We start from the raw sequence: 182,780 nt of genomic DNA, 5'->3' as shown, positions 1-182,780 counted from the left end.
AATTTCTAAAGGTTGACATGATCGTCCTGAAGGCAACACAAGACAAGGTTCTCGCAGTCCTGCAGTCGGTGTCCGGCATCGTCGAACGCCGCCACACGCTGCCCATCCTGGCCAATGTGCTGATCCGCAAGACAGGCAACGCCCTGCAACTCACCACCAGCGATCTCGAGATCCAGATCCGCACCACCGCCGAGCTCGGCGGCGACACCGGCGACTTCACCACCACGGTGGGCGCGCGCAAGCTGATCGACATTCTCAAGACCATGCCCGGCGACCAGACCGTGGCGCTGGAAACCAGCCAGAACAAGATCGTGCTCAAGGGCGGCAAGAGCCGCTTCACGCTGCAGACCCTGCCCGCCGAGGACTTCCCGCTGGTGCAGGAAGCCGCGGCGTTCGGCCCCTCGTTCAGCGTGCCGCAGAAGGTGCTCAAGGACCTGCTGGGCCAGGTGTCGTTCGCGATGGCCGTGCAGGACATCCGCTACTACCTCAACGGTATCCTGTTCGTCGCCGAAGGCAACACGCTGAGCCTGGTGGCCACCGACGGCCACCGCCTGGCGTTCTCCAGCGCTACGCTTGACGTCGAAGTGCCCAAGCAGGAAGTGATCCTGCCGCGCAAGACCGTGCTCGAGCTGCAGCGCCTGCTGTCCGACGTGGGTGGCGACAACCAGCCGCACATCGAGATGCAGTTCGCCAACAACCAGGCCAAGTTCACGTTTGGCGGCATGGAGTTCGTGACCAAGCTGGTCGAGGGCAAGTTCCCCGACTACAACCGCGTCATCCCGAAGAACCACAGCAACAGCGTGACCCTGGGCCGCGCCCCGCTGCTGGCCAGCCTGCAGCGCACGGCCATCATGACCAGCGACAAGTTCAAGGGCGTGCGCCTCACGCTCGAGCCCGGCACGCTGCGCGTGGCGTCGAACAACGCCGAGCAGGAAGAAGCCGTGGATGAACTCGACATCGACTACGGCGGCGACACGATTGAAATCGGCTTCAACGTGACCTATCTGATCGACGCGCTGACCAACATGGGCCAGGACATGGTGAAGATCGATCTCGCCGACGGCAACAGCTCCGCGCTGCTGACCATCCCCGAGAACGAGCAGTTCAAGTATGTCGTGATGCCGATGCGCATTTGAGGCCTCGGCCCAGCGCATCGTGAGCTACCAGCGGCAAATGCATGTTATCCACAGCATTTGCCGCCTTTACTACCCCATCTGAATATTTTGGAAACTTCGTTTCCTCCGGATCGCAAGGCTTCTCCCAATGACCGCTGACACAACGCTGCCCGAACCCCAAGGCGACTCGATCGAGCCGGCCCACAAGATCGACGCCCAGCAGGCCGGCGCCAGCGAAGGCTACGGCGAAGGCGCGATCCAGATCCTCGAAGGCCTGGAAGCCGTGCGCAAGCGCCCCGGCATGTACATCGGCGACACCTCCGATGGCACGGGCCTGCATCACCTGGTCTTCGAAGTGGTGGACAACTCCATCGACGAAGCGCTGGCCGGCCACTGCGACGACATCCTGGTCACCATCCACGCCGACAACTCGCTGTCCGTCATCGACAACGGCCGCGGCATCCCGACGCGCGTGAAGATGGACGACAAGCACGAGCCCAAGCGCTCGGCCGCCGAGATCGCGCTGACCGAGCTGCATGCCGGCGGCAAGTTCAACCAGAACAGCTACAAGGTGTCGGGCGGCCTGCACGGCGTGGGCGTGTCCTGCGTCAACGCCTTGTCGTCGTGGCTCAAGCTCACGGTGCGCCGCGAAGGCCAGGCCTTCGAGATCGACTTCGCGCGCGGCTTCGTGCAGAACCGGCTGATCGAAGAGGTCAACGGCGTCGAGATCTCGCCGATGCGCGTCATCGGTCCGAGCGACAAGCGCGGCACCAAGGTCCACTTCCTGCCCGACACCGAGATCTTCACGCAGAACAACGAGTTCCACTACGAGATCCTGGCCAAGCGCCTGCGCGAGCTGTCCTTCCTGAACCACGGCGTGCGCATCCGCCTCAAGGACGAGCGCTCGGGCAAGGAGGACGACTTCTCCGGCGCCGGCGGCGTGCAGGGCTTCGTGAACTTCATCAACGCCAACAAGAAGGTGCTGCACCCCACGCCCTTCTACGCCACGGGCACGCGCCCGGCCGAGTCCTATGGCGGCATTCCCGGCACCGAGATTGGTGTCGAGGTCGCGATGCAGTGGAACGACGGCTACAGCGAGCAGGTACTGTGCTTCACCAACAACATCCCGCAACGTGACGGCGGCACCCACCTCACGGGCCTGCGCGCCGCGATGACGCGCGTCATCGGCAAGTACATCGAGCAGAACGAACTGGCCAAGAAAGCCAAGGTCGAGGTCACGGGCGACGACATGCGCGAAGGCCTGTGCTGCGTGCTCAGCGTCAAGGTGCCCGAGCCCAAGTTCTCGAGCCAGACCAAGGACAAGCTGGTGTCGAGCGAAGTGCGCGCGCCGGTCGAGGACATCGTCGCCAAGACCCTGGCCGAATTCCTCGAGGAGCGCCCCACCGACGCCAAGCTGCTGTGCGGCAAGATCATCGAAGCCGCGCGCGCGCGTGAAGCCGCGCGCAAGGCGCGTGAAATGACGCGCCGCAAGGGCGTGCTCGACGGCATGGGCCTGCCCGGCAAGCTCGCCGACTGCCAGGAAAAAGACCCGGCGCTCAGCGAAATCTACATCGTCGAGGGCGACTCCGCCGGCGGCTCCGCCAAGCAGGGCCGCGACCGCAAGTTCCAGGCCATCCTGCCGCTGCGCGGCAAGATCCTGAACGTCGAGAAGGCGCGCTACGAGAAGCTGCTCGCCAGCCAGGAAATCATCACGCTGATCACGGCGCTGGGCACCGGCATCGGCAAGGCCAGCGTCGAATCGGGCAAGAGCAGCAGCGACGATTTCGACCCGGGCAAGCTGCGCTACCACCGCATCATCATCATGACCGATGCGGACGTCGACGGCGCCCACATCCGCACCCTGCTGCTGACCTTCTTCTACCGCCAGATGCCCGAACTCGTCGAGCGCGGCCACATCTACATCGCGCAGCCACCGCTGTACAAGGTCAAGAGCGGCAAGGAAGAGCTCTACCTCAAGGACGGCCCGGCGCTCAACAGCTACCTGCTGCGCATCGCGCTGAACCACGCCAGCGTCACCACCGGCGGCGCCCAGCCGCGCACGCTCGAAGGCGAAGAGCTGGCCAAGCTGGCCTACATGCACCTGGCCGCCGAAGCCGTCATCGAACGCCTCTCGGCCTTCATGGACGCCGAAGCCCTGCGCGCGATTGCCGACGGCGTGCAGATCAAGCTCGACACGCTGGAAGAAGCCCAGGCCTGCGCTCCGATCCTCGAAGCCAAGCTGCGCGAACTCACCACGACCGGCGTCCCCGCCGAGGTCGCGGGCGAGATCGACCCGCAGTCCGACAACCCGGTGCTGCGCATCAGCCGCCACCACCACGGCAACATCAAGAGCTCGATCCTGACCCAGGACTTCGTGCGCAGCAACGACTACGCCGCCCTCTCCGCCGAAGCCCAGCACTTCAACGGCCTGCTCGCCGAAGGCGCCAAGGCCATCCGCGGCGAAGGCGACAAGGCTCGCTCCGAACGCGTCACCGACTTCCGCCAGGCCATGCAATGGCTGATCTCCGAAGCCGAACGCACCACCAGCCGCCAGCGCTACAAGGGTCTGGGTGAAATGAACCCGGCGCAGCTGTGGGAGACGACGATGGATCCCAATGTGCGTAGCCTGCTGCAGGTGGGCATCAGCGATGCGATCGAGGCGGATCGCGTGTTCACGATGCTGATGGGGGATGATGTGGAGCCGCGGAGGAATTTTATTGAGGCCAATGCGCTGAGGGCGGGGAATATTGACGTTTGATGTTTTTCGAATGTCACCCGTATTGGCTCCCGTGCCAATCGACGGAAAGCCCGGATCAATTCCGGGCTTTTTTTGTTGGGACGCCACGAATTGATGGCCGCCAGTCCGCGATTGCCACGCTGAACCCCTACCGCCTTTCTGCGGTTCTGCTAGTGCGACGCTGCAAGTAGCGAATTCGCAAAGGCGCCCGTCCCGGCGATGGTCAGCACCAGCTTTTGTGTTGCCCGGGTGGCGGCCACATAAAACAATTTGGCCTCGTCCGCCGGCTCTTCGCCATCGCGGGGCATTTGCCCAACGCCCGCAACTGCGACCACGGGAAACTCCAGTCCTTTGCTGGCGTGCATGGTCATGATTTTGATGGTGTCGGCCAATGGATCGAAGTCGCCGGATTTGTGTCGCACCCGGTGAGGCAGCCTGCGGTGCGCAAGCGCCGCGGCGCACTGGTTCATCGACTCGTGGTTTCGGCAGAGAATGGCCATATCGCCCCAGGCGTGGCCTTCCTGGTGCGCGCTGGCCAGAAGCTCTGCAATCTTGGCGGGCTCGTGGCTGTGCGTTGGCAAGCGCACGATCAATGGCTCTTGTCCTTCGCGGCCACAGCTGACGGGCTGTACCAGTGGTACGCCATCATCGTCCTGCGCGTCGGGTTGCAAGAACTCGGCAGCGACACGATTGGCGACCTGCAGGATTTGCTTGGTATTTCGGTAATTTATCTTGAGGATGGTGGTGCGGCCTGATGCCTGGATTCCCACGCTTTTGAAGCTGAAACCACGGGCCTTGCTTTTGCCGTAGATATTCTGGGCGCTGTCGTACAACACCAGCAAGCTGTTGGTCTCAGGGTCAACCATCTGGGTCACGAGCTTGAGCCATTCCGGTTGAAAGTCATGTCCTTCATCAACCATTACCGCTTGGTATTGTCCGGACGGAATTTGTTGCCGGTCCACACCGCGGATCACAAACTCCACCATTTGATCAAACATACCAGCGCCCTGGGCTGGCAAGGTTTGACCGTAAGCCACCAATTGCTGACGACACCACTTGTGGAAATTCCGAGCGTGGACGCGGTCAGATATCCCCTTGGCCGTGAGCCAAGCATTCAACTTCACAGCCAGAGGCTCGTTGTAGCAAAGTACGAGGATGGGCTTGGCTGAAGGAATTTTGGCCAGATGCTCAGCACGATAGCCAAGGATCATGGTTTTGCCGGAACCCGCAACCCCATGGATGACACGATGCCCATCGCCCAAGCTGCGTGCCAGTTGCTCCTGTTGCAGATCCATGACTCGCATGATGTCCGGGAGATCATCTGTGTCATCTGACAGCAGACTACCTTGTACTGGAACACGCACCTGAGGAAACATGATCCAGCGCACACGCTCCAATTGCGGCACGGAAATAGCTTGGCCGAATGCGTGAGGGAACATGTTCCACAACCGCTGTTGAAAAGCCTCCGCATCCGCAGACTCCAGCATCTCGTCCTTGCAGATGACGAGACGGCCATCAATCGCCTGGTCCAGTGCAGAATCCTCGAACTGCTTGCGTGTGATGTTCGTAAAAACGACGCCGCTGCCCCAGGGAAATGACAGCTTTCCTTGATGCCGCCCCTCTCCCTGTATTAATTGCGGATCGCATTCCAGCGCGTTGACGACCTGGATGGCGCAGTGCCGTGCCTGGGCCGCCGGATTGATGACGACTTTAGGCCTGTCGTCAACGTTCAGTGTCCATGCCTGTTTGGTGGCCTGCTGAATCGTATCGAGCCGCCAATCTTTGGTTTCCAGAATCAGAATACCTCGGCGCGGGTGGATCACCACAAAATCCGGATGTGTCTGTTTTGGACCGATGGGAACGTCATACCAGAGCATGTAGTCGTCATCGAGTTTTTGCTCCAGCCGCTCTGCCAGACGGCGCTCGCCTGAGGTCATCCGACCAACACAGGCTCCCATTGCAGGAATCAATACCGCCACTTTTTATCTCCTTGGAGTAGATGAGAATACTCCAAGCAACAACTGCTCAAAATTATCATCTTTACACGTTCCGCTGATAGTCGTTCAACTCAAACCGAACTCAATGTGTCAGCATCATTGACTATCGATTGCTGCAGCCGCGACTGGTCGAATAACTAGCGCCTTCAGCATCCACCGCCGCAGCAGAAATCCGCCCCCATCCGCCACCATAGCCATCAGCGTCACGCTGGCCGAGCGAATCCCGGAAATTGCCTCTTCAAAGTGCTTCTGCCGACTTGGCGAAGCGCACGTAACGCGTCTTGGCCTCAACGTTGAAGCAAGCGGCCCGCCCTGTCTCCGCAGCAGCGCGTACCAGCCGATGGTCTACATAAGGTCCGATAGCCTCGGGGCGCTGCGCCAAGCCAGCAAGGTGGAAAACCAAAGATGGATGCGCGCAAACAGGTCTTCGCGGGAGTCGCTTAACTCCTTCAGTTCGTACATGCGCCGGGCCAGGTGGGACTTACCGGCGCCGCTGGGCCGGTCGACTCCCTATTCCGCATCCAGCTGACTGCCCATGATGACCTAGTTTTTGCCTACATCTTTTCAGCGAATACTGGCTACAACTCTGTTGATAACAGGAAATACACAATAGACAAGAAAGTTATCCACAGCACAAATCCAGTGAAACCCTCTTTCAATTCAATGAGTTGAAAAGCACACCAGCAGCAACCCATGCAATGGGCATACCCTTTGCACTAGACAACGCACAAGGTCAAACGCAACGGGCAGTTCCCGCCAGCGCCGCCCTGCATGGAGAACAAGATGAAAGAACTGAACTACAAGATTGAAAAAGTCGCCGGCGGCGTGCCGGTGAAAATGTGGACCAAGGGCGTGCCCGTCGAACCCGAGGCCATGGCGCAGTTGGCCAATGCGGCGCGGCTGCCCATCGTGTTCAAGCACATCGCGGCGATGCCGGATGTGCATCTGGGCATTGGCGCCACCGTGGGCTCGGTGATTCCGACGATCAAGGCCATCATTCCGGCGGCGGTGGGCGTGGATATCGGCTGCGGCATGATGGCGGCGAAGACCACGCTGCGCGCCGAGGACCTGCCTGACAACCTGGGGCCGCTGCGTTCGGCCATCGAGGCGGCCGTGCCGCATGGCTTCACGCCGCGCCGCGGCGGGCGCGACCCGGGCAGTTGGGCGAATACGCCGCAGGCCGTGGACCAGGCCTGGGCCACGCTGGCCGATGATTTTGATGCGCTGTGCCGGCTGCATCCGCGCCTGGAGAAGACAAACAACCGCAAGCACCTGGGAACGCTGGGCACGGGCAACCATTTCATCGAGGTCTGCCTCGATGAGGTGGGCTTCGTGTGGTTCATGCTGCACTCGGGCTCGCGCGGCGTGGGCAATGCCATTGGCACGCATTTCATCGAGCTGGCCAAGAAGGATGCCGAGCGCCACCAGCGCAATCTGCCTGACAAGGACCTGGCCTATTTCGAGGAAGGCGCCGAGCATTTCGACGACTATGTGCGCGGCATCGGCTGGGCGCAGCGCTTTGCGATGAAGAACCGCGAGGTGATGATGGCCAACCTGATCGCCACCGTGCGCAAGGTCATCACGAAGCCGTTCGAGTCGCATGTCGAGGCGGTGAACTGCCACCACAACTATGTGCAGCAGGAGCGCCACTTCGGCCAGGACGTGTTCGTGACGCGCAAGGGCGCGGTCAGCGCGAAACGCGGCGAGCTGGGCATCATTCCGGGCAGCATGGGCGCGCGCAGCTATATCGTGCGCGGCCTGGGCAACCCGGAGAGTTTCGAGAGCTGCAGCCATGGCGCGGGCCGCGTGATGAGCCGTACCAAGGCCAAGCAGATGTTCACGGTGCAGGACCAGGTCAAGGCCACCGCGGGTGTCGAGTGCCGCAAGGATGCGAATGTCATCGACGAGATTCCCATGGCCTACAAGGACATCGACGCCGTCATGGCGGCGCAGCAGGATCTGGTCGAGGTGGTGCACACCCTGAAGCAGGTGGTGTGCGTGAAGGGGTGAGAAGAACATTGAAGCAGATGGTGCCGCCGATCGACAGGCTGCTATCGTCGCGGGCTCCCACGAAAGAACCGGTCACCATGCCCCACCCTTTGATGCTCCGGCTGCTAGCGATTGCCGTGCTTCTTCCCAGCACCTTGTGCGCTGCGTTCGGCACCCTGCTCGGCGTGGCGTGGGCAGCGGATGCGCTGCAGCGCGGCCAGCACCTGGGCGCCGCAATGGCGCTGATCGCGGCCATCGCGGCGGGATGGTTCGGGCTGGTCACGGCGTGGCGCCTCTACTACCAGATGCTGCGCCGGAATGTCACGCTGGACAGGCGCATTGCGTGGTGCGGATTGGCAAGTGCCGCTCTGGTCTGCATCGGCCTGATGGCGACGACCGGTGGCTCGCTGATGGTGCGCATCGCCTTCTTTGGCTGGCCGCTGCTTGCAGCCGCGTTTTTCGGCGCGTGCCTGCGCATCGCGGATCAAACCGAGCGGCTATGATTCCCTGACATCACGCCACCCCTGGTGGCCCATGATCGGCAGAGCAGCCCGGAATTTCAACGACATGTTCATGAAATGCAAAACCTGATCTGCCCTGCGCTCGATGACGATGGTTTGGCTGCGCGCGCAAGGCCAGCCGATCGCCCATCCGGCGCGCACCGCGAGCGCAGCCGAAGGCCGTCCGGCGCGCTTGCGCGTGCGGGCGCGTGGGTACCGCGGGCTTCGGTTCTTGGCTTGCTGCCGCTGGCCGGCTGCGCTTCGGCCAGTGCGCCCAGCCATGTCTTCTTTGGCGCCTACTTTCCCTCCTGGCTGCTGTTTTCCCTGCTGTGGGGCGCGTTGGCGGTGGCCGTGCGGCTGGTGATGGTGCTGACGCATTCCGGCGCATCGTGGCCGTGGCCGCTGGCGCTGTGCCTGGCCGCGGGCTTCCTGCTGGCGCTGGGTGGCTGGCGCCTCGCCATGGGAGCACTGCCCTGAAGGCCGCCGGGCGCAGCCGGCCAGCGGCCTGGCGCTATGCGGTGGTGATCGCCGTGGTGCTGCTGGCCGTGGCGGCGGGGGCGTGGCTGCTGCAGCGGCAGGCGGTGGCTTCCGACGATGCGACGCTCGATGCCGAGGTGGTTCACATTGCCTCCACCGTGGGCGGGCGCGTCGTGCGTATCGCGGTGAAGGAAAACAGCGCGGTGCGCGCCGGCGACGAACTGTTCCAGATCGATCCCGAGCCCCTGCAACTGGCTGTCGAACAGACCGAGGCCGATCTGGCGCTGGCGCGCGCCATGCTGGCCACGCAGCGGCGCGGGGTGGGCACCGAGCAGTCGGCCGCCGCGCAGGCTTCGGAGCAGACGCGGCGCGCGCAGACCAACCTGGCCCTGGCGCAGCGCACCGTGGCGCGGCTGCGGCCGCTGGCCGCCAAGGGCTATGTGCCGCAGCAGCAGCTGGACCAGGCCGAGACCGCGGAGCGCGACGCGCAGATCACGCTGCGCCAGGCGCGCGAGCAGGAGCGTGCGGCCGGCCGCGCGGTCGGCACCGACGATGGCAGCCAGGCCACGGTGCGGGCCCGCGAGGCCGCGGTGGCCCTGGCCCGGCATGCGCTGGCCGGCGCCACGGTGCGCGCGCCGCATGACGGACGGGTGACGGGGTTGTCCATCACCACGGGCGAGATCGTCGTGCCTTCGCAGTCGCTGTTCACGCTGGTGGTGTCGGGCGAATGGTCTGCGGTGGCCAATCTGCGCGAGTCGGATCTGTCCCGCATCGCGGTGGGCGACTGCGCCACGGTGTATTCGATGATCGACCGCCGGCAGGCGCTGCGCGGCACGGTCACGGGCATAGGCGCGGGGGTGCTCGATGCGGACCGCATCACGCTGCCGCGCAACCTGCCCTATGTGCAGAAGTCCATGAACTGGGTGCGCGTCGCCCAGCGTTTTCCGGTGCGCGTCGCGCTGCAGGAGCCGCCGCAATCGCTGATGCGGCTGGGCGCAAGCGCGGTGGTGCAGATCCGCCATGGCGATGCCTGCCGCTGAATCTCTGACAGCGCCGCCCGCGCCGCTTGCGGACGCCCGCGGCCTGCTGCAATTGCTGCGCCCGGCGCCGGGGCGGCTGGAGTTCGCGTTGCGCCTGGCGCTGGTCTGCACGCTCAGTGTCGGCGTGGCCGAATGGTTCCAGACGCCGGAGGTGGCTCTGACGGCCTACGTGGGCTTCTTCCTGCTGCGCGCCGACCGCACCACCAGCATCGTGCTGAGCGCAGGCATGCTGGTGCTGGCCTCGGCGCTGATCGGCCTGGTGGCACTGATGGCTAATTTCCTGATCGGCCGCCCGGCCGCGCTGCTGGCCAGCATGACGCTGATTGCCGCCGCGTTGTTCTTTCTGGCGTCGGCCAGCAAGCTGGCCCCCGTGGGCGGCATCGTGGCGTTGATCGTGACGTTTGCGCTCTCGCTGATCGCGCTGGTGCCGGTGGGCGAACTCGCGACGCGCGCCCTGCTCTATGCCTGGCTGATGGTGGCCATTCCGGCGGGCGTCTGCGTGGCCGTCAACCTGCTGGCCGCGCCGGCGCCGCGGCGCCTGGCCGAGCGTGCGCTGGCGTTGCGGCTCGAGGCCGCGGGGGCGGTGCTGCGCAGCGGCAAGGCCGCCGAACGCGCCGAGATGCAGCGCCTGCGCGCGCAGGGGCCGCAGGAAATACTGGGCTGGCTGCGGCTGGCGGCGCTGGAAAAGCGGTACCCGGCCACCGACATCGCAGCGCTCGAACATGCCTGCCACGCCACCTCGCGCGTGCTGGTGCTGGCCGAGGTGCTGGATGCGGCCCTTACCGACCCGGCGGCACGCAGCGCCATTGCCGGGACGCTGGACGATATGGCGCGGATTCTCGCGCGCGGCGGCTACCCGGTGGAGATATCCTTGCCGGACATCCCGCAGGCCGCACTGGCGCCGTCTGCCACGCAAGCCCTGGCCCGCCTGCGCCGCACGCTGGCGCATTTCGCCGATGAAGCCGAACCCGCACCGCCCGACCCCGATCCCGCGCCGGGATTTTTCGCGCACGATGCGTTCAGCAATCCGCTGCATGTGCGCTTCGCGCTCAAGGCCACGGGCGCGGCGATGTTCTGCTATCTGTTCTACAACGCGCTGGGCTGGCAGGGCATCCACACGGCCTTCATCACCTGCTTTGTCGTCGCGCTGGGCACCACGGCGGAGACCGTGCAGAAGCTCAGCCTGCGCATTGCGGGCTGCCTGGTGGGCGCCGCCTTGGGCGTGGCGGCGCTGCTGTGGGTGCTGCCGGCACTGGACGGACTCGCGGGGCTGCTGGCGCTGTGCTTCATCGTGACCCTGGGCGCCACCTGGATTGCCGTGGGCAGTTCGCGCATTGCCTATGCCGGCTTCCAGATCGCGTTTGCGTTCTATCTGTGCGTGCTGCAGGGCAACGGGCCTACCTATGACCTGGGCGTTGCCAGCGACCGCGTGATCGGCATCCTGCTGGGCAATCTGGTGGTCTACCTGGTGTTCACGCGCGTGTGGCCGGTGAGCGTGGCGCAGCGCATCGACACGGCGCTGGCGGCGCTGCTGCGGCATCTGGCGCGCGTTGCCAAGGCGCCGGAGACGGCGCTGGCCGCCGCGCAGCTGGGCAAAGCGCAGGCGGCGCAGGGCGCGATTGCCGACGACCTCGCCTTGCTGGCCTACGAGCCGCCGCAGGTGCGGCCCGGCGCGGACTGGATCGCGCAGCGCCAGCGCACGCTGCAATGCGCCAATGCACTGGTGGCGCCCTTGATGCTGCAGCCGGGCGATGCGGCGCTGGCGGCCACGCTGGACGGCTTGTCACGGCAGATCGACGCGGCCTCGCCGCCGGCGCCCACCGCCGCCACCGCCCTGCCGCCCGCGCTGGCGCGGCCCGTGTCGGCATTGGCCGAGGCCGTGCAGGAGCAAACGCATGCAGCGCGCTGAATTTCTTGCCGTCGCGGCAGTGCTGGCCATGCTTGCCGGCGGTGCCAGCGCGGCGCCCGAACTGGCGCCGCCGCGCCACGACAAGCCCTGGTACCCCGGCGCCTCCGTGCAGGATTTCACGCTGCCGCCACGGCCTGCGCTGGCCGAGTTGCCCACCACGCCCGCTATCGATCTCGCCCACCGCCATACGCTGCCGGAGTTGATCGACATCGCCCAGCGCAGCCACCCCGCCACGCGCATTGCGTGGATCGATGCGCGCAATGCCTCGACGGCGGCCGGCATTGCGCACAACAGCTGGTTGCCGCGCCTGTCGGCCACGGTGCTGGCCGGTGCGCAACATCGGCGCGGCGACATCGGCGGCCGGTTCCTGTCCGTCGAGACCGAGCGCAGCGGCCACGCTTCCATCGGCGTGCTGTCGCTGCAGTGGCTGCTGTTTGATTTCGGCGAACGCGCCGCGCTGGGCGAGGCCGCCGAGCAGGCGGCAATGGTGAGCAATATCGGCTTCACCGCCGCGCACCAGCAGATCATCGAAGCGGTGTCCCTCGCCTATTACGCCCATGGCGCGGCCCGGGCGCGCGTCGAGGTGGCGCAGCGCGCGCTGGCCAACAGCGGCCAGGTGCTTGACGCGGCGCAGGCGCGCCACGCGCAGGGCATAGGCACGGTGCTCGAAGTCGCGCAGGCACGCCAGGGCCAGGCGCAGGCCAGGCTGGCCAGCGTGCAGGCCCAGGGGCGCGAACGCGACAGCTACCACGCGCTCATTGCCGCGATGGGCATTTCTCCGCTCACGCCGCTGCAACTGGCCGAGGCGCCCGCGCCCCGGCTGAGCCTTGCCGACGAAGCACCGGTGGAGCGCATCGTGGCCGAGGCGCTGGCGCGCCGGCCCGACGTGCAGGCCGCGCATGCGGCGCTGCAGGCCAGCCACGCGGGCGCCAGGGCCGCCGAGGCGGCGCGCATGCCCAAGGTGTTTCTCGCGGCATCGGCGTCGCGCAGCGGCGGCGCCAGCGTGGCGGCGCTGCCCGGCCTGAGCCAGGACGGGCCCACGCTGAACCTTGCGGGCAGCGGTTCGGGCGCGGGGGTGTTCGTCGGCGTCACCGTGCCGTTGTTCGACGGTGACACGCGGGCCTCGGCGCAGAGGCAGGCGCAACTGCGCATCGAGGCCGCCGAGGCGCGGCTGGACCGCGTGCGACAGCAGGCCGTGCTGCAGGTGGTGGTCGCCCAAGACGCGCTGCGCAGTGCCCTGGCTGCCTATGAAGCCGCCGAAGCCTTGCGCAGCACCGCCGCGACGACCCACGACGCCACCGCTGAGGCCTACCGCCAGGGCGTCGGCACCGTGACCGCCGTGACGCTGGCGCAAACGCAGCTGCTGGAGGCGCGTCAGGTGCTGGTCGATGCCCGCGCGGCGGCACAATCGGCCGCGGTTTCGCTGGCACTTGCCACCGGGGGCCTGGGCGCCGCGCCGCCGTGAAGGGCGGCGCGCAGGCCGCGGCTACTTCCTGGGCGCGCGCCTGGCCACAGCCGCTTTCTTCACGGCGCCGCCCGCAACCTCCTTCTCGAACAGCTCGAAGAATTCCTGCGCCATGCGCCGCAGCGCGCGGCCGATGTTGGCGTAGTCGTATTCGTTGAGATTGGCCAGCGACACGCGCCCCGACGCATGCGTGCCGCCAAAGCCGCGGCCGGGCAGCAGCACGATGCTGGTTTCCTGCGCGATGCGAAACAGCGCCTCGTTGGGCTGCAGGCGCGTGAGTATCCATTCGCCGAACTGCGCGCCATACAGCTGCGTGGCGATGTCCTGCATGTCGAGCAGGTGGTAGTAGCTCACCGAGTTCGGGTCCACCGGCAGGGGCAGGCCCAGCTCGCGGTACAGCGCCTCCTTGCGGCGCAGCACGATGCGCTTCATGGCCTTCTTGTACGACTGCGGTTCGTCCATGAGGCAGAACAGCGAGAACATCACCATCTGCGCCTGCACCGGCGTCGACAGGCCGGCCGTGTGGTTCAGCGCCACGGTGCGGCTGTCGGCCACGAGGCGGTCGATGAATTTCAGCTGGCGCGGCGCGGTGGTGATGGAGCAGTAGCGCTTGTCGAGTTCCTGGCGCCTCGCCTCCGGCAGCGCGGCGATCTGGCGGTCGAGGATGTTGTCTTCGTGCGTGGCGACGACGCCCATGCGCCAGCCGGTGGCGCCGAAGTATTTCGAGAACGAGTAGACCAGGATGGTGTTGTGCGGGCAGATCGCGAACAGGCTCTTGAAGTCATCGGCAAAGGTGCCGTAGACATCGTCGGTCAGGATGATGAGATCTGGCCGCTGCCGCACGATGTCGGCAATGATCTCCAGCACCTCGTCGCTGAGCTTCACCGAGGGCGGGTTGCTCGGGTTGCACAGGAAGAAGGCCTTGACCTTGGGATCGAGCAGCTTCTGCAGCTCCTGCCGCGTGAACTGCCAGTTGTTCTCCGGCGGCGCATCGATCGGCGTTTCAATCAGCTGGTAGTCGTTGAGCTGCGGAATCTCGATGTAGGGCGTGAAGATCGGCATGCCCAGCGCGATGGTGTCGCCGGGCTCGAGCAGGCCGTTCTCGCGCAGGCTGTTGAACAGGTAGGTCATGGCGGCCGTGCCGCCCTCCACCGCATACATGTCGAAGCGGCCTACAAACGGGTGCAGGCCGATCATCTCCTGGTGGATGTACTGGCCGACGATGATCTCGCTCATGCGCAGCATGCGGTCGGGCACGGGGTAGTTGCAGCCGAGAATGGCCTCGCACATCTCGTAGATGAAGTCGCCCGCCGACAGGCCCAGCTGGTCGCGCACATAGGACACGGCGGCGGCAATGAAGCGCGTGCCGGGCTGGCCCGCGTTGGCCGTGGTGAAGATCTCGAAGCGCGCCTCTATGCCTGCGCGCTGCGGAAATCCGCCGACACCGTCCATGTAGACGAACGAACGCTCGCTCTCGGCCATCGCGAACCGGCCGAACTGGAAGAAGCCGTGGCGCGGCGTGGTGGCCAGGAAGTTGGGGTTGCCGCGCCCGGCGTTGAGCATCATCCGGTCGCTTTCGCTCGCGACCTGGATCAGCGCGTCCTTGAGTTCGAAAGGGCTCAGCACGGCCAGTTTTTGCAAGTCGCCAAAATCCATGGGAACGCTCCTGGGTGAACAGTCGAAGAAACAAAACCGCGGTCAGACCAGCGCCACGATCAGCGGGCCGAGCAGCGTGAGAAACACATTGGCGAGCGCATAGGTGACGGCAAAGGAAACCGTGGGCACGGTGTTCTCGGCCTTGTCCAGCACCTCGCCGAAGGCCGGGTTGGCGCTGCGCGAGCCGCTCAGCGCGCCGGCGAAAACGGCGGTGTTCTGGTAGTTCAGCACATAGCGGCCGAACAGCATGGTCAGCAGCATCGGCACGATGGTGACGACCACGCCCACGCCGAAGATCGTGAGGCCGAGCTGCCGCACCGTCTCGACGGCCTGCAGGCCCGACTGCAGGCCGACCACAACGACGAAGCCGGCCAGCCCCAGGTCCTTGAGCAGTTGCACCGCGCCGGCCGGCAGCGCGCCGAAGGTGTGCTTGCGCGCCCGGAACCAGCCGAACAGCAGGCCGGCCAGCAGCGCGCCGCCGCCCGCGCCCAGCGTCAGCGGAATGTCGCCCAGCCGCACGCTCAGCATGCCGATCAGCAGGCCCGCGACCAGGCCCGCGCCCAGGTAGACATAGTCTGTCTTGGCGCTGGGCACGATGGCATCGCCGATGACCGCCGCGACGCGCTTGACGTCCTGCTCGGCGCCGTAGATCGACACCACGTCGCCCACATGCACGACGGTATCGGGCGCCATTGGCAGCACCTTGTCCATGCGGCTGATCTGCACCACGAAGATGCCGTGGCGCACGCCGCCGGCGGTAGCTTCGCGGATCTGCGCGACGGTGTGCTTGTCGAATTCCTTGTTGGTGAGCACGACGTCGCGCTTGAGCATCGTCAGCTCCATGCCCTCGACGGCATACACCTCGCGCCCCAGCAGCGGCGCGCTCGCCACCACCGCGTCGCGCCGGCCCACGACCAGCACCGTGTCGCCGCCTTGCAGCACCAGCTCGGGGCTGGGCTCGATGATGCGGCCCGCGCGCTTCACGCGCTCGATGGTGATGGTGGTCGCGGGGTTGGCGTTCTCGATCTCGGCAATGCTGCGCTTGGCGTCGCCGGTCAGCTCGTAGATGCGGCCCACCAGCGCGGGCGCAGCGTCTTGCTGGTCAGGGCCCAGCACCTTGACGCCGGCCTGCATCGAGGTCTCGGCGGCAATGGCGTCGTCGCGGATGCTGCGGCCCATGAAGCGCGGCAGGATGTTCACGCACACCAGGATCGCGCCAAACGAGCCGAACACGTAGGTCACGGCATAGCCCACGGCGACGTTGCCTTGCAGCCGCGCCGTCTCCTCGGCCGCCAGGCCCAGCTTGGCGATGGCATCGCCCGCGGTGCCGATGATCGCCGATTGCGTGAGCCCGCCCGCGGCCACGCCCGCGGCCAGGCCCTTGTCCAGGCCGAAGATCCGCGCCATCACCACCACGGTGATCAGGCTGGTGACGGCCATGACCGCGGCCAGCACGATTTCCTTGATGGTGCGCCGCCCCAGCGCACCGAAGAACTGCGGCCCGCTCTCGAAACCCACGGCATAGATGAACAGTGCGAACAGCACCGCCTTCACGCCGTTGTCGACCTGCACGCCGACCTGGCTCACGACCACCGCCGCGAGCAGCGAGCCGGCCACGCCCCCGAGCTGGAACTTGCCGAACCGGATCTTGCCGATGGCGTAGCCCACCGCCAGCGACAGGAACAGCGCCATCTCGGGCGACTTCTTGAAGAGTTCGTGCAGCCATTCCATGGATCGGTTCCTTGCGTCGAAAGCAGTCGGGTCAACGGGGTGGCAGCATGCCGGCGAGCGCCACGATCAGCGGGCCCATCAGCGGCAACACCACGTTCGAGATGGCGTAGGTGATGGTGTAGCCCAGCAGCGGGGTGGTGTTGCCGGCGGCGTTCTGCACCGCGCTGAGCGCCGGCGTGCTGCATTGCTGGCCCGCGATCGCACCCAGCAGCACCGGGGCATCGAGCTTGAGCAGCCGGTGGCCGATGAACAGCGACATGCAGGCCGGCACCAGCGCCACGGCCACGCCCACCAGCGGCAGCGCCACGCCGAACTCGCGTATCAGCGACAGCGCCTGCGGCCCCGAGGCCAGCCCGACGCAGGCAATGAAGGTCGCCAGGCCCAGGTCCTTCATCAGCGCCAGCGCATCGGGCGGAATGCCCAGTCGCTGCGGATGCTTGGCCTGGTACCAGCCAAAGGCCAGGCCCGTGAGCAGCGCGCCGCCGCCCGTGCCCAGCGAGAAGGGAATGCCGCCCAGCGACACGCTGAAGCCGCCGATGAACACGCCCAGCAGGATGCCGGCCGAGGCATAGCTGAGGTTGGTGCGCGACGAGATGCGCACGCGCTGGCCGGCGAGGGCAGTTGCCTGCTGCATGTCGGCAACGGGGCCGTACAGCTTGAGCACATCGCCCTGGCGCAGCGCCATGTCGGGCAGCAGCGGCATGGCGTGGCCGTGGCGCAGCAGCCCCAGCAGCTGCACCTTGGGCGGCAGGGCCGCGCGCAGCGCCTGCAGCGTGGCGCCGAAGTAGGCGCGCCGCGTGAGCACCACCTCGGTGGTCTCGACCACGGCATCGAAAGCCGCGGTGTCGGCGAACTCGCGGCCCAGCAGCTCCGCCACGCCCACCAGCACCTCGCGCCGGCCGATGGCCAGCACCTGGTCGCCGGCCTGCAGGCGCAGCCCGGGCACCACGTCCAGCGCCCGGCCCTGGCGCAGCACGCGTTCGATCGCCACCTGGCCCCGCAGCAGTTCCGCCAAGGTCTGCAGCGTGCGGCCATGGCCATGCACCACTTCGTAGACCCGCCCGACCATTTCAGGCGTGGCGCTGGCCGCGCCCGCATCCTCGGCGCCGCCGCCCATGTTCTGCCACAGGCGATCGGCCTCGGCGCGCAGGTCCACGCGCAGCAGCAGCGGAAACACCTGGCTGGTGGCAACGACGATGGCAATCAGGCCGAACACATAGGTGATCGAATAAGCCGTGACCACATTGGCCTGCAGTTGGCGTATCGCATCGCCGGGCAGCGGCAGCTTGGAGAGCGCATCGGTGGCCGTGCCCACCACGGCCGACTCGGTGGCCGCGCCGGCCATCAGCCCGGCGGCCGTGCCCTGGTCCAGCGCCAGCCACCAGGCCGCGGCCAATACCAGCGCCAGCACCACCACCACCTCGACCACGCACAGCAGGCCCATCCTGAGCCCCTTGGCGTCGAGATTGGCAAAGAACTGCGGGCCGCCGGCATAGCCCAGCGCAAAGATGAACAGCATGAAGAAGGTGTTCTTCACGCCGTCCGAAAGATGGATGTCGAGCTGGCCCACGACCAGCGCCACGATCAGGGTGCCGCAGATGCCGCCCAGCTGGATCGGGCCAAAGCGGATCTGCCCGAGCGCATAGCCCAGCGCCAGCACCAGAAAAAGCGCGATCTCGGGATGCTGTTGCAGCAGTGAAACGGCAGCGGCAAGCATGGCCGGAAGCGCTCGAGACGCAGGAATCTACCCTGCGCGCAAGCCGCGGCAGGAGGGGAAGAACCGGAACCCAGGACATGCATGCATGGTCGGCCTATACGTTGCGGGATAGGTCGAATGCTAGCGATCGCGTCCCCAGCGGCGCATGGGACCTTGGTGCCACTTGACGCGACACATGGCGCAAACCAAGCGTCAGCGGTTCGTCAATCCGGCGCCTGCAGCCGTCCCGTGAATGGCCGCGCATCGCCCGCGGCCAACTGCTGCGGCAGCTGCCACTGCGGCCAGCGCGGGCGCTCGGCGCCGATGCGGCCCTCGCGCAAGGCGTCATTGGCCGCGCGTTTCGCGTCGGCCGAATAGGTCTTGCCCCATGCCACCTCGCCCTGGTCCTCCCATTGCCCATCGGCCGCGCGCGCGCTGAGGCGACAACTGCGGTTGCCGTTGTCCTTCAGATTGCACAGCAGGTGATCGAGCTGCTGGTCCTGGTCCCAGTCGCCCGACAGCACGACACAGTCGGCACCCGCGAACCGGCATTGTTCCGCCCAATACTGATCGAGTGTCTGCTGGCTCCACCACTGCCACCAGTCGGGCTGCGGGCGCTGCATGCCGGCAGGGGTCTTGATGCGCGCCTGCGCCGCGGCCAGGTCGACGGTTTCAGGCTGGCGCGGCGCCGCGGGCAGATCGAGGCGCGTGGCGGAGCTGCGCACTTTTTCCAGCTGCTGGCGCAGTTCGGGATCCTGGAAACCAGGGTCCTGGGCCAGGGCCTCGATGGCGGCGGCGCCATGGCGGCCATAGCCCCATTTGAGATCGGCCAGACGGTCCAGGCTGGCCTGCGCTGGATCGGCGCGCAGGCGCTCGCGCTGGCTCGCGGCGCCAATGCGCTGGCCGTCAAGCACGGGGGTCTGCAGCGCCAGCAGCACGGCCAGCACCAACAGCGACATCGCCTGGTTGACGGGCGCAAGCCAGGGCAGCCAGGGGCGTGCCGCGCCCTGGCGCAGGCTGTGGGCCGCGGCGCAGGCATAACCCACGGCGTAAAGCCACAGCACGCCCGCGGCCGCGGCCGCCCAGACGCGTTCCAACGTCCAGCCGTACTGCCGCACGCGCAGGCCGATGGCCACGCAGGCCAGCGTGGCCAGCACCGGCATGACGATCAGGCTGGCGTTGACCAGCCACTGCAGGAGGCGCGCATACGGCGCGTGCGGCGCCGCTCCGTCCTGGTAGACCGCATTCACCAGCCAGGTGTGCAGGATCAGCACGCCCATCAGCAGCGCGGCCGCAAACCGCGTCGCCCACAGGCCCTCGACGCCCGTGAACAGCAGCGCCAGCACGAAGAACACCAGCACCCAGGCCAGCAGCGGCAGCAGCAGGCGCCCGAGCACCAGCAGGGTCTGCAGCATCATCTGGATGGGCCGCTGCTGCGTGCGCGCCAGCCACAGCCCCAGGCCCGCGAGCAGGCCCGTGAGCGTGTAGACAAACCACTCTGCGGAAAACAGCTCGACGAACAGCCGCACCTTGACCAGTGCGAACAGCCCGGCCCAGAGCCACAGCACGCCCCAGACCAGGTGCACGCACAGCGCCGCCAGCGCCAGCATCAGCGCGTTGTTCCAGGCCAGCGCAAAGTGCGCGGCATAAGCCACGCGCCAGCGGCCCTGGCCCAGAAAGCCCTGGAACCAGGGCAAGGCGACAAACCACCACAGCGACGCGGCAACGCCCAGGCCGACGAACACGCCCCCGTCGTGCTGCGGCGACTGGCGCAGTCCCCAGACCACCCAGCCCGCCATCACGCCCGCCACGCCGGCCATCGCCGCGCCGCCGGCCCAGAGCCGCGCATCGCGCCAGCGCGTGACGGCCATGGCCATGAACAGCGGCGGCAGCAGGATCAGCAGCAGCGCCAGCGCCTTCCAGCCGGGCGTCCACTGCGCATGCACCAGCGCCAGCGTCAGCAGGCCTTGCAGCAGGCCCATGGCCAGCAGGCCGTTGCGCACGGCCGTTGAAGGTCGATCAAGAGAATCAGGCGCGGAAATCAGGGTGCTGGGCAATGGCATGCGGCCCAGTGTAGCGGCGCGCATCAGGGCCGCTGCAGTTCGCGGCACGCGCTGCGCAGGCAGGCGATGAAGTCCTTCAACGTGGAGTTCACATGGTCCGAATTCCACATCACGGTGATCGGGCCGAAGCGGATGGCGGAGCCCATGGGCAGCTTGCGGAACAGGCCTGCGCCCACCATCTCATCGGCCATGGACTCGGAGCACACGCCCACGTAATCGCCCTTGCTCAACAGCGCCTGCATCATGGCCAGCGAAGCGGTTTCGGCCCGCGGCGCCAGCCAGGAGGCGCCTTGCTCGAGGAGAAACGCATCGAACTGGGTGCGCGTCAGCGTGCCGCCGGGCGGCATGACCCAGCGCGCGCGCAGCAGTTGCGCGAAAGTCGGCGCCGCGGGTTGCGGCCAGAACTTGCTGCCGCGCCCGATCACCACCGCCACGCGGTCTTCGAACAGCACCTTATGCTCCAGGCCGTCGCGGTGCGCGCGCGCATCGAGCACGCCGATCACCGCGTCCATGGCGCGCGACTCCAGCCCTTCGAGCAGGCTGGCAAACGGGCCGTCATGGATGGATATGGCGACATCCTGATGCAGCTCCTGGAACGCGGAAATGGCCTGTGGCAAGCCGCCGGCAATACCCGCCCAGACACTGCCGATGTTCAGCCGCGGCACGCGCCCGGCAGCCACCGCGCTCAGCGCCTTGCCGGTGTGCTGGATGTCGCCCAGCACATTGATGGCCAGCTGCTTGAGCAACTGGCCCGAGGGCGTCAGCTGCAGCTTGCGGCCGCGCACCACCAGCGGCGTGCCGACCACGCCCTCCATTTCGGCCAGCCAGTGCGACATGGCCGATTGCGTCATGTGCAGGCGCTCGGCGGCCTGCGTCAGCGTGCCGGCCTCGTCGAGCGCGAGGAACAGTTCGAGGTGCTTGATCTTCAGGCGGCGTGCCCAGTTGCTGCTGTCCATTTTTTCAATCATGAGAAAACCTTCATGAATGCAGTTCGCATTTTCATTAGGTGTTAGCCAATACACAGCATGAAAATACCTTCATGTTTTGTGTCTTCTAAGTCCAAGGATCGCCCGTGTCAAATGCTTTTCCCCGTGCTTCCCGGCTGCTGGCCTGCGCCGCACTGTGCGCCATCGGCAGCTCTGCCGCCTACGCGCAGCATGCCTATCCCGAGCGCCCCGTGCGCCTGATCGTTTCCCAGGCACCGGGTGGCAGCTCGGACACGATTGCCCGGCTTTGGGCGGAGCATGCGGGCAAGGCCATCGGTGCCACCATCGTGGTGGAGAACAAGCCCGGCGCGGGCGGCATCATCGCCGCGCAGAGCCTGCTGAGCCAGCCGGCCGACGGCTACTCGCTGCTGTACGGCAGCGTGTCGCTGATGGTGCTGAACCAGTTCACCTACAAGCCGCTGCCCTACACCCCGGAGAAGGATTTCACCGGCGTCGCGATGCTGACCACCGTGCCCTTCGTGCTCAGCGCCAACCCCAAGACCGGCATCACCTCGCTCAAGGAACTCACGGAAAAAGCCAAGGCGGCCCCGGGCAAGCTCAATTACTCGTCCGCGGGTCTGGGCAACTCGACCCACCTGGCGGTGGAACTGCTGTCGAAGAAGCTGGGCATCTCCATGACCCACATTCCCTACAAGGGCGAGTCCGACGGGATCATGGCGGCGATTGGCGGGCAGACCGAAATCATGGCGCCGGTCTACGGCACGGCGCTGCCGCACATCCTGAACAAGAAGCTCAACCCGCTGGCCGTGCTGTCGCCGCAGCGCCTGCCCGAACTGCCCGATGTGCCGACGGCCAGCGAACTGGGCGTGAAGGGCTTCGACAACATGGGCTGGAGCGCCGTGGTGGCGCGTGCCGGCACGCCGCCGGCCATCATCGAGAAGCTGAACAAGGCTACGGAGTCCTTCCACCAGAACCCCAGCGTGCAGGCGCGCCTGAAGACGCTGGGCGTGATCCCGGTTTCGGGTCCGGCGTCGCTGGTGATGGAGACGACTGCGCGCGACGTGGCCGCCTGGGGGCCGACCCTGCAATCGCTGGATTTGAACAGCAAGTAAACCCCGGCCTGCCTTTCAACATTGCCCCATGCGGCCGTGCACCGGCGCTCATGGGGCTTTTTTCCCCCTGCCATGAAAAAAGAAGCAATGGTCGTCTGCCCTCAGCCCGAGGCAGCCGAATCCGGAATCGAGATCCTGCGCGCCGGCGGCAACGCGGTGGACGCCGCCGTGGCCACGGCGCTGGCGCAGACCGTGGTCGATCCGCTGATGTGCGGTATCGCGGGCTTTGGCACCGCCGCCGTGTACCTGCCCGGCGCCGGCGTGCACGAGTATTTCGACTTCCATTCGCCCGCGCCGCTGGCCGCGCGCGAGGACATGTGGGAGCACCTGCTCGAAGGCGAGACCAAGGACGGCTTCGGCTTCATCCTGACCGGGCGCGTGAACGACATCGGCCCGCAGTCCATTGGCGTGCCGGCAACGCTCAAGGGCCTGGCGGAAATGCACCGCGCGCATGGGCGCCTGCCCTGGAAGCAGGTCGTGGAGCCCGCGATTGCCTGGGCCAGCGACGGATATTTCGTGCGCCCGGGCATGCATGCCTTCTGGATCGACGAACCCTCGATGGGCCGCGTCGGCAATCTCGAGCGGCTGCAATACAGCGACGAAGGCCGCGCCCTGTACTGCCGGCCCGATGGCCGCCCCAAGCCGATCGGCAGCCCGCTGCGCAATGCCGGCATGGCCCAGGTGCTGCGCCAGATTGCCGACGAAGGCGCAGCGCCGTTCTACGCGGGCGAACTGGCGCAGAAGATGGTGGCGCACCTGCAATCGCTGGGGGCGTTGATCACCCTCGAGGACCTGGCGCAATACCGCGTGCAGCGCAATGCGCCGCTGGTGGGCAGCTACCGCGACCGGCGCATCACCACCAACCAGCCCCCGGGGGGCGGCGCCATGCTGCTGGAGATGCTCAACATCCTGGAGAACTTCGACCTGGGCGCGATGGAGCACAACAGCCCCGCGTACATCCGCCTGGTGTGCGAAGCCATGAAGAAGGCCACGACGGACAAGGACCTGCATATCGGCGACCCGCGTTTCTTCGAGGTGCCGCTGGAGCAGCTGCTGTCCAAGGACCTGGCGCGCGCCGCGGCGCAGCAGATCCGCGAAGGCCGGCGCTTCGACGTGCAACGCTTCAATCCGGGCGCGCCCGTGCCCCGGGACACCACCCATCTGAGCATCGTCGATGCCGAGGGCAACGCCGTCTCCATGACGCACTCGCTGGCCATGCCGTCGGGCGTGATCACGCCGGGCATGGGCTTTCTGTACAACGGCTGCATGGGCGTGTTCGATCCGCGCCCGGGTCGCGCCGGCAGCATCCAGCCCGGCAAGAGCCGCTTCACCTCGTCCTGCCCGACCATGACCTTCAAGGACGGCCAGCTCGACATGGTGCTGGGCGCGCCCGGCGGCACGCAGATCGCGATGGGCGTGCTGCATGTGCTGCTCAACGTCATCGACCACCGCATGGAAATGCAGGCAGCGGTCTCCGCCCCGCGCTTTTCCTCCACCAGCAATTCGATCGACGTCTGCAATCGCATCCCGCGCTATACGACGCGCGCGCTCGAAGCCGACGGCTACAGCGTGGGCCGCAACCCGTACAACTACACCATCGGCTGGGTGCATGGCATGCAGGTGCAGCCCGACGGACTGCATGGCGGCGCCGATCCCGGCCGCGATGGCGTGGCCTTGCGCACCACGATCGGCAGCTGACCCCTGGCCGCCTCTGCCCGGGCACGGCGGAGGCTGATTCGACGGTCGGGCGCAGCTTGCGCTCATGTCTTACGACGCAACTGTTACAGCGCAGCAACAATGACTGCATGAACAACCGCCTTGCCCTCCATGCCGCCGCTGCCCTGTCGCTGGCTTTGCCAGCCACTGCTGCGTTGGCCGAACCCCATCCGCTGGAGGGCGAGCGCTGGAAAACGCGGCCGGTGGTGGTCGTCGTGCCCCGGGACAGCGATCCCCTGCTGGTCAAGCTGCGCGCAGCGCTGGGGGCGACGTCGGGGCGCGAGGCCTTCCGCGAGCGCGACATGGTGCTCTACACCGTGGTGGCCGGCAAAGGAAGCCGCAACGATCAGCCGCTCGCACCCGCGCATACGGCGGCGCTGTTGCAGGCGCTCGAGCTCGATGCGCAAGGGCCGGCAGCTTTCGTACTGGTGGGCAAGGATGGCGGCGTGAAGCTGCGCGAGGGCGCTGGCGTCGACCTCAACGAGGTATTTGCCGAAGTCGATCGCATGCCCATGCGCCAGCCGCGCTGAGGCTTGCCGCTGCCCGGCGCAGGCGCGGCCTAACCCATCCGCACTGCTTCCGTCGAGCGCAAAGCCGCTATACGCACGATTTAGAAAATTGATTTAGATCATAAAACCCATAGGGATTAGTGCATCTTTTTGCTTATGCAACACCTCGTTACATGCCACGCGCCACAATCCGCGGGCCGCTTCAGGAGGGTTCCAAAGACGGTGCAGGGATCAGTGCTTCTCATCCGTTTCCGACGGCGCGCACCATGCGGAGCGCCGCATATCGCCATGACCGAGTCCGAATGCAAGCTGCCCTGGGGTGGGCTGTCCGTTGATGCCGAGGGCAACGTGTACCTGCACGCCGCCAGGATCGATCTCGCGCCCAAGGAACTGGCGGTGCTGCACCGTCTGCTGGTGCGTTGGCCGCATGTGGTGCGCAAGGACGAGTTCTCGCAGCAGGTCTGGGCCGGCCGCGCGATGTCGGATGAGAGCCTGGCGCGCTGCGTCGCGCAGGCACGCAAGGCGCTGGCGGCGGTACCTGGGATCAGCATCAAGGCGCTGTATGGACAGGGCTACTGCATCGAGCGCGCGGGCGGCATGAATGTGCCCGTGCCGCTGCACCAGGCCGCGTACCACCGCCGCTTGTTGGAAATTGCGCAGGCCCCGGCGCTGCATGCCGAGACCGTGGCGCATTGCGAGAACCTGATCCACCTGCGCACGCGTTTCTCGCTGCAGCAGTCCGAACAGCTGCTGCGCGCCGTGCTGCAGCAAAACGGCGATTACCTGGCCGCGCGCGTGCATCTGGCGATCTGCCTGGCCGCGCAGGTGACCTCGGGCATGGCCGACGGCCGCGCGCACCTCGACGAGGGCCTGGCGCTGCTGGCGCCGGCCCTCGAACGCGGCTGCCCGGGCAGCGGGCCGGTCACGGCCTATGCCCATCTGCTCGATTGCCACTGGCGCTTTGCCGAGGCCGAGCCGCTGCACCAGCGCGCCCTGCAATATGCCGGCGACGATGCTGCGACGCACTACAACCATGGCTGGCATCTGCTGGCACAGGGCCGGCAGGAGCCGGCCCTGGCGGCGCTGGCGACGGCGCACGCGCTGCGGCCGTTTTCGGTGGCGATCTCGATCATGTACGCGCGCGCGCTGCTGGCGCTGGGACAGCAGGCGCAAGCCGTGGACGTGGTGACGGGCATGTGCGCGCGCTTTCCCGACAGCGCCGCAGCCAGCCTCTACGCGATCTCCCTGCAGGCCGCGCACACGCCGGGCGCCGAGGTGGCCGAGCGCGCGCGCCAGGCGCGCGCCGACAGCCTGGCGTGGCCGCTGTGCCACTCCAATCTCGCGTTCATCCACGCGCGCTGCGGCGACCATGCCAGCGCCTGGAGCGCGATCCGCGCCCAGGACGACGAGGGCCCGACGCTGCGCGTGTCGCATGCCGCGGCACTGTTCCTGATGGGCGAGATGGACGAAGCCTTCGAGCGTATCGAGCAGGCGTTTGCGGCCCGCGTGGGCCTGCTGCCCGTGCTGCTGCAGCTGCCCGAGGTCCGTGGCTTCGTGCAGGGCGATGCGCGCGGGCGCGCCGTGCTGGGCCAGCTCGAGCACCTGCGGGCGCGCGCATAAATCATCTTTCCATCAGGATTGCATGCGAGCCCGTCCCTACACTGCCCTTCAGTCTTTTCCATGCCGCAGCCCCGGCCGGCCAGGCATCGGCGGAGATGTTCCTGCGTTTGGCGCCCGGGCCCGCGCGCCCTTGCCGGACCGCCGGCGCAGCGTCTGGGCCAGGACTGCGCGTGCGCGCGTGCTGGCCGTTGGATTGCCCGGCGCTGCCTGTGCTCCGGCCGGTCTCAACCCGAATCTCTCCAACGTGAACAGCTTCATGCACGCCAGCCACGATCCCTACGTGGTGGCGGCTTCCTTTGCGATCGCCCTGCTCGCCTCCTACGTCACCCTCGACCTGGCACGCCAGGTGAGCAACTCGTCGCATCAGGTGCGGCTGGCGTGGTGGGCGGCAGGCTCGATCGTCCTGGGCACCGGCATCTGGTCGATGCATTTCCTGGCCATGCAGGCCTTCGATCTGGCGATTGCGGTGGGTTTCGACGGCCAGCTCACGCTGCTGTCGTGGCTGGTGGCCGTGGCGGCTGCGGGCCTGGCCTTGCGCCTGGCCAGCCGGCCCGATGCCGGCCTCGGGTCGCTGGCGCTGGGCGCGGTGGTGATGGGGCTGGGCATCAGCGCCATGCACTACCTCGGCATGGAGGCCATGAAAATGCTGCCCGCCATCGTCTGGAACCACTCTCTGGTGGCGCTGTCGGTGCTGATTGCGGTGCTGGCCTCGGCCACGGCACTGCACCTGTTCACGGCCTTTCGCAGCGCGCAGCACGCACGCAGGCATTGGCTGCAGTGGGGCGCGGCGCTGGTGATGGCCCTGGCGATCGGCGGCATGCATTACACCGGCATGGCCGCGGCCCGGTTTGCCGTCGATTCGATCTCGCTGAGCGCGGGCGAACTCAGCGGCCCGGGCATGACCGCGCTGGTGCTGATGGCCACCTTGCTGCTGCTGATCAGCACGCTGTTCACCTCATTGCTCGATGCGCGCCTGCAAAGCACCGCGCGGCGCCTGGCGCAATCGCTGCAGGAAAGCAATGCGCGCCTGCAGGCCGCCAACGATGAACTGCAAAAACGCGCGTTCTCCGACGCGCTGACCGGCTTGCCCAACCGCCTGCATTTCGAAGACCGGCTGCGCGAGGCGCGCCAGCGGCTGGACGCCACGCCGCACCGGGAGACGCAGCTCGCGGTGCTGTTTGTCGATCTGGACGGCTTCAAGCCCATCAACGATTCGTTTGGCCATGCGGCCGGCGACCTGATCCTGCGCAGCGCCGCCGAGCGGCTGGTGCAGGTGGCGCACCCGCCAGCCACCGTGGCGCGCGTCGGTGGCGACGAGTTCCTGATCCTGCTCGAAGGCCTCGCCAGCCGGGCCGAAGCCATGGACATCGCCCAGCAGATGCTGGCCGCGCTGACGCGCCCGTTTCCGGTGTCGGGCAAATCGCTGCAGATCTCCGGCTCGATCGGCATTGCGATCCATCCGGGCCAGGGCGACGGCAGCAAGCTGGTGGCCCATGCCGACGCCGCGATGTATGCCGCCAAGCGCGCCGGCGGCGCGCGCTGTGTGGGGTTCGAGCCGCACATGGAGTCCGATGCCGCCTGGCAGCTTGAATTGCAGAACGACCTGCGCGGCGCCATAGAACGCGGCGAACTCGCGCTGCATTACCAGCCCAAGATCGACGTCAAGCTGGGCCGCAGCAGCGGCGTGGAGGCGCTGCTGCGCTGGAACCACCCGGTGCACGGCGCCATCGGCCCGACGGTGTTCATTGCACTGGCCGAGCGCTTCGGCCTGATCGGACACATCGGCAACTGGGTCATCAACGAAGCCTGCCGGCAGATGGCCGACTGGGCCGTGCAAGGCCTGCGGATGCGCGTGGCGGTGAACCTGTCAGTGCACCAGCTGCGCGAAAGCGACCTGGCAGAGCGCATCGGCAGCGCGCTGCAAGCCCATGGCGTCGAGGCCGCGCAGCTGCTCTGCGAGATCACCGAATCGGTGGCCATGGAGGACATCCGCGCCACGCAGCACACGCTCGACGGCCTGGCGCGCATCGGCGTGTTCCTGTCGATCGACGATTTCGGCACGGGCCACTCCACGCTCAACTACCTGCGCCAGCTGCCCGCCAAGCAGCTGAAGATCGACCGCAGCTTCGTCAGCGATCTCGAACACAGCGCGGAGACGCGCGCCGTGGTCGGCGCCGTGGTCAACCTGGCGCATGCGCTGGGCCTGTGCGTGGTGGCCGAAGGCGTGGAAACGCAAGGCCAGCGCGACATCCTGCAGGCGGCGGGCTGCGACGAGTTCCAGGGCTTCTTCTTTGCCCGCCCGATGCCGGCCGAACGGCTGCTGGCCTGGCTGCAGGCGGGCCAGCCGCCGGAGCCACGAGGAAACCCATGAAGCGCACCCCCTGGCCGAAAAAGGCCATGCCCGCCCAGGAGCGGCTGCCCGCGCTGGGTGTCTATGCCTGGCTCGCGCGGTTCAGGCACCTGAACTACCAGGCGAAGATCATGCTGCTGGCGTTCATCGGCTCGCATGTGCCGCTGCTGGCGCTGGCCCTCTGGTTCGCGCTGGAAAACACGCATGACTGGAAGATGCTGCTGCAGGTGCTGGCCGTGGCCCTGGGCGCCACGGTGGTCGGCACGGCGGCCACGCTGCTGGCGCTGCACCACCTGCTGCGGCCGGTGACGGCCACCGCGCGCGCGCTGCGCCTCTACCGCGAGCAGCGCCTGCGGCTGCGGCTGCCGACCCACTTCACCGACGAGGCCGGCATGCTGATGGCCGACGCGCAGCAGGCGCTGCAGCACCTGGAGAAGACCCTGGAAGTGCTGGAGTTCGTCGACGAAGTCACGGGCCTGCCGAACCGCAAGCGATTCCAGGCCCATGTGCAGGACCGGATCGCGCACGGCCAGCCGTTTGCCGTGGCCATCGTGCGCGTGACCAACCTGGCGCGCATCGAGGAAACCATCGACGGCGAGCGCGCCGAACTCGCCGCGCGCAAGCTGGCACAGCGGCTCGACATGACCGGGCATTTCTCCGAGCAGCTGTCGCGCGTCGGCCCCTCCAAGTTCGGCTGCATCGTGCATCTCAACGGCGAGCCCGATACCTGGGCCGCCACGGCAGCGCGCCTGCGCGTGCACCTGAAGCTATGCACCAGCGAGCTGCCGCTGGGCGCGCTGCTTTTTCAGCCCCAGCTGCAAGGCGGGCTCGCCGTGTTCCCCGATGACGGCATGCAGGCCGAGGCGCTGATCGACGCCGGCATTGCCGCGGCCTCGCAGGCCCAGCCCACGCAGGTGATGCTGCACTCGGTCAATGCGCGGCGCCAGGCCATCGAGCAGCTGCAGCTGGAGCAGGACCTGCGCCGCGCGCTCAAGCGCGGCGAATTCATGCTGCATTACCAGCCGGTGTTCGACCTGCAGGCCGGCCGTGTCACGGGCGCCGAGGCGCTGCTGCGCTGGAACCATCCCGAGCGCGGCCTGGTGCCGCCCGGCGCTTTCATCGATGCCGCGGAAAGCTCGGGCCTGATCGAGCCGCTGGGCCTGTGGGTGATCCGCGAAGCCTGCCGCCAACTGGGCGTCTGGAGCCGCGCCGGCCTGCCGCGCATGCGCATGGCGATCAATGTGTCGGCACGCCAGTTCCTCGATCCACAGCTGGGCCAGCACCTGCGCGAGGCCATTGCCGCATCGAGCATCTCGGCGGACCAGCTGGAGATCGAGCTGACCGAAACCGTGGCCATGGTCGACCACGAACATACCTACCGCGTGTTCTCGGCGCTGCGCAGCGCAGGCGTAGGCATTGCCATCGACGATTTCGGCACCGGCTACGCCAGCATGAGCTACCTGCGCAAGCTGCCGTTCGACAAGCTCAAGATCGACCGCGAATTCGTCACCGACGTGCACCGCTCGCGCGAAGGCCAGGCGATCTGCGGCGCGCTGATCGAGCTGGCCCACGGGCTGGGCCTGCGCGTGCTGGCCGAAGGCGTCGAGCAGGAGCAGGAGGTGCGCTATCTCGCGGAGCATGGCTGCGACCTGTTCCAGGGCTACTACTTCGCGCGCCCGGTCCCGGCCGCGCAATTCGAACATTCACTGGCAATTCCCCAGGGCCTGCTGAACCGGCCCGCTCCCCCCCTACCCGCCCGGGCCTGCTGAGCCGGCACTGAAACATCGAGGTCAACTTATGCGAGCTATCCGTTCCGTCATGGCCAAGCTGGGCCTGGGCTCCCGCCGCGGCAATGCCCAGATGCAGGCGCTGTACCGCAATCAGGCGGTGATCGAGTTCGATGCACAGGGCCGCATCCTCTATGCCAATCCGCAGTTCCTCGCGCTCATGGGCTACCGCATCGAGGATCTGCAAGGCCAGCACCACCGCATCTTCGTGGACCCGGCAGACCATGACGAGCTGGCCTACGGCCGGTTCTGGGCGCGTCTGAACGCGGGCGAGGCGTTTGTCGGCCGCTGCAAGCGCATGGCCCGCGACGGCCGCGAGGTCTGGCTGCAGGCCAACTACTGCCCGGTGCTCGACCGCAAGGGCCGCGTGCTGCGCGTGGTGAAGTACGCGATGGACATCTCCGCCGAAGTGCGGCGCGACGCCGAAGCCAGCAGCCAGCTGGCCGCCGTGGGCCGCGCCCAGGCGGTGATCGAGTTCACGCTGGACGGGCATATCCTGCGCTGCAACCGCAACTTCCTCGAGGCCATGGGTTATGCCTCCGAAGCCGAACTGGTCGGCCAGCACCACCGCATGTTTGTCGATCCCCGGGAACGGCACACCGCGGAATACGCGGCGTTCTGGCCGCAACTGGCCAGGGGCCAGCACTACCGCGGGCAGTTCCGGCGCATCGGCCGGGGCGGCAACGATGTCTGGATCGAAGCCAACTACAGCCCGGTGCTGGACCAGGCCGGGCAGCCGTTCAAGATCGTCAAATACGCCACCGACATCACCGCGCGTTTCGAGGCCACGCAGCTGGTGCAGGACGCGTTCGAGCAACTGCAGCAACTGGTGCGCGACAGCGCGGGTCAGGCGCGCGATGCGCATGCCCAGACCAAGGAGGTCGCGAGCATTGCCCAGCGCGGCGACGCGGCGCTGGACAACGCCGTCGACGCGATGTCGCGCATCATGGCCGACTCCCGGCGCATCGGCGAAATGGTCGGCCTGATCGACGGCATTGCCTTCCAGACCAATCTGCTGGCCCTCAACGCCGCCGTCGAGGCCGCCCGCGCCGGCGAACACGGCCGCGGCTTTGCCGTGGTCGCCAGCGAAGTGCGCAGCCTGGCGCAGCGCAGCGCCGTGGCGGCCAAGGAGGTCAAGGCGGTGATCGGCAGCTCCACCCAGTCGGTGCAGCAGGGCGTGGCGCGCGTCAACGAATCGGGCGACATGATGCGCCAGATGCGCACCGCCGCGGCCAACGCCAGCGGCATCATGGACCACATCATCCAGGCCTCGCGCGCGCAGGACGAACGGCTGGTGGATACGCGCGAAGCGATGCGGCAATTGGAGAATGCGGTGATACAGCGGTGAGAGGCGACGCTGGTCCAATGGATCAGCGCGCGCCCGGGGACCGAATCGGACTTTCTGACGAAGCCGGCTGCGGCCCGGGATTTTCTACGTGATCCGCCAACGTTGGAGGCGGGCCCCTGCGGCTGATCCAGCCCTCGGTGCCCCGGGAGAAATCCAGGTTTGGCGTCGCCACCGGAATGCCAAAGCTCCAGAACACGATATCGCCGAAATCCTCTCCTGCCTGGCCTATCGTCGAGCCGGACAGGGTGCCTGTACCCGTGGCCGTCACTGCGACCGTCTGTCTTGGAAAATTGTTCAGAACGTACCGCCCGGCACTGTCGGTCGTGGTGGTGGCTGTGACCGTTGGGTCCTCGGTGAGTGCGGCAACGACCGTTGCGCGCGCCACAGGATTGCCGGGTTCATCCACAACTTTTCCTTGTACGGATGCAGTGCCGGCCCAGATGGCAGTCCTGAACACCACCAACGCGCCCTCGGCATCTGACCCATAGACCGAGACCGGGTTTATGCCATCTTTCAGCGCAGAAGCTACTGTCAACATATCGCCATCAACGCGCAGAGTTGCTACGTCTACGATGGACCTATTCACGTAGACGGTATACATCGACATGTCAGTGGATAGAACCGCTCCACTGGCCTTGAATTGCACTGGACCACCCTGATGCTGAAGCGAATTGCTGCTGCGCACATGCTCCAGATTCATCTCAGACCACGGCGCTTCCCGTTCATTGGGATCAGGTCCATCGAAGACGCTGGCTGCTGGCGGTGTTTCCACGGTTTGCTCTCGTCCATAGCAGCCCGCCATGCCAGCCACTACGACCAGTGCCATGCCCGGCAATAGCACCTTCTGCAAATTGGCCCTCATCGAAGCCTCCCGGCATCCGCGCATTTGGTGTCCATGATGGGTTTGGCCGCAGTCTGGGACTTAAAGCTGACCCAGCAGCCTTACCCCTCCAGTCCAGGCATGCTCCAATGAAAATGCGTGTCATGACCAGCGTAGTTTCGGATGACATGATCGGCCCTTCGTCCATCAGCGAGCGTTACATCCTTGTACGCGTCATAGAACGCGTTTCGGGGGCGCGGCGTATGCGAGACATAGACCAACTTCACCTTTTTCCCAACGCCCGGCGTGTTCAACATTGCAATCATTTTGGCCGCAGCCGCCGCATCTCTGGCGCTGTACCCGGAATACCATCCATCGGCATCCCCTCCGGAGGTATGCGAACGATGGTCGGGCGCAAACGAACCGGCATTCATATTGCTGAAGTCCCCCCAACTCGCGTTCACGGAACTGCATATGTCGCGCGTTGCAGCTGTCAGCCAATCATCCCCTCCTCTATGCGCATCCCGGCCGCCGTAGCGCTCGCCGCCTGTCCAACGTACCAGCAATGGAACCTGGCCCATTTCTTTCTCGGCGGTGCTGCCATCGTCGGCTTTTGCCACCAGCTTCAGCTTCAACGGACCGTCATGTGTAGAGTTCACTGCGGCAAGCTCCTTGGCAGGAATTTCAAATGCCAGTTGAGCGGCCGAGAGTTCAATGCCGGATGCTCCAAAAGGTTTGTAGAGCTTCGAGTTCAACGAAGTGGCAAGCTGGCCCCTGGCTTTGACGACACCGTCTTGCTGTACATGAAGCTCCAATGAAGAAAGCTTTGCAGCGGCAGGCCCCATGAGCTTGAGCGTTGCATGGACACGAGTGGTGGCACCGAAATATGGATGATCGGTGGCACTCAAATATTGAAGTGTGGAATTGTCGATATCAAAAAGACGGGCCTGTGTAATCGACAGCGAGCTGGGCTGCATGTGATCGATAATTACGACCGAATCCATGGCGCCATCTTTGACATTGGCCAAGGTCACTTCGACCCGAACAGGCGAGCCTGCAGCGGCTAGTTCCAGCGTCAAATCCTTCCATGCTGTTGATCCGCTGGAGTCGAAGGCGGCTGCTCCGAGCTCGTTCATCGAACCGCGTTCAACCGCTTTTTGCCCACCTTTGCTGTTCAACGTGATTTGGAATGCGTCGTTGTACGCTGAACCAAAGTAGGTTGGAAATTCAGTAGTCTGGAAGCGATAGCGCATGCGAAACGTCTTGGCATCTGCGGGCGGTATGAACGTATGAGAAGTGGTAATGGGTCCCATGCCGCTCGTGCTCAGTCGCAGGCTTTTTCTTGTGACGGCTTGCGCATGCGCTGTCGAGAAAGGGCTCCAGCGCATGAACTGGGAATAACTCGCTGGTGAAGGCAAGGCCGACTTGGGGCCTGGATTCTCGACGTAATCCTCCAGTGTCGGAGGCACGCCATTGTGATTGATCCAACCTTCCGTGCCCCGGGAAAAATCCAGATTCGGAGTCACCGGAATGCCAAAGTTCCAGAACACAAGATTCGGAAACTCCGTCCCAGCCACACCCGCTGTCGAGCCAGACAGGTCCCCTGACCCGGTAGCTGTCACGATGACAGTCCGGCTCGGGAAATTACGCAATACATACCGGCCAGCGCTGTCTGTTGTCGTGGTGGCAGTGACCTTTGAATCATCCGCAAGTGATCCCACCACCGTCGCGCCAACCACTGGGTTGCCTGCTTCATCGACCACCCTTCCTTGTACGGGTGCAGTTCCTGCCCAGATGCTGGCCCTGGCTTCGATTGGAGCGCCTTGCGCATCGGGTGCATAGACCAAAACCTGATTCCTGCCGTTCTTCAACGCAGAAGTCATGGTCAGCTGATCGCCCTGGACCAGGAGATTCGCGCCATCCACTATCGAATCGTTCAAATAGACCGTGTAGCTCGACATCTCAGTGGATAGCGCCGCACCACTGGCCTTGAATTGCACCGGTGAGCCTTGCCCCTGCAGCGCATCGCTGCTGCGCACATGGGTCAACTCCATATCCGACAGCGGCGCTTCCTGCTCATTGGGATCGGGAGCATCGACCACAGCTGCCGGGGGGGAGTGGGTGCGATCTTCACGTCCATCGCAGCCCACCATGCCAGCCACCACGACCAGTGCCGCGCCCAGCGACAGTGCTCTGTACCACCTGGTTTTCATCGCAGTCTCCCGGCACCAACGTCTGCGGCGTCGATGCATTGCTTGCCCAGAGTCCTGAACAAAAATCTAGTCGCAATCGTCGGGAATACAAGCTTGAAAGAACGAAGGTTTCAAGGTGACCGGGAGTCAACGCCCGAGGCTACTGCTGCGCCTGCTGCACGAAGTTTGCAATCAGCGGCGATGCGTCCGCGCTGCGGTGCGCCACCGCCAGGCTGACCGTGGCGGGGTGGTTGCGCAGCGCGCGGTAGACCACGCCCTTGAAGCGCAACTGGCGCATCGATGCCGGCACCAGCGTGACACCCAGCTCGGCGGCCACGGCGGCCAGGATGGAGACGATCTGCGTGGCCGACGGCCCGAGCATCGGTTCGAAGCCCGAGCTGCGGCAGGCGGCCACTGCGGCATCGAACAGGCTGGGGCCCAGCGGGCGCGGCGTGAGGATGAAAGGCTCGGCGCGCAGCGATTGCAGATCGATGCGCGCGCCCGCGCTGGCGGCGGGATGGGCCGCGGGCAGCGCGGCAATCAGCGCTTCGTCGGGATAGCGGTGGAAGCGCAGATCCTCGGCATCGAGGCCGTCGGGGCGCACGAAGGCAATGTCCAACCGGCCGCTGCGCAAACGCTCGACCAGGGTCTGCGAGTTGCCCTCGTCCACCGTCAGTTCCACCTGTGGATAAGTACGGCGGTAGGCGCGGATGGCATCGAGCACCACCGGATTGAGCGCCGACGAGCCGGTGAAGCCCACCTGCAGCAGGCCGATCTCGCCGCGCGCCGCACGCTGCGCCGCGCGCACCGCATCGGCGGCGCGGGCGGGCAAGGGCTGCACGCGCTCCAGAAATGCGCGGCCCGCATCGGTCAGCACCGCGCCGTGCGGCACACGCTGGAACAGCGGCGTGCCGACCTCGGCTTCGAGGTCCTTGATCTGCAGGCTCAGCGGCGGCTGGCCGATGCCCAACTGCGCCGCGGCGCGCGTGAAATTGCCTTCCTGTGCCACGGCGAGGAAGTAGCGAATGTGGCGTAGCTCCATCTGGTATTTGTAATGGATATTGAGATCCATGCAAGCATATATTGGACAAATATCAGGACAAACCCTAGATTCGGTATTCCATTTCTACGCGGCTTGTCCGCATCGCCGGTATGTCTTGCGCCATCGCTCGCCCCTCGCTGGAGGCGAGCCCATCGTCCCCTGTTTCCGCTGCGCCGCACCAGGGCATTGCCCGCCATACGCCCGAATATCTGCGGGCCCAATGGGCACTGTTTCTCGCCGGCTTTGCAAGCTTTTCGCTGATCTACTGCGTGCAGCCGCTGCTGCCGGCATTTGCGCAGACCTTTGGCATCACGGCGGCGCAAAGTTCGCTGGCGTTGTCATTGACCACGGGGCTGCTGGCCGTTGCCATCGTGCTGGCGGGCGCGTTTTCGCAGGCACTGGGCCGGCGCGGGCTGATGTTCACGTCGATGGCATTGGCCTCTTTGCTCAACATTGCTGCCGCGGTGGTGCCGAGCTGGAATGCGCTGCTGGCGGCCCGTGCGCTCGAGGGCTTGGTGCTGGGCGGCGTGCCTGCCGTGGCCATGGCCTATCTGGCCGAGGAGATCGACCCGCGCCACCTGGCCCGGGCCATGGGCCTGTACCTGGCCGGCACCGCCTTTGGCGGCATGACGGGCCGCGTCGGCATGGGGCTGCTGACCGAGTGGGTGTCGTGGCAGTTTGCGCTCGGACTGCTGGGCGGGCTGTGCCTTCTGTCCGCCATCGGCTTCCTGGCGCTGTTGCCGCCTTCGCGCAATTTCACGCCACGCCCTGGGCTGCAACTGCACTTCCATCTGCAGGCCTGGGGCGGACACCTGCGCAACCCCCAGCTGTGGTCGATCTATGCCGTGGGCTTCACCCTCACGAGCATCTTCGTCTCGATGTTCAACTACGCCACCTTCCGGCTTGCAGGCGCGCCTTATGGCCTGAGCCAGACGCAGATCAGCCTGCTGTTCCTGGCGTTCGGCTTCGGCATGGTGGCATCGTCGACGGCCGGCCGGCTCGCGGAACGCATGGGCCGGCGGCCGCTGCTGCTGGCCGGCTTCGCGCTGATGCTGGCGGGCATGCTGCTGACGCTGTCGTCTGCGCTGCCCGTCGTGTTCACCGGCATTGCGCTGGTGACCACGGGGTTCTTCGTCGGGCATGCGGTGGCCAGTTCCTCGGTGGGTCCGCTGGCGGGAGCCACCAAAGGCCACGCGGCTTCGCTGTACCTGCTGTTTTACTACCTGGGCTCCAGCGTCGTCGGCTCGATCGCGGGCTGGTTCTGGCAGCACGGCGGCTGGAGCGCGGTGGTGGCGCTCACGGCCGCGCTGGCGCTGCTGGGCTTGGGCCTGGCGTGGAGGGGGCGCGGGTTTGCGGCCGCAGGCTGAAACCTGAGACCGCGCGCGGCTCAGACGGTGCTTGCGGAGTGCTGCAGCGACGGATGCGCCGCGAAGTACGCGGACATGGTTCGAAGCAGCCCCGCGATGTCCTTGCGCACCACCTCGAAGTCGGCATTGCGCTCGCGCGATTCCTCGTCCATGTAGATCGGGCGGCGGATCTCGATCTGCATGCTGTGGCGCTGCAGCGCGGGCTGGCCGATCCTGGCGATCAGCTGCACGCCCTTGTAGGGATCGTTGCGCGCCACGGTGTAGCCGCAGCCGCGCAGGTACTCCTCGACCAGCGCGACGAATGCCGGCTCGCAGGTCGTGCCGTCGCGGTCGCCAAGAACGAAGTCGGCCAGGGGCTTGTCGCTCTTGATCTGCAGGCGCTCATAGGCGTTGTTGGGCATCGAGTGCAGGTTCAGATGCCACACCGCGCCAAAGCGCTGGTGCGTGCTCTCCACCACCGCGGCCAGCGCCTGGTGGTAGGGCTGGTAACAGCGCGCGATGCGCTGCTGTACCTCGGCCACCGACAGCAGGCGGTCGTAGATCGGCGTGTTCTTGACGGTACGCCACATCAGGCCCGAGCCCAGGCGCGTTTTCTCGCTGGGGTTCAGGGGCGTGGGCCAGGGGCTGGCCAGCAGGTTCGGGTCGATATCGTCGAGCGTGCGGTTCAGGTCGAGATAGCTGCGCGGAAACAGCGCCTCGACCAGCGTTGCGCCCAGCTTCGGCGCATCGCCCCACAGCGCCTCGACATGGGTGTCCTCGGCGGCGCGCAGCAGCGCGCGCGGCACGGCATGGCCGAAGTCGTCGGGGTACTGCACGCCGCTGTGCGGCGAATCGCAGACCAGTGGAATGGCCACGCCTTCGGGCGCGTGCAGCCGGAACATGGCAGAGGTGTGCTGCATGCTCATTCCACCGAAATCTTCGCCACCTTGGCGACGTTCTTGTAGCGCTGCACGGCCTGCTCGATCTGCGCCTGGAACTGCGCCGAGGTGCCGGGAATGAGCGTGGCGCCGGCCTCTTCCATCTTGCTGATGAAGTCGGGCTCCTTCATGGCCGTGTGGATCGCCTGGTTGAGTTTCTTGACGATGGCCGGCGGCGTGCCCGCGGGCGCCACCACGCCGAACCAGCCGCCGTTGCCCATCTGCGGGAAACCGAGTTCGCCGTAGGTGGGCACATCGGGCAGCGCGGGCGAGCGCTTGTCCGAGAGCACGGCCAGCGCATGCAGGCGGCCGGCCTTGATGTGCGGCAGCGCCGAAGGCAGGTTGTCGGTGATCGCATCGACCTGGCCCGCCACCGCATCGTTGAGCGCCATGCCCGAGCCCTTGTAGGGCACGTGCAGCAGCTTGATCTTCGCCAGGCTCGAGAAGTACTCGACGTTGGAGTGGCCCAGCGAGCCCGTGCCCGGCGAGGCAAACGTGATCTTGCCGGGCTCGCTCCTGGCCAGCGCGAGGAAGTCCGCCATGTTCTTCGCCGGGAACTTGCCGGTGACGGCCAGCACGCTGGGCACCGTGGCCACGTTGCTCACCGGCACGAAGTCCTTGACCGGGTCGTACTTGAGACGGCTGCCATAGGCCGCGACGTTCGAGCCATGCGTGCTCATCGTCGCCATGCCCAGCGTGTAGCCGTCGGGCTTGGATTTGGCGACCATGTCCATGCCCAGCGAGCCGCCCGCGCCAGCGCGGTTTTCGATGACGATGGCCTGGCCCAGCACGCGGGCCGCGTATTCGCCGATCAGGCGCGCCGCGAGGTCGGTCGAGCCGCTGGCGGCAAACGGCACGATCAGCTTGATCGGGCGGTCGGGGTATTCGGCCTGCGCGGCGCTGGCGCCCAGGGCGGCAAAGACGGCCAGCGCGAGCGCGGCCGAGCGGCGGGAAAGAGGGAAGATGGGCGTGGTCATGGAGGCCAAGTGTCGGGCGCGGCGCCGAGGGCGCAAAACGACAAATCGGCACTGAGCATGACGGTTGTGCATACTCGCACTGCCGCGGGGCAATCACGCCCTGGCCCAGAGACCCCTGCCCCATGCGAATGCACTCGCCCTCGATGTCCGAACTCCATGCCTTTGCCACGGCGGTGCGCCTGGGCAGCTTTTCCCGCGCGGCGGCCGAACTCTGCGTCACGCAGAGCGCGATCAGCCGGGCCGTGGCGCGGCTGGAGCAGCATTACGGCGTGCCGCTGATCAAGCGCAACGCGCATGCGCTGTCGCTGACCAGCGTGGGGCGCGAGTTGCTCGACGCGGTGCGCGCGCCGCTGGGCGCGATCGAGGAAGTCAGCGCGCGGCTGCGCGTCATGCCCGCCGACCGGCCGCTGCATCTGGCCGTCGTGCCGACCTTTGCCAGCGTCTGGCTGATCCCGCGGCTGCGCAGCTTCCAGGCGCTGCACCCGGGCATCAAGCTGAACTTCGTGCCCTATAGCAAGGGCGAGGATTTTTCCGGCAGCACGCCCGATGCCGCCGTGCTCACCGGCCTGGGGCCAGAGGAGTGGCCGCATTGCAGCTGCGACTATGTGATCGGCCGCGAAATGGTGCCGATCTGCCACCCCGCGCGCCTGCAGCAGCGATTGGCGCAAGGCGCCTGGCGCGCGCCCGGCGATCTCGCGCAGGAGCCGCTGCTGTACCACACCACCGCGCCCGGCAACTGGACGCAATGGCTGCGCGCCGCGCAGGCCGGGCGCCAGGCGCCCAATCTGACCACCGCATTCGACCAGGTCTCGATGCTGATCCAGGCGGTGATTGCCGACATGGGCGTGGCGCTGGTGCAGCGCTGCCTGGTGAAGGAGGCGCTGCAATCGGGCGCGGTGGTGGTGCCCTTCGATCTGCCGATCTCGCTGCAGCGCGGCTACTACCTGTGCGCGCCGCACGACCGCCGGCCGCGGCCCGGGTTTGCGCAGTTCCGGCGCTGGCTGCTGGAGGCGGCTGGGGAGGACATTCGGGGAATGGGGATGGGGGAGCGGCGGGACTAGAGGACAGGACGTTCATGGTTCGACCGTCTCGCCGGCCCACGCACCCCGCACAAAAACCGCATATCCATCCAATAAAAACCAATCACTTGCCTTCACCAGCGACACACGACAAAACCAAGAACCAGATATCCAATTCCTCTTTCCTTCGTTCCTGGCCGGCCCATGTTTTCTTAATCTTCATCGACCACTGCATGAAGGACCGAAGCCATGACCAGAAGACTCGCCAGCAAGGAATCATCGCGCTCTGCCGCCGTCAAATCGCGGCTGGATTTTCCGGTCATCGACACCGACGTGCATGTCAACGACTACACACCAGCGCTCGAGGATTACGTCCAGCACTACGGCGGCAGCGCGCTGGTCGACGCACTGCGCAAGGCGCTGGGCGGGCGCTTTGCCACGCGCTCGGCGGCGGGCAAGGACTGGTACCAGCAGACGGCCGAGGAGCGCCAGCAGCACCGCACGCTGCGCGCGCCCTGGTGGGCACGCGTCACGCGCAATACGCTCGATCTGGCGACCTATACGCTGCCTGATCTGCTGGCCGAGCGCCTGCAAGAGCAAGGCGCCGACTACTCGGTGCTGTTTCCCAACGATGTGCTCGCGCCGGCGGCTGCCAGCGATGAATTCCGCCAGCCGCTGCACCGCGCCATCAACCATTTCCATGCCGACCAGTACCGCAATATGCGCACCGGCTCACGCCCGTGGCCGGCATTCCGCTGAACACGCCGCAGGAGGGCATAGAGGAGCTGGAATTCGCGGTGAAGACGCTGGGGCTGAAGGTCATCAACATTGCGGGCGGCGTGCGCCGGCCGATTCCGGCGATTGCCGCCAAGTACCCCAAGGCCGAGCACCCCGACGTGGCGCGGCATGCCAGCTATACCGACTTCTACGGCATCGACAGCCCGCATGACTACGACCCGTTCTGGGCCAAGGTGGTGGAGCTGGGCGTGCCGGTCACCACGCACTACGGCAGCCAGGGCTGGACCGGGCGCCAGTCGATCAGCAACTACATGTTCAACCACATCGGCCACTTTGCCGACGGCTCGCAGGCGTTCGCCAAGGCGCTGTTCTTCGGCGGCGTGACGCGGCGCTTTCCCGGGTTGCGCGTGGCGCTGCTCGAAGGCGGTGCGGACTGGGGCGCGCATGTCTACACCCACCTCGTCGACCGCTTCGAGAAGCGCAACCGCCAGGCGGTGCAGAACTACAACCCCGCGCATGCCGACATCGAGCTGCTGGCCGCCTGTTCGAGCAATACGGCGCCGAGTTGACCAAGGGCCGGCCGGTGAACAAGGAGACGCTGCTGCGCGACAGCCTGGGCGTGTCGGCGCTGCCGCACAGCCGCGAGCCCGAGGGCGACGAACTCGATGACTTCCTGGCGGCAGGCATCGAGAGCGCCGATGACATCCGCGAGCGCTGGGTCAAGCCCTTCTACTTCGGCGCCGAAGCCGACGACCGCACTGTGGCCGCGGCGTTCAACACCAGGGTCAATCCGCTGGGCACCAAGATCAACGCCATCTGGTCTTCGGACATCGGCCACTGGGACGTGCCCGACCTGACCGAGCCGCTGGCCGAGAGCTGGGACCTGGTCGAGCAGGGCGTGATCAGCGCCGACGACTTCCGCGCGCTGGTGTTCGAGAACCCGTACCGCTTCTACACCGAGGCCAATCCCGATTTCTTCGTGGGCACGGATATCGCCGACAAGCTGGCCAGGCGCTGACGGCACCGGCCCATCCATGGATGGCTTGGCGGGCTGGAAAGTGCGCCATTCATCCTTCGATCCTTCGACAAGCTCAGGACAGGATCAGGCTCAGGACGAACGGATTCTTCCTGAGATTTCGCCCATTTTCAAACCCCTGGCACCCGCATATGCGCGGCGCCCGGCTCCTCTTTCGCCCAAAGGAATTGCCATGACCGTCTCCTTCACTCCCGGCCGACGCGCCACCTTGCTGGCCTTCGGGCTGCTTCTCGGCACGCTCGCGCATGCCGCGCCGCCCGAAGTCATACGCATCGGCGTGGCCACCGCGGGCGGCGGCGAGCCCGTGACCTGGGGCGGCTCGTGCTGCGCGCCAACCAGGCGCTCGAAGAGGCCTTCAAGGCCGACGGCATCCGCGTCGAATGGCTGTTCTTCAAGGGCGCGGGACCGGCGGTGAACGAGGCGCTGTCGAACAAGCAGATCGACTTTGCCTACCAGGGCGATCTGCCCTCGATCGTCGGCCGCTCCAACGGCCTCAAGACCAAACTGCTGCTGGCCAGCGGCGCGCGCAACAACCTCTATGTGGTGACGCCGCCGCAGTCCGACATCAAGGACCTGAAGGATCTCAAGGGCCGCAAGGTCTCGCTGTTTCGCGGCACCAACGGGCACCTGGTGGCGATCAACGCGCTCGAGGGCGTGGGCCTGGCCGAGCGCGACCTGAAGGCCGTCAATCTCGACACCGGCAGCGCGCAGGCGGCGCTGGTGTCCAACGGCGTCGACGCGGCGTTTGGCGGCTATGAATGGTTCAAGGTGCGCGACAACGGCCTGGCCAAGGTGATCTATTCCGCGCAGGGCAAGGACCCTTCGCTGACGCGCCAGGCCTCGCTGCTGGTGCGCGAGGATTTCGAGAAGGAACATCCGGCGCAGGTGCAGAAGGTGGTGGACCAGTTCGTGCGCGCGGCCGATTGGGCGTCGGATGAGAAGAACCGCACCGCGCTGTTCCAGATCTGGGCGCGCAGCGGCACGCCGCAGGCCTCGTGGGAAGCCGAATTCGACAAGCAGGACCTGGCGCTGCGCAACTCGCCGCTGCTCGACGAATTCATCGTCGGACGCTACAAGGCCGTGGCCAGCGATGCGCTCAAGCTCAAGCTGATCCGCCGCCCGATCAGCGTCGACGGCTGGTTCGAGCCGCGTTACCTGCAGACGGCACTCAAGCAGCAGGGCCTGGAAAAGCGCTGGCAGGCGTTCGATGCCAAGGGCGTGGCCAAGTCGGCGGGCGGCACGCCCGTGGCGCAGCGCTGATCCGCCATGGCCAATACCCTCTCCTACCCCGCGGCCACACCGGCCGCACGCGGGCGCCAGCGCCTGGGCGGCGTGGTGCGCACTGCCGAACCCTTTGTGCTGCCGATCGCGCTGTTCGCGCTCTGGGCCGTGGGCGCGGCCCAGGGCTGGATCCCGGCGCAGGTGCTGCCCTCGCCGCAATTCGTCTGGGAAACGCTGAGCGAGCTGGCCACCAGCGGCGAGCTGTGGCTGCATGCCCAGGCCAGCCTGCAGCGCGTGCTGGTGGGCTTTGTCGCGGGCAGCGCGCTGGGCCTGCTGCTGGGCGCGTTCATGGGCCTGTCGAAGACCGTCGAGGCCTATCTGCTGCCCGCGTTCAACGCGCTGGTGCAGATTCCCGTGCTGGGCTGGCTGCCCTTCGTGCTGCTGCTGGTGGGCATCGGCGAGCCGCTCAAATACATCCTGATCGCCAAGGCCGCGCTGGTGCCGGTGACGCTGGCAACGCTGCAGGGCTTTCGCCAGACGCCGGCCGCGCTGCTCGAGGTCGGCGATGTCTACGGCTACACGCGGCGCCAGCAGGTGCTGGAGATCGTCGTGCCCACCGCCGTGCCCACGCTGTTCACCGGGCTGCGCCTGGGCTTCACCAAGGCCTGGCTGTCGCTGGTGGTGGTGGAGCCGGTGGCGTCGAGCGAAGGCCTGGGCTACCTGATCGTCTACGGGCGCCAGCTGTTCCAGCTCGATCTGGTGATGGCCGCGGTGATCATCGTCGGCGCGCTGGGCTATGCCATCGACCGGCTGCTGGACCTTGCCGAAGCCCGCGTCGCGGCGCGCCATGGCGCGCGCACCACTGCGAAAGGACTGCTGTGAGCACCTCGCCTTCTTCCCTGTGCGCGCGCTGGCGCGGCCTGGTCGTGCCCGTCGTGGCCATCGCGCTGTGGGCGCTGGTCTCGAAGCTCGACCTGGTCAACTCGGCGCTGCTGGTGTCGCCCGCCAAGGTGCTTGACACCGGCTGGGAGCTGGTCCGCAGCGGCCTGCTCTGGCTCAACCTGCGCGCCAGCCTGGCGCGCGAGCTGACCGGCTTCGTGATCGGCACCAGCGGCGGCCTGGTGCTGGGCGCGCTGCTGGGCCTGTGGCCGCGCTTCAACCGCATCGTCGGCCCGAGCTTCAACACCTTCAAGCAGATCTCGCTGTTCGCGTGGATTCCGCTGATCTCGGTGTGGTTCGACCTGGGCGATATCGCCAAGGTGGTGTTCCTGTCGCTGGCGGCGCTGGTCCCGGTCGTGGTCAACACCGCCGACGGCATCCGCAACACGCCGGCCGCGCTGCTGGAAGTCGCGCGCGTCTACGGCTACACGCGCGCCCAGACCGTCTGGCATGTGGTGCTGCCCTCGGCCGCGCCGTCGATCTTCACCGGCATCTACCTGGCGCTGGTGTATTCGTGGCTGGCGACGATAGGCGCCGAATACCTGCTGGTGTCGGGACGCGGCGTGGGCAATCTGCTGATCGAAGGCAGCGAGCATTTCCGCATGGACCTGGTGCTGTTCGGCATGGTCACCATCGGCTTCGTCGGCTGGCTCATGAACGCCAGCGCGCGCATGCTGGAGCGCGCGCTCGCCCGGCGGCTCGGCCGCTGAAACCTCTCACGTTCCCGAAGGCATATCCCATGACCACCACCCTTCTTGCAGATGATCTGCACATCCACGTGGCCTCCAAGCGCTTCGACAGCACGCAGTCCAGCGACGGCAGCCTGCAGGTGCTGCAGGACATCGACCTGGAACTGCCCGCGGGCGAATTCGTCAGCATCGTCGGCGCCAGCGGCTGCGGCAAGTCCACGCTGCTGCGCCTGGTGCTCGGACTCGACACCGCCTACGACGGCCGCATCGCCATCGGCGACGAAAGCATCACCGGCCCGGGCCTGGACCGCGGCATCGTGTTCCAGGACCACCGGCTGTTTCCCTGGCTCACGGTGGAGCAGAACATCGGCGTCGGCCTGCGCAACTCCACCTTCAACGCACAGCAAAAGCGCAAGCTGATTGCCGAGCATGTGGCGCTGGTCGGCCTCGAAGGCTTCGAGAAATCCTTTCCGCACCAGATCTCGGGCGGCATGGCGCAGCGCGTGGCGATAGCGCGCGGGCTGGTCAACCGCCCGCGCGTGCTGCTGCTCGACGAGCCGTTTGGCGCGCTCGATGCGCTGACGCGCGCGCGCCTGCAGGGCGAGCTGCAGCGCATCTGGCAGAAGGAGCGCATCACCATGCTGCTGGTCACGCACGATGTCGAAGAGGCGGTGTTCCTGGGCGACCGCGTGGTGGTGATGCAGCCGCACCCGGGCCGCATCCGCCGCATCGTGCCCGTGAACCTGCCGCACCCGCGCAACCGCAGCGACCCGGAATTCATCCGCATCCGCGACGACGTGCTGGCCGACTTCCTGGGGCGCGGCGCGGACGGCGTTGGCCCCAGCGATGTGCCGCCGCCCGCGCAGCCCGTGGCGGCTGCCGACCTGTCCAGCGGGCGCATCCGCTTTGCCTGGTGATTTCCACTTCCACCGAAAGCCTTCCATGACCACCAAGAAGCAGATCAAGCTGGGTGCCTTCCTGATGCAGACCGGCCACCACATCGCCGGCTGGCGCCACCCCGGGGCCCAGGCCGATGCCGGCGTCAATTTCCGCCATTACGTGCAACTGGCGCAGAAGGCCGAGGCCGCGAAGTTCGACGCGGTGTTCCTGGCCGACGGCGTGGCGGTGCGCTCGGAAAATCTCGAGGCGCTGGCGCGCACCGCGCGCAGCGACCAGTTCGAGCCGCTGACGCTGCTGTCGGCCCTGGCCGCCGTGACCGAGCGCATCGGCCTGATCGCCACCGCCTCCACCAGCTACCACGAGCCCCACAACCTGGCGCGCAAGTTCGCCTCGCTCGACCAGATCTCGGGCGGGCGCGCGGGCTGGAACCTGGTGACGTCGGCGACCAAGGCCGAGGCGCTGAATTTCAACCGCAGCGACCAGTTCGCGCATGCCGACCGCTACCGCCGCGCCGCCGAATTCCACGACGTGGTGACCGGCCTGTGGGACAGCTGGGAAGACGACTCCTTCGTGCGCGACCAGCAAAGCGGCAGCTACTTCGATGCCAGCAAGTTGCACCCGCTGAACCACAAGGGCCCGCATTTCCAGGTGCGCGGCCCGCTCAACGTCGCGCGTTCGCCGCAGGGCCGCCCGGTGGTGGTGCAGGCCGGCGCCTCCGAAGACGGGCGCGAGCTGGCGGCGCGCACCGCCGAGGTGATCTTTGTCGCGCATCAGACCTTTGCCGAGGCGCAGAGCTTCTATGCCGCCATCAAGGCCCGCGTGCAGCACTACGGCCGCCATCCCGACGACGTGAAGATCATGCCCGGCATCTTTCCCGTGGTCGGCCGCACGCAGGAGGAAGCCGAGGCGAAGTTCGAACAGTTGCAGTCGCTGATCGATCCGGTGGTCGGGCTCTCGCTGCTAGCGGGCATCTCGGGCGGCGTGGACTTGTCGGGCTATCCCGTCGACGGCCCGCTGCCCGAGCTGCCGCCCACCGAGGGCCCGCAAAGCCGCCAGCGCCTGCTCATCGATCTCGCGCGCCGCGACGGCCTGTCGATCCGCCAGCTGTACCTGAAGATCGCGGGCGCGCGCGGCCACCAGCAGGTGGTGGGCACGCCCAAGACCATTGCCGACCAATTGCAGCAATGGTTCGAGGAAGGCGGCGCCGACGGCTTCAACATCATGGGCCCGTGGTTTCCCGGCGGCCTCGACGACTTCATCGAACTGGTGCTGCCCGAGCTGCGCCGCCGCGGCCTGTTCCGCACCGAATACGCGGGCCGCACGCTGCGCGAGCACCTGGGCCTGGCGCGGCCGCAGCACCCGGCGGCGCTGGCGCGCGCGGCGCGCGCCGAACAGGCTCTTGCGGCCTGAAATGAAGACCGCCCGCCCGCGCCGCTAAGCGGGCTTGCGGTAGCGCAGTGCCTCGACCACCAGCGCCAGCGCGGGCGCCAGCTGCCGGCGGTTGGCGTAGTAGAGGTGGTAGCCGGGAAAGGTCGGCCACCAGTCCTCGAGCACCGGCACCAGCCGGCCCGCGGCAATGTGCGGCGCCATGATGTCCCAGGGCACATACGCGAAGCCCATGCCGTCCAGCGCCGCCTGCAGCATCAGATAGGTGTTGTTGAAGGTCGCCTGGCCCGGCACACGCACATTCAGGGCCTGTCCCTTCTTCTCGAAATCCCAGGCGTAGAGGCCGCCATGCGTGGGCAGCCGCAGGTTGATGCAGCGGTGCTGCACCAGATCCTGCGGCTGCTTGGGCAGGCGCCTGCCCTCGAGGTATTGCGGCGACGCCGCCACCGCCATGCGCAGCTCGGGCGCGATGGGCACGGCAATCATGTCCTTGTCGACGCGGTTGCCGGTGCGCACGCCCGCATCGAAGCGCTGCGCCGCGATGTCGGTCATTGCATAGTCGACGCTGAGCTCGATCTGCACATCGGGGTACTGCTGCATCAGCGGCATGAGCCGCGGCCACAGCGCGGTGGTGATGGCATGGTCATGCGCGGTGATGCGCACCGTGCCCGCGGGCTGGTCGCGCAGCGCGGCCAGCGAGCCGATTTCGAGATCGATTTCCTGCAACCGCGGCGCCACCGTCGCCAGCAGGCGCGCGCCGGCTTCGGTGGTGGAGACGCTGCGCGTGGTGCGCGTCAGCAGCCGCAGGCCCAGCCGCTCCTCGAGCGTGCGCATGCAGTGGCTCAGCGCCGAGCGCGACATGCCCAGCTGCGCCGCGGCGCGCGTGAAGCTGCGTTCGCGCGCCACGGTCACAAAGGCCTGCAGATCATTCAGATTGGGTTTTTGCATTGGTGAATTCGATGCACGGGTGCATGCGGATTTTTCCATCTTATCAACCAATGCCGCAGGTTCTAAAGTGGCCCGGGTCATCAATACCGGAATGCAAGACCATGAAGAAACCCCTTCTGAAAAGTGCGTTGTGCGCGGCGACGGCCACGGCACTGCATGCGGCTGCCGCGGGCGCGGCGCCGCAGGAGATCACGCGTGCCGGCACGCAGCAGGCCAGCATGGGCTCGGCCGAATACTTCACCGGCCAGGTGCAGGTGGAGCCAGTCTGGCCCGCCAACGGCGAGATCAATGCCTCGGGCGGCCGCGTGACGTTTGCGCCCGGCGCGCGCTCGGCCTGGCATACCCATCCGCGCGGCCAGCGGCTGCTGGTGACGGCAGGCACGGGCCTGACGCAGGAATGGGGCAAGCCGGTGCAGCAGATCCACGCCGGCGATGTCGTCTGGTGCCCGCCCGGCGTCAAGCACTGGCATGGCGCTGCGCCGCATGCCGCAATGACCCACCTGGCCGTGACCGGTACCACCGAGCAGGGCCAGAACGTCCAATGGCTGGAGAAAGTCACCGATGCACAATACGAAGGCAAATAAGGCACTGGGCCAGGCCCTTCTCGTGGCGGCCCTTGCCGGCATCGCAGTCACCGGACATGCAGCGCAGGAGACCCGCACCATGCAGCACCCAAGCATCCCGCAGACCCAGTCCAGCACGCTCACGGCGCGCCAGCAGGCCATCGTGCCGATCTCGGCGTTTGCCGCGGCCGGCGCTATCGACCAGCTCAAGACGGCGCTGGAGCAAGGCCTGTCGGCAGGGCTCAGCGTGAACGAGATCAAGGAAGTGCTGGTCCAGCTCTATGCCTATGCCGGTTTCCCGCGCAGCCTCAATGCGCTGGGCGCGCTGATGCAGGTGCTGCAATCGCGCCAGCAGCGCGGCATCGCCGACGCCCCTGGCAATCTGCCCAGCCGCGCCGCGCCCCAGGGCGACGCCCTGCTGGCCGCGGGCACCGCGAACCAGACGCGGCTGTCGGGCGGCCCTGTCAAGGGCGCGCTGTTCGACTTCGCGCCCGCGGTGGACGAGTACCTGAAAACACATTTGTTCGGCGATATCTTCGAGCGCGACAACCTCGATTGGCACAGCCGCGAACTGGCCACGCTGGGCATGCTTGCGGCGCTCGAAGGCGCCGACTCGCAGTTGCAGTCGCATATGCGCATCAGCCTGAATGTCGGGCTCACCAGCGCGCAGTTGCAGCAGGTGGCGGCGGTGCTGCAGGAGCGTGTCGGCGCCGGTGAGGCCCAGCGTGCACGCCAGGCACTGGAGCGCCATCTGGCGACGCAGCAAAAGCACTGACGCCGATGCAGCGCGCGCCGGCGCCCGCGCTGCCTCCGATCTCCATGTCCTTGAACACTTCCTCCGCCAAGCGGAAGGCGTCGATGGCCGTGGGCTGGCCGCCATTGTTCAGCGCCACGGGCCGCGTGGCAGCATCTGGCACACAACCTGCTTTGTCACAGCATCTTGTATACATGAAGGTATTCATCATGCTGATCGGCACCCTCGAAGACTGGAAGAACGCATATGCTCAGGGAGCAACGCCTGCCGAACTGCTGGAGCAGCAGCGGCTGGCCTGCGATGCAGCGGATACCGCCTGGATCAGCATTGCCAGCGCCGAACAGCTGCAGGACCAGATCGACGAACTGCTGGCGCTGGAGCAGGCGCTGGGACGCGAACAGATGCCGCTGTATGGCGTGCCGTTCGCGGTCAAGGACAACATCGATGTGGAGGGTTTCCGCACCACTGCCGCCTGCGAGGAGTTCGCCTACGTCGCGCAAAACGATGCGTTTGCGATCCAACGTCTCAGAAATGCCGGTGCCATCGTGCTGGGCAAAACCAATCTCGACCAGTTTGCCACCGGCCTGGTCGGCACGCGCTCGCCCTATGGCGTGGTGCCGAATACCTTTGACGCGCGCCTGATCAGCGGCGGTTCGAGCTCGGGTTCGGCATCGGTCGTGGCGCGCGGCCTGGTGCCGTTCGCACTGTCGACCGATACCGCGGGCTCGGGCCGCGTGCCTGCGGGCTTCAACCAGATCGTCGGCCTCAAACCCACGCCTGGTGCAGTCAGTGGCACCGGTTTGGTGCCTGCCTGCCGCACGCTGGACTGCATTGGCGTGCTGGCCTGCACCGTCGCGGACAGCGCCAGCGTCATGTCGGTGATGGAGGGCCACGACCCGGCCGACGGCTACTCGCGCGCGCGCCCCATGGCGCCCGCGCACAAGCCGCTGGCGCAGCTGCGCGTGGCAACACCGGCAGCGCGCCCGCTGTCGCCTGCCTATGAAGCCGCATTTGCGGATTTCTGCGCGCAACTGCAGGCGCAGACCGCGCAGCTCGAAGAAATCCCGTTCGACACGCTGTTCGAGGTGGCGCAGCTGCTGTACCACGGCCCCTGGGTGGCCGAGCGCGTCGTCGGTGCGCGCAGCATCTACGAACAGCAGCCCGAGAAAATGGTGCCGGTGGTGCGCAGCGTGCTCGATGTGGCGAAGCGGTTTTCCGCGGCCGACACCTTTGCCGCGCAATACCGGCTGCAGCAACTCAAGCAGCAAGCCGACCGGCTCTGGCAGGACTGGGACGTGCTGTGCGTGCCCACCGCACCGCGCCACCCGCGCATCGATGAAGTCATGGCCGACCCGATGGCCGTCAACTCGGAGATGGGCATCTACACCAACTTCGTGAACCTGCTGGGCTGGTCGGCGATCGCGATTCCCGCGCGCCGCCTACCCGACGGCCTGCCGTTCGGCATCACGCTGATCGCCCCAGGCTGGCGCGAGCCCGATCTGGTGCGCTGGGCAGCGCAGCTCGAGCAGCAGGCCGGCCTGCCCGCGGGCGTGACCGGGCTCAAGGCCGGTGCCACCGCCGCACCCGGCACCTGGAGCGTGGCGGCGCAGGGCGACATGGTGGCGGTGGCCGTGGTCGGCGCGCACCTGCACGGCATGCCGCTGAACCATGAACTGCTGGCCTGTGGCGCGCGCCTGCGCGAAGCCACCCATACCAGCGCCGACTACCGCCTCTACGCCTTGCAGGGCACGGTGCCGCCCAAGCCCGGACTTTCGCGCAGCGAAGGCGGCGCGGTGCAGAACGGCGCCGCGATTGCCGTCGAGGTCTGGGACATGCCGCTGGCCCACTTCGGCCGCTTTGTCGCGGGCGTGCCCGCACCGCTGGGCATAGGCACGGTCACGCTGGCCAACGGCACGACCTGCAAGGGCTTCATCTGCGAAGGCCATGCGCTGGCGCAAGCCACCGACATCACGGCGTTTGGCGGCTGGCGCGCCTATTGCCAGAGCCTGCGCTAGACCGCCCCACTACAAGAAATCAGGAGACTTGCGTGACCCAGATCAGCCTTGCCGCCTCGGCATATGCGCAGCTAAAGCAGGCGCTAGACAACTTCCATTTCGTGCCGGGCGACCGCTTCAGCGAAAACGAGGTCAGCGCCCTGCTGGGCATGAGCCGCACGCCGATCCGCGAGGCCCTGGTGCGGCTGCAGCGCGAAGGTTATATCTCGGTCATGCCCAAGCTCGGCTGGCTGGTGAACAGCATCGACTTCCATGTGTTCGAGCAGCTCTACGACGTGCGCTCGGTGCTCGAATGCGCGGCCATCGACCTGCTTGGCGCGGCGCCCGATCTCGCGCAACGGCTGGCGCCGCTGTGCGCGCTATGGTGCGTCGACCGGGGCGAGCGTCTCGCCGCCTGCGCCGAAGTCTCGCAGATGGATGAGGCCTTCCACATGGCGCTGGTGCATGCCAGCGGCAACCTGGAGATGGCACGCATCCACTGCGACCTCACGGAACGCATCCGCGTCGTGCGGCGCCTCGAATTCACGCGCAACTACCGCATCGATGCGGCCTACGACGAGCATGCGCAGATCCTGCGCACGCTGCTGGCCCGCGACACCTTGCAGACCAAGGCGCTGCTGCAAAAGCATATTGCGGTGAGCCGCGACGAGGTGAAGAAGATCACCTTGCATACCTTGCAGGCGGCGCGGCAGGGACGGGTGGCGGCTTGAGTCGCCATTTGCTCCATAGCGGTCCGGTCGAAGGACGAGCAAGCGCATTGCCCTGGACGGCCCTTCGACAGGCTCAGGGCGAACGGCTCTATCGTTTGAAGAACGATTTTTACCGATAGTCCATCAACTCGTTCAGCAGCCCCCCCCGCGGATCCGCCAGCGCATTCAGGATGCTGAAATGGTCCGCGCCCTCGACGGGCAGCAAGCCGCCGGCATGGCCGTGGCGGTGCAGTGCAAACACCTGGCTCTGCACCTGCAGCTGCGGCAACTCCGCCGTGCCGAAAGCCGTCACGAACGGCTTGCCCACAGGTGGCAGCCGCAACGGGCTCAGCGTCTGCACTTCGGAAGGCGTCAGCTGCAACGCGGCGTTCAGATAGGTCTGCTGCAGCGGCGCCAGATCGTAGATCCCGCTGATGCCCAGACCCGCACGCACGCCTTCGCACTGCAGGCCCAGGGCCGTCAGATGCCCGCCCGCGGACCAGCCGCACAGCAGGATCTCGCCGCTGCCGCCCTGTGCCAGCGCCTGCGCGCGCACGGCGGCAATGCCTTGCCGCACCTCCAGCACGATCTGCATGAGACTGGCCTGCGGCGCCAGCGTGTAGCCCACCAGCGCCGCATGCAGGCCGCGCGCGAGCGCACCTTCGGCGACAAAGCGGAAGCTGTTCTTGTGGCGCATCTGCCAGTAGCCGCCGTGGATGAACAGCAGCGTGGGCGCGCCCGCCGAGCCTGGAAAGTAGTCGTAGAGCTGGCGCTCGGCGGGCCCGTAGCGTTGGTCAAGCAGGCCCTCGGCGCGCGCCGCCAGCGCCGCGCTGCGCGCCTCGAAATCCGCGAGCTGCGCCGCGCTGCCCGGCACCGCAGCAGTGTTGTCGTAGGCCGCGTCGCGCAGCGCCTGGGGCAGCGCCTGCAGGCTGTCGAGCATCACGCGGCCTTGGGCAGCGAGACGTGGCTGCTGAGCATCTCGGTCAGCTCGCGGCGCACCAGGTTGAACTCGGGGTCGGTGATGCAGCGCGGGCGGTCCAGCGGAATGCGGTAGTCGCGCTCCACGCGGCCCGGGCCGGCGGTCATCACCACCACGCGGTCGGCCAGCAGCACGGCTTCCTCCACCGCATGCGTGACGAAGATCACCGTCAGCTTGGTCTTCTCCCAGATATCCAGCAGCTCCTGCTGCAGCACCTCGCGCGTCAGCGCGTCGAGCGCGCCAAACGGCTCGTCCATGAGCAGCACCTCGCAGTCATTGGCCAGCGCGCGCGCAATCGACACGCGCTGCTTCATGCCGCCCGACAGCTGGTTCGGGAAATGCTCGGCGAACTTGCCCAGACCGACCATGTTCACGAAGCGGTCCGAGATCTCCTTGAGCCGCGCCGCGGGTAGGCCGCGCTGCTTGGGCCCGAAAGCGATGTTCTCGCGCACCGTGAGCCAGGGAAACAGCCCGTAGTCCTGGAACACCATGCCGCGCTCCGGCCCGGGCGCCTGGATGGGCGCGTGGTACATGCGCGCCGAGCCGGTGGAGACGGGCTCGAAGCCGCCCATGATGCGCAGCAGCGTCGACTTGCCGCAGCCCGAGGCGCCGATCAGGCAGATGAACTCGCCCTTGTGGATCTGCAGGTTGACGTCCTTGAGCGCATGGATCGGTCGGCCGTTGAGGGGGAACACCTTGCTGACATCGGCAATGTCGAGGATCGGCGTCGGCTTGCGGGTGGCGATGGAATCAGACATTGTGTTGCGGGCTCCACTTGAGCAGGCGGTTGTTGAGGGCGATTAGCAGGCGGTCGGTGACGAAGCCGGTGAAGCCGATCACGACCATGCCCGAGATCACGATATCGGTGCGCGACAGCATGCGGCCATCCATGATGGCCGCGCCCAGGCCTTCGGGCACGCCGGTCATCTCGCCGACGACGATTAGGAACCAGGCAATGCCGTGGCCCAGGCGCAGGCCGTTGAAGATCGACGGCAGCGCCGCGGGCAGCACCACCTGGCGGAACATCGAGGTGCCCGAGCAGCCCAGCATGGCCGCGGCTTCGAACAGCCGCACTTCCACCGACTTCACGCCAAACGCGGTGTTGATGACGATGGGAAAGAACGCGCCCAGGAACACCAGGAAGATCGCGGCATTCGGGCCGACGCCGAAGAAGATCATCGACAGCGGCAGCCAGGCGGTGACGGGCACTGGGCGCAGCATCTGCAGCGTCGGGTCCACCACGCGGCGGATGGCCGCGTTCTTGCCGATCACCATCCCCAGCGGAATGCCCGCCGCCGCGGCCAGCGCAAACGCGCCGTAGACACGCGCCATCGACTGCAGCCAGTGCGTGGCCAGGGTCTCGCTGAAAGCATCGTCGTAGATGCCGCCAAACGCGAAGTCCCAGAGCGTGATCGCGACTTCCTTGGGCGACGGCACGAGCATGGTCCCCGACCAGCGCACCGCCAGGTCCCAGGCCACCAGCAGCGCCAGCGGCAGCAGCGCCGGCACCACCCAGCGGGACAGCCAGCGCTGCAAAGCGCCGGGCTGTGCGGGCATCGCGAACTCCGCGGCCGGCAGTTTGGGCGCCGGCGCCGCGGGCCTTGCGGGCGCGGCCACCGCGCGCGCGCTGGTATCTAAGGTGGATGTGGACATGGCGGATCTTTCCAGGACAGGCGGCAGGGCGGGACAGCGGCAATCAGGACTGGGGGTTGAGGCCCGTCACGATGAAGCGGCTGTAGTCGGGCAGCTTGCGGATCTGCTTGCGCTCGAGCATCAGCGAGCCGTAGTACTTGCTGCGCTGGATCCAGTCGTCATCGATCTTCCAGGTCAGCTTGACGTTGTCCGCGGCCAGGTTGGCAACGTCGGCCGGCAGGCCCAGCTTGGCGCCCGCCATCTCGATCAGCGCCGGACGGTTGGCCATCGCGTATTCGGAGGCCTTGCGGTGGATTTCCAGGAAGACCTTGGCCAGTTCGGCCTGGTCCTTGACGGTATCGGCATGCGTGGTCATGACCATGTTCACCGCGCCCGTGGGCGTGCTGTACGGGTACTCGAGCACCTTGCCCACGCCCTTCACGACGCTGATCGACGGGCCGGGCTCGGCGCCCACGTACGCGTCGATATCGCCGCGCTCGAGCGCGCCGGCCATCTCGCTGAACGACACGCGCACCGACTTCACGTCCTTGATGGTCATGCCTTCGGCCTTGAGGCGGTCGAGGAACACGGCCTCCTGCGTCGAGCCCGGCAGGATGCCCACGCGCTTGTCCTTCAGGCCCTTGAAATTGGCGATGCCGGCGCTCTTGTTGACGACGATGGCGATGCCGCCATTGCACTGCGGCGCAATGATCACCACCGGCTCGCCCGCGGCCGCGCCCAGCGTCGCTGCCGCCAGGCCATAGGTGCCGAAGTCCACCGACTTGGTGACCACCGCGTTCTTGCCGTCGGTCGGGGTCTCGAAGGTCACCACTTCGATCTTGTAGCCCGCGGGCGTGAACTTGTCATAGAAGTACGGCGTGATGCCATGGATCAGCTTCAGCGTGCCGACCTTGATGACCTTGTCGGCGGCCTGCACCGGCGCCACCAGGGTTGCCGCCAGCGCGGAAGAAGTCAGAGAAGCAAGCAAGAGACGACGCGAAAACATGGCAGTTCCTTCCTGGGTTGGGCCTTGGCGAAAATCGCGCTGCGCTTGAATACTCGCTTGTACACAAGGCAGTCGAAGCTTCTCAAGCAAGCTGCGTGCCAGCATTTCCAGCGGCTTTTTTCCACACCTTTGCCTCTGGCGAACACAGCGCAGGAGGAGCGCGCACCATTTGCGATCAGCCTGCACGCAGATGAGGCAAACACCGGCCAGGCATTGCGTGCGGTGGGGCACAAAGGCAAAACGCCGGCATGCGAGCCGGCGTTTTGCGGTGGCGCTTCAGGACGCGCCTGGACCCGGGCTAGTGCTTCAGGTCGAGCGAAGCCAGCAGGCTTTCGAGTTGCCCCACATCCAGGGGCTTGACCACATGCAGATCGAACCCCGCTTCCTTGGCGGCGCTCACATCGCGGGGCTGGCCATAGCCCGTGACGGCAATCAGGAACAGGCCCCCGGCGCTGGCTTTGCGCAGTTTTCTGGCCAGCTCGTATCCAGTCATCGTCGGCAGTCCGATATCCAGCAGTGCGACGTCAGGATGGAAGGTGCGCGCCATCTCCAGCCCCGCGTAGCCTTCATAGGCCAGCGCCACTTCATGGCCCCACATGCGCAGCAATTCGGCAATGCCATTGGCGGCATCGACGTTGTCGTCCACCACCAGCACCCGGTGCGCCTTGACCGCCGCGTTGGCCACAGGGCCTGCCTCCACCATTTCCGCCAGCGGCACGCGTTGCATCAGCGGCAGGCGCACGGTGAATTTGCTGCCGCGCTGGGGGCCCGCGCTGGCAGCGGTCACGCTGCCCCCGTGGCCCTCGACGATCTGCTTGACCAGCGTCAGCCCTATGCCCAGGCCGCCTTCGGCGCGCGAACGCGTGCTCTCCGATTGCAGGAACAGGTCGAAGATGTGCGGCAGGATGTCCGGCGCGATGCCGGAGCCGTCATCGACCACCGTCACCACCGCTTCGCCTGCCTCCACTGCCAGCCGCAGCTCCACGTGGCCACCCCGGTCGGTGTATTTGCCGGCGTTGTTCAGCAGGTTGCCAAACACCTGCTCCATGCGGGTCGCGTCACCCTCGATGATGACCTCGCCTTCGGGCAGGACCGTCACCAGCTGGTGGCCGCGCTGCTCCATGAAGGGCGTGACGGCCACTGCCACATTCCTCAGCAGCTCGACCAGGGACAGGGGCTTGCGGCTCAGCGACAGCTGCCCGCGCGTGATGCGCGAGATGTCCATCAGGTCGTCGATCAGCCGCGTCATGGTGGTGACCTGGCGATCGATCATCTCCAGCGGGGCTCGCATGCCTTCGTCCTTGAGCTTCAGCGTCATCACCTCGACCGAAGTGCGGATCGGCGCCAGCGGATTGCGCAGCTCGTGTGCCAGCACCGCGATGAACTCGTCCTTGCGATGGTCGTCCACGCGCGCCGCCACCAGCCGGTCCTCGGCCATGGTCGCATCCTCGAACGCCAGCAGCAGCCGCGCCGAGCGGTTGTCCATCGCGGGCACCTTGCGCGCATGCACCAGCATCGAACGCATCCCTATGTCCGGGAAATCGTGGTGGACGCGGAAGTTGTTGACCGGGTTGCTGGCCGTGAGTACCCGGTCCAGCAGCAGCCGCAGTTCGGGGATGTTCCACTGCCCGTCGCCCAGATCGAACAACCGCCGGTTCAGCGTCATTCCCGGGTTGGTGAGAAAGGTGTCGTAGAACGCATGGTTGGCGCGGTGGATGCACAGCGCCTGGTCCAGCACGAGCAGCGGATGGGCCACCGTATCGATCAGCGATTCGGCGTAGCTGGCGTGGAATTCGGCTTCCTTGCGCGCACGCAGCAGCTCGGTGTTGATCACCTGCAGTTCGCGGCTGCGGCTCAGCATCTCCTCGTTGGCGGTCTTCAGTTCCTCATTGCTGGCCTGAAGCTCCTCGCGCGCCGTGACCAGTTCCTCGTTGCCGCTCAGGAATTCCTCGTTGGCCGACTGCAGTTCCTCCTGCGCGGAACGCGACTCTTCCAGCGCGGCCTCATAGGCCTCGTTGGTGGCATGCAGGTAATCGCGCATGCTCTCCAGCTCCTCTTCGAGCTGGCGAATGCGCGCATCCTTCTCGGAGACCGGAATCTCGGGCCGCGTTTCGGGCTTGGGCACCCGGCTGTTGGCGTCGAACAGGATCAGGCAGAAGCTGGTCTTGGTGGCCGGCTCGCGCAGCGGTATGACCTCGAGCGTGCCTTCGCGCTGCCCGGTCAGCGTATCGATGCGCAGATCGTTTTTGAAGACGGTCGCGCCCGATTGCTGCGCCTCCTTGATGGCGGGTACCAGCTGCAGCAGGATGCCCGGATGCGCGACGCGATGCAGGTTTAGGCTGGCGGTGCCGCTCGCGTGCTCCAGATAGGGGCTGGTCTGGCCGCGGAACTGCACGATATTGAGCCGGTCGTCGACCAGGATGCTGGCCGGCGCAAAGCGTGACAGCAGGATGCCGTCGGCCTTGCGCTGGACCTGGCTGTTGTCGACAAAGCTCGGCTGAGCGATCTCGCTGGCCGTCACCGACTTGCGGGCCGGATCCGCCAACAGCACCGCATCCAGCGAGCCGCGCGCCGGCAGCGCCCGGCGATAGACCATGCGCTGGTTATTGTCGGAGCGCTTGAAATACTGGCTTTCCTCGTCAGCGTTCTCGGCCGGCCCGAGGATCAGGAAACCGTCGGGCTTGAGCGCATAGTGGAAATGGCGCAGCACCCGGCGCTGCAGTCCGGGGTCGAGATAGATCAGCAGGTTGCAGCAGCTGATCAGGTCCATGCGCGAGAACGGTGGATCGCGCGCGACGTTCTGGCGCGCGAACACGCACAGCTCGCGCACATGCTTGGCCACGCGGTAGCGGCGGTTCTCGTGCACGAAAAAGCGCTGCAGCCGCGCCGTGGAGACCCGGTCGGCAATGCTTTCCGGGAAGGACCCCTGACGCGCCTGCTCGATGGCGCCCTCGTTGAGGTCGGTGCCGAAGATCTGGATGGTGAGGTCCTGCGCGCGTTCGCCGAGAAATTCCAGCAGGCAGATCGCCAGCGAATAGACCTCTTCACCGGTGGCGCAGGCCGGCACCCAGATGCGCAACGGGTTGGCATGGCTGCGGTCGCGCACCAGCACCGGCAGGATGTTCTGCTTCAACGCGGTGTAGATCGCCTCCTCGCGGAAAAACGAAGTGACGCGGATCAGGAAATCGTCATACAGCGCGGCCAGTTCCACCGGGTTGTCCTGCAGCAGTTCGAGATAGGAGGACACCTTCGTCTCGCCCACCAAAGCCATGCGGCGGCGCAGCCGGCGTTGCAGGGTATTGGGCTTGTACTGGGTGAAATCCGCCTGATAGACGTTGTTGAGCAGCTCGAAGATCTTTTCCAGCGCCGTCTCCGGCGCCGCGCTGGCCAGTGCCTGGTCATCGTGGTCGTCGACGAAGTACGGGTGGCGCGCAATCCGGGCCAGTTCCGCCGCCATGTCACGCGGATTCAGCACGCGGTCGACGCACCCGGTCTGGATCGCGGACTGCGGCATGCCGTCAAAAGCCGCGCTGGCAGGATTCTGGGCCAGAGTGACCCCCGCCGCTTCCTTGATCTCCTTGACCCCTTCGGCGCCGTCGCTGCCGGTGCCCGACAGCACGATGCCGACGGCCTTGCCCGGGCGCTGCTGTGCGAGGGACTCGAACAAGGCATCGACGGGCAGATGGCGGCTGCCGGAATGCGAGCGCGCCGACAGCTTGATGCGGTTGCCCACCACCGTCATTACGGTATCCGGGGGAATCACATACGCATGGTCGGATTCAATGAGCTGCTCATGGCCGGTGCACATGGGCACGGTGGTGCGCTTGGCCAGGACCTCGGCAAGATGGCTCTCATGCCGCGGGTCCATGTGCGAGACGATCAGGTAGGCAAAACCCAGATCGGGCGTCAGCGCTTCGAACAGCTGGCTGATGGCTTCGAGGCCGCCCGCGGACGCGCCGATGCCGACCAGCGGCACCAGGCCCTGGCTGGCGCCGCCGCTTTCCTCCTGGTCAGCTGGCGCCATGGCGTGCCCTTCTGGACCCCATGCACGTCAGTGCCCTTTCAATGCATTTTCTCAGTGCCATTGAGTTCTTCATGAAGCCACCACGCTGCGGGTGACTTGGTGGATAGGCCACCCGTCGGTGGTTGGCAAAGGATATTAACGCAGGTCCAATCGCCCCTGTCTGCAGACAGGCTGCCCGCCTCAACCACCCGTTCCACCGTCCCGCGGCACAGCGTGCGTGCTTCAGGCCCTGGCCAGCGCGTCGCGCGCATCGATCCACACCACGCTCTTGCCCACCTGCGCGCGCGCCTCGATCCGGGCGTGCACGCGTTGCACGTCATCGAGCGTGCAGGGCTCGGCCAGGTCGACCGACAGATGGCCGGCGGCAATGGCCCAGAACACCGCATCGGCGCGGCGCTGGATGGTGGCGGCATCGGTCATGTGGTCGGCCAGGCGCGGTCGGGTCAGCAGCAGCGAGCCGGCCTCGCCCAGTTCGATGGGATCGAGATCGGACACCGAGCCGGAGACATTGCCGTAGTTGACGATCAGCCCGCGCGTGCGCGCCGCGCGCAGGCTTTCGCGCAGCGTGGCCTTGCCCAGCGAATCGAACACCACGTCGACGCCGCGTCCGCCCGTGGCCGCGCGCACCGCGTCGGCAAAGCCCTCATAGGCCAGCGTCCGATCGGCACCGCGCTGCGCAGCCACTGCGCGTTTGTGCGGCGTGCTGGCGGTGGCAAACACCGTGGCGCCGAGCCGCTTGGCCGTCTGGATCAGCAACTGGCCGATGCTGCCCGAGCCCGCATGCACCAGGCAGCTGTGGCCCGGCGCCAGCCGTGCGACGTCGTGCACCAGGTAATGCGCGGTGCAGCCCTGGAACATCGCCGCGGCCGCCAGGTCGAAGCCGATGGCTTCGGGGATGCGCGCCGCCTGCCAGGCCGGCACGCAGGCGTACTGCGCATAGCTGCCCCACGCAATGCACCAGGCCACGCGGTCGCCCACGGCCAGATGCGTCACGCCTTCGCCCAGCGCCAGCACCACGCCCGCGCCCTCCATGCCCAGCGTGCAGGGCGCGCGCGGCGGATAGGTGCGCGAGTCGCGGTACTTGCCCTGGCGCGTGTGGACATCCATGAAGTTCACGCCCGCGCAGACGACCTGCACCAGCACCTCGCCCGGCGCAGGCGCGGGCACGGGCACATCGCTGCGCAGTTGCGCCACCTCGGGACCGCCGTAGCGGTCGATGGTGATGGCGCGCATGGTGCGGGGCATGGGGGTGGCGGTCATTGCACGGCGATCTTGTTGTGCCGCACGACTTCCGCCCACTTCGCGGTTTCGCTGCGCACCAGCGCCTCGAACTGCTGGGGCGTGCCGCCACCGATCACATTGCCCTGGCTCAGCATCTGCGCCTTGATCGACGGGTCGGCCAGCGCCTTGTTCACGCTGGCGTTGATCTGGCGCACGATATTGGCGGGAATCCCCGCCGGGCCGATCAGTCCCTGCCAGTTCTCCATCTCGAACCCGGGCACGCCGGACTCGGCCATGGTGGGCACGTCCGGCATCATCGGCGAGCGGCCGGTGCTGGTGATGGCCAGCGCGCGCATCCGGCCGGCCTGCACCGAGGGCACGGCCGAGTACATCGGCTCGAACATGAAATCCAGCTGGCCGCCGATCAGATCGACCACCGCCGCCGCCCCGCCCTTGTAGGGGATGTGGGTCATCTCGGTATCGGTCATGGACTTGAACAGCTCGCCCGACAGGTGGTGCGCGCCGCCCGGGCCGCTGGAGCCGAACGACAGGCCGCCGGGCTTGGTCTTGGTGGCGGCAATCACGTCGGCCACCGAGCGCAGCGGCGAGTCGGACTTCACCACCAGCATCAGCGGGCCGCGCTCGAGCAGCGCAATCATGCTCAACTCCTTGAGCGGGTCGAAGCCGGACTTCTTGTACAGCGAGGGATTCACCGCCATCGGCGCCATGTTGCCGATGCCCAGCGTGTAGCCGTCGGGCTTGGAACGCGCAATCGCCAGCGTGCCGATGTTGCCGCCCGCGCCGGGGCGGTTCTCGACGATCACCGACTGGCCCAGATCGGCGCTCATGAACTTGCCGATCTGGCGCGCGCGCTGGTCGGCGCTGCCGCCCGCGGTGAACGCCACGATGATGGTGATGGGCTTGTTGGGAAAGCTCTCCTGCGCCCGGGCCACGCTCCACAGGCCCTGCGCCGCACTCCAGGCCCCCACCTGAATCAAGGTTCTACGTCTCATGATCTTGTACTCGTTGTGAAAGGTGACACCGGCTCCCCCGCAAGCGCCGTGCCAGTCTGTGCGTTCGCTGCAAGCCCTTGATTTCCTTGGAATCCTACGGAACTGAAACGGCTCGGATTGCAAAACTGAAACCGATCTCGTTTCAAGCTTGCTACCATCGTCCATGCCCTCGATATCGCCCCCCCTGCCCGCGGCCGCCGACCTGCCGCGCCTGCTGATCGTCAGCGCCTACGAGCTGGCCGAGGTGGCGCTGTCCGTCACGCCGCAGTTCCAGGGCCGTGCGCAGATCCATGTCGAGCGCGGCAATCTGGAGCGCGGCGTGGAACTGGTCAGAAAAGCCGTCGCGCAGCAAGGCGTCGAAGTGGTCGTCAGCGCCGGCTCCAACGCCAGCTACCTGCGCAGCCGCATCGAGGTGCCGCTGGTCACGGTGCGCGTCGGCGGCTTCGACATCATGGCGGCGCTGGCCACCGCGCGCGCCGCGCAGGGCGACATCGCACTGGTGTTCTTCCGCGAGATTCCCGACGACGTGGCGCGCTTTCTGCGCCAGTTCGATCTGCCGGTGCAGCTGCATGCCTACGAATCCGAAGCCCATGCGCACGCGCTGGTCGAGCAGCTCGCGGCCAGCGGGGTCACGGCCATCGTCGGCCCGGGCGTGGCGGTGCGCGCGGCGCAGTTGCGCGGCCTGCGCGGCGTGCTGCTGTACTCGCGCGACTCGATTGCCGCGGCCATGGAAGAGGCGCTGCAGCTGGTGCTGTCGCGGCGCGCCGAACGCTCGGAGCGCGAGCGCCTGGCCGCCGTGCTGCGCCATCTCGACAGCGGCGTGGTGGCCACCGATGCGCAGGGCCAGGTGCTGGCCGCCAACCCCGCGGCCGATGCGCTGACCGGCGTGGCGCTGACCGCGGCCGTGGGCCAGCCGCTGCAGCACCTGCTGCCCGCGCTCGATGCACGCGCCGTGCAGGACCGCGTGGCGCGCGTGCATGAATGGGCGCAGCGCAAGGTGCTGGTGCAGGGCCAGCCGATCATGGAGAGCGGGCGTCCGCATGGCGCGGTCTTCACGCTCGAGCGCGCAAGCCATGTCGAACAGGCCTTTCGCAAGCTGCGCGCGCACGAGCGCGAGCGCAGCCAGCCCGCGCGCTACACGCTGGCGCATGTGGTGCAGGCCTCGGCCCAGATGCAGGCCGTGGTGCGGCGCTGCGAAACCGTGGCCGCGCTCACCGAAGCACCGGTGCTGATCACCGGGCCCACCGGTGTGGGCAAGGAGCTGATTGCGCAGGGCATCCACAGCGCCAGCCGGCGCCGCGGCCAGCGCTTCGTGGCGGTGAACTGCGGCGCCCTCACCGAGAGCCTGCTCGAGAGCGAGCTGTTCGGCTATGAGGATGGCGCCTTCACCGGCGCGCGCCGCGAAGGCAAGGCCGGGCTGTTCGAAGCCGCGCACCGCGGCACGGTGTTTCTCGACGAAATTGGCGAGCTGCCGTTTGCGCTGCAGACGCGGCTGCTGCGCGTGCTGCAGGAGCGCGAGGTCACGCGCGTGGGCGCCAGCGCGCCGGTGCCGATCGACATCCGCGTCCTCGCCGCGACGCACCGCGATCTCGCGGCCATGGTGCAGCAGGGCAGCTTCCGCGAAGACCTGTACTTTCGCATCGCGGTGCTGCGCATCGACCTGGCGCCGCTGGCCGAGCGTCCCGCCGACCTGCTGCTGCTGGCCGACATGATGGTGCAAAGCGCAATGCGCGAGATCGGCCTGGCGCAGTCGATGCAGCCGGTGCTGCGCCTGCTGCCTGCGGTCGTCGCGCGCCACCGCTGGCCCGGCAACGCACGCGAGCTGCACAACTTCGCGCAGCGCGTCGCGGTGCGCTGCGTGGAGCTGGCCGGCACGCCCGATCTGGCCGAACTGCTGGCGCTGATCGACCATCCTGCGCTCCCGGACTCCGCGCCTGCGGCCTCGCTGGCGGCTGGGCGCAGCCTGCATGAGCAGCGCCATATCCAGCAGGTGCTCGCGGACTGCGGCGGCGACCAGGGTGCGGCGGCAAAAGCCCTGGGCATCAGCCGCACCACCCTCTGGCGACGGCTCAAGGGCCAGGCCGGCCACTGATGTGCAAGGCGGGCGCCCGGCCCCGCGCGAGTACTCCTGCCGCCCTGCGGCCGCAGCCGGTCTTCTATAACACCCAAGACCGGGGTCGGGTTTGGCCGCAGCCTCCGCCACAGCGTGCGAAAGCCACTAGCATCCGGGCTTGATTCCGTACCTGTTTTCCGGGGCTGCCCGTCACGCAGCTCCTTTTCTGCAGTCCTCACATTCCCGAGCGGAATGCGCCAGGGCGCCCTTTCCCCGCTGCATCCCATCCGGCAAGCCATCGGCCCTGCGCTGATCCATTGCCGTTTTTTGCATTGCGCCACAGGACCCGAAACAACCGGCACTGACCTCTCGACTGCGTTTTGCGCTCATCAAGAACAACCGCGCGCCACGCGCGAACGACATAACACACGATGAAATTCAAACTCAACGGCAATACGGTGGACGCCGACAAGGCCGCCGCCGATACCCCCTTGCTGTATGTCCTGCGCAATGACATGCAGCTCAACGGTCCCAAGTACGGCTGCGGCCTGGGCCAGTGCGGTGCCTGCGCGGTGCTGATCGACGGCAAGGTCGCGCGCTCCTGCTCCATTCCGCTGTCCGTGGTCGATGGCAAGGAGGTCACCACGCTCGAAGGCCTGTCGCCCGAGGCCACGCGCCAGGCGCAGGCCGAACTCGCGCAGGACCCGCTGTTCCAGGGCCTGCGCGACAACGCGCTGCAGGCTGGCGCCGCCCCCGCCGCGCAGCCCGTGCACCTGCACCCGGTGCAGCAGGCCTTCATCGACACCCAGGCCGCGCAGTGCGGCTACTGCGTCAACGGCATGGTCATGGCGCTGGTGGCGCTGTTCGACAAGCGCCCGCAGGCCAGCGATGAGGAGATCAAAAAGCAGCTCGCCTACCACCTGTGCCGCTGCGGCACCCACCTCGAGATCCTCGACGCCGCCCGCAAGGCGCGCGATCTGATCGCCCAGGGCCGCGGCGTGCACAGTGCCGTCGCCGTGGTGCAAGGCGCCTGCGCAACGCATGGCGAAGCCGCATGTTCGAAGGAGCTGGTGTGATGTTTGGATTCAAGAATTCGCGCGACGACCTGCGCGGCACCGTGCAACTGACGCGCCGCCAGCTGCTCAAGACCGGCGGCCTGATCATGGTCAGCGCCGCCGCCACCGGCCCGCTGGCCATCCTGGCCGGCACCGGCCCGGTGCTGCATCCGCCGGCGCCCGCGCAAGGCCCGTTCCCGGTGCCGGCCGGCACGCTGGTCGACAGCTTCATTGCGATCAGCGCCAACGGCGACGTGATCGGCTTCAACGGCCACGTGGACCTGGGCACGGGCGTGCGCACGGCCATCGGCCAGCTCGTCGCCGACGAGATCGAGACCGACATCGCGCGCGTGAAGATCATCCTGGGCCACACCACGCGCACGCCCGACCTGGGTCCGACGATCGCCAGCGACACCATCCAGAACACCTCGACGCCCATGCGCCAGGCCGCGCGCCAGGTGCGCCAGCTGCTGATCAACCTGGCGGCCGAGCGCTGGTCGGTGCCCGCCGCGCAACTGCGCACCGACAACGGCTTCGTCATCGGCGCGGGCAAACGCCTGTCGTATGGCGAACTCGCCGCGGGCCAGGACCTGCACATCGACCTCGACCAGCACATGCCGCTGCGTTCGAGCAAGGAACACAAGTACATCGGCCAGTCCGTGGCCCGCGTGGACATTCCCAACAAGGTGCTGGGCGCGCTGACCTATGTGCACGACGTGCGCCTGCCGGGCATGCTGCACGCGCGCGTGGTGCGTCCGCCCTACGCCGGCGCCGACCACACCGCGCCGCTGGGCAGCAGCCTGGTGGCGGTCGACGAGAACTCGATCAAGCACCTGCCGGGCATCGTCAAGCTGGTCGTGCAGGGCGACTTCATCGGCATCGTCGCCGAGCGCGAGGAGCAAGCCATTGCCGCCATGCGCCAGCTCAAGGTGCAGTGGAAGGAATGGGCCGGCCTGCCCGACCTGAGCCTTGCGGGCCTGCACGCCACGCTCGACAAGCTCGACAAGGAACCGCGCATGCTGCGCGAGGACGAGAACTACAAGGACGCGGTCCAGAAGATCACGCAGCCCATCGATCGGGATTACGTCTGGCCGTACCACCTGCACGCATCGATCGGCCCCTCGTGCGCCGTGGCGCTGTTCGCGGACGGCAAGGCCGAGGTCTGGTCGGGTTCGCAGAACCCGCACGACCTGCGCAAGGATCTGGGCAAGCTCATCGACCTGCACCCCGACTTCGTCAACGTGCACCGCATGGAAGCCTCGGGCTGCTACGGCCGCAACTGCGCCGACGACGTGGCCGCCGATGCGCTGCTGCTGGCCAAGGCCGTGGGCCAGCCGGTGCGCGTGCAGCTGATGCGCGAGCAGGAATCGGCGTGGGAGCCCAAGGGCACGGGCCAGCTGATCAAGCTGCGCGGCGGCCTCGACGATGCCGGCAACGTGGTGGCCTATGAACTGCAGACCAGCTACCCGTCGAACCTCTCGCCGACGCTGGCCCTGGTGCTGACCGGCAAGGTCAAGCACGAGAAGAAGGTGCTGCAGATGGGCGACCGCACATCGATTCCGCTGTACGACTACCCCGCAGTGCGCGCGGTCTCGCTCGATGCCGCGCCCATCGTGCGCGCCTCGTGGATGCGCGGCGTCTCGGCGCTGCCCAACGTGCTGGCGCATGAATGCTGGATCGATGAAGCCGCCTGGCTCGCCAAGGCCGACCCGATCGCCTACCGCCTGCGCTACATGAAGGACGAGCGCGCCGTCGGCGTGATCCAGGCCGCGCACCGCCTGAGCCAGTGGCAAGACGGCGTGGCGCACCGTACGCCCACGCCCGCGGGCGAGAAGATCGCCAAGGGCCGCGGCTTTGCCTATGCGCGCTACTTCCACAGCAAGTTCCCGGGCTTTGGCGCGGCCTGGGCCGCCTGGGTCTGCGACGTCTCCGTGAACCGCGAGACCGGCGAGGTCAAGGTCGACAAGGTGTTCTGCACCCACGACTGCGGCGCCATGGTCAACCCGGCCGGCGTGCGCCACCAGGTGCACGGCAACATCATCCAGTCGACCAGCCGCGCGCTCAAGGAGTTCGTGACCTTCGACGCCAGCGGCACCACCTCGCTCGACTGGGGCGGCTATCCGCTGCTGCGTTTCGACGAACTGCCCGAAGTGCAGATCGAGTTGCTCGAGCGGCCGCATGAAGCGCCCATGGGCGCGGGCGAATCGGCGTCGGTGCCCAGCGCCGCCGCCATCGCCAACGCCATCTTCGACGCCACTGGCGTGCGCCTCACCGAAGTGCCATTCACCCCGAGCCGCGTGCTGGCCGCGCTGCGCCAGGCCGAAGCCAAAGCCAAAGCCCAATAAGCCCCCGACAAGAACATGAACCTCGTGAAGAAAATCATCATTGGCGGCGTGGGCCTGGCAGCCATTCTGGGCGCCGGCTTCCTCGCCGCGACGCAGCACGGCGAGATCGCGCCGCAGTCCGGCATTGCCGTGCAGGACTTCTCCGCCCAGCAGATCGCCAACGGCAAGACGCTGGTGGCCATGGGCGACTGCGCCGTGTGCCACACCGCCAAGGGCGGCGCCGAGAACGCGGGCGGCTTCCCCATGCCCAGCCCGTTCGGCACCATCTACTCGACCAACATCACGCCCGACCCGGAAACCGGCATCGGCCGCTGGAGCTACGAAGCCTTCGAGCGCGCCATGCGCCACGGCATCGACCGCGAAGGCCGCCACCTGTATCCCGCGTTTCCGTACACCGCGTTCACGCGCGTGACGGATACGGACATGCATGACATCTATGCGTACCTGATGACGCAGCCGGCCGTCAAAAGCCACAACCCGGAAACCGCGCTGGGCTTTCCGTTCAACATCCGCCGCGGCATCGCCGTGTGGAACTGGATGAACCTCACGCCCGGCCCGGTGGCCGACATCGCGAGCCAGACGCCTGAATGGAACCGCGGCGCCTACATCGCCGAAGGCCTGGGCCACTGCAGCGCCTGCCACTCGCCGCGCGACGCGTTCGCGGGCGAGAAGAAGGGCAGCTTCCACTTCGCCGGCGGCTCGGCCGAAGGCTGGGACGCCCCCGCGCTGACCTCGGCCACGGCCGCGCCCGTGCCCTGGACGTCGGAAGACCTGCTGCAATACTTCCGCACCGGCGTGTCGGAACGCCACGGCGTGGCCGCCGGCCCGATGGCCCCCGTGGCCCACGGCCTGGCCCATCTGCCCGAAGAGGACCTGCAGGCGCTGACCAGCTACATCCTGTCGCACAAGAACGCCACCGCCGAGCCCGTCGATGCCCAGGCGCTGGTGCGCAAGGCCGACACCGCGCAGGCCGTGCCGGCCGACGCCCAGGGCCTGCGCCTGTACCAGGGCGCCTGCATGAGCTGCCACAGCAGCGACCCGCAGGGCCAGCTGGCCGCATCGAGCTTCGGCAGCCGCCCGCAGCTCGCGCTCAACACCAACATGCACGCGCAGTCGCCCAACAACGCCGTGCGCGCCGTGCTCGAAGGCATCCAGGCCCCGGCCCACGCCGACCTGGGCACCATGCCCTCGTTCCGCCATGCGATGAGCGACACGCAGATCGCCGAGCTGCTCAACACCCTGCGCAGCCAGTACGGCCTGCCCGAGTGGGCCGACCTGAAGCAGACCGTCGCCAAGCTCCGCGCCGAAACCGACCCGGCCAACGCCCACCACTGAGCGCCATGTCTTACAGGCCACTGCGTCAGGGCGGCGCGGTGGCCGGTCTAAACTTCGCTGAGGCCAACGTTCGTCCCGAGCCGTTAAAGGACCATGGTAGTAACTGTTCCTACTGATCTTGCGCGGCCCGGTATAGGCAACCCCGTCTAAGCGACCCGTCTGGGCGACCCCGAAGGATGACGGTAGTAACCGTTCGTCCTGAGCCTGTCGAAGGATGACGGCCCCTCCTCAAGCAAGCCCCCCCCCCCATGAACCACATCGACCTCACCGTCCTCCAACAACTCCACCGCTGGCGCGCCCAAGGCCTGCATGCCGTGCTCGCCACGGTCGTGCGCACCTGGGGCTCGTCGCCCCGCCCCATAGGCGCGATGATGGCGCTGTGCGAGAGCGGCCAGACCGTGGGCTCGGTATCGGGCGGCTGCATCGAGGACGACCTGCTGCAGCGCTACACCCGTCTGGGCGAGCAGATGGACCACGCCCTTGGCTGGGCCCAGCCGCCGCGGCGCGTCACCTATGGCGTCACCGCCGACGAAGCGCACCGCTTCGGCCTGCCCTGTGGCGGTACGCTGGAACTGGCGCTGGAGTTCGATCCCGAAGCAGGCCAGCTGCAGCAGCTGATCGAACAGCTGCTGTCAGGCGCCCTGGTGCGCCGCAGCGTCGACCTCGGCACGGGCGGCACCACGCTCAGCCAGACCGACACGCCGCAGGCCCTCGACATCGACGCACATTTCCTGCACAACGTGCTCGGCCCCGGCTACCGCATGCTGCTGATCGGCGCCGGCACCCTGAGCGAGTACCTGGCAACGATGGCCATCTTCAACGGCTTCGTCGTCACCATCTGCGACCCGCGCGCGGAATACATGGCCTCGCTGCAGATCCAGGGCGTGCAACGCACCGCCGAAATGCCCGACGACGCCGTCACCGCCTTCCGCCCCGACCTGCGCAGCTGCGTCATCGCCCTCAGCCACGACCCCAAGCTCGACGATCTGGCCCTGCTCGAAGCCATGCAGAGCCCCGCCTTCTACGTCGGCGCCATAGGCTCCCGCCGCAACGCCCAAAGCCGCCGCGAGCGCATGCAGGAACATTTCGACGTGCCCACCGAGACCCTGGACCGGCTGCACTCTCCTGCAGGGCTGTCGATCGGCAGCAAGACGCCCGCGGAAATCGCGGTCAGCATCATGGCGCAGGTCATCGCGCAGAAGAATGGGAATCTGGAGACGAGCCACTGAGGGAGTACTCTGGGGCTCCGGTTCGACCTTTGCTAATCTTTTGGACAAAGGGCAACGGTTAAGACCCGTTCGTCCTGAGCCTGGCGCAGGGCATCCTGTCGAAAGATGAACGGCCAGTTCTCAAGCCATTGACATTCCCGGCAACCGCATGGCCGAGCGCATTGATCGGCCGTCACCCCCGGACAAAGTAAGCAAACGCATTACCCCGCCTCAAACAGAAACACAGATTTCTAAACTATCGAAATCTGCAGCCCATAGATTTACGAAAAAGCTCTGCGCCTACATACAGAACGGCCAATAAACCGCAGCATCACGAGCCATCGCAGGCAGCTATAGCGCGTTACAACTTATGGGAAAATATGAACCCCTTTGGCAGGTGCGGTATGCAACTGCTCGGGTTAGTCCCTACTATGATGCTACGGCTCCCAAGCTCCAGGTGCTGACAGTTCTCTTGCCGGGTACTGCCCCCAATTCAACATCGGTTTCATGCATCGTAATTGCACGAATATGAAAACGACAATGCAAGCTCTCTCAATGAAACTCATCCCGACAATTCTCTGTGGTGGCGCCGGTTCGCGTCTCTGGCCGGTTTCGCGCGAACTGCATCCCAAGCCGTTCATCCGCCTGGCCGATGGTCAAAGCCTGCTGCAGAAGGCATTCATTCGGGGAGCCGTGCTGCCGGAAGTCGAAGAAGTACTGACCGTCACCAACCGCGAGCTGTTCTTCAAGACCCAGGACGAATACCGCGAAGTCAACGAAGCGCAGCTGAAGACTTCATACATCCTCGAGCCATTCGGACGCAACACCGCTGCGGCCATTGCTGCCGCGGCAATGCACGTGGTCGAGACACACGGTGAAGACGCCATGCTGCTGGTGCTCGCCGCTGACCATCTGATCGCAGACCAGCAAGCGTTTGCCACCGCCGTCGCCCAGGCCACGGCACTGGCGCAGCAAGGCCGCCTGGTCACTTTCGGCATTCAGCCCGAAGCGCCTGAAACCGGCTATGGCTACATCGAAGCCGAAGGCAACGAAGTGCGCCGCTTCGTGGAAAAGCCGTCGCTGGAAACCGCTGTCGAGTATGTCGAATCCGGCCGCTTCCTCTGGAACTCGGGCATGTTCTGCTTCCAGGCAGGCGCGATGCTCCAGGCCATGGAGCAGCATTGCCCGGACATCCTCTCCGCCACGCGTCGCTGCCTCGAAGAATCGCGCAAGTCGCAAGGCAACGGCGTGGTCGGGCTTGAACTTGATTCCGACTGCTTTGCCCTGGTTCCTGACAACTCGATCGATTACGCCGTCATGGAACAGTCGTCCCAGATCGCAGTGGTGCCGTGCACCATCGGTTGGAGCGATATCGGCTCCTGGAGTGCCCTGGGCGACCTGGTGCCGGCAGACGCACAAGGTAACCGCATCTCGGGCAAGGCATTGCTGCATGACGTGAGCAACTGCTACATCCAGAGCGGCCAGCGCATGGTGGGCGCCGTGGGTGTGGACAACCTGGTCATCGTGGACACCCCGGATGCCCTGCTGGTGGCCGACAAATCCCGCTCGCAGGAAGTCAAATACCTGTACAAGGAACTGAAGGCGCAAAACCATGAGGCCCACAAGCACCATCTGACGGTGCACCGCCCCTGGGGCACCTACACGGTGCTCGAAGAAGATCCGGCCTACAAGATCAAGCGCATCGAAGTCAAACCCGGTGCCTCACTGTCGCTGCAAATGCACCACCACCGCAGCGAGCACTGGATTGTCGTCAGCGGCATGGCTAAAGTGGTCAACGGCGACATGGAGCTGTTCGTTCGTACCAATGAGTCCACCTACATCCCCGCCGGCCACATGCACCGGCTGGAAAACCCGGGTGTACTCGATCTGGTGATGATCGAGGTGCAAAGCGGCCAGTACCTGGGCGAGGACGACATCGTGCGCTTTCAGGACGTATACGGTCGGGTCTAATATCTCTGATTCCCGGCCTTGGCCGGGCTGGAATCCACGAAGGGGCCGCATGTCGCGCCCCTTCAGCGCATCTTAAACATGACAATTTGCGCGTTCGAAGTCGACGCGCAACTAGGAAATCTCTTGGAAATGCACCCCACCCCCGTACCCACCGGGGCCTCCAGCAGCTGGAGCCGCACCCTGAAGCAACGCTTTTCCCGTGTGAACAGGCTTTTTCTCGTTACCGTGGCGGTCCCCACCGTGCTGGCGACGCTCTACTTTGGCTTGATGGCGTCCGACGTCTACGTTTCGGAAAGCCGGATCGTGGTGCGCAGTCCGGACAAGCCGATGGCAACCGGTTTGGGTGCATTGCTCAAAGGCGCAGGCTTTTCGCGTGCGCAAGATGACAGCTATACGGTACGTGACTATGTGCTCTCGCGTGATGCGTTGAAGGAAATAGACAGTACGCTGGGTGTGGCTAAAGCCTATGCAAGTGATTCGGTGGACCGGGTCAGTCGTTTTGGCGGATTAGATTTCGACACCAGCTTCGAAGCCTTGCATCGCTATTATCAAAAGAAAGTAGATATTCAGCAGGATACGGCTTCTTCGATCACGACACTAACGGTGCGCGCTTATACGGCCGAGGACGCGCAAAACATTAACCAGAAGCTGTTGGAGCTCAGTGAAAGTTTGGTCAATAGGCTCAACGAACGGGGACGCCAAGATCTGATTCAATCCGCTTCATCCGAAGTGGCCGCTGCCGAGAAAAAGTCTAAAGCCGCAGCACTTGCGCTTTCTGCCTACCGCAATGCCAAGGGAGTAGTGGATCCTGAACGCCAGGCAACGGTACAGCTTCAGCAAGTCGCGAAACTGCAGGACGAATTGATTGCCACCAAGACACAACTGGCTCAACTCAAAACCTTCACCCCGCAGAATCCCCAGATTTCTGCGCTGGAAAAGCGCGTTGCTACGCTCCAGGCAGAAATGGATGCCGAGACGACCAAGGTCACCGGCGGCGAGCGTTCGTTGGCAAACAAAGCGGCCGAATTCCAGCGTCTTGCGCTAGAGCGCGAGTTTGCAGACAAACAGCTCGCCAGTGCCTTGGCATCGCTCGAACAAGCGCGCAACGAGGCACAGCGCAAGCAGGTATATGTCGAGCGCATTGCTCAGCCAAGCCTGCCTGATATTGCGCTGGAGCCGCGTCGCCTTCGCAGCATCCTTGCAACCTTTGTGCTGGGCTTGGTGGCATGGGGCATCCTGAGCATGTTGCTGGCAGGCGTGCGAGAGCATCAAGACTGACGGAGCCGATATGGAAGAAACCCCCCAGCCTTCGCAATCTTCCCTGGCTGCCTCCTGGACCATTCAACGTCGCGTCATTGGCGCGCTGTTGATGCGCGAAGTGCTGACCCGCTTTGGACGCCACAATATCGGTTTTCTATGGCTTTTCGTAGAGCCCATGCTGTTTACGCTAGGGGTAACCGTGCTGTGGACTCTCGCGGGTGCCGCGCACGTCTCCGACTTGCCCATAGCAGCCTTTGCGCTTACGGGCTATTCCAGCGTATTGCTGTGGCGGAATATGCCTAATCGGTGCATCGGTGCTATCGAACCGAATCTTGCATTGATGTATCACCGCCATGTCAAAGTCATGGATATTTTCGCCGCTCGCATCTTGCTGGAAGCTGCAGGGGCCACGATTTCTTTCATGGTATTGGGCCTCTTCTTTACGTTAATAGGGTGGATCAGTCCACCCGAAGATATAGGTAAAGTAATGTTCGCATGGTTAATGCTGGGCTGGTTCGGCTTTTCACTGGCTATTTTCATGGGAGCTTTGGCAGAACAGTCCGAAGTCGTAGATAAACTTTGGCATCCGTTCTCGTATTTACTTTTCCCTCTCTCAGGTGCCGCATACATGGTGGATGCACTACCTACAGCCGCGCAAGAATTGGTGTTGTATCTGCCAATGGTACATGGCGTGGAACTGCTTCGCGAGGGCTATTTTGGCTCCAAGTTCAAGGCGCATTACGACATGGGCTATATGGCTATCTTTTGCTCCGTATTGACCTTGCTGGGCATGGCTAAATTGCGCGAGATTAGTCGCAAGGTGATGCCAGAATGATTCACCTCGAACATGTAAGCAAGCGCTATTCGACACGTCACGGCAACGTCACTGTACTTGATGACATTAATCTGACAATTAAACCTGGCGAAAAGGTAGGCATACTTGGGCGCAATGGTGCGGGCAAGTCAACCATCATTCGACTCATCAGCGGAGCAGAACGCCCAAGCGCCGGTACCATTCGGCGTGAAATGAGTGTTTCCTGGCCCTTGGCGTTCGGTGGAGCTTTCCAGGGGACGCTTACGGGACTCGATAATCTACGCTTTATCTGCCGCGTATATGGCAAAAGTACGGAAGATAGGATTGCGTATGTACAAGAGTTCTCTGAACTAGGCCGATATCTGCGTGAGCCAGTGAAGACTTACTCGGCAGGCATGCGAGCACGGCTGGCCTTTGCAATCAGCATGGTGGTTGAGTTTGACTGCTTTCTGATTGATGAAATCGTGGCTGTAGGGGACAGCCGTTTTCACGAAAAATGCCGAGTGGAACTTTTTGAAAAACGGAAGGATCGAGCGATGATTATCGTTTCACATGATCCAGGTTACGTACGCGAACATTGCGACAGAGCGGCTGTTTTGATTCAAGGCCAGCTCAAATCTTTTGATCATGTAGATGAGGCATTTGATTTTTATCAAAGCTACGCTGCGCAATGAGTCTTGCTCTGCATATATCCGCATACGCAATAAAATTCCTTCCCGTGCGCCTAGCGCGGAGAAAAGCGAGTGGCCATAAAATCTCTCGCCTGCCTGTGAACGGTGAACCAATCGAAGCACAGTTTTTGGTCGATGTTTCTGTAATTTATAAAAATGATGCGCGCACCGGTATCCAACGTGTAGTGCGAGCCTTGGTTTTACAGTTGCTGAAGTCGCCCCCAGCAGGCTATCGCATTTGCCCAGTGTATGCCACTCGTCAACAAGGCTATCATTACGCCGCCGCTAACTTTCTAGAGTGTTCCAGCGTCGGAATGGCTGAGTCGCGGCCGGTGGAAGTGCAAAGCGGCGACCTTTTTTTGGCATTGGATTTAGCCGCTCATTTATTGCCAAGACATCAGAAGCAAATTTTGAGCTGGAAGAGAAAAGGCGTCCATTTGCACGCAGTGGTCTATGATCTCTTGCCTGTTCTTCACCCTGAATGGTTCCAGCCACGCACGACTCGAAATTTCAGGCATTGGCTAAGGTGGATTGCAGTTTATGCAGACAGCGCAATTTGTATATCTCAAACGGTCAAAGCAGAATTGCATACGTGGTTGAAAGCCAGCTTCGACCTGCCGCCTACTGCGCTTGATGCCAACGTCATTCTCCTGGGCGCAGACATAGAAGCCAGCGCACCGAGCAAGGGACTTCCTGCGAATGCTCAGGTATTGCTGGAGCATATGCGCAGCGTGCCGTGCGTTTTGATGGTCGGCACCATCGAACCACGCAAAGGGCATGCACAGGCTTTAGCTGCTTTTGAAAAGATCTGGCAACAGCCCGGCGAGGGGCCGGCACTGATAATTGTTGGGCGTGCAGGCTGGAGAACCGACGAGCTGCAACAAAAATTGCGTGGTCATTCTGAGTCAAATCAACGACTTTATTGGCTTGAAGATGTAAGTGATGAATATTTAGAACTTCTTTACGCCAATTGCTGTGGAGTTCTCGTGGCTTCGCACGCGGAAGGCTTCGGCCTGCCCGTGATTGAAGCAGCGTTGCATAAAAAACCGGTACTTGCACGGGATATTCCGATTTTCCGAGAAATCATAGCCCCAAAACTTAGCTATTTCTACAACTCCACCTCTCAAGAATTGGCTGTTTCAATCGATCGATGGATAAACAAGTCGTGGTTGCAAGAATCTTTTCTCCCGGAAAACCTATCGGAATCTAATTTTCCCAGTTGGAAAACTTCTGCAGTGCAACTTGTTCAAGCCTTAGGCTTGCGTCCTCCTTTAGGATCCACACACGAACGCTCACAGCTAAAGAACACCGATGAGAAATCAAGCACGCAAGCCTTTAATCCCTGTTAGACCAGTCGCATGAGCATAACTTCTTACGCCCAGAACTTCGAGGATGTAATGCTTTGGCGCGCGCTAGGGCATATAAAACAAGGGTTTTATATAGATATTGGGGCGCAAGATCCATTAATTGACTCAGTGAGCCTCGCGTTTCATGAGCATGGATGGAAAGGCATTCATGTCGAACCTACCGCCCATTATGCTGAACTTTTAAGAAGAAACCGACCCGGAGACACAGTCATTCAAGCAGCGGTGGGCGGAGAATCATCCATCCTACGGTTTTTTGAGATTCAAGAAACCGGGATCTCTACTGCAGATGAAAATATTGCAGCTCAACATCGTGAAAGCGGTTTTGACGTCCAAGAGATTACTGTCCCCTGCGTCACTCTTTCTGAGATATTTAATATTTGCGCCGACCAACAAATCCACTGGCTAAAAATAGACGTAGAAGGTTTTGAGAAGCAAGTGTTGGCTAGCTGGGGGACATCTGCAGCGCGTCCATGGATTTTGGTCATAGAAAGCACTCTACCTCTAACTCAGGTTCAGACACATGGTGACTGGGAGCAGCTTGTTGTCTCTCGTGATTACTCACCTGTTTACTTCGATGGTTTGAATAGATACTACGTATCTAACGCGCATCCTGAGTTGAATTCAGCCTTTGATTACCCACCCAACGTTTTCGACCGTTTCTCGCTGAACGGTACTGCCAGTGCCACCTTTCATCATCTAATCAAGAAACGTTATCAACAAGAAAACGAGGAATCGCTCAGCAAAATTATTGAGCAAAAGCTTTCTTCCGAACAAGCCGTTGAAACTCTCAATAAAAGCCTCGTCAATTCCGAAAGCATATACAAAGAACAGGTCAGCCGAGCCAAACAAACTATAGAAGATTTATTGCGTCATCAAGCGCAACGCGAGCAGGATACTCTAGCGTTGCAGAGGACGCTGCAAAAAATGGCTGAGGATAGGCTCGAATCGGCATTTGACAAAGGCCAATTAGAGCGCGAATTCTACGAGCGGCATGCACAACGCGAAAAAGAAGTCACCAATCAAATAATATTGGGACAGCAGGAATTTCAGCGGCAGTTGGAGAGCCAGGTTCGACGTGAGCAAGTGCTTTCGAAGAAAACCAGCGATGCTGTACTTGCCCTAGAAAAATTGCTTCGCGATCAGTTGAAACGTGAACAGGATCTTGGCGTTTACATGCTGGATCTCGAGGAAAGAACGGCTCGGGACACGGTTGAGCAGCTACACCAACATCATGAGCATGAGCGCCGACTGCAGAGTGAATATGCCGAAAAAGAGCGCGAGTATGTTCAGCAAATTGTCAAAGCTCAACTGGAATGTGAGCGGCTGCTACGGCATCAATTGCATCGCGAGGAACAATTTTCTGCTCAGCTGCTTATAAAACAGCAAGAATTCTTGGCTCGGCAAGATTTCTACCAAAATGAATTGCTGCGTCTGGAACGAGAAAAATTGCATGATGAGAAATTGCATGCCGACAAAATTAGCAAATTCCAGGAAGCTCGGGATAATTTTCTACGCATTCAACAACAACTTGAGGGGCAACTTGAAGCCCAGCTAAAGTCGAGCTCAGAGTTGGAGCAAGATAAAAATGTTGAACTGACTCATGCCCGAGAAGCATTTGCTGCGTTGGAGTCGCAGCTTCAGCAAGAGATGAAATCAGGTCAACAAGCCGTAAGCGATTTAAATCGACTCCAATTGGAGATGCAAAGCAGTCTGGACATGATGCGCAACTCATTGAGTTGGCGCCTGACATCGCCGTTGCGGAAATTGGCCTCCGCAATCGCTCGCTCAACTTCTCACACACAGGAACCGATCAACATGAGCGCATCTGGTGCAACGGACCTTAGAGAAATAGATGACTCGCCATCTTCTATTAAAAATGAGAAGAACAACAATAATACCCATTCCCTAGCGAGCGAAAAAAAATCAGAAATTGAAAATAAAAAAACCCATCAAAAATTCAAAGAAAATTCTGAGAAAAAACCAAAAAACATTCCAAACATGGAAATTACGTCAGCAAACATGAACACTCAGTCCAACCAAACAATCAATCTTACCATTGAGGATCTCTTGTCTTTTCAAGACCGAGAATTTGTCTACAGTGCTTATCAGACGCTATTGCTTCGCGAACCGGATGCTGACGGGCTTAATTACTATTTGTCAAGATTGCGCAAAGGCGCCTCCAAAATGGAGATCATTGCACAAATATTCAACTCTTACGAACGGCGCGCCACCAAGCAAACTATTCCACAACTGGAAGAAGCTTTGCATCGATTGAAGTTGAGCAAGCTACCAATCTTTGGAAAAATATACATCTATTTTACGGGATCCGAAGGTTTCTCATCCTCCGATGTAAAACTTCGACAAGTCGAAAACCAACTCTACAGATATAACGAACAGTTAATCCATAGATTTGATAGCATTGATCAAAAAATCAGTCTGCACAAAACAATTCTTCAAGACTTGAATGAGAAATTTGATTTGAATAAAAAATTTCAGGAAACATCCAGGCAAATACCAGCCAAGCAAACAGCAATAAAAGACAAAATTATTCCGTCGCTTCACGTTTCCGAAGTTTTTTCGGAATTGAGCAAATCGATCACTTACAAAAATTTTTGACGACTATGAAAATATTAATAGATTTGCAAAGTTGCCAGTCCGGCAGCCGTCTTGGCGGAATCGGAAGGTACTCAATGAACCTTACAAAGGCCATCATTGAAGAAGGAACCGCGCATGAAATCTGGATTCTTTTAAATAATCAAATACCTGCCACGGTCAAGGCCATTCGAGACGACCTATCCGATTTATTACCTCAAAACCGGATAATTACTTTTGAATCCATAAGCAGAACCAACGAACTTAACTCAAAAGATATCTTCAGAACAAAATCTGGGGAACTCTGCCGACAAGCTTTTATATCAGCACTCAAGCCAGATTTCGTTTTAATCACCAGCTTATTTGAAGGCTTGGGCGATGACTCCGTATTATCTGTCGAAAACGAAGGCAATCCGCATAATACTGCCGTCATATTATATGATCTGATTCCTCTTGTCCAGAAAGACAAGTACCTAGTAAGTGATGAAACGAAAAATCACTACATGCGGAAACTCGAAAATCTTTGCAAAGCAGAAGTATTGCTGGCAATTTCCGAGTTTTCTCGCGACGAGGGATTGGAAGTACTGGGTCTTCAGCCTGAGCGTGTCATCAACATATCTTCGGCAATTGGCGATGAATTCAAACCAATTGATATTTCTCCCGCCGAAAAATCAGCTTTCTTGAGCAAAATGAACATTAAGAAGAAATTTTTAATGTACATTGGAAGTTTTGACCAGAGAAAAAACCATCGTGCACTGATTGAAGCTTTTTCTCTGCTTCCCAAAGAAATTAGAAGCCAATACGAACTGGTAATTGCAGGCAATGGATGGCCAGCGATTTACAAGGAACTGGAAGATTACGCCTCCAGCTGCGGCTTGTCCACAGGCGAGGTCAATTTTGTGGGCCATATTGCAGATCAGGATTTGCTGAGTCTGTACAACCTATGCGATCTATTTGTTTTCCCGTCGTTGTTTGAAGGCTTTGGCCTGCCAATACTAGAGGCAATGTCGTGTGGTAAGCCAGCGATCGGCTCCAACAGCACTAGCATTCCAGAAGTAGTTGGGCACCCAGACGCTCTGTTTGATCCAACGTCACCGGCTTCGATCGCTGCAAAAATCAAAGAAGTTCTTACAAGCCAGGAACTGTATGACTTGCTCTGCAGCCACGCGTTGAAGCACTCCAAGCGTTTTAGCTGGAACAAGTCGGCAATAAAAGCTATCGCAGCCATGGAAGCGAAGCATGCTCAGACGGTGTCGGGCAGGAGCTTGGCCATCGACGATTCAATTTTTGATAGAGCGAATTTAATCAAAAAAATCTCCGATATACCAGAATCCAAAACAGCACCAGAAAGCTGCTTGGCTGAAATATCTTCGGCGATCGCTGTGAATGAATACTTAGCAAAAGCTTACACAGCAGTTGATAATTCGCAGGAAATGCCTTTTGGCAAAGAAAAAGTCGGAATCATCACCACTTGGAATACGAAATGCGGCATTGCAACATATTCCAAATATTTGATGCGAGACTATCCGTCAAGCTATACGGTGCTTGCGCCGTATGCCGATGCTTTGACTGAAGATGACGAAGATTTTGTATCCAGGTGCTGGGAAGTTGGCGAAAAGGACAACTTTTCAAAATTGGAACAATGCATCGAAGAAAAAAATCTCACAGCCATATTAATACAATTTAACTACGGATTTTTCAATTTTAATGATCTCAGCAATCTGATCAAGAAATTAGCATCGAAAGATATATTGTGCTTTGTCGAACTACACTCGACAATAGATCCGCCGCCGCATATCCTGGACAAGAAACTTTCCGATTTGAGCGGCGCATTTAAGTTGTGCGCGGCAGTGTTGGTCCACTCCGAGAATGACGTCTCACGCTTGGCAAAAATCGGCATTGCACAGAACGTTCAGATACTTCAGCACGGTGTGAACAGGCCAAAGCCGCTGGAAGTCAAGTACGACAAGGCGGAAGATGAATTCGTAGTCGCATCGTATGGATTCTTCCTTCCTCACAAAGGTCTTTTTGAGCTGATAAAAGCATTTGCCTTGTTCTCAAAAGGAGACATCAAGAAGAAACTTCTTCTTGTTAATGCCGAATATCCTGCACCCATTTCTCGCGAATTAATTGACGAGGGCAAGAGACTAGCGGCTGAGTTGAAAATCCAAGACCAAGTGACTTTTATCTCCGACTTCTTATCGGACGAGGAGAGCCTAGGTTATCTTTCCAAATCAGACGTCGTTGTTTATCCATATCAGGAAACCGGAGAGTCGGCTAGTGGTGCCATCAGGCTGGGACTGGCTTCTAAAAAGCTGGTACTTGTCACGCCGCTGAACATCTTCCGTGACATCGATGACTTGGTGATAAAAGCAAAATCCACTTCCATCGAGGACATTGCAGCGGCTCTAACAAATGTGGAAAACATCGTGAAGACTGGTGATGCCACATTGAAGAAGTCGATTATCAGGCGTCAGCTATGGTTGGACTCGCATGATTACAAGAACTTGTCCAAACAAATTAACTTCCTGATTGGATCATTTCGGGAAATCAACGAGTTTTATGGAATAAAATTAACATTCGATGCGATCGATAAAAGTTTCCGTAGTGTAGTAGGAACTCGCATTGGGAATACAGTCGCAACCGATGGTCGCGAAGGTGTTCTACTCTTTGGCCCATACATCGGTTTGGCATCCAACAGTTATAATCTAAAGATCACAGGCAACTGCAGCGACACGAATAGTGCGGATGTAATGGATGTTTTTTTAAAGCATACTGATGGATCACATAGCATTGAATATATTTCCGTTCCAAGATCAGGTTCCACATTGAAAGAAATCAATTTTTCAATAGATAAGCCCATCATCAATTTCGAAATCCAGATTATCACAGGCGGTCAGATCAACATTGCACTTGACAAAATCGTGATAAGCGCCAATCGTCGAATTTCCTAATCAACCGAAAAAATTATGAAAACAGCAATCATTACTGGAATTACTGGTCAAGACGGCGCCTACCTTGCCGAACTTTTACTTGGCAAGGGATATAAGGTTTACGGCACATATCGCCGCACCAGTTCAGTCAATTTCTGGCGCATTGAAGAGCTTGGAATTGAAAAAAATCCAAATCTGTATTTGGTCGAATATGATCTGACCGATCTTTCGGCGAGCATTCGCCTGCTTCAAACCACTGGTGCCACCGAGGTATACAACCTCGCAGCACAGAGCTTTGTCGGCGTATCCTTCGAACAGCCTCTCACTACTGCTGAAATCACTGGCATCGGTCCGGTGAACCTGTTGGAAGCTATCCGCATCGTCAATCCCAAGGTTCGCTTCTATCAAGCCAGCACCTCCGAGATGTTTGGCAAAGTGCAGGCTATTCCACAGATCGAAGCTACGCCCTTCTATCCGCGCAGCCCCTACGGCGTTGCCAAACTGTATGCGCACTGGATGACCGTGAACTACCGTGAGAGCTATGGCATCTTCGGCAGCAGCGGCATTCTGTTCAATCACGAAAGCCCATTGCGTGGCCGCGAATTTGTGACGCGCAAGATTACTGACAGCGTTGCCAAGATCAAGTTGGGTCAATTGGACTGCTTGGAACTAGGCAACCTTGATGCGAAGCGCGACTGGGGCTTTGCGAAGGAATACGTGGAAGGCATGTGGCGCATGCTGCAGGCAGATGAACCCGATACTTTCGTGCTTGCTACGAATCGCACCGAAACCGTTCGCGACTTCGTACAGATGGCATTCAAGGGTGCCGGCATTCACGTCGAATTCAAGGGCCAAGCCGAAGGCGAAACCGCCATCGACACAGCTACTGGCAAGACGGTGATGCGCATCAACCCTAAGTTTTACCGTCCTGCAGAGGTAGAACTGCTGATCGGCAACCCTGAGCGAGCCAAGGCGAAGCTCGGATGGGAGCCAGCGACTACGCTGGAACAGTTGTGCCAGATGATGGTGGAAGCCGACCTTCGCCGAAACCAAGCAGGCTTTTCCTTCTAAACGAAAATTATTGCTGACGACATGACGTTCCGTAAAAAGGCCTATTCGGGTCGACTGATATTTGATCATCTCCCGAAAACGGCAGGACAAGCAATTAACGCTTGGCTGATTTCTGAGCTAGGAACAGGATGCGTGACACCTAACTTGATTGGTGAACACTCAGACCTTATAAGAAATTATGGGGGAGCATACTCAGTAATCAGCGCGCATGTCCATTTTCAATATGGCGAGACTCTGGATCCTCGTTATCAATATATCACGCTATTTCGCGACCCTATCGATAGAATAGTATCCTGGCTATATTTCGTTGTTAATAACCATACAGATGCACAACTGCCTTTCTTGAGGAAAGCCTGCTTGGAGTTTATTAACAATGGAGATATTTCGCTGAATCCACGCATCAGCAATGGATATGTAGAGCATTTCTCTCGTATTGGAGGAATATCAGATGAGAGCGACGAAAAGAAGATAGAACATGCTTTTTCCGTCATAAAACAATATGATGTTGTCGGCCTTTACGATAATATTCCAGGATTTCTTTCAGACACCGCCACGTTGATCGGAGTCTCAGCTCCTGAAAAATTAAAAGGCGTTAACATCACAAAGCAACGGCCTCAGATGAATGAACTTTCGTCTGATATGCGTGAGAGAATTGTCGCCCTCAATCGCCTTGATATTCGTCTTTTTGAAATGGTAGTGGCCTGGAAGAATTCCCCTGACGTAGAGGAGCCACCTCAGAATGAATCTCTCATTAAATACCAGTTAACCAAGCATGAGAGAAAACACTATCGCAACACTTCGACAGTCGACCTGAGAATATCATCAGCAACAGTACGAGAAGGCGGTGAATTCACACCAGGTCAACTGATGACCTTCGACATTGACATCTCCTTGAACAGGGAGATGACAAACTTCGAAATTGGCATTCACATTTTTGATTCCGTCGGAAATAAGGCTTTCGAAACCACCAGCACGGCACTAGGTCACAGCTATCCATTGATGGGTGCTGGATACTATCGAATTAGCCATTATGTCATAGCGGATCTTCCGATTGGAAAGTATACTGCGGGTCTTTCATTTTCTGAAAGACTGCCTCAAGGATTAAAAGATGTTTTCTGGCAGGATGTACTTTACGGTTTTGATGTAGTGCATCCCAAAGACAACATGTTCAGCGGTCATTCCTATCTTCCTGCCGCCCTCAGCGTAGCAAAAACCAAGAACGCATTGGTACCTACCATTGTTTCCAACCATGCTGGTTTCCTCCGAGCCATAAATCCTCCAGAACAACTTACAGCTGGCGAGTCAACATGCATCAAAGTAGAGGTATCAAACTCCAGTGACTGCATCTGGCAAGGAGACACTTATCTTCCAATTAGTTTTTCATACCATTGGTTGAAATCGAATGGAGAGATATTTCTTTCTAATGGCTTGCGTAGCGCAATTCCGGATGGTGGATTTAAGCCCAACACAGTTCGAACTGGAGAGCTAAGAGTCGAGGCCCCCAATGAAACAGGTTCATTCATCTTGGTGCTGACACTTGTTCAAGAATCAGTTGCCTGGTTTGAGGAAAATGGTTTTTCAGCTGCACAGCATACTATTGAGATCAAAGAACCCAATGCTTAAATCCACCGACGTGTTGTGGCACCAAGCCACGGTTAGCCGCAGACGGCGAGAAGAACTGAACTCACATAGAAGCGCCTTGATATGGTTCACCGGTCTTTCGGGTTCCGGCAAGTCGACGTTAGCCCATGCTGTTGAGGAACGCTTGCATATTGCAGCAAGAAGGACGTTCGTGCTGGATGGAGACAATGTCCGTCATGGCCTATGTGGTGACCTGGGCTTTTCGGAAAAAGATCGCATTGAAAACATTCGACGCGTAGGCGAAACAGCGAAATTATTCTTAGAGGCTGGTGTTATCACGCTCACAGCTTTCATTTCACCTTTTCGGTCCGATCGTGAGCGTGTGCGCTCAATCTTGCCTCATGGTGATTATCTTGAAATCTTCTGCAATTGCCCTTTAGAAATTTGTGAAAAAAGAGATGTCAAGGGGCTCTACAAAAAAGCACGGCTCGGTGAAATAAAAAATTTCACTGGCATTTCTTCTCCTTACGAAAAGCCAGATGCTCCAGACCTTCTTGTCGACACTTATAGCTCTTCGATAGAAGAATGCGTTGATAAAGTGCTTCAATTATTGAAATCGCGTGGCATTGTTGAAAATATATAGCATTCTCTTTGTGAAAAATATATTCGTTGACTTGAAATTCATATGAACAACACGATGTCAACCATTGCAGTAAGCTCACACCTCTCCACGCAATCCGTCAACATCAGTGATTTGATGGTTCAAAGCGGCGTGGCATTCGGCACCAGTGGTGCCCGCGGCCCGGTAGTGGCCATGACCGATGCGGTCTGCTTTGCCTACACGGCTGGCTTCTTGCAGCACATGACGAGTCTGGGCGAGTTCGCTCCCGGCAAATCGGTGGCTCTCGCTGGTGACCTGCGCCCCAGTACGCCTCGCATTCTGGCGGCTTGCGCAGCCGCAATCGAAGCGCAGGGTGGCATCGCTGTGTTCTGTGGTTTTGTACCTTCTCCGGCTCTGGCGCTTCACGCCTTTTCGCTGAAGATCCCGTCGCTGATGGTGACGGGCAGCCATATTCCCGACGACCGCAACGGCATCAAATTCAATCGCGTTGCGGGCGAAGTTTTGAAGCCCGATGAAGCGGGCATGAAGGCCCAGCAGATCGACCTGCGTACAGGCGATTTCGACGAGGCTGGCGCGCTGCGCCAGCCCAAGGCACTGCCAGAGGCTGTGGATGTGACCGGCGCCTATATCCAGCGCTATGTGGACTTCTTTGGCGCCGGTTCGTTGAGCGGCATGCGCGTGGGGGTGTACCAGCACTCGGCGGTGGGGCGCGACATTCTGGTGGCGCTGTGCGAAGCGCTGGGTGCCGAGGTCAAGGTGCTGGGCCGCTCGGCCACCTTCATTCCTGTAGACACCGAAGCGGTGCGCCCGGAAGACGTAGCGCTGGCGCGCCAATGGGCTGCCGAGCACAAGCTGGATGCCATTCTTTCGACGGATGGCGACTCCGACCGCCCCCTGATCGCCGACGAGCATGGCGAATGGCTGCGCGGCGATGTGCTGGGCATCCTCTGCGCCCACTATCTGAACGCGCAATGCGTGGCGACGCCGGTCAGCAGCAATACCGCGCTGGAAAAGTCCGGCTGGTTTGCGCACACGGCGCGCACGCGCATTGGGTCGCCCTATGTGATCGAGGCCATGGAATCGGCGCTGAAGCAAGGCCGGCAGGGGGTTTGCGGCTATGAGGCCAATGGCGGCTTCCTGCTGATGAGTCCCATGCAGGCGGCAGGCCGGGAGCTCGCACCGCTGCCCACGCGCGATGCGGTGCTGCCGATGCTGGCGGTGCTGGCCAGCGCGCGGGCCAAGGCCTGCCCGGTATCGGCATTGCTCGCTGCCCTGCCCCCCCGTTTCACCTGCAGCGACCGTATCCAAAATTTCCCTACGGCATTGAGCCAGGAACGCTTGGCTGCACTGCAATCGGGTAACGAGGCCGAGCAGCGCCAGGCATTCGAGCAGGTGTTTGGCGAGGTATCGGGTACCGTGATCGGACTGGATGCCACCGATGGGCTGCGCGCAACCTTTGCCAATGAGGAAGTGATTCATCTGCGTCCTTCGGGGAACGCGCCTGAGCTGCGTTGCTATACCGAGGCGTCTACCGCAGCGCGGGCCGCGCAGATCAACGCTGCGGCGCTGAGTGTCCTGGCGGGCTGGCGGCCCGCATGACTGCATCTGTTGCGTGCTTGTTACCTGTGGACCGCGTGGGTTGCCGGCACAATGCCGCACGCAGTGCTATGAGCATCCAGGGGAGTCTTGGGAGCAACTGGTCATTCCAGGAAATAATTTCGGCGGACGATTGAACTGGCCGTTCATCCTTCGACAAGCTCAGGACGAACGATTGTCGCGCTGAATATCGAAGAATGTGCTCTGGTTGGTTTTGACAGTACGTTTTTCTCCAACGCTTCCACTCACAACAGAAGTTGGAACAGAGGGCCGGGTTTAGATGCCGCCAAGGCGCCGAGCCTGATTCCATGCACTACACAGCAAGAGGCACATTGATGAAGAAGATTTTGGTGACCGGCGCGGACGGATTTACCGGCCGCTACCTGGCCGTGGAACTGCAGCGCGCAGGCTATGAAGTGCATGGATTGGTGCGCAATGCCGCGGCTGGGAATGTCGAAGGCGTAAGCGCGCTGCATGCGGCCGATCTGTCGGATGCTGCCAGCCTGGCGAAAGTGGTACAGGAAGTGCAGCCGCATAAAGTGGTGCATCTGGCAGCCATTGCATTCGTCGCGCATGGCGATGTGGAAGCCATTTACCGCACCAACCTGGTGGGCACGCGCAACCTGCTGGAAGTCCTGGCCCAGTCCAACGCTCCCCTCGATGCAGTGCTGCTTGCCAGCAGTGCGAATGTCTATGGCAACTCCGTGGGTGGCGTGCTCGATGAGAACACCCCGCCCGCGCCTGCCAATGACTATGCCGTCAGCAAGCTGGCCATGGAATATGCGGCACGTCTTTACGCCGATCGCCTCCCGCTGATCACGGTGCGGCCGTTCAACTACACCGGCGTGGGCCAGGCCGACAATTTCCTGATTCCCAAGATCATCAGCCATGTACGCCGCCGCGCTCCGCTGATCGAGTTGGGCAACATCGATGTGGAGCGCGATTTTTCCGACGTGCGCAACGTCGTTCAATCGTACCGCCGCCTGCTTGAAGCGCCGGCTGCCGTCGGCCAGACTTTCAACGTGTGCTCAGGCCAGGCATGGTCGTTGAATGATGTGCTGAACATGGCACGCGAGATCTCGGGACATGACTTCGAGGTGCGCGTGAACCCGGCGTTCGTGCGCCAGAACGAAGTGAAGACACTGGTGGGCAGCCGCGCGAAGCTGGACGCGGTGGTGGGCGAAGTGCCGGAGATTGCATTGCGCGATACCTTGCGCTGGATGCTGGAGGCGTGAGGCGTGGATTTGAAGTTGGTCTTGTCGGTGGAGGCCCTGTCCCCCCACCTCACAGGGATCGGGCGCTATACCTGGGAGTTGGCGCAGAGGCTTCCCATGAAAGGCCAATTGCAGGAGATGCGGTTTTACCACGGAGGGCGCTGGATAGACGAGCCGGCACGCCTGCTCAAGACGCCTGCATCGGCATCGACAAAGAAGAAGCCCTTGGTCAGCGTCAAGCCTCCGCGCTGGCTGCGCGACTGGCGCAACTCTGCCATTTGCCGTGACCGGTTGTTCCACGGTCCGAACTTCTTCCTGCCGGCCTGCGCCGAGGCGGGCGTGGCCACCGTGCATGACCTGTCGGTATTCAAATATCCCGAAACGCATCCCATCGAACGCATCCGGCACTTCGAGCGCGATTTCAAGGCGTCGATGGCGCGTGCAAGTCATCTGATCACAGATTCCGAGGCGACGCGGCGCGAAGTCATGGAATTTCTGGGCTGGCCCGCGGAAAAGATTACCGCAGTGCATCTGGGGGTGTCGCCTCAGTTCGCGCCAGCCTCGGAAGTTGAGCTCGAGCCATGCCTGTCGCGCTACGGCCTGGGCTTCAAACGCTATGCCTTGTGTGTGTCCACACTAGAGCCACGCAAGAAGATTGCCAACCTGCTGCAGGCCTATGAAAGCCTGCCCGCGGCAGTGCGTGAACAATACCCCTTGGTGCTGGTGGGCGGCGCGGGCTGGCTCAGTGATGGGTTACACGCGACAATCGAACGTTTGGCGGCGCAAGGCTGGCTGCGCTATCTGGGCTTCGTGCCTGAGGCCGATCTGCCCGCGCTGTATGCAGGTGCCCAGGCATTTGTCTACCCGTCGATCTATGAAGGTTTCGGCCTGCCGGTGCTTGAAGCCATGGCCTCGGGCGTGCCAGTGGTGACTTCCATCTTCACTTCACTTCCCGAGGTGACGCAGGGCGCGGCGCGGCTGGTCGATTCGGATGATATCGATGCGTTGAGCCTGGGCATTCATGCCAGTCTGTGTGATGAGGGCTGGCGTGCCGCTGCCAGGGAAACAGGCTTGGCAAAGGCGCGGAATTTTACGTGGAGCCGCTGTGTCGATCGGACAATTGATGTCTATCGGCAGGTGGCTGGCAAGAGCAGCTGACCACCAGCGAAGCAAGTGATAAACATGATGACTGAACATATGAATGCAAAACCTGCCGCTTCCACGGCGCGCTCCACGACCTTGCGCATGCTGATTGCGTCAGGCGCGGTGGCCGTGTTGAGCGCCTGCTCCACAGCGCCCACCTGGCTGCCCACCTCCGGTCCCAGTACAAAACAGGTCGAAGAGGCGGTGGCAAACCCCGAAGACATGGGCATCCAGATCGTCGAAGTCAATGACACGGTCGCACGCCGCGTGCTGGCCAGCCAGCGGCAAAGCCTGTTCTCGGAAGTCTTTGATGCCACGGCGCAATCCGGCTATGTGATTGGCGCGGGCGACGTGATCGAAGTCTCTGTGTGGGAAGCACCGCCCGCGGCGCTGTTTGGCAGCGGTGCGATCGACCCGCGAGGCGGCCCTTCGACGACACGTGTCACGGCCCTGCCCGAGCAGATGGTCAACAGCAACGGCAGCGTCAATATTCCGTTTGCAGGCCAGATCATGGCGGCCGGACGGACGCCGCAGCAGATCGAGACCGAGATCATCCAGCGCCTCAAGGGCAAGGCCAACCAGCCGCAGGTGCTGGTGCGCATGATCCGCAACAACACTGCCAATGTCACGGTGGTGGGCGAAGTCGCCAACAGCACGCGCATGCCGCTGACGGCGCGTGGCGAACGGCTGCTCGACGCGTTGGCCGCGGCCGGCGGCACGCGCCAGCCGGTCAACAAGATGACGCTGCAGCTGACACGCGGCACCCAGGTGCAGGCCCTGCCGCTGGACACCATCATCCGCGACCCGCGCCAGAACATCGTGCTGCAGCCCGGCGATGTCGTGACTTCGCTGTTCCAGCCCTTGAGCTTCACCGCACTGGGTGCCACCGGCAAGAACGAAGAACTGAACTTCGAGGCGCAAGGCATTTCGCTGGCGCAGGCGCTGGCGCGCGTGGGGGGTGTGCAGGACATGCGCGCCGATGCCCAGGGCGTGTTCATCTTCCGCCTCGAGTCGCCCGCGGCGCTGGATCTGCAGGGCAAGACCGTGGCGACCACGCCCGAGGGCAAGGTGCCGGTCATCTACCGAATGAATCTGCGTGACCCCGCGACTTTCTTCGTGGCGCAGAGCTTTCCGATGAAGGACAAGGACCTGCTGTATGTCTCGAATGCTCCCGCAGCCGAACTGCAGAAGTTCCTCAACGTGATCTTCTCGACCATCTACCCGGTGGCCAACCTCATCAGCGTGACCAGGTAACTTGCTGCCTGCTTTTGTAGTTGGGAGGTGGCTCCATGCGTGAGTCATTGATCGATGTGACCCGCCTGGTGGACAGGGCCATGCAAGGCCGCCTGCCCACGGGCGTGGACCGCGTGAGCCTGGAATACGTGCGCCACTTTGGCGACCGTGCGACGGCACTGGTGCGTTTTGCCGGGCAGTGGATAGAGCTGTCCGAGGCGGACTCGGAGCGGCTTTTCGCGGCGCTGCCGAAACCGGGGCACGGCTTCAATGCCCTGGTGCGGCGCGCCGTGGCCAAGGCATTTGTACGCAGCGTGGGGCGGCAATTTTCGCGGCCACGCTTTTTCTTCAACACCGGGCACAACGGCCTGGAAAAGCCGCAGTACGCGCAGTTCCTGCAGCGTTCGGCGCTCAAGCCGCTGTATTTCGTGCATGACCTGATTCCGGTGTCGCATCCCGAATACTGCCGGCCCGGCGAGACCGGCCGCCATGGCGTGCGCATGAACACCATGCTGCGCACCGGCCATGGCGTCATTGCCAATTCGGCGGCGACGCTGGCCGAGTTCGCGGCCTATGCCCAGTCGTCGGGCATGCCCCTGCCCGCCACCGCGGTCGCCCTGCTGGCGCCGGCGCAGCTGCCCGCGCCGGCGCCCCAGCGACCGATGGAGGCGCCCTACTTCGTGATGCTGGGCACCATCGAGCCGCGCAAGAACCACTGGCTGATGCTGCAGCTGTGGCGCCAGCTGATCGAGCGCCTGGGCGAGGCGGCGCCGCGGCTGGTGATCGTGGGCCAGCGCGGCTGGCTCTGCGACAACGTGATGGACATGCTCGAGCGCTGCGAGGTGCTCAAGGGGTTTGTCTTCCAGCAGGCCGGCTGCAGCGATGCCGAACTGGCGACCTGGCTGGGCCATTCGCAGGCGCTGCTGTTTCCCACGTTTGCCGAAGGCTACGGCATGCCGCTGGCCGAGGCCCTGGCGCTGGGCGTGCCGGTCATTGCCAGCGATCTGCCGGCTTTCCGTGAAATCGCTGGCGACATCCCCGAATATGCCGATCCGCTCGACGGGCGCCGCTGGGCGCAGCTGGTGGTGGAATACGCACAGCCGCACAGCGAGATGCGGCGCGGTCAGTGCCGCAAGATGGGCGGCTTGGCGCTGCCCACCTGGCAGGCGCATTTCCAGCAGGTCGAGGCGTTGATGGAGCAGTTGCGTGTTGCCGCAAAGCCCTGAGCCATTTGCCTTCCCCGTCGTGCATGCGCTAGATTTTTCTGCCTGGAAACGCTCCGCCGTGCGCCAGTGCTTCCCGCGGTCGCGCGTGGTGTTCGTTTCCAGCGTGGCCGAGGTGCCGGCGGGCGGGGTGCTGGCCGCCTGGGGCATGAAGCCGTTTGGCGGCGAGTTGGCGGCAGGCGTGCGCGTGCTGCGGATTGAGGATGGATTCCTGCGCTCGGTGGGCCTGGGTGTCGATCTGATCCGGCCGATGTCATGGGTGGTCGATGGCCGCGGCATCTACTACGACGCCACGCGCCCTTCCGATCTCGAGCATCTGCTGTCGACCATGCCGTTCGATGCCGCCACGGTGCAGCGCGCGGCGCGGCTGCGCGAGCGCGTGGTGGCCCAGGGCCTGACCAAGTACAACACCGGCGGCCAGCGCTGGCAGCGGCCCGCGGCTGCGGCCAGCGTGGTGCTGGTGCCGGGGCAGGTCGAAAGCGATGCCTCGCTGGCCTACGGCGCGCCGGGCATCCGCTCGAACATGGCGCTGCTGCAGGCGGCGCGCGCGGCCCACCCCGATGCCTATCTGGTCTACAAGCCGCACCCCGATGTGCTGGCCGGGCTGCGCGCGCGTGGCGCGGACGAGCAGGAGGCGCTGCGCTGGTGCGACGAGGTGGTCGAGCATGCGCCGATGGGCGATCTGCTGATGGCCGTGGACTGGGTGCATGTGCTGACCTCGCTGGCGGGCTTCGAGGCCCTGCTGCGCGGCAAGGCCGTGACCTGCCATGGGCAGCCCTTTTATTCGGGCTGGGGCCTGACGCAGGACATGCTGCCCAATGTGCGCCGCACGCGGCGCCTGGCGCTGGACGAGCTGGTGGCCGGGGCGTTGATTGGCTATCCGGTGTATCTGAGCCGCACCGGCAGCGGCCAGCTGGAGCCGGAGCAGGCGTTGGATGAACTGGTGGCGTGGCGCGAACGGGATGGCGGCAAGCTGCCCTGGTGGCGCAAGTTGTTTCGGGTGGTGCTGCGGCAGGTGGTGGGGGTTCGATGAGTCGGGTGCGTTCTTTTCTGTTGCTGCAGGGCGTGTGTTCGCCCTTTTTCCTGCGCCTGGCCGATGGTCTGAAGGCCGACGGCCACCAGGTCCACAAGATCAATTTCAATGCCGGCGACTGGCTCTACTGGGGCGGGCGTTCGGCATCGAACTACCGCGGCCGGCTGGCCGACCTGCAGGATTTTCTCGACCAGAAGTACCGCACGCTGGGCATTACTGACCAGGTGCTGTTTGGCGACTGCCGGCCGGTGCACCGCCCCGCCGTGGCGCATGGCCAGGCCCTGGGCATTCGCACCCATGTGTTCGAGGAAGGCTACTTCCGCCCGCACTGGGTCACGCTCGAGCGCGACGGCGTCAACACGCACTCGCTGCTGCCGCGCGATCCGAACTGGTTTGCCGATGTGGGCCGCCGACTGCCCGCGCCGGCGCCCGTGCAGCCGTTCGTCTCGCCGTTTCGCATCCGCGCCATGCATGACATCGCCTACCACTCGGCGGGCTTCTGGAACCCCGTGGCGTTTCCGCGCTACCGCACCCATGCGCCGGTCAGCGCCGCCACGGAATACGCAGGCTATGCGCGCCGCCTGCCGATGCTGCGCTACCACGCGCCGCGCGACGACGCGTTGATCCAGGGCCTGCTGCGCGACGCCACGCCGTTCTACGTGCTGCCGCTGCAGCTGGGCAGCGATGCGCAGATCCGCGAGCATTCGATGTTCAACGACATGGCCGAGGTGATCGAGTATGTGCTGGCCTCGTTTGCGCGCCACGCGCCGGCACAAAGCCGGCTGGTCATCAAGAACCACCCGCTGGACATCGGGCTCGACCAGCATGCGCGCACCATCCGCCGCCTGGCCGCGCACTACGATGTGGCGGGCCGCGTGGATTACATCGAAACCGGCAATCTCGACGCCCTGCTCTCGCATGCGCGCGGTACGGTCACGGTGAACAGCACCGTGGGCGCGAGTTCGCTGGGCCTGAACTGCCCGACGCTGGCGCTGAGCAACCCGATCTACCACCTGCCCGGGCTCACCTTCCAGGGCACGCTGGACGATTTCTGGCGCAACGGCACGCCGCCCGACGCGGCGCTGTTCACGCATTTCCGCAACACCGTGATCCACACGACGCAGGTCAACGGTGGCTTCTATTGCCGCGACGGCATTGCATTGGCCGTGGCGGGCAGCCGCCGGCTGCTGGCCGCCGAGCGCTCACCCCTGGAGGAATGGCTATGACGCCACGCACTGTATTGATCACCGGCGCCACTGGGGGCATTGGCGGCGCGCTGGTGGAGTCGTATGCCGAACCCGGCAACACGCTGATCCTGCAGGGCCGCAATGCGCCGCGGCTGGCCGAGCAGGCGGCTTTTGCGCAGGCGCGCGGCGCGCGCGTGCTGACCCAGGTGCTCGATGTGCGCGACCGCCCGGCGCTGGCCGCCTGGCTGCGCGAAGTGTGTTCGCAGGAGCAGGTCGATCTGCTGATCGTCAACGCCGGAGTGAACACCAACATCGGCCCCGATGGCGCGGGCGAGCGCTGGGAAGATATCGAGGCGCTGATCGACGTGAATCTGCTGGCGGCCATGGCGACCGTCGATGGCGTGCTGCCCTCGATGCGCGCGCGCGGCGCCGGGCAGATCGCGCTGATCAGTTCGCTGGCCGCGTATTTCGGCCTGCCGGTGACGCCCAGCTACTGCGCCAGCAAGGCCGCGGTCAAGGTCTATGGCGAGGCCTTGCGCGGCTGGCTCGCGCCCGAGGGCGTGCGCGTGAACGTGGTGATGCCGGGGTATGTGGAGTCGCAGATGTGCCACGACATGCCCGGCCCCAAGCCGTTTCTTTGGCCCGCCGACAAGGCCGTGCGCTGCATCCGGCGCGGGCTCGAGCGCAACCGGCCGCGCATCAGCTTCCCGTTTCCGCTGAACTTCGGCACCTGGTGGCTGTCGGTGCTGCCGCCAGCGATCTCGGAACGCATCCTGCGGCTGATCGGCTACCGTGGCTGAAGCCATGCCCTGGAGCGCGCTGGCCTGGCCCGTGGGCCTGGGCCTGCTGCTGTCGTTTGCGCTGGAGCCCGCGGTGCAGCCCCGGCCCCTGCCCTGCTGGCGGCGACCGGCGGCGGCCAGCGCCCTCCATGTCGCGCTGTGGCTGCTGCTGTTTTGCTTCGAGCTGGCGGTGTTCCACCGGCCGTGGTTTGCGATGGCCATCGTGCTGGCGTTCCAGCTGTTCGTGGTGCTGGTCAACAACGCCAAGTTCCACTCGCTGCGCGAGCCTTTCATCTACCAGGACTTCGAATACTTCCTCGATGCGCTGAAGCACCCGCGCCTGTACCTGCCCTTCCTGGGCAAGGCGCGCGCGGCGCTGGCCGTCGCGGGCTTTGGCGCGGCCTTCTATGGCGGCCTGCATTTCGAGCCGGCGCTCAGCGCTTCCATGCCGCTGGCGGCGTTCTTCGGCATGGTGGCGGCGCTGGCGCTGGGCGCGGGCGCGCTGCTGTGGTGGGGCAGCCGCCAGCATCTGCCCGTGGGCTTCGTGCCGCAGGAGGACCTGCGCCAGCTGGGCCTGCTGGCCAGCCTGTGGCGCTATGCGCAGGAAGAGCGCCGGCACCACCCGCTGCCCGCGGCGCAGGCCGACATGGCAGCGCCTGCCGAGGGCACCCCGCTGCCGAATCTGGTGGTGGTGCAGAGCGAGTCGTTTTTCGATGCGCGGCGGCTGTATGCCGGCATCCGCCCCGAAGTGCTGCAGACTTTCGATGCGCTGCAGGCATCGGCGGTGTGCCAGAGCCAGGTCGAGGTCGCGGCCTGGGGCGCGAACACCGTACGCACCGAGTTTGCGTTTCTCTCCGGGCTGAGCGCCGCGGCGCTGGGCGTGCACCGCTTCAATCCCTACCGCAAGCTGGCGCGCCAGGGCGTGCCGACGATTGCCGGCCAGCTGCGCCAGCTCGGCTACCGCACGGTCTGCGTGCACCCGTACCACGCGAGTTTCTACACGCGCCACCTGGTCTACCCGCAACTCGGTTTCGATGAATTCATCGATATCGAGAGCTTCCGCGATGTGGAGAAGACCGGGCCTTACATCGGCGACGTGGCCCTGGCCGAGAAGGTCTGCGCCCTGCTGCGGCAGGCGTCGAGCCAGCCGCTTTTCGTGTTCGTGATCACCATGGAGAACCATGGCCCGCTGCACCTGGAGAAGCCGCAGGCGCAGGATGTGGAACAGCTGTATGCGCAGGCGCCACCCGCGGGCTGCGGCGATCTGACGATCTACCTGCGCCACCTGCGCAACGCCGACCGCATGGCCGCGATGCTGCGCGACCAGCTGCAATCCATGGCCACGCCCGGCTGGCTGTGCTGGTATGGCGACCATGTGCCCATCCTGCCGCAGGTGTACAAGGCGATGCAGGAGCCGGATGGGAAAACGGATTACTTCGTGTGGCGCAATGGGGTTCCGGGTGCAGGGGAAAAGGTGGAGCTGCGGGTCGAGGAGCTGGGGGATGTGGTGTTGGCGGCGATGGGGCTGCGCCGCTAAGATCTTGGAGGGCAGGACGTTCATTCTTCGACGGGCTCAGGACGAACGGTTGTTTGCGTTCGTGGTGAGCGGTCACGTCGAAGCATGAATGTCCTGTCCTCACAAACAAAAAACGCACTGCCAAGGCAGTGCGTTTTTCATTCCAACGGCCAGAGACTCACACCCTGGCGTTGACGCGTCGTATCAGGCCTGGGCCTTGGCGGCGCGCGCCTGGGACAGCTTGCCCAGGCCGACGACCAGCACGGCGCCGGCGGCGGCGGCGACATAGTGCAGCCAGGGATGGGCCATGGTGTAGCCATGCAGCAGGTTGTCGTTGACGACGGTTTCGCCGCCGACCCAGCCGATCAGCGCCGCACCCAGCGTGATGATGACGGGGAAGCGTTCCATCAGCTTGATCATCAGCGTCGAGCCGAAGATCACCAGCGGAATGCTGATTGCCAGGCCGAGGATCAGCAGGACCATGTTGCCCTGCGCCGTGGCGGCGACGGCAATCACGTTGTCCAGGCTCATCACCAGATCGGCAATCAGGATGGTGCGGATGGCCGCGAACATCGAGCCGTTGCCCTTGCCATGGCCCTCTTCCTCATCGCCGCCGGACAGCAGCTGGTAGCCGATCCACAGCAGCAGCACGCCGCCGATGATCTGCAGGAAGGACAGCTCGAGCAGCTTGGCGGCCACCACCGTGAGCACGATGCGCAGCACCACGGCCGCGCCGGAGCCGAACATGATGGCTTTCTTCTGCTGTTCAGGAGGCAGCGAACGGGCTGCGAGGGCGATGACGACGGCGTTGTCGCCAGAAAGAATGATGTTGATCCAGACGATCTTCACCAGGCCGATCCAAAAATCGGCGGTATTCAGAAACTCCATTGTTACTCCACTGTTATGAATGCGAAAACGCCGCATGCGCGGCGCTGTCTTTTTTGAGTGGTGGCAGTGTAGGCCTGAAATCCAAGCTTGCCTGTTCGTAATACTGCGTAACCACTAATTGCCAAGGGTCAGCGGCTCGAGTGCGCAGCCGGCTTCCAGCATGGCCTTGAAGCGGGTGGAAAAGCGCATCAGCGGCGCGCCATCGATGATGTCGTGGTCGGCGCCCAGGTTCAGCTGGATGAATTCGCGCTCCACGGGCTGGCCGTCTTCGAGCACCAGTCGGCGGCTGATCGCGCCGATCGACAGCGTCAGCGTCATTGGCGTGATCGGCAGGATCAGCGCCGCGCCCTGCGCATGCATGCCCATCGAGGTGATGCCCACCGTGCCGACCAGGTCCTTGAACATGGCCGGGTCGCGCCGGATGAAGAACCAGACGATGCGCCGCAGCGGCCGCGGCAGTTCGAAAAAGAACTTCTCGATGGCCGGCATCGGCCCGCCCTGCCCCAGCGGCGCCTGCTTTGCCGCCTGCAGCTCGGCATGGATCGCGGCCGCGGGCTTGCGCTGCGCGGCGCGCACGATGTAGTTCACCGGCATCGATGCGCCGCCGATGTCGCGCTCGACCATGAAGGCCAGGTCGATGTCTTCAAACAGCGTGAGCCGGCTCTTGCCATGCCGGTAGGCATGCATGGCGCGGTTCTCGTTGACCGCGCAGGCCAGCGAGCGCGCGATGTAGCTGGTCAGCGACACGCGCCCGGCATGCGCCGCCAGGTGCCGGCGCATGGGCGCGACCTCGGCTTCGAACAGCAGGTTGATGGTGTTCTTGCGCCGGCCCTCGGCCATCACATCGAGGATGAAATTGCGCAGCCGCGGATACGGCTGCTGCGTGCTGGGCGGCCGCGGCTGGCGCAGCAGCGCCAGCAGCTGCGCGGCGACCTCCAGCACGCCTCTTGCCATGCGCGCTCAGAGACGGCGGGATTCTTCGACCAGCGCGTCGACGGTGGCGCGGATCTGCGCCTCGCTGTGTTCGCAGGACACGAAGAAACGCAGCCGCGCCGATTTCTCGGGCACCGCGGGGTAGAGGATGGGCTGGACGTTGATGCCGCGCTCGAACAGCGCCGCCGACAGGCGCGCGGCCTTGACCGAGCTGCCGATGATGGCGGGAATGACCGCCAGGCCGGTGCTGGTGCCGGTGTCGATGCCGCCGGCGCGCGCCTGCTCCAGGAAGAACTGGCCGCGCTGCTGCAATGCGCTCACGCGCTCGGGTTGCGCGAACATCAGCTGCAATGCGGCCAGCGAGGCCGCGGCCACGGGCGGCGGCATGCCAACGCTGTAGAGAAAGCCCGGCGCGAGGAACTTCAGGTGCTCGATCAGCGCGGTTTCGCCGGCAATGTAGCCGCCGCAGCCCGCCAGCGCCTTGCTCAACGTGCCCATCCAGATATCGACGTCGCCCCCGGACAGGCCGAAGTGCTCGCGTATGCCCAGGCCGGTCTTGCCCATGACGCCGAACGAGTGCGCCTCGTCGACCATCAGGAACACCTTGTGCCGGCGCTTGATCTCGACGAAGCGCGGCAGGTCGGGGTAGTCGCCGTCCATGCTGTAGATGCCTTCGAGCACCACCAGCACGCGCTCGAACTGGCCGCGCTGCTCGGTCAGGATCGCGTCGAGCGCGGCCCAGTCGTTGTGCGGAAACGGCAGGCGGCGCGCGCCCGACAGCAGGATGCCCTGCACCACGCTGTTGTGGATCAGCTCGTCATGCAGCACCAGGTCCTTGGGACCGAACAGGTGGCCGATGGTGGTGACGTTGGCCGCGTGCCCGCTGACCATGGCAATGGCGTCATCGACACCGTAGGCCTTGGCGATGGCCTGCTCGAGCTGGCGGTGGATGGGACGCTCGCCCGACACCAGCCGGCTGGCCGACACCGACGTGCCGTACTGGTCGATGGCGGCCTTGGCCGCGCCCGCCACTTCGGCGTTGCCCGACATGCCCAGGTAGTTGTAGCTCGAATAGTTGACGTATTCGCGGCCCGCGATCTGCGTCACCGCACCGGCCGTGCCGTCATGCAGCTTGAAGAACGGGCTGCCGATGCCCAGCCGTGCGGCGCCGTCGTTGATGATGCGGATCTGCTGGTAGCCGGGATGCAGGCGGAAGCTGTAATGCTGCTCGGCCACCTGCACCTCGCCAGCCGCTGCCGGCGCGGGCGCGGCCACCTGGCTGCCCTGCTCGGCATGGCGCAGCCGGCGCTCGAGCGCCTGCTGGATCAGCTTGTCCTTGATCTGGGCGGTCAGGCCCGGGAGTCCCTTGCGTGTCATTAGTGGATCATCCTTGCGGCCGTGCCTTGAGATTCAATGTCCTGCGCCAGGCTGGCAACGGACTCCGCCGAGACGTCGGAGCCATGCTGCGCCATCAATTGCCTGGTCTGCGCCAGCACCTGGCTTTCGGCCGGCGCGGCGCCTGCCTCGTCGCTGCCCTTGAGCTGCAGGCCGATGCGTTCGGCCAGCTTGGTGATGGTCGGGCTCTGGCTCAGTGCCATGACCGACAGCTGAATGCCGAAACGGCCTTCCAGCGCCACCACCAGCTCGACGCCCATCAGCGAGTCCAGGCCCATGTCGTAGATCGAGCGATTCGGGTCGATCTTGTCGGGCGACACGCGCAGGATCTCGCCGACCTCGGCCTTGATCATGTCGGTCAGCGTGGTCTGCAACTCGGCATCGGAGAGTTCGGCCAGCACGCGCTGGATGTCGCCCGAATCCTCCTCGTCGCCGTCGTTGTCCATCGCATCGCGCGCCAGTTCGCTGAACTTGGGGCTGCCGGCGCTGGGCAGGAAACGCGCGAGCGCCTTCCAGTCCAGTTCCATGATGCCCAGGCCCGACTGGCCGGTGGTCAGCAGGCTTTCCAGCGCGTCGAGCGCGATGGTCGAGTTCAGCGCCGAGCCGCCCATGCGGCCCTGCAGCGCGTCCTTGATCTTCTCGTTGCGCGCGAGGAAACCGACGTCGTCGATCGCGCCCCAGCGCACGCAGGTCGCGGCCAGGCTGTTGGCGCGGCGGTACTTGGCCAGTGCTTCGAGGCAGGCATTGGCCGCCACGTAATTGCCCTGGCCCGGGTTGCCGAACAGCGTGGTGGCCGAGGAGAACATCACGAAGAAGTCCAGCGCCGTCTCCAGCGTCAGCTCGTGCAGGTGCTGCGCGCCCATGGCCTTGGGAGCCAGCACGCTGCGGATCTGCGCGGCATCCATGTTGCGGATCAGACCGTCGTTGATGACCGTCGCCGCATGCACGATGCCCTTCAGCGGCGGCATGGTCTTGGCGGTTTCGGCCAGCAGCGCCGCGAGCGCCTGGCGGTCGGTGATGTCGCAGGCCGCGGCATGCACCGTGACGCCTTGCTGCTCCAGGCGTGCAATCGCCTGCTTCGCGGCGTCGGCGCTCGGGCCGCTGCGGCTGATCAGCAGCAGGTGGCGCGCACCCTTGCTGGCGAGCCATTCGGCCGTGCGCAGGCCGAAGCCGCCCAGGCCGCCGGTCACCAGGTAGCTGCCGTCGGCCGCGATTTCCAGTGGCTTGGCGGCCGTGGGCGCGGGCGTGTGGATCTGGCCGATGGCGTTGTTGTAGGTGACGACGATCTTGCCGATCTGGCGCGCCTGCTGCATGTAGCGGAACGCCTCGACGATGTCGTTGGCGTCGAACACATGGTAGGGCAGCGGGTGCAGCACGCCTTCGGTGAACAACGTCATCATTTCCGCGAACAGGCTGCGCGTGAGCTCGGGGCGCGACTGCATCAGCTGGTCGGCATCGATGCCGAAGTAGCTGATGTTGTTGCGGAACGGGCGCAGGCCGATCTTGGTGTTCTCGTAGAAGTCGCGCTTGCCCAGTTCGAGGAAGCGGCCGAAGGGCTTGAGCACGCGGAAGTTGCGGTTGATGGCCTCGCCCGCGAGCGAGTTCAGCACCACGTCCACGCCCTTGCCGCCGGTCGCGGCCAGGATGTCGTCGGCAAACGCCAGGCTGCGCGAGTCGTAGATGTGGTCGATGCCCTGCTGGCGCAGGAAGTCGCGCTTCTCGTCCGAGCCGGCCGTGACGTAGATCTCGGCGCCTATCCACTTGGCCAGCTGGATCGCGGCAATGCCCACGCCGCCGGCCGCGCCGTGGATCAGCACCTTCTCGCCGGGCTGCAGGCGCGCGAGGTGGTGCAGCGCGTAGTAGACGGTGAAGAAGGTGCTGGGAATCGTGGCCGCGGCCTCGAGCGAGATTTCGGGCGGGATCAGCGAGATCGCGCTGGCCTGGGTGACCACGCGGTTGCCGAAGCTCGACGGGCCGAAGCCCACGACCAGGTCGCCGGGCGCATAGCCGCAGTCCGGGTCGGCCACGGCAGTCACCACGCCCGAGAACTCCAGGCCCAGGGTCGGGCCCGCGAAACCGTTCTCGATGGCTTCGTCGGACAGCAGGCCCAGCGCATACATCACGTCGCGGAAGTTGAGGCCCGTGGCGCGCACGTCGACCTCGATCTCGCCCTGGCCCAGCACGGCGCGCGGGTGCGCTTCCCAGCGCAGGTTGCGCAGCTGGCCCGGGTACTGGAAGGCCAGGCGGATGGTCGGCGAATCGATCTCCTGGCGCACCTGCGGGCGCTCCTCGAGGCGCAGGCGCGGCACATAGCGCGCACCGGCGCGCGTCAGAATCACTTCCTGCTCGGCGTCGGGCTGCTCGAGCTCCTGGGCCAGCGCGGCGACGACGCTGTCCAGCGCCTGGGTGCTCTCGATGTCGACCAGGCGCACGGCGCAGTCCGAGGCTTCGTTGATCAGCGTGCGGCCGAAGCCCCACAGCGCCGCATCCTGCACCGGCGTGGCCGTGGCATGGGGCAGCATGTCGCTGGCGCCCGCCTGGGTCACGAGCCAGCAGGTGGTGTTGGTCGACGTGGCCTCGCAGGCCTGGACGATGGCCGCAGCCAGCGCGCAGCGCGCGACCTGCTGCTCCAGCACCGCCTCGGCTTCGGTCGCCGGGCTGGCAATGCCGGCCAGGTGCACGATGCCGTCCAGCTTGCCGTAGCTGGCGGTGGTGGTGCGCAGCAGGGTTTCAATGGCCGCGGTGTCGCCCGGGCCGGCCTGCACGACCATGTCGCCGCGCGCCTGCAGCTGCTTGACCAGCTGGTCGGACAATTGCGCCGAAACGCCCTTCTCATCGGCCAGCAGGATCCAGCTGCGCGGCGCGCGCTTGGTGCTTGCTGCCGGCTGCTGCGCGGGCTTGGCTTGCTGCGCCAGCAGCAGATAGGGGCCGGACAAGGTGTCGGGCGACAGCTCGAACAGGTCGGTGCCGGCAAAGCCCAGCTGCTGGAGCTGCTGCTGCCAGAACTGCAGCGTGCGCTGGCTGGACATCCAGCTGCCGTTTTCCAGCAGCGACCAGTGCTGGCGCTGCGCGCCGAACACGAAGTCGACCCAGCGCGCGCCATGCTGGCCGGCAACGATCAGCGAGCCGCCGGGCGCCAGGCACGAACGCGCATATTCCAGCGCGGCCACGGCCTCGGCCACGGTGCCGAAGTCCAGCGTGACGATGGCCAGCTGGCAGCCGGACACGGGCGCCGCGCCCGCCGCGCCGCCGATCAGGCGCGCATCGATGTGCGGGAACTGCTCCTGCAGCCGCGCGACTTCCTCGAGCGTGGCCGAGGAGGTCGTGGCAAACGCATAGTCGGCGCGGTCTGCATCGAGGCCCAGGCAGGCATCCAGCGCAAACGAGGGCGCGCCTTCGCTGACTTCGACGATGCGCAGGCGCTGGCCTTCGGGCAGCTCGCGCAGGCCCTGCGCAATCAGCTCCTGCAGCGTGTGGCCGATGCGCTGCTTGCTGCGCGCGCCCAGTGCCTGGCGCAGCAGCGTGACCAGCGAGGTCTCGCGCGGGCAGACCTTGTCCAGCGTCACGCTGCCGTCGAGCAGCTCGGACAGGTGCATGCCGATGCGGCCGACCGAATGCACGATCTGGAAGTAGTCGGGATAGTCCGCAACGAGGCTGTTCCAGATGTCTTCGGCCGAAGCCTGGTCCTCATCGCCCGGCACCAGCTCCCAGCCGGCGTCGGTCTGCACCACGGCCTGGTCGTCGCCGGCCAGCAGCAGCAGATGCGCGAGGAACGGCGCGATCTCGGGATGGGCGGATTGCAGCGCCAGCACTTGCTGCTGCGGCAGCGTGCGGCCGTCGGCCGACAGGCGCTGCAGGGCCTCGCGGGTATAGCGGCTGCACAAGCTGTCGAGCAGAGGGTCGACCTCCTCGCAATAGCGGCGCAGCGAGCCGGTGAGCGCCGAGCGCCGGGCCAGTTCGGCCAGCGCGGCATGCACGCTTTCAAATGCAATGGCCGGGGCCGCGGCGGCGGCCAGCGGGTGCGGCTGCGGAATGCCGTGGTAGTCGAGGAAGCGCAGCCGGTCGGCCGCGTTCTTGCTCAGACGGATGCTGCGAAAGCGCGCTTCCTTGACGGTGGCGATCGGCACGCCTTCGGTGTCGAACACGGTGAATTCGGCGCTCAGCGAATGCGCCGTGCGGCGCAGCAGCGTGACGCGCGCGAAGCCCGGCTGGGCCTGGCTGGCGCGGAAGCTGATGCGGCCCATCTTGGTGGGGATGAAGGTCACGCCCTCATGCACGCCCATGTCGTCCTTGAGCAGCTGGATGATCAGCTGGAAGGTGCAGTCCAGCACAGCGGGATGCAGATGGGTCTGCGCCAGTTCGGCCTCGATGCTTTGCGGCATCTTCAGCACCGCCAGGGCCGAGCCGCCATCGACCCAGCCGAAGTCGATGCACTGGAACGCCGGGCCATAGCCCAGGCCCGCGGCTTCGGTCAGCGCCGCGTGGCTGGCGCCGCTGAAGTCGGGCTGGCGCGTGGGCAGCACCGGCGCATCCTGGCGCAGCAGGCCGTCGCGGGGTTCGCGCAGGATGCGGCCGACGGTGTGCAGCGTCCATGGGTCGGTGCTGCCGACCTCGCGGCCCTTCACCGTCAGGCTGCCGTCCTGGGGATCGATGGCCACGCGCACGATCTTGGCGCTGCTCTCGCTCAGCAGCAGCGGCGCGCGGATCTCGAGCTCTTCGACCTCGGCCAGCGTGCCCGGCTGCCACAGCAGCGCCGCGGCCAGCGCAAGTTCGCCAAAGCCGGTGCCGGGGAAGATGATGGTGTCGCCCACCACGTGGTCGGCCAGCATCGGGATGCGCCGGGTGTCGAGCTGGTTCTCCCAGGTCAGCACCTGCTGCTGCAGCGCGTAGCCCAGCAGCGGATGGACCTTGTGCCGGTCGAGCAATCCCAGCGACTGCGCCGTGACCGGATGCCAGTGGCGCTCGCGCTGCCACGGGTAGTACGGCAGCTGCACGAAGTTGCCGACGGTGGGGAACAGCTGCTGCCAGTCGATGTCGACGCCGCTGATCAGTGCCTGGGCGCTTGCGCCCCAGACGCGCTGGGCGGAATCGTCGCCGCGCGCCAGCGTGGCAATGACCCGGCCCTCGGCCGACTGGTCCTTGAGGCAGTCGTTGATGTAGCTGCGCAGCACGGCATGCGGGCCGACCTCGATGAACACGTTCGCACCGGTGGCGAGAATCTGCTGCATGGCCTGCTCGAACAGCACCGGCTGGCGGATGTTGTGCCACCAGTACTCGGCATCGAGCGCCGTGCCGTCGAGCAGCGCGCCGCTCACGGTGGAGTAGAACGGCACGCGCGTGGCGCCGGGCTTCAAGCCCGCCAGCGTGGCACGCACTCCGGCTTCGATCTCGTCCATTGCCGGACTGTGGAAGGCGTAGTCCAGCGCCAGCCGGCGGTTGAACACGCCGCGCTGGGTCAGCACCGCTTCGAGCTGGGTCAGCAAGGCCGGGTCGCCGGCAACGGTCACGCCGCGCGAGCTGTTCATGCCGGCAATGACCACGCCCGGCGCCAGCGCCAGTTCTGCCAGCACGGCCTCGGCGGCCGCATGGCCCAGGCCCACGGCGGTCATCTCGCCCTTGCCCTTGGTCGTGCCCTGCAGGCGGCTGCGCTGGAAGATCACTTCGACCGCGTCTTCCAGGCTCAATGCGCCCGAAGCCCAGGCCGCAGCGACCTCGCCCACGCTGTGGCCGGCCACGGCCACGGGTGCCACACCGCGGTGGCGCAACATCTGCGTCACGCCGACCTGCAGCGCAAACAGCGCCGGCTGCGCGACTTCGGTGAATTCATAGCGGCCGTCGCCATTGCGGCCCGCGAGTTCGGCTTCCAGCGAGTCGGGCGAATGGCGGCGGAAGATTGCATCGACCTGCTGAATTGCCGCCTTGAATACGGGCGACTCCTCGAGCAGGCGCTTGCCCATTCCGGCCCACTGCGAGCCATTGCCCGAGTAGATGAACACCGGACCCTGGGCCTTGGCCAGCGCCGTGCCCGATTCCACCTGCGTGGAGGTCGATGCATCGTCGGCGAAGTCGCGCAGCGCCTGTGCCACGGCAACGGCGCTCGCGCCTTCGACCACGGCGCAGTGATCATGGCGCTCGCGGCGGAAAGCCGCGTTGTATGCAATGTCGTAGAGCGCCGTTGCCGGTTGTTCCTGCACGAAGTCGGCAAATTCGCGTGCCGCAGCCTTCAGCGCCGCCGTGTCCTTGCCCGACACGATGAACGGCGCCGGCGCGCCGACCGGAATCTCGTGCGCCGGCACGGGTGCCGGTTCATGGCTTTCCAGAATGACGTGGGCATTGGCGCCGCCAAAGCCAAACGAGTTGATGCCGACAATCAGCTTGCCCGTGGGCTTGAGCGCGCGCGCTTCGGTGGCAACCTCGATGTTCCAGTCGTCGAACTCGATCTTAGGGTTCAGCGTCTTGATGCCGATCGTGGCCGGTACCACGCGATGCTGGATGCAATGCAGGGCCTTGACCAGCCCCGCAATGCCCGAAGCGGCCTCCAGGTGGCCCATGTTGCTCTTGACCGAGCCGATCAGCAGCGGCTTGTCCTTGGGACGGCGCTTGCCCAGCGCATCGCCAATGGCGCGCGCCTCGATCGGATCGCCCACCGCCGTGCCGGTGCCGTGCGCCTCGACATAGTCGATTTCCGCCGGGTCGATGCCGGCCTGGCTGTAGGCCCGCTGCAGCAACGCCGACTGCACCTTGGGGCTGGGCACCGTAAGGCCGGTCTTGCGGCCGTCGGTATTGACCGCGGTGTTGGCGACGACGGCCAGGATCTGGTCGCCATCGGCCACCGCCTGGTCATAGTCCTTGAGCACGAACATGCCGCCGCCTTCGGAGCGTACGTAGCCGTCGCCCGCGGCATCGAACACGTTGCAGCGGCCGCGCTTGGACAGCATCGTGGCCTTGGAGAAGGTGATGAAGCCGTAGGGATGCAGATGCAGGCTGACCCCGCCGGCCAGCGCCTGGGTGGTTTCACCCGTCACGATGGAACGGCAGGCCTGGTGGAAGGCCACCATCGACGAGGAACAGGCGGTGTCGATGGCCATGCTCGGGCCCTGCAGGTCGAGCACATAGGAAATGCGGTTGGCGGCAATGCTCGCGGTATTGCCCGTGGCCACCGAGGAGTCGATGGCGGACAGGTCTTCCGACAGGCGGTAGGCATAGTCGGCGCTGGCAATGCCGATGAACACGCCGCACTGGCTGCCGCGCAGCGTCGACGGCTTGATGCCCGCGTTTTCAAGCGCTTCCCAGCTCATTTCGAGCAGCAGGCGCTGCTGCGGGTCCATCAGCGCGGCTTCGCGCGGCGAGATGCCGAAGAAACCGGCATCGAACAGGGAAACATCACCGACCGAACCGGCGGCAAACGTGTAGCTGCTGCCGGGATGGTTCTTGTCGGGGTGAAGAAAACCGTCCTTGGCCCATCGCGAGGATTCGACCTCGGTCACCAGATCACGCCCGTCGAGCAGGTCTGTCCAGTATTGGTCGGTATTGGTACTGGGGAATCTAAAGGATAGACCTATGATTGCGACGCGCTTTTTCATTATTTCCTATCGGCCCAGTGGTATAGACTGGCACTTGAATTCATCGATTTCTGCTGCCGGCAGATCTGCCCGTTGCGTGGGGAATTTTAGGGTATGTTGTCAACGACCCGCATGCCCGCGCGGCCTTGCGTCAAGCCATGGCGCAGGCAGATCCCGCGACCCGCTTGGCGCAGGCAGGGGCTGGCGGGAGGGGCACAGAGCCATCCTGACCGCCGTGCGGCTGAATCGGCGCATGATACGGGAACCCCGCGCCGCGAACGTAGGCCACGCGCGCCTTTTGCCTTCGGTAACACCCACCTTCTCGAAAACTTCGCTAATTGCTCTGTCCGAGCTTACATACAGCAGTGTTTTCGCGGCGGAGCTCCCCGCTCAAATCGTTGTCTCCACAGGCTTGATGCCGGGCTGTGCCACCGGAAGTTCCAACCCGCAGACCCGGTTGCGGCCCGTTCTCTTGGCACGGTAGAGCTGGGCATCCGCCTGCAGGAACAGGCTTTCGGTGGTGGCAGACGCATCGGCCTGCGCAATGCCGATGCTGGCAGTGAGCCACAGCGCAGTGGGTGAATGCGCATGGATGATCTGCAAGCCTTCGAGCTGCGCCAGCAGATGTTGCATGCGCTGGCGCAGCGCCTGCGCATCGTCGGCATAGCTCAGCAGGCCGAATTCCTCGCCGCCCAGGCGGATGGCCAGGTCCATGGGCCGCGCGGCGTAATGCCCGAGCACCAGGGCGACCTGCTGCAGCGCCCGGTCGCCGGCCTTGTGCCCATAGTGGTCGTTATAGAGCTTGAAGTGGTCGAGATCCAGGATGGCGAGCATCAGCGTCGCGCCTTCGCGCTGCGCCTGCGCCAGACAGATCTCGAAATGCCGCTGGAAGCTGCGCCGGTTGGCCAGTCCCGTGAGTGGATCATGCGCGGCCTCCCAATCCAGCAGCCGGTGCCGCAGGAACTGCGCGCGTGCATCGCGTTCGCGCAGGTAGGCGGCAAACGCCATCATGCCCATGCAGACCATCAGCAGGCTGGCGGTCGCGCGAAAGGACACCCATTGTGCGGACGGCAGCCACTGCCAGGCAACGGTCCAGTAGGCCGCAATCAACACCATGCTGACCGGCAGCGTCTGGCGCAGTGTCATGCCGCAGGGAAGCAGTACCGTCATCAGGATCAGGATGGACAGGGCCATGGCGTCGCCCTTGCCGGTCAGCAAATAGAAGTAGCCGGTCACATAGCCACAGATGCCATAGGCGGCAATCGTGGCCAGGCCGGCCGCGGGCAGCCAATGGTCGGGCAAGCGCCGCGCGGCCAGCATCAGTCCCCCCAGCATCAGCAGGCTCACGAGGCGCGCCGGCACGATGGTCAAAAGATAGTGGCTCTCAACAGCCGTGCCCTGGAAATACTCCCGGTAGCGCAGTACGTCCCAGCCCACCACACCCAGCCACAACACCAGGCCCACCACGATGCAGGCCAGGAAGTTATCGGATTGGGTCTGCCGCAGGAATTGCCGGAACTGCTGCTCCACATCCGGCGCAAAACGCAGCCAGCGGCTGCGGACCTGCAGTTCGCGCCGACAGGCTCGCTCAGCGTTGTGCGTCGCAGGTGGAGTCGGGGGCAGGGCAGGCATGTGAAGGGCCTTGTTGACGCTTTTACCGGTTGCATTGCAGATACAAGACGTTGCGCCAGCCTATCGATGGCGCAGCGCAGGCCAGGACGATGGAAACGGGAATCCAACGGTTAATTTGTCATAGAAACGCCTTGCGCTAACACTTTGTTGCAATGCGCCGACAGCTTTGGGAATGCTGCCCTAAGGGCCATTGGCGAAGATATGAAAAATTACAAAGCGCTTTGACAGGGGTTCACGCGACGAAAGAACGGTTCGAGCCATCGTTTTCATCATTTTCGGGTGTTTACCCTTAACTCGCATGTACCTATTGCTATTAATTGGATAGCAAGAGCAGCGATTTTTTAGGAAAACAGGCGCCCCACTGATATGGGAAACAGCGCAATCGCCGTTTTTTTGCTTGTTTTTTAAGCAATCATGTCCAGTCGCCCCCATGACGCTGACAGGACCTTGCGCCAATGCGCAGCGCCTCAAGTCGCACGCATTGCTATGCACAGGCTGGCCCTGCCGGGCGCCTTGCCTGCTGTGGATAAGACAGCAGAGCCATCATCTGCACGGCGTGCCGATTCCAACGGCGATTCTGGACAATCTGTGTACAGGTGATCCATGCGACTGTCGTCAAACGGTTTTTTCCATGAATACACCGCAGATCCATAGGCCTGCCCACAGGGATATGCACAGCGCTTGAGCCCCGGTCTTCGCCACTCAGCCTGTGGATAAATGCAAACCTCCCGGCGCCGCATAAAACTTATCCGCGCTTATCCACAGAATTCCCAGACCTGCGAAAATACACAGCAATACGCCGTGGAAGGCTGAAAACCCATGTTTCACATCGCTTCCAAACACGATATGTAAGGCAAAAAACATAAGATTTAACATCTTATTCAATACATATCAGTGTTTTATTTCTTATTAATCTCTGCTGCCGCCTGAAGCGGCGGCCCATTTCGCTCTCAATGTCTCAGCAAAAGTGGGCCCAGTTGGGCCTTGAATCGTTTGATGATGTCGTCGCATCCATCCCCGGGTTCCGCAGCCGCGAGGGCCAGCGGCGCATGGCGGGCCAGGTCGCGGCCACGTTCAGTGCGGCTCAGCTCGGCAAGGTCGACGACGATGCCGAAGCGCCCGAACGCGCCATTGCCGTGGTCCAGGCGGGTACGGGGGTTGGAAAATCCCTGGCCTACAGCATTCCGGCGATCACGTTGGCGCTGGCGCGCGGCACGCGCGTGCTGATTTCTACGGCCACCGTGGCCTTGCAGGAACAGCTGGTCAACAAGGACCTGCCGGCGTTGGCCGCGCAACTCGAGCAACCGTTCAAGTTCGCGCTGGCCAAGGGCCGTGGGCGGTTTGTCTGCAAGCTCAAGCTGGAGCGTCTTGCCGGCACGGGCGAAGCGCATGACGAAGGCGACGATCTGTTTGCCGAGGAAGAAGCCGCGGCGCGCGCGCGTCCCGCGCAGGAGTTGCAGGCGCGCATGCAGTTCTATGCCAGCATGGCCGATGCGATGGCCACCGGCGTCTGGGACGGCGACCGCGACTCGCTCGCGACTCCGCCCGAACCCGAAGCCTGGAGCCCGGTGGCGGCAGAGTCCAGTTCCTGCACCGGCAAGCACTGCCCGACTTTCGACAGCTGTACCTATTACGAGCGCCGCAAGTCGATGGTCGCGGCCCAGGTCATCGTCGCCAACCACGATCTGCTGCTGTCCTCGCTGGGCGCACGCCTTCTGCCCGAACTGGACAACTGCCTGCTGGTCCTGGATGAAGCCCACCACCTCCCGGCCACCGCGCTGGCCCAGTTTGCGTGCGCACTGGACCTGAGCCGCCTGGGCTGGATCGACAAGCTCGCGAGCCGCGCGCTGCGCGTGGGCACGCTGCTGGAAGTCGAAGAGATCGCCGATGTGCCTGGCCACTCCGGCCACCTGCGCCAGACGCTGCAGGATCTGGCCCGGCTGGTCATGGATTTCTATGGCGACGAACTCAAGTCGCAGCGCGACAGCTGGGGTCCGGCACGCGTGCGGGCAGCGCGCGGCATCCTGCCCGAAGCGCTGCTCGAGCCACTGGCCCAGGCCTCGCACCATGCCAACGGGTTTCTCGATGCGCTGCGTGCGATCTCCAAGGCGCTGCGTGCCGAGATCCGCGACAAACCGGAAGAAGCGCGCAGGTTATCCACAATGTACGCACAGGTCGGCGCACTGGCTCCGAGGCTGGAAGCAGTCTATGACACTGCCCAGTTACTGTTGCAGCAGCCCTCGGAAGATGACGACAAACAGTATGTTCCCAACGCAAAATGGTTCACGTTGGAGACAGATGGCGAATTCATCGTGGTCAAGGCGCATGCCAGCCCGCTGCTCCCGGGAGCCACTTTGCGCCGCCATCTGTGGTCGCAGGTGCGGGGTGCCGTGCTGACTTCCGCGACACTCACAAGCTGTGGACAATTCGACTTCTTCCTGCGCGAGTCGGGCCTGCATGGCGATGCTGCGGTGACCACGCTGGAAGTGCCCAGCCCATTTGACTATTCCGCCCAGGGCATCTTCGTGGCCGCCGAGACGCATGCCGATCCGCGCCAGGCAAGTGCCTTCACCGTCGAGATGGTCGATGCGCTGCTGCACGACCTGGCACGTGTCGAGTCTGGCGCACTGGTGCTGTTCACCTCGCGCGAGCAGATGCGCCAGGCGGTCGATGCCCTTTCCACTGCCATGCGCGCCAGTGTGCTGGTGCAGACGGCCATGCCGCGGGCCCAGTTGCTGTCGCTGCACCGCGAGCGGGTCGCCAACGGCCAGCCGTCGATCATCTTTGGCATGCAGTCTTTCGGCGAAGGCCTCGACCTTCCGGGGGCACTGTGCGAGTCGCTGTTCATCACCAAGCTGCCCTTTGCGCCGCCTGACGATCCTGTGGGTGAGGCCCGGGCGGAATGGCTGCGCAGCGCCGGCAGGGACCCGTTCAGCGAACTGGTGGTGCCAGCCACGGCCATCCGCCTGGCACAGTGGGTCGGCCGCGCCATCCGCACCGAGGAAGACCGCGCATTCGTCTACTGTTACGACAAGCGTCTGGTGCGCACCAGCTACGGCCAGCGGCTGCTCAATGGCCTGCCGCCGTTTGCGCTTGAAAAGCGGCTGCCCCGGTAGGTTCGGTGGCGATATCCGGCATACGACGCGTCCTGACTGCCGCTGCGCGTGTCCCGGTCGTGCAAGCACCTCGGACGCGGCATCAAGCCATCCCAGGCGCATTTGCCGTGCGTTCCCGTTGCACTGCACCCATGCAACGCAAGCGTGGCCGCATGGCACCTCAGGAAGCCTTCCAGGCCTTCCAACCGTCTTCCTGACCCTCAGGGTGCTTGACGACCACACAAGCCCTTCCTGAGGCTTTCAGCGCGCCTGGCAGATGTCACGGCAGCCTCTTGTCTCCTTGCTTCGCGCTTTTGCCCAAAAGCGCTGTGCCGGCCCATGCCTGCCTGGGCTGATCGGCTTCGTTTTCCTCTGCACAGACGACCGCATGAACGCCATTGCACCTGGACGCCCAGTGATGTAACCGGGTTACCACAAACCCGGAAACCATGACGGCGCGTTGAAATAATTTGAACAATCAACGAAATCAACAACTTAGCCGTTTTGCGCAGCGCTGCGGCGGCTATTTCCACAAGTTTTGAAACAACTTGTGGACAACCATGCGTTTCCAGTGCTCGCCACAACGGTTTTCCCCAATTCTTCGCGTTTTCTCCGTGCAGGCCCGCGTTTTTCTGCCGGATGACCGTTTCGAGCTTCGAACTTTGCGCCTTTTCGCTTCTGGATGCAAGACGGATTTGCCTGGATTACCCGTTTCCCGGGGTTGTCCCGACTGCGCTCCTGGTTGTTCATTTATTTCACTAGGAAAAATTAGTCGTAGTAGTAGAACCCGGCCGCCGCTGTGGATAACCTGACTTTCCTGTGTCAACTCAATGGGTTGCGCATTTCTCAAGCCTGTGCGTGAAGCCATGTTCCGGATGTACGCCAAAAGTGGATAACTTCCACCGAATTGAGCTTCCTGTGGATAAGCAAACGCTTGATATTTAGATATCCACAAGCTTTGTGTATGTTGTTTTTTACACAGATAAGGCATGAATTGCTAGGTATAACAACAGTTTCTTGCTACTAAATTAATAGTGAACAACTTTTTTGCAGGATGAATTTCCAGTGGCTTGCGATGCATGTGTTCATTTTTCCTTCTTGGATTTCGGCTGAAAGCATGGGATGGGTTGTTCATGTGCCGCCGCGATGCTGCCCAAAATTTGCGCGCGGTTGTTGTTCCTAGTAGTTCTATTTTTAAATAGTCGTAGTAGTAGAAGCCGAGGAATATTGTGGATAACTCATGATTTTCCTTGTATATCAACGGCTTGCGTTGACGCAAAGCATGTGGTCCAAGGGCGGTTGCTGCTGCAGGCGTTTTGGGCATAACTTTCCGGTCACCGGGCATCTTGTGGATAAGTCAAAAGATATGCAGTTTTTGAGAACAGGTTTATCCACAGGGTGAAAAGCCCAAAAAAAACCGCCCTGGCGGGCGGTTGTTCGTCAGCGATTTCCGTTTTTGCGGCTACCGCTGTGGATAACTTGCTTGCGTCAAAATTTCCTGGCGTAGCGCAGCTGCAGGAAGTTCTCTCCGGGATTGGGCTTTTTGATGCCGGCATTGGAGTAATGCTCGAGGCGCAGCATCAGTTCGTGTTCGCGCTGGGCACCGAAGTTGGTGCCGACAGCCAGATGCGTGGCAAAGTTGTAGCGCGTGCTGAAGCGCTTGTCGCCCGATTGATAGAGTTCGGTGGCAAGTGACAAGCCACTGCCCACCTGGGCAAACCAGGGCGATTGCCCCTGGTCGCCACGCCAGCGCAACGTTGGCACAACGCCGAAGACATAGTTGCGTTGCCGGTCATCATTCGCCATGCGGCTTGACCAGTAGCTGGCAAACAGGTCCCAGTGGCCGGTGACTTGGCCAGAACCCAGCGCATATGTCCACTGGCGCCAGGGCAGCGTCGCGCCCAGGCTGGCGGTATAGGCATCATTGCTCGCAACCGCGGCCTGGGCATACCAGCTCGGGGAATGGTCGTTGAAGACGGGCTGGGCCTGGGTGCCCCAGCTTGCCAGGCACAGAGCGCCGGCAGCCCATGTGTTGACGAAACGCCGGCTGATTTTCAAATGCATCGAACAACTCCTGTGGACGGATCAATTACGCTTTTAAACAAGTGTAGGTAATTGGAAACGCATGGGTTGAAAGCAATTGCCGCATCCTGTCGTTCGTGGAAAAAATAATGGGACTTTGGTCCTACTTGACGGAAAACGCGGGTACGCAAAAAAGCAGGCCAAAGCCTGCTTTCCTGTGGATGGCGGGCCCGGCAGGGCCCGCGTGCAGCGGTTTACTTGGCTGCGGGTGCCGCTGCCGGACCTTTGCCTTCACCAGGCGCATGGTGCTTGCCATGCGGGCCGTGGGGGCCGTGGCCGTGGCGCTTGCCGTGGGGGCCATGGCGCAGGGTTTCGGCATCAAAGGTCTTTTGCTGTGCCGGCGTGAGCGTGGCGTAGAAGGCCTTGGTGGCTTCGGCGCGGCGCTCGGCCTGGGCATTGCGCTCGGCGCGCTTTTGCTGCATCAGGTCGATACGCTGCGGCGTGGTCAGCTTGGCAAAGCCTTCGCGGTCCAGCGGCTTCGTCGGGCGCACGGGCTTCATGGCCTCGCGGTAGCTGTTCCAGCCGGCTTGCTGGGCTTCGGTCAGCTGCAGTGCGGCCTGGAATTTCTGCGCTTTCTCGGCCATGCGCTTTTCATGGGCGGCACGGTCGTGCGGGCGCTGGCCCGGGCCGTGGGCAGGACCGGTGCGCGGCGCGGCTTCGACGGCCGTAGTGGGCGCGGCAGCGGGTGCGGCCGGCGACTGGGCCCACACCGGCATGGCCAGCGCGGCAAAGACGGTGGCTGCGGCAGCGGTGGCGGTCAGGGTGCGTTGGAAAATAGCCATGGAGCTGGTCCTTTCTTGGGTGGATGAACACGCTGCAAGGGAAAAACTTCAGCGTTGGAGGCAAGTTTGCGCGGACCATGTATCGCGCACATGTGGACTGCGTGATGCTGTGTAAAGTAGTGCCAAGTTGCGGCGCGGTCGTGAAACCTTTTTTTACCGCGCGAGGGGTGCGCAAGCCTTGTATGGTTTGCACCGCAAGCTATCAATTTCATATCAATCAGCGTGGTGCGGGGCACCACCGGGCAGACGCGCAGGCCGTGGGCAGGCGCTTTTGCTGCATGAGTAAAGGTTGGGAATGTTCAAGAACATGATCGTGTACCGCATTGGCGAGCAATGGCAGGGCACCTTGGAGCAGGTGGAGGAAGCGCTGGCGCGCACGCCGTTCACCGAATGTGGCGCAACGCAGGAGCGTTCGGCGGGCTGGGTGCAGCCGCGCGGGGAGGGCGAAGGCCTGTTTGCCGAGTCGGTGGGCGGGCAGTGGATCCTGCGCTTCATGAGCGAAAGCAAGATGCTGCCGGCCAGCGTGCTCAACCGCAAGGTGCAGGAAAAGGCCGATGCCATCGAGCGCAGCTCGGGCCGCAAGCCGGGCAAGAAGGAAAAGCAGGAGCTCAAGGACGAAGCCAAGCTCGACCTGCTGCCGATGGCGTTCACCAAGCAGGGTGGCATGTGGATCTGGATCGATCCCGAGGCACGCTTTCTGGTGCTCGACACCGGCAGCCAGACACGGGCCGATGAAGTCGTGACGCTGCTGGTCGACGGCCTGCCGGGCTTTGCCGTGGCGCTGCTCGACACGCAGACCGCGGCCCAGGCCGCCATGGCGCACTGGCTCTCCAGCCAGGAGCCGCCCGTGGGCTTCACCATCGACCAGGAATGTGAACTCAAGAGCGCCGACGAGGCCAAGTCGGTGGTGCGCTATGCGCGCCATCCGCTGGACATCGAGGAGGTCAAGGCGCATATCGAGGCCGGCAAGCTGCCGACCAAGCTGGCCCTGACCTGGGACGACCGTGTGTCGCTGCTGCTGACCGAAGGCCTGCAGGTCAAGAAGATCACGTTCCTGGAAACGGTGTTCGACGGCCAGTCCAAGGACGATGGCGGTTTTGATGCCGATGTGGCGATTGCCACGGGCGAACTCAGCCGGCTGCTGCCCGACCTGATCGAGGCCCTGGGCGGGGAAGGGCGCACGGCACTGGGCGAAGGCCTGCCCGCGGCGCTGGACAAACCCGCGCCGGCCGAGGTGCTGGGCGTGCGCATGGCGGCCGCCAAGACCAAGGCGCCGCTGGTGGCGGTGACCGGCCCCAAGGAAGCGCCGGAAGATACGGATCCGGAGTCGGCGCCGTTCTGAGACGCCTTGAATGTGAAAAGAGCCGCTGGATGCGGCTCTTTTTATTTGGAGGGCAGGACGTTCATCCTTCGACGCAGCTCAGGACGAACGGGAAGTTGGTTTTGCCTTGGGACCGGCCTGGGCGGCCCCCCCAAGGCAAAACGCGGTGGGGGGCCTTGCCCCCCAGGAGAGCCACACGAAGTGGGCGAACTTGGGGCTGTATTTACACCCGTTCAAAAATCGCCGCGATGCCTTGCCCACCCCCGATGCACATCGTCACCAGCGCATAGCGCCCGCGCGTGCGGTGCAGCTCGGCGATCGCCTTGGTGGTGATGATGGCGCCGGTGGCGCCCACGGGGTGGCCCAGGGAGATGCCCGAGCCGTTGGGGTTGACCTTGGCGGGATCGAGGCCCAGTTCCTGGATCACGGCGCAGGCCTGGGCGGCAAAGGCTTCGTTGGCTTCGATCACGTCCATGTCGGTGATCTTCAGGCCGGTGCGGGCCAGCACCTTCTGCGTGGCCGGCACGGGGCCGATGCCCATGTAGGCGGGCTCGACGCCGGCGTGCGCATAGCCGACCAGGCGCGCCAGCGGCTTGGCGTTGAGGCTGGCCAGGCGGTCGCCAGCGACCAGCACCACGGCGGCCGCGCCGTCGTTGAGGCCCGAGGCATTGCCCGCGGTCACGCTGCCGCCGTCCTTCTGGAATGCCGGTTTCATGCCGGCCAGCACTTCAAGCGAGGTGTTGCCGCGCACATGCTCGTCGGTGTCGAACCGCACCGGGCCCTTGCGCGTGGCGATCTCGACGGGAACGATCTGCTCCTTGAAGTAACCGGCCTCGATGGCCGCGGCCGCGCGCTGCTGGCTCTGCAGCGCCAGCTGGTCCTGCTGCTCGCGGGAGATCCGGTAGCGCGTGGCGACGTTTTCGGCGGTGATGCCCATGTGCATCTTCTGCCAGGGGTCGTGCAGGATGCCCAGCATGTAGTCGATGCTCTTGGCGTCGCCCATGCGTGCGCCCCAGCGCGCGGCGGTGTCGAAATACGGGCCGCGGCTCATGGATTCGGAGCCGCCGCCCACGGCCACGTCGCAGTCGCCCAGCGTGATGGCCTGGGCCGCCGAGACGATCGCCTGCAGGCCCGAGCCGCAAAGGCGGTTGACGTTGAACGCCGGGGTCTCGATCGGGCAGCCCGCGTCGATGGCCGCGACGCGGCTCAGGTAGGCGTCCTTGGTGTCGGTGGGAATCACATTGCCGATGACCACATGGCCGATGGCCGCGGGATCGAGGCCCGAGCGTTCGATCGCGGCCTTGACGGCCGTGGTGGCCAGCTGGGTGTTGGGCACGTCTTTCAGACTGCCGCCAAAGGTGCCGATGGCGGTGCGTGCGCTGCTGACGACAAAAATCTCGCGAGTGGTCATGGCCTGGTCCTGTGGATAACTATGCAGCCATGGGCCGGTGCGGCGGACTGGCTGGCTGAAGGAAGTGCATCGATGCCGGTGCGCGGATCGTTCGCCAGCGCCCACGCCCGAAACACCTGCCATTGTGCAGGAACGCGGGCGCCGGCCCTGTCACCGGCGGGGCAGGGCACTCATTGGTACAGCGCCTCGATCTCGGCGTTGTAGGCATGGTAGATGCTCGCGCGGCGCACCTTCATCGTCGCCGTGACCTCGCCGTCGTCATGGTCCAGCTCCTTGGTCAGCAGATGGAAGCGGCGGATCTGCGCGACCTGGGCCAGGCGCTGGTTGCGCTCGGCGATCTCGTTGTCGATCAGCGCCAGCACTTCGGGGTGCTCGGCCAGCGAGCGGAAGTGGGTGAACGGAATGCGCCGCGACTGCGCCCACTGGCCCACGGTCTCGGCGTCGAGCATGACCAGCGCGGCGACGAACTTGCGGCCCTCGGCAACGATCACGCATTCCTTGATGTAGGGGCTGGCCTTCATCGCGTTCTCGATCTCGGAGGGCGTGAGGTTCTTGCCGCCGGCGGTGATCATGATGTCCTTGAGCCGGTCGACGATCTTCAGCTGGCCCTGCTCCTCGCGCACCACGTCGCCGGTGTGCAACCAGCCGCCTTGCAGCGTGGCCGCCGTGGCTTCGGGGTTGCGGTAGTAGCCCGCGAACACCATCTCGCCGCGGATCTGCAGCTCGCCGTTGTCGGCCAGCCGCCATTCGACACCTGCGATCGGCTGGCCGACGGTGCCGGGAATCACCTGGTCGAGCCGGTGGCCCAGCACCATGCCGCTCGACTCGGTCAGGCCGTAGACCTCGATCAGCGGAATGCCCAGCACGCGGAAGTAGCGCACGACCTCGGCCGGGATCGGCGCCGCGCCGGTGAGCGCGACCTCGACGCAGCGCAGGCCCAGGAAGTTCTGCAGCGCACGCAGCACCAGCCAGTACCAGCAGCCATAGCTGAGGCGCTCGCCCAGGCGCCATTGCGCGCGCGGCTTGTCGGCCAGCGGCGTGCAGGCGGCCATGGCGTGGTCCATCAGCCGGCGCTGCCAGCGGCCGGCCTCGTGGCGCTTGATGCTCAGGCTGGCATGCATCTTTTCCCAGATCCGCGGCACGCCGAGGAACATGCTGGGCGCGACTTCGCGCAGGTCTTCCTGCACGGTGCGTACCGACTCGCCGAAGTGCACCTGCGAGCCCAGGTAGATCGGCACGAAGGTGGTCAGCATCTGCTCGGCGACATGGCACAGCGGCAGGTACGACAGGTGGCGCGTTTGCGAGCTGAGCTGCAGGCGTTCGATGATGCCCGGCGCCACGCCGCGGATGTTGCGCCAGGAAATCATCGCGCCCTTGGGCTTGCCGGTCGAACCCGAGGTGTAGATCATCAGCGCGATGTCTTCGGGCGACTGCTGCGCCAGCGCCTGGTCGATCAGCGGCTGCTGGTCATGCCAGGCCGCGTGCCCATGGGCCTCGACCTCGGCAAACGGCGTGATCAGTGCGCGCTCCTCGTCGGAGTAGCTGCGCAGGCCCTTGGTCTCCATGACCACGATATGCGCCAGGCGCGGCAGGCTGGCGCGCGCGGCCAGCAGCTTGTCGACCTGCTCCTGGTCCTCGCAGACCATGATCTCGATATCGGCATGCGCGACCACATAGGCCACTTCGTTGCTCGGACTGGTGGGATAGACGCCCACGGTGACCGCGCCGATCAGGCCGCAGCCCATCTGCGCGAGCACCCATTCGAGGCGGTTCTCGGCAATGACGCCCATGTGGCCGCCCGCGCGCAGGCCCAGCGCATGCAGGCCCAGCGCGAAATGCGCGGCGCGCTGGTAGTAGCCGGCCCAGGTCACGGGCTGCCAGATGCCGAAATTCTTTTGCCGGATCGCAATGCGTGCGGGCTGGCTGCGCGCGAGTTCGCGCAACTGCTGCGGCAGGGTGCGGTTGGGCAGCGGGGGAAGAGAGGCGGAATGTTTCATGTGGAACAATTCCTAGGAAAGCCAGCGTTTGCGGCGCTTGTAGTGCTTGAGGTCCTTGAAGCCGCGGGCCTCGCCCGCGCCGCCCATGCCGAGATAGAACTCGCGCACGTCGGCGTCGCCGGCCAGCAGCTCGGCCGGGCCGTCGATCACGATCTTGCCGTTTTCCAGGATGTAGCCGCGGTGCGCGACGGCCAGCGCCACGGTGGCGTTCTGCTCGACCAGCAGCATCGAGGTGCCGCGCTCGGCGTTGATGCGCGCGATGATGCCGAAGATGTCCTCGACCAGCCGGGGCGAGAGGCCCAGCGAGGGTTCGTCCAGCAGGATCAGCGTGGGCTCGGCAATCAGCGCGCGGCCGATGGCCAGCATCTGCTGCTCGCCGCCCGACAGATAGCCGGCCAGGCCCTTGCGGCGCTCGTGCAGCCGCGGAAAGTAGCTGTAGACCAGGTCGTAGTCGGGCCTGGCGTCCGGCCGGCCGCTGGATCTTCCGGTCAGCGCATAGCTGGCCGCGACCAGGTTCTCCTCCACGGTGAGGTCCTCGAACACGCGCCGGCCTTCCATCACATGCGACAGGCCGCGGCGCACCAGCTGCTGCGGCGCGAGCTGCGCGACCGGCAGGCCGTCGAACAGGATGCTGCCGCTGGCCAGCGCGCCGTTCTCCAGCGCGAGCAGCCCGGAAATCGCCTTGAGCGTGGTCGACTTGCCCGCGCCATTGCTGCCCAGCAGCGCCACGATCTGGCCGCGCGGCACGGCCAGCGACAGGCCGCGCAGGGCCTGCACGGCCTTGTTGTAGATGACCTCGATGTTGTTGACCTCGAGGACCAGATCGGACGGCCGGGTCATGCGCGCGTTCCCGGTGTCAGAGCGCGATCCAGTCCGAGGCCGGCACCATCTTCTGCGCCTTCATGTCGGCGCGGTAGACCCGGCCCACGGGAATCGAATTGCCGCGGATGGTGATCGGCACGCCGATCAGGCCGCCGGTGTCGAAGTCCTTGAGGCTGTTGAGCGCGGCCTTGAGGTTCGGGCCGTTCAGCGGCTTGCCCGCATCGAGGCAGCGTTTGGCCGATTCGACGAACAGCATCGCCGCGAGATAGCCCTGCAGGTAGGCCGTGCTCTGGTATTCGGGGCGCAGCTTGCGGATCCTGTCCAGCGTGGGCGCGGGGGCCGAAGTGTCGTAGTAGTAGCGGTAGGGCATGACGCCCATGAAGCCGTCGCCGGCCGGGCCCATCTTCATGACGGTGGAGCTGTCCATGGTCCAGAACGTGCCCATCCACTTGCTGGTCATGCCCATCTGCTTGCCCTGGGTCACGAACTCGGGGATGGGCGCAAGGATGTAGCCGTGGAAGATGGTGTAGTCGGGCGCGGCGCGGCGCAGCTTGATGACCTCGGTCGAGACGTCGACGCTGCCCGCGGGCGTCATCAGCTTGATCGGCACCGTGAGGCCCAGCTTCTTGGCCATCGCCTCGCTGGCCTCGATCGGGTCGCGGCCGAACTCGGAATCGGAGTAGACGAAGGCCACCTTGGCGCCGGGCTTTTCCTTGGCGATGTGCTTGAGCAGGATGCCGAACATCTCGGTGTAATCGGGGCCGACGAGGAACTGGTTCGGGTACTTCTTCGGGTCGTTGAGCTCGGTGGCGAACGAGGCGCCGGCCATCAGGATGTTGCCGTTGCGGTCGAGTTCGGGGTTGATGGTTTTCGAGAAGCCGGTCGAGTCGCCGTAGTAGAGGTTGATCCTGTTCTGGCTGGTGAGCTTCTTGTAGGCCGCGACCGAGACGTCGACCTTGTAGCCCGTGTCCTCGGGTACGTAGCGCAGCTTGCGGCCCTTGATGCCGCCCGCGTCGTTGACCATCTTCACGTAGTCGCCGATGCCCAGGTTGATGCCCACGCCGGCAAACGCAAACACGCCGGTCATGGGAATCGAGCCGCCGATGACGATGTCCTCGCCACCGGTCTGGGCCTGCGCGGCCAGCGGCGCGGCAAGGCTGGCCCCGGCGGCCAGCAGCAGCGAGCGGCGGCGCTGCGAAGTCAGGTTCTGTTGCATGCTTGTTCCTCGTCGATGACAGGGCGCTGCCGCTCAATTGCGGAAAGGCCACAGGTGGAAAAAGCGGCGAATGCGCCGCCACACTTCTGCGAGCCCCAGCGGCTCGAACACCAGAAAACCAATGATCAGCAGGCCGAAGACGATGGTGCGCACCGGCGACAGGAACACCGTGAGCTCGCTGCCGCCGGGCAGCAGGTCGACCACCAGCTTGAGCAGCTCGGGCACCATGGTCATGAACGCCGCGCCCAGGATGCCGCCGAGGATGGAGCCCATGCCGCCGACGATGATCGCGGCCAGGAAGAAGATCGACATCAAGAGCGGAAAGCTCTCGGGCGTGACCACGCGGAAGAAATACGCCCAGAGCCCGCCCGCCACGCCCGCGTAGAACGACGACAGGCCGAACGACAGCAGCTTGTAGCGCAGCAGCGGGATGCCCAGCACCTCGGCCGAGATGTCGCGGTCGCGGATCGCAATGAAGGCCCGGCCGATGCGCGTGCGAAACAGATTGGCCGCGCCCAGCAGCAGCAGCAGCGTGATCGGCACGATCACCCAATAGAGGCGAAACGAGGTGTCGAGCGGAACGCCGAAGAACTTGGCGGGCGGCATCGAGATGCCCGTGGTGCCGTCGGTGAATGCCAGGTTGGCAAACAGGAAGTGGGCAATGAACGAAGCGGCGATCGTGGCGATGGCGAGGTACAGCCCCTTGACGCGCAGCGAGGGGATGCCGACCACCAGCCCGCCCAGCATGGCGACGATGCCGCCGGCCAGCAGATTGAGCAGGAAGGGCGTGCCCAGCCGGGTTTCGAGAATCGCCACGGTGTAGGCACCCAGGCCCATGAAGGCCGCCTGGCCCAGGCTCACCAGGCCGGTGTAGCCGGTGAGGATGTTGAGGCCCGTGGCGCTCGCCACGTTGATGCTGACCAGGCAGGCCAGATACAGCCAGTAGTCGCTGGCCATGAATGGAAACAGCAGCAGCAGCGCGCCCGCGACGGCCAGCCAGACCTTCTGCGTGCGCGAGTCGAACAGCGCCGCGTCGGCGACATAGCTTTGCTTGAGGGTGCCGATGCGCATGACTACAGCCTCTCGATTTCACGCGTGCCGAACAGGCCGTAGGGCCGGATCATGAGCACGATGACCAGCATGATGAAGGTGCTCAGCAGCTTGTATTCGCCGCCGAGGTAGGCGCCAGCCAGCGCCTCGATCAGGCCGATGAACAGCCCGCCGAGCAGCGCGCCGAGCACGCTGTCGAGTCCGCCGACGATCACCACCACCAGCACCGACAGCCCGAACACGCCCATCGACGACGAGATGCCGCCGATCGAGCCGACGATGATTCCCGAGACCGCGGCAATCATGGCCGAGACCACCCAGGCCAGCGAGAACACGCGCGGCACGTTGATGCCCATGGAATAGGCCGCGGCCTGGTCCGACGCGGTGGCGCGCAGCGCGACGCCGCCGCGCCAAAAGCGCAGCACCAGCAGCACCGCGGCAATGAACACCACGGCAATCACCGCGCCCCAGAAGATCTTGGGCGCGAGAAAGGCTTCGCCGATCATGATCGGCTGCGTGGGCATGAAGTCGGGCAGGCGGCGCTGGTCGGCGGTCCAGATCATCTCCACCAGGCCCACCAGCACCGAGGCCAGGCCCACGGTGACCATGAACACCGAGATCGGCGGCTCGCCCAGCAGCGGGCGGATGATGGTCCGTTCGATGACCGCGCCCAGCAGCCCGCAGCACAGCACCGCGGCCGGGATCGCAAGCCACAGCGGCAGCGCCAGGCTCGCCGAGAAGGTGAAGAACAGATACGCGCCGACCATCAGGATCTCGCCGATGGCGATGTTCACCACGCGCGTGGCCTTGTAGACCATGACGAAGGCCAGCGCCGCGAGGGCATAAAGGCCGCCGCTGGCCAGGCCCGTGAGGCTGATTTCAAACAGGTAGGCCCAGTCCATCATGATCCTTCCGCGGCAGCGCCTTGCAGGCCCGCATGCAGCCGCTGGCGCAGGTCGCCGACATCGCCGGAACCCAGATAGGCGCGGATCACCTCGGGGTCCGCCTGGACCTGGGCCGGCGTGCCCTGGGCAATGACCTGGCCGAAGTTCAGCACCACCACATGGTCGGACAGGTCCATGACCATGCCCATGTCGTGTTCGACCATGAGCACCGTGACGCCCCATTCGGCGCGCACATCGAGAATGAAGCGCGCCATGTCCTCGGTTTCCTCGCGGTTCATGCCGGCCACGGGTTCGTCGAGCATCAGCACCTTGGGCTGCATGGCCAGCGCGCGGGCCATTTCGACGCGCTTTTGCAGGCCGTAGGGCAGGGCCGCGACCGGCGCGTGGCGGATATGGTCGATCTCGAGGAAGTCGATGATGCGCTCCTCGATCTCGGCGCGCAGCGCGGCCTCCTCGCGGCGCGCGCGGCCCAGGTAGAACAGCGCATCGAGCACGTGGGTCTTGAGGTGCGCATGGCGGCCGAGCTTGATGTTGTCGAGCACTGTCATGCCGCGGAACAGCGCGATGTTCTGGAAGCTGCGGCCCAGGCCGAGCTTGGCGCGCTGCGGCGCGTGCACCTGGCTGATGTCAGCGCCCTCGAACAGGATCCGGCCCTGATTGGGCCGGTAAAAACCGGAGATGGTGTTGAACAGCGAGGTCTTGCCCGCGCCGTTCGGGCCGATCACGGCGGTGATCGAGCCCGGCTGGACGGCAAAACCCACGCCATTGAGCGCCTTGACGCCGCCAAACGCCAGCGTGATGCCATCGACCTGCAGCAGGGGGGCAGCGGCGCTGCCTGTGGTGTGTGTCTCCATCGGCCTTCTTCTGCGGGTTTGTGCGAACCGGACTAGTGACCTGGGGTGCGTAGACTGGTCTACCCACGAGTAGGATTCTGGTTGGCGACCTCAGGCCGAGGCATCGGGACTTTCCCGCCACCCATGGAAACACCGATGAAGACCTCCCTGCACCCCGAAGACAGCCTCGATGAAGAGCCGCTGTGGCCCGCCACGCAGCACCGCCCGCAGCAGCGCGAGGCCAAGCGCCAGGCCGTGCTGTCGGCGGCCGCGCAGCTGTTCAACGAGCGCGGCTATCACGCCACTTCGCTTGACGACATTGCCGCGCGGCTGGGTGTGAGCAAACCGACGCTGTACTACTACGTGAAGAACAAGGAGGAGATCCTGCTGGGCTGCGTGCGCCAGGGGCTGCAGCTGATGCTCGATGGCATCGAGGCCTCACGCAGCGCGGGCGGCACCGCGCTCGACCAGCTCACGGCCTGCATGCAGGTGTATGCGCGCATCGTCACGCAGGACTTCGGCATGTGCCTGATCCGCGTCGGCGACGAGCAGATCTCGGCAAGCAATCGCGCCGAGCTGCGGCGCATCAAGGCCGCGATCGACCATGAATTCCGCCGGCTGGTGGCCCAGGGCGTGCAGGAAGGCAGCCTCGCGCCCTGTGATCCAAAGATGGCGGCTTTCGTGATCGGCGGCGCGCTGAGCTGGATAGGGCGGTGGTATCAGGCGGGTGGGGAGTATTCGCCGGAAGAAGTGGCGCAGCAATGTCTGAAGACGCTGCTGGCGGGGGTGTTGAGGCGCTAGCGCATGGCTTGACGGCAGGACGTTCATCCTTCGACGCGGCCGGCGAGGCAGGCTCAGGGCGAACGGTATCCCCCCGTTCGTGGTGAGCCCGTCGAACCATGAACGTCCTGTCTTCAAAATGGGGAGCAGCTCAGGCCCTTCGACGCGGCCGGCGAGGCAGGCTCAAGGTGCTCTGCCTCACACTTCATCCGCGGCCGCCAGATCGTCCAATATCGGGCAATCCGGCCGGTCGTCGCCATGGCAGCACTGCACCAGCGACTGCAGGCTGCGCTGCATGGCCTGCATCGCGGCGATGCGCTCGGACAGGGTGTCGATATGCGCCTGGGCAATCTGCTTGACGCTGGCGCTGGTGCGCTCCTGGTCCTGCCACAGGCCCAGCAGGGTGGTGATTTCCTCGATCGAGAACCCCAGGTCGCGGCTGCGGCGGATGAAGCGCAGCACATGCACATCGGCTTCGCTGTATTGGCGGTAGCCGCTGTCGCTGCGCGCCACGCGCGCCAGCAGGCCCAGGCCTTCGTAGTGGCGCAGCATGCGCGCCGACACGCCCGCGCGGCGCGCCGCTTCGCCAATGGCCACCGGCCATTGCGGTGTGGATGACAGTGTTGACGGCATGTGGATAACTCTGCTGGGAAGATGTGAAATGCTTGTGGCCATTGGCGTGGCGCTCAAGCCACCTGGTAGCCTTCTTCCTCGATCGCGGCCCGCAGCGCCGCCGGGTCTGCGCTGCTGTCGACCACCACGCGGTTCTGGCCGCGATCGATCTGCACGCTGGCGTGGGCATCGATGCGTTGCACGGCTTGGGTCACGGCCTTTTCGCAGTGGCCGCAGGTCATTCCCTGGACTTCAAATACATGTTGCATAGCGCTCATTCCTGTGGATAACTTTTGGCGCCCGATGCGCCATGGAAGCCATGATGAACCTTAACACCATGAGAAGGTCAAGCACCGTAGTTATCCACATGTCCACAGGGCAGTAGGCTTGACCTTCACATGACGTCAAGGTTTAACCTCTGGGCCATGAATACCTCGTCGACTCCTCCTCCAGGCCCCACGCTCAGCGACGTGGACTTTGGCGTATCCGGCATGACCTGCGCCAGTTGCGTCGGCCGTGTCGAGCGCGCCCTGCAGCGCGTACCGGGCGTGGCGCAGGCCTCGGTCAACCTGGCGACCGAAAGCGTGCGCGTGCAGGTCAAGGCCGATGCCGGCCAGACCGCGGCGCAGACGCAGGCCCGGCTGATGCGCGCCGTGCGCGACGCCGGCTATGAGCCGCACCCGTTATCGGCCGACGGGCCGCCGCAGCAGGTCTCGGCCTGGGCAGGGTTCGGCCCGGTGGCGCTGGGCATTGCGTTGTCGCTGCCGCTGGTGCTGCCCATGGTCGGCATGCTCTGGGGCGCGCACTGGATGCTGCCGGCGTGGCTGCAGTTCGTGCTGGCAACACCGGTGCAGTTCGTGCTGGGCGCGCGCTTTTACAAGGCCGGCTGGCATGCGCTCAAGGCGGGCACGGGCAATATGGATCTGCTGGTGGCACTGGGCACTTCGGCGGGCTGGGGCCTGTCGATGTGGCTGTGGCTCACGGCACCGTCCGGCACCGAGCCGCATCTGTACTTCGAGGCGTCGGCGGTGGTGATCACGCTGGTGATGCTGGGCAAGTGGCTCGAAGGCCGCGCCAAGCGCCAGACCACCGAGGCCATCCGCGCGTTGCATGCGCTGCGCCCCGACACCGCGCACCTGCTGGGCCGCGATGGCGAGGTCGATGTGCCCGTGGCCGAAGTGATGCTCGGCGACCGCATCGTGGTGCGCCCGGGCGAGCGCATTCCCGTCGATGGTGTGCTGCGCGAAGGCCATACCCAGGTCGATGAGTCGATGCTGACCGGCGAACCGCTGCCGGTTTCACGTGAAACCGGCGATGCGTTGACCGGCGGCTCGATCAATGGCGAGGGCCGCATCGTGCTCGAGGTGCAGGCCGTCGGCAACGAGACCGTGCTGGCGCGCATCATCCGGCTGGTCGAGGATGCGCAGGCGGGCAAGGCGCCGATTCAGCGGCTCGTGGACAAGGTCGCGGCGGTGTTCGTGCCGGTGGTGCTGGGCATTGCGCTGGTCACGCTCGTGGGCTGGCTGCTGGCTGGCGCGCCCGCCGAAGAGGCGCTGATCCATGCGGTCGCGGTGCTGGTCATCGCCTGTCCCTGCGCGCTCGGGCTGGCCACGCCCACGGCCATCATGGCCGGCACGGGCGTGGCCGCGAAGCAGGGCATCCTGATCAAGGATGCGCAGACGCTGGAGCTGGCCCACCGCGTCGACACCGTGGCCTTCGACAAGACCGGCACGCTGACCCAGGGCAAGCCGCAGTTGACGCGCTTCATGGCGCTGCCCGGCACCGACGAGAATGCGCTGCTGGCACGCGTGGCCAGCGTGCAAAGCGGCAGCGAACATCCGCTGGCGCGTGCCGTGATGCAGGCCGCGCAGGCGCGGCAGCTGGAGGTCGCCACACCTGAGCAGGTGCGCGCCGTGGCAGGGCGCGGCACCGAGGGTCGGGCCCAGGGCAGCGAACTGCTGATCGGCAGCCTGCGCTGGATGCGCGAGCTGGAATTGCGCGGCCTGGATGCCGCACCCTGGGCCGAGGCCGCGGCGCAGTGGCAGCAGGACGGCGCGACGGTCTCGGCCGTCGCCGAGCGCAGCGCCCAGGGCCTCGAACTGCGCGCGTTGCTGGGCTTTGGCGATGAGCCCAAGCCCGGTGCGGCCGAGGCGCTGGCCGAACTCAAGGCCCGCGGTTTGCGCACCGTGATGGTCTCGGGCGACAACCGCGGCGCGGCGCAGGCGATGGCGCGGCGCCTGGGGCTTGACCCCGATCAAGGCGAGGTGCTGGCCGAGGTGCTGCCGGCCGACAAGGCCGCGCAGATTGCGCGCCTGCGCGATGCGGGCCAGGGCGGCCGCATCGTGGCCATGGTGGGCGATGGCGTGAACGACGCGCCCGCGCTGGCGGCGGCCGATGTCGGTATGGCCATGGGCAACGGCACCGACGTGGCCATGCACGCGGCCGGCATCACGCTGATGCGCGGCGACCCGCGGCTGGTGGCGCAGGCGCTGGACCTTTCGCGGCGCACCGTGGCCAAGATCCGGCAGAACCTGTTCTGGGCTTTTGCGTTCAACGTGGCCGGGATTCCGCTCGCGGCACTGGGCTATCTGAGCCCGGTGGTGGCCGGGGCGGCCATGGCCCTGAGCTCGGTGACGGTCATGACCAATGCCTTGTTGTTGAAAAAGACCGCATATACCCGCTAAACCATGGGCTACTTTTCTTCGACCTCTGGCAAACTGCAACATTTTGTTCCTGCGGAACTCCGCAGTTTGCCTGTCAGTGAGAGGACGATAGATCATGAATGTTTTGGTGCTCATGCGGATGGCCACCATCCGGATGCGGATGGTTGGCGCGATTGTGATGGTGCTGACGCTGCTCGCGCTGCTCGGCGGTGCGGGTATGTGGGGGATGCTGCGCATCCATGACATGAGCCAGCAGTTCATCGACCAGTCGCATACCAAGCTGCGCCACTTGGTGGACCTGCGCAAATCGATGGCCGATGTGCGCCTGGCCGAAAAGGACATGATCATCCAGTACGAGCGTCCCGAAGCGGTGCGCAAGGCCCAGGGCGAATGGAACCAGGGCCTCGAGAATGCGAAAAGCATTGGCGGCCGTTTCCTCACCGGCGGCGAGGACGCGGACAAGGCGCTGATCACCAGCGTGCTGGCGCGCCTGGACAGCTACAGCCAGAAGTTCCAGCATGTGGCGCGCCAGCTCGAAGCCGGCGGCTACGACACCGCGACCATTGCCAATCGCATGGGCGCCAACGCCATGGCCGAGTTTGCCGAGGCCGACAAGACCATGGTCGAGCTGGAAAAGCTGCTCAACAGCCAGGTGGACGCATTGATCGCGCAGGAGCAGGCCGTGGCCGACCAGACGCAGTGGCTGTTCGTGCTGGCGGTGGCGATTGCCATCCTGCTGGTGGTGCCGCTGACGCTGCTGAACATGGTCTCGATCTGCCGTCCGCTGGAGCGGGTGCGCGAGACCACGCGTGCGATCGCGCAGGGCGACCTGTCGCAGCGCACCGAGATCGTCGGCCGCGATGAAGTCGCCGAGCTGCAGCGCTCGCTGGAGGAAATGCAGGACGGCCTGAGCACCATGGTGCGCCAGGTGCGCGATGCCAGCGGCAACATTGCCACGGCCAGCCAGGAAATCGCTTCGGGCAACGAAGACCTGTCGGCGCGTACCGAGCAGACCGCGAGCAACCTGCAGGAAACCGTGGCCTCGCTGTCGCAGCTGACCTCGACGGTGCAGCAGACCGCCTCGTCTTCGCAGCTTGCCAACCAGCTCTCGGCCTCGGCTTCGGGCACGGCCACGCAGGGCGGCCAGATCGTGCAGCAGGCCGTGGTCAGCATGCAGGAAATCACCGCCTCGAGCCGCAAGATCGGCGACATCATCGGCCTGATCGATTCGATTGCCTTCCAGACCAACATCCTGGCGCTGAACGCGGCGGTGGAAGCCGCACGCGCGGGCGAGCAAGGCCGCGGCTTTGCCGTGGTGGCCGGCGAGGTACGCAACCTGGCCCAGCGCTCTGCGCAGGCCGCCAGCGAGATCAAGGCGCTGATCCAGAGCAGCGAACAGGCCGTGGGCGGCGGCGTGCGCCAGGTCGAGGATGCGGGCAAGGCCATGCAGGAGATCGTCAGCAGCGTGCAGCGCGTGGGCGACATCATTGGCGAGATCACCGCGGCCTCGGGCGAACAGTCGTCGGGCATTGGCCAGGTGAACCAGGCCGTGGGCGATATCGACCAGATGACGCAGCAGAACGCGGCGCTGGTCGAGCAATCGGCCGCGGCTGCGCAGTCGCTGCGCGAGCAGGCCGCACGCCTGGCCCAGGTCGTGAGCCAGTTCCGCCTGGCCAACGACACCGGCATGATGCGTGCCGCGGTCGGCTATGCCGCAGGCCAGACGCCGCAGTCGGCCCAGCCGGTCGAGCCGGCACTGGTGACGGCCGCGCCGAGCCGGCCGCTGATCAGCGCCTGAAGCAAAAAGCCCCCACGCTTCCCCACTGCGTGTGGGTCGCTGCCCCTATGCGGGCCACCCCAAGGGGGCGCATCTTGCCTTGGGCGGGGCCGGCCATCCGGCGGTCCGGCGGCAAAATAAAAAAGCCCATGGCCTCGCGGCCATGGGCTTTTTGCATTCTGCGGGCCTTACTTGGCGCCGTAGCGCGGGTAGTCCGTATAGCCCTTGGCGCCGCCGCCATAGAAGGTGCTCTGGTCCCAGGGCGCGAGCGGCAGGTCGTCGTGCAGCCGATGCACCAGGTCGGGGTTGGAGATGAAGGCCTTGCCGAAGGCCACGATGTCGGCATGGCCGCGGGCCACGGCGTCGATGGCAGCTTCGCGGTCGTAGCCGTTGTTGACCATCCATGCGCCCTGGCCGCCCGCGCTGCGGTAGGCCGATTGCAGCGCGGCATAGTCGAACGGGCGCTCGGGCAGGTCGCGCGGGCCGCCGGTCGCGCCTTCGATGATGTGCATATAGGCCAGGTCCAGCTTCGCGAGTTCGCGCACCACATGCTCGAACAGCGGCTGCGGATCATCGTCGACGATGTCGTTGGCGGGCGTCACGGGCGACAGGCGGATGCCGGTGCGCTCGCCGCCGATGGCATCGGCCACCGCACGCGTCACCTCGAGCAGCAGGCGCGCGCGGTTGGCGATGCTGCCGCCGTAGTCGTCGGTGCGCTGGTTGGCGCCGGTCTTGAGGAACTGGTCGAGCAGGTAGCCGTTGGCGGCATGGATTTCCACGCCGTCGAACCCGGCGGTCTGCACCGCGTTGCGCGCCGCGACCACGAAGCTGTGGACGATTCCCGGCAGCTCGGTGGGGTCGAGCGCGCGCGGCGCCGAGGTGGGCGCGAAATGGCCCTTGCCGGTCTCGGCGTCGATCAGATAGGTCTTGGATTTGGCCGTGATGGCCGACGGCGCCACGGGCGCCTGCTGGTCCGGCTGCAGCGATTCATGCGAGATCCGGCCCACGTGCCACAGCTGGGTCACGATGCGCCCGCCGGCTTCATGCACGGCATCGGTCACGCGCTTCCAGCCTTCGAGCTGCTCCGAGCCGTAGAGGCCGGGCACATCGGCGTAGCCCTGGCCCTGCTGGCTGATGGCCGTGGCCTCGCTGATCAGCAGGCCGGCGCTGGCGCGCTGCGCGTAGTAGGTGGCGGTCAGTTCCGTGGGAATGGCTTCAGGCGAGCGATTGCGCGTCAGCGGCGCCATGGCGATGCGGTTGGGCAATTGCAGCTTGCCGGCTTTGACAGGATCGAACAGGGTGGGCATGAAGTGCTTTCTTGCGTTGCGGACAAGCAAAAACCTTAGCAGACCTGGTTCATCCTGTCTGTCCGCTGTTCTTGGCGGACGGGGGAGGGGCGTGTTCCACGTGGAACAGAGGACAGGCCAAGAGGTCCTTTGACGGGCCTGCAATAAGCTCAGGCCCTTCGGCCGGGCCGCGCGGGCAAGCTCACGGCCAACGGGGGGGCGAGCCAACAGCCAAATCCCGTTCGTCCTGAGCCTGGCGCAGGGCTACCTGGCGAAGGATGAACGGCCTGCCCTCAAGCGAGCCCTTCGGAGTTATTTCTTCGCTTCGATCTTCAGCGCCGCCTGCACCGCTGGGCGCTGTTCCATGCGCTCCTGGAACGCGCGGATATTGGGCATGCCCGACAGATCGAGCCCGACAAATCCGCTCCAACGCGACACCGTGAAGAAATACGCATCGGCAACGCTGAACTGCTCGCCCAGCAGATAGCTCTTGCCGGCCAGCTGCCCGTCCACCCACTGCATGCGCTTGCTCAGGGCCGCCAGCGCGATCGGCTTGTAGTTCTCGGGCGTGTCCGGCTTGAACATCGGACCGAAGCCCTTGTGGATTTCGGTGCCGATGAAGTTGAGCCATTGCTGCAGCTGATAGCGCTCGAAGCTGCCGTTGGCCGGGGCCAGGTTCTTCTCGGGCGCCTGGTCGGCAATGTATTGCACGATGGCCGGGCCTTCGCGCAGGCGCGCACCGTTGTCGAGTTCGAGCACGGGCACATAGCCCAGCGGGTTGATGGTGTAGAAGTCGGTGCCATCGGCCAGCTGATGGGTCTTGGTGCTGGCCAGCACGGGTTCATAGGCCAGGCCCGATTCCTGCAGCACGATTTGCGGGGACAGCGAACAGGCGCCGGGGCTGTAGTAGAGCTTCATGGTTTTGCAATGGAGTGATGGACATTCCATGCTAACGCTGCGCCGCAGGCGCTGACCGCCGTCAGGCGGTTTTCAGGGTCGCCCGGGGACAGGCGGCGAAAAAAACGCAAAAGTGGGAAAATTGCGGGTTCTCCCGCAAGGATGGCTACAGGGGCCTTCCGCCGTGCGGGCCGGCGCAGGCGCGCTGCGAAAAGATTATGGGCCGGTGAACAAACCCCGGCCCCGGAGTTTTTGCATGTTGTATCCCCAAGAATTTGATGTCATCGTCGTAGGCGGAGGCCACGCCGGCACCGAGGCGGCGCTGGCGGCTGCCCGCATGGGCAGCAAGACGCTGCTGCTGACCCACAACATCGAGACGCTGGGCCAGATGAGCTGCAACCCGTCGATCGGCGGCATCGGCAAGGGCCATCTGGTCAAGGAAGTCGATGCGCTGGGCGGCGCCATGGCGCTGGCCACGGACGAGGGCGGCATCCAGTTCCGCATCCTCAACAGCTCCAAGGGCCCGGCCGTGCGCGCCACGCGCGCCCAGGCCGACCGCATCCTCTACAAGGCCGCGATCCGCCGCATGCTCGAGAACCAGTCGAATCTGTGGCTGTTCCAGCAGGCCGTCGATGACCTGATGGTCGAAGGCGAGCGCGTCGTCGGCGCCGTGACCCAGGTCGGCATCCGCTTTCGCGCGCGCGCCGTGGTGCTCACCGCCGGCACCTTCCTCGATGGCAAGATCCATGTCGGCCTGAACAACTACGCGGCCGGCCGCGCGGGCGACCCGCCGGCCGTGAGCCTGTCGGCGCGGCTCAAGGAACTGCAGCTGCCGCAAGGCCGGCTCAAGACCGGCACGCCGCCGCGCATCGACGGCCGCAGCATTGATTTCTCGCAGTGCGAGGAGCAGCCTGGCGACGGCATGCCCGGCGGCGTCAACGAAGGCGAGCTGCCGGTGTTCAGCTATATGGGCAACGCCGCCATGCACCCGCAACAGATGCCGTGCTGGGTCACGCACACCAACGAGCGCACGCATGACATCATCCGCTCGGGTTTCGACCGCAGCCCGATGTTCACCGGCAAGATCGAGGGCGTCGGCCCGCGCTACTGTCCCAGCGTCGAGGACAAGATCAACCGCTTTGCCGACAAGGACAGCCACCAGATCTTTCTCGAGCCCGAAGGCCTGACCACGCACGAGTACTATCCCAACGGCATCTCGACCAGCCTGCCGTTCGACATCCAGTACGAACTGGTGCGCTCGATGAAGGGCCTGGAGAACGCGCACATCCTGCGCCCGGGCTATGCGATCGAATACGATTATTTCGACCCGCGCTCGCTCAAGGCCAGCTTCGAGACCAAGCAGATCAACGGCCTGTTCTTCGCCGGCCAGATCAACGGCACGACCGGCTACGAAGAGGCCGCGGCGCAAGGCCTGTTTGCCGGCCTGAACGCGGCGCTGCAGGCGCGCGGCGACGCGCCCTGGACTCCGGGCCGCGACGAGGCCTACCTGGGCGTGCTGGTCGACGACCTGATCACCAAGGGCGTGACCGAGCCCTACCGCATGTTCACCAGCCGGGCCGAATTCCGGCTGCAGCTGCGCGAAGACAACGCCGACATGCGCCTCACGGAAACCGGCCGCCGCCTGGGCCTGGTCGACGATGCGCGCTGGGAGGCCTTCAGCCGCAAGCGCGAAGCCGTGGAGCGCGAGACCCAGCGCCTGAAGTCGACCTGGGTCAGCCCGCGCAACCTGCCGGCCGCCGAATCCGAGCGCGTGCTGGGCAAGGCCATCGAGCACGAATACAGCCTGTTCGAGTTGCTGCGCCGGCCCGATGTGAATTATCCACAGCTGGTGAGCCTTGACGGCGGCAAATACCAGTCGGCTGCTGTTTCACGTGAAACGCTGGGCGAACTGAGCGATTCGGTGATCGAGCAGGTCGAGATCGGCGCCAAGTACGCGGGCTATATCGACCGCCAGAAGGACGAGGTCGAGCGCGCCGCGCACCTCGAGCACCAGCGCCTGCCGGCCGACCTCGACTATCTGCAGGTCACGGCGCTGTCGTTCGAGGCGCGCCAGACGCTGCAAAAGCACCGCCCCGAAACCCTGGGCCAGGCCTCGCGCATCTCGGGCATCACGCCGGCCACGATCTCTCTGCTGATGGTGCACCTGAAGAAGGGCGGCTTCCGCGGCTTCGCGCAGAACGCCCAGGCCGCCAAGGGAGAGGCCGCATGAGCGCCACGCTGCGACCCACGCTGGAGCAGGGCATCGCGCAACTGGGCCTGGCGCTGACACCGGCCCAGGTCGATCTGCTGCTGGAGTTCCTGGCGCTGCTGCAGAAGTGGAACAAGGTCTACAACCTCACGGCCGTGCGCGATCCGCAGGAGATGCTGACCCATCACCTGCTCGACAGCCTGGCCGCTGTCGCGCCGCTGCAGCAGCATGTGCAGACCCTGCCGCGCGCCGAAGGCCAGCTGATTCCGCTGCTCGACGTCGGCTCGGGCGGCGGCCTGCCCGGCGTGGTGTTTGCGATCTGCTGCCCCGAGGTCGATGTGAGCTGCGTCGACACCGTGGCCAAGAAGGCCGCGTTCATCCAGCAGGCCGCGGTGAGCCTGAAGCTGCGCAACCTGCATGGCATCCATGCGCGCGTCGAATCGCTGACCCGGGCGCATGCCGTGGTCAGCTGCCGCGCGTTCGCCTCGCTGCCCGACTTCACCAGCTGGTCGCGCCCGGCCTTGGCCGATGACGGCGTCTGGTTCGCGATGAAGGGCAAATACCCGGCTGACGAGATTGCCGCGCTGCCCGCCGATGTGGACGTGTTCCACGTGGAACAGCTGCAGGTTCCGGCGCTCGATGCCGAGCGCTGCATCGTCTGGATGCGCAAGCTTTGATGCTTTTTGCCGACATGCGCAGCCTGTCGCGCGGCCGCCGCCGCTGCGCATTTTCCCGGCTCGCATAAACTCCAAGCTTTTGGAGCCGGGAAAGAACATGTTGGGCGTTGCTGATTACGGCGCGTTTGTCGCTGCCATTGTGCTGTTCCTGATGATTCCCGGCCCCGGCAATCTGGCGCTGATCACGTCGACGGGGCAGGGCGGGGTGCGCGCCGGCATGGCGGCCTGCGCCGGCGTCATTGCCGCCGACCAGGTACTGATGTGGCTGGCCGTGGCCGGCATGGCGGCGCTGCTGGCCGCGCATCCGGCGGCATTTGCGGCCCTGCAATGGCTGGGCGCGGCCTACCTGGCCTGGCTGGGTCTGCGCATGCTGCTGGCGCGTCCCGGCGCGGCGCCGGTGCTGAAGATGCAGCCGCACCATTACTTTCGCCAGGGCGCGCTGATCACCTTGCTCAATCCGAAGGCGATTGTTTTCTACATGGCGTTCTTTCCGCTGTTTGTCGACCCGGCAACGCACCAGGGCCTGCCGACCTTTGCGCTGATGGCGGCCACCGTGGCGGCGTTGACGCTGCTGTACTCGCTGGCCGTGGTCCTGCTCACGCGCTTGCTGGCCGACCGCCTGCGCGCCAACCCGCGCCTGGTGCAGATGCTGGAGAAAACCGCGGGCACCTTCCTCATCGGCTTCGGCATCAAGCTGGCCATTTCCAAATAAGTTATCCGAAAGCCCTATGGCCAAGATTTTCTGTATTGCCAATCAAAAGGGTGGCGTCGGCAAGACCACCACCTGCGTGAACCTCGCTGCGGGCCTGGCCAAGATCGGCCAGCGCGTGCTGCTCATCGACATGGACCCGCAGGGCAACGCCACCATGGGTTCGGGCGTGGACAAGCGCAGCCTCGAGCTCACGGTCTATGACGTGCTGCTGGAAAACGCCACGGTGCAGGAAGCCGCGGTGTTTTCCGAGAAGGTCGGCTACCACGTGCTGGGCGCGAACCGCGAACTGACCGGCGCCGAAGTCGAACTCGTGGCCCTCGACCGCCGCGACAAGCGCCTCAAGGGCGCGCTCGCGGCCGTCGATGCGGACTACGACTTCGTGCTGGTCGACTGCCCGCCCAGCCTGTCGATGCTCACGCTCAACGGCCTGTGCGCGGCCAATGGCGTGGTGGTGCCGATGCAGTGCGAGTACTTCGCGCTCGAAGGCCTGACCGACCTGGTCAACACCATCAAGCAGGTGCATGCCAACCTGAATCCGGACCTGCAGATCATCGGCCTGCTGCGTGTGATGTTCGACACCCGCACCACGCTGCAGCAGCAGGTCAGCGACCAGCTCAAGGACCATTTCGGCGACAAGGTGTTCAACACCGTGATTCCGCGCAATGTGCGCCTGGCCGAAGCGCCAAGCTACGGCGTGCCGGGCGTGGTGTTCGATCCGTCGGCCAAGGGCAGCAAGGCCTTTGTCGAATTCGCGCGCGAGATGGTGGAACGCATCAAGACGATGTGATGCCGGTGTCCGCGTTTTCCTCTTCCACCCCCGCACTCCTGCTGCTGCCCGATGGCGGGCTGCAGGCGTGCCAGGAGCCCTGGCTCGCGCACTGGCAGGCCCTGGGCCATGCGCGGCTCGAGCAGCATGACTGGCAGCGGCCGCTGCGCGGCGACTGGAGTGCGCGCCTGCAGGAGACGCTGGTCGATGCGCCGGCTCCCGTGGTGCTCGTGGCCAGCGGCCTGGGCTGCATCCTGGCGGCCTGGTGGGCCGCGCATTCGCCTGCCGCGGCCCAGGTGCGCGCCGCGCTGCTGATCGCGCCCGCCGACGTGGAACAGCCGGCCCTGCGCGAGCAACTGCCGGGGTGGGCGCCGATCGCGCTGCAGCCCCTGCCTTTTCCCAGCCTCGTCGTCGCGCGCACCCAGCCGGCGGGAAGCGCACAAGCCCTGGCCAGTGCCTGGGGCGCGGCCTTCATCGCGCAGGACGACCCCACGCCCGCCGCCGGCGACGCGCTGCTGCAAACCCTTTTGAAAGACTGAAGCCATGGTGACAAAGAAACCCAAGGGCCTGGGCCGCGGCCTGGAAGCATTGCTCGGACCCAAGGTCGAGGAGCCGGCGGCGCAGGCCGGCGCCGCCGCCACGCCGCATGAGTTGCGCCTCGAGCAGATGGTGGCCGGCCAGTACCAGCCGCGCACGCGCATGGACGAAGGCGCGCTGTACGAACTGGCCGAAAGCATCAAGGCGCAGGGCATCATGCAGCCGATCCTGGTGCGGCGCCTGGCCAAGGGTGCGAACGCCGGCCAGTATGAAATCATTGCCGGCGAACGGCGTTTCCGCGCGGCGCGCCTGGCGGGCCTGGAAAGCGTGCCGGTGCTGGTGCGCGAAGTCGCCGACGAGGCCGCGGCGGCGATGGCGCTGATCGAGAACATCCAGCGCGAGGACCTGAATCCGCTCGAAGAGGCGCAAGGCCTGGCGCGGCTGGTCAAGGAATTCGGCATGACGCACGAGCAGGCGGCGCAGTCCGTGGGCCGTTCGCGCTCGGCCGCATCGAACCTGCTGCGCCTGCTGAACCTGGCCGAGCCGGTGCAGGAGATGCTGATGGCCGGCGACATCGACATGGGCCATGCGCGCGCGCTGCTGGCGCTGGAGCGGGCCGAGCAGATCACGGCCGGCAACCAGATTGCCGGGCGCAAGCTGTCGGTGCGCGAAGCCGAGGCGCTGGTCAAGAAGATGGGCGAGGACTTTGGCGCCAAGCCCCCGGCCGGCAAGAAGGACAAGTCGCGCGACGTCAAGCGCATCGAGGAGGAGCTGTCGGACCTGCTGATGGCCCAGGTCGAGGTGCGCGTGAAGAAGCGAGTGCGCCGCCGCGGCAAGGTGCAGGACATGGGCGAGGTGTCGATACAGTTCGGCTCGCTCGAGGAACTCAACGGGCTGATCGAGCGCCTGCGCGGCTGATGCCGCGCGGCAATGTCCTTTCCATGACCACTTCCCTGCGCGACGATTTCTTCTGGCTCGGCCAGATCAACAAGGCCTCGGCCGTCATCAACACCGACGAAGGCCTGCTCGATCCGGCTGTCGCGCCGCGCATCGCGCGGGGCCTGCGCCAGCTGCTGGCGAATGCCGCCGAGCCCGGCGCCGCGCGGCCCAGCCTGGTCATCACTTTCGAGCCGCTGCTGATCCAGGCCGCAGGCGTCGAGGCGACGCTGCTGCATGCCGGGCGTTCCAGCCAGGACATGCTGGTGGCGGTGCGCCACGCGATCCTGCGCGACGCACTGCTGGACCTTGCCGGCCAGTTGCAGCAGACCGCGCAGCTGCTGGCAGGCATGGCGCGCCAGCACGCGGCAACCATCGTGCCGAACTACACCAATGGCGTGGCCGCCCAGCCCAACAGCTATGGCCACTATCTGCTGGGGCATGTGGCGGGCCTGCAGCGCGACGCGCAGCGGCTGCAGCAGACCTATGCGCGGCTGAACCTGTCGCCCATGGGCACCACGGTGCTCAACGGCACGGGCTGGCCGCTGAACCGCGAACGCATGGCCGCGTACCTGGGCTTCGATGGCATCGTCGACAACGCCTATGACGCGGGCCAGATCCATGGCGCCGAGATGCCGGTGGAGATCGGAAATCTGGTCAGCACCATGGCGCTGCATGTGGGCGCGTTCATCCAGGACGTGACGCTGCAATACGCGCAGGCACGGCCCTGGATCCTGCTGCGCGAAGGCGCGGGCAACACCTATGTCTCCAGCGCCATGCCGCAAAAGCGCAACCCGGGCCTGCTGATCGACACCCGCACCAAGGCCTCGCGCGTGCTGGCGCTGGCGGCCGGGCGCAGCTGGCACGCGCACAACATTCCGCCGGGCATGAACGATGCCAAGGTGGTTGCCGAGAATGTCGAAGTGCTGCGCTGCACCGGCGAGATGCTGGCCATGTTCGCGCGCATTCTCGACGGTCTCGAACTCAACGCTGCGCGCGCGCTCGAAGAGCTCAACAGCGACTGGACGGCCTCGCAGGAAGTGGCCGATGTGCTGATGCGCGAGCATGGCCTGCCGTTCCGCGTGGGCCACCATTTCGCGTCGGAAATGGTGAGCCATGCAAAGCAGCACGACATCCGGCCCAGCGACTTTCCGTACCGCGACGCGCAGGCCCTCTACGCGCAAACCATCGCCGGCGAAATGCCCGGCGGCAATGGCCTCTTTCCGCTGAGCGAGGCCGCCCTGCGCGCGGCCCTCGATCCGCTGGGCATCGTGCTCGGCCGCAGGACCCGCGGCGGGCCCCAGCCCGCCGAAATGCAGCGCATGCTGGACGCGGCCGAGGCCGATCTCGCGGCCCAGGCCGACTGGGTGCAGGCGCGGCGCCGCGAGGTCGATGCCGGCATGGCGCGGCTGGATGCCGACTTCGATCGGCTGGCCGCCGGCGCGGCCGGGTAGCGCGCGGAGTTACTGCGCGGCCAGGCGCGCGAAGTCGCGGTCGAGTTGCTGCATGGCGCCGTCGATGCGCTTGCGGCGCTCGGCAATCCACTGCGCCTCCTGCGCCAGCCGCTGCTGCGACGCACCGATCATGCGCGCCATTTCCCTGGGCTGCGGGCCGCCGGCCGTGACGCGGTTGTTCACGATGGCCACCGGGTCGAGCGTGGCGCGGAACTCGGCTTCGGACATCGGCAGGCGGCCGTTCTCGACGCCCATCTCATGCTTCACGGTGGCCGCGTAGAGGCGCTGCGCCTCGGCATAGGGGAACTCGCTGGGCTTGATGTCGCGCTCCTTGGCGAAGCCCACCACATCCGACGAGAAATGGTGGCCCACACGGAACGGCAGCTGGTATTTGCGCATCAGCACATCGGCGATTTCCTGCGATGCCGTCCAGTCCAGATTGAGTTCCTCGAGCGCGCGTTCGGGGCTCAGCACCAGGCCCTTGAGCACGCGGTCGAAGGACTGCAGCGTGGCCAGCGTGGCATCGACCACCGCCGTGGAATCGCGCGTCGGCTTGCTGTCGCTCATGCCCGGCGGAATGTTGTGCTGGGTGATCAGCCGGCCGATGCCCAGCGTCAGCACGCGCGAGGCGTTGCTGCGCGTGTCGTTGAGCAGGCCCGGATTGCGCTTTTGCGGCATGGCGCTCGAGACATAGGTGTTGCCATCGCCTTCGCGCAGCAGGATCCAGGGCCGCGGCTGCGCGTACTGCACCATCACGTCCTCGACGAACGCGCCCACATGCAGCGCGATGCTGGAGGCCACGGCGCCGATCTCCGCGGGCATTTCCGCGGCCAGGATCTGCGCGGCATCGTAGGCGTTGTCCACGGTCTTGGGATAGCCCAGGTACTGCGCCATGCGTTCGCGGTCGAGCGGCCAGCTGCTGCCGTTGAGCACCGTGGTGCCCATGGCCGACTGGTCCAGCCGCGCGAACGCTTCCTGCAGGCGCTGCGCGTCGCGGTCGAAGCCGGCCAGATGGCCCAGCAGATAGTGGCCGTAGCTGTTGGGCTGGGCGGCCACGCCATTGGTGTAGTTCGGCACGATGGTCGCGGCATGGGCCTGCGCCAGCTGCAGCAGCTGGGCGCGCGTGCTGCGCAGCTGCTGCGCCAGGCGCAGCAGGTTGTCGCGCTGGATGGCCGAGCGCACCGTGGCCAGCATGTCCTGGCTCGATCGCCCGGCGTGCAGCAGCGTGGCCTCGACGCCCGCGGCTTCGATCAGCAGCGGCTCGAAGGTGATCACCGAACCGGGCCGCTTGCCGCCCGGCGCATCGCCCGCGGCCAGCACGCTTTGCAGGCCCTTGGCGATGCGCGGCGCGGCGGCCTTGTCGAGCAGGCCCTGCTCGGTGTTGATCACCGCCGAGGCCTTGTTGATCTGGCCGAGCCAGTAGAAATCATCGCGTTTTGTCTCCTGCGCCAGCACGATCTGCGACAGCGTGGCCAGGCCCAGTGCGCACAGCGCGTGGGTGGCCCGGCGGAAATGGCGTTGGTGGTTTTTCAAAGCGTCTCCAGAGCTTGTTATGGATTTTTCAACGGGGCCGGCCGGCCCCGCTGCAGTGTCCCAGGCTTGGTGCTTTGGTGCCAATTGAAAATACATTGCGGCATGGGCCAGGGGAGTGCCTGGTCCCAATGCCCTGCGTTTCAGCAGGCGCGAGCTTCAGCAGGCGCGCGCTCAGCAGGCGCCGGCGCCGCACTGCAGCGCGGCAGCCGAACGCTGCGTGCGGCGCATGGCGAGAAACACCAGCCACAGCGCCAGCAGCGCAAAGGCCGCACCCGCATACATCACCGCGTCGTAGCCCCCGCCGGCGCTGAGCACCGCCGCGCCCACGGCCGCGCCAATCGCATTGCCGAAGTTGAAGGCACCGATGTTGACCGAAGACGACAGGCCTGGCGCCTCCACGGCCGCGCGCATCACGCGCATCTGCACCGGCGGCACCAGCCCGAACGCGGCAATGGCCCAGATGAACACGCCCGCAGCCGCGCCCGCCTGGCTTTGCGCGAGCCACGGGAAGGCCAGCATGCTGAGGGTGACCAGCGCCAGGAAGCCGATGAGGGTCTTGTCGATCGAACGGTCGGCGAGCTTGCCGCCCAGCGCGTTGCCAATGGTGAAGCCCACGCCGGACAGCGCCAGCATGCCGGTGATGAAGGCCGGCGAGGCCGCGCTGAAGGTCTTGAGCGCCGGGTTGATATAGGTGTAGAGCGAGAACATCGCCGCCGAGCCCAGCACCGTCGTCAGCAGGCCTTGCAGCACCGTGGGCCGGGTCAGCACCTTCCATTCCGCGCGCAGGTCCATGCGCGCGCCGCGCGTGCCCCTGGGCAGCGCGAACGCCAGCGAGGCCATGGCCAGCACGCCCAGCGCGCCGATCGCGGCAAACGACTCGCGCCAGCCCACGGCCTCGCTGATCCAGGTGGCGGCCGGCACGCCGCCGATGTTGGCGATGGTGAGGCCGGTGAACACCGCGGCCACGGCGCTGGCCTGCTTGTCGCGTGGCACCAGGCTGGCCGCGACCACGGTGCCGATGCCGAAGAACGCGCCGTGGTTCAGGCTGGTGATGACGCGCGCCAGCATCAGGCTGGCGTAGCCGGGCGCGAACGCCGACAGCAGGTTGCCGAGGGTGAAGATCGCCATCAGCAGGATCAGTGCCTTGCGCGGCGTCCAGCGCGACAGCAGTAGCGTCATGACCGGCGCGCCCAGCATCACGCCCATGGCATAGGCCGACACCAGCAGGCCGGCCGAGGGCACCGAGACCTGCAGGCCGTCGGCAATCGTCGGCAGCATGCCCATCGGGCCGAACTCGGTGGTGCCGATACCGAAGGCGCCGATGGCCAGTGCCAGCAGGGGAAGGGTTGCGCTGCGGCCATCGCTTGGCGATGCCGGGGAAGAAGAGGAGGGGGTGGAGGCGTGCATGAAATCTTGTGGTCCCGCTTGTGGCGGACTTGGTTGAACCCAGGGATTGCGGATTATCAGCAGCGCGACTTTTGCGAAAAAGGGTCTAATCTCGAAAACACTTTTGAATTTACTGCGAATATGCGCTTCACCCTCGAAGAGCTGACGGTGTTCCTGGCGGTCGTGGACACGGGCTCGCTGACCTCGGCTGCCGAACACCTGGGCCAGCCGGTTTCCACCACCAGCCGGCTGCTGGCGCGCCTTGAAGCCAAGGTCGAGACCACCTTGCTGCGGCGCACCACGCGGCGGCTGGACATCACCGACGAAGGCCATGGCTTCGCGCGCGATGCGCGCAGCATTCTCGAGGCGGTGCGCGTGGCCGAGGACGGGCTGATGCAGCGCCGCGAGCGCCTGGCCGGTCCGCTGTGCATCGATGCCTCCTCACCCTACATGCTGCATGTGCTGGTGCCGCTGATGCCGGGCTACAAGCAGCGGCATCCCGATGTGGACCTGGTGCTGACCAGCAACGAAGGCTTCATCGACCTGCTGGAGCGGCGCGTGGACCTGGCGATCCGCATCGGCGAACTCAAGGATTCAACGCTGCACAGCCGGCTGCTGGGGCATTCGCGGCTGCGGCTGCTGGCGAGCCCGGCCTATCTGAGCCAGCACGGCTGCCCGCATACGCCGCGCGAGCTGGCGCAGCATGCACGGCTAGGCTTCACGCAGCCCGATACCCTCAACGTCTGGCCGGTGCGCGGCGCCGATGGCCGGCTGATGCAGATCGAGCCAACGATTGCCACCTCCAGCGGCGAGACGCAGCGCCAGCTGGCGCTGCATGGCATGGGCATTGCCTGCATGGCCGATTTCATGACCGGAGCCGACCGCGCGCAGGGCCGGCTGGTGGAAGTGCTGGCCGAGGCCACGCAGCCCGTGGACCGCCCGGTGCAGGCGGTGTACTACCGGCAGTCGGCGGTATCGGCGCGCATTGCCTCGATGGTGAAGTACCTCAGCGAAGTGCTGCCGCCGCACCATTGAGCGCGCCGCTGCCGGATGAAAAAAGGGCTTCCGCAGAAGCCCTTTGTCCATTGCAGTGGCGGCTTACTTGCCGACCTTGAGCTGGCCGCCGCGGCCCAGTCCGCCCTTGACTTCCTGGGCCTTGTAGTTGCGCAGCGAAACGACCATCTTGTTGTACGCATCCATGAAGGCGGCGACCGTGGCCTTGCCTTCGGGCGTGCGCGAAAAGCCGCTCAGGCCGCCCGCCGCGCCGCCGCCGAACGCGCCCAGCGCCGCGCCGTAGTTGGTGGCCGTGGCGTTGCCCTCGGAGATCGACAGCTGCACGCCCGAACGGATGTCGAACATGGTCATCGTGACCACCGAGACCTTGCTTTGCAGCGAGCCGGCAATGGCACCGGCCGCGCCGCCGAACATGCTGCCCAGGCCGGCCGCGAGGCCGCCCACGGAATCGTTGTTGATGATGATGGCCGGCTCCAGATAGTAGTCGGCGGCCACGCGCTGGCCCTTTTGCTGCTTGGAGCCGGCGCGGAATTCGCCCGAGTTGCGCTGCTTGTCGGTGATCGCGCTGAGGCGGCTTTCGGTGCGGTTGTTGCCGATGGAGGTGATCACGAAGCAATTCGACTGCTGCACCGCGAGGCGGATCAGCGGCTCGATGTTGGTGACCTGGGTGGCCTGGCCGAAGCTGGCAAACCACTCCTTGCCGCGGCCGTCGTCGACGGCGATGGTGCCCAGCGGCGCATCGCAGCGCTCGAGCGATTCGTTGGCGTTGACGCTGGTGGCGCCACCGGCGGCGCCGCTGGCCGCCGTGGGGGCGTTGCCCGCGGTCAGCATGCCGCCGCCGGGCGTGACGCAGCCGGACAGCAGCAGTGCGGAGGCAAGCGTGGCGAGGCTCAGGGAAATCTTGGACATGGAAATTCTCGGTGGATGGAAACAGTGGAAGGGCCGCTGCGGCGCGGCCCGGTGGATGGCGGGGCGCCAGGCGGTCAGTAGAGGATCCAGCCCGCGCCGCCCCAGTACCAGTAATAGGGCGCGGCCGCGTACCAGCGGCCCCAGGCGCTGCGTTCGGCCGCGCGGACCTGGTAGCCGGCCTGGGCATCGCGCTTGGCGGCCTGGGCTTGCGGCAGCAGCCGGCCCGCCTCCTTGTTGCCCTGGGCGGCGGCGCGCCCGAGCCAGGCTTCGGCTTCGGCGGGATCGGGGCCCATTTCCTCCAGGCCCTGCAGGTAGATGCGGCCCAGCGCCAGCTGCGCGGCCACCAGCCCGTGGTCGCCGGCCTGGCGCAGCCATTCGATGGCCTGGAAGCTGTCGCGCGCCACACCGTCGCCGCGCAGCAGGCGCAGGCCCAGGTCGTAGGCGGCCTTGGGATCCTGCGCCGCCAGGCGGCTCAGCGCCTCGAGGCGCCGTTCGGCCGCGGCATCCGCGGCTGGTGGTTGCCAGCGCTGGTGGCTGCGGTGCTGGTCGACGCAGCGGCTGCCTTCGCAGACCCGCACTGTGTCGCTGGCAGGCGCGAGCTGCTCGGCAGGCGTGTGCGCCGCGCAGCCGAGCAAGGCCAGCGCGGCTGCGGGCCATAGCAATAAAGCCCTGTGCATGAACAGAGTCCCCCCTCATGGTTTTGGTTTTTTCCGAAGGGGGGATTCTTGTGAATTCGGGCCAGGAATGCACACTTATTTGCTTCTGGACACCTTTTGCGACGAATTCCCATTTTTTGCCAGCAAAGGCTGGCGGTCCTTCAGCGCCCAGAGGATTGCAGTTGGTGCTGGCCCAGAAAGGCAGCGGCCGTCATGCCCACGCTGCGCCGCACCATGGCGCTGAAGGCGCTGGGCGTGTAGCCCAGTTCCGCGGCAATGTGCGCGATCGGCAGGTGCTGCGCGGCCAGCGCCACCGCATGCGCCAGCACCACCTGCTGGCGCCACTGCGTGAAGGTGCAGCCCAGTTCGCTGCGGAACAGCCGCGCCACGGTGCGCAGGCTGGCGCCGGTGTCGAGCGCCCACTGCTCCAGGCCCGCATGGCGCGTGGGATCGTCGAGCACGGCTTCGCACAGGTGCTGCAGCCGCTTGTCGCGCGGCAGCACGATGCCCAGGCGCATCACCTCGGCGCGGCGCATTTCATCGCAGACCAGCGCGCTCAGATGGTGCTCGCGCTCCAAGGCCTCGGGCGCGAGCGGCGCATCGGCATCGCTGTCGGTGCTGAGTTCGCGCACCAGTGCGCGCAGCAGCTCCGAAGCCTGCAGCACGCGGCATTGCTGCCAGGCCGGCTGGTCCATCCAGGCGGCCTGCGCCCCGGCGCCGGCGCGTGCCGGCAGGAAGTACAGCGTGTAGAGCTTTGCGGTTTCCACCATGGTCACCGCGTGCGGCAGGCCCGCGGGCACCCAGATGGCGCGGCTGGGCGGCACGATGTAGGTGGCGTGGTCCAGCGACAGGCGGATCACGCCGCCCATGGAGATCGCCATCTGCGCCCAGGGATGGCTGTGCGGCGCGACCTGGGTGTCGCGGCGCAGTTCGCGCATCTTGGAGCGCACGGGCCGCTGCGCGCTGGGCTGGTACAGATGCGGGTCGAGCAGCGGCACATAGGAGAGCGCGCGCAAGGCCTTGCGTCCGGCGGCGGACGGGAGCGGAGGCACAGGCAGTTTTGGCATCTTGGCGACAGTTTTTGGCAGTCTATCGCATACAGGCCGCGCCGCTCTTGCCTAAGATGGCCGCATGAATGCTTCTCCGTCCCTTTCGGCGCCGGCTGCTGCCGGCGTGCCGCTGCGCCAGGATGCGCGCACCATTGGCTTGATCGGCCTGGCCCATGGTTCCTCGCACTTCTTCCACCTGCTGCTGCCGCCGCTGTTTCCCTGGCTGATTGCCGATTTCGGCTACAGCTATTCCGAGCTGAGCGTGCTGCTGTCGGTGTTTTTCGTGGTGTCGGGCGTGGGCCAGGCGCTGTCGGGCTTTCTCGTGGACCGCGTGGGCGCGCGCCCGATCCTGTTTGCCGCGCTGACCAGCTTTGCCGTCGCGGGCGTGATTGCGAGTTCCGCCACCGGCTACGCCATGCTGCTGCTGGCCTCGGTGTTCGCGGGCCTGGGCAATGCGCCGTTCCACCCGGTGGATTTCACCATCCTCAACAAGCGCGTGTCGGCGCCGCGCATCGGCCATGCGTTCTCAGTGCATGGCATCTCGGGCAACCTGGGCTGGGCGCTGGCGCCGGTGTTCATGGCCGGCATCACCACCGCCACGGGTTCGTGGCGCACGGCCTGCCTGTGCGGCGCGGCGCTCGCGGCCATCGTGCTGGTGGTCATGGTGCTCAACCGCGACGCGCTCGACGACCGCAAGCCGCTGGTCCAGCCCGATGCCGCGACGCGCGCCGCGGCCGCGGCCAATGCGCCGACCGAGCATCCGATGGCATTCCTGCGCCTGCCTTCGGTCTGGCTGTGCTTCTCGTTTTTCTTCTGGAGCACCTGCGCGCTCAGCGCCATCCAGAGCTTCGCCAGCCCGGCGCTGCAGTCGATGTACGGCCTGCCACTGAGCCTCACGGCGCTGGTGGCCACGGGCTACATGCTGTGCGGTGCGGCCGGCATGCTGATCGGCGGTTTCCTGGTCGGCCGGGTGCAGCGGCTGGAAAAGCTGATTGCCATCAGCCTGCTGGCTTCGGCCGTGCTGCTGGCGATCGTCGGTGCGGGGCTGCTGCCGGGCTATCTGGCGCTGTTCGTCGCGGCGGTGGCGGGTTTCGGCACGGGCATCGCCGGGCCGTCGCGCGACATGCTGATCAAGAAGGCCGCGCCCCCGGGCGCGACGGGCCGGGTCTATGGCACGGTCTATTCCGGGCTGGATCTGGGCTTTTGCCTGGCGGCGCCGGTGTTTGGCGCGATGCTCGATGCGCAGGTCTATGGCGGGGTGTTCTTCGGCTCGGCCACGGCGCTGGCGCTGAGCGTGGTGTCGGCGGCATTCGTGGGGCAGAAGGTGGCGCAGAAGTACGCTGCGGCTTGAGCCAGAATTCCGTAGCGGGTCAATTCAGGCGACATCCAGGACGAATTCAACGACATGCCCTTGCAGGGGACAGGAGCCGGGTTTCGGCCCGGCAGCCGACTCACTTTTCTTGCTCGCACAAGAAAAGTAAGCAAAAGAATGCGGCCCTGCTGTCTGCGTCCCTGCGCTTCGCTCCGGGCAACCTGCCGTGCTCGGTCCCGGGCTGCACCGCGGAACTCGCTACGCGCCTGCGGCTAGGCGCCCCCGGCGCTGCGCTCGGACAACCGCGGTGAGTCAGTTTACGAAACAGGTGTGTCCTTCGGCACACCTGCCAGCCCGGGCCCTGCGCGCGGCAGGCGCAGACAGAAGGGCGGGGCCCGGGGCCCGGATAGCTTCTTTGGGCGTGGGCGGCTTTGGCCTTGCCGATGGCCGCCAGCCCATTGACGTTTTACAGCGTGAAGATCTTCCCCGGATTGAGGATGTTCTTTGGGTCCAGCGCGCGTTTGATGGCGCGCATCATGTCGATGGCGCCGGTGCCGGTTTCGTCGACCAGGAAGTCCATCTTGTGCAGGCCGATGCCGTGTTCGCCGGTGCAGGTGCCGCCCAGGCGCAGCGCGCGGTTGACCAGCTGGTGGTTCAGGGTCTCGGCTTTTTCGGCTTGCTCGGGCTGGGTCGGGTCGAGCAGGTAGCCGAAGTGGAAATTGCCGTCGCCGACGTGGCCGACGAGGAAGTAGGGGATGCCGCTGGCATCGGCTTCGGTGATCGAATCCAGCAGGCAGTCGGCCAGGCGGCTGATGGGCACGCAGGTGTCGGTGCTGATGGCGCGGCAGCCGGGCACGGAGCTCACGGCGGCGAAGTAGGCGTTGTGGCGCGCGGTCCACAGGCGCGTGCGCTCCTCGGGCGTGCTGGCCCATTCGAAGGACTGGCCACCGAACTCGCTGGCGATGTCCTGCACCGTCTCGGCCTGCTCCTTGACGCTGGCCGGCGTGCCGTGGAATTCCATCAGCAGCATCGGCTCCTCGCGCAGCGTGGTCTTGCTGTAGTTGTTGACCATGCGCACCGAATTCGCATCGAGCAGTTCCACGCGCGCGATCGGCACGCCCAGCTGGATGGTCTGGATCACCGTGCGCACCGCGGCTTCGATGCTGGGGAAGGAGCAGACCGCGGCCGAGACGGCTTCGGGCAGCGGGTACAGGCGTACCGTGACTTCGGTGATGATGCCCAGCGTGCCTTCGCTGCCGACCATCAGGCGCGTGAGGTCGTAGCCGGCGCTGCTTTTCTTGGCGCGCGTGCCGGTGCGGATCACTTCGCCGCTGGCGGTGACGACTTCCAGCGCCAGCACGTTCTCGCGCATGGTTCCGTAGCGCACGGCGTTGGTGCCGCTGGCGCGCGTGGCGGTCATGCCGCCGATGCTGGCGTCGGCGCCCGGGTCGATGGGGAAGAACAGTCCGGTGTCGCGCACGGCTTCGTTGAGCTGCTTGCGCGACAGGCCGGGCTGCACCGTCACGGTGAGGTCCTCGGCGTTGACGCTGAGCACGCGGTTCATGCGGCTCACATCGAGACTGATGCCGCCCTGCACGGCCAGCAGGTGGCCTTCGATGGACGAACCCGCGCCATACGGAATGACCGGCACCTCATATTCGCTGGCCAGCTTCACGGCGTCGGCCACGTCCTGGGTGCTTTCGGCAAACACCACGGCGGCGGGCGGCGGCGCCTGCAGCGCGCCTTCGTCGCGGCCATGCTGCTCGCGCACGGCCAGGGATTGCGAGCACTGGGCGCCAAAGCGCGCCACCAGGGCGTCGAGAAAAGCGGCAGACACCGGGCGGGGCGCCGTGGCGGGCAGCAGGTGCTGGGCAGCGATGGGTGAATTCATGGGGAGCCTCTTGATCGGTCTGAAAGAATACCATCCACACCCACCGCCTGCTGCTCCGCTGCCGCACTCCCTGCCTGGCGTCACGGAGAATGGACAGCAAGCCATTCTGGAGGAATTCCCATGGGCAACCGCCTGACACAGATCGCCACGCGCACCGGAGACGACGGCACCACCGGCCTGGGCGACAACACCCGCGTCTCGAAGCACAGCGGCCGCCCGCATGCGATGGGCGACGTCGACGAACTCAACTCGCATCTGGGCCTGCTGCTGTGCGAGCCGCTGCCGCAGGACGTGCGCGAACTGCTGGTCGATGTCCAGCACCAGCTGTTCAACCTGGGCGGCGAGCTGTCGATCCCGGGTTTCGAGCTGCTCAAGGACGACGCCCTGCTGCAGCTCGACAATGCGCTCGCGCACTACAACGCACAGCTGCCGCGGCTGCAGGAGTTCATCCTGCCTGTGGGCACGCGCGCCGCGGCGCAGGCCCATGTCTGCCGCACCGTGGCGCGCCGCGCCGAGCGCATGGTGGTGGCGCTGGAGCAGGCCGAGGCGATGCGGCCCGCGCCGCGCCAGTACCTGAACCGCCTGTCCGACCTGATGTTCGTGCTGGCGCGCGTGCTCAACCGCATGCAGGGCGGCGACGACGTCTACTGGAAGAGCGAGCGCCTGAAGGCGCAGGGCGAAGGCGGCGCCTGACGCGGGCCGCGCATCATCGGCCCGCCACGGGCTCCATGCCCGTGCTGCGCACGATCGGCGCGGCGGCCGGTGCCGCGAGAAAGCGTATCAAATGCCGTGCGAGCTCCGGCTCGCGCGCTCCGACCGCGACGCCCGCGGAAAAGAACACGCGCTGCTGCACTTCATCGGGCAGCGGACCGACGAACTCCAGCTCCTTGAAGGGCAGCAGCTCGCTGACCTGCTGGAAACCGATCTCGGCATCGCCGCGCAAGACCACGGCCCCGACGCGTTCGCTGTAGATCTTGCGGGCTTTGGTCTGCATCTGCTCGGCCACCCCCAGCCGCGGGAACAGCTCGTTGACGAGGTAGGTGCCGCTGGCGCTGGCGGAATAGGCGACGCTCTTGGCGTCAAGCAGTGTCTGGCGCAGTGCCGCGACACTGCCGATGTCGGGCTTGGGCGTGCCCTTGCGCACGCTCATGCCTATCATCGAGCGCGCCAGATCCACGTGGCTTCCCGCCTGCACCTTGCCCTGCGGCACGAGTTGGTCCAGCGCCGAGTCGGCCAGGATCACGACGTCGAACTGCTCGCCCCGGGCCATGCGGCTGGGGATGGAGTCGGGCGCATTGCCGATCGAGGCCCCGCGTGCCGTCACCACCGTATGGCCCGTGGCCTGCTCATACAGCGGCACCAGCTGGTCGTAGGCCGCGGAAAAACCGCCCGAGGTGACCACGCGGATTTCCGCGGCGTGCACGGCCCAGGGGGCGGTGGCGGCCAGGCTCAGAGCCGTGCCCAGCAGGGCGGACAGGACGCGGCGGCGCAGCCGCAGCGAGGGTTTCGGGGTCGAGAGGAAGGGCAGCATGCGGTGTCTCCGATGTTGTTCTTGGCCGGCTGGGAAATGTGGGCTCAGTCGGCGCTGAGCTTGCGTTCACGGATGATCCGGCCCCATTTGCCGTACTCGGTGGCGATGAACTTGCCGAGCTCCTCGCGGCTCGTCGGCGCGGCGGTCTGGCCGTGCTTGAGCAGGTTGTCGCGCACCTCGGGATTGTTCAGGACCTTGACCAGTTCGGCATTCCAGCGCTCGAGCAGGGGCGTCGGGGTCTTCGCCGAGGCCACGAAGGCATACCAGTTGGTCGCATTGAAGCCGGGGTAGGTCTCGGCCACCGTGGGCACGTTCGGCAGATAGGCCGGACGGGTCAGTCCGGTGGTCGCCAAGGGGATGAGCTTGCCGCTCTCGATGTGCGGCAGGGCGGTGGGCGGCGCGGCGTAGAACGCGGTCACGCGGTTGCCCAGCACGTCCTGCAGGGCTGGCGCGCCGCCCTTGTAGGGCACATGCAGGGTATCGATCCTGGCAATGTCATTGAGCAGTTCGCCAGCCAGATGGGCCGCCGAGCCCGGGCCGGTGGAGGCGAAGTCCAGCTTGCCCGGTTCGCGTTTGGCCTTGGCCACGAACTCGGCCAGCGTCTTGATGCCCGTGTCGGCAGGCACCACCAGCACGTTGGGGAAGGTCACGCCCATGGTGATTGGCGCCAAGTCCTTGAGCGGGTCGTAGCCGACCTTCATGAAGTGCGGCGAGATGCTCAAGGGGCCGATGGAGCCGAACAGCAGCACCGAGCCATCCGCCGGGCCCTTGGCCACCTGCGCATGCGCCAGATTGCCGCCCGCGCCCGGCTTGTTGTCGACCACGACCGACTGGCCGATGTTCTCGCCAAGCTTCTTGGCGATCACGCGCGCCGCGATGTCCGCGGAGCCGCCGGCGGCGAAACCCACGACCATCGTGACGGGCTTTTTGGGCGGAAAATCCTGTGCCTGGGCGCTGCAAAGGGCCATGGAAAGACCGGCCACCAGGGTGGTGGCCACGAACAAGGAACGTCGCTGCATGTTGTCTCCGGGATCTGCCTGGCCGCTGGCCGGCTCTGTGAAAGTTCGCCATCCTATGCAGCGGCTACTATTCTGTGAATTGCAATTTATGGACGCACCATTGCATGCAGCGCATCAAATTCGATCTGGCGGAGTTGCGGGCCTTCGTGGTCACGGCCGAGAAGGCCAGCTTTCGCCTGGCCGCCGAAGCCCTGTTCCTGTCGCCTCCGGCGCTGAGCCGGCGTGTCGAGCGCCTGGAGTTGGCGCTGGGCGCGCGGCTGCTCGAGCGCACGACGCGCCATGTGGCTTTGACGGAGGTCGGCAAGGAATTCCTGCACGAGGCGCGTGCCGCCTTGGCCGGGCTGGATCAAGCCGTGCAGCGGGTGGGCGACCAGTTGCAGCTGCGGCGTGGGCGGGTCACCATCGCGTGCATTCCATCGATTGCCAGCCATCTGCTGCCGCAGGTCTTGCGCGCGTTTGCCAGCGCGCAGCCCGATGTCCAGGTGCATGTCATCGATGAGAACGCCCGCCAGGTCGTGGACTGCGTTCTGCGCGGCGAAGCGGACTTCGGCGTGAGCTTCACCGGCAGCCAGGAGCCGGCATTGCGCTTCGAGGCGCTGACGCGCGAGCGCTATGTGCTGGCCATGGCCCATGACCATCCCTGGGCCGCGCGCGAGGAGGTGGCATGGGCCGAGCTGGCCGGCCAGCGCCTGGTCTCGGTGTCGCACCAGAGCGGCAACCGGCTGCTTCTGGACCAGGTGATGGCGCAGTTGCCCGAGCAGCCCCTGGCCTGGTACGAGTGCAACCACGTCGCGGGCGCCGTGGCCTTGGTCGAAGCCGGGCTGGGCCTGGCGGTCATACCCCAGCTCGCGCTGCGCCAGGGCCACCGCGAGGTGCGCAGCGTGCCGCTGGTCGCCCCCGAGGTCTGGCGCACCCTGGGCCTGCTGCAGCGGCGCGACCGCGTGCTCGGCCCGCCGGCGCAAGCCCTGCGGCAATGCCTGCTGGCCGTCGGCTTCAGCGCGGCGCCAGGATCGCCATCGTGATGCGCGAGGTGCAGGTCGGCTGGCCTTCATCGTTGACCATGTCGATCTGCCAGACATGGGTCGTGCGGCCGATGTGCACCGGCTTGGCGGTGGCCGTGACCCAGCCGCTGCGCGCGGCGCGCAGGTGGTTGGCGTTGATGTCCAGGCCGACCGCGGTATGGCCTTCGGGGCTGGCGTAGAACGCGCCCAGCGAGCCCAGGGTCTCGGCCAGCACCACGCTCACGCCGCCATGCAGCAGCCCGAAGGGCTGCACGGTGCGCTCATCGACCGGCACGCGGCCGACGATGTAGTCGTCGCCGATCTCGGTGATTTCAATGCCCAGGTGGCTGACCGCGGTTTTGGCGCTGTCGCGGTTCAGGGCATGCACGGAAGCGGACTTTTTCCAGATCGACATAAGGCAGTTCAGGCAGGTGGAAACAATGCCTGCATCATGCCCGCGGCCGGCGCGCGCTGCACAACGCAGGCGACAGCGCGGCCGCGCCGCGCTCAGCCATGCATGGTTCCCGTTTCAAGAAAGCGTTCATGCCAGCTCAGCGCCTCGCCCAGGATGTGCGGCGTGTGCTGCGCGCCCTTTTGCCGTGCGCGGTCGAAGTAATCCTGCAGCAGGGGGCGGAAGTCGGGGTGCGCGCACTTGTCGATGATGACCTGCGCGCGCTCGCGCGGCGACAGGCCGCGCAGGTCGGCAAGGCCTTGCTCGGTGACGATGATCTGCGTGTCGTGCTCGGTATGGTCGACATGCGAGCACATTGGCACGATGCAGCTGATCTTGCCGTCCTTGGCCACCGACGGCGTGACGAAGAAAGACAGGTAGCCGTTGCGCGCGAAGTCGCCCGAGCCGCCAATGCCGTTCATCATGCCCGAGCCCATGATGTGGGTCGAATTGATGTTGCCGTAGATGTCGGCCTCGATCATCGAGTTCATGGCAATGATGCCCAGGCGGCGCACCAGCTCGGGATGGTTGCTGATCTCCTGCGGGCGCAGGATGATGCGCTCGCGGTAGAAGTCGATGTTGCGCTCGAAGTCCTCGTAGGCGCTGTTGCTCAGCGAGATCGCGGTGGCCGAGGCCTGGCGCATCTTGCCGGTGCGCAGCAGGTCGAGCATGCCGTCCTGCAGCACCTCGGTGAAGCCCAGCAGGTTGTCGAACGGGCCGTTGAGCAGCCCGGCCAGCACCGCGTTGGCGACGTTGCCCACGCCCGACTGGATCGGCAGCATGTCCTTGGGCAGCCGGCCCTGCTTCATCTCGTGCGCCAGGAAGTCGATGATGTGCGTGGCGATCTGCGTCGATACCGCATCGGGCAGCGCGAAGCCCGAGTTGCGGTCGTTCTGGTCGGTTTCGACGACGGCAATCACCTTGGACGGGTCGACGCGCAGGTACGGCTCGCCGATGCGCTCGGCGGCATGCGTCATGTGGATCGGCGTGCGGCGCGGCGGGATGGCCGTGCCGTAATAGATGTCGTGCATGCCCTCCATGGCCAGCGGCGGGCGCGTGTTGACCTCGAGGATCACCTTGTCGGCGATCTCGAGCCAGGTCTTGTTGTTGCCCACCGAGGTCGACGGGATCAGCCGGCCGTCGGGCAGCACGCCCAGCACCTCGATCACCGCGACCTTCATCTCGCCGAGGAAACCAAACCATGCCTGCTGCGCGACGTGCGACAGGTGCATGTCGATGAAATGGATCTCGCCGGCATTGATCTTGTTGCGGCAGATCGGGTCGCTCTGGAAGGGCAGGCGCTTTTCATAGGCATCGGCCGCGGCCAGCAGGCCGTCCATCTCGGGCGCGGTCGAGGCGCCGGTCCAGGCGCTGATCTTGAACGGCCGGCCCGCGGCATGCTCGGCGCGCGCGCGCGCCGCGAGTGCCTGGGGCAGGAGCTTGGGATAACCCGCGCCGGTGAACCCGCTCATGCCGACGTTGGCGCCCGCCGGCACCAGGGCCGCCGCCGCTTCGGCGCTCATGATCAGGGGATGGAAATCGCTATACCGTACGCGGTCAATCAATGACATCTGCAAACTCCGCAAAGAAACGCCACCGCCTGTCTCCTGCAATTCGGGCGCGGTGGCTTGCGGGCGGGATGTTAGCAGCGATGGGCGCCCGGCTCCTGGCGAACCCGGGGTACTTGAGTTCGCGCCATGGCGCACTCCAGGCCGATGCAAGTGGTCACTGCGCGCCCGGCGCCGCATGCGGGTGGCCGGTGGGATCGTCGATCTGCACGACCTGGCCTTTTTGCCAGGCGTCGGCGCCCGGATCGATCGCGGGCGCGGGGATGTCTTCGCGCTCGCGGCGCTTGGCGGCGCTGTCGATGCCGAGGCTGCGGTCGCGCGCGGCCACCATCTGCGGGTCGTTCTGGCCGTCGGCGGTGAAGCCCATCATCAGCTGCGGCACGCCCAGCGGCAAGGGCTTGCCGAGATCGGTATGCCAGGTATGCCAGGTCTTGCCATAGGTGCCGACCAGCTTCTTCATCAGCGCCTTCTCGGCGATGTCGGGAATGCCGGGCGCGACCAGTTGGCCCGACTTCACCTCATGCACATGGCTGTGCCACAGCGCCTTCTCGGCCGCGGGCAGCGTGGCGAAGAGCTTGGCACTGACGATGTACTCGACGCCCATGATCTTCGCGTCCTTCTGGTTGCCGTCGTAGATCACGCACTGCGTCACGTCCTCGTTGACGATGGCGCAGTAGTGGTGGGCCTGCATCTGCACTTCGGGCCGGCCGTTGTAGAAGTGAAAGCCGTTGAGATAGGCATTGAGGGCCTCGATCGGCGGCTTGTTCTGCAGCGCCGCGGCGCCGGCATCGAGCACCTTGGTCTTGGCGGACTCGGGCGCGCCGGGCGCCGTCACATTCGAGGCGGTGTTGTTCTCGCCGCAGCCGGCCAGCGCGGCGGCCGCGGCCCACACCAGGGCAGTGGTTCGCAGATGCATGGTATTCCACCGGAAGTGAAATCCTGCAGCCTACGCTGCTGCGCCGGCGGCGGTGTAGGAGCGGGCCGCCAATCCCTGGGCGGCCGGGTTCGGTCAGCGCGGCTTGCGGTCGAGCAGCGCGTACAGGATGATCGCGCCAAAGGTCGCGGTACCGATGCCGCCCAGCGCGAAGTCGCCGAACTTGAGCGTGAATTCGCCCGTGCCCAGGATCAGCGTGATCGCGGCCACGATCAGGTTCTTGTTCTGCGAGAAGTCGACCTGGTTGCGCACCCAGATGTTGGCGCCGGCCACGGCAATCAGGCCGAACACCACGATCGACACGCCGCCCATCACCGGCAGCGGAATCGCCTGGATCAGCGCGCCGAACTTGGGGCTGAAGCCCAGCAGCACGGCCAGCAGCGCCGCGCACAGGAACACCGCCGTCGAGTAGATGCGCGTCGCGGCCATCACGCCGATGTTCTCGGCATAGGTGGTCACGCCCGTGCCGCCGCCCGCGCCACTGACCATGGTCGCCACGCCATCGCCGATGAACGCGCGGCCCATGTACTGGTCGATGTTCTTGCCGGTCATGGCCGTGACGGCCTTGATGTGGCCCAGGTTCTCGGCCACCAGGATGATGACCACGGGCACGATCAGCAGCATTGCGGGGCCGCTGAACACCGGCGCGTGGAACTGCGGCAGACCCAGCCAGGCGGCGTTGGCCACGCCCGACAGGTCGATGGGCTTGCCCAGGCCGGCAACGTTGGTCAGCAGCGCGTAGAAGATGCTCGCGACGATCAGGCCGACCAGGATCAGCAGGCGCTGCAGCATGCCGCGCGTGAGCACCGCGACCAGGCCGACGGTGGTGAAGGTCAGGGCCTGCATCCAGCTGTCGAAGTTGCTCGCCGCCATGTTCTTGATCGGAATGGCGGCCAGGTTCAGGCCGATGACCGCGACCACGGCGCCGGTCACGACCGGCGGCATGAAGCGCTCGATCCAGCCCGTGCCCAGCCATTGCACCAGCACGCCGATCAGCGTGTAGACCGCGCCGCAGGCAATGATGCCGCCCAGCGCCACGCCGATGTTGGCGTTCGCGCCCTGGCCCGCATAGCCCGTGGCGGCAATCACCACGCCGATGAACGCAAACGACGAGCCCAGGTAGCTGGGCACCTTGCCGCCGGTGATCAGGAAGAAGATCAGCGTGCCGATGCCGCTCATCAGCACCGCCAGGTTGGGGTCGAAGCCCATCAGGATGGGAGCCAGCACGGTCGAGCCGAACATCGCAATCACGTGCTGGATGCCCATCAGGCCGGTCTGCGGCCAGGGCAGGCGCTCATCGGGGCCGATCACGCCCCCGGAATGCAGCACATCGGGGGACTTTTCGGTCCAGTGGAATATTCCCATCGCTTATCTCTCCTGAAAAAACTGGCGCGATGTTAGAGATATTCGGCGTGCGGTGGTGGACAGATTCGCAGACCGTTGTTGGTGGTTGACGCCCGTTCCCCCCTGTCGCCGAGGCAGCAGTTTGCGGGCTAACCCTGAAACGCCTGCGCGCCGTGCGGGCTAACGTCGTGGAACTATGTCCAAACTTCCCGCCTACCTTCCCCAGATCCGCCGCTACCAAGACTGGCTGGCCGAACGCCATGGCCTGCGCTTTGCCGACTACGACGCGCTCTGGCGCTGGTCGGTCACCGAACTCGACACCTTCTGGCAGAGCATCTGGGACTACTGCGACCTGCAGTCGCCCACGCCGCACACCGCGGTGCTGGCGCGCAACGTGATGCCGGGCGCCGAGTGGTTTCCGGGCGCGCAGGTCAATTACACGCAGCAGGTGCTGCGCCATACCGAAGCCGCGGCCGCTGCCGGCATGCCGGCCGTCATCAGCCGCAACGAGCAGGGCCTGCACCGCGAACTGAGCTGGCCCGAACTGCGCCGCCAGGTCGCGGCGCTGGCGCTGCATCTGCGCGACCAGGGAGTGCAGCCCGGCGACCGCGTGGCCGCCTACCTGCCGAATATTCCCGAGGCCATGGTGGCGCTGCTGGCCTGCGCCAGCATTGGCGCGGTCTGGAGCATCTGCGCGCCCGACATGGGCACGCAGGCGGTGCTCGACCGCTTCCGCCAGATCGAGCCCAAGGTGCTGATTGCCGTCGACGGCGTGCACTACGCGGGCCGCGACCTCGACCGCCAGACGGTGCTGGCCGAGCTGCGCGCGCAACTGCCCAGCCTGCAGCAGGTGATCCTGGTCAACAACCTGGACCTGGCGCTCGATCGCGCCGACTGCGCGCACTGGGGCCGGATCACGGCGCGCGACGATGCGGCCACCGCCGCCTTCGAGCCGCTGTGGCTGCCCTTCGACCATCCGCTGTGGATCGTCTATTCGAGCGGCACCACCGGCCTGCCCAAGCCCATCGTGCACGGCCATGGCGGCATGGTGCTGGTGGCCATGCAGCTCAAGGGCCTGCACAACGATGTCGGCTGCAGCTGGGACCCCAACAGCTGGGGCGAGCGCTTCCACTGGTACAGCTCGACCGGCTGGGTGATGTGGAATGCCCAGGTGTCGGGCCTGCTCGGCGGCACGACCTGCGTGATCTTCGATGGCAGCCCCGGCGGCAGCAAGGAGCAGCCCGACTGGGGCGTGCTGTGGCGCTTTGCGGCCGAGACCGGCGTGACCTGCTTTGGCTCGGGCGCGGCGTTCTATGCGAACTGCATGAAGGCCGGCGTGGACTTGTCGGCCTGCGGCGACCTGTCGCGCGTGCGCGCGCTGGGCTCGACCGGCTCGCCGCTGTCGGCCGAGGTGCAGCAGTGGGGCACCGACCAGTTCCGCGCGCTGCGCGCGCAGGCCGAGGCGCAGGGCCGGCCCGGGCTGCCCTCCGATGAGGACATCTGGTGGAACAACATCTCCGGCGGCACCGATTTCTGCGGCGCCTTCCTGGGCGGCCACCGCGAGCTGCCGCAGGTGCCGGGCGTCATGCAGTGCCGCCAGCTGGGCGCGGCCGTCGAGGCCTGGGACGACCAGGGCCGGCCGGTCATCGACGAGGTCGGCGAACTGGTCTGCAGCCAGCCCATCCCGTCGATGCCGCTGTATTTCTGGGGCGACACCGATGGCCGGCGCTACCGCGCAAGCTATTTCGAGCATTTCGCGCCGGGCCAGGGCCGCCGGCCCGGCGGCGGCGACACCGGGCCCGAGGCCGGCGCGGTCTGGCGCCATGGCGACTGGATCCGCGTCACGCCCGAAGGCGGCTGCGTGATCTACGGCCGCAGCGACGCGACCATCAACCGCCACGGCCTGCGCATGGGCACCAGCGAGATCTACCGCGCGGTCGAAGCCCTGCCCGAAGTGCTCGACAGCCTGGTGGTCGACCTCGAATACCTGGGCCGCGACAGCTACATGCCGCTGTTCGTCGTGCTGCGCCCGGGCGTGGAACTCGATGCGGCGCTGCGCGCGCGCATCAACGGCGCGATCCGCAGCGGCGTCTCGCCGCGCTTCGTGCCCGACGAGATCTTCGAGGTGGCCGAGGTGCCGCGCACGCTCAGCGGCAAGAAGCAGGAGCTGCCGATCAAGCAGCTGCTGCTGGGCAAGCCGCTGGCGCAGGTGGTGAACAAGGACACCATGGCCAACCCCGGCTGCCTGGCCTGGTACGAGGCGCTGGCACAGATGCGCCAGGTGGCCGCGGCGGAGGCGGCCTCCGCCTAGGGATCCTCTGCATAAACCGCCCGAGCCGTGCTGCCAACGGCCGCAGGGATTTGTGCAGAGGGTCCCTAGATGTCATGACTTGTATCTCTGCGGTCACAGGCGGGTTGCGGTCGTTGGCAGCGGGGTACACTTTGGCCTCGTCCCCTACCAGGCCCCGTGCCTGGTCTCCGTCCTTTCTACCGCACACCGATACATGGCCGCTGATCCGACGGGCGCCGCCCGCTCCAGTTTCGATCTCAAGAGTGCCCAGTTGCACGTCGTGGCCGTCGCGCTCAAGGACACCGACGTTCCACTGGTCGCGGCCGATCTCGCACAGCGCCTGGCCGACGATCCCGACTTCTTCGACAACGACCCGGTGCTGATCGACCTGTCGCAGGTCAAGGACGCCGAACAACCGATTGATTTCCCGGCGCTGATCGCGTTGCTGCGCTCGCACCACACCCAGCCCGTGGCGGTGCGCGGCGGCAGCGCGGCGCAGACCCAGGATGCGTTGGCCGCGGGCCTGTGCTCGGCGCCCGATGCGCAGGCCGCGCGCGCCGCGCCGGCGGTCGAGGTGCACGAAGTCGTGCACGAGGTGATCCGCGAAGTCGAGGTCGAGGTGGTGCGCGAAGTGCCGGCGCCGATGGCCGGCGCGATGGTCATCGACAAGCCGCTGCGCTCCGGCCAGCAGGTCTATGCGCGGGGAACCGATCTGGTGGTTCTCGCCGTGGTCAGTTATGGTGCGGAGGTTATTGCGGACGGCAACGTGCATGTCTATGCGCCGCTGCGCGGCCGCGCCATCGCGGGTGCGCGTGGCAATACCTCGGCGCGCATCTTCAGCACCTGCATGGAGCCGCAGTTGCTATCCATTGCCGGCATGTACCGCACCACCGAGACGGAGCTTCCTCCCGAGGTGGTCGGCAAGCCGGCCCAGGTTCGGCTGGACGGTGAAAAGATCATCGTCGAGCCTGTGTAATGCGTGCGTAGGGCGGAGCCTGGTCTTCGCCCTGGTTAAGCTTCGTCTTTAAGGAACAGTGCAAACATGGCCAAAATCGTCGTCGTGACCTCCGGCAAAGGTGGTGTGGGAAAGACCACCACCAGTGCCAGCTTTGCCTCCGGCCTCGCCCTGCGGGGCCACAAGACCGCCGTCATCGACTTCGACGTCGGCCTGCGCAATCTCGACCTGATCATGGGTTGCGAACGCCGCGTGGTGTATGACCTGATCAATGTGATCCAGGGTGAAGCCAACCTGCACCAGGCGCTGATCAAGGACAAGCAGTGCGACAACCTGTTCGTGCTGGCCGCCTCGCAGACGCGCGACAAGGACGCGCTGACCCAGGACGGCGTCGAGAAGATCCTCAAGGACCTGGGCGAGATGGGCTTCGACTACATCGTCTGCGATTCGCCGGCGGGCATCGAGAGCGGTGCGCTGATGGCCATGCACTTCGCCGACGAGGCGCTGGTGGTGACCAACCCCGAGGTCTCCTCGGTGCGCGACTCCGACCGCATCCTGGGCATGCTCAGCTCCAAGACCCAGCGCGCGATCGCGGGCGGCGAGCCGATCAAGGAACACCTGCTGATCACGCGCTACAACCCGAACCGCGTCGAGGACGGCCAGATGCTGTCGCTCGAGGACATCCAGGACATCCTGCGCATCCAGCTGATCGGCGTGATTCCCGAATCCGAGACCGTGCTGCAGGCATCCAACCAGGGCATTCCGGCGGTGCACATGGCGAATACCGATGTGTCCGAGGCCTACAAGGATGTGATCGACCGCTTCCTGGGCGAGGAAAAGCCCATGCGCTTCATCGATGTGCAAAAGCCGGGTTTCTTCAAACGCATCTTCGGGGGGAGGTAAAAGATGTCGATGCTGTCTTTTCTACTGGGCGAAAAAAAGAAATCGGCTTCGGTCGCCAAGGAGCGCCTGCAGATCATCCTGGCGCACGAACGCGTCGGCGGCGGCCGCAGCCAGCACGATTACCTGCCCGAGCTGCAGCGCGAGCTGATGGCGGTGATCTCCAAGTACGTGTCGATCCACCCGAACGACATCAAGGTGCAGCTCGAGCGCCAGGACAACCTGGAAGTGCTCGAGGTGAAGATCGAGCTGCCGGAAGCCGTCAAGTAGCGCCTAAAAGCTTGGGAACGGGGGCGCTGTTCCGAGATGGGCCGTTCATCCTTCGACAGGATGCCCTGCGCCAAGCTCAGGACGAACGGTGGGAAAAGGGCCGTCTGTCTAAAGGCCGTTCGCATCGAGCTTGGCAAACCCCGTTCGCACTGAGCCTGGCGCAGGGCGATTGAAGACCGCGCAAGGTTTCGCCGCCGGGCCGCCGGATGGCCGGCCCCCCCAAGGCGAAACGCGCCCCCCATGGGGGGGCAGCGCAGCCACACGAAGTGGGCAAGCGTGGGGGGCTATTTCATGCGCCCATCGTGATAGATCAAGGGCGCGGCCTCATTGCGGTGGCTGCAATGCTCGACCTCACCGATGAAGATCACGTGGTCGCCTTCCTGGTAGCGGCTGCGGTTGAAGCATTCGAAGTGGGCCACCGCGCCCGCGAGCAGCGGCACGCCGCTGTGGCCGGGCGCGTGCACCACGCCGGCCCAGCGGTCGATGCCCTTGCTCGCGAACTGCAGCGCCAAATCCTTTTGCTCCGCGCCCAGCACATGCACCGCATAGTGCGTGCAGGCCATGAACACCGGCAGCGACGCGGCGCTGTTGGCCATGCTCCACAGCACCAGCGGCGGGTGCAGCGATACCGAATTGAAGGAACTCACCGTGACGCCCACCGGCTCGTGCTGGGCATTGAGCGCGGTCACGATGGTCACGCCGGTCGCGAACTGGCCCAGTGCCTTGCGGAAGTCGGGCGAGGAAAAGGCAGGTGGCTGGGCCACGGCGGAGTGGGGTAGGGGCGAGTTCACGGGCACAGAGCGGTCACGGCAAGGAGGGGCCTATTATGGGACCAGCCTGATCAACCACGGGGTGCGGGGGAAGAACACCGGATTCGCGTTCGAACAGGTCGCGGGTCAGCGGAAACTGCGCCGCCTGCTGGGCCAGCAGGCGCGGCATCTGGCCCTTGGGGCAGCGCTGCAGCGTCGACAGCAGCTCATGCCCGGTCTGGCCCAGGCCCCAGCGCAGCCGCAGGTCGCTTTGCATGCGCGCCAGCAGGCTGGCCGCCATCTCGGCATCGGCCAGCGCCCGGTGGGCGCGGCCCGCACGCGGCAGGCCCAGATGGTCGACGATGTTGCCCAGCTTGTGGCTGGGCGCTTCGGGGTAGAGCCGCCGCGACAGCAGCACGGTGCAGGCAAACGGCTGCGGCGCGGGCAGGCCGGCGTGGGCCAGCTCGGCCTCCCAGAACTTGCGGTCGAAGGCGGCGTTGTGCGCCACCATGGGCGCGGCGCCGACAAAGCGCGCGGCATCGCGCATCACGTCCTCGGCATCTGGCGCGCCGGCGACCATCTGGTTGGTGATGCCCGTGAGCCGGGTGATGAAGGAGGGGATGTAGGCCCCGGTGCGCATCAGGCTCTGGAACCGGTCCACGACCTGGCCGGCCTCGAGCAGCACGATGGCCACTTCGGTGGCGCGCGCGCCCTGGCCGGGCGTCATGCCCGTGGTTTCAAAGTCAATGACGGCAATGGCGGAAGACATGGGAAGAATTGTCCCATGGCGCCCAAATGCCGGCGCGGCCATCAAAAAAGGCCGCAGGCAATGCCTGCGGCCCGTGAATCAGGGCCCGGGGTCCGGTCCGCGAATCAGCGCGTCGTGCTCAGCGTACCAGCAGCACCGGAACCGTGCTGTGGGCCAGCACCTGGGTGCTGACCGAGCCCATCACCAGCTTGCCCAGCGCGCCATGGCCGTGCGTGCCCATGACCAGCAGGTCGAACTGGCCGTCTTCGGCGAGCTTGGCAATGGTTTCGCCCGCCGGGCCCACCTTGCCCACGCCCTTGGCCTGCACGCCATGCTGGGCGAGGAATTCGCACACCGGCGCCAGGACCTTGTCCGATTCCTCGGCGTAGTACTGGTCGACCACGTCCTTGCCCAGCGCGCTGCGCGCGCGCGGGGGCAATGCGCTTTGCACCGTCACGGCCGTGTATTCATGCGTGCGCGCCAGCAACTCGGGATGCGAGGCCAGGTAGTCGAGCATCTTGCGGGTATAGGCGCTGCCGTCGACAGCAAGCAATATCTTCATGGTGTCCTCCTGATGTTCGTGATCAGATTAGTGCCAGCGGAAGTTGCGCGTCTTGATATAGGTCATGTTTTTGGGGACCGCAGCCGGCAAGCCGCCTGGCGCGGATCGCAGGCGGCAGGTCCATCATAAGTCGATGCAGGCGCGGGGCTGGAAATAAGCCTGTTCGTTCTTGCGCGCATAGCCCAGCGGGTTGGCCACGACGCGGCATTGCCAGGGCGTTCCATCGGCATTTTCGCCACGCACGGTGTAGTCGCTGGGCGCATGCAGATGGCCGTGCAGCCACAGCTGTGCCTTGGCGAACCAGTCGTCCAGCGCATTGCAGAAGCCCGCCGTGCCCGGCACCAGGCCGTAGCGTGGGTCGGCGCTGCGCAGGCTGGGCGCAAAGTGGGTCACGGCCACCGTCGGGCCGTCGAATGGCTGGTCCAGCGCCCGCTGCAGCCACTGCTGGCACAGCAATGCCTGTTCGCGCATCGGCTCGGCCAGGAAGGCTTCGCCATGGCGCGTGCCGCCGGTCTTGCGCAGATAGAAATTGGCCGCGCGGAACGCCTTTTCGCGCAGGCGCAGCAGCGCGCCCAGGTCGCCGGCCTGCACCTTGCGGTCCTGCAGCGCAATCGCGTCGTAATCGGTCCAGAGCGTGGTGCCGACAAAGCGCACGCCGTTCAGCACCGCGGTTTCGCGCTCGAGCCAGATCAGGCCCAGCCGGTCGCAGGCCGCGCGCAGGCGCGCATGCGCGGCGTCGAAGTCCTGCATGTCGTACTCGTGGTTGCCGGGCACGAACAGCACCGGGCAGGGCCAGCCGGCGTACTGCGGCAGCGGCGAGAAGCGCGCCAGGCCGAAATCCGGCTCGGTGAGCTGGCCGCCTTGCTGATAGGAGCCGATGTCGCCGGCCAGCACCAGCACCTCGGCGCCGGGCGCGGGTTCGGCCTGGAAATGCGGATCGGCTTCGAGGTGCAGGTCGGAAAGCAGTTGGATTTTCATTGCGGCGTCGTGGGCTGGGAGCTTCGGCATGGTGCGCCGAACATCCGCAGGTTACCAACAAACCGCCGCGCCGGCTCTCAGGCGGCCGGCGGCGCCAGCAGGCTCACATGCGCCGCGACCACCCGCCAGCCTTCGGGCGTGCGCAGCCAGGTCTGGCTCTGGCGCCCGGTGCGGTCGCTGCCGCTGCGGCGGAACTCGACGTTGGCCGTGGCGCAGTCCGTTCCATAGGTGGTGATGACGGTGCGCAGCAGCTGCCGCGCCAGCCCGTGCGCCGGCCGCGCCGCACGGAAACCGGCGATGGCTTCATGGCCATAGAGGTTTTCGGTCGCGCCATAGCGCAGCGTGTGCGGGCTGCGCCAGAACAGCGCGTCGAGCACCGCCACGTCGTTGGACGTCAGCGCCTGCTCGTAGCGCTCGAACGCGGCCGTCACCTCGGCCAGGACTTCGGGAAGATTGATCTGCATCTGTTCCATCATGGCTCCATGCGGGCCGTGCCCGCTTCTTCCAGCATGCGCGCGGCGCGCAGGCAAAGCGCTTCGTTCCACGGCGCGGCGATGAGTTGCACGCCGATCGGCATGCCGCCCGTGCCTTCGGGCCACAGCGGCGCCGCGACCACCGGGCAGCCGGCAAACGAGATCGGCTGCGTGAGCAGGCCCATGGCCGGGCGGCAGGGGTGGCGGCTGCCGTTGATCTCTATCCATTCGCTGCCGATCTCGGGCGCGCTGACCGGCGTGGCCGGAGCCAGCAGCAGATCCCAGTCCTGGAACAGCGCGTTGACCTGGTCTCGGTACACGCGGCGAAAGCGCTGCGCGCGCAGATACCAGTCGGCGGGCTGCAGCAGGCCCGCGATGAAGCGGTCCACCGACAGCGGCTCGAAATCCTGGGGGCGCTGGCGCAGGTCATGCAGATGCAGGCTGCCGCCTTCGCTGGCGGTGACGATGAAGGCGGCGGCACGCGCGAGCGCCGCATCCGGCCACAGCACCTCGCCCCGCGCGCCCAGCGTGCGTGCGGCAAGATCCACGGCGGCGCGCGCCGGGGCGCCGGCGTGTTCGCGGAAATATCCGCCCAGCACACCGATGCGCAAGCCGCCAATGCCTTGCTGCAGCGCGGGCGCCGCGGCCTGCACGCGCAGCGCCTGGCAGCCCGGGTCCAGCGGGTCGGGGCCCTGCAGCGCGTCGTAGGCCAGCGCCAGGCTGTGCACGCCGTCTGCCAGCGGGCCGAGATGGTCCAGGCTGTGCACGAACGGATAGGTGCCGCGCCGCGACAGCCGGCCGAAGGTGGGCTTGAGCCCCCAGGTGCCGCACAGCGATGCGGGCACGCGGATCGAGCCGTTGGTGTCGGAGCCCAGCGTCAGCGGTACCTGGCGCGCTGCGACCGCCGCGCCCGAACCGCCCGACGAGCCGCCCGCGATGCGCGCGCTGTCGTGCGGGTTGCGGGTGGCGCCGTAGTGCGTGTTCTCGGTCGTGAAACCATACGCGTATTCGTCCATGTTGAGCGCGCCGACCAGCACCGCGCCGGCGGCCCGCAGGCGTTGCACCAGCACTGCGTCCTCATGGGCCGCAGGCAGTTCCTGGTTGATGCGCGACCCCGCCAGGGTCGTGAGGCCTTCGATGTCGAACAGGTTCTTGACGGCGTAGGGCAGGCCGGCGAGCGGCGGCAGCGTCTCGCCGCGCGCGCGGCGTGCATCCACCGCATCGGCCTCGGCGCGCGCGCGCTGCGCGGTGACTGCGGTGAATGCATTGACGGCGCCGTCGCTGGCCTCGATGCACGCCAGGGCCTCGTCGCAGATCTCGCGGGCGCTGCGCTCGCCGCGGGCGATCGCGCGCAGTAGCGTTGCCGAGTTCATGCACTCACCTCTGCGCCGGGAAACGGCGCGGCGCGGTAGATCTCGGCCAGCTCCAGTTCGGGCGCGAGAGGCGCCTGTTCCAGCAGCCGCGCCAGGGCCAGGGTGCGGCCGAAGTGCTGGGCGACTGCCGCCGCGCGTTGCGCGTCCAGCTGCAAGCCCAGCGCCGGCGCGCCGGCCTTGACGTAGGCGAGGATGTCCTGTTCTTCCATGTCTGTGTCCCCTTGTTGATGCCTCAGGCGCGCGCGATCACGGCCACCGGGCCGCCACCGGCCGGACCCTGGTGCTCGGCACCGCCCGAGACGTAGACCATGCCGTGGCCGACCACCGAGGCGACGACGGCGCCGGTCACGGCGCGCGCATGCCGGGTCGAGTGGATGTCCGAGTCGCCCAGCATGGTGTGGCGCATGCCGCGCACCTGCCCGTCGGGGCTGGCCTCCGCCTTGCAAAAGACGTTGACGATCCGCTCCAGTCCTTCGGCGCCGTGCAGGCCCAGGGTCTCGAGCGTGCGCCGCACGGCGGCCGCATCGATGGCGTCGTTCATCACTTCATGGGCGATGGCCAGCTCGCTCGTGGCCTCGGCGCTCATGCCGAGGGCGATGACCACGTTGTGCTCCACCTCGATCCCGGCCGACACCGAAGCCACGCCCGAGCACAGGCTCCAGTCGTGCAGCACGGCGGCGTCGGCCAGGTCCGGCAAGGCCGCTTCTCCGGTCGCCAGCGCGATGCCCAGCGCGGAGGCGCCGCGCGAGTAGCCCATCGATTCATAGGTGTCGGCCGTGACCGGCTCGCAGCCCCGCGCGCGCGCCGCGGCAATCCTGCCCGGCGTCAGCAGCGGGCACTTCACCTGAACGAAGTGCAGGTCTTCGCTGCTGGCGATGCCCGCATCGCGCATCGCCTGCTGCACGGCCGCGGCGGTTTCCTCGATCTGGGCCCGGCGGCCGATTTCCTCGGGCAGGAAGTCGCGCGTGAACGCAATGCCCAGGGTCAGCCGCTTGGCGCCGACAGCGGGCGTCCCTTGCGCCGGGCGCCGTGTGAACACGGTATGGTGCGGCGACAACACGCCTTCGGTGCCGCCCGACATGACGAAGGCCACGCGCTTTTCCACCGCGGCAGGCGCCATGTCGAGGTGCCGGCCCAGGCAGGCCGCGAGCATGCTGGTGGCGTATTCGCGCGTGTAATCGTTGACGCAGCCGTTGCCCTCGGTCTTGCCCATCACCGCCACGATGTCGTGCGCGGCAACCCGGCCCGAGGCGATCAGTGCTTCGAGGCCGGAGGTATCGCCCGGGCTGCGGCTGGGAATGCGGATGACGTCGATGTGGTGCATAGGCGGGGGTCTTTCTGGGACAGGTATGCCCATGCCGGCACGCAAGCGGCATGCCATCGAGCGCTCTCGACCGAGGCCTTTTCGCGCGCTGTGCGCTGCCGTTCTGGCATCGGTCTTGCAATGGCAAAGGCATGCAACACCTGCGCTTTCTGCATTACATCGACGCCGTCGCCCGCAGCGGCTCCATCCGTGCCGCCGCCGAGAAGCTGCATGTCGCGTCCTCCGCCGTCAACCGCCGTGTCCAGGACCTCGAAGAGGAACTGGGCACGCCGCTTTTCGAGCGGCTGCCGCGCGGCGTGCGCCTGACGGCGGCCGGGGAACTGTTCCTCGGCTATGCGCGCCGGCGCCAGGCCGATCTGGAGCAGGTGCGCTCGCAGATCGAAGACCTGGGCGGCGTGCGCCGCGGCCAGGTCACGCTGGCCGCGAGCCAGGCGCTGGCGCCGGCCTTCCTGCCCCGCGCCATTCACGCGTTCCAGGCCCTCAGGCCGGGCATTGCCTTCGACGTCAAGGTGCACGACCGCGAACGCGCCGTTGCCGCCGTCACCGATTTCGAGGCGGACCTCGGCCTGATCTTCAATCCACCGGAACTGCGCGGCCTCGCGGTGCTGGCGCAGGCGCGCCAGCGCACCTGCGCGATGGTCGCGCCGGACCATCCGCTGGCCGGGCGCGCCAGCGTACGCCTCAAGGACTGCCTCGATTACCCCATTGCCCTGCCGGACAGCAGCCTTTCAGGCCGCAGCGTGCTGGAGGACTGGTTCGGGCAATCCGCGGCGCAGCCGCATCCGCCGCTGGTCTCCAACTCCTATGAAATGATGCGCGGCTATGCGCGTGAAACCGGCGGCGTGAGCTTTCAGATCGAGATCGGGGCCGGGCCCTCGGCGGGTGTGGTCGCCATCCCTATCGACGAACGCCGCCTGCCGGCCGGGCGGCTGGTGCTGGTGGCGCTGCGCGAGCGCGTGCTGCCGGTGGCTGCGGCGGCATTCGCCGAGTTTGTCGCCGGCCAGCTGCGGGACGCGAACCAGGACGGGGAGTGAAGGGCCAAGCTGGTGCAGGGTGTGCACCAGCGTGAGGCCGATGCCGCCGCGGCATTGCTGTGCTTCATGGCGCGCTGGGAAAAGTGGTCTGGGCGGAACGGAACAGCGCCTGCAGCAGCCAGTTGCCGGCATTGGCCTGCGGGCCGCGGTGGCGCCACAGCGCATCGACATGCACCGGCGGCACATGGAACGGCAGCTCGCGCAGCGCCAGCGACCCGGCCATGCCGGTCACGGGCACGAAGTGCCGCGGCAGGATGGTGAGCAGGTCGGACTGCACCACCACGCGCCCGGCGGTGAAGAACTGGTTCACCGTGAGCACCACCTGGCGCTTGCGGCCCAGCGAGGCCAGGGCTTCGTCGATGAAGCCGAACGAGCGCCCGGAAAAGCTCACCAGCATATGCCGTGCGGCGCAGTAGTTGTCGAGCGTGAGCGGTACATGGGCCAGGGGATGGCCCTCGCGCATCACGCAGATGTAAGCGCTGGCATACAGGCGGCGGCTTTCAAAGCCGACGACATCGCCCGACTGCTCGCGTGCCGTCAGGTCGGCCAGCACCGCGGGAAAGTAGCCCACGGCAATGTCGGCCTCGCCGTCTTCGAGCAGCTGGCGCGGATCGCGCGTGGTCAGCGGCAGCACGCGCAGCGAGATGCCTGGCGCTTCGCGCTCCAGGATGGTGTGGAGCGCAGGGATCAGCGTCGAGGCCGTGGCATCGGCCATGGCCAGCACGAAGGTGTGGTTGGCCGTGGCCGGATCAAACGGATCAGGCGCCAGCGTCTGCTGCAACTGGGCCAGCGCGCCGCGCACCGCGGGCCACAGCGCCAGCGCCCGGGGCGTGGGCTGCACGCCCTGGCCGTGGCGTACCAGCAACTCGTCATCGAGCGCTTCGCGCAGGCGCCGCATGGCATTGCTGACCGCAGGCTGGGTGATGGCCAGCTTGTGCGCGGCGCGCGTGAGGCTGCGCTCGGCCATGACTTCGTCAAAGACGCGCAATAGATTGAGGTCAAGCTGGTGAAAGCCGTGCGGTGTCATGGCGCCAATACATCACTCATATGAATGATATTAATTCAAAAGATAAATTTGAAGTTACATGGGGTAAACCCTATGATTGCTGCATTGCCCGGCAATTTCGCCACAAGCGTCTGTAACGAGGTTTCCATCATGAACAGTTCCGTAAATTCCAGCCCTTCCTTTGAACACAACGGCGTCGTGCGCATGCAGCGTGCCGCCGAGTTCCTGCAAGCCACTGCCGCCGATCTGACAGGCTCGCAGCGCCTGCCTATGGGTGCCGGTCTGCGGGCTGGACTGCGCATGCTGGCGGCCGCCGCACGCCGCGCTGCCGTGATGGTGCGCGCCGGCCACCGCGACTGGGTGCAAAGCCGCAAGCAGGCCGCCGAAGACGAGCGCACCTGGAACGCCGCATTGCAAGACGCTCGTATCATGGCCGATCTGAGCCGTGCGATGCAACGCCAGGACCGCTAAGGCGTCGTCCGGGTCGGGGGCGCTGCCGCCTCCAAAGAAAAAGCCGCTGCCCAGAAGGCCGCGGCTTTTTTGTTGTTCGCCTGCTCGTCCGGAGCTTGCCTGGGCGGGCCCGTCTAAGGATGGCACCCGCGGTCTGATCTCTGGCACGGGCCGTTGATGGTTCGACGCGGCCGGCGAGGCAGGCTCACCACGAACGGTTTCTATCCGCTCGTCCCGATTCACGCAAAAAAGCCCTGCACAGCAGGGCTTGGGATGGGAGAAGCGGGCAGGCCCGCTCCATCACGCGAGGATCAGTCCGCCAGGCGCTGTTCCAGGTTGGCGCGGGTGGCCAGCAGTTCCTGGGGCAGCTTGTCGGCGAGCTGGGTGAACAGCGCGTCGTGCAGTTGCAGTTCGGCTTGCCAGGCGTCCTTGTCGATGCGCGTCACGGTGTCGAACTGGCTGGCGTTGAAATCCAGGCCGTTCCAGTTGATTTCGCCGTAGGCCGGGCTCACGCCCAGCATGTTGTCCACACCCTGGACCTTGCCTTCGATGCGGTCGATCATCCACTTCAGCACGCGCATGTTCTCGCCGTAGCCGGGCCAGACGAACTTGCCGGCTTCGTCCTTGCGGAACCAGTTGGTCGTGTACAGGTGGGGCAGCGTGGCGCCCGTGGCTTCGAGCTTGGCGCCGATGTCGAGCCAGTGCTGGAAGTACTGGCTCATGTTGTAGCCCATGAAGGGCAGCATCGCGAACGGGTCGCGGCGCACCACGCCCTGGGCGCCGAAGGCCGCAGCGGTGGTTTCCGAGCCCATGGTCGCGGCCATGTAGACGCCTTCGGTCCAGGTGCGGGCTTCGGTGACCAGCGGCACGGTGGTCGAGCGGCGGCCGCCGAACAGGAAGGCGTCGATCTTCACGCCGGCCGGATCGTCCCAGGCGGGGTCCAGCGCGGGATTGTTGGTCGCGGCCACGGTGAAGCGGGCGTTGGGGTGGGCCGCCTTGGCGCCGGTCTCGCGCGCGATCTGCGGGGTCCAGTCCTTGCCTTGCCAGTCGATCAGATGGTCGGGCAGGCTGCCGGTGTCCTTTTCCATGCCTTCCCACCAGACGTCGCCGTCATCGGTCAGCGCGACGTTCGTGAAGATCACGTTCTTGTCGAGGCTGGCCATGCAGTTCGGGTTGGTGTGGTAGTTGGTGCCCGGAGCCACGCCGAAGTAGCCGGCTTCGGGGTTGATGGCGCGCAGCGAGCCGTCGGCCTGGGGCTTGATCCAGGCGATGTCGTCGCCGATGGTCGTGACCTTCCAGCCGTCGAAGGCCGCGGGCGGCACCAGCATCGAGAAGTTGGTCTTGCCGCAGGCCGAGGGGAAGGCGGCAGCGACGTGGTACTTGGTGCCGTCGGGCTTGGCCACGCCCAGGATCAGCATGTGTTCGGCCAGCCAGCCCTGGTCGCGGCCCATGGTCGAGGCAATGCGCAGCGCGAAGCACTTCTTGCCCAGCAGCGCGTTGCCGCCGTAGCCCGAGCCGTACGACCAGATCTCGCGCGTTTCGGGGTAGTGGACGATGTACTTGGTCTTGTTGCAGGGCCAGCTGGTGGTGTCCTTCTCGCCTGCGGCCAGGGGGGCGCCGACGGTGTGCATGCAGGGCACGAAGTCGCCATCGGTGCCGATGACGTCGTACACGTCCTTGCCCATGCGCGTCATGATCTTCATGTTGACGGCGACATAGGCGCTGTCGGAGAGTTCCACGCCGACATGGGCGATGGGCGAGCCCAGCGGGCCCATCGAGAACGGAACGACATACATCGTGCGGCCGGCCATGCAGCCGTCGAACAGCGGCTGCAGCGTGGCGCGCATCTCATTTGGCGCCATCCAGTTGTTGGTCGGGCCGGCATCGGCCTGGTTCTGGCTGCAGATGTAGGTGCGGTCTTCGACGCGCGCCACGTCGGACGGGTCGGACCAGGCGAGGAAGCTGCCGGGGCGCTTGGCGGGGTTCAGCGGCTTGAAGGTGCCGGCGGCGACGAGCTGCTCGCACAGCGCGTCGTACTCCTGCTGCGAGCCATCGCACCAGTGGATGCTGGCCGGCTTGCACAGCGCGGCCATTTCGGCGACCCAGGCAATCAGCCGGGCGTTCTTGACATAGGAAGGAGCCTGAATGGTCAGGCCTTGCAGTGCAGGAGCGTTCATCACGAGGAGCTTTCTAATTGAAAAAACGTTTTTTCAAAGGCAGTGCTGCACCGCGGCAGCCTTTGAGAAAACAGGTTTTTTCAAGCTCGTAAGGTCATGCCGGGCGAGTTCGTAACCCGGCTGTAACCCAGCAGGATCCGCAATTTTAGGGAGATGCCGCATTTTTGTGTCATCCATAAGTCAAAAATCTATGCAATATAAGTATCAATATATGCGCTATACGATGCATGAATGCATAAAAAATGGGCGAAAAAAAGCCCCGTGACCGGGGCTTGGGAAGTGGCGCAGCGGCGGTTTCAGGCCAGATAGACGGCAATGAACGCCAGCAGGAACATCAGTACACCGCCGACCAGCGGCAGCACGAACGGAATGTACGGGACGACGGCTTCGGTGGAGTCGACGGTGGGTTCGTCGGCCGCGTTGGGCGGTGCAGGATGGGTCATGAGATCAGGCTCCCGTGGTTCAAGAGGTCGGCAATGCCTTTATTTTAAGCAGCGACTGGGGATAACGGCATGGGGTTAGCCCTGCGGCAGGCGTTCCTGCGGCAGGCGGCCTGCGCTCAGGCGCGCTGCGCCTCCATGCCCTGCGCGCGCAGGCGCTCGAGCACCTGTTCCACATGCGGCTGGTTGCGCGTCTGCAGCACGCATTCGATCTCGACGTTCTGCGCGGCCAGCAGCGTGAATGCGCGCTGGTGATGCACCTCCTCGATGTTGGCGCCGGCATCGGCCACGGTGGCGGTGATGCGCGCCAGCACGCCGGGCACGTCGCGCGCGCTCACGCGGATGCGTGCCAGCCGGCCCGAGCGCACCATGCCGCGCTCGATGATGGCCGCCAGCAGCAGCGGGTCGATGTTGCCGCCCGACAGCACCAGCCCGACCTTCCTGCCCGCGAAGCGCGCGCCATGGCGCAGCATGGCCGCCAGGCCCGCCGCGCCCGCGCCTTCGACCAGGGTCTTCTCGATCTCGAGCAGCATCAGCACGGCTTGCTCGATGTCGCCCTCGTCGACCAGCAGCAGGTCGTCGACCAGTTCGCGCACCACGCCCTGGGTCAGCTGGCCGGGCGTGGCCACGGCAATGCCCTCGGCAATCGTCGACTGGCCCATGGGCAGGTCGCTGCCCTGGATGGCATTGAGCATCGAGGGAAAGCGCTGGGTCTGCACGCCAATGATCTCGATGCCTGGCTTGAGGGCCTTGGCCGCCGTGGCCACGCCGGCAATCAGCCCGCCGCCGCCAATGGCGATCACCAGCATCTCCAGGTCGGGCTGGGTCTTGAGCATCTCCAGCGCCAGCGTGCCCTGGCCCGCGGCCACGGCTTCGTCGTCGTAAGGGTGCACGAACACCAGGCCCTGGGATTGCGCCATTTCACGCGCATGGGCGCGGGCTTCGTCCAGCGTGTCGCCATGCAGCACGACCTCGGCGCCGAAGCCGCGCGTGCGCTCGACCTTGACGTCGGGCGTGAAGCGCGGCATCACGATGACCGCGCGCACGCCCAGGCGCTGCGCATGGTAGGCCACGCCTTGCGCATGGTTGCCCGCGCTCATCGCAATGACGCCGCGCGCGCGCTCCTCGGGCGTGAGCTGGGCCAGCTTGTTGCAGGCGCCGCGCTCCTTGAACGAGGCCGTGAACTGCAGGTTCTCGAACTTGAGAAATACCTGCGCGCCGACGATCTGCGACAGCGTGCGTGATTCCACGCAAGGGGTCTCGAGGATGTGGCCGCGCAGGCGCCCGGCGGCTTGCTCGATGTCGTGAAGGCTGATCATGGGCCATTGTGTCCAGAGTTGAAAACCTGGACGCGGCATGCAGGTTCTGGCGCGCTGGCAATTCAGGCCGGCAAGGCGCGCTGCAGCAATTGCGCCACATCCATCTGCCGCGTATCCAATGCGCCCAGCACCCGGCCGCCGCCGCCATGGCCCAGGCGCGACTGGATGAAGGCCTGGGATACGGCCGGTGGCGCATCGCGGTGCAGCAGGCAGGCCTGCACGGTGAGCACCAGCCGGTGCACCAGCATGCGCGCCATGGCCTGCTGTTCGGCGGGCGGCTGGGCCAGCATCGCGCGCAGTGAATGCAGCTGGGCGACGATGCGCGCGTCGCCGCTGGCTATGGTTTCCAGCGCCTCGAACAGCTGTCTTGCCATGGGCCGCTGGCGGTCCAGTGCCTGCAGCGCCTGCAGGCACAGTGCATTGCCCATGCCTTCGCCGCGGCCCTGGGCCGGCGCCGCGAGAAACAGCCGCGCCAGGGTGCGTCCCTGCGGGGTGTCGAGCGCGCCCTGGGAGCCGGCCCACTCCATGGTCTCGGCGGTGATTTCCATCGCGCGCCGGCCGATCCAGAACTGCGCGGCGGGCGCCATGACCTGCTGCAGCGCGCGATCGACCACGGGCAGATGGTCTTCCTTGGAATCCTCGCAGCGCTCGTAGGCCTGGGCCAGGCGCATCGACAGCATCAGCGCGGCCTCGCTTTCCAGTGCCATGTCGACCAGCACGCTGCCCAGCAAAGGCTGGTTGGCGAGATCGGTCAGGCTGCGGGCCTGCGTCAGCGATTGCACCAGCGCCTGGCGCAGCAGTGCGCAGCTGGCCAGCGTATGGCCGAGCCGCACGATGGCTTGCGCGGCGCGCAGGCTGGCCTGGCCCTGGCCTTCCTCGCCCAGCAGATAGCCGCTGGCGGCATCGAGCTGCAGCCGGGCCGCGGCCATGGTGCCGAGCGCATTGTGCTGCGGATGGACCTCGACGCCGTTGCGTTGCCCGTCTTCGCGCCAGCGCGGCACGAAAAAGCAGCTCAGGCCCTGTGCGGTCTGGGCGCACAGCAGGTGCGCATCGCTGTCCGCGGACGCGAGCCCGGGCGTGCGGCCGCTGAGCCGGAATTGCTGACCCCACAGTCCCATGCCGACGGGCATGGCCTGCAGCTGCTGGAAAGTCGGCTGCAGCGCCTGCGAGGTCTGCACGACACTGGCATCGAGGCCCATCCAGAGCGCGCTTTTCTGCGCGATCGGCAGGTCGCGCGCGTCATCTTCGGGGCTGCACAGCAGCGGGCCTAGACGCGCCCAGAGCGCCGGCTCCTTGCGCAGCACGGCCAGCGCGCCCGAAGTCAGCAGCAGCGGATCGACGCTGTCGGGCGCCAGCTGGCTGTGCAGATAGATGCCCGCGGCCCAGAGGCTCCAGCGCCCCGGCGTCTGCTGCGTCAGCGCCTGCGCCACCAGCCCCTGGCGCCGGCCCAGCGCGCGCTGCGCAAGCCATGCCGGATCGTCCTGCGTGGCGTCAGCGGGCGGCTGGGTCCGCGCCAGCTGGCTTGCATAGGCGTCGAGCACGGCGCGCGCATCGGCCGCATCGGCGCGCCGCAGCGCTTCGTCCAGGGGGGCGTCGTGGCCAATCGACGGCGGTTCCGGATGCAAGGCAGTGGACATGGTTGTCTCCTGAGCGCGGTATGGCGCGGGCCATCCTGGATCGGCAACCCGCATGCCTGCAGTATCCGCATCCAGCGCCGGCCGTGTTGTCGGAGAGCTTCGCCGGTCGTCGGACGCGGCCTTGCGCTTCAGTCGGGGAAGGCGCGCTGCAGGATCGCCGCCACATCATGGCGGCCGGGATCGAGCGTGCCCACGACCCAGCCCGTGGCCTGCGCGCCCAGGCGCGTGGCAATGAAGGCATCGGCCACGGCCTGGGGCGCGGTGTGGCGCAGCAGGCCGGCCTGGGCCAGCAGCACCAGGCGCTGCACCAGCAGCCGGCCCTGGCCTTCGAGCTGGGCGGGCGGCAACTGGAGTTGCTGCGCCAGCGTGTGCGCCGCCGCGCGCAGCAACGGGTCGCCCTCGGCCAGCGCCAGCAGCTCGTGCAGCAGCGCGCGTGCCGGCTCGGGATCGCGCGCGATGGCGCGCAGCACGTCCAGGCACATCACGTTGCCCGAGCCTTCCCAGATCGAATTCACCGGCGCCTCGCGCAGCAGCCGGGCCGCGAGGCTGTCGTCGACATAGCCGTTGCCGCCAAAGACTTCCATGGCTTCGCCCATCAGTTCCACGGCGCGCTTGCAGACCCAGAACTTCGCGGCCGGCGTCATGATGCGCTTCCAGGCGCGCTGCTGGGGCGTGTCGTCGCTTTCATAGGCCTGCGCCAGGCGCATGGACAGCGCCAGCGCGGCTTCGCTCTCCAGCGCCAGGTCGGCCAGCACGGCCCGCATCAGCGGGTGCGCGGCCAGCGGCTGGCCGAACGCCATGCGCCGGCGCGCATAGGCCAGCGCCTGCACGCTTGCCGAGCGCAGCATGGCGGCGCTGCCCAGCACGCAGTTAAGGCGGGTGTAGCCGGCCATTTCCAGGATCGTCGCGATGCCGCGCCCTTCCTCGCCCACCAGCACGCCCCACGCATCCTCGAATTCGGCTTCGCTGCTGGCATTGCTGCGGTTGCCCAGCTTGTCCTTGAGGCGCTGCAGGCGCACGCCGTTGCGGCTGCCGTCGGGGCGCCAGCGCGGCACGAAGAAGCAGGCGGGCGGGCCTTGCTCGCCAAGCCGCGCGACCACCAGATGCGCATCGGACATAGGCGCCGAGAGAAACCATTTGTGGCCGCGCAGCAGGTATTCGCCGCCGCGCCCGCCGCTGCCCAGGGGCGTGGCCCACGAGGTGTTGCTGCGCACGTCGGAGCCGCCCTGTTTCTCGGTCATGCCCATGCCGATCCAGAGCGACGGCTTTTGCGCCAGCGGCAGGTCGCGCGGGTCATAGGCGTCGCTGTAAAGCCCGGGCTGCAGCGCCTGCCACAGCGCGGGCTCCTTTTGCAGCACCGGGATGCTGGCCATGGTCATCGTGCCCGGGCACAGGCTGCCCTGTTCGACCTGGCCATGCAGATAAAAGCCCGCGGCCCACGCGCTCCAGCGGCCGGGGCGCGGATCGCGCAAGGGCAGGCTGGCCAGGCCCTGGCTGCGAAACAGCGCCTGCAAGGCATGCCAGCTGGGGTGGAATTCGACTTCGTCGATGCGCCGGCCGCGCGCGTCGTAGCGCTGCAGCTCGGGCGTGTGCCGGTTGGCCTGCGCGGCGAGTTTCCAGGTGCCGGCGCCGCCCAGCAGCCGCGCCTGCTGCGACAGCTGCGGCCGGCACCAGTCGGCGCCGGCGCGCGTGAGCGCCTCGTTCAGCGCGGCATCGGTGGCAAGCAGGTCGAAGTCGGTGCGTTCATCGAACTGGTTGCTGATTTCATGGGTGGCAAAGGCATGCATGGCGAGGCTCTCCTGGCTGCCAGTCTAGGAGCCCGGGTGCGCCGCGGGTGTGCGGATTTACGCCGATGCCAAGCCGCTGGCCGCGCCGTGCCCGTATCGTGCCTATTGCGCCATCTGGCACACGCGCAGCACTTCGGCGCCGTAGGCGTCGAATTTCTTCGCGCCCATGCCGGGAATGCCGTTGAGCTCCTCGAGGCTGGCCGGATCGCGCTCGGCAATGGCGGCCAGCGTCGCGTCGTGGAAGATCACATAGGCCGGCAGGTTGTGCTCGCGCGCGACTTCGGCGCGCCAGGCCTTGAGGTTGATGAAGCGCACCTGCGCATCGGGGCCGAGGTTGAGCGCCGCGACATTGGCCTGCGGCGCCTTGCGCGTGCGCTTGGGCGCGCTGGCCGTGGCCTCGCGCAGCAGCACCTGCGCTTCGCCGCGCAGCACGGCGCGCGAGCCCGGCGTGAGCGCCAGCGTGTCGAAGCTGTGGCCGCTGTCGCTGGTGACCTTGTGCAGGCCCAGGGCGCCCGTGGCCAGCAGCTGGCGCAGCACGCCGCGCAGCTGGGCCTCGGAGTACTGCGCGCCCAGGCCGAAGGTCGACAGGCTGTCATGGCCGAACTGGCGCACCTTTTCCGTGTCCTTGCCGCGCAGCACATCCATGATGTGGCCCGTGCCGAAGGTCAGCTGGCTGGCTTCGTGCACGCGGTAGATCGTGGACAGCAGCTTGCGCGCGGCATCGGTGCCGTCCCAGACCGCGGGCGGGTGGAGGCAGTTGTCGCAGTTGCCGCAGGGCGTCGAGTCCTCGCCGAAATAGCCCAGCAGCCGCTGGCGCCGGCAGTCGGTGGCTTCGGCCAGCGCCAGCAGCGCGTCGAGCTTGCCGCGCATGACCTGCTTGAAGGTCTCCTCGGCCGGGCTTTCATCGATCATGCGGCGCTGGTTGACCACGTCGTTGAGGCCGTAGGCCATCCAGGCGTGCGCGGGCAGGCCGTCGCGGCCCGCGCGGCCGGTTTCCTGGTAGTAGCCTTCGATGTTCTTGGGCATGTCGACATGCGCGACGAAGCGCACGTCGGGCTTGTCGATGCCCATGCCGAACGCGATGGTCGCGCACATCACGATGCCTTCCTCGCGCAGGAAGCGGTCCTGGTGATGCTGGCGCGTGTCGGCGGGCAGGCCGGCGTGGTAGGGCAGGGCCGAGATGCCGCAATTTTGCAGCGTCTGCGCCAGCTCCTCGACGCGCTTGCGCGACTGGCAATAGACCACGCCAGCCTCGCCCTGGTGCTCGCTCTGGATGAAACGCTGCAGTTGGGCCGTCGCGTCCTTCTTCTCGACGATGGTGTAGCGGATGTTGGGGCGGTCGAAGCTGCTGACGAACTGCTGCGCCTCTTCGAGCTGCAGCCGCTCGACGATGTCGGCGCGCGTGAGCGCATCGGCGGTGGCCGTGAGCGCGATGCGCGGCACGCCGGCATAGCGCTCGTGCAGCACGCTCAGCGCGCGGTACTCGGGGCGGAAGTCATGGCCCCACTGGCTCACGCAATGCGCTTCGTCGATGGCGAACAGCGACAGCTGGCCGGCTTCGTAGAGGCTGTCGAGCAGGCCGAGGAAGCGCGGCGTGTTGAGCCGCTCGGGCGCGGCGTAGAGCAGCGTGATGTCGCCGGTCTGCAGCCGCAGCTCGACTTCCTGCGTCTGCTCGTACGACAGCGTGGAGTTCAGGAATGCCGCGCCCACCCCGGCTTCATGCAGCGCGCCGACCTGGTCGTGCATCAGCGCGATCAGCGGCGAGACGACGATGGCCACGCCCCGGCCCTGCTGCTGGCGCACGATGGCCGGCACCTGGTAGCACAGGCTCTTGCCGCCGCCCGTGGGCATCAGCACCAGCGCGTCGCCGCCGGCAATCACATGGTCGACGATCGCCGCCTGCGGGCCACGGAACTGGTCGTAGCCAAAAACTTCTTGCAATACGGACTGCGCGGTGGACAAGCGGATACTCTCGAGAAAACAGCGGAAAGCGGCCCGTGGAGGCGGAGGCCGGACAGGTGCCTATTGTGCCCGCCGCGGCTTGAAGCCGATGCCAAGGGCTTTCTACAATGGCTGCCATGCCCCGCTCTCCTGCCATTTCCGACTCCATGGCCCTGGCCGACAACGGCCGGCTGTTCGGTCCCGCCGACGACGCGCCGATCGCGCTCGACGAGGGCGCCTGGCTGCTGCCGGGCTGGGCCGCGGCCGAGGCCGGGCGCTGGATCGAGGGCGTGCGCCAGGTCGTGGCGCAGGCGCCCTGGCGCGTGATGCACACGCCCGGCGGCAAGTCGATGTCGGTGGGCATCACCAACTGCGGCCCATGGGGCTGGGTCTCGGATGCCAGCGGCTATGCGTACACCGCCACCGACCCGCTCAGCGGCCAGCCCTGGCCCGCGCTGCCCGAATGGTTCTGGACGCAGGCGCGCGCCGCGGCCGCGGCTGCGGGCTACCCGGGCTTCGCGCCCGACGCCTGCCTGATCAACCGCTATGCGCCGGGCGCGAAGATGTCGCTGCACCGCGACCAGGACGAAACCGACCGGCGCGCACCCATCGTCTCGGTCTCGCTGGGCCTGCCGGCGACCTTTCTGTGGGGCGGGCTGGCGCGCACCGACCGCGCGCGCCGCATGCAGCTCGCGCATGGCGATGTGCTGGTCTGGGGCGGGGCCACGCGGCTGGCGTACCACGGCATCCATCCGCTCAAGGACGGCGTGCATTCGCTGCTGGGCAGCGAGCGCTGGAACCTGACCTTCCGCATGGCCAGAGCGCAGTACCCGCAAGATGGCTGACCCGGCACGGGGCCACGCCCAACTTCCTACAATCGGGGGATGAGCCTGCCCCAATACACCCGCGCCAAAGAACTGCCCGCCACCCTTGCCCGCCGCATTGCCATTCTCGATGGCGCGATGGGCACCATGATCCAGCGCTTCAAGCTGGGCGAGGCGCAGTACCGCGGCGCAGGCTATACCGGCGCCGATGCCGTCGGCGACCGCTTCCAGGACCTGCCGCGCGACGTCAAGGGCAACAACGAGCTGCTGAGCCTCACGCGCCCCGATGTGATCCGCGACATCCACGAGCGCTACCTGGCCGCGGGCGCCGACCTGATCGAGACCAATACCTTCGGTGCGACCACGGTGGCGCAGGAGGACTATCTGATGGCGCCGCTGGCGCGCGAGATGAACCTGCGCTCGGCGCAGCTCGCGCGTGCCGCCTGCGACAAGTACAGCACGCCCGACCATCCGCGCTACGTGGCCGGCGCCCTGGGCCCCACGCCCAAGACCGCGAGCATCAGCCCCGACGTCAACGACCCGGGTGCGCGCAACGTCGATTTCGAGACGCTGCGCCAGGCCTACCTGGACCAGACGCTGGCGCTGATCGAAGGCGGCGCCGATGTGATCCTGGTCGAGACCATCTTCGACACGCTCAATGCCAAGGCCGCATTGTTTGCCGTCGATGAAGCTTTCGAGCAGACCGGCGAATGCCTGCCGATCCTGATCAGCGGCACCGTCACCGATGCCTCGGGCCGCATCCTCAGCGGCCAGACCGTGACGGCGTTCTGGCACAGCGTGCGCCACGCGAATCCGCTGGCCATCGGCCTGAACTGCGCACTGGGCGCGGCGCTGATGCGGCCCTATGTGCAGGAGCTGCACAAGGCCGCGCCCGACACCTTCATCAGCTGCTATCCGAACGCCGGCCTGCCCAATCCGATGAGCGACACCGGCTTCGATGAAACGCCTGAAGTCACCAGCCGCCTGGTGCATGAATTCGCGGCCGAGGGACTGGTGAACATCGTCGGCGGCTGCTGCGGCACCACGCCCGAGCATATCGGCGCGATCGCCCAGGCCGTGCGCGCCACGCCCACGCGCTCGCTGTTCTACCCGGCGGCTGCCTGACCCCTGCGGCCGCGATGAACCAGCCGCTGCTGCCCGCTGCCGTACCGTCCGCCACGGGCGCCGTGCCGCCCGTGGCGGCCATCGCGCCCACGGCGGCGGCTGCACCCGTGGCCAGCGGCGTTCCCGCAGTGGTGGTGCCGCCCGCCACAGGCGTTGCACCCGCGCAGCCCGCCGCGCCCGTGGCCCCGGCGCAGCCGGCCGTTCCGGCCGCGCCGGCCACCCCCGCGCTGAGCGTCTCGGCCCAGGCGCAACAGGCGCTGCGGCTGCAGGTGTTCCAGACGCTGATCGCGCAGCTCGTGACCCAGGTCCAGTCCAGCAACCCGGCCACGGCGCCGCAATGGCCCACCAGCGGCGTGCCCACGGCGCTGCGCGAAATGCTGTCGACGCTGATCGCCCAGGCCACCGCCGGCCTGCCCCAGCCGCAGCAGCTGGCCGCGGTGCAGCACTGGCCGCAGACCTGGCTCAATACGGTGCTCGCGGCCAATGCGCCGACGGCGGCAGCCGCCGACACTGCTGCGCCGCCCGCAGTCGCTGGCAACGCCGCGCCGGGCGTCGCCACGCAGGCCGCCGGCGTGTCGACGCCCGCAACACTTGCAGCGCCCGGCGTGACGACGCCCGGCGTGACGACGCCCGGCGTAACGACGCCCGGCGTATCGACGCCCGGCACTGTTGCCTCCACGGTGGCGCCGCGCCTGCCGCCGATGCAGACCTGGCTGGTGCAGCAAGGCGTGGTGCAGGCGCCCGACGGCGAGCGCGGTTTTGCGCTGACGCTGCAGGTGCCGCAGGCCTGGGCGCAGCTGCAGGCCATGCCCGTGCCGCTGGCCACGCCTGCGGGCCAGCCTCCCGCCGCCCATGCCTTGCCGCAACTGCAGCTGCCTTTGGCCACGCCCGCGCAGCAGCTCGAATCCGGCGCGCTGGCGCTGGTGCTGCAGAACGCCGGACCCGGAGGCGAGCGCCTGCGCACCAGTGCGCTGCTGTGGCTGGATTTCCAGCCGCTGCCCGTGGCCGCCCAGGGCGCGCCCTCGGCGGCCGCGCTGGCAAGCCTGTTGCCAGGCTCGCCCCTGGCCCAGCAACTGGGCACGCTGCAGCCCCGCAACGATCCCTGGCTGCAGATGGCCGCGCTGCAGGCCAGCGGCCAGCGGCCGCGCGAAGACCAGCGCATCGACGAGCGCCGCACCGGCCTGTGCGACGAACCGGGCTGTCCCTATCACGGCAAGGCCAGCTGCGCACAGCCTTTCTGCGCGGACATGAACCGGGTCTGGGCCGCGGTGCGCCTCGGCCCGACGGCAGGCTGAAGCCATGCCCCGAGGCACCGGTTCGCGGTGCCAGACAACAGCGGTTTCGTGCGGCACCAGCCAACGCCATGCGCGCAATTGTCCAGTTGTCGATAGTTCCAACCTATGAATCGGCGTGGCATCTAGTTAGCGTCAAGCCTTGGCAAGGCCTGGGTGGTCCAGTGCCTTGCGTTGCCAAGGAGGATCGCCATGCGCCGTTTGCACCACGCTGCCTGCCGGGCCTTGTTGCCCCTTTGTTCCTCCTTGCTGTGCGTGCCGCTGGCATGCGCCGAAGAATCCCCGGGCACGGCGCTGCCGGGGCGCGCAGCCGACGACCTGCATGGCGGGCGGTATGGTGCGGTCAGCATCGAGACCGATGACCCCGCGCTGCAGCCCGCGGCGCGGCGCTGGGTGCGCGACCTGCGCGCGGGCGAGGCCATCGATGAAAACGCGCTGCAGCGCCGGTTGCAACTGCTCAAGGCGCTGCCGGGCGTGAACAGCCAGTCCGTGCTGGCGACACGCGAGGACGGCGCGCGCGATCTGCGCCTGAAGCTGGAGCGCGGGCCGCGCTACAGCGGCCTGGTGGGCGTCGACAACCATGGCAGCCGTTTCACCGGCGATCAGCGCGTGCGTTTCGGCCTGGAGGTGCCCAGCCTGTGGACG

Annotated in this window: 140 protein-coding genes and 2 pseudogenes (1 of these 142 only partly in view); 77 read left to right on the top strand and 65 right to left on the bottom strand. The window is 65.5% G+C overall.

Annotated elements, in window-relative coordinates:
* The first annotated feature begins 17 nt into the window (after positions 1-17).
* On the top strand, positions 18-1,136 hold the full coding sequence (gene dnaN, locus HUK68_RS19440; RefSeq protein WP_175505688.1) for a DNA polymerase III subunit beta: 1,119 nt from the start codon (positions 18-20) through the stop codon (positions 1,134-1,136).
* Positions 1,137-1,263: 127 nt separating this feature from the next.
* Complete coding sequence (gene gyrB, locus HUK68_RS19435) at positions 1,264-3,873, top strand: DNA topoisomerase (ATP-hydrolyzing) subunit B (protein WP_175505687.1); 2,610 nt, start codon at positions 1,264-1,266, stop codon at positions 3,871-3,873.
* Positions 3,874-4,022: 149 nt separating this feature from the next.
* Here the strand turns inward: gyrB and HUK68_RS19430 are convergent, their stop codons facing one another.
* A complete protein-coding gene (locus tag HUK68_RS19430; protein ID WP_175505911.1) occupies positions 4,023-5,789 on the bottom strand; it encodes a DEAD/DEAH box helicase in 1,767 nt (588 codons plus the stop codon).
* A gap of 843 nt (positions 5,790-6,632) precedes the next feature.
* Here HUK68_RS19430 and HUK68_RS19425 point away from each other — a divergent pair.
* The 6 genes from HUK68_RS19425 (at position 6,633) to HUK68_RS19400 (ending at position 13,229) form a co-directional block, all read left to right on the top strand.
* Complete coding sequence (locus HUK68_RS19425; protein WP_175505686.1) at positions 6,633-7,859, top strand: RtcB family protein; 1,227 nt, start codon at positions 6,633-6,635, stop codon at positions 7,857-7,859.
* 8 nt (positions 7,860-7,867) lie between these two features.
* Positions 7,868-8,341, top strand: a complete 474-nt coding sequence (locus tag HUK68_RS19420; protein WP_175505685.1) for a hypothetical protein — start codon at positions 7,868-7,870, stop codon at positions 8,339-8,341.
* Positions 8,342-8,416: 75 nt separating this feature from the next.
* Positions 8,417-8,815 carry a hypothetical protein gene (locus tag HUK68_RS19415; protein WP_175505684.1) on the top strand — a complete coding sequence of 133 codons (399 nt, stop codon included), beginning with the start codon at positions 8,417-8,419 and terminating at the stop codon, positions 8,813-8,815.
* Positions 8,812-9,855 (top strand): multidrug transporter subunit MdtN, encoded by a 1,044-nt coding sequence (mdtN, locus tag HUK68_RS19410; RefSeq protein ID WP_175505910.1) that lies wholly within the window; start codon positions 8,812-8,814, stop codon positions 9,853-9,855. The genes HUK68_RS19415 and mdtN overlap by 4 nt, the downstream gene beginning before the upstream one ends.
* The gene (locus tag HUK68_RS19405; RefSeq protein ID WP_175505683.1) at positions 9,836-11,764 is read left to right on the top strand and encodes an FUSC family protein; all 1,929 of its coding nucleotides are present in this window, start codon (positions 9,836-9,838) and stop codon (positions 11,762-11,764) included. The genes mdtN and HUK68_RS19405 overlap by 20 nt, the downstream gene beginning before the upstream one ends.
* A complete protein-coding gene (locus HUK68_RS19400) occupies positions 11,751-13,229 on the top strand; it encodes a TolC family protein (RefSeq protein ID WP_175505682.1) in 1,479 nt (492 codons plus the stop codon). Before HUK68_RS19405 ends, HUK68_RS19400 begins: the two co-directional genes overlap by 14 nt.
* Before the next feature lie 21 nt (positions 13,230-13,250).
* On the opposite strand, the gene HUK68_RS19395 is transcribed toward HUK68_RS19400, so the two are convergent.
* The 5 genes from HUK68_RS19395 to HUK68_RS19375 all read right to left on the bottom strand — a co-directional run bounded on the left by HUK68_RS19395 (position 13,251) and on the right by HUK68_RS19375 (position 21,343).
* Positions 13,251-14,885 (bottom strand): bifunctional aspartate transaminase/aspartate 4-decarboxylase, encoded by a 1,635-nt coding sequence (locus tag HUK68_RS19395; RefSeq protein WP_175505681.1) that lies wholly within the window; start codon positions 14,883-14,885, stop codon positions 13,251-13,253.
* Between the two features lie 42 nt (positions 14,886-14,927).
* Entirely contained in the window at positions 14,928-16,616 is a 1,689-nt protein-coding gene (aspT, locus tag HUK68_RS19390; RefSeq protein WP_175505680.1) for an aspartate-alanine antiporter, read from the bottom strand.
* Positions 16,617-16,647: 31 nt separating this feature from the next.
* Complete coding sequence (aspT, locus tag HUK68_RS19385; protein WP_175505679.1) at positions 16,648-18,333, bottom strand: aspartate-alanine antiporter; 1,686 nt, start codon at positions 18,331-18,333, stop codon at positions 16,648-16,650.
* Positions 18,334-18,536: 203 nt separating this feature from the next.
* Positions 18,537-20,399 (bottom strand): DUF4153 domain-containing protein, encoded by a 1,863-nt coding sequence (locus HUK68_RS19380; protein WP_175505678.1) that lies wholly within the window; start codon positions 20,397-20,399, stop codon positions 18,537-18,539.
* The gene (locus HUK68_RS19375; protein WP_175505677.1) at positions 20,399-21,343 is read right to left on the bottom strand and encodes a LysR family transcriptional regulator; all 945 of its coding nucleotides are present in this window, start codon (positions 21,341-21,343) and stop codon (positions 20,399-20,401) included. Before HUK68_RS19375 ends, HUK68_RS19380 begins: the two co-directional genes overlap by 1 nt.
* A 134-nt stretch (positions 21,344-21,477) precedes the next feature.
* Between HUK68_RS19375 and HUK68_RS19370 the strand changes: the two genes are divergently transcribed.
* The 7 genes from HUK68_RS19370 to HUK68_RS19340 all read left to right on the top strand — a co-directional run bounded on the left by HUK68_RS19370 (position 21,478) and on the right by HUK68_RS19340 (position 31,764).
* Complete coding sequence (locus tag HUK68_RS19370; RefSeq protein WP_244146372.1) at positions 21,478-22,434, top strand: Bug family tripartite tricarboxylate transporter substrate binding protein; 957 nt, start codon at positions 21,478-21,480, stop codon at positions 22,432-22,434.
* Between the two features lie 72 nt (positions 22,435-22,506).
* Positions 22,507-24,132, top strand: coding sequence for a gamma-glutamyltransferase (ggt, locus tag HUK68_RS19365; RefSeq protein WP_175505675.1), 1,626 nt, complete (start codon positions 22,507-22,509; stop codon positions 24,130-24,132).
* Positions 24,133-24,239: 107 nt separating this feature from the next.
* The gene (locus HUK68_RS19360; RefSeq protein ID WP_175505674.1) at positions 24,240-24,680 is read left to right on the top strand and encodes a DUF4174 domain-containing protein; all 441 of its coding nucleotides are present in this window, start codon (positions 24,240-24,242) and stop codon (positions 24,678-24,680) included.
* Between the two features lie 267 nt (positions 24,681-24,947).
* Entirely contained in the window at positions 24,948-26,279 is a 1,332-nt protein-coding gene (locus HUK68_RS19355) for a winged helix-turn-helix domain-containing protein (RefSeq protein WP_175505673.1), read from the top strand.
* 256 nt (positions 26,280-26,535) lie between these two features.
* Positions 26,536-28,650 (top strand): putative bifunctional diguanylate cyclase/phosphodiesterase, encoded by a 2,115-nt coding sequence (locus HUK68_RS19350; protein ID WP_175505909.1) that lies wholly within the window; start codon positions 26,536-26,538, stop codon positions 28,648-28,650.
* Complete coding sequence (locus tag HUK68_RS19345; RefSeq protein WP_175505672.1) at positions 28,647-30,398, top strand: putative bifunctional diguanylate cyclase/phosphodiesterase; 1,752 nt, start codon at positions 28,647-28,649, stop codon at positions 30,396-30,398. Before HUK68_RS19350 ends, HUK68_RS19345 begins: the two co-directional genes overlap by 4 nt.
* Positions 30,399-30,426: 28 nt before the next feature.
* Entirely contained in the window at positions 30,427-31,764 is a 1,338-nt protein-coding gene (locus tag HUK68_RS19340; RefSeq protein ID WP_175505671.1) for a methyl-accepting chemotaxis protein, read from the top strand.
* Positions 31,765-31,786: 22 nt separating this feature from the next.
* Here the strand turns inward: HUK68_RS19340 and HUK68_RS19335 are convergent, their stop codons facing one another.
* The 3 genes from HUK68_RS19335 to HUK68_RS19325 all read right to left on the bottom strand — a co-directional run bounded on the left by HUK68_RS19335 (position 31,787) and on the right by HUK68_RS19325 (position 35,848).
* Complete coding sequence (locus HUK68_RS19335; protein ID WP_175505670.1) at positions 31,787-32,626, bottom strand: carboxypeptidase-like regulatory domain-containing protein; 840 nt, start codon at positions 32,624-32,626, stop codon at positions 31,787-31,789.
* A gap of 80 nt (positions 32,627-32,706) precedes the next feature.
* Positions 32,707-34,797, bottom strand: coding sequence for a carboxypeptidase-like regulatory domain-containing protein (locus tag HUK68_RS19330; protein WP_175505669.1), 2,091 nt, complete (start codon positions 34,795-34,797; stop codon positions 32,707-32,709).
* A 139-nt stretch (positions 34,798-34,936) separates the two neighbouring features.
* A complete protein-coding gene (locus HUK68_RS19325) occupies positions 34,937-35,848 on the bottom strand; it encodes a LysR family transcriptional regulator (RefSeq protein WP_279614231.1) in 912 nt (303 codons plus the stop codon).
* Between the two features lie 80 nt (positions 35,849-35,928).
* On the opposite strand from HUK68_RS19325, the gene HUK68_RS19320 reads away from it, so the two are divergent.
* Positions 35,929-37,185: an MFS transporter gene (locus HUK68_RS19320; protein ID WP_175505668.1), complete on the top strand. Its 1,257-nt coding sequence runs from the start codon at positions 35,929-35,931 to the stop codon at positions 37,183-37,185.
* Between the two features lie 20 nt (positions 37,186-37,205).
* On the opposite strand, the gene HUK68_RS19315 is transcribed toward HUK68_RS19320, so the two are convergent.
* Both HUK68_RS19315 and HUK68_RS19310 read right to left on the bottom strand, forming a co-directional pair.
* On the bottom strand, positions 37,206-38,084 hold the full coding sequence (locus tag HUK68_RS19315) for an N-formylglutamate amidohydrolase (protein ID WP_434082451.1): 879 nt from the start codon (positions 38,082-38,084) through the stop codon (positions 37,206-37,208).
* 2 nt (positions 38,085-38,086) lie between these two features.
* Positions 38,087-39,079 (bottom strand): Bug family tripartite tricarboxylate transporter substrate binding protein, encoded by a 993-nt coding sequence (locus HUK68_RS19310; RefSeq protein ID WP_175505666.1) that lies wholly within the window; start codon positions 39,077-39,079, stop codon positions 38,087-38,089.
* A 122-nt stretch (positions 39,080-39,201) separates the two neighbouring features.
* On the opposite strand from HUK68_RS19310, the gene HUK68_RS19305 reads away from it, so the two are divergent.
* The 7 genes and pseudogenes from HUK68_RS19305 (at position 39,202) to HUK68_RS19275 (ending at position 47,031) form a co-directional block, all read left to right on the top strand.
* Positions 39,202-40,140 carry a LysR substrate-binding domain-containing protein gene (locus tag HUK68_RS19305; protein ID WP_175505665.1) on the top strand — a complete coding sequence of 313 codons (939 nt, stop codon included), beginning with the start codon at positions 39,202-39,204 and terminating at the stop codon, positions 40,138-40,140.
* A 207-nt stretch (positions 40,141-40,347) separates the two neighbouring features.
* A pseudogene (locus HUK68_RS19300) lies at positions 40,348-41,854 on the top strand (amidohydrolase family protein).
* Between the two features lie 190 nt (positions 41,855-42,044).
* Positions 42,045-43,132: pseudogene (locus HUK68_RS19295) on the top strand (ABC transporter substrate-binding protein).
* 6 nt (positions 43,133-43,138) lie between these two features.
* Positions 43,139-43,975: an ABC transporter permease gene (locus HUK68_RS19290; protein ID WP_175505664.1), complete on the top strand. Its 837-nt coding sequence runs from the start codon at positions 43,139-43,141 to the stop codon at positions 43,973-43,975.
* Positions 43,972-44,742: an ABC transporter permease gene (locus HUK68_RS19285; protein ID WP_175505663.1), complete on the top strand. Its 771-nt coding sequence runs from the start codon at positions 43,972-43,974 to the stop codon at positions 44,740-44,742. Before HUK68_RS19290 ends, HUK68_RS19285 begins: the two co-directional genes overlap by 4 nt.
* Before the next feature lie 29 nt (positions 44,743-44,771).
* A complete protein-coding gene (locus tag HUK68_RS19280; protein WP_175505662.1) occupies positions 44,772-45,638 on the top strand; it encodes an ABC transporter ATP-binding protein in 867 nt (288 codons plus the stop codon).
* Between the two features lie 25 nt (positions 45,639-45,663).
* Entirely contained in the window at positions 45,664-47,031 is a 1,368-nt protein-coding gene (locus HUK68_RS19275) for an LLM class flavin-dependent oxidoreductase (RefSeq protein WP_175505661.1), read from the top strand.
* 24 nt (positions 47,032-47,055) lie between these two features.
* On the opposite strand, the gene HUK68_RS19270 is transcribed toward HUK68_RS19275, so the two are convergent.
* The gene (locus HUK68_RS19270) at positions 47,056-47,955 is read right to left on the bottom strand and encodes a LysR family transcriptional regulator (RefSeq protein ID WP_175505660.1); all 900 of its coding nucleotides are present in this window, start codon (positions 47,953-47,955) and stop codon (positions 47,056-47,058) included.
* Between the two features lie 101 nt (positions 47,956-48,056).
* Between HUK68_RS19270 and HUK68_RS19265 the strand changes: the two genes are divergently transcribed.
* The 4 genes from HUK68_RS19265 to HUK68_RS19250 all read left to right on the top strand — a co-directional run bounded on the left by HUK68_RS19265 (position 48,057) and on the right by HUK68_RS19250 (position 51,997).
* The gene (locus HUK68_RS19265; protein ID WP_175505659.1) at positions 48,057-48,539 is read left to right on the top strand and encodes a (R)-mandelonitrile lyase; all 483 of its coding nucleotides are present in this window, start codon (positions 48,057-48,059) and stop codon (positions 48,537-48,539) included.
* Between the two features lie 79 nt (positions 48,540-48,618).
* Positions 48,619-49,293: a carboxymuconolactone decarboxylase family protein gene (locus HUK68_RS19260; protein ID WP_175505658.1), complete on the top strand. Its 675-nt coding sequence runs from the start codon at positions 48,619-48,621 to the stop codon at positions 49,291-49,293.
* Between the two features lie 173 nt (positions 49,294-49,466).
* Positions 49,467-51,287, top strand: a complete 1,821-nt coding sequence (gene atzF / locus HUK68_RS19255; RefSeq protein WP_244146216.1) for an allophanate hydrolase — start codon at positions 49,467-49,469, stop codon at positions 51,285-51,287.
* Between the two features lie 32 nt (positions 51,288-51,319).
* The gene (locus HUK68_RS19250) at positions 51,320-51,997 is read left to right on the top strand and encodes a GntR family transcriptional regulator (RefSeq protein WP_175505657.1); all 678 of its coding nucleotides are present in this window, start codon (positions 51,320-51,322) and stop codon (positions 51,995-51,997) included.
* Between the two features lie 109 nt (positions 51,998-52,106).
* On the opposite strand, the gene HUK68_RS19245 is transcribed toward HUK68_RS19250, so the two are convergent.
* The 7 genes from HUK68_RS19245 to HUK68_RS19215 form a co-directional block, all read right to left on the bottom strand.
* Positions 52,107-52,916 carry an alpha/beta hydrolase gene (locus tag HUK68_RS19245; RefSeq protein WP_175505656.1) on the bottom strand — a complete coding sequence of 270 codons (810 nt, stop codon included), beginning with the start codon at positions 52,914-52,916 and terminating at the stop codon, positions 52,107-52,109.
* Positions 52,916-53,713 (bottom strand): ABC transporter ATP-binding protein, encoded by a 798-nt coding sequence (locus HUK68_RS19240; RefSeq protein ID WP_175505655.1) that lies wholly within the window; start codon positions 53,711-53,713, stop codon positions 52,916-52,918. The genes HUK68_RS19245 and HUK68_RS19240 overlap by 1 nt, the downstream gene beginning before the upstream one ends.
* The gene (locus HUK68_RS19235) at positions 53,706-54,608 is read right to left on the bottom strand and encodes an ABC transporter permease (protein WP_244146215.1); all 903 of its coding nucleotides are present in this window, start codon (positions 54,606-54,608) and stop codon (positions 53,706-53,708) included. The genes HUK68_RS19240 and HUK68_RS19235 overlap by 8 nt, the downstream gene beginning before the upstream one ends.
* 43 nt (positions 54,609-54,651) lie before the next feature.
* Positions 54,652-55,593 (bottom strand): ABC transporter substrate-binding protein, encoded by a 942-nt coding sequence (locus HUK68_RS19230; RefSeq protein ID WP_175505654.1) that lies wholly within the window; start codon positions 55,591-55,593, stop codon positions 54,652-54,654.
* 298 nt (positions 55,594-55,891) lie between these two features.
* A complete protein-coding gene (locus HUK68_RS19225) occupies positions 55,892-59,617 on the bottom strand; it encodes a chemotaxis protein CheB (RefSeq protein ID WP_175505653.1) in 3,726 nt (1,241 codons plus the stop codon).
* Between the two features lie 222 nt (positions 59,618-59,839).
* Positions 59,840-60,850 (bottom strand): quinone oxidoreductase family protein, encoded by a 1,011-nt coding sequence (locus HUK68_RS19220; RefSeq protein ID WP_175505905.1) that lies wholly within the window; start codon positions 60,848-60,850, stop codon positions 59,840-59,842.
* A gap of 23 nt (positions 60,851-60,873) precedes the next feature.
* Entirely contained in the window at positions 60,874-61,851 is a 978-nt protein-coding gene (locus tag HUK68_RS19215; RefSeq protein WP_175505652.1) for a Bug family tripartite tricarboxylate transporter substrate binding protein, read from the bottom strand.
* Between the two features lie 163 nt (positions 61,852-62,014).
* On the opposite strand from HUK68_RS19215, the gene prpR reads away from it, so the two are divergent.
* The 24 genes from prpR to HUK68_RS19095 all read left to right on the top strand — a co-directional run bounded on the left by prpR (position 62,015) and on the right by HUK68_RS19095 (position 95,674).
* Entirely contained in the window at positions 62,015-63,943 is a 1,929-nt protein-coding gene (gene prpR, locus HUK68_RS19210) for a propionate catabolism operon regulatory protein PrpR (RefSeq protein ID WP_175505651.1), read from the top strand.
* A 392-nt stretch (positions 63,944-64,335) separates the two neighbouring features.
* Positions 64,336-64,980 carry a (2Fe-2S)-binding protein gene (locus HUK68_RS19205; protein ID WP_175505650.1) on the top strand — a complete coding sequence of 215 codons (645 nt, stop codon included), beginning with the start codon at positions 64,336-64,338 and terminating at the stop codon, positions 64,978-64,980.
* Positions 64,980-67,304 (top strand): xanthine dehydrogenase family protein molybdopterin-binding subunit, encoded by a 2,325-nt coding sequence (locus HUK68_RS19200; protein WP_175505649.1) that lies wholly within the window; start codon positions 64,980-64,982, stop codon positions 67,302-67,304. The genes HUK68_RS19205 and HUK68_RS19200 overlap by 1 nt, the downstream gene beginning before the upstream one ends.
* A 15-nt stretch (positions 67,305-67,319) precedes the next feature.
* Entirely contained in the window at positions 67,320-68,639 is a 1,320-nt protein-coding gene (locus tag HUK68_RS19195) for a cytochrome c (RefSeq protein WP_175505648.1), read from the top strand.
* Between the two features lie 248 nt (positions 68,640-68,887).
* The gene (locus HUK68_RS19190) at positions 68,888-69,868 is read left to right on the top strand and encodes an XdhC family protein (RefSeq protein WP_175505647.1); all 981 of its coding nucleotides are present in this window, start codon (positions 68,888-68,890) and stop codon (positions 69,866-69,868) included.
* A 534-nt stretch (positions 69,869-70,402) separates the two neighbouring features.
* Positions 70,403-71,818, top strand: coding sequence for a mannose-1-phosphate guanylyltransferase/mannose-6-phosphate isomerase (locus HUK68_RS19185; RefSeq protein WP_175505904.1), 1,416 nt, complete (start codon positions 70,403-70,405; stop codon positions 71,816-71,818).
* 129 nt (positions 71,819-71,947) lie between these two features.
* The gene (locus HUK68_RS19180) at positions 71,948-73,096 is read left to right on the top strand and encodes a KpsE/RkpR family capsule polysaccharide export protein (protein ID WP_208458705.1); all 1,149 of its coding nucleotides are present in this window, start codon (positions 71,948-71,950) and stop codon (positions 73,094-73,096) included.
* 10 nt (positions 73,097-73,106) lie between these two features.
* Positions 73,107-73,913, top strand: a complete 807-nt coding sequence (locus HUK68_RS19175; protein WP_175505645.1) for an ABC transporter permease — start codon at positions 73,107-73,109, stop codon at positions 73,911-73,913.
* Positions 73,910-74,566: an ABC transporter ATP-binding protein gene (locus HUK68_RS19170; RefSeq protein ID WP_175505644.1), complete on the top strand. Its 657-nt coding sequence runs from the start codon at positions 73,910-73,912 to the stop codon at positions 74,564-74,566. The genes HUK68_RS19175 and HUK68_RS19170 overlap by 4 nt, the downstream gene beginning before the upstream one ends.
* Positions 74,563-75,912, top strand: a complete 1,350-nt coding sequence (locus HUK68_RS19165; RefSeq protein WP_175505643.1) for a glycosyltransferase family 4 protein — start codon at positions 74,563-74,565, stop codon at positions 75,910-75,912. The genes HUK68_RS19170 and HUK68_RS19165 overlap by 4 nt, the downstream gene beginning before the upstream one ends.
* 9 nt (positions 75,913-75,921) lie before the next feature.
* Positions 75,922-78,546 carry an FkbM family methyltransferase gene (locus HUK68_RS19160; RefSeq protein ID WP_175505642.1) on the top strand — a complete coding sequence of 875 codons (2,625 nt, stop codon included), beginning with the start codon at positions 75,922-75,924 and terminating at the stop codon, positions 78,544-78,546.
* Positions 78,547-78,620: 74 nt separating this feature from the next.
* Entirely contained in the window at positions 78,621-81,476 is a 2,856-nt protein-coding gene (locus HUK68_RS19155) for a glycosyltransferase (RefSeq protein WP_175505641.1), read from the top strand.
* Positions 81,477-81,491: 15 nt separating this feature from the next.
* Complete coding sequence (gmd, locus tag HUK68_RS19150) at positions 81,492-82,526, top strand: GDP-mannose 4,6-dehydratase (protein WP_175505640.1); 1,035 nt, start codon at positions 81,492-81,494, stop codon at positions 82,524-82,526.
* Between the two features lie 21 nt (positions 82,527-82,547).
* Entirely contained in the window at positions 82,548-84,149 is a 1,602-nt protein-coding gene (locus HUK68_RS19145; protein WP_175505639.1) for a sulfotransferase family 2 domain-containing protein, read from the top strand.
* Positions 84,142-84,750, top strand: a complete 609-nt coding sequence (gene cysC, locus HUK68_RS19140; protein ID WP_175505638.1) for an adenylyl-sulfate kinase — start codon at positions 84,142-84,144, stop codon at positions 84,748-84,750. The genes HUK68_RS19145 and cysC overlap by 8 nt, the downstream gene beginning before the upstream one ends.
* A gap of 42 nt (positions 84,751-84,792) precedes the next feature.
* Positions 84,793-86,328, top strand: a complete 1,536-nt coding sequence (locus tag HUK68_RS19135; protein ID WP_244146214.1) for a phosphomannomutase — start codon at positions 84,793-84,795, stop codon at positions 86,326-86,328.
* Positions 86,329-86,660: 332 nt separating this feature from the next.
* A complete protein-coding gene (locus tag HUK68_RS19130) occupies positions 86,661-87,560 on the top strand; it encodes a GDP-mannose 4,6-dehydratase (RefSeq protein WP_175505637.1) in 900 nt (299 codons plus the stop codon).
* A gap of 9 nt (positions 87,561-87,569) precedes the next feature.
* Complete coding sequence (locus HUK68_RS19125; RefSeq protein WP_175505902.1) at positions 87,570-88,697, top strand: glycosyltransferase family 4 protein; 1,128 nt, start codon at positions 87,570-87,572, stop codon at positions 88,695-88,697.
* Positions 88,698-88,724: 27 nt separating this feature from the next.
* Positions 88,725-89,936, top strand: coding sequence for a polysaccharide biosynthesis/export family protein (locus tag HUK68_RS19120; protein WP_434082469.1), 1,212 nt, complete (start codon positions 88,725-88,727; stop codon positions 89,934-89,936).
* A 35-nt stretch (positions 89,937-89,971) separates the two neighbouring features.
* Positions 89,972-91,141 (top strand): glycosyltransferase family 4 protein, encoded by a 1,170-nt coding sequence (locus HUK68_RS19115; RefSeq protein ID WP_175505636.1) that lies wholly within the window; start codon positions 89,972-89,974, stop codon positions 91,139-91,141.
* Between the two features lie 58 nt (positions 91,142-91,199).
* Positions 91,200-92,171, top strand: coding sequence for a capsular polysaccharide export protein, LipB/KpsS family (locus HUK68_RS19110; protein ID WP_244146213.1), 972 nt, complete (start codon positions 91,200-91,202; stop codon positions 92,169-92,171).
* 5 nt (positions 92,172-92,176) lie between these two features.
* Positions 92,177-93,397, top strand: a complete 1,221-nt coding sequence (locus HUK68_RS19105; protein ID WP_244146212.1) for a capsule polysaccharide biogenesis protein — start codon at positions 92,177-92,179, stop codon at positions 93,395-93,397.
* A complete protein-coding gene (locus tag HUK68_RS19100; RefSeq protein ID WP_175505633.1) occupies positions 93,388-94,158 on the top strand; it encodes an SDR family NAD(P)-dependent oxidoreductase in 771 nt (256 codons plus the stop codon). Before HUK68_RS19105 ends, HUK68_RS19100 begins: the two co-directional genes overlap by 10 nt.
* Positions 94,151-95,674 carry an LTA synthase family protein gene (locus HUK68_RS19095; RefSeq protein WP_244146211.1) on the top strand — a complete coding sequence of 508 codons (1,524 nt, stop codon included), beginning with the start codon at positions 94,151-94,153 and terminating at the stop codon, positions 95,672-95,674. The genes HUK68_RS19100 and HUK68_RS19095 overlap by 8 nt, the downstream gene beginning before the upstream one ends.
* A gap of 183 nt (positions 95,675-95,857) precedes the next feature.
* On the opposite strand, the gene HUK68_RS19090 is transcribed toward HUK68_RS19095, so the two are convergent.
* The 5 genes from HUK68_RS19090 to HUK68_RS19070 form a co-directional block, all read right to left on the bottom strand.
* Positions 95,858-96,541, bottom strand: coding sequence for a TerC family protein (locus tag HUK68_RS19090; protein ID WP_175505632.1), 684 nt, complete (start codon positions 96,539-96,541; stop codon positions 95,858-95,860).
* Between the two features lie 114 nt (positions 96,542-96,655).
* Entirely contained in the window at positions 96,656-97,495 is an 840-nt protein-coding gene (locus HUK68_RS19085; RefSeq protein ID WP_175505631.1) for a 2-oxo acid dehydrogenase subunit E2, read from the bottom strand.
* Between the two features lie 6 nt (positions 97,496-97,501).
* Complete coding sequence (locus tag HUK68_RS19080; RefSeq protein WP_175505630.1) at positions 97,502-98,851, bottom strand: aminotransferase class I/II-fold pyridoxal phosphate-dependent enzyme; 1,350 nt, start codon at positions 98,849-98,851, stop codon at positions 97,502-97,504.
* Positions 98,851-106,452 carry a type I polyketide synthase gene (locus tag HUK68_RS19075; protein WP_175505629.1) on the bottom strand — a complete coding sequence of 2,534 codons (7,602 nt, stop codon included), beginning with the start codon at positions 106,450-106,452 and terminating at the stop codon, positions 98,851-98,853. The genes HUK68_RS19080 and HUK68_RS19075 overlap by 1 nt, the downstream gene beginning before the upstream one ends.
* A gap of 369 nt (positions 106,453-106,821) precedes the next feature.
* A complete protein-coding gene (locus HUK68_RS19070; protein WP_175505628.1) occupies positions 106,822-108,063 on the bottom strand; it encodes a GGDEF domain-containing protein in 1,242 nt (413 codons plus the stop codon).
* Positions 108,064-109,016: 953 nt separating this feature from the next.
* Here HUK68_RS19070 and dinG point away from each other — a divergent pair.
* Positions 109,017-111,179: an ATP-dependent DNA helicase DinG gene (dinG, locus tag HUK68_RS19065; protein WP_175505627.1), complete on the top strand. Its 2,163-nt coding sequence runs from the start codon at positions 109,017-109,019 to the stop codon at positions 111,177-111,179.
* A 976-nt stretch (positions 111,180-112,155) separates the two neighbouring features.
* Here dinG and HUK68_RS19060 read toward each other — a convergent pair.
* From HUK68_RS19060 to HUK68_RS19050, 3 genes are all read right to left on the bottom strand, one after another.
* The gene (locus HUK68_RS19060) at positions 112,156-112,482 is read right to left on the bottom strand and encodes a hypothetical protein (RefSeq protein ID WP_175505626.1); all 327 of its coding nucleotides are present in this window, start codon (positions 112,480-112,482) and stop codon (positions 112,156-112,158) included.
* 164 nt (positions 112,483-112,646) lie between these two features.
* Complete coding sequence (locus HUK68_RS19055) at positions 112,647-113,222, bottom strand: acyloxyacyl hydrolase (protein WP_175505625.1); 576 nt, start codon at positions 113,220-113,222, stop codon at positions 112,647-112,649.
* Between the two features lie 212 nt (positions 113,223-113,434).
* Complete coding sequence (locus HUK68_RS19050; RefSeq protein ID WP_175505624.1) at positions 113,435-114,022, bottom strand: Spy/CpxP family protein refolding chaperone; 588 nt, start codon at positions 114,020-114,022, stop codon at positions 113,435-113,437.
* A gap of 295 nt (positions 114,023-114,317) precedes the next feature.
* On the opposite strand from HUK68_RS19050, the gene HUK68_RS19045 reads away from it, so the two are divergent.
* A complete protein-coding gene (locus HUK68_RS19045; protein ID WP_175505623.1) occupies positions 114,318-115,364 on the top strand; it encodes a recombination-associated protein RdgC in 1,047 nt (348 codons plus the stop codon).
* Between the two features lie 202 nt (positions 115,365-115,566).
* Here HUK68_RS19045 and HUK68_RS19040 read toward each other — a convergent pair whose 3' ends face one another.
* The 7 genes from HUK68_RS19040 to HUK68_RS19010 all read right to left on the bottom strand — a co-directional run bounded on the left by HUK68_RS19040 (position 115,567) and on the right by HUK68_RS19010 (position 123,598).
* Positions 115,567-116,754, bottom strand: coding sequence for an acetyl-CoA C-acyltransferase family protein (locus HUK68_RS19040; protein WP_175505622.1), 1,188 nt, complete (start codon positions 116,752-116,754; stop codon positions 115,567-115,569).
* A 170-nt stretch (positions 116,755-116,924) separates the two neighbouring features.
* The gene (locus HUK68_RS19035; protein ID WP_175505621.1) at positions 116,925-118,751 is read right to left on the bottom strand and encodes an AMP-dependent synthetase/ligase; all 1,827 of its coding nucleotides are present in this window, start codon (positions 118,749-118,751) and stop codon (positions 116,925-116,927) included.
* Between the two features lie 12 nt (positions 118,752-118,763).
* On the bottom strand, positions 118,764-119,591 hold the full coding sequence (locus HUK68_RS19030) for an ABC transporter ATP-binding protein (protein ID WP_175505620.1): 828 nt from the start codon (positions 119,589-119,591) through the stop codon (positions 118,764-118,766).
* 16 nt (positions 119,592-119,607) lie between these two features.
* Entirely contained in the window at positions 119,608-120,789 is a 1,182-nt protein-coding gene (locus tag HUK68_RS19025) for an ABC transporter substrate-binding protein (RefSeq protein WP_175505619.1), read from the bottom strand.
* A gap of 33 nt (positions 120,790-120,822) precedes the next feature.
* Positions 120,823-121,860, bottom strand: coding sequence for a branched-chain amino acid ABC transporter permease (locus tag HUK68_RS19020; protein ID WP_175505618.1), 1,038 nt, complete (start codon positions 121,858-121,860; stop codon positions 120,823-120,825).
* Between the two features lie 2 nt (positions 121,861-121,862).
* Positions 121,863-122,744, bottom strand: a complete 882-nt coding sequence (locus HUK68_RS19015) for a branched-chain amino acid ABC transporter permease (RefSeq protein WP_175505617.1) — start codon at positions 122,742-122,744, stop codon at positions 121,863-121,865.
* On the bottom strand, positions 122,741-123,598 hold the full coding sequence (locus HUK68_RS19010) for an ABC transporter ATP-binding protein (RefSeq protein WP_175505616.1): 858 nt from the start codon (positions 123,596-123,598) through the stop codon (positions 122,741-122,743). The genes HUK68_RS19015 and HUK68_RS19010 overlap by 4 nt, the downstream gene beginning before the upstream one ends.
* A gap of 135 nt (positions 123,599-123,733) precedes the next feature.
* On the opposite strand from HUK68_RS19010, the gene HUK68_RS19005 reads away from it, so the two are divergent.
* Complete coding sequence (locus tag HUK68_RS19005; protein WP_244146210.1) at positions 123,734-124,378, top strand: TetR/AcrR family transcriptional regulator; 645 nt, start codon at positions 123,734-123,736, stop codon at positions 124,376-124,378.
* 177 nt (positions 124,379-124,555) lie between these two features.
* Here the strand turns inward: HUK68_RS19005 and cueR are convergent, their stop codons facing one another.
* Together cueR and HUK68_RS18995 are read right to left on the bottom strand one after the other, a co-directional pair.
* The gene (cueR, locus tag HUK68_RS19000) at positions 124,556-124,990 is read right to left on the bottom strand and encodes a Cu(I)-responsive transcriptional regulator (RefSeq protein WP_175505614.1); all 435 of its coding nucleotides are present in this window, start codon (positions 124,988-124,990) and stop codon (positions 124,556-124,558) included.
* Between the two features lie 53 nt (positions 124,991-125,043).
* On the bottom strand, positions 125,044-125,238 hold the full coding sequence (locus HUK68_RS18995) for a heavy-metal-associated domain-containing protein (RefSeq protein WP_175505613.1): 195 nt from the start codon (positions 125,236-125,238) through the stop codon (positions 125,044-125,046).
* A 156-nt stretch (positions 125,239-125,394) separates the two neighbouring features.
* Between HUK68_RS18995 and HUK68_RS18990 the strand changes: the two genes are divergently transcribed.
* Positions 125,395-127,653 (top strand): heavy metal translocating P-type ATPase, encoded by a 2,259-nt coding sequence (locus tag HUK68_RS18990; protein WP_175505612.1) that lies wholly within the window; start codon positions 125,395-125,397, stop codon positions 127,651-127,653.
* 94 nt (positions 127,654-127,747) lie between these two features.
* The gene (locus tag HUK68_RS18985; RefSeq protein WP_175505611.1) at positions 127,748-129,430 is read left to right on the top strand and encodes a methyl-accepting chemotaxis protein; all 1,683 of its coding nucleotides are present in this window, start codon (positions 127,748-127,750) and stop codon (positions 129,428-129,430) included.
* 167 nt (positions 129,431-129,597) lie between these two features.
* Here HUK68_RS18985 and HUK68_RS18980 read toward each other — a convergent pair whose 3' ends face one another.
* Both HUK68_RS18980 and gstA read right to left on the bottom strand, forming a co-directional pair.
* Positions 129,598-130,716, bottom strand: a complete 1,119-nt coding sequence (locus HUK68_RS18980) for an alkene reductase (protein ID WP_175505610.1) — start codon at positions 130,714-130,716, stop codon at positions 129,598-129,600.
* A gap of 291 nt (positions 130,717-131,007) precedes the next feature.
* Positions 131,008-131,613, bottom strand: coding sequence for a glutathione transferase GstA (gstA, locus tag HUK68_RS18975; protein WP_175505609.1), 606 nt, complete (start codon positions 131,611-131,613; stop codon positions 131,008-131,010).
* A gap of 235 nt (positions 131,614-131,848) precedes the next feature.
* Here gstA and mnmG point away from each other — a divergent pair, with 235 nt between their 5' ends.
* The 7 genes from mnmG to HUK68_RS18940 all read left to right on the top strand — a co-directional run bounded on the left by mnmG (position 131,849) and on the right by HUK68_RS18940 (position 138,883).
* Positions 131,849-133,822, top strand: a complete 1,974-nt coding sequence (mnmG, locus tag HUK68_RS18970; RefSeq protein WP_175505608.1) for a tRNA uridine-5-carboxymethylaminomethyl(34) synthesis enzyme MnmG — start codon at positions 131,849-131,851, stop codon at positions 133,820-133,822.
* A complete protein-coding gene (rsmG, locus tag HUK68_RS18965) occupies positions 133,819-134,478 on the top strand; it encodes a 16S rRNA (guanine(527)-N(7))-methyltransferase RsmG (RefSeq protein ID WP_175505607.1) in 660 nt (219 codons plus the stop codon). The genes mnmG and rsmG overlap by 4 nt, the downstream gene beginning before the upstream one ends.
* 97 nt (positions 134,479-134,575) lie before the next feature.
* A complete protein-coding gene (locus tag HUK68_RS18960) occupies positions 134,576-135,190 on the top strand; it encodes a LysE family translocator (protein WP_175505606.1) in 615 nt (204 codons plus the stop codon).
* 16 nt (positions 135,191-135,206) lie between these two features.
* Entirely contained in the window at positions 135,207-135,977 is a 771-nt protein-coding gene (locus tag HUK68_RS18955) for a ParA family protein (RefSeq protein WP_175505605.1), read from the top strand.
* Positions 135,978-135,982: 5 nt separating this feature from the next.
* A complete protein-coding gene (locus tag HUK68_RS18950; protein ID WP_434082450.1) occupies positions 135,983-136,495 on the top strand; it encodes an RBBP9/YdeN family alpha/beta hydrolase in 513 nt (170 codons plus the stop codon).
* Between the two features lie 4 nt (positions 136,496-136,499).
* Entirely contained in the window at positions 136,500-137,411 is a 912-nt protein-coding gene (locus HUK68_RS18945; RefSeq protein WP_175505603.1) for a ParB/RepB/Spo0J family partition protein, read from the top strand.
* Between the two features lie 23 nt (positions 137,412-137,434).
* Positions 137,435-138,883, top strand: a complete 1,449-nt coding sequence (locus HUK68_RS18940; RefSeq protein ID WP_244146209.1) for a lyase family protein — start codon at positions 137,435-137,437, stop codon at positions 138,881-138,883.
* 9 nt (positions 138,884-138,892) lie between these two features.
* Here HUK68_RS18940 and HUK68_RS18935 read toward each other — a convergent pair whose 3' ends face one another.
* Entirely contained in the window at positions 138,893-140,512 is a 1,620-nt protein-coding gene (locus tag HUK68_RS18935; RefSeq protein WP_175505601.1) for an argininosuccinate lyase, read from the bottom strand.
* A 75-nt stretch (positions 140,513-140,587) separates the two neighbouring features.
* Positions 140,588-141,823, bottom strand: a complete 1,236-nt coding sequence (locus HUK68_RS18930) for an MFS transporter (protein WP_175505600.1) — start codon at positions 141,821-141,823, stop codon at positions 140,588-140,590.
* 120 nt (positions 141,824-141,943) lie between these two features.
* On the opposite strand from HUK68_RS18930, the gene HUK68_RS18925 reads away from it, so the two are divergent.
* Positions 141,944-142,837, top strand: coding sequence for a LysR family transcriptional regulator (locus HUK68_RS18925; protein ID WP_175505599.1), 894 nt, complete (start codon positions 141,944-141,946; stop codon positions 142,835-142,837).
* A 63-nt stretch (positions 142,838-142,900) separates the two neighbouring features.
* On the opposite strand, the gene HUK68_RS18920 is transcribed toward HUK68_RS18925, so the two are convergent.
* The 3 genes from HUK68_RS18920 to HUK68_RS18910 all read right to left on the bottom strand — a co-directional run bounded on the left by HUK68_RS18920 (position 142,901) and on the right by HUK68_RS18910 (position 145,448).
* Positions 142,901-143,725, bottom strand: a complete 825-nt coding sequence (locus HUK68_RS18920) for a hypothetical protein (RefSeq protein ID WP_175505598.1) — start codon at positions 143,723-143,725, stop codon at positions 142,901-142,903.
* A gap of 74 nt (positions 143,726-143,799) precedes the next feature.
* Positions 143,800-144,402 carry a tetratricopeptide repeat protein gene (locus tag HUK68_RS18915; RefSeq protein ID WP_175505597.1) on the bottom strand — a complete coding sequence of 201 codons (603 nt, stop codon included), beginning with the start codon at positions 144,400-144,402 and terminating at the stop codon, positions 143,800-143,802.
* Between the two features lie 140 nt (positions 144,403-144,542).
* Positions 144,543-145,448: an AraC family transcriptional regulator gene (locus HUK68_RS18910; protein WP_175505596.1), complete on the bottom strand. Its 906-nt coding sequence runs from the start codon at positions 145,446-145,448 to the stop codon at positions 144,543-144,545.
* Positions 145,449-145,512: 64 nt separating this feature from the next.
* Between HUK68_RS18910 and HUK68_RS18905 the strand changes: the two genes are divergently transcribed.
* Positions 145,513-146,781 (top strand): MFS transporter, encoded by a 1,269-nt coding sequence (locus HUK68_RS18905; RefSeq protein WP_175505595.1) that lies wholly within the window; start codon positions 145,513-145,515, stop codon positions 146,779-146,781.
* Positions 146,782-147,208: 427 nt separating this feature from the next.
* On the opposite strand, the gene HUK68_RS18900 is transcribed toward HUK68_RS18905, so the two are convergent.
* The gene (locus HUK68_RS18900; protein ID WP_175505594.1) at positions 147,209-148,633 is read right to left on the bottom strand and encodes an FAD-binding oxidoreductase; all 1,425 of its coding nucleotides are present in this window, start codon (positions 148,631-148,633) and stop codon (positions 147,209-147,211) included.
* A 120-nt stretch (positions 148,634-148,753) separates the two neighbouring features.
* On the opposite strand from HUK68_RS18900, the gene HUK68_RS18895 reads away from it, so the two are divergent.
* Positions 148,754-149,326, top strand: coding sequence for a cob(I)yrinic acid a,c-diamide adenosyltransferase (locus tag HUK68_RS18895; protein ID WP_175505593.1), 573 nt, complete (start codon positions 148,754-148,756; stop codon positions 149,324-149,326).
* Positions 149,327-149,339: 13 nt separating this feature from the next.
* Here the strand turns inward: HUK68_RS18895 and HUK68_RS18890 are convergent, their stop codons facing one another.
* A complete protein-coding gene (locus HUK68_RS18890) occupies positions 149,340-150,164 on the bottom strand; it encodes a substrate-binding domain-containing protein (protein WP_175505592.1) in 825 nt (274 codons plus the stop codon).
* Between the two features lie 44 nt (positions 150,165-150,208).
* Positions 150,209-151,183, bottom strand: a complete 975-nt coding sequence (locus HUK68_RS18885) for a Bug family tripartite tricarboxylate transporter substrate binding protein (RefSeq protein ID WP_175505591.1) — start codon at positions 151,181-151,183, stop codon at positions 150,209-150,211.
* Positions 151,184-151,287: 104 nt separating this feature from the next.
* On the opposite strand from HUK68_RS18885, the gene HUK68_RS18880 reads away from it, so the two are divergent.
* Positions 151,288-152,205: a LysR family transcriptional regulator gene (locus HUK68_RS18880; RefSeq protein WP_175505590.1), complete on the top strand. Its 918-nt coding sequence runs from the start codon at positions 151,288-151,290 to the stop codon at positions 152,203-152,205.
* Here the strand turns inward: HUK68_RS18880 and HUK68_RS18875 are convergent.
* The 4 genes from HUK68_RS18875 to HUK68_RS18860 all read right to left on the bottom strand — a co-directional run bounded on the left by HUK68_RS18875 (position 152,177) and on the right by HUK68_RS18860 (position 156,502).
* The gene (locus HUK68_RS18875) at positions 152,177-152,599 is read right to left on the bottom strand and encodes a hotdog fold thioesterase (protein ID WP_175505589.1); all 423 of its coding nucleotides are present in this window, start codon (positions 152,597-152,599) and stop codon (positions 152,177-152,179) included. The genes HUK68_RS18880 and HUK68_RS18875 overlap by 29 nt on opposite strands.
* Positions 152,600-152,691: 92 nt before the next feature.
* Positions 152,692-154,206, bottom strand: a complete 1,515-nt coding sequence (gene scpC, locus HUK68_RS18870) for a succinyl-CoA:acetate CoA-transferase ScpC (RefSeq protein WP_175505588.1) — start codon at positions 154,204-154,206, stop codon at positions 152,692-152,694.
* Positions 154,207-154,360: 154 nt separating this feature from the next.
* Positions 154,361-155,119 carry an OBAP family protein gene (locus HUK68_RS18865; RefSeq protein ID WP_175505587.1) on the bottom strand — a complete coding sequence of 253 codons (759 nt, stop codon included), beginning with the start codon at positions 155,117-155,119 and terminating at the stop codon, positions 154,361-154,363.
* A 93-nt stretch (positions 155,120-155,212) separates the two neighbouring features.
* Positions 155,213-156,502: a solute carrier family 23 protein gene (locus HUK68_RS18860; protein ID WP_175505586.1), complete on the bottom strand. Its 1,290-nt coding sequence runs from the start codon at positions 156,500-156,502 to the stop codon at positions 155,213-155,215.
* Positions 156,503-156,677: 175 nt separating this feature from the next.
* Here HUK68_RS18860 and HUK68_RS18855 point away from each other — a divergent pair, with 175 nt between their 5' ends.
* The 4 genes from HUK68_RS18855 (at position 156,678) to minE (ending at position 160,896) form a co-directional block, all read left to right on the top strand.
* The gene (locus HUK68_RS18855) at positions 156,678-158,792 is read left to right on the top strand and encodes an acetoacetate--CoA ligase (RefSeq protein WP_175505585.1); all 2,115 of its coding nucleotides are present in this window, start codon (positions 156,678-156,680) and stop codon (positions 158,790-158,792) included.
* 193 nt (positions 158,793-158,985) lie between these two features.
* Positions 158,986-159,747 (top strand): septum site-determining protein MinC, encoded by a 762-nt coding sequence (gene minC / locus HUK68_RS18850; RefSeq protein WP_175505584.1) that lies wholly within the window; start codon positions 158,986-158,988, stop codon positions 159,745-159,747.
* Between the two features lie 66 nt (positions 159,748-159,813).
* Complete coding sequence (gene minD / locus HUK68_RS18845) at positions 159,814-160,629, top strand: septum site-determining protein MinD (protein WP_175505583.1); 816 nt, start codon at positions 159,814-159,816, stop codon at positions 160,627-160,629.
* Between the two features lie 3 nt (positions 160,630-160,632).
* Entirely contained in the window at positions 160,633-160,896 is a 264-nt protein-coding gene (minE, locus tag HUK68_RS18840; protein ID WP_175505582.1) for a cell division topological specificity factor MinE, read from the top strand.
* 284 nt (positions 160,897-161,180) lie between these two features.
* Here the strand turns inward: minE and HUK68_RS18835 are convergent, their stop codons facing one another.
* The 8 genes from HUK68_RS18835 to atzD form a co-directional block, all read right to left on the bottom strand.
* The gene (locus HUK68_RS18835) at positions 161,181-161,687 is read right to left on the bottom strand and encodes a flavin reductase family protein (protein ID WP_175505581.1); all 507 of its coding nucleotides are present in this window, start codon (positions 161,685-161,687) and stop codon (positions 161,181-161,183) included.
* A gap of 13 nt (positions 161,688-161,700) precedes the next feature.
* Positions 161,701-162,414 (bottom strand): 3'-5' exonuclease, encoded by a 714-nt coding sequence (locus tag HUK68_RS18830; protein ID WP_175505580.1) that lies wholly within the window; start codon positions 162,412-162,414, stop codon positions 161,701-161,703.
* Between the two features lie 118 nt (positions 162,415-162,532).
* Entirely contained in the window at positions 162,533-162,955 is a 423-nt protein-coding gene (locus HUK68_RS18825) for a universal stress protein (protein WP_175505579.1), read from the bottom strand.
* A gap of 123 nt (positions 162,956-163,078) precedes the next feature.
* Positions 163,079-163,933 carry a metallophosphoesterase gene (locus HUK68_RS18820; protein ID WP_175505578.1) on the bottom strand — a complete coding sequence of 285 codons (855 nt, stop codon included), beginning with the start codon at positions 163,931-163,933 and terminating at the stop codon, positions 163,079-163,081.
* A gap of 77 nt (positions 163,934-164,010) precedes the next feature.
* Positions 164,011-164,397, bottom strand: coding sequence for an oxalurate catabolism protein HpxZ (gene hpxZ / locus HUK68_RS18815; protein ID WP_175505577.1), 387 nt, complete (start codon positions 164,395-164,397; stop codon positions 164,011-164,013).
* An 8-nt stretch (positions 164,398-164,405) separates the two neighbouring features.
* Positions 164,406-165,779, bottom strand: coding sequence for an AtzE family amidohydrolase (locus HUK68_RS18810; protein ID WP_175505576.1), 1,374 nt, complete (start codon positions 165,777-165,779; stop codon positions 164,406-164,408).
* Positions 165,776-165,988 carry a DUF4089 domain-containing protein gene (locus tag HUK68_RS18805; RefSeq protein ID WP_175505575.1) on the bottom strand — a complete coding sequence of 71 codons (213 nt, stop codon included), beginning with the start codon at positions 165,986-165,988 and terminating at the stop codon, positions 165,776-165,778. Before HUK68_RS18805 ends, HUK68_RS18810 begins: the two co-directional genes overlap by 4 nt.
* A gap of 23 nt (positions 165,989-166,011) precedes the next feature.
* A complete protein-coding gene (gene atzD / locus HUK68_RS18800) occupies positions 166,012-167,103 on the bottom strand; it encodes a cyanuric acid amidohydrolase (protein ID WP_175505574.1) in 1,092 nt (363 codons plus the stop codon).
* Between the two features lie 131 nt (positions 167,104-167,234).
* Here atzD and HUK68_RS18795 point away from each other — a divergent pair, with 131 nt between their 5' ends.
* Positions 167,235-168,137: a LysR family transcriptional regulator gene (locus HUK68_RS18795; RefSeq protein WP_175505573.1), complete on the top strand. Its 903-nt coding sequence runs from the start codon at positions 167,235-167,237 to the stop codon at positions 168,135-168,137.
* A 64-nt stretch (positions 168,138-168,201) separates the two neighbouring features.
* Here the strand turns inward: HUK68_RS18795 and HUK68_RS18790 are convergent, their stop codons facing one another.
* Positions 168,202-169,164, bottom strand: coding sequence for a LysR family transcriptional regulator (locus HUK68_RS18790; protein ID WP_175505572.1), 963 nt, complete (start codon positions 169,162-169,164; stop codon positions 168,202-168,204).
* A 72-nt stretch (positions 169,165-169,236) separates the two neighbouring features.
* On the opposite strand from HUK68_RS18790, the gene HUK68_RS18785 reads away from it, so the two are divergent.
* Positions 169,237-169,614 carry a hypothetical protein gene (locus HUK68_RS18785; RefSeq protein ID WP_244146208.1) on the top strand — a complete coding sequence of 126 codons (378 nt, stop codon included), beginning with the start codon at positions 169,237-169,239 and terminating at the stop codon, positions 169,612-169,614.
* Positions 169,615-169,904: 290 nt separating this feature from the next.
* Here HUK68_RS18785 and HUK68_RS18780 read toward each other — a convergent pair whose 3' ends face one another.
* From HUK68_RS18780 to recQ, 6 genes are all read right to left on the bottom strand, one after another.
* Positions 169,905-171,770 carry a phosphoenolpyruvate carboxykinase (GTP) gene (locus HUK68_RS18780; RefSeq protein WP_175505571.1) on the bottom strand — a complete coding sequence of 622 codons (1,866 nt, stop codon included), beginning with the start codon at positions 171,768-171,770 and terminating at the stop codon, positions 169,905-169,907.
* A gap of 296 nt (positions 171,771-172,066) precedes the next feature.
* On the bottom strand, positions 172,067-172,213 hold the full coding sequence (locus tag HUK68_RS18775; protein ID WP_175505570.1) for a hypothetical protein: 147 nt from the start codon (positions 172,211-172,213) through the stop codon (positions 172,067-172,069).
* A gap of 116 nt (positions 172,214-172,329) precedes the next feature.
* Entirely contained in the window at positions 172,330-173,529 is a 1,200-nt protein-coding gene (locus tag HUK68_RS18770; RefSeq protein WP_175505569.1) for a threonine ammonia-lyase, read from the bottom strand.
* Between the two features lie 62 nt (positions 173,530-173,591).
* The gene (locus HUK68_RS18765) at positions 173,592-175,166 is read right to left on the bottom strand and encodes an acyl-CoA dehydrogenase family protein (RefSeq protein ID WP_175505568.1); all 1,575 of its coding nucleotides are present in this window, start codon (positions 175,164-175,166) and stop codon (positions 173,592-173,594) included.
* Positions 175,167-175,294: 128 nt separating this feature from the next.
* Positions 175,295-176,953: an acyl-CoA dehydrogenase family protein gene (locus HUK68_RS18760; RefSeq protein WP_175505567.1), complete on the bottom strand. Its 1,659-nt coding sequence runs from the start codon at positions 176,951-176,953 to the stop codon at positions 175,295-175,297.
* Positions 176,954-177,055: 102 nt separating this feature from the next.
* Entirely contained in the window at positions 177,056-178,915 is a 1,860-nt protein-coding gene (gene recQ / locus HUK68_RS18755) for a DNA helicase RecQ (protein ID WP_175505566.1), read from the bottom strand.
* A gap of 146 nt (positions 178,916-179,061) precedes the next feature.
* Here recQ and alkB point away from each other — a divergent pair, with 146 nt between their 5' ends.
* The 4 genes from alkB to HUK68_RS18735 all read left to right on the top strand — a co-directional run.
* Positions 179,062-179,739 (top strand): DNA oxidative demethylase AlkB, encoded by a 678-nt coding sequence (alkB, locus tag HUK68_RS18750; RefSeq protein WP_175505898.1) that lies wholly within the window; start codon positions 179,062-179,064, stop codon positions 179,737-179,739.
* Positions 179,740-179,778: 39 nt separating this feature from the next.
* A complete protein-coding gene (locus tag HUK68_RS18745) occupies positions 179,779-180,843 on the top strand; it encodes a homocysteine S-methyltransferase family protein (RefSeq protein WP_175505565.1) in 1,065 nt (354 codons plus the stop codon).
* Positions 180,844-180,857: 14 nt separating this feature from the next.
* Entirely contained in the window at positions 180,858-182,138 is a 1,281-nt protein-coding gene (locus HUK68_RS18740; protein WP_175505564.1) for a Fe-S oxidoreductase, read from the top strand.
* A gap of 189 nt (positions 182,139-182,327) precedes the next feature.
* On the top strand, positions 182,328-182,780 hold the start of the coding sequence (locus HUK68_RS18735; protein WP_175505563.1) for a ShlB/FhaC/HecB family hemolysin secretion/activation protein. It continues 915 nt past the right edge of the window; the window shows 453 of its 1,368 coding nt (coding positions 1-453); the start codon lies at positions 182,328-182,330; its stop codon lies beyond the right edge, outside the window.

Origin of the sequence: Comamonas antarctica (genome assembly GCF_013363755.1) — a bacterium.
Lineage (GTDB): Bacteria > Pseudomonadota > Gammaproteobacteria > Burkholderiales > Burkholderiaceae_C > Comamonas > Comamonas antarctica.
This window is presented reverse-complemented; position numbering and strand designations above follow the sequence as displayed.

Excerpts from the sequence above, each read along its gene's own strand:
- HUK68_RS19080 (WP_175505630.1), bottom strand. The coding sequence starts at position 98,851 with ATGACACGCAAGGGACTCCCGGGCCTGACCGCCCAGATCAAGGACAAG.
- atzF (WP_244146216.1), top strand. The coding sequence starts at position 49,467 with ATGAAGGTATTCATCATGCTGATCGGCACCCTCGAAGACTGGAAGAAC.
- HUK68_RS18770 (WP_175505569.1), bottom strand. The coding sequence starts at position 173,529 with ATGATCAGCCTTCACGACATCGAGCAAGCCGCCGGGCGCCTGCGCGGC.
- HUK68_RS19160 (WP_175505642.1), top strand. The coding sequence starts at position 75,922 with ATGAGCATAACTTCTTACGCCCAGAACTTCGAGGATGTAATGCTTTGG.
- gstA (WP_175505609.1), bottom strand. The coding sequence starts at position 131,613 with ATGAAGCTCTACTACAGCCCCGGCGCCTGTTCGCTGTCCCCGCAAATC.
- HUK68_RS18890 (WP_175505592.1), bottom strand. The coding sequence starts at position 150,164 with ATGCTGCCCTTCCTCTCGACCCCGAAACCCTCGCTGCGGCTGCGCCGC.
- HUK68_RS19170 (WP_175505644.1), top strand. The coding sequence starts at position 73,910 with ATGATTCACCTCGAACATGTAAGCAAGCGCTATTCGACACGTCACGGC.
- HUK68_RS19185 (WP_175505904.1), top strand. The coding sequence starts at position 70,403 with ATGAAACTCATCCCGACAATTCTCTGTGGTGGCGCCGGTTCGCGTCTC.
- HUK68_RS18790 (WP_175505572.1), bottom strand. The coding sequence starts at position 169,164 with ATGACACCGCACGGCTTTCACCAGCTTGACCTCAATCTATTGCGCGTC.
- rsmG (WP_175505607.1), top strand. The coding sequence starts at position 133,819 with ATGAGCGCCACGCTGCGACCCACGCTGGAGCAGGGCATCGCGCAACTG.
- gyrB (WP_175505687.1), top strand. The coding sequence starts at position 1,264 with ATGACCGCTGACACAACGCTGCCCGAACCCCAAGGCGACTCGATCGAG.
- HUK68_RS19035 (WP_175505621.1), bottom strand. The coding sequence starts at position 118,751 with ATGAAACATTCCGCCTCTCTTCCCCCGCTGCCCAACCGCACCCTGCCG.
- HUK68_RS19260 (WP_175505658.1), top strand. The coding sequence starts at position 48,619 with ATGCAGCACCCAAGCATCCCGCAGACCCAGTCCAGCACGCTCACGGCG.
- aspT (WP_175505679.1), bottom strand. The coding sequence starts at position 18,333 with ATGCTTGCCGCTGCCGTTTCACTGCTGCAACAGCATCCCGAGATCGCG.
- HUK68_RS19070 (WP_175505628.1), bottom strand. The coding sequence starts at position 108,063 with ATGCCTGCCCTGCCCCCGACTCCACCTGCGACGCACAACGCTGAGCGA.
- HUK68_RS18930 (WP_175505600.1), bottom strand. The coding sequence starts at position 141,823 with ATGCACGCCTCCACCCCCTCCTCTTCTTCCCCGGCATCGCCAAGCGAT.
- HUK68_RS18955 (WP_175505605.1), top strand. The coding sequence starts at position 135,207 with ATGGCCAAGATTTTCTGTATTGCCAATCAAAAGGGTGGCGTCGGCAAG.
- HUK68_RS18825 (WP_175505579.1), bottom strand. The coding sequence starts at position 162,955 with ATGAAGATATTGCTTGCTGTCGACGGCAGCGCCTATACCCGCAAGATG.
- HUK68_RS18785 (WP_244146208.1), top strand. The coding sequence starts at position 169,237 with ATGATTGCTGCATTGCCCGGCAATTTCGCCACAAGCGTCTGTAACGAG.
- HUK68_RS18780 (WP_175505571.1), bottom strand. The coding sequence starts at position 171,770 with ATGAACGCTCCTGCACTGCAAGGCCTGACCATTCAGGCTCCTTCCTAT.
- HUK68_RS19085 (WP_175505631.1), bottom strand. The coding sequence starts at position 97,495 with ATGGCAAGAGGCGTGCTGGAGGTCGCCGCGCAGCTGCTGGCGCTGCTG.
- HUK68_RS18900 (WP_175505594.1), bottom strand. The coding sequence starts at position 148,633 with ATGAATTCACCCATCGCTGCCCAGCACCTGCTGCCCGCCACGGCGCCC.
- cueR (WP_175505614.1), bottom strand. The coding sequence starts at position 124,990 with ATGCCGTCAACACTGTCATCCACACCGCAATGGCCGGTGGCCATTGGC.
- HUK68_RS18905 (WP_175505595.1), top strand. The coding sequence starts at position 145,513 with ATGAATGCTTCTCCGTCCCTTTCGGCGCCGGCTGCTGCCGGCGTGCCG.
- HUK68_RS19425 (WP_175505686.1), top strand. The coding sequence starts at position 6,633 with ATGAAAGAACTGAACTACAAGATTGAAAAAGTCGCCGGCGGCGTGCCG.
- HUK68_RS19340 (WP_175505671.1), top strand. The coding sequence starts at position 30,427 with ATGCGAGCTATCCGTTCCGTCATGGCCAAGCTGGGCCTGGGCTCCCGC.
- HUK68_RS19275 (WP_175505661.1), top strand. The coding sequence starts at position 45,664 with ATGACCACCAAGAAGCAGATCAAGCTGGGTGCCTTCCTGATGCAGACC.
- HUK68_RS18855 (WP_175505585.1), top strand. The coding sequence starts at position 156,678 with ATGTCCAAACTTCCCGCCTACCTTCCCCAGATCCGCCGCTACCAAGAC.
- HUK68_RS19290 (WP_175505664.1), top strand. The coding sequence starts at position 43,139 with ATGGCCAATACCCTCTCCTACCCCGCGGCCACACCGGCCGCACGCGGG.
- HUK68_RS19405 (WP_175505683.1), top strand. The coding sequence starts at position 9,836 with ATGGCGATGCCTGCCGCTGAATCTCTGACAGCGCCGCCCGCGCCGCTT.
- HUK68_RS18980 (WP_175505610.1), bottom strand. The coding sequence starts at position 130,716 with ATGCCCACCCTGTTCGATCCTGTCAAAGCCGGCAAGCTGCAATTGCCC.
- HUK68_RS18805 (WP_175505575.1), bottom strand. The coding sequence starts at position 165,988 with ATGGAAGAACAGGACATCCTCGCCTACGTCAAGGCCGGCGCGCCGGCG.
- HUK68_RS19225 (WP_175505653.1), bottom strand. The coding sequence starts at position 59,617 with ATGGCGCCAGCTGACCAGGAGGAAAGCGGCGGCGCCAGCCAGGGCCTG.
- HUK68_RS19005 (WP_244146210.1), top strand. The coding sequence starts at position 123,734 with ATGAAGACCTCCCTGCACCCCGAAGACAGCCTCGATGAAGAGCCGCTG.
- HUK68_RS18745 (WP_175505565.1), top strand. The coding sequence starts at position 179,779 with ATGAGCCTGCCCCAATACACCCGCGCCAAAGAACTGCCCGCCACCCTT.
- HUK68_RS19240 (WP_175505655.1), bottom strand. The coding sequence starts at position 53,713 with ATGTCTGATTCCATCGCCACCCGCAAGCCGACGCCGATCCTCGACATT.
- HUK68_RS18795 (WP_175505573.1), top strand. The coding sequence starts at position 167,235 with ATGCAACACCTGCGCTTTCTGCATTACATCGACGCCGTCGCCCGCAGC.
- HUK68_RS19200 (WP_175505649.1), top strand. The coding sequence starts at position 64,980 with ATGTTTGGATTCAAGAATTCGCGCGACGACCTGCGCGGCACCGTGCAA.
- HUK68_RS19190 (WP_175505647.1), top strand. The coding sequence starts at position 68,888 with ATGAACCACATCGACCTCACCGTCCTCCAACAACTCCACCGCTGGCGC.
- ggt (WP_175505675.1), top strand. The coding sequence starts at position 22,507 with ATGAAAAAAGAAGCAATGGTCGTCTGCCCTCAGCCCGAGGCAGCCGAA.
- HUK68_RS19380 (WP_175505678.1), bottom strand. The coding sequence starts at position 20,399 with ATGCGCGCCGCTACACTGGGCCGCATGCCATTGCCCAGCACCCTGATT.
- HUK68_RS19305 (WP_175505665.1), top strand. The coding sequence starts at position 39,202 with ATGCGAATGCACTCGCCCTCGATGTCCGAACTCCATGCCTTTGCCACG.
- cysC (WP_175505638.1), top strand. The coding sequence starts at position 84,142 with ATGCTTAAATCCACCGACGTGTTGTGGCACCAAGCCACGGTTAGCCGC.
- HUK68_RS18885 (WP_175505591.1), bottom strand. The coding sequence starts at position 151,183 with ATGCAGCGACGTTCCTTGTTCGTGGCCACCACCCTGGTGGCCGGTCTT.
- HUK68_RS19350 (WP_175505909.1), top strand. The coding sequence starts at position 26,536 with ATGCACGCCAGCCACGATCCCTACGTGGTGGCGGCTTCCTTTGCGATC.
- HUK68_RS19015 (WP_175505617.1), bottom strand. The coding sequence starts at position 122,744 with ATGATGGACTGGGCCTACCTGTTTGAAATCAGCCTCACGGGCCTGGCC.
- HUK68_RS18915 (WP_175505597.1), bottom strand. The coding sequence starts at position 144,402 with ATGCACAGGGCTTTATTGCTATGGCCCGCAGCCGCGCTGGCCTTGCTC.
- HUK68_RS18820 (WP_175505578.1), bottom strand. The coding sequence starts at position 163,933 with ATGAAAATCCAACTGCTTTCCGACCTGCACCTCGAAGCCGATCCGCAT.
- HUK68_RS18985 (WP_175505611.1), top strand. The coding sequence starts at position 127,748 with ATGAATGTTTTGGTGCTCATGCGGATGGCCACCATCCGGATGCGGATG.
- HUK68_RS19395 (WP_175505681.1), bottom strand. The coding sequence starts at position 14,885 with ATGGATTTTGGCGACTTGCAAAAACTGGCCGTGCTGAGCCCTTTCGAA.
- dnaN (WP_175505688.1), top strand. The coding sequence starts at position 18 with ATGATCGTCCTGAAGGCAACACAAGACAAGGTTCTCGCAGTCCTGCAG.
- hpxZ (WP_175505577.1), bottom strand. The coding sequence starts at position 164,397 with ATGCAGATCAATCTTCCCGAAGTCCTGGCCGAGGTGACGGCCGCGTTC.
- HUK68_RS19030 (WP_175505620.1), bottom strand. The coding sequence starts at position 119,591 with ATGACCCGGCCGTCCGATCTGGTCCTCGAGGTCAACAACATCGAGGTC.
- HUK68_RS19315 (WP_434082451.1), bottom strand. The coding sequence starts at position 38,084 with ATGCAGCACACCTCTGCCATGTTCCGGCTGCACGCGCCCGAAGGCGTG.
- alkB (WP_175505898.1), top strand. The coding sequence starts at position 179,062 with ATGGCCCTGGCCGACAACGGCCGGCTGTTCGGTCCCGCCGACGACGCG.
- HUK68_RS19335 (WP_175505670.1), bottom strand. The coding sequence starts at position 32,626 with ATGAGGGCCAATTTGCAGAAGGTGCTATTGCCGGGCATGGCACTGGTC.
- minD (WP_175505583.1), top strand. The coding sequence starts at position 159,814 with ATGGCCAAAATCGTCGTCGTGACCTCCGGCAAAGGTGGTGTGGGAAAG.
- dinG (WP_175505627.1), top strand. The coding sequence starts at position 109,017 with ATGTCTCAGCAAAAGTGGGCCCAGTTGGGCCTTGAATCGTTTGATGAT.
- HUK68_RS18810 (WP_175505576.1), bottom strand. The coding sequence starts at position 165,779 with ATGAACTCGGCAACGCTACTGCGCGCGATCGCCCGCGGCGAGCGCAGC.
- HUK68_RS19320 (WP_175505668.1), top strand. The coding sequence starts at position 35,929 with ATGTCTTGCGCCATCGCTCGCCCCTCGCTGGAGGCGAGCCCATCGTCC.
- HUK68_RS18875 (WP_175505589.1), bottom strand. The coding sequence starts at position 152,599 with ATGTCGATCTGGAAAAAGTCCGCTTCCGTGCATGCCCTGAACCGCGAC.
- minC (WP_175505584.1), top strand. The coding sequence starts at position 158,986 with ATGGCCGCTGATCCGACGGGCGCCGCCCGCTCCAGTTTCGATCTCAAG.
- HUK68_RS19135 (WP_244146214.1), top strand. The coding sequence starts at position 84,793 with ATGAACAACACGATGTCAACCATTGCAGTAAGCTCACACCTCTCCACG.
- HUK68_RS19115 (WP_175505636.1), top strand. The coding sequence starts at position 89,972 with ATGCGTGAGTCATTGATCGATGTGACCCGCCTGGTGGACAGGGCCATG.
- HUK68_RS19180 (WP_208458705.1), top strand. The coding sequence starts at position 71,948 with ATGCACCCCACCCCCGTACCCACCGGGGCCTCCAGCAGCTGGAGCCGC.
- HUK68_RS19270 (WP_175505660.1), bottom strand. The coding sequence starts at position 47,955 with ATGCAAAAACCCAATCTGAATGATCTGCAGGCCTTTGTGACCGTGGCG.
- HUK68_RS19345 (WP_175505672.1), top strand. The coding sequence starts at position 28,647 with ATGAAGCGCACCCCCTGGCCGAAAAAGGCCATGCCCGCCCAGGAGCGG.
- HUK68_RS19060 (WP_175505626.1), bottom strand. The coding sequence starts at position 112,482 with ATGCCCAAAACGCCTGCAGCAGCAACCGCCCTTGGACCACATGCTTTG.
- HUK68_RS19430 (WP_175505911.1), bottom strand. The coding sequence starts at position 5,789 with ATGACCTCAGGCGAGCGCCGTCTGGCAGAGCGGCTGGAGCAAAAACTC.
- HUK68_RS19400 (WP_175505682.1), top strand. The coding sequence starts at position 11,751 with ATGCAGCGCGCTGAATTTCTTGCCGTCGCGGCAGTGCTGGCCATGCTT.
- HUK68_RS18880 (WP_175505590.1), top strand. The coding sequence starts at position 151,288 with ATGCAGCGCATCAAATTCGATCTGGCGGAGTTGCGGGCCTTCGTGGTC.
- HUK68_RS18920 (WP_175505598.1), bottom strand. The coding sequence starts at position 143,725 with ATGTCCAAGATTTCCCTGAGCCTCGCCACGCTTGCCTCCGCACTGCTG.
- HUK68_RS19100 (WP_175505633.1), top strand. The coding sequence starts at position 93,388 with ATGGCTATGACGCCACGCACTGTATTGATCACCGGCGCCACTGGGGGC.
- HUK68_RS19025 (WP_175505619.1), bottom strand. The coding sequence starts at position 120,789 with ATGCAACAGAACCTGACTTCGCAGCGCCGCCGCTCGCTGCTGCTGGCC.
- mnmG (WP_175505608.1), top strand. The coding sequence starts at position 131,849 with ATGTTGTATCCCCAAGAATTTGATGTCATCGTCGTAGGCGGAGGCCAC.
- HUK68_RS18865 (WP_175505587.1), bottom strand. The coding sequence starts at position 155,119 with ATGCATCTGCGAACCACTGCCCTGGTGTGGGCCGCGGCCGCCGCGCTG.
- HUK68_RS19120 (WP_434082469.1), top strand. The coding sequence starts at position 88,725 with ATGACTGAACATATGAATGCAAAACCTGCCGCTTCCACGGCGCGCTCC.
- HUK68_RS18910 (WP_175505596.1), bottom strand. The coding sequence starts at position 145,448 with ATGCCAAAACTGCCTGTGCCTCCGCTCCCGTCCGCCGCCGGACGCAAG.
- HUK68_RS18995 (WP_175505613.1), bottom strand. The coding sequence starts at position 125,238 with ATGCAACATGTATTTGAAGTCCAGGGAATGACCTGCGGCCACTGCGAA.
- HUK68_RS19245 (WP_175505656.1), bottom strand. The coding sequence starts at position 52,916 with ATGCTCGACAGCCTGCAGGCGCTGCCCCAGGCGCTGCGCGACGCGGCC.
- prpR (WP_175505651.1), top strand. The coding sequence starts at position 62,015 with ATGCCCTCGATATCGCCCCCCCTGCCCGCGGCCGCCGACCTGCCGCGC.
- HUK68_RS19145 (WP_175505639.1), top strand. The coding sequence starts at position 82,548 with ATGACGTTCCGTAAAAAGGCCTATTCGGGTCGACTGATATTTGATCAT.
- HUK68_RS18775 (WP_175505570.1), bottom strand. The coding sequence starts at position 172,213 with ATGACCCATCCTGCACCGCCCAACGCGGCCGACGAACCCACCGTCGAC.
- HUK68_RS19330 (WP_175505669.1), bottom strand. The coding sequence starts at position 34,797 with ATGAAAACCAGGTGGTACAGAGCACTGTCGCTGGGCGCGGCACTGGTC.
- HUK68_RS19130 (WP_175505637.1), top strand. The coding sequence starts at position 86,661 with ATGAAGAAGATTTTGGTGACCGGCGCGGACGGATTTACCGGCCGCTAC.
- HUK68_RS18860 (WP_175505586.1), bottom strand. The coding sequence starts at position 156,502 with ATGGGAATATTCCACTGGACCGAAAAGTCCCCCGATGTGCTGCATTCC.
- HUK68_RS19280 (WP_175505662.1), top strand. The coding sequence starts at position 44,772 with ATGACCACCACCCTTCTTGCAGATGATCTGCACATCCACGTGGCCTCC.
- HUK68_RS19050 (WP_175505624.1), bottom strand. The coding sequence starts at position 114,022 with ATGGCTATTTTCCAACGCACCCTGACCGCCACCGCTGCCGCAGCCACC.
- HUK68_RS19205 (WP_175505650.1), top strand. The coding sequence starts at position 64,336 with ATGAAATTCAAACTCAACGGCAATACGGTGGACGCCGACAAGGCCGCC.
- HUK68_RS18935 (WP_175505601.1), bottom strand. The coding sequence starts at position 140,512 with ATGTATTTTCAATTGGCACCAAAGCACCAAGCCTGGGACACTGCAGCG.
- HUK68_RS18895 (WP_175505593.1), top strand. The coding sequence starts at position 148,754 with ATGGGCAACCGCCTGACACAGATCGCCACGCGCACCGGAGACGACGGC.
- HUK68_RS19265 (WP_175505659.1), top strand. The coding sequence starts at position 48,057 with ATGAAGAAACCCCTTCTGAAAAGTGCGTTGTGCGCGGCGACGGCCACG.
- HUK68_RS19090 (WP_175505632.1), bottom strand. The coding sequence starts at position 96,541 with ATGGAGTTTCTGAATACCGCCGATTTTTGGATCGGCCTGGTGAAGATC.
- HUK68_RS19220 (WP_175505905.1), bottom strand. The coding sequence starts at position 60,850 with ATGCGCGCCATCACCATCGACCGCTACGGCGGTCCCGAGGTGGCGCAA.
- minE (WP_175505582.1), top strand. The coding sequence starts at position 160,633 with ATGTCGATGCTGTCTTTTCTACTGGGCGAAAAAAAGAAATCGGCTTCG.
- HUK68_RS18925 (WP_175505599.1), top strand. The coding sequence starts at position 141,944 with ATGCGCTTCACCCTCGAAGAGCTGACGGTGTTCCTGGCGGTCGTGGAC.
- HUK68_RS19415 (WP_175505684.1), top strand. The coding sequence starts at position 8,417 with ATGCAAAACCTGATCTGCCCTGCGCTCGATGACGATGGTTTGGCTGCG.
- HUK68_RS19010 (WP_175505616.1), bottom strand. The coding sequence starts at position 123,598 with ATGGAGACACACACCACAGGCAGCGCCGCTGCCCCCCTGCTGCAGGTC.
- HUK68_RS19155 (WP_175505641.1), top strand. The coding sequence starts at position 78,621 with ATGAACCTTACAAAGGCCATCATTGAAGAAGGAACCGCGCATGAAATC.
- HUK68_RS19215 (WP_175505652.1), bottom strand. The coding sequence starts at position 61,851 with ATGAGACGTAGAACCTTGATTCAGGTGGGGGCCTGGAGTGCGGCGCAG.
- HUK68_RS18945 (WP_175505603.1), top strand. The coding sequence starts at position 136,500 with ATGGTGACAAAGAAACCCAAGGGCCTGGGCCGCGGCCTGGAAGCATTG.
- HUK68_RS19195 (WP_175505648.1), top strand. The coding sequence starts at position 67,320 with ATGAACCTCGTGAAGAAAATCATCATTGGCGGCGTGGGCCTGGCAGCC.
- HUK68_RS19230 (WP_175505654.1), bottom strand. The coding sequence starts at position 55,593 with ATGTTTTCGCGTCGTCTCTTGCTTGCTTCTCTGACTTCTTCCGCGCTG.
- HUK68_RS19310 (WP_175505666.1), bottom strand. The coding sequence starts at position 39,079 with ATGACCACGCCCATCTTCCCTCTTTCCCGCCGCTCGGCCGCGCTCGCG.
- HUK68_RS18990 (WP_175505612.1), top strand. The coding sequence starts at position 125,395 with ATGAATACCTCGTCGACTCCTCCTCCAGGCCCCACGCTCAGCGACGTG.
- HUK68_RS18760 (WP_175505567.1), bottom strand. The coding sequence starts at position 176,953 with ATGCATGCCTTTGCCACCCATGAAATCAGCAACCAGTTCGATGAACGC.
- HUK68_RS18765 (WP_175505568.1), bottom strand. The coding sequence starts at position 175,166 with ATGTCCACTGCCTTGCATCCGGAACCGCCGTCGATTGGCCACGACGCC.
- HUK68_RS19075 (WP_175505629.1), bottom strand. The coding sequence starts at position 106,452 with ATGAAAAAGCGCGTCGCAATCATAGGTCTATCCTTTAGATTCCCCAGT.
- HUK68_RS18940 (WP_244146209.1), top strand. The coding sequence starts at position 137,435 with ATGACCACTTCCCTGCGCGACGATTTCTTCTGGCTCGGCCAGATCAAC.
- HUK68_RS19055 (WP_175505625.1), bottom strand. The coding sequence starts at position 113,222 with ATGCATTTGAAAATCAGCCGGCGTTTCGTCAACACATGGGCTGCCGGC.
- HUK68_RS19325 (WP_279614231.1), bottom strand. The coding sequence starts at position 35,848 with ATGGATCTCAATATCCATTACAAATACCAGATGGAGCTACGCCACATT.
- HUK68_RS19235 (WP_244146215.1), bottom strand. The coding sequence starts at position 54,608 with ATGTCCACATCCACCTTAGATACCAGCGCGCGCGCGGTGGCCGCGCCC.
- aspT (WP_175505680.1), bottom strand. The coding sequence starts at position 16,616 with ATGGAATGGCTGCACGAACTCTTCAAGAAGTCGCCCGAGATGGCGCTG.
- scpC (WP_175505588.1), bottom strand. The coding sequence starts at position 154,206 with ATGTCATTGATTGACCGCGTACGGTATAGCGATTTCCATCCCCTGATC.
- atzD (WP_175505574.1), bottom strand. The coding sequence starts at position 167,103 with ATGCACCACATCGACGTCATCCGCATTCCCAGCCGCAGCCCGGGCGAT.
- HUK68_RS19020 (WP_175505618.1), bottom strand. The coding sequence starts at position 121,860 with ATGCGCATCGGCACCCTCAAGCAAAGCTATGTCGCCGACGCGGCGCTG.
- HUK68_RS18960 (WP_175505606.1), top strand. The coding sequence starts at position 134,576 with ATGTTGGGCGTTGCTGATTACGGCGCGTTTGTCGCTGCCATTGTGCTG.
- HUK68_RS19375 (WP_175505677.1), bottom strand. The coding sequence starts at position 21,343 with ATGATTGAAAAAATGGACAGCAGCAACTGGGCACGCCGCCTGAAGATC.
- HUK68_RS19175 (WP_175505645.1), top strand. The coding sequence starts at position 73,107 with ATGGAAGAAACCCCCCAGCCTTCGCAATCTTCCCTGGCTGCCTCCTGG.
- HUK68_RS19040 (WP_175505622.1), bottom strand. The coding sequence starts at position 116,754 with ATGACCACTCGCGAGATTTTTGTCGTCAGCAGCGCACGCACCGCCATC.
- gmd (WP_175505640.1), top strand. The coding sequence starts at position 81,492 with ATGAAAACAGCAATCATTACTGGAATTACTGGTCAAGACGGCGCCTAC.
- HUK68_RS19355 (WP_175505673.1), top strand. The coding sequence starts at position 24,948 with ATGACCGAGTCCGAATGCAAGCTGCCCTGGGGTGGGCTGTCCGTTGAT.
- HUK68_RS19360 (WP_175505674.1), top strand. The coding sequence starts at position 24,240 with ATGAACAACCGCCTTGCCCTCCATGCCGCCGCTGCCCTGTCGCTGGCT.
- HUK68_RS18830 (WP_175505580.1), bottom strand. The coding sequence starts at position 162,414 with ATGTCTTCCGCCATTGCCGTCATTGACTTTGAAACCACGGGCATGACG.
- HUK68_RS19045 (WP_175505623.1), top strand. The coding sequence starts at position 114,318 with ATGTTCAAGAACATGATCGTGTACCGCATTGGCGAGCAATGGCAGGGC.
- HUK68_RS19165 (WP_175505643.1), top strand. The coding sequence starts at position 74,563 with ATGAGTCTTGCTCTGCATATATCCGCATACGCAATAAAATTCCTTCCC.
- HUK68_RS18740 (WP_175505564.1), top strand. The coding sequence starts at position 180,858 with ATGAACCAGCCGCTGCTGCCCGCTGCCGTACCGTCCGCCACGGGCGCC.